Source organism: Hellea balneolensis DSM 19091, assembly GCF_000428525.1.
GTDB classification, from domain to species: Bacteria; Pseudomonadota; Alphaproteobacteria; order Caulobacterales; family Maricaulaceae; genus Hellea; species Hellea balneolensis.
This window is the reverse complement of record NZ_AUAC01000002.1, coordinates 57,672-288,357: the sequence shown is the minus strand read 5'-3', so window position 1 is coordinate 288,357 and position 230,686 is coordinate 57,672. Positions and strand designations below refer to the sequence as shown.

Below are 230,686 nucleotides of genomic sequence, written 5' to 3'. Positions count from 1 at the left end.
CGAAAGCAATCATGGACATATAGCTGTCTGCGAAACTGGAAATATGCGCGCCTGTAAGGACAGCGTTACAAAAGCGAGCAGGTTCGAGCGGATTATGCCCCATAAGCCCCTTAACCAAGGAGCCGCAAACAAATGTTACATCAGAAAGCGAGTAAGCAAGACCCATTTCGCCAATCGTATCAAATAAAAAGACTGAACTTTCGGGATTGAGTTCTGTTTTTTTAGAGCGGATAGACACATTTTTGAAGTCCATCAAAGCCTGAATTTCTTCACTGCGCTCAGGGTGGCGTAAAGCAAGAATAAGTAATGTATTTGGATGTTTAGCTAAGATATCTTTATGCGCGGCTAGAATGATTTCTTCTTCGCCTTTATGTGTGCTAGCCGCGCACCAAACGGGCCGTTCTCCGATTTCAGATTTAAGTATCGTAAGTTCAGAGGTTTCAACGGGCAAATTTGGCGCAGCTTCTTTTAAGCTACCTGCGCTCTCGACTTCTTGTCCCAAAAGCCAAGATAAACCATTGGCCGTTGCTTCATCCCCGGCGAGAATAACGTCAAAACACCCGAACAGACTCTGGGCCGATTTGCGCCGTTTGAACCAGCCTTGAACAGACCTTTCCGACATGCGGGCGTTGATCAGCGCCATGGGGGTGCCGCGCGCCTTAGTTTGCAGGAGTAAGTTAGGCCAAATCTCCGATTCTGCCCATAGTGCTAGATCGGGTTTCCAATGGTCTAAAAATGCAGTTACCGCCTTAGCTGTGTCGAGCGGTACATATTGATGGAAGGCACGCTTGGGTAGGCGTTTGGCCATTAATTCAGCGGACGTTGTCGTCCCGCTAGTCACCAAGACATGTGCCATAGGGTACTCAGCCAATACCTTATCAATAAGCGGGAGCAGCATGGTGACTTCTCCGACGCTGGCGCCATGCATCCAGAAAAGCTGTCCGTCGGGACGATTCCGCGAAGCTATACCGAAACGCTCTTCTTGACGCGCGGGATCTTCTTTACCTTTAAGTGCACGCCGCTTCAGCCAGATCGGCAATGCCGGGGCAATCGCTTTTGTTAAACCTGAATAAGCGCGTATCAATCCAGTCTCGCTCATGGGTCAGCAGCCCGCACAGGATCATGGCCCATAGCTTTATCGGCATCGGCGAGGAAGATATTCATCTCGCTCTCAATGCGCTCGCGAATATGCTCTATTTTGCGATCATCAGCATCTGCGGGCACCTTTATTGGCGAGCCCCAAATAATTTTGCCTTTGCCAAAGGGCAGGGGTAAAACGAATTTATCCCAACTCTCAAATTGCTTGCGATTTTGAACCGCAAAGGTGCAGGGCACAAGCGGCGCACCGGTAAGCCTCGCTAACCTTATAGGGCCGTCACCCATTCGTTGACGCGGCCCACGCGGTCCGTCCGGCGTCACAACGATACAACCATCTTTGTCCAATGCCATCACAATATCCATGCTCGCTTTTGCGCCGCCTTTAGCTTTAGCCGCCATATCACCCTTGGCGGCTTTTTTAGCTGAGCCGCGAATTGTTTTGAGGCCAAGAAAATGGCTTGTATGAGCAACAATTGCCCCGTCGCGGGAGCGCGAAATCAACACATGAGGGAGTTGGTAGTCTTTTTTCCACGCCGCTGTAAGCATCATGAAACGCGAATGCCATGTCAGCGCTATAAAACCTTTGCCCTCATCAATTATATGCTGAACCTGCTCTGCGCGCTCAATGTCCCACCGTGTGGTATATTTAACCAAGGTCATATAGGCCGCGACGAGCCATCCAATCGTAATTTGTACGGCATTTGACCGCATGAAGCGTTTGAACACTTGCGGCCTCCCTGTTATGCGTTGCCGTGAATTAAAGGACATAGGGTAGATGGCATTAGACCTCAATAACAAGGCTGATAGAAAACAGGCCTATCGCGACTTAACTTGGGGCGATCATGGGTTTTTGCGCAGACGTTTTGCCAATCATCACGATATTGGCGGCGGTATGTATCGCGAGAATCAGCCATCCCCCAAACGTGTCGCGGAATGGACCAAGATGGGTATTAAAACGAATATTAATCTGCGCGGCGAAAGCCCTAAAGGGTTTTATCTGCTCGAAAAAGAGGCTTGCGAGAAACACGGCATCACTATGATTGATTTTCGGGTTTACAGCCGCGACACGCATACACCCGAGAAAATTCGCGGCGCTAAAGAGCTGTTCGAATCGATTGAATATCCTGCCGTGATGCACTGTAAATCAGGGGCTGACCGTACGGGTATTATGGGGGTATTATATCGTCACTTCCATATGGGGGACACGATAGAAAAAGCGATGGAGCAGCTAAAATTTAAATACCTCCACGTGAAGCAAGGCAAAACGGGGATGCTCGACTTCTTTTTCAAGGATTATCTGAAATATTCGAAAACCCATGATATTGAATTTATTGAGTGGGTGGAAACGGTCTATGACCCCGCTGATGTCAAGGCGCGCTTTATGGAACAGTGGTCGGGTAATCCTGTGACGGAATTGCTTCTACGGCGGGAATGATATTTGCTGATACTTAATTATCGTTTTCTGCATCAGTTTCAGCACAAAGGACTCCGCCTTCAACTACCAGAGATGGGTATTCAACTTCTCGATCATCCATAAATGCCCATTCAGGCTGGCCGACGCTTGTCATAAAAGTTTTGAGCGTAACTTTGTTAGAAAATTCTATTTCTAGTTCTGGCAAACGACCAGTTGTTTGTAGTCGTATTATTTCACTCCCAAGCATATCTTTTAGAAACAATTCAATTTGAGCACCTTCTAGTGAGCTTCCGCAAATGATCGAAGCCTCTTTTTCTGCTCTCCAGTCCCACTCTATCATTATAGTGATTTCACCACGAGGGTTATTAGATTTTTCTCCATTCTTTTTTGTCACGTCGCTTAGGTTTCCAAACTCTAGAAAAATTGCAGAACCATATCCATTCCAAGCATTATTCAATTTCATGCTCATCAAATCAGTTTTATATCGTTCGAATAGCCTTTGGGACATCCTAGCTCTGCAGTTCCCTTAGTTTCGCATAAACCCCGCCGCGTTTTTTGCTCAGGCTCTTATGCGTGCCCGATTCCACAATCTTCCCCTTATCTAAAACATAAATTCTATCCGCTTTTTGCACAGTGCTGAGCCTATGGGCGATGACGATGGTGGTACGCCCATCAGAGAGGCGATCGAGTGCGGCTTGAACTTTCGACTCGCTCTCCGCGTCGAGGGCAGATGTGGCTTCGTCTAGCAATAGGATTGGGGCATCTCGCAATATGGCGCGGGCAATGGAGAGGCGTTGCTTTTGTCCGCCTGACAATCCTGCGCCGTCTTCGCCCAGTATTGTGTCATATCCTTTAGCAAGCGCAGTAATAAAATCATGGGCGTCGGCGGACTTCGCGGCATTTATAATATCATCGCGTGAAGCGGCTCTATTCCCAAAACCTATATTGGCGGTTATTGAATCATTGAAAAGCGTAACGTCTTGAGAGACGAGGGCCATTGAGGCTCTCAGACTCTCCAAGGTCATATCTCTTACGTCAATGCCATCAATCGTAACGTGGCCTGATGTAACATCATATAGTCTTGGTATCATATTGATAATAGTCGATTTTCCGCCGCCTGAAGGCCCAACCAGAGCTACTGTCTCACCAGGCTTAGCTTCAAGCGTAACGCCATTCAAAGCAATGGTGCCATCTGCATAAATGAAATGCGCATCTGTTAAAACAATATGACCCTCAGGGTCCGTAAGGCTCATAGCATCGGGTCGCTCTATGATACTTGGCTGCTCATCAATCACGTCAAAGATACGGGTCAGAGCGGCAAGGCCTTCTTGCACGACATTGTTTAAGGTCCCCAGTGCCCGTAATTTCGGGGAAAGAATTAGCAATCCTGTTAGCACCGCTCCGATTGACCCGGCGGTAGCTGTGTTATTTGTGACTTGATAGACACCAAATATCACGACGCCAGCAATAGCAAGTCCGCCCAAAATTTCGAGAATGGGATCAACGCGGGCCTGCTCTGTTACAAGCTTCATAAAGAGACGAATACGTTCATCAAAACTTTTTCCTAAGCGTTTGTTTTCATTGACTTCGAGTCCATAGGCTTTGACCATTCGCGCCCCTGTAAAACTCTCTTTAAGTTCCGAGGTTATCGTGCCGATATGAGATTGTACGTCTTTGGCGTTACCACGCATGCGCTGCGAAATTGCAATAATTGGCCAAAAGGCAAGAAGAAATACTGTCATGACCAATGAGAGCTGCCAGTTTTGATAGAGCATCGCGACAATGGTAAAAATGACAGTAAGTAGCGCTGCGATCAAATTTGACATTGTGCGGATCAAGGCATTGGAGATTACAGTGACATCATTGGTAAATTTAGAAATCATATTGCCTGTGGGCTCACGGGCAAAGCTGGCATAATCACGATTATGTGCCGATTTGAACATTTGTTTTTGCATCTTACCGACAGCATTAAGCGCAATAGAATTTGAGAGGATGCGCTGTATGTAATTTGAAAGGCCTGAAAGTGCTGTTATGCCCAATAAGACAGGTAAAATAGCATAGGCGTATTTTTTTGCATTGCTTGCTGCATCTACGCCTTGAGTCAGCTTATTGGCTTCATCGACAATATATCCAACTACAAATGTATAAGCTGCCGTTGCCGCAGCGAGTAATGCCATAAACAGAAAAGCCACAAAGAGCTTTCCCTTTTGCGGCCAAATATAGTCTCGCCAGAGACGTTTAATCATCTGGCGGTCTGTCTGTTTTGTAGAATCAGCCAATGATGCCGTCTTTATCGGGATCAATCAGCTCATGCGCATGCAGTACGAAATAGCGCATATGGGCGTTATCTACAGTGCGTTGAGCAGCGCCTTTCCAAGCGGCATGAGCCTCGGCAAAATTGGCATAAGCCCCGACGAAATCAACAGCGGTTAAGTCTTTAAATTCGGTTTTATTGGGGTCAACAAGTTCGCCGCCAATAACAAGGTGAAGGAGTTGCATGTTTTCTGACATATTGCGGTCCTTTAATACTCTATCGGTCTGGGTTGTTCCCATGAATCCAAAATCTCTAATTTTGTCATCGCTCTTTTGAAATTGCGCGATGACGGGTCTAATTCGAGTTAATAACAAAGCGTGGAGAGTCTTGCCAGCACAAATGATACCTAACCCGCTAGTGGTTTTTCCATCATAGCTGGGGGCTACGCCGTTTAAATTCGTTACGATTGCGCCTGCCTCTGACGCAATAAGCTGGGCTGCAGCAACATCCCAATCAGATTTTGGTGTAAAAGCCACCGTCGCATCCGCTTGACCGCAAGCGACTAAAGCCATGCGATAAGCCATAGAGTTTACCACATGACAATCCATATCCGGCCAACCTAAGCGGCGGAATTTACGCGCATAGCCAACCATGCGAATGCCGTCTATGATTTCGCAATCGACAGACTGTATGGGGGTGTTGTTTAGCTTAGCGCCGCCGCCCAATGTGGCTTCGAACATCTCATCTTTCAGTGGATTATAGAGCGCACCTGCGATTGATTTTCCGTCTTGAATGATGGCGACTGACACCGCGAAATTAGGTGTGCGGTCAATAAAAGCACGTGTGCCATCAATCGGATCTACAACAAAAGTCCGAGGGCAGGCATGGCGGGAATGGTCATCTTTGGTTTCTTCTGATAGCCAGCCATAGCCTGGCCTGGCTTCACAGAGTGTTTTTAGAAGGTAATTATTGACCGCAATATCCGCATCTGTGACAGGGGAATTATTGGACTTGTCCCAAACCTGGGAGTCATTCGCTTCATAAGCGTCTCTGGCGATCTTCCCTGCTGAGTAAACGGCCTTTTTTATAAGGGCTAAATCTTCAGCATAAGACACGCAGATATCATCAGCTTCCGGCAATCGTCAGACCTTCTGTAAGCAGTGAGGGGGCCACAGTTGCGGCGTCAAATTTCAAATTATTAGCAGGAATGACTGTTTTGTACATTTCGAGAAGATTACCTGCGATCGTAATTTCGTTCACAGGGTAGGACATCGCCCCTTTGTCAATTTTGAAACCCGCAACTCCGACAGAATAGTCACCTGTATTGGCGTTAAGAGACGGGCCGAACATTTCGGTAATTAGCAGGCCTTCACCTATATCTTTCATTAGTTGTTCTTGCGATTTTTCGCCATTAGCCATATAGCTATTCGTGGCTGATACACCTGGAGGCGAGCCGATCCCGCGTGTTGCGTGTCCCGTTGTTTTTAGGCCCAATTGCTTAGCGGATGCACAGTTTAGTAGCCATGTTTGCAAGGCACCGTCTTTAATAAGGTGGCGCGTGACAGGAACGATACCCTCGCCGTCATAAGGGCGTGAGCCATGCCCACGCGGCATAAGGGGGTCGTCGATGACTTGAATATCTGGGTTAAAAATCGTTTTACCCATTTTGTCTTTCAGAAAGGATACGCCTCTGGCAATGGACGGCCCTGTAATAGCGCTGACCATTGCAGCGACTAGAGCCCCTGAAACGCGTTGATCAAAGATAACGGGCATAGCGCCTGAGCTCATTTGTTTTGATCCGAGGCGCGCGATGGTTCGTTCCCCGGCTGTGCGGCCAATCTCTTCCGGTGATTTTAAGTCAGTAAGCCACCTTGTGCCATCATAGTCAAAGTCACGCTCCATCGCGCCGCCAGATTCGGCAATAGCCGAGACGGAAAGGCCATGGCGTGAAGAGAGCCATCCTTGCGAGAAACCATGGCTTGTCATGAAATGTATTGCCGAGGTCGCATGGCTAGCATTAGCGCCTTCAGCTTGCTGTACGCCTTTCACGGTGAGGGCGGCTCCCTCTACTTCCAAAGCGCGCGATTTAAGCTGAGCCGGCGTTATCGGCGTATCATCATATAAATCCAAATCGGCATAATGCGTATCTAGCTGGCTTTCATCTGCAAGGCCGCAATAGGGGTCTTCGGGCGCCAATTTAGCCATTGCGACCGCGCGCTCTGCAAGTTGATCTATGGAGGTATCGGATATATCTGAGCTTGAAACACAGGCTTGGCGCTGTCCGACAATTACGCGTAAGCCAATGTCTCGGCCTTCGCTATTATCAACATCTTCGAGTTCCCCGCCGCGCACCACAATAGCGGATGAGCGTCCATGGGTTGCCACAGCATCCGCTTGTGTCGCGCCGTAAAACTTAGCTTTTGCCAATAGTTTTTTAAGTGTCGGCGCGAGCGCTGCGGCACTTATCGGGTCATCTAGAGCCATGTGAACCTAGTTAATTGTGAAAGTGAAAATTAGGTAGAGAAGATAAACCGCAGTCCCGAAGAAGGTAAAAAGCGTCATCATCATGCCAATCACCCGGCCTTTACCATTGGCGTTTTTCTGCGCCATGCCATGTGCGTGAAGAAGGCGCCCGAATAAGAAAACACTTCCAAAGAGGTGCAGAGCGATTGGATGCGCATTCATCATAGCGAGTGCGAAGAGGCCAATAAGTGCGAATGGTGCGGTTTCCACATAGTTTCCGTGAGCTCTTATGCGGGCGAATAGGGCGGGGCTGTTTCCGTCTCCCAAGCTAATTTTTTCTTTAATACGGACTTGTCCGACACGAAACATCAGAATGGGAGCGAGTATCAGATGAAGTGCAATGTAAAATGCAACGATTTGGAAAGTTGTCATGAGTATCCCCTAAAGTTTATGTAGCAGGCGGTAACTTTGCCGCCTGATTAAGCGCTTTTAGATGCGCCTCCACAGGCTGTGCCCCTTGTACGGCAAATTGTCCATTGTAAATAAAGCATGGCACGCCGTTTACGCCGAGATTTCTAAAGAACAGGATTTCTTCGCGAACCGTATTCTTATCATCATCCTTAGTCAAAAGCTCCCCCACAAGCTCCGCATCCATGCCAATTTCGGCGGCGACATTCGTGAGGGTCTCAACATCTCCTACATCTTCTAGGTCTGTGAAAAAGGCTTGAAAAAGAGCTTCAGATGCAGCGTCGCCTAAATCTTGTCCTTGCGCCCATTTCAGTAATCTGTGAGCGTTGAGCGTATTTGGGCGCATAGGTATTTGCCCGAATTTGAAATCGATACCAACTTTGGGGGCGGCCTCTTCAAGAGCCTCCCGCATGGCTTTGAAGCGATTATTCGGTCCATCTGTACCAAATTTCTGTTTCATATAATCGTTATAGGGCACGCCGCCTTCGGGCACAGACGGGTCCAACATATATGGCCGCCACGTGAGATTTATATCAAGGCCCGATTGTTTCGCCGCTTTTTGAAAATACTTCACCCCAAGCCAACACCACGGACATACGATATCAGAAACGATATCAACCTGTATGGGTGTGCTCGCGGATTTGCCTGAATTTTTTTTTGCCATATGCGGCGTTTAGACGAGTCTGTCGTGGCTGTCTAACTCTCTGTCGCAGAAGCGAAGTAGATCTCCGCGCGATTGCAGCGCGTTCTGAACATTTTCTCAGTTGATAGATCCTTCATCCGCGCTTTTATTTCGTTGATATCTGTTTGCGAGTAGTTGTTATTTTCTAATATCGGAGAGGAATTGTTCTCTTGGCCATATAGTGATACGGCCCCTCTATATTCATGAACGGACATTTCGTTCTTGAATATTTTTGTTACGCAAAGACAGTATATTTTCTCTTTGCCGGATTCGATACAGCTATTGGTTAAGGTGATATCCTCGGCGGAGGTCTGAACCGTTCTGGCAGGGGTTGAACCTGTGATAGCTGGAACGATTTGCTCTTGCGCCCATGTTGGGTCGTGTGTTCCGTTTGCAAATAGAATAGCCGATAATGAAATGACTAAAAAAGCTCTCTTTATAAGTTTCATATGCGCCTCCGAACATGAGTGTGGGCTCTTTGCTCAGATTGAGGTTACCATATGTTAAGGTATGAGAATTGTGACTTTGGTCACACAGGCTTGTCATTTTTTGTCAATTTGAGCCAATAATCAGCGGATCAGGAGACATTTTCTGGCGCAAGAGCCAGAAACTTTAGAACTGTTTCGATTTCCGAATCAGTAAGACCTTTGACCAATTTGTCATTGAAATCGCGAAAATCATTCATAACCTGCTCTCTTAAGGCCCATCCTTTATCAGTTAGAGCCACAGCTTTGGCTCGACGATCTGAGGTAAGGATTATGCGCTCCAATAACTCATCGGCTTCCATTCTGCCAACGAGACCAGTAATGGCTGCATTGTTCCGTCCGGTTCCGTCCGCCAAATCTGTAAGGCGGCAGCGATCATGATAGCCCAGATAAATAAGAACCGCGGCTTGAGATGTACTGATACCTGCATTTTTGGCCAAATAATTGTCAGCCTCTTTTGATAAGCGTGTATGGGCGCGATCCATTATAAAAAAAAGGCGGCGGTCAACAGGGCGGGCAATAGCCATAAATAAGTCCAATATATTACACATGCAAAGTAATAAAGGAATGCAAGCAAATTACAAAAGAAAAAGCCGCTACACAGTATGTAGCGGCTTCTCTTTGAAGTTTGGGTCTCACCAAGCGCCATGCTTGGTTTCAAGATAGATATGTCTTTACCCAATCTAGCGTGAAAGCCCCATGTGGTTTTTACGCCAAGGCTTTACGAAAGGGCTGATCTAACAGCTTCGGGCAGACCCCTCAAAATAGATAAACAAAATCGACCTCCTTTCATAAACGCGGCCCCACTATGGGACGGCTAACAATGACTAAAACTTGCGACAGATTCTGTGTTTTAGCAAGCATGAAATTTTATGAAATTTCAGCGAGGATTAAGTCTTTGGTAAGGCGAGTCGGCAGATTATTATGCCTCTTGAAAATTAGCTTTCTACAAAATCTAGCGCCACACCATTATTACAATAGCGTAGTCCTGTGGGGCGGGGGCCGTCTTTGAAGACATGGCCTTGATGGCCGCCACATCTTTTGCAGTGATATTCGGTGCGGGCCATGAAAAGCTTACGGTCGGTTTTCGTACCGATATTTTCCTCAATCACATCGAAGAAGCTTGGCCAGCCTGTGCCTGATTCGTATTTATGCTCGGATTTGAAGAGCGGCAAAGCGCAGCCGGCGCAGACAAATGTGCCCTCGCGCTTCTCATCATTGAGCGGGGAAGAGCCGGGGCGTTCCGTGCCTTCTTTGCGCAGCACGTTAAATTCCATCGGGGTTAAGCGCTCTTTCCACTCGCGCTCGGACAGGTTTGCCCAATCTATTCCATTGGCATTATCACTCATTTTCATCTCCATAGCGTCTTGTGCCTGTGCATCTGTGCCCGTTTTCGCGCAAGCTGTCACGGCCAAAGCCGCTACGCCTAATCCGAGGTCACGTCTTGAAAGTCTTTTGGTCAGCATGGGGTGCTCCTATTCTGTCCACTCTAGATAGGAGCTATACGCGCAGAGTGCCAAACAAGTTGCGTTCACGAAGGGGTGATAAGTTAGTAACCTCTGCGCTCACAATATTCATTTTGACGATTTTCGCAGTAATAGTCTTTGTAATGCTTATCTATCAAATATGAAGGCACAAGAGTTATAGCGATTAATATAATTCCTGCCCAAAAACTTGACTTAAAACGAGTGAGGGCATTTTTACTGTTGACGGGTTTCAAAGTTATAACTTGCCATAATAGTATAAATGCAAAGGGGCTAAAGAACAAAATAGCTGCGGGAAAAAAACTGAGGGAGTCTACAATATATGCTGATAAAGGCATTCCATTCATCTCATAAACTACCGAATGGAATTCTAATACGCCTGCCAAGCAAACGAGGAGAAACGTTGCAAGATAACAAACCCCAACCCCCAACTTCACCCGTTTCCCAAACCGTCTTGCCGTACTCTTCACTCCAATTTTCATGTCATCTTCAATATCCTGACAGGCATAGATGGTGTCGTAACCGACCGTCCAGAATATCAGCCCGGCATAGAGGATAAAGAGCGGCAGGCTCACCGTCTCCGTCTTCGCGGCATAGGCCACGAGCACGGCCCAATTAAACGTCATACCTAGCCAAACTTGCGGCCACCATGTGATGCGCTTCATAAAGGGATAGGCAGCGACCAGCGGGATGGAGGCTAGAGATATAATCTGCCCGAGCCTTGGAAGGCAGAGCAGCACAATCAGCCCCACCGCGCATTGCGCAAAGAGCCATATCCACGCTTGCCGCGTCGTGACGGTGCCAGCGGGAAGGGGGCGCAGAGCCGTGCGTTCGACCTGTGCGTCTAAATCTTGGTCGACAATATCGTTATAGGTGCATCCCGCCCCGCGCATAGCGATAGCGCCAATCAAGATAAGAATGGCCCACTTTAAATCGGAACTCGCAAAACCATGGGATAGAGATGCAAAGGCCAGACCTATCCAACCCGGTAATGTTAGCAGCCAATAGCCGACAGGGCGGTCAAGTCGTGAAAGTTGCAGGTAAGGGCGGATGGAAAGCGGGGAGCGGTTGACCCAATGGGAACGGTCGGAGTCTTTGATGGGGGCGGTCATGTAAAGCAATCCGCAGAACCCTCTTCTCCCCGTTCACGGGGGGAAGTACCCGCGTTAGCGGGGGATGGGGGGAAATTTTCGACTAAGAACTGTCCTACCAATTTTAGACGAGGGTTCCCCCCCATCGACCTACGCTCCGCTCCGGCCACTTCCCCCCGTGAACGGGGAGAAGAGTCAAATTTGGTTTTTAAACTCATAATCCCCTGACTAACCTCGCTTCATCCCCTATAGCAATCCCATGCGTGAAAATTACACACTGACTAGACTTTATGTGAATGCCGTTTTGGCCGAGGGGGAAAGCGTCACTTTGTCCAAGGCGCAGTCCCATTATCTCGGCAATGTGCTGCGTAAGGGCAAGGGCGACTCTGTCCGCCTGTTTAATGGCGAGAGCGGCGAATGGCGGGCAGATATCTCGGTGGTTTCGAAACGCGCCGCGACACTGACTGTTAAAGAGCAACTGCGGGAGGCGGCATCTTGCCCCGACATCACGCTTTGCTTTGCACCAGTTCGCAAACACCGCACGACATTCATTATTGAAAAAGCTACCGAGCTTGGGGCGAGATATTTACAGCCTGTAATCACGGCCCGCACACAATTTCCAAAATTCAATGTTGAAAAGGCGCGTCTCCAAGCGATTGAGGCCGCCGAGCAAACGGAGCGTCTTGATATTCCTGCGATTCGGACACCGCTAAAGCTTGACGTGATGTTGAATGACTGGGGCGCAAGCCGCAGGCTTATTTTCGCGGATGAAACGGGAGGTGCGAAACCGGCTTTAGAAATGCTGCAAAGTGTCAATGGGCCCACTGCTATTATCATTGGACCCGAAGGCGGCTTTACACCCCAAGAGAGAGAGCTTCTGCAAGCTAAGGATTTTGTGGTGCCCGTGTCATTAGGCCCTCGTATTTTACGAGCAGATACAGCCGCACTCGCAATTCTAACATTGTGGCAAGCTGTGCAGGGGGATTGGGGATAAGCGCCATTCACTTCTGAACAGCGCGCATAAAAATTCTGCTATTGTTGAGATATGCACTTTGTTGCATAGATACAAAATGAGCACAGATAAAATTTACGACATGGTCATTATTGGGGCGGGACTTTCAGGTATTGGCGCGGCGTGCAGGTTTCGAACTAAATTTCCCGAAGACAGCTTGGCTTTAATTGAAACGCGCGACGCTATTGGTGGAACTTGGGATTTGTTCCGCTATCCTGGCATTCGGTCTGACTCTGACATGCTCACCCTAGGGTATGATTTTCGGCCATGGGTCGGTGATAAAACCCTGGCGGACGGTCCTAGCATTAAGCGATATGTTGAAACCGTGGCCGAGGAATATGGTATTACGCCATATATTCAGTTCGGGTCCAAGGTGACGTCATTGGACTTTTCCTCTGATGACGATGTTTGGACGGTAAATATATCCGATGTCAAAACAGGAGATATGAGACGCATTCAAACTCGCTTTATTACGTCTGCAGCCGGCTATTACAAATATGAGGAGGGTTATACGCCTGAATTCAAAGGCCGCGATGATTTTAAAGGCGAAATCGTGCATCCGCAGCATTGGACTGAAGGTTTGGATTATAGCGACAAGAAAATTGTTGTTATAGGGTCGGGCGCTACAGCGGTGACGTTGGTCCCAGAGCTGGCAAAAACAGCTGGTCATGTCACGATGTTGCAACGTTCTCCGAGTTATGTGGCTTCCATTCCGTCCAAAGATACAATTGGAAATTTCTTCCGCCGCATCCTTCCCGCAAAAACCGCCTTTAAAATTAACAGGGCTAAGAATATTTGGATATCCAAATATATGTATGAAAAGGCCCGTAAAAATCCTGAAAAAACGAAGGAGTGGTTTCGCAAGAAAATACTCAAATCATTAGGTAAAGATTATCCGGTCGATAAGCACTTCAGCCCTAAATATGACCCATGGGATCAACGCGTTTGTATGATTCCCGATGAAGATATGTTTATTGCCATAAGGGAAGGGCGCGCCAGTGTGGAAACGGATCATATTGAAAAATTTACCAGTGACGGTATTTTGCTTAAATCTGGCGAGACATTAAAGGCTGATATTATTGTTACAGCGACGGGTCTGAATGTCGTGTTTAACGGACAAAGCGATTTGTCAATTGACGGTGAGCCGATCAGCGTTTCAGACAGTTTTGGTTATAAAGGCATCATGTATTCAGGTGTGCCCAACCTTGTCTCTGTTTTTGGATATACCAATGCCTCTTGGACGCTGCGTGCGGATTTAATCTCACAATTTGCCGTTAGAGTGATTACTCATATGAAAGAGAAGGGTTTCACGCGGGCAGTTCCGCTGGCGCCCGAAGGCATGCCGCGCAGACCTTATCTCGATTTCCAAGCCGGGTATTTACAGCGCGTTTTTGATGAGCTTCCCAGTCAGGGTGACCGGCATCCTTGGCAAAACTTGCAAAATTATAAAATGGATCAAAAGTTGATGCTGGAAGATCCCATAGAAGATGGGGCTTTGACCTTCTCAAAACTGAACCCAGTTAAAATGGCGGCTGAATAATGGACATTTATAAGGATAAAATTTGTGTTGTGACAGGCGCCGCTTCGGGCATTGGCCGTGCTTTAGCGCTCGCACTGGCCAAAAGCGGTGCTCAATTAGCGCTTAGCGATATCAATGAAGACGGCCTGACTGAAACCGTGAATATGGTTGGGGGGTCTAATCGCGTCATGAGCGATATCTTCGATATGGCCGATGCGCAGGCTATTGCAGATTATGCTGATAAAGTTGAAGCTGGGCTCGGCGCAGCGGATTATGTCTTTAACGTCGCGGGGCTGACTCGCGTCGGAAACTTCGTTGATACGCCGCTTGCGTCGATGGAAAAAGTCATGGACGTTAATTATTGGGGCGTTGTGCGCATGACCAAAGCCTTTATGGATCAATTGCTGAGCCGAAAAGGCACTGTGGTAAACATTTCAAGTGTCTTTGGCTTTATTGGTTATGCCGGGCAAACACATTACTGCGCGTCTAAATTTGCGGTGAGGGGATTTACTGAGACACTTGCGCAGGAATTAAAAGGGACCGGCGTAGGTGTGTGCTGCGTTCATCCTGGCGGAGTTGCGACGAATGTTGCTCGTAATGCAGAAGTTGATAAAATGCCATTCGGAGACGCAACGCGAGAAGAACTCGACGCGAATTTTGATAAAATGGCGATTACCTCACCTGAAAAGGCGGCTCAAATCATATTGAAAGGGGCGGCTAAGAAGAAGCGCCGTATTCTAATAGGAGGTGACGCAAGGTTTATCTCGCTTGTATCGCGTTTATTCCCTGTCACTTATTCCAAAGTGCTCGAAAAATACCAAGGACAGAATGTAATCTTGGGGAACCGTTCATAGGGCCTATCACATTTTCATTTAACGGCTTGCCCGACTGTGCCAACCCCACTAAAGGCCGTATATGGCAAAGACATCACCCATAATCGAACATAAGTCCCAAATGATTGAACATTTGATGGCGGGCTGTAAGCCTAAGCCGGATTGGCGTATCGGGACAGAGCACGAAAAGATTGGATTTTGTCTAAAGTCGCTTAAACCGATTCCTTATGAAGGCGGTATAAAATCCATCCTTGAAGGTTTGCAGCGTTTCAAATGGGATCCTGTATTTGAAGGCGAGAATATCATCGCTTTAAAGCGTGACGGTGCGTCGGTCTCTTTAGAACCTGGAGGACAGCTCGAATTATCCGGGGCGCCGCTTGAGCATGTCCACCAAACCTGCCGTGAAGTGTCTCAGCACCTAAGAGAGGTCAAAGAAGTCGCAGATGAAATAAATGCTGGCTTTATCTCATTAGGTTTCAGAGCGGATACCAAGCTTGAAGATGTTCCTATAATGCCAAAGGGGCGTTATAAGATTATGCGGGATTATATGCAAAAGGTTGGGACGCTTGGCAGGGAGATGATGTTTCGCACCTGCACGGTTCAAACGAATTTGGATTTTTCATCTGAGGCGGATATGGTCAAAAAATTCCGCGTGAGCTTGGCTCTTCAACCGATCGCTACAGCCCTTTTTGCGAATTCACCTTTCTTAGAAGGTAAGCTCAATGGTTACAAATCCTATCGCTCTCGTGTGTGGTTAGATACGGATGCAGACCGCACAGGCATGTTGCCCTTTGTGTTTGATGAAGGATTTGGCTTTGAACAATATATTGATTACGCGCTAGATGTTCCGATGTACTTTGTCTATCGCGGCGGGGATTATTTGGACGCCTCAGGCAAATCATTTCGTGATTTCTTAGACGGAAAGTTAGACGTTGTTTCTGGTGAAAAGCCATCATTATCTGATTTCGATGACCATCTCTCGACAATTTTCCCCGAAGTCAGGCTTAAGACATTTTTGGAAATGCGCGGCTGTGATACAGGCCCTTGGGGTGAGCTTTGTGCTATGCCAGCTTTCTGGGTTGGTTTGCTTTATGATCAATCTGCGCTCGATACCGCGTGGGATTTGGTTAAAGACTGGACAGCCGAAGAACGAGACCAACTCCGCCGCGATGTACCAAAAATGGGTCTGCAAACACCCTTTAGGAATAAGACAATCCGAGACCTTGCTGTTGCTGCGTTAGCTATTTCACGTGAAGGTCTTAACGCACGTGCAAAGCTCAATGCGCATGGTGAAAATGAGACTGTGTTTCTGCAAGAGCTGGACGAATTTGTCCGCACGGGTAAGAGCAATGCGGATCGCTTAATTGATAAGTTTAACGGTGACTGGAACGGCGATATTTTGCGTGTCTATGAGGACTGCCGATACTAACTAAAATGTATCGGATATACGAAGACCCATACGCTTTCCGCGCTTGCGTGAGAAAAACTCGCCCCCAATCAGATCACCTGTACGATCTCCATCAAAAATAAGTCTTTCTCGTTCAATTTCATATCCGAGAAAGTTCTGGAAAAATACATCAACGCGCATTCCAAAAACATCTTTGTGGGTGATACGCGCAATGTTGAACGGCTTACGAAATCTGGCTTCAAAACTTTGGTCTAAACGGAAAAAGGTGGATTGTTTAAATTGCTCCACCTCAAAACCCCAAGCCCAATTACTATTGGGGATGTCATGGGTTAGGCCGATTTCATAATTCCAAACCGTCGTATCATTTATCTTGCGGGATTGGCCTGTCACCGGATCATCTATAGAGCTATCCTCAAGGCCACCCTCAAGTTCTAATCGCAAACCCTTTGCGCCGAGACTGTCAAAAACAACGGTCATATTGCCTTCGATACCATAGCGGAAAGCACTCTTTAGATTGCCGGGACCTTCACTGCCGTCTGCGAATAGAACACGATCAATGGGGTCTTCTATATAACGTGCATAAATTGAAGCGTTACCAGATAAGGCACCGCCGCCCTTACGCTCTACTTCCAGCTCTCCGTTCCAAAACTGGGTTGGCACGATTCGGCTGTTTCCTGTGTTTGCCGTAGATTCTGTAAGATCTACGGAGGAGACGAATGTACCAAAATTCAATTGAGAAACATCGCGTTCGATTTTTGCGCGCCATGTATAGTTTTCATTGGCATCAAAACTTGCCGAGATGAAACCCTTAGGCCGCAAAAAACTTCGTGCGGGATCATCATTTGTCGTAACATCAAGTTCCGAATATTCTGCGCCTAGCGAGGTTTGAAGGTTAATTTTGGGCGTGAGAGTTACGCTGTGCGTAAGGTTCGCTTCAGTGCGTTTTTCTTCTACGTGAACATTATCGAATGTCAGCGGCGTTAGAGAATCCGCAAACTCAGTTTCACTATCCAAATAATTGAAAGCGCCTTCCCAAGATAATTGCCAATCCTGTGAAGAGCCAGATTTCCAACTATATTCGCCTCTTGCAATATATTCGCCTTCTTTATCGAAACGGTTAAACTTAGAGCGATATTCATCTGCGCCTTCCGGCAAATAGACAAAGCTACTGTTGAAATCACTATCTTCAAAACTGTGAAGACCAATAAGCTTCAGAGTGCCTTTTCCAACAGGAAAAGAATAATCACCACCAATTTCATACTCAATTTCGTCCTCGCCATTATCCGCGAAACTTGCGCCTGAAGTGCCTTGGGGTAGGATCGCCTGAAACGTTTCTCTTGCACCCATGCGGCGATTGCGAAGCGCCGTAGAAAGATTCACATTAGCAACATGTCCATTATCCGGCGTGTATGTAAGGTTAATAGACGCACCTGGACGCTCTTGAGTGAAGAATACATCTTCCTGACGCTCTTCAAAAACCGTTCGATTTCCATCGAAAAATTGCTCTGTTCCGATTTCGTCAAATGTAAACTGCCCTGCATTTACACCGGCAACAAATTCAAGATTACCGCGAGTCCCCGTAATGGAAACTTCGCCCTCTAAAATTTGTGGGTCAGAACCATCAGCAAAGCGCGCATCATATCGCCAGCGTCCAGATATTTCGCTGGATGCCGTAATAATATTGGCGACCTGTCCGGTCAGGCCTGGAATATCAAGAGATGTACCATCCACGATATCAATACGTTTGACAGAACTGGCAGGAATGCGGCCCAGTATGTCTCCTGCGTCTGAGGATTTAGAGGACGGTCTACGGCCGTTTATGAGTAGGTTTAAGCTTGCTTGTCCAAAGCCGCGGTCACCGCCCCCTCCGCCTTGAAGACTAAACCCTGGAACAAAAGCCACCATGTCTTGTGCTGTGACGGGTTGAAACTGTTCAAAGTAGGCGGGTTCATACGTTGCTTCGATAATCATGTCAGCCGCATTTGCGATGCCCATGGGGACGAGCGAGGCTGCAATAGCCGTAAAACTTACAATATAATGGCGCACTTGATTGTCCCTACAACTGTGCGCTCTTATTAAGGAGCTTAATAAATATCTCAACCCATATTATAGGCCTATATAGGAAAACTATATTACGGTATTAATAAAAACAGAATAAAATTCCTTGAACCTTTGGTGAGTGCAGGGCAGTAGTCTAGAAACTAAATTTATGGGGATATTGATCTGATGACGCCATCTGAAAAACTTAACACAGGTTTCTTTGGGCAACCAAAGGGATTGCAGACTCTTTTCATCACCGAAATGTGGGAACGCATGAGCTATTATGGCATGCGAGGTCTGCTGGTACTGTTTATGACAGCCGCTATCGCAGAAGGTGGGCTTGCCATCGGTACAGCTACAGCTGTGGCAATTTACGGACTCTACACAGCCTCAGTTTACTTCATGGGTTTGCCGGGCGGTTGGATTGCTGACCGTCTTATAGGTAGTCAAAAAGCCATATGGTATGGCGGCATTGTTATAATGTGCGGTCATATAGTCCTCGCTATTCCAAGTGATAAGACTTTCTTTCTGGGTCTTATTCTCGTCGTCTTAGGCACCGGTCTCTTAAAGCCGAACATTTCCGCAGTTGTGGGGCAGCTATACAGTGCCAAAGACGAGCGCCGCGATAGTGGATATGCTATATATTATATGGGCATTAATATAGGGTCTTTTATCGGCTACACAGTTTGCGGCTATCTCTATGAAAACCAAGGCATTCACTGGGCATTCGGTGCCTCGGCTATCGGTATGGCGCTGGGGTTAGTGTATTTTTATTACACGCGTGATCGTCTCATGGGGGCAGGAGAAAAACCTGCTGCACCGATGTCAGGCGGAGCGCAGAAAAAAAGTTGGACGGTGATAGCTGCTTTTCTGTTAGGTTTGGCAGTTGTTACGACACTTATGTTGATGGGACTTTTAAGTTTCGATCCCATTGCCGCATCTAAAGCTGTCGCAGTAACTTTTGTATGCATTTTCTTTATCTATTTCTTCTGGGTCTATTTTATGGGCGGTCTAAAACCTGTTGAGAAAAAAGGTATGTGGGCATTTATGTTGATTTGTGTCGCGTCGACAATGTTCTGGTCAGGCTTTGAACAAGCCGGATCATCGCTTAACCTCTTCGGACAAGATTTCACAAACCGTATGATTGGCAATTTTGAAATCCCGACAACTTGGCTACAAAATGTAAACCCGTTTTTCATCATCACTCTAACACCGTTCTTTGCGGTTTTTTGGATTTGGTTGGGCAAGCGTATGATAACGCCCGGTTACGGTCTTAAGATGGGGGCTGGCTTGGTTATAATGGGTCTTGGCTTCGTCGTAATGATTTTTGCCGCTGATGCTGCCTCGCAAGGTAAAGTCGCTATCTTTTGGTTGGTTATGACCTATTTCTTGCATACAGTAGGTGAGTTGGTTCTTAGCCCAATTTCACTTTCAGCTGTGAGTAAATTGTCTCCGCCGCGTTTCTTAGGGCAAATGATGGGACTTTTTGTTCTGACATACTCTATGGGGAATATTGTTGCGGGACTTTTGGCAGGAGGTTTTGACCCTGAAAATGTGGAGCAAATGCCTGACTTATTTAAAATGATCGCAACCTTCGCTATTGGTGTCGGGGCTATCGTCTTCCTGATTGGTATGTTTACCAAAGGGTGGGAGAAAGATGTTGAAGAAGAAAATACGAAAGTAACAGCTGATGTAATTTAGTCTGTTTATTCATTTCAAACACTAAAAAAGCCCGCTCATTTGAGCGGGCTTTTTAGTTGTAATATGGTTTTGTTTAACGGCGGGCATTCATGGCCATTTGCAAGACATCATCCATCATCGAGCCGTCTCCATCAGCATCGAGTAGCTTGCCAAGGATGCCCATACCTTGCTGATGTGTTTGCTGTGTTTGGCGCTGTTGACGGCTGTTTGCACCCGTGACGGCGCCGAGAATAGCGCCGAGGCCGGATTTTTTTTGTCCGCCCATAAGATGCTGCATGGCTAGGCCAGTTAAAGCTGACTGCATTGTCGGCTGTTTTGTTTGTTTGGATAGGCTGCCCATAGCCATGGTTGCGACAAGAGGAAGAAGCTTTTTCAGAACATCAGAGCCGATACCGGTCTGTGCCGAGGCCCGCCCGGCAACTGCGCGTGAAACATCTTTAGACCCAAAGAGATGTCCCAATATAGCATTACCATCATTGACTGTTTGAGGCTCACCCAACATCTGAGGGTTTTCAAGATATTTCTCATGCTGACCATTTTGCAATGCACCTAGTAATCCAGCGAGGCCTTGCGGGTTGGCCGTATTTTGCTTCAACGCAGAAGAAATCGCCGGAAGCAGGGCCGCGATAGCGCTTTGGCTCTGCTGTTGGTTTAATCCAAGTTGAGCGCCTGCCTGCTCAGCTGTTGCGCCGTTTTGGGCGCTCATAATCATATCAAGTAAATTCATTGCCATAAGGCCAGTCTCCGTTTTAGATAATGTGTCTATAGCATTAACTCAGCTTAATGCGAGACAGGACTTCAGTTACTTAGCAGCTTAGCCAAATAGCTTTGAAACAGACTCGTCATTGGCAATACGGCGAATGGCCTCTCCGAGGAGTGTCGCAATAGAAACTTCGCGGATTTTATCACAAGTCTTGACTTTGTCAGGCTGCGCTATGGAGTCTGTGATCACCAATTCTGTCAGTTCAGACTTATTTATGCGTTCAACGGCAGGGTCTGACAGAACGCCATGAGTAATATAGGCTGAGACAGAATTAGCGCCGTGATCTTTAAGAGCCTTGGCGGCATTGCAGAGCGTTCCACCTGAGTCGATGATGTCATCGTAAAGAATGCAACTACGCCCTGCGACATCGCCGATAATATTCATGACCTCAGATTCGCCGGCTTTTGGGCGGCGTTTATCTACAATTGCAATATCTGCATCAAACTGCTTGGCAATTGAACGTGTACGCACAACGCCGCCTGTATCAGGTGAAACAAAGAGAAGGTTCTCACGATCTTGTTTTGAGAATCGGTCTTTAATGTCATCAACGAATACAGGTTGTCCGAATAAGTTATCAGTTGGGATGTCAAAAAAACCTTGTATCTGTCCAGCGTGAAGATCTGCGGTTAAAACTCTATGCGCTCCGGCTTTCTGAACGAGATTCGCTACAAGCTTAGCTGAAATAGGCGTGCGGCCACCTGTTTTACGGTCTTGGCGCGCATAGCCGTAATATGGCAGGACAGCTGTAATGCGTTTGGCTGAGGCTCTGACCAAAGCGTCAATTAGAATCAGCAATTCCATAAGATGGTCATTTGCGGGGGCTGAGGTCGGTTGGATCAGAAAGATGTCTTCACCGCGCACGTTTTCATTGATTTTAGCAAATATTTCCTGATCGCGGAAACGCTCAATATCAACTTGAGTTAGAGGGACGTCAAGCACATCGGCTATGCTGCGTGCCAAGGGTTCATTGGCCGTGCCGCTAATCAGTTTCATGGGCTCATTCACCTTCGAGCTATATGTTATATTTGTAACGTCCTTAAGGGGCAGGGCACATAATGTAAATCACGACTTGAGCATAATAGCAGAAATATTGCGCCCATAATCACCGAGTCCATGATGGGTATTATATCGGTAGCTGAAATATTCAGAAGGACTAGCATATGTGCAGTCGAGAAAGGCGTCTATTTGCGTAAGACCTTCATTGCGAAGCTTTGCTAAAATGAAACGTTTTAGGTCAAAATGCGGTTTCTTATTGGAGCCTAACATGAAAAAGCGGTCAAAAATTTCGTCTTCAGCCACGAAAGTATCTCTGAAGTCATGCCCCACCTCATAGCTCTCTTGGCTGATGCAGGGGCCTAATACCGCGCGAATATTTTCTCTTATTGCGCCTAAGCTTTCCATGGCGCGTATCGTTTCTGTGGTCACACCAGATAATGCCCCGCGCCAACCCGCATGACAGGCTCCGACGATTTGTTTGCTTGGCTCATAAAATAAAACAGGTCCGCAATCCGCTGACAGAGCAGAAATGGCGAGGCCGGGAGTTTGCGTAACAAGACCATCTGCTTTTGGAGGCCTTCCTAAAAAGGATGCATCTACAATCATAACATTCGAACTGTGAATTTGTGAAAGGCTCAAGAGTTTCGATGCAGATGTCCCCAAAGTCTTAGCAACAATTTTTCGGTTCTCAGTGATCGCCTCTGAAGTGTCATCGGATCCTTGCCCAACATTGAGACTTTCATACGGCCCATTTGAAACACCGCCTTTTCGTCCAAAAAATCCGTAAGATATGGCGTGGTGATTTAAGAGCGCATGAGTTTTAAATGGAGGGGTCATGCAAAGTCTCTAAAGCCCAGAGGTAAACCCAATCCTTCAGATTGGAAACAAATGGCCTTGAATAGTTCACCCATTTCATCGCTTGCGGTTAAGCGGTGAAGCTGTCTTGCAATTTTTTCTTTTGACTCAGGTTTAGCGCGGGACAGGGCAACGGCGCGCATTTCCAGACCAAGTTTAGATAAAAACTCGCGCTGCGCTACAGCGCGCGTTACCGCGAGGTCAATGGCTTTCGCATTCTCTATTAACGCACCAAAATCAACACGAGCCGTAAGATCTGTATTGCCGGGGTCAGAAAATACGCCCACTTTTTTATGACGTTTTAGCGCTTGCAATGTATCACCAAATTCTGTGGTCTCAGGGCCGTAATCAATGAACAAGGCACGCCCTGAATCTATTTTAAAACGCTGTTCGATTTGGTCTATGATTTGGGCAGTTGCAGGACAGACCTCAAGTAAATTATCATTCTTCGCATCCTCTTGAGCGTTAGGCAGGCAGGTCTTTAAGTTTTCAGATATTGGAGCCGGAGAAATACCAAAGCGTAAGGCCTCTTCGTCTAATGTGATCATACGCTCTTGCCATCCCGCCCGTCCGGCAAAACGGTCCTTTTGAACAAATTGCCGAATAGGAAGGCAGTCCAGAAACTCATTTCCGATAATAATTGAGGGTCCTTTAGGAGCTTTTTCTAAGCTTGCGACCCAACCAATCTGGCAAGGCGCGCTTTTCAGGGTTTTTCCCTGTACAGCTTCTAGAGCTGGAGAGGCTTCTATGAGCGTGACACTAAGGGCTGCGAGAAAATCTTTATCAAGCTTAGCCGCCCGTAAGATATCACTCATCATTATCCCGCGGCCAGGGCCAAGTTCGATAAGTTGAACAATGTGTGGCCGCCCCATGTCTTGCCAAGTTTGAAGGCACCAAAGCCCAATGACTTCGCCAAACATTTGACTAATTTCAGGGGCCGTAATGAAGTCCCCATCCGAGCCAAGTGGATCCCGAGTTGGATAATATCCGTGAACAGGATCAAGCAGACATATCGTCATATATTCCGCAACGGTCAGCGGGCCTTCAGCTTTAATTTTGGCGATAAGCCTGTCTTTAAGCGGAGACGTCATCAATTCGCTTAGGAGAGACAGGCGAGCGGCGCGCCGCCCAGATAATAATAGCAAGCCCTACGAAAAACATTGGAAGTGAATATACCATCCCGCGGGTTAATGGGCCAAATTGTGCAATATTGTCAGGCTCTCGGAAAAACTCAACAAAGAACCTAAAGCCGCCATACATCAAGATAAAAGCGCCGGCACATATGCCAGGCTTCGTAAGAGCTTTGAATCTGAGGCATAAAAACCTCAACACTAAAAATATCACTATGCCCTCTAAGAAGGCTTCATAGAGTTGGCTTGGGTGACGCGGCTGACTATCGGGGGCTGTACTAAATATAAAGCCCCAAGGCACATCTGTGACGCGGCCATAAAGCTCTTGATTGACAAAATTGCCCAAGAAACGAACGGCCAACAAACCCAGAGGTGCCCCTATAGCTGTGGCATCAGCTATACGCCATAAGTCAAGTTTCTTGCGCCAGCGTGTATAGAATACAGCTGCGCAAACACCTAGAAAGCCGCCATGAAAACTCATACCGCCATCCCAGACTTTGAGGATATCTATCGGGGCCTCCCAGATTGTTGAGGTGCTATAAAATAAAATATATCCAATACGGCCGCCGACTATAATCCCTATGAGGCAGTAGAACATGAGATCTTGCAGCATCGTCTTTGACGGCACTAATTCAGGCTTTCGTGTCGCGCCGCCGGCAATCCAAACATCACGCCTTTTTGCCATAGAGGCTGCGTAAAAATAAGCACCATAAATGCCGATAATATAGGAGATCCCATACCATTTTACTGATAGCGGCCCTATGCCAAAAGCTTCGTCTTTAATCCAAGATGGAAAGGTTATGGCTCCGAACATATCGATTAGCATTGCAATCATGGATTTGGAGGCCTTTTTATCGTGCGTCAGTTTGTTTGTGATTCACATCTGGAAAAACTGTTAGCCCGTGCCTATCTATATTAAAAGACAAAATAGACTCAGCCTGAGAGGATACAGCAATGCAAAGCAAATCCAGACCCCTAGATGACTTAACGAACTTAGCAACAAATGCTGTTGGGGCCTTGAAAGGTGTGGGGGATGAGATGAAAGCGATGGGGCGCTCACAGGCTGAAAAAATAGTCGCTGATCTTGACCTGGTCGGGCGGGATGAGTTTGAAGTTCTGAAAGCGCAACTATTTCAATCGCAAGACGAAATTGCCAAGCTTACAAAAGACATAAAGTCCCTAAAAGCTGCCTTGAAAAAGGCGACAGCTAAGTAGCTTTTAATTTCAAAAACTCTAGGTAATATTTTACGACATTGATAGGGTCTTCAACTTGGGGATAGTGCCCAATACTGGCTAATTCCTGTAAATAGTCCGGGGCGCCGACAATATTCTGATAATGGCGAACCATATGTGCCCCTGAAACAGGGTCAACGGACCCATTTATAAGGGCTAGCGGAACTTTAGTGTTACGTAGCGCGTCAACCCACCTCTCACGATGTTCTATTCTATCGCTCATATAGCTAATCAGATTGTGGAATATGTGGCGTCCGTTATTATGATTTATTAGCTTCCAAAATCCATCCAACTCATCAATGGAAGGCTGACTGTTCGCACCAAACACCTTTGAGACTGATACGTCAAAACGCTTTCGGGTTGTGAGTTTATTTATAAGTGGCCCAAGAGGGCTTAGCAGCAGTTTTTGAATAAACAAAGCTTGGTGCGTTTCAGGAAATAGTCCTCCATTGAGAAAGCATATAGATTGCCAAATACCTTTTCCAGAGCCGTCATTTTGCCTTGCCAATAGCTCTTGCGCAACTGTATCGCCATAGTCGTGTGCCAGGACATGAAATTTATCCAATGCTAGTGTCTCAATCAGATCTTCTATGATGTCGGCCTGCTCATTTATGGAATATTTATGAGGATCAGGTTTGTCTGAATAGCCAAAGCCGAGCATATCCATTGCAATCAAACGATATTCCGCCGCCAGAGCGTCCCAGATTTTCACCCAATCCCAACTCGAAGTCGGAAAGCCATGGATAAGAAGAATGATGTCCTTATGCATGTCTTTGGTATCGACATAGAAAATTTTATGCCCCTTGATCGAGAGAGTGTCACCTTTTTCTCGCCATGCTGAGGTCGATATCATTTATGCGGTCCATTCATTATTGATGGGTGGCAATAGCATAACATTATCTTGACGTCTTCTCTCATTGTGCAAAGTTGAAAGTAGGGAGAATTTTATGGCGTTTAAATACGATATGATCATAAAAGATGGGTTGGTATTTGACGGTAGTGGTGAGCTGCCCGTGAGAAAAGATATAGCCATAGTTGATGGAAAACTTCTGGAAGGAAATGAGAGCTTTGATGCAGCTAACGCGGCTGAGGTAATCGATGCTTCCGGGAAATGGGTTATGCCGGGCCTTGTCGATGTTCACACACATTATGATTTAGAAATCGAAATAACGCCAGGCCTTCCGGAGTCTGTTCGTCATGGAACAACAACGGTTGTAATGTCTAACTGCTCGTTGGGCTTAGCCTTTGGTGCGCAGCGTAAAGACAATGATGACCCCATCGTGTCGTGTTTTGCGCGTGTTGAAAATATGCCAAAGCATGTCCTTAAAAAAGTTGCAGACAAAGTCCACTGGAACTCTTCTGAGGGTTATTTAGAGCATTTAAATACACTTAAGCTCGGCCCGAACATTGTACCGATGATCCCGCATTCCATGTTACGCATTGAAGTCATGGGCCTTGAAGACAGCGTAAGTCGCCACCCGACGCCAGAAGAACTTTCACAAATGAAAGCCCTTTTGCAAAAGGGTATGGAGCAGGGCTATGCGGGGTTTTCCACGGATGCTTTACCGTTTCACTTTCTGGCAAATGACCCCAATCGGGATAAGCAGATACCCACACAATTTGCCCCTTTTTCGGAAATTAAAGCCCTGACATCCATCGTTCGGGACTATGATAGGGTCTGGCAGGCGACTCCTCCCAAAGACAGTCCGCCCAAAGTTGTTCGCACATTCCTTTTGACTAGCGGGCTTTTTCATAAAAAGCCCTTAAAGACGACAGTCGTTGCGGCATTGGATGTTGCCAGTAATGGCTCAATCGTGAAATTAGCCACCATCTTATCCCGAATATTAAACTCTAAACTCTTAAATGGCCGTTTTTACATGCAGGCTTTGGCTGCGCCTTTTAAAATTTGGTCTGATGGGCCCTTTAACCCGTTATCTGAAGAGATTGAGGAATTGAGAGAGCTTATAGAAACAGATTTGGAGGACAGAGCCGCCCGGCGCGCCATACTCGATGATCCTCAGTTTCAGAAGAGATTCAGAAAAATGTGGATGACAGGGAAGGTTGGTTTCAACCTAGCAAAACTGAAACGCATGATACGGCGGGAAGACTACGCATTTAATCGCGAATTTTCTGATATGTTTATAGATAGTTGTCCTGTGAAACATTGGGAAAGCAAGAGCTTTCAGGATATATTTGAAACCATTATTGCTGGAGACAGGCCCGAAGGTTTTGAAACTGTCAATGATGAAGCCGATTTGATGATTGCCATGTTTAGGGCTTTTGATACGGATCTCGTGTGGTCAACGACCAGCGCGAATAGAGATCCGGCTCTGACAAGAAAATTGCTCATGGATCCCGCTCTACTGCCGGGTTTTAATGACTCCGGAGCGCATCTGACAAATATGGCTTTCTATGACTGTAACCTACGCGCTTTGAAGTTAGCGCAAGAGGGCGGTGATAAAGATGTAAGTTACATGGTTAGGCGCCTGACGCGTGATGTGTCTGAAATATTTGGAATCAAATCTGGTACTTTGATGACAGGTGCAAGAGCGGATATCACCATTATCGACCCACAAACGCTAAAAACTTATGACGGGGAGGCCAATGTCGAGCGGATATATCGTGAAGAATTTGAACACGATCAGCTTGTAAATCGATCTGACGGCATCGTTTTCGCAACGATTATTGCTGGTAAAATAGCTTGGAAAAACAATGAGTTTTCAAGAAAACTCAATCTGGAGCCATTTGGCCGTGTCATGACAGCGCAAGAACCTACGTTCTTAGCCGCTGAATAATTTCAAGCCCCAAACATTACCAATTTCTAACCTAGATAAATGGTGGCTGTGTCTGCCTTTCAGCGAAGGTTCAGGGCGAAATGCTATATCCATTCATGCGTGCGTCCCATCTGTGACGTCTTCCTACCACCCCCTTTCGGGAAGAGCGGTCATAGCGGTATCAGTGTCTGCTTGCAGGCACACGTCCCGGCAAAGACCCACAGAACGCGCAGCAGGGCGGCGGCAGTCTTCTTTCTCTCTCTTGGGGACTGCCCCGCTTCTGTCTTTCGGCAATAGACCTTTGAACTTTCTTCTAAATCTGAACTTTAAGCTATGCATGGCGGCTCAAACGCCATAGGAGGCTGCCCAATCGCGCATTAGAGCGCATGGGTCTCTATTTTTTCGCAGAATGGCCCGGAAAGAATATCATGTCTAATATTATGCACGCCCACTCAGCTCTCGCTGACGCTTTGGCCAAAAAGGGCTATTCTACCCTTACCCCCGTTCAAGATGCTGTTCTTGAACCAGAATTACTTGGGCAGGACTTATTAGTTTCGGCCCAAACAGGTTCGGGCAAAACAGTAGCTTTTGGATTGGCGATGGCCCCAACACTTCTTGACGACTCAGATGCTTTTTTACGGGCAGATGCTCCATTAGCACTGGCAATTGCCCCAACACGTGAACTTGCACTGCAAGTCAAAAGGGAGCTTGATTGGCTATACCGTGAGGCGGGGGCCAAAACAGCAAGCTGTGTCGGCGGTATGGATATGCGAGATGAGCGACGGGCTTTGGCAAGAGGAGCACATATCGTTGTGGGAACGCCCGGGCGCCTGTGTGATCATATCAAACGTGGATCCCTTGATATGAGTGAACTTAAAGCCATCGTGCTGGACGAAGCTGATGAAATGCTAAAAATGGGTTTCCGCGAAGAGTTGGAGCAAATTCTTGGCGCAGCTCCGGAAGAGCGCCGTACGCTCATGTTCTCTGCGACTGTTCCAAAAACTATTTTAGGGATGACGCGGAAATATCAACATGACGCAGTTCGGGTCAATACGGCGGCAGAGGCTAAACAGCATTTAGATATTGAATATCGCGCAATGAGCGTCGCAAATTCCGATAAGGAAAATGCCATAATCAACGTTTTGCGTTATTATAATGCAAAGAATGCGATTGTGTTTGGCGATACGCGAATTGCTGTAAACCGCATGACGCAACGTTTTAATAATCGAGGATTTTCTGTTGTCGCTCTGTCCGGGGAATTGTCCCAGAAAGAACGAAGTAATGCTTTGCAGGCGATGCGTGATGGCCGTGCCCAAGTTTGTATCGCGACCGATGTTGCGGCGAGGGGGTTAGACCTGCCCGACCTTGAGCTCGTGATTCATGCGGATGTCCCTAAAAATCGCGAAGCTTTATTGCACCGCAGTGGCCGAACGGGTCGGGCAGGACGAAAAGGTGTTTCTGTGCTCATTGTCACGCCCAAACGCCGCCGTAATGCAGAGCGTTTATTGCGTGATGCCAATATAACAGCAGAATGGTCAGGCCCGCCCAGCGCCGAAGACATTATTCAGCGCGATAATGAGCGTTTATTAGGCGACATGACCTTAGAGGCAGAGGTATCTGAAGAAGAGAGGACAATGGTGGCGCGATTACTAAAAGCTTATTCTGCGGAACATATCGCGACCGCTTTTATCCGGCAATATCGTGCAGGGCAGTCTGCACCTGAAGAGCTTACCCATTCGGCCTATGATCCGAGCCAAGATGATCGGAGTTCGCGGAAACCTTCATCTTGTAATGACTTTAGCGGGGGCGTATGGTTTTCCTTGAACTTGGGACGCAAACAGAAGGCAGAACCTAAATGGATTATGCCGATGCTAATGAAATCTGGCGGTCTTAAGAAGCCTGAAATCGGCGCTATCAAAATCACTGAGACACAGACCTTTATCGAAGTCGCGCCTGCAGGTGTTGACCGTTTTATGGAAACTATCGGCCCCGATATGAAAATCGAAAAAGCGATTACAGCCACCCGACTCAATGGACAGCCGGACTTTAATAGTAAACTTCCAACTTATAAAACCCGCGACAACAATAAGAACCGAGGCAATTCAAAAGATAAAAATTACAGAGATAAAGGCGACAAAAAACGCTCATTTAAGGAGAGCGCGCCCAAAAAATCGACTTATGATGAAGGCTCGTTTAAACGCAAACAGCGCACAAAAACGAGCGATGATGCGCCCGCTTTCGATGATCCTTTTATGAATGATGCGCCGAAGAAAAAGACAAAAAAACCGCACAAGAAGAAGTTAGCCCGAGCGGCGGCCTTAAAAGCCAAAGGGCAGGGCGGTGTTAAAAAAGGAGCTCGAAAGAATACGCGCAAGAAAGACAGGCGTTAAAAAGCAGACCCAAAGGTCTGCTCCGATGTAAAACTTAAATGAGCTGACTTAACTCGTCGCTGTTGCAATCGCGGGGATACGAAGAACTTGCCCGGGATATATCTTATCCGGGTCGCTGAGCATTGGCTTATTGGCCTCGAAGATTTCGGGATAGAGACGCCAAGTGCCGTAATAAGTTTTTGATATTGCTGAAAGCGTATCGCCACTTTCCACAGTGTGAAAACGGGACTCGCGGCCACCCGCAACGGATGTTGCTTTATCTTCGACGCCGCCGACGCCTTCGACATTACCCACAGCCAGAATGATTTTCTCTTTCATCTCTTGGCTAACCGCTTCGCCTGTGACGCTGACGCCGCCGTCTTCATCAACGTTGATTTCAACACCGGATGTATCAAGTCCTAAATCATTTACCTCTTTTTCGAGTGTCTCTTTGCCTTTGCGGCCTTTAATTAGGGCGCCTAAGCCGCGCCCGGCAGCTTTTACGAATGGGATCATTCCAAACATAGTTTTTCCTTTTATAATTGTGGCTTGAAATTTAGTTTTCTTGCCAGAGTTCTATCTTGATACCTTCCGGGTCAATAAACCAGCCAAAAATACCGTATTCTGTGTCTTCGATATCGCCAATAATCTTTGCGCCGCCTTTTCGGGCTTTTTCAATAAGGGTTGCCACGTCATCAACTCTTAAATTGACCATGAAGCGCTCGTCGCTTCCTTTGAAATAATCCGAATCAACTTTGAAAGGCGCGAACATAGAGCGTCCTTTACCATCCGGTAAATATTCGAGGGTGCCCCAATCTGTGAGTTCGGCCCCCATGTGATCGCTCCACCATTTTCGGTACCCCTCAGGGTCTTTGCATTTAATAAATACACCGCTTACGGCTAATATTTTGGCCATTTCATGCTCCTTTACTTGCGTCACTTTTACATGAGCTTATTTTGATACATGCCGTCAAGATGGGTTGGCGTTTCTAAAGAAGCAGGTTATAGAGCGCAAAATTCATAATTCTTTCGAATAGGAAACATAATAATGGCCCTTATCCAAGCTGGTATTTCGATCTTTGGTATTTCCATTGATCCAGCGTTATTTACATTCGGTTTGATCGCACTTTTATTTGGCGGCCTGAATATTCTCGAATTTAAACGCTTCGACTAAGGCTTAGCGGACATGCTTGTCCCGGTTCTTTTACTCGTTCTCGGTATTGTCTTCCTGATTATCGCAGGGGACTGGATGGTGCGCGGCGCGGCAGCGCTTGCCCGGCATTGGGGCGTTCCTGCGCTTATTGTTGGCCTGACAATTGTCGCCTTTGGCACTTCCGCGCCAGAACTTGTTGTAGGTGTTCAAGCTGTGCTTCAAGGGGCAGGTGAACTTGCGGCAGGTAACGTTATCGGGTCTAACATTGCTAATGTGTTGCTCGCCTTGGGGCTCCCGGCGCTGATCATGGCAATTCCGACAAATATGACGGGGGTCGCGCGTAATACTTTTGTTTGTCTTTTTGCTACCTTCTTATTCATAGCCCTTGCCTTCATTAACAACCCACTGGCGATGTGGCAGGGCGCTATTCTTTTTGCAGGTATCGTAATTTATCTCCTGTGGATGTTTCGGTTGTCAAAAGCTGGCATTCATGATCCGATACTTGATGAAATGACAGAAATAGAGGAGGGCGAAGATGGTCTTCCGACAAATGTTTGGGTGTCTTTTGTTTATGTCATCGTTGGCATAGTTGGCCTCGTGATTGGCGGTAAGCTAATTGTTGATAATGCTGTCTTTATCGCCGCTGAAATGGGCATATCAGAAACCATAATTGGTTTGACCATAGTCGCGATCGGGACATCACTTCCTGAAATTGCTACAGTTGTAGTGGCCTCTTACAGGGGACATTCAGAGGTGGCGATTGGTAATGTTCTGGGGTCTAACGTGTTTAACCTCTTTGCCGTGATGGGCGCGACGGCATTAACTGGGCCCGTTCCGATTGAGCCGCAACTATTGGCCTTTGACGTTTGGGTTATGTTAGCCTCGTCAGCGGCTCTATTGGTTTTTGTTCTAAGGCGTCAACCGATTGGCAAATTCACAGGTATTATATTTGTGATCGGCTATATCCTTTACATGCTGGCACTTGTTAGCCGCGTCATGTAGGGATTGTCATTGATATGGCAAATCTAACCTTTGAAATCGAAAAAGACTTTCAGTTCGAAGCTGCGCATTATTTCGGCCATGCCGACGCTAATGATCTGTTCAAGAAAATTCATGGGCACAGCTTTGCAGGGACAGTTCGCATAGAAGGCGATGCTCAGGAAGAAAAAGGCTGGATCCGCGATCTCTGGAAAATTGAGCAAATCATAAAAGACGTTGTCGCGCCGCTCGATCATTCACTTTTAAATGAGGTGGAGGGATTGGAACAGCCCGCTTTGGAGCAAATTGCTAAATGGATTTTTGAACGCCTTGAGCCGCGCTTGCCTGGGCTGTCCTGCGTTGAAGTGCGTCGTCCCTCTTGCGGGGAGCGGGCGCGCGTCAGGCGCTCATGAGCGGCGCTATTCTCATTACGGGGGCGGGAGCCCGTGTTGGGCGGTATCTTGCAAAGGGTCTAGCCGCCGATGGATGGGCCGTGGCTATACATTACAACCGAAGCAAGTCAGGCGCCGAAAAGCTGGCGTCAGAGATTTCTGACCAAGGCGGCACAGCAGCTATTGTACAAGCTAACCTCTTTGTCCCGCAAGATTTAGAGACGCTTGTAAGCCGCGCGTCCGAGGCCATAGGGCTGCCTTTAACGGCCCTTATCAATAATGCCTCCACCTTCCAGGATGACCGTGCTGAAGATTTCTCCCGAACCAGTTATGATTACCACATGGACATTAACCTGCGGGCTCCACTTAGCTTGTCACAGCAATTATTTAAGCAATTGCCCAACGATAAAAAGGGTAGCATTATCAACATGATAGATCAGCGCGTTCTAAAGCCTGATCCGACATTTTTTACTTATGCGATGTCAAAATCAGCTCTGCACTGGGCAACTAAAACGCTTGCGCAGTCTATGGCGCCCAAAATTCGAGTAAATGCGATTGGACCGGGGCCAACTCTTAAAAACCATATGCAAAGCGATGAAGAATTTGCGCAGGAAGTCCAGTCAACGCTACTGGAAACAGGCTCCCCGCCCGGAAAGCTTTTAGAAGCGGTCCGGTATTTACTATCCGCCTCATCCGTGACTGGGCAAATGATTGCTGTGGACGGTGGGCAGCACCTTTCCTAAATGAGGCTTCTATATGAGTTTTAAGAACAGCCTTAATGTATTGGGCGAGGCTTTGGTTCCTTGCTCCTTTGACCCTTTAACGGGGTGGTTTCGGGATGGATGCTGCGAGACAGGCCCGCATGATCGTGGACGCCATATTGTTTGCGCAGTGATGACAGATGAGTTTTTAGCCTTTTCAAAGGCTTGCGGGAATGATCTCTCCACGCCTGTACCTCAATATAGCTTTCCGGGTTTAAAAGCCGGCGATAAGTGGTGCGTGTGTTTGGACCGCTGGAGGGAGGCATATGCTGCAGGGAAGGCTCCAAAAGTGGTGTTAAAGGCCACGCATCAAGTAGCCCTGGAACGTGTGCCCCTTGAAACCTTTAGAGAATACGCCGCTTAGCTTCCCTGACCGTAAAGTATCACGTCTTGAAAATGCGCATCGGATGCTTAAATAACCCTAGCACGATATAGAATTTTCCGCTAATCCGCGCCCTTACACCGAATAAGAGACCGACATGTCCACTGTATTGCTTATTATCCAACTGATTATCAGCCTGATTTTAACAGGGTTGATTTTGATTCAACGCTCCGAAGGCGGCGCATTAGGTATTGGCGGCGGTGGAGGCGGCGGCCTTATGTCCGGACGTTCTGCAACAAATTCGATTGCGCGTATGACGTGGATTTTGGGGGCTGTGTTTATCGTAAATTGTTTGGCCCTATCTGTTGTTTTCAATATGGAAAACCAGAATACCTCACTAATTGATGATACAAATGCGGTTGCGCCCTTGACGGCACCCGTAGAGTCGCCCGATACGACCAATCCGTTAGCTGCTGAAACTTCGAGCGCGGAAACTCCCACACTCGAGGCGACACCAGAGGTCGCAGAAGAGCCTAAAACAGACGAATAAGCGTCTATTTACAAGCTCGTGACAACTATTGGACGGGCCTGATGGCAAAAGATATGCCAAGATATATTTTTATTACAGGTGGGGTTGTGTCCTCCTTGGGTAAAGGATTGGCCTCTGCTGCGTTAGGGGCTCTTCTCCAGTCGCGAGGGTATAAGGTTCGCCTCCGTAAGCTCGACCCATATCTCAATGTCGATCCCGGTACGATGAGCCCGTATCAGCATGGCGAAGTCTATGTCACGGATGACGGTGCGGAAGCCGATTTGGATTTGGGCCATTATGAGCGTTTTACGGGCGTTTCCGCCGCTCAGGCTGATAACATTACCACAGGCCGAATCTACTCAGACATTATCAGCAAGGAGCGCCGCGGGGATTACTTGGGCGCAACTGTGCAAGTTATCCCTCATGTGACCAACGAAATTAAAGATTTCGTCCTTTCTGATGCTGGAGATGTCGATTTCGTGCTGTGCGAAGTGGGCGGAACTGTTGGCGATATTGAGGGCTTACCATTTTTCGAGGCGCTACGTCAGCTTCGCCAAGAGCTCCCGCTCCGTCAAAGCTGCTATATGCACGTCACGCTCATGCCATACATCGCGGCAGCGGGCGAAATGAAGACTAAACCGACCCAACATAGCGTTAAAGAGCTTCGTTCTATCGGTATTCAGCCTGACATCCTGCTCTGCCGTGCGGACCGCGAAATTGATATGGGCGACCGCCGTAAAATTGCGCGCTTCTGTAACGTGCGCGAAAGCTCTGTGATTCAGGGTCTGGATGCGCGCTCTATTTATGATGTCCCACTCGCCTATCATACCGAAGGCCTCGATAAAGAAGTGCTCATGCATTTCGGAATTGAAGATGCGCCCAAAGCTGATTTGTCACGTTGGGAGCAAATTTCTGAGACGCTGCATAATCCTGACGGCGAAGTCACTGTGGCGGTCGTCGGCAAATATACAGTCCTGCCAGATGCTTATAAGTCCATAACTGAAGCGCTCGTTCATGGCGGTATCGCCAATCAGGTGAAGGTCAAAATCAAATGGCTTGAAGCGGAAGAGTTCGAAAACTCTGATGACCCGAATGTGCTCAAAGGCGTTCACGGCATCCTCGTGCCGGGCGGTTTTGGTGAACGCGGCGCGGAGGGTAAGATTAAAGCGGCGACATTCGCGCGAACGAAACATGTGCCGTATTTTGGTATTTGCTTTGGGATGCAAATGGCCGTTGTCGAAGCGGCGCGAAATATGGCGGGTATTGAGAATGCCAGCTCTTCAGAATTTGGAGAGGGCGGCGAGAATATTGTCGGCCTGATGACCGAATGGACCAAGGGCAATGAGCGCGTAGAGCGCACGGCAGATACCGATTTGGGAGGTACTATGCGCCTGGGGGCCTACCCTGCACGTTTAGTCGAGGGCTCTAAAGTCGCCGAACAATATGGTATGCTAGATATCGAAGAGCGCCACCGTCACCGCTATGAAGTCAATATCGAGTACAAAGACAAACTAGAGGCGGCTGGTCTGTTATTCTCCGGCTTATCCCCCGATGGCGTCCTCCCAGAAATCGTAGAAATCCCCGGCCACCCTTGGTTTATAGGCGTGCAATATCATCCGGAACTGAAGAGTAGACCGTTCGAGCCGCATCCATTGTTTGCGGGATTTGTGAAAGCCGCGCTTGAGCAGAGCCGGATGGTTTAGTTGTATATACAATGTTGACACATTAAGTCGACATGCCTATCTTTCACATCAAGGAGACTTTTATGAAAGCTGTTGTGAAAAAGTGGGGAAATAGTGCGGCGGTTCGCTTACCGGCGGCTATTATGGAAGCCGCCAATCTGGAACTCGATCAAGAGCTTGAAATTCGCGAAGAGGACGGCGTTATTACAATCAAACCTTTGATGGACGAATGCGCCTCGCTGGAAGCTCTTGTCGCTGCTATGACCGAAGAAAACATGCCCGAAGATATGAGTTTTGAGCCTTCTATAGGTGAAGAGTTTGACCTCTGATGGGAGCCTCTTATGTTCCCGAATCCGGAGATATTGTCTGGCTACATTTTTCGCCGCAAGCCGGGCATGAACAAGCGGGACACAGGCCCGCCCTTGTTTTATCACCCGCTATTTATAACAAAAAACGCGGCATGATGATTTGCTGCCCGATGACGAGTAAAATCAAAGGCTATCCGTTTGAAGTCATTATAGGACACGAAAGCGCGGTTCTGTCTGACCAAGTCAAAAGCTTGGATTGGCGAGCCAGAAAGGCAAAACATAAAGGGTCTGTGAGCCCTGCGGAATTGCAGGCTGTTAGGGCGAAGATTAAAGTGCTTTTGGGGCTCTAAATACTAAAACTCGTCCCGCACCCGCACCCTGCCGTTGCATTCGGATTATGTATCTTAAACGCTGAGCCAATCAGCTCATTGGTATAGTCAATTTCTGAGCCCTCCAAGAACTCTAAGCTCATATCGTCAATCACGACTTTTGCACCGTCGCGTTCTAGTACAAGGTCATCGGCGTTGGGTGCATCTGCAAAATCGAATTTATATTGAAAGCCTGAACAGCCGCCGCCTTCGACCGCGACGCGTAGATATTTATCCACGCCTTGTTTGGCCATGATGGCGTTGATTTGCTTAGCCGCATTGGCCGAAAGGGAAACTTGGGTGGCAACTGTTGTCATAAAGTCTATATAAGCGGTGAGTCGGATAAATAAAGGTTTACATAATGGGTAAATTTCCCGCCATTCGCGAACGCGCCATATATGCCTCTGATCCGGTCAAGTGCCGTGGTCGCCGCATCGCGCAGCCTAGCGGGTCTGAGCGTAGTCCGTTTCAGCGCGATAAAGACCGTATTATCCATTCTTCTGCCTTTCGCCGCCTTAAAGGTAAGACGCAAGTCTTCGTCGCCCATGAAGGTGATTATTACCGCACGCGCTTGACGCACAGCCTTGAAGTCTCGCAAATTGCGCGCTCCATTTCGCGGGTTTTGGGACTGGATGAAGATTTGGCCGAATGTCTCGCGCTCGCCCATGATCTTGGTCATCCGCCCTTTGGTCATTCGGGTGAGGATGCGCTTCATGCGGGGATGGAACCCTATGGCGGCTTTGATCATAACGCCAATACGCTGCGCATTGTCGAGCATTTGGAAGGGCGCTACGCGGAATTTGACGGCCTTAACCTGACATGGGAGACGCTGGAAGGTATCGCCAAGCATAATGGCCCTGTGATTAAGAGCGAGGCGGATAAGGCGTCATTGCCTTGGGCTTTGCGTGAGCTAAAGGATTGGGAAGGATTGGAACTCGATACCTATGCCGGACCTGAAGCGCAGGTTGCGGCGCTCGCCGATGATATCGCTTATAATAATCACGATATTGATGATGGTTTAAGGGCAGGGCTCTTTTCCGTAGCGGATATTTGCGAAGTTCCAATGGTGGGTGAGGCCTTTGCTGATGTACGCCGCCGCTATCCTGTCATTTCCGAAGACCGGATGATACATGAGGCCGTGCGGGATATGATTGGCTATATGGTGGCGGATGTACTGGCTGAGACCCGCCGCCGTTTGGCTGACGCTAATCCCAAAAGTGCGGATGAAATTCGCGGGCTGGATCATTCTATCTGCGAGTTTTCTGAAGAGTTTCGCGAGAAAGAATCACCCCTGCGAAAATTCCTCTTTGACAACATGTATCGTCATTACAAAGTGAACCGCATGATGGGACAGGCGAGGCGTGTCGTGCGAGAGCTCTTTGATCTCTTTATTGATGATCCTACACTACTGCCAACTGCGCAGCGTGATAAATGTAATGGGCCCAAGACAGAACAAACCGCACGCGTTGTTTGTGATTATATCGCGGGCATGACGGACAGTTTTGCGATCACCGAACATAAGCAGCTATTTTCAGTGTCAGGCTATCTGTAGAGAAACATTGTAAATATCCGTTAACCCTTCATACCTAAATCTGCCTTATTGCTGTATAACCAAGGGTGCGAATCGGCACCCGAATATATGCTTGCGCAGATTTGCAGGACTGAAACATGACGAATAATGAAAATGACATATTCTCCGCCGCCGGCCGTGCGGATGATGAGCTAACACCTTTTGATGTGCGCGATAGTTCGGGCCGAGCAGGGATAGTTAAGCTCGCTATTGGCTTTGGTTTTTTACTCGCCTTGGCGCTTATCATTTTGAAAGTCTATCAGCCCGGTGTGCGAGACCGAGATGCTCCGCCAAAGATTATTGCGGATAATACGCCTTTTAAAGTTGAGCCGGAAAATGCAGGGGGTGTTGACACTCCTAATCAGGATAAAACTGTTTATGAGGTTATGGACGGGAATACACCCAATGAAGCTGTAACGACTAAACCTGGGGCCGAAACGCCGATTGAACTGCCTAAATCGGCTAATATTAGAGTTGAGCCCGCACCAAGCCGATCTACCGCGGCAAAGCCGAGGCCTGCAGCGCCTAAGCCCAAACCGCAAGCCGCCAACCCTTCTGGCAGCGTAAAGGCGGCAGGGCCCGGTTATGTTAAATCAGCGCCTAACGGCGCCTCAATTCGCACAGGGAATAGTGATTTCGTTGTTCAGGTGGCGTCGGTCAGAACCTCAGCAGCGGCGCAGGAGATTTGGACGAAAACGGAAACGAAGTTCAGTGACGTTATAAATTCGCAAATGTATGCTGATATCAAATTTGCGGATTTGGCCGAAAAGGGCATCTATTACCGCCTTCGTGTTGCGGGGCTTGCAGATAAGACGTCAGCAATCGCGCTCTGCGATAAATTTAAGGCGCGCGGCCAAGCGTGTTTTGTAACGCGGAAATAATGTGAGTGCTCTCGCTGTAATCCTAGGTCTTTCTGGACCAAAACTGACAGCCGCAGAGCGAGTCTTCTTTCGGGATGCTAATCCTTGGGGGTTTATTTTATTCTCCCGCAATGTTGAAACTCCAGAGCAGGTTTACCGCCTAACAGAAGAGTTGCGCGAAGCTGTCGGCAGAAACTGCCTTATTTTTATTGATCAAGAAGGAGGACGCGTTCAGCGCTTAAGGCCTCCGCATTGGCGAAGTTTTCCACCCGGCGCCGCTTTTCAGTATCTATATTCCATGGAAGAGCCTTTGGGAAAAAGGGCGGCATACTTGTCTTACAGACTTATAGCGGATGATTTGCGCAATGTCGGTATCACGGCTGACTGTGCGCCCGTTCTGGATTTGCCGCAAAAATCAGCGGATCCAATCATTTCTGACCGCGCTTTTGGCAATAAAACTGCGCCAATTATTGATATCGCTAATGCCGCAATGGCAGGACTTATGTGCGGCGGTGTCGCGCCTGTTATAAAGCATATTCCGGGGCACGGGCGAGCAACAGTGGACAGTCATAAAGAGCTTCCCAAGATTAAGACTTCAAGGCAGACGCTTGAAAGAACAGATTTTATTCCATTCAGGGCCTTATCTGATGCCCCTATGGCGATGACAGCTCATGCTGTTTATGAGTGTAGTTCACGCTCCGCTGTGACCGTGTCCAAAAAATCCATGACTGAGCTTGTGCGGGCCGCAATTGGCTTTAATGGTCTTGTGATGAGTGATGATCTGGATATGAAGGCGCTTAAAGGGGGGCTTAAGCGCAAAACTGAGCGCGCTTTGGCGGCTGGGTGCGATATTGCGTTGCAGTGTTCAGGGAAATTACCTGATATGGTCAATGTCGCGAAGGGGGCCAAGCTTTTAGACGGGCGTGCTGAAGGTAGGGCGCTTATCGCAGAGCACTGCGCAGATCATATAAAGCCATTTGACCGCGCGAGTGTGGAGCGCGAATTTGATGAGCTGATCTCACTCGTTCCCGAACTCAAACCCACAGCCGAGAGGCTTGCGGGATGAGTGACGACTTTCAAGAAGACCTGAAATTTGAAGCCGCAGATAATGCCGCCGATGAAGGTGAGGGGCTGCTCATTGATATAGATGGATATGAAGGCCCGTTGCATCTCTTGCTTGAACTGGCACGAAAGCAAAAAGTTGATCTGGCGCGGATTTCAATTTTGGAATTGGCAGAACAATATATCGCTTTCATAAAAAATGCGCAGGACCTAAGAATTGAGCTCGCCGCGGATTATTTAGTCATGGCGTCATGGCTAGCTTACCTAAAGTCGCGCCTAATTATTCCCAAAGAGGGAGCTGAAGAGCAATTGCCTGAGGCTGATGAGTTGGCCGCGCACCTTGCCTTTCGCTTACAACGCCTTGAAGCTATGCGCCGCGCGGCAAGCGGATTATTTCGCCTTCCTCAAGAAGGACAAGATGTGTTTAAACGCGGCATGCCTGAAGGGTTACGGTCAAGAACAACGCCGTTATGGAACGCCGAAATCTTTGATATACTTGAGGCTTACGGAACGTCACGCTCCCGTTCAATTATAAAAAACCACAAACTTCCCAAGCCTTTAGTGCTAAGTCTTGAGGGGGCTCGGGCCCGATTGAAAAGAGCTATCATGGCGCTATCTAATGGAAATGATGACTGGACATCTTTGGAAAGCCTGCTTCCAACCGAAGATGAATTTGAAAAAGATATTCCGCTCTCATCGATCAAAGCTAGCTCACTACTCGCGAGTTTGGAGCTAACGAAAGAGGGACATACGGAGCTTCGCCAAACAGGTGCATTTGCTCCCATTTTCGTTCGCACTGTCACCCGCGCCTCAGAAAAGGATCCGTCATGAGTGAAGATCGCGTTGAAAAAGCCGCTGATGGCATTGAGAGTTCCGTTGTGAGCTTAACCGCGCGGCTGCATAGCTCGCCTGATGGAGAGACAATTGAAGCGGATTTGCGTCTATTAGAGGCACTGTTATTCGCAGCTGTTGAGCCCATTGATACAGAAACGTTACGCGAGCGCTTGCCCGAAGAGGCTGATGTCGGCGCTTTATTGGCAAGACTTACACGGGATTATTCAGGCCGCGGTATAAATTTAGTACGGGTTTCCGATCGTTGGCGTTTCCAAACTGCTCTCGATTTAGAACCCCACCTGGTGGATATCAAAGAAGCCCCTCGAAAGCTGTCAAAGGCGGCACTCGAGACACTCGCGATTATTGCTTATCATCAACCTGTAACGAGGGCGGAAATAGAAGATGTGCGGGGAGTCGCGGTTTCGAAAGGTACGATTGATGTTTTGATGGAATTAGGCTGGGTAAGATTGCGTGGTCGCCGTAGAACGCCTGGGCGTCCTGTTACCTACGGAACAACTGAGGCATTTTTAGCGCATTTCAATCTGGAAGACATTTCTGACCTTCCGGGCCGCGAAGATCTTAAAGCTGCAGGACTTCTAGATCCTCGATTGCCTAAAGATTTTGAGATGCCCGAGCCTATGATGCCTGACACGTTGACGAATGAGGAAGATCCGCTAGAAGATGAGGACGATCCAAACTTCTTTGAAGACTTTCTTGAAGAAGACGATGGGGACAGAGCATAATTCTGGCATTAGTAGGGTAATGTCTTCTTGAACCCTTTGACGTGCAGCGCTACATATTCCCTAACTTTAAGGAAAAGATTATGGCTATTGGACCTTGGCAGATTGCTATTATCCTCGTGATTGCAGTGCTTGTATTTGGCGGACGCGGGAAGATATCCGGAATTATGGGTGATTTTGGTAAAGGTATCACATCCTTTAAAAAAGGCCTGAAAGAAGGCGCTGAGGATGTAAAAGATGCGGCTGAAGACGCACTAGACGTGACCCCGCCCAAAGAAAAACAAGAGAAATAACATAAGCCTTTAGGGGCTATTTATGATCCCGCAGTTCGGATTTGCTGAAATTGTTGTGCTAGCCTTGCTTGCGATTATCGTCGTCGGGCCTAAAGACTTGCCTAAGTTGATGCGAACATTGGGCGGATTTATGGCTAAAGTTCGCGCTATGGGGCAAGAGTTTAAAGACGCTTTTGCGGATATGGACGCGGAAGATGAAATCGCCCAAATGCGTAAAGAGATAGAAGAGCTCAAAAATCTGGGAAAACTCGAAAACCTTGTAGGCGACGACGTAACTCAGGAAATGCGTGAGCTCGATGCCGAAATGCGGGACGCCACTGACTTATCTTCTCCGAAAGGTGAGAGCTAATGGGGAAGGCAGAACGCATCGAAAATGATGAGATTGAGGATAGCAAAGCCCCTCTCATGTCGCATTTACTTGAATTGCGCTCGCGGCTTATAAAATGCGTTTTAGCTATTATCATCGGCTGTATTATCTGTATTCCTTTTTTGGATCAGATCGTCCAAGCCCTCATGATTCCTTTCGAAATGGGACTGGAAAGGCATAATAAAACCCTGATAAAAGAGGGAAAGGAAGTTGTAGAGCTAGGCCTCATCGCAACTAATCCGCTTGAAACCTTTTTTGTTCAGGTGAAAATTGCCGTCTTCGGAGGCTTAATATTAGCTTTCCCTGTAATGGCCTATCAGCTCTACCGTTTTGTCGCGCCAGGTCTTTACAAGAACGAAAGAGGCGCTTTTCTACCATATCTCATTCTATCGCCACTATTATTCATTTTAGGAGCTTCGCTTGTATTTTTCTACGTGTTTCCATTTGTCATGGAATTTGCGTTTAATCAGCAATCACTGACGGGCGATGAGACCGTCGAGCTCATGACAAAAATCAGTGATTATATAAAACTATCTATGACGCTGTTTCTGGCCTTCGGATTTTCATTTCAACTTCCTGTCGTGCTGAGCTTGTTGGGACGCGCCGGCATCATATCCTCAGCCGGTCTAAAAAAATCTCGAAAATATGCTTTGTTTGGAATTGCTGTCTTTGCAGCGTTTGTGACCCCTCCAGACCCTATCACGCAAATCGTTCTGGGCGGTGCAATATATCTTTTATATGAAGTGTCTATTTTTTCCGTTTCTCTTTTAGAAAAAAAGTCAGAAGTAGAGGCTTCGCCGTAAATTCTCTCTGTCTAAAATTAGCCAAACATTAACTATAAGCCGTCATGCTCTTCGCAAACAATATCAGCGAGGAGATTACCATGGCTGCAAAAAAGATATTACTACTGACGGCAGTGGCGACCCTAATAAGCGTACCCGCATTAGCTCAAGTCCAAACAACTGAAACCGACCCACGTTTCATGCCGCGCGTATACGGAAGTACGGCCATCACGGGTGCTGATTATGGGCAGGGCGCTACCACAACGTATCAAAACGCTCCTGTGGATACGGTGCGTATTGAAGCGCCAATGACGCAAAGTGTTCAGCCAATAATATCCGCGCCGATTACTTATTCGGATAGCGGCGTTATTAAAGCCCAGCACTTCAAGCAGGGAGACTTAACGGCTGCTGAATATGAAGCCCTGTTAGCTGAGGCAGACCGCGTCAGAGCTTATCAGATCACAAATGAGAGCTACTCTTCATCATCATATAATGCACCATCTTATGAAATTGAACTTTTTGAAACTGCAACAGCACCCGCACAAGGTGATATCGTTTACGCGGAAACAAAGCCAATAACGTCCTTTGACAACAGTTACGCCGCAGCTTCTCATACTGTTGTGAAGGGTGACACACTCTACAATATCTCTAGGCGTTATGCTGTTTCAGTGAGCGACCTGAAGTCTGTAAATGGTCTAAGCGATAATATTATCAGTTTAGGTCAATTGCTGACTGTGCCTGGCGCAGCAAACACGATGAATCAAAACAGCTATACGGCACCAGCCGCTACAACGTGGTCTGATTCCTCGGCTACACTGTTCACGGCTGTTGAGCCCGCAAAGACTGTAGCGTCGGATGTTTATGCTGTTCTTCCAAAGGATACGTTATACTCAATTTCCCGCCGAGCTTGTGTCAAAGTTGGTGACGTTATCGCTATAAATGGCATTTCAGACCCATCATCGCTGCAGCCGGGACAGCGCCTGACAATGCCGACCGGTCATTGTTTGAACTAATATGTGACAAACAGTTATGATTTACGGTCTTTGCCGTTGCATATGAATATTACGCCCCTATATAGGCTCAAAGCCTTATTAGGGGCGTCGTCTTTTAGGGGAACATAATGTTGTCATTGATTATGCAAGCTGCGCCGGCAAATGGCGGAATGGCTCAAGCTATGGGGTCATTTTTACCAATCCTTCTCATAGGTGTTATTTTTTACTTTCTTCTTATCCGCCCTCAAAACCAGCGCATGAAGGCGCATCGGCAGATGTTGTCTGAGGTAACGCGCGGTGATACGATTGTTACAAATGGCGGGCTTGTCGGTAAAGTCAAAAAAGTGACTGATGATGAACTCACAGTTGATTTTAACGGTAATGATATGAAAGTGGTGCGCACGATGTTGGCGGATGTTCGTAACAAAACAGCTCCCGCAAATGATACAGGTAAGAAGAAATAATTCGATTCCTTTAACCCGCTACTGAACGGATAACGCCCATGCTATTTTTCTCAAAATGGAAAATTACCCTGATTTTAGGGGCGTTAATGCTGGGTTTTTTCTTTGCTCTCCCTAATGCGCTTCCAGCAGATACCCGTGCTAAAATGCCGGGTATGTTTCAACGCACGATTAATCTTGGGCTCGATTTGCAGGGCGGGGCGCATATGCTTCTTGAAGTGGATCTAACGAGCGTTCTTGAGCAAGCCCTTGAAAACGAAAAAGAAACAATTCGGCAAGAGTTTCGCGAAGCTGATCGGTTGCGAACGGAAACAATTCGTGTCGATAGTGAGAATGACGCCGTTATTGTACGTTTGCGCGACGCCGCTGATAGTGACCGGGCCTTCGCCTTACTTCGTGACCTGTCAAAGCCCGTCGATCCCACGAGCATTTCTCAAGACAAAACCACTCGTGTTGAAAAATTAAGTGAAAAAGACTTCCGCGTTACAATCACCGAAGCCAATATTGCGGATATTCAAAAGCGGACTATTGCGCAGTCTATGAATGTTTTGCGCCGCCGTATTGATCCACAGGGCACGACTGAAATGACAATCGCGCCTGAAGGTGATGATCGTATATTGCTTCAAATTCCTGGGGCAAAAAACGTAGATGATATTAAAAGCGTCATTAATAAAACTGCGAACTTATCATTCAACATGGTTCGTAAAGAAAGCAATAATGAAGCCGCTATGGAGCTTGCGAGGAGACCTGGCTCGCTAAGTAAAGTGCCTCCCGGGGCCGCATTCTATCCAGAAGAGCAGGGCGGCGGACTTATCGTTGAGCGTCGGACAAAAATCACAGGTGAGTGTCTTAAGACCTCAAGTGAAGGTCTGCATCCGGAAGGCAACTATCCGATAGTCAACTTTACTTTTAATATTCGTTGTGCGCGTTTGTTTGGAGATTTGACACAAAAGAACATTGGGCAGCGTTTTGCCGTTGTCCTTGATGGTGTGATCATCACGGCGCCCCGGATCAATGGCGCTATCACAGGCGGGTCTGGCTTTATTGAAGGTAGCTTTACACTCGAGAGTGCGCGTGAGTTATCCCTTCTTCTCAATGCGGGTGCATTACCTGCAAAGCTCGTAATCGTAGAAGAACGCACAGTCGGTCCGGGGCTAGGACAAGATTCGATTAATGCAGGTAAAATTGCCTCTATGATTGGACTGGCTGGTGTGGGCTTGTTCATGTGGCTTTCATACGGACTGCGCTTTGGCACAATTGCTAATATTGCCCTCACGACAAATATCATCCTTATTGCGGGGGCTCTATCACTTATGGGCTCAACGCTTACGCTCCCCGGTATCGCGGGTATTATTCTGACTATTGGTATGGCGGTTGATGCTAATGTTCTCATCTTTGAGCGTATTCGAGAAGAAGCCCATCTGGGACGACCACCCGTAAACGCGATTGAAACGGGGTATCGCCGCTCTCTGGCTCCAATTTTGGATGCCAATATTACGACTTTGATTGCCGCTGTTACGCTTTACTTTGTCGGATCGGGTCCTGTGCGAGGATTTGCGGTGACGCTCGCCATTGGTATCGTGATGTCCGTCTTTACAGCGGTTGTTGTAGCCCGCTTAATTACGGCGACATGGCTTCGCCGTAAACGCCCCAAAACATTGCCGATTTAGGGAAAAGAGAAACGCTATGAAAGATATTTCCCTCGTAAAAATTCTGCCGATTGAACCCAAGGTTCCTTTTATCAGCATGCGAAAAATTGCAGCTGTTCTTTCAGTTCTCGCAATTATTGCTTCTATTTTCTTGTTCACACAACGCGGATTGAATTATGGAATCGATTTTACGGGAGGAACTGTGATTGAAATCGATACAGGCAGTGAGCCGGATCTTGCCAAAATTCGAACAGTTATTAGTGATGCTGGATTTCCCGGCGCCTCGGTTCAGGGTATCGCCCCTGATGCCTCAAGCACGTTGGATCACGATTATGTCCGTATTGGTATTCCGCTCCAACCTGAGACGGAAGAAACAGGCGCGCAAGCGCAACAAATTGCCATGAAAACAGCCCAAGATGCGCTTGTCGCAAATATTGACGGTTTTGATGGGCCGCAGGATATTCGTAGCCAAGAAGCTGTGGGGTCAGCTGTTTCGGGTGAGCTTCGCACGAAAGGAGCACTTGCTGTCGGCCTCGCGCTCCTCATGGTACTGGCTTATATTTGGTTTCGCTTTGAGTGGCAGTTTGGTCTCGGCGCTGTGATTGCGCTTTTCCATGATGTTATTCTGACTATTGGCGTTTTCTCGCTCACACAGATTGAATTTAACCTCTCCATTATTGCGGCTATCCTTACTATTGTCGGGTACTCCCTCAACGATACAGTTATTGTTTATGACCGTATTCGGGAAAATCTTCGTAAATATAAGAAGATGCCTTTGCCTGAAGTGTTGAATTTATCTATAAATGACACGCTTTCACGTACGATCTTGACGTCGATGACAACGCTCTTGGCACTTGTTTCTCTCTATATCTTAGGCGGTGAAGGGCTGCGCGGCTTCTCATTCGCGATGATTTGGGGCGTTTTCGTTGGTACCTACTCATCCATCTTCGTGGCCTCGCCATTACTATTGCTTCTTAAGCTTAAGCGTGGCGTGAATACAGGGAATACTGACGCGGCAGTCGCTTAGGGTTTGCGAAAACCCTTCGGCCCAATAATGCCTATGACTTGACCTATGACACGGTCATACTCTACCGCCCCGATAATGCTGCTAGGCGTAGAGTTTTTAGGACTGTCACCAATAAAGTACAGCTTATCGTGCTCGGTATTTTGTAACCGCTTTATGATCCGCCCCAAATCACTATGCTCTATCACATAAATAAGCCCCGCCTGATATCGGCGAGGCTTTTTTGTTATGACATAGTCGCCATCCTCAAGGGTAGGCGACATGGACTGGCCCGTAACTTTTACGAGCTTGAGCATAATTATAGGTCTGGAATAACCACATCAACATTAGGGGCATAAGGACAAGGCGCAGTTTTCGTCTTGATGCCTTTCATATCCCAGAACATTTCTGAAAACTCATTGCAGAGCGCAACAAGTTTCTCGCCGTATTCGCGGTGAAGGTCTTGCTTACAGGCTGAACCTGCAACCATGATGCTGTGCGCAAGAGCGTGTGCATTTGGATGCTTTTCAAGCTTATCGCCTTTCATAAAGTCACCCCAAATAACGCGGACTTCATGTTTTGTGTGTTCAGCTTGCTTTTCTTTTTCTGCCGTGTTTCTCGCCACTTGCATCGCAAAAGCCGTTTCTGACAGACCTTTGTCTTTCAGGCTTAAGAGAATATCGATTTGGCGAAGCGTTGATACAGCGTGATACATAACAGTGCGCGCGTCATAGATACCGCAAGGAATATCGCAATGTGCTGAGGCTTCGTCGATAGAGCTATCAAATTTAGAAAGTAGTGTGTGTAACATAGACTTAGGCCTTTTTCTTCATAGCTTTGTAGATAAGCGCAGACAAAACAACGCCGCCAATTACAGCAAAGAGGCTGTGTGTGGGGCTAGACAGCCAATGCATAGCCGTTGCAACGAAGCCGTGGGAGTGTTCGCCGTTATGGGCGAGGGCAGGGGCTGAGGCAGCTAAAGCCGCCATGACGCCCAAAACAGTTTTGGTTGAAGTCATTATAAAGTCCTCTCAAATGATTTTTGTAATCTTAACGGCATCACAGGCTTGCGCAAGCAGCCGACAACTTTAATACGGGGATAGTCATAAAAAGTTGTCAAAAACATGCTCTCAGCGCCCACATTAGACCAGTTGAAATCTGTTGACCCTGACAGGCTGCGTGCGGCTGTGTTTGCAGATGAAGAGGGTCGAGAGCGCTTAGAGTTGCTTTATGCGTTTCACTATGAGCTTGCCAAGGTCCCTGAATTGGTGAGTGAACCTATGATTGGTCAGATAAGATATCAGTGGTGGCGTGATGCGGTTGCAGAGATTTATGAGGGCGGAACCGTAAGGCAACATGAAATAACGACGCCGTTGGCGAGAGTTTTAAAAGGCTATGATGTGCCGCGCTTTTGGGTTGATCGCCTCATTGACGGAAGAGAGCGGGATTTAGACCCGCGCCCTTTTGCTAATCTGGACGAGGCGAAGGCGTATTGCCGTCAAACCTCTGGTATATTGATGCAAATCGCCGTAAAAATACTCGGGTCAGAGCCTGATGATGCGGTCCTCGCTGCGGGAGAGGCCTGGGGATTGACGGGCTTGGCCCGCGCTTATGGGTATTATCAAAATGGGATGCTAAGCCAAATCGATTTTAAGGAGTTATGTTTAGCGGCTAGAGACAGCCGAAATGAAGCTCATAAAGGACTAAAGTCGATCCCTAATGAAGCGTTTCCGGCTGTGGCCTATGCGGCCCTGGTTCCAAAGTTTCTATCACGTTTACTAAGCTCCAAGCACGACCCAAAAACAATGACGATAACTTATGGGCCTTTGATGAAACAACTTCGTTTACTTGGCGCGGCAATTCGCGGTAACATATAAAAAAAGACAGGGGAGTCGCATGACTGACGCAATAACACAGCCAATACAAAAAGGCTTTCTGGGGTGGGTGGAGCGCACAGGTAACAAGTTACCTGATCCGGTCTTTATTTTCTTTTATCTCATTTTATTTCTTGTGGTGATCTCGCTGATCGTTGCATTTTTTGGCGGCTCTGCCACATTAAGCGAAGATGTGTTACGCGGTATGCCCGATAGTCAAAAAGCCCGCTTTTCTATCGGGGCCGACGGCGTCATACCTGCAAAAAGCCTCTTAGCGGCAGAAAATATTTCTCGTCTTTGGGTCGATATGCCAAAGACTTTCACACATTTTCATCCGTTAGGCTATGTCTTGGTCGTGATGCTGGGTGCCGGTGTGGCTGAACGCTCAGGACTTTTTGCAAGTGCGATGCGCTCAGCTGTTCGAAATGCCCCGGCATTTTTGCTTACACCCGTTGTGGCTCTCGTCGCTATGGTAGGTAATCACGCTGCGGATGCGGCTTATGTCGTTCTTATTCCGCTTGCGGGTGTCTTATTCGCCAGTGCCGGGCGCCACCCCTTAGCAGGTATAGCGGCGGCTTTCGCAGGTGTCTCAGGCGGTTTCTCCGCAAATGTGGCACCAGGCCAACTCGACGCGCTTCTTTACGGTATCACCGAAGAAGCCGGCGAAATTTTGGTGGCGGGTTATGATGCGAATATCGCTGGCAACACCTTCTTCATTATGGCGTTATTGGTGATCTACCTTCCGCTTATCTGGTTCGTAACGGATAAAATCATAGAGCCGCGCCTCGGTAAATGGGTCGCGGAAGGCGAGAATGCGAGCTATGCCGAAGAAGATAAACCGCTTACGGACGCGCAGCGCAAAGGTCTGCGTTGGGCTGGGCTCGCGGTCTTGGGCACGGTCGCACTATGGGCCTTTATGACGCTTGGACCTGATACGCCGCTGATTGACGAAACAGCTTGTCCTGCAGATGTTGCAGCAGCGGGGGAGTGTAATACTATTGCGAATTACTCGCCCTTCTTCAAATCCTTAGTCGCGGGCTTCTTGGTGCTCTTTCTCGCCTCAGGTTGGGCTTATGGTAAAGCTGCGGGAACAATTAAAGACCACCGCGACCTTGTGGATATGATGGCCGAAGCTATGAAAGATATGGGTTACTATCTTGTTCTCGCCTTTGCAGCGGCTCACTTTGTGGCGATGTTTGGATGGTCTAACTTAGGCCTTATCTCCGCCGTTCATGGAGCTAACGCAATTGAGTCGTCTGGACTTCCATTACCAATTTTGCTTGGTCTTATTGTTCTTTTCTCGGCCCTCATAAATTTATTTGTTGGGTCAGCTTCTGCGAAATGGGCGTTGCTCGCCCCAGTCATGGTGCCTATGTTGATGCTTCTTGGGATTAGTCCCGATGGGGCAACAGCCGTTTATCGTGTCGGAGATGGTGCCACAAATATCATCACCCCGCTGATGGTTTATTTCCCGCTTATCCTTGTGTTCGCCAAACGATGGCAAAAGGATTTTGGTTTGGGTAGCTTGACCGCCATGATGATACCATATTCGATCTGGATGCTCATCACAGGCGTCATCCTTGTTGTGGCTTGGGCCTATCTCGGCTTGCCATTAGGGCCAGGCGCTCCAATGGCTTACACTCTGCCGGGATAGTGAAATCAGGCCTTAAAAGATGGGTGGGCCGCATAACTAATGTAAACGCGGTCTTGACCCGTTTTCCAGTTGCCGTCGCCCTAATGGCGATCTTTACGGTTATCATAATTATCTTTGATAATTTTGGTAATCGTGAACCACTTGGCCGCATGCTCGCAGGTCTTATTGTTGGGGCGTATCTCTCATTTTGCGTCACGATCGCGCGCGAAACACAGGGTAAATCACCCGCAATTGTTCTTCAGATTATTATCGCTTTAATTTGCGCTAGTCTTGCATGGTTCTCTGAAGAGCTCCGTATAAACCTGCCTATGGCGATAGGGGCGGTCTTGCTTATCCTTGGAAACATGGTGCTTTGGCGCAAATCTCGCGATAATCTTCATGTATGGGACTTTACACATAAAATTTGGACAGGCGCTGTCTTTGCCACAGTGGGGTCTGTGATATTTACTGTGGGCGTATTTGCTATTGGCGCCGCAATGAAATCTCTTTTTGGTGTCAATATGAACGACCTTATCGAGCACCTGATACTCCCTTTAGGTTTAGGCTTTTTGGCACCGCTTTATTGGCTCTCAACGGCGCCGCGCGTTGATGAGAGTTATCAAGAACTACATGATAATCCGGGTTTTGTGTCAAAGGCTGTGGCATTTATGGGGACTTGGTTGCTTTCGCCACTGACACTCATATATGCCCTTATATTGATCGCTTACGGGATAAATATTATTGTCGCCGGGAGTCTGCCCAAAGGCGAAATCGCTCAGCTTACGACGCCCTTTTTATTAGTGGGGACTTTGACTTGGCTTGTTTTAGAACCGCCTTTCATTCGCACAAAAGCTCTCGCCAAACTCTTTCGTAGCCTATGGTTCCCACTCTCAATTCCTGCAGCTCTTATGCTCGCAATATCTGTTGGTGTTCGTATCACAGAATATGGGTTCACACCTGAACGTATTGCTCTGCTGCTAGCTGTTATATGGGCTATAGGATTGGGAATCTGGTTCTCATTCGGCCCAAAAGCTAAGCGTGACATCAGGCTCATTCCCGGAACGGCTGCGATATTATTATTTTTAGGCACTTTCTTTTCCGGGCTTTTGTCAGTCCAAAATCAAAAATCACGTGCAGTTTCAGGCTTGATAGAAGCAGGTGTAATGACAAATGAAGGCGTAGTCAGAAACAAGGATGATATAACGATTGATAATCTTCAGGCTGCCAAAAAGGCCAAAGGAAGCTTAACTTACTTGATACGGCAAGATGAAGATAAAGTTTTGAGGTCATTATTCAGCGGGGCTAAAAATGTTCCTGCATTTCAAAAGTTCAACACGGCCGATATATTTGAGAGATTAAACCTTGATGATGTTGTTCTAGATAGCCGTTATAACAGCGGGAGATCTATTATATATGACACTAAGAATTCAATCGACATCTCAGGGTTTCAGCAACTTCACGGTCGATATAGTTTTTATGCCGCAAATAATGATAACGCCCGGCAAATTGCAATATTTAACGATGTACAAATAAGCAGTAATGGGAGCATCATCAGCTTTTCTCAAAACGGCAACTCTATCGCTGAGTTTGATGTTCAAGCGTATGTGTCTGACTTGCAAATTATAAAGGATAGATTCATTCTCGACGACCCAAGCATCGTGATTTTAAATTCCGAGGATAAGAAGATAAACTTAATTATTCATAGTCTGAATATGTGGAAAGTTACCAATGATGAAGATCCCAAGACGAATATTAATTTAGATTTTTCTATCCTTACAACCGGCTTTTAAGCGGCGACCCAACCTTCAATATCCCTTAAGGCGCGCTGTGCAAAATGACGTTTCCGAAAGCGTGTTTTTTCTTTTCCGCGAATATTTTTCCCATTTTCATCCTTGTAAATCAGGCCCTCGATTGGAGGGAAGAGGCCGAAATTCACATTCATGGGTTGGAATTTGGCTTTTGGTCCTGTCATGTAACCACCAGTGACGTGTTCCACAAGTGAGCCCATGGCCGTAGTGAGGGGCGGAACGGGATATTCATTCCCTACCGCCTGCGCAGCCGCCATGCGCCCGGTGATTAGACCAAGAGCCGCGGATTCGACATAGCCTTCCACGCCCATAATCTGACCCGCAAAACGAATATCAGGACAAGATTTTAGCTGGAGTTGTTTATTCAGAAGTTTTGGAGAATTGATAAAAGTGTTCCGGTGTATTCCGCCGAGCCTCGCGAAGACTGCATTTTCAAGTCCAGGAATGGCTTTGAAGATTTCGGCTTGAGCGCCATACTTCATTTTGGTTTGAAATCCGACCATATTGTAGAGGGTGCCGAGGGCATTATCCTGACGGAGTTGTACTATCGCATGAGCCTTAACAGTCGGGTTATGCTTATTCGTTAGGCCAACAGGTTTCATTGGCCCCCAGCGCAATGTCTCTGCTCCGCGCGCCGCCATGACTTCGATGGGTAGGCAACTTTCAAAGTAAGGCGTGTCTTTCTCAAAGTCTTTAAACTCAGTTTGGTCGGAGTTCACCAATGCCTCAATGAAAGTTTCATATTGGTCTTTATCTAGTGGACAATTGATGTAATCCGCACCGTCTCCGCCGGGGCCTTTTTTGTCATAGCGCGATTGCATCCAAGCCTTGGAAAAATCGATAGAGTCTTTGTAAACAATCGGGGCGATGGCATCGAAAAAAGCGAGGCTGTCTTCACCCGTTTCTTTTAAGATGGCGTCAGCCAGAGATGGCGCTGTGAGAGGGCCTGTGGCTATGATTGTATTTCTCCACTCTTTGGGCGGCAGCCCTTTGACCTCGCCATATTCAATTGTGACTAGAGGGTGTTGTTGTAATATCGTCGTGACCGCATCGGAAAAGGCCTCGCGGTCAACGGCTAGCGCACCTCCGGCGGGTAACTTCGTCATATCGCCCATGCCCATAATGAGGCTATCACTCTTGCGCATTTCCTCATGCAAGACGCCAACTGCATTTCCGGTTTTATCGTCTGAGCGGAAAGAGTTGGAACAGACGAGTTCTGCAAAACCGTCACTTTGATGCGCATCCGTCATACGTTCAGGCCGCATTTCGTGAAGGATAACAGGCACACCGTTGCGAACGCACTGCCAAGCCGCTTCAGAGCCAGCCATTCCCGCGCCGATGATGTGAACAGGTTTTGTTGTTGAGGCTTTGATCATGACACGCGATGTAGGGGAGAGACACCGATAAAACAAGCGATTCACACGTTCATACCCGCATGAAATCAAAATTTAACTACAGTTAGAGCGGAGTTTCGAATAGGCTTGAATTGAGGGAGAGCAGAATCATGATTGAACCCAGAAAACCCGTTGCGGCTTTTGATTTTAACGTGGCCGCAGGAGGTGCTTTCCAGACCTTGGGCGGAAAAGACTTTGTTATACGGCTGTGGTTTTGGATGTCTGCAGGTCTATCCATTGTGTTTATTGTGACGCTTCCTTTGTTTATCGGAAGCTACGGCGAGGTTTTAGAGCAAAGCTGGTTAAGTAATCGCGCTTTGTTTAGCGGAAATGAACAACCCAACCCGGACGCTATGTTATCTGCGTTTGGTAAGATTATTCCAGGGATGCTCTTATTTACACTTGGACTCTGGGTCGTCACGGCTGCTGGCGAAACAGCTCTTTACAGGCGTTATTTCCATGATCAAGAAGCACCGAGACAACCCCTACGTTTTGGGCGCCAAGAACTGCGTACTATGTTGTGCCAACTCAGCGTTTGGTTACTTGTGTTTCTGGTCTATATCCTTGGCGTTTTTGCTATAACTCTTGTCATTGTATTATTCTCAGCATTATCACCCATCTTGGCTGGCATATTTGGATTTGTTGCCATCTTTGCCTTAATCGCCATGTTTGTATTTATTCCCGTGCGGCTCGCTCCTGCAGCGGCCTTGTCTATGCAACGAGATAAAACACATGTTCTGGCGGCTAATAAAGTCACTAAGTATAGGTTTTGGAATTTGTTTGTGGCGTATTTGGTCACATATCTGGGTGGTTATATCGGATATTATATTATCTATATGATTTCTGTGGGTATTGCGACGGGGGATATGGGCTTTCTTATGGCTGTATCGGGCCTTGGCGAGGATAATCCCAGAGTCTTATTTGACGCCGCCGCTGAACGCATGAAAAGTCCTTTAGGTATGCTCCTGGGTGTATTGGCGATGATTGTAAATGCAGCTGCATTAGCGGGATGGATATTACTGGTAGCCGGTGTAAATTGTTATGCCGTCCGATGGTGGACCAAAGACGATCCTGTTCCGAATTTTTGAGTAACCAGATTTAGAGTTGCACAAACTCAATTGCCTAACTAGGCTCTGCGCAGGAGTGTACTTTATAAAAAAACTACTTTTATTTCTTGGATTTGTTGTGGCATTGAGTGGGTCCGCAAATGCAAAAACGCCTTCAGAAGTATTGAAACCTTATAAAGAGTATCGTGCTGCGCTTAAAAGCGGTGATAAAGAGAAGGCCTTAAAAGCAGCCCGTAAAGCATGGGATAGGGCAGAAAACCTTATCGGTGATAGCACGACAACCGCAAGCCTTGCGCAAAATTATGCAGATTTACAACGCTATGATGATTTTGAAGAAGCTATAAAAGGGTTTAAGCGCGCTGTGGAATTATCTCCACAGGATAGTGAAGAGGAAAAAGGCGTTAGGTTAGAGCGTCTCATTAAGCTCTCGGAAATGTATATTGCGACCCCAAAGTATAAGCGCGCAACTAAACATGTTTCTGAAGCGAATAATTTGATTTTGTCAACAGACCTTTTGGGGTCAACTATCGATGGCGAAATCAAGACACTCTCTGGCTGGCTTCAAGCCATGAAAGGAAATGAAATTGCTGCTATAAAACATTTTGATAATGCCATAGCGATTTTTGATAATCCCACGGAAAAGTATCAATCTGTATTCCCTTATTTAGTCCGCATTTATAAGGGCGACACACTTAGGAATAAAAAAGACCCAATTAAAGCGGCCCTTGAGTATCAAGTTGTTATGCAAAACCTTGAAGGAACCTTGGACAAAGACCACCCCTTCGTGAAAAGCGCTTTCGGTAAATGGCTTTGGATGCGCTCCTTGATCAATGATAGCGATAAGAATGAAGAAGCGCTTGAGGCAGGCGTTTGTAAGTGTTGGCCTTACGATGAAATGCGGGCTGACTCTGCTATTCCTGTGATGCGTATTCCGCCTATTATGCCAAGCCGAGCTAGGCGGTCAGGGCATGTAAATTTCAAATTTGATGTAAGCGATGAAGGCAAACCTATAAATGTTGAGGTGGTTAGCGCAACGGAAGACGTTTTTGTAAAGCCAGCAACTAAGTCTCTGAAAGAATGGGATTATGAACCAATACAAGAGGACGATACGCCAGAGTCTCGCAAGGGTCTTGTAACAAAAATTACATTTAGGCTAACAGATGAGCGTGGCAATATACTTCCTGAAAAACCTTTATAGGACTAGCTATTCTTCCGAGCTGCATCCCGTTCTAACATCGGCTTTAAATACCGTCCGGTCCAACTGGCTTTGACTTTTGCCACGTCTTCCGGCGTGCCTAAGGCGACAATTTCCCCGCCGCCATCGCCGCCTTCAGGGCCTATGTCGATGATGTAATCCGCCGTTTTTATAACGTCGAGATTGTGTTCGATAATCACCATCGTATTACCATGTTCGACGAGTTCATTCAGAACAGTCAGCAGCTTATTTACATCTTCGAAGTGTAGTCCTGTTGTCGGTTCATCCAAAATATAGAGCGTGCGGCCTGTCGCGCGTTTAGCAAGTTCTTTGGCAAGTTTGACTCGCTGTGCCTCACCGCCAGACAGAGTTGTGGCTTGTTGCCCGACTTTTAGATAAGTAAGGCCAACACGTTGTAAGGTGACCATCTTATCACGTACACTTGGTACGGCTTTGAAGAAATCCGCCGCCTCATCGATAGTCATATCGAGGACATCGGCAATGGATTTACCCTTAAATTTAATTTCCAAAGTCTCGCGATTGTAACGTGCCCCTTTGCAAACATCACAAGTAACATAGACATCGGGCAGGAAGTGCATTTCAATCTTAATCACCCCGCCGCCTTGGCAGGCTTCGCAGCGACCGCCTTTTACATTAAAAGAGAAACGCCCAGGCTTGTAACCGCGTAGTTTCGCTTCAGGCAGGCCGGCAAACCATTCCCGAATGGGTGTGAATGCGCCAGTATATGTCGCAGGGTTCGAGCGGGGCGTTCGGCCAATCGGACTTTGGTCAATGTCGATAACCTTATCCAAATGTTCCAAACCCTCAATGTCGTCATGCGGCATAGGCTGTATGGTGGATTTATTTAGGCGCCGTGCTGTGGCTTTATAAAGCGTTTCAATAGTGAGGGTAGATTTGCCGCCCCCGGAGACTCCAGATACACATGTCATCAAACCAATAGGAAACTCTGCGGTCACGTTTTTAAGGTTATTTCCGCGAGCCCCTTTAATCGTAATTTTCTTACCTGAAGGCGTCCTGCGTTCATCTGGAATCGCAATTTCTTTTTTTCCTGTTAGATATTTTCCCGTCAGAGATTTTCTAGATTTTTTGATTTTATCTGGTGTACCTTGGGCGACGACTTCGCCGCCATTAACGCCGGCAAGGGGGCCCATATCGACAACATAATCCGCTGTCAGAATAGCGTCTTCATCATGTTCAACAACCAGCACAGTGTTGCCAAGGTCACGTAAGTTTTGCAGTGTTTCTAGCAGTCGCTCATTATCGCGTTGATGCAACCCAATTGAAGGCTCATCGAGCACATAAAGAACCCCCGTAAGGCCGGAGCCGATTTGTGAAGCGAGGCGAATCCTTTGCGACTCTCCACCCGAAAGCGACCCCGAGCCACGGCCAAGTGTCAAATAATCAAGACCCACCGCATTTAGAAATTTCAGGCGGTCACGGATTTCTTTCAGAATACGTGAGGCAATTTCCATATCTTTTTCAGACAGTTCAGTCCCAAGCTCTTCAAAGCGGGTGAGCGCGTCTTTGATAGACATTTCCTGTGTTACGGAAATATCCATATCAGCAACGCGCACCGACAATGCTTCAGGCTTTAGCCGTTTGCCTTGACAGGTCGTGCATTGCGCATCTGACATATATTTGCCCAGCTCTTCACGCATCCAACTAGATTCAGTTTCGCGGTAGCGGCGCTCTAGGTTCGGGATAACACCTTCAAAGGGCTTTGTCGTTTCATAACGGCGGCCATCATCCTGATAAACAAATTTTATCTTCGCGCCTTTGGTTCCGTATAGCACAACGTCTTTTGCGCCGTCAGCCAAATTTTTAAACGGCTTATCGACCTTAAACCCGTAATGCTCGGACAGAGCTTTGATGGTTTGCATGTAAAGCCCGCTGGTTTTATTGGGCCAAGCTGCGATTGCGCCTCCTGCAAGCGATTTTGTTGTGTCGGGTATAACCAAGCCTGGATCAAATTTAAGTTCCTTCCCTAACCCGTCACAGACAGGGCAAGCGCCATGGGGACTGTTGAAGGAAAAAAGCCGTGGCTCAATTTCTGAAATCGTAAATCCTGAAACCGGGCATGCAAATTTTTCGGAGAATAGCATCCGCTCAGCACCATCATTCGCTTGCTCCGCGATAGCAAGACCATCCGCCAAGCGAAGCGCAGTTTCGATACTTTCAGCGAGGCGCGATTCTAATCCTTCTCGAACCACAACGCGGTCAACCACTACGTCTATGTCATGTTTGAATTTCTTATCGAGCTCTGGCGCGTCTTCGATGCGGTAAAACTCGCCATCTATTTTGGCGCGTTGAAACCCGTCTTTCATAAGCTGCGCCAATTCCTTGCGGTATTCCCCTTTTCTGCCGCGCACAATTGGTGCGAGGATATAGAGCTTTGTATCAGCGGGTAGCGTCATGACCCGGTCAACCATCTGGCTCACGGTCTGGCTAGTTATGGGCAGGCCTGTGGCGGGAGAGTAAGGCACACCAACCCGCGCCCAAAGAAGCCGCATGTAATCATAAATCTCAGTGACTGTGCCGACGGTTGAACGCGGGTTGCGTGAAGTGGTTTTTTGCTCGATTGAAATGGCAGGAGAGAGGCCTTCTATGCTGTCTACGTCTGGCTTGCCCTGCAACTCCAAGAATTGCCGCGCATAAGCAGATAGGCTTTCCACATAGCGGCGCTGTCCCTCAGCGTAAATCGTATCAAAGGCGAGGGATGATTTTCCGGAACCTGAAAGCCCCGTAATAACAATGAGCTTGTCACGAGGCAGGTCAATGTTCACCCCTTTCAGATTATGCTCACGCGCACCGCGCACTTGGATATGTTTATGCATCTGGCGTTCGGCTCCGAGTGAATGAAAAGCTTGTGGACAATATACGTGTTAGGATGGACTTAGAGGCGCTAAAACATCAAAACAAGTGGAGTGAATCACCCGCTTGCATTTAAGCTGTGAATTCTATAGAACATAATAAGAACAAATACAAGTAATCCTATCAGAGGTGAAACATGGCCGGGTCAGTCAATAAAGTTATTTTAGTCGGAAATTTGGGCAAAGACCCTGAAATTCGTACCTTCGGAAATGGCGGTAAAGTCGCTAACTTCTCAGTCGCGACGTCAGAATCATGGCGCGATAAGCAAACAGGCGAGCGCAAAGAGAAAACAGAATGGACAAATGTGGCTATATTTAATGATGGCCTTGTCGGTATCGTCGAGAAATATGTCAAAAAGGGCAGCAAAGTCTATATTGAAGGCAAGCTCCAGACTCGTAAATGGCAAGACCGCGACGGCAATGACCGCTACACAACAGAAGTCGTTCTTCAAGGTTATGGCGGACAGCTCACCTTGCTCGACAGCCGCAACTCCCAAGGCGGCGGTAATTACGGCGGCGGAGGCGGCGGCTATAATCAAGATAGCGTGGCTTACGGCAATCAAGGCCAAGGCGGCGGACGCCAATCCGCCTCAGCCATGGAAGGCCCAAAAGAGAATTTCGACCTCGATGATGAGATTCCTTTTTAGGGGACGACAAGTGCCGATTTCGGCGATTTGATTAAACCTATTTTCTTAGGTAATTGCGAGATGCTATTGCTCAAATTGTATAGCGAACCTCTACAATCCCGTTCATTCCCGCGGATGCGGGGACCCAGTTAAGTCGAGCGGTTCAATCACATAAGATTAAAATCGTTAGCCTCTCGGCACATAAATGGAGTGTTCGCGAAATTAACCTATGCACATGACTGGATTCCCGCATCCGCGGGAATGAAAGGGGAAAGGTGTGATGGTCAGGTTTAAAAAGCCGACCACAGACAAAATTTTTCTCTAAAATAAAAAAGTAAAAAAAACAAAATTTCCTCCCAAGGATTCCCCTTTGGCATGCGTCTTATAGTTATGAGTTCGATATGTGCGTGATGATTGCGCCTTATTGTTCGCGTGATATGATGACGTAGCTACAAAGGTGAAGGCATGGCGGGAATTTCCCAATATATGCAAAAGAGGGGCGCTCTTATAAGCGCGCTCTTGGCTGATCCGCGCCATTATCAAATCATAGTTTTATCATCGCTTATTTTGCTCGGCACGTTTCATTTCGCATTCCAATTGCCTTGGTGGCACGTCGTGGCTTGTGTAGGCTCCACAGTCGGGACACAGGCTATCGCGGATAAGATTATTGGCCGCCGCTTTGATGCACGTAGCCCGCTAATATCGGCCTTGTCCCTAACGCTCTTGCTCCGCACAGGCTCTGTAACGCTATCCGTTGCAGCGGGTATCCTCGCGATAAGTTCCAAATATATCGTTCGTTGGCGAGGTAAGCATATCTTCAACCCTGCCAATTTCGGCCTCGTCATATTATCGCTCTTATTCACGGGCGCGTGGATATCGCCGGGGCAGTGGGGCACCGCGCCTATTTTCGCGCTCTTCCTGCTCGGTATGGGCGGAATCGTGACAGGTAAAGCCAAACGCTGGGATGTGAGTATTGCGTTGCTAGTCAGCTATGCGGCGCTGCTCTTTGGCCGCGCTTTATGGCTTGGCGATCCGTTGACCATCCCCGTACATCAATTGCAAAGCGGCGCTTTGCTCATCTTTGCCTTCTTTATGATTTCAGACCCCAAAACGACGCCCGATGCAAGGCTAGGGCGTGTGCTCTATGCTATATTGGTGGCCACGCTAGGCTTTACGATACAATTCGCCTTTTACAATGCGGCGGGCATTATTCTCGCGCTTATTCTCACCGCGCCGATTGTCCCGCTCTTTGACCGATTATTCCCCGCGGGCCGTATTCACTGGCCTAATTTTCAAATATCTAAAACAGGAGTTTCCCATGAAACAGTTCAAATACCTGCTGAGTAGCGCGCTTGTCGCCATTACTCTAACCGCCGCACCTTCGGCCTCTGCCTTTTGCGGTTTTTATGTCGCCAAAGCCGATACGGATTTGTTCAATCAAAGCTCTAAGGTAGCCTTGGTGCGCGATGGTGACCGTACCGTTATCACTATGGCGAATGATTACATCGGTGACCCTACAGAGTTCGCTATGGTGATTCCGGTTCCGACCGTGATTACCAAAGATCAGGTGCATATTTCCGATGCTGGATTGCTTGATCATCTGGATGCCTATACGGCGCCGCGCCTAGTTGAGTATTTTGACGATAACCCCTGTGAAAGACGATATCGCAAAGAAATGGCGATGCGCTCAAGCGTGCAAATGGCTCCCATGATGGACTCAGCTTTTGAAGAAGCAGAAAATTTAGGCGTTACCATCGAGGAGAGCTTTTCCGTAGGAGAATATGATATCCTCATACTCTCCGCCAAGGAAAGTGATGGTCTTCAAACTTGGCTTGAGAGCAACGGCTATCGCGTTCCTAAAAAAGCCGTAAAGACTCTAGGCAGCTATATCAAACAAGATATGAAATTCTTCGTCGCCAAGGTGAATCTAGAAGAGAAAGCGAAACAAGGCGGCGAGATGCTACGGCCTATTGCTGTGGCCTATGAGAGCCCTAAATTCATGCTTCCTATTCGGCTTGGCACTGTGAATGCGAATGGCGACCAAGACTTGTTTGTTTATACGCTGACAAAGAACGGCAAAGTGGAAACAACGAATTATCGAACCCAGAAAATCCCGTCCGACAAAGAACTCCCGATTTTTATCAAGGACGATTTTGGTGATTTCTATAAAGATATGTACAAAACATCTGCGAACCGCCAGGGCGGTCATGGCGTCTTCATGGAATATGCGTGGGATATGAATTGGTGCGACCCCTGCGCGGCTGACCCTCTATCAGATGATCAGCTTAAAGAATTGGGTGTCTTCTGGCTCGATGAAGGCCGTAATGACCAACCTATGCCAATGCCGCGCAGTATGCGGCCAAAGCAAATGGCGAAGAATGTCTATGTTACGCGGTTGCATGTGCGCTATGATGCGGAGAGTTTTCCTGAGGACCTAAAATTTAAAGAAACAGGCGATCGTCAGAACTTCCAAGGGCGCTACATCCTACGCCACGCATATGACGGCGAAATGGATTGTCCTGAAGCCGAAAAGTACAAGCAAGAGGTCAATGCCCGTAAGGAGACCGAAATTAAAACATTGGCCAATCTTACCGGCTGGGAAACCAAATATATCCGCACAAAAATGAAAGCCTCAGGAAAGGGCGAACTCTTTGACCTTGATGAACCCAAGAAGAGAGTTGATTGGTGGAATAAGATTTGGCCCAGCGATGAGGACTAAGGCTATTTAATTTCAGCGCAAGCGATTCGGGCTCCGGCTCCGCCAATCGGCTGCGTGATTTGATCATCTGCATTGATGTGTATCATGAGGGACGAGCCGTCAGCGTCCAAAAGAGCGGGGCGGTTGTCACGTTTGACAAGTGTTACCCGCTCATTGGTGTAAGCATAAGATAAATTATCCTGCGCATCTGCGACGGCATTTGGCATATCCGCATTGTCGGGGCCCTCCGGGTGATCAAGACCATGTTTATGACCTTCAGGGTTTATGTGCCCTCCAGCGCTTTTAAAATCAGGTGTTTGGCAGTCGGCCTTAACGTGAAAATGAATGCCGTGGGGTCCTTCAGCTATTTTTCGCGCTGTGACGGCAAGCGTGACGCCGGCATCCCCGGCATCTGTAATCGTGACATCACCAATATCTTCTCCGGCGCTGCTTATCAGGTCAATAGTAAGGCTTTCAGACCCTGTTTCAGGTGAGGGTTGGCAGGCTGTAAGGGTTACAAAAGCAATATAAGACAAAGGTAATAATAGGCGCATTGAGAGTCTCCATTTTCAACATAGTAAATCATAAAAGCTCTATTGACGAGGGCCTTCTTAAAAGCGCGGAAAACTCTTCCAATCATTTGTAGTAAATGCCCACAAATGCTAGAAAACAACACGAAATCCGCACGATTCGAGCGGCTTTAAATTTATGGGATGGATGCGGATTTGAGCGACGATAACGATACGCCCGATGACGACGAAAATAACGGCCCTGAAGGGCTTCCTGAAGGCGTGTCGCCGATAACGATTGAGGAGGAGATGAAACGCTCCTATCTCGATTATGCCATGTCGGTTATTGTCTCTCGCGCCATTCCCGATGTGCGGGATGGGCTAAAACCTGTACATCGCCGCATCCTTTATTCCATGCATGAAAATGGCTTTACGCGCGAAAAGGCCTATAAAAAATCTGCCCGTGTTGTGGGCGATGTTATCGGTAAATATCATCCGCATGGTGACAGCGCTGTTTACGATGCTCTAGTGCGCCTTGCGCAAGACTTTTCAATGCGTCTGCCGCTTTTAGACGGGCAGGGTAACTTTGGTTCAGTTGATGGTGACCCACCGGCGGCGATGCGATATACCGAAGTTCGCATGGAGAGACCTGCGGCTTCACTTTTAGCTGATATCGAAAAGAACACAGTCAATTTTCAGGAAAATTACGACGCGTCAGAAAATGAACCCGTTGTATTGCCGTCACGTTTTCCCAATATCTTGGTCAATGGGGCTGGCGGTATCGCGGTAGGCATGGCGACCAATATCGCGCCGCATAACCTTGGGGAAGTTATCGATGCGACGCTCGCCTTGATGGATAATGGTAACTTATCGGATGAGGAGTTGCTTGAGATTATACCTGGACCTGATTTCCCCACCGGTGCCTTAATTATGGGCCGCAGCGGCGCCCGCGCAGGTGTTCTGACAGGAAAAGGCTCTGTGACAATGCGGGCCGTGACTGAAGTTGAGGAAATCCGAAAAGACAGATATGCAATTATTGTAACTGAGCTGCCATACCAGGTCAATAAAGCTAATATGATCAAAAAGATAGCGGCACTTGTTAATGAGAAACGTATCGAGGGCATTTCCGCTGTTAGGGATGAGTCAGACCGTGTGGGTATGCGTGTCGTCATAGAGCTGAAACGCGATGCCGTCGCTGATGTTGTCTTGAATCAGTTGTTCCGTTATTCGCAAATGCAGCAGAATTTCAGCTCAAATATGCTGGCTCTCAATGGCGGCAAACCAGAGCAGATGAATGTTCGGCAGATGCTTGAAGCCTTTTTGGCGTTTCGCGAAGAAGTCATTGCGCGTCGGTCTAAATTTGACCTCGCAAAGGCTCGCGCACGCGCTCACATACTTGTCGGACTTGCGACCGCCGTTGCAAATATTGACGAAATCATCAAAATTATTCGCGGCTCTGCCAACCCCAAGGAAGCTCGTGAGAACTTAAAGTCCCGTCGATGGGAAGCGAAGGGCATGCGTTCCATGCTTGACCTTATCGCTGATCCGCGTTCAATCCTGCATGATGATGGCACTATTCAGCTTACAGATGAGCAGGCCAAAGCTATTTTAGATATGCGCCTGCTTAAACTCACGCAGTTGGGCATGGACGAAATCACAGATGAAGTCGAAAAACTCGCCGCCAAGATCACTGACCTGCTTGATATCCTAAGGTCGCGTGCTCGCGTGCAGGCGATCACCCGCGAAGAACTCACCGAGGTCAAAGAGAAATTCGCAACACCGCGCCGCTCTATCTTTACGGCGGGCGGCCAAGACTTCGAAGATGAAGACCTAATCGCAGTTGAAGATATGGTCGTAACAGTGACCTCAGCCGGCTATGTGAAGCGGACACCGCTCGACACCTACCGGGCGCAGCGCCGCGGGGGCAAAGGCCGCTCGGGCATGTCCATGAAGGATGAGGATTATGTCACAACTGTCTTTGTCGCGACGACCCATACGCCTGTGCTCTTCTTTAGCTCCACCGGGATGTCTTATAAGCTAAAAGTCTGGAAGCTACCGTTGGGTGGCCCGGCGACGCGCGGCAAGGCACTTGTCAATCTTTTGCCGCTTGATCAAGACGAGACGATAAATTCTATCATGGCGCTCCCGGAGGATGAAGAGAGCTGGAAAGAGCTTGATATTATGTTTGCCGCACGGTCAGGCGGTGTGCGCCGTAATTCTCTGGCTGATTTCACGCGCGTTAACCGTAACGGTAAGATTGCGATGAAGCCTGATGAGGGCGACGGCATTGTTGATGTGCGTCTCTGCACCGAAGATGATGATATTGTCCTAACCACGGCCATGGGTAAAGCTTTGCGTTGCCGCGTTACGGATGTGAGGCGTTTTGTCGGCCGTACGTCCAGCGGTGTTCGGGGTATAAAGCTGGCTGATGGCGACGAAGTTATCTCTATGGCGGTCTTGCATCACGTTGATATCGAAACAGATGAAGCACGGGCCTATATGAAACACGCCAATGCCATGCGCCGTGCGCTTGGGGAAGGGGATGATGATACCCCTGAAGATATTGATATTGAGAGCAACCTGTCTGAGCAGCGCATTGGCGAGTTAGGCGGAAAAGAACAGTTCCTTCTCACATTGGCAGATGACGGGTTCGGTAAGCGCAGTTCAAGTTATGATTATCGCTGCATGAACAGAGGCGGGCAGGGCGTTACCGCACAGGAATTATCCCGTAAGGGATCTGATAATGCACGTTTAGTTCGGAGCTTTACGATCGAAGAGGATAATCAACTCATGATCGTCACGGATGGAGGACAATTGATACGCTGTCCTGTTAAAAACATTCGAATTGTCTCTCGCAGTTCTCGCGGTGTCACCGTTATTCGCGTCAAAGATGAAGAACGCGTCGTAAGTGTGGAGCGCATCGAAGAGAGTGATGATGACGATGAAGCGGGCACAGAGACTGAGGGCGCTTCTGAGAATTAGTATCTAAAATTTTTAGCCATTCTCCTAGGCATTAGCTAAATTTCCCAACGTGCTTTTAGCTTCCTTTCGGCTTTAGGGTCTAAATTGACCTTTGAGAGGTCGCCATCAGCCCATTCCACTACTTTCTTATCCATGACGGCGAACCAGAGCGGCGGAAAAAAGGCCATTGCGAAACAACCGCCATAACCTGTGGGTAATGTCGGGACATCATCATAATCTCTTAAAACCTGATAGGGACGAAGAGGGTAGGCATGATGATCTGAGTGGCGCTGCAGGTGGAAAGATAAAAGGTTCGAATAGGTATGATTTGTATTCCAACTATGTTTGGGTTGGCAGCGTTCATATTTTCCATTGGGGAGCTTTTCTCTTTTCAAGCCATAATGCTCAACATAATTTGCTTGGGTGAGGGCAAGCCAAGCCAAAAAATGATGTGGCACTAGGAAAAACAGAATGGCCCAGCCAAATTGCGAGACGAATAAGGCGACTAAACCCAATGTAACTGCGTAAACTTGCAGGACATCATTGTACACGGACCAAAAGCTGCGGCCTTGTTTCTCGAGCCTTTGCTTTTCATAGGACGTGCCGCGCTTAAACGTCCCCGTTAGTTCCCTTACCATAAAGGCATAGAAGTTTTCCCCCATGCGAGAGCTTGCAGGGTCCTCTGGCGTCGCAACCCATGTATGATGGCCTTTATTGTGTTCAATATTAAAGTGACCATACCCCATAATCATGTTGCCAATTTTGGCCGATAGTCGATCAATCTTGTTGGATTTATGGCCTAGTTCATGTGTCATAACCATTACGCCGCCGCTATTTGAACCGAGACCGATAATGAGGGCCAGAATAGACCACCAAGGCAGGTCTTGTGTGCCCACGAATACAACAAAAGAGAGGAATACAGCGATCGCAATATACACCATAGTGTGGACTGTTGCGCGGTAATACTTATCTGCCATCATAGCGCTCACAACTTCTTCCGGAGGATTGTGAGGGTCTTCGCCCATTATGGCGTCCATAAGAGGTGTAAAAGCATAAAAGAATAGCGTTGGGATAAGCGTCACAATAGGATTCTTATCCAGAGCAAAATACAGCCAGATTGAGAGGAGGGCGACAAGGGGCGAAATAATAATCAGCCAATACATGTGGCGCTTTGAATCTGTATAGACAATTGAGCTTCCGTCTTCAGCTGTTCCGGTAAAGCTTGTCATGCTACTTCTCCTTTATTTACAATGGCTTGGAAGGGTTTGCAAAGGTCCGCCATAGGTCTGAGTGCTTCCAATATCAGCGTGACCTTCTGAACGACATATGGTCCATCAAGATCATATATAACGCGCCGCCCATCTTTCCGTGAGGCTGTTATTCCGGCTTGCTCTAGTATGTTGAGGTGCCGTGATATAACCGATCTGTCCTGACTTAACCCACCTGATATTGTTGTAACGTCACAAGCGCCGAGGAGGATAAGTTTTTTAACAAGCTGTATCCGAGTAGGGTCTGTAAGCGCTTTGAGAAATCTCGTATCAAGAACCCCAATAGCCGCATCCGCCATAGCCTTGTATTCGGGTGTATCTTTAGTGTTATCATTTTGCATTTGTGCTTATGTGCACACAAATGCACAGATAGCAATCTGTTTTTCGGTTTTTGTTTAAAGGGAGGCGTTCTGTATGACCCTCTTGATTGCAAGGACGGCTTATATATAAATCGCATAATGTTTATTATGAGAAATTGTTAATTTCTTTTTTACAACAAAGCTTTGAGCATTTAAGTTGACGCTCAACGCATTACTTGGCAGATATACAAACTTGTAGCGAACGGCGTATGTGGAGAGTTCATTTATGAACATTTTGAAAAAGATTGCGCTTATTTTTCCTCCACTTAGAAGAGTTTATGTTGACCTGGAAAATCGCCGCCGCAGAGTCGAAGAGCTTGAAAGCCACATCCCCGTCTTGAAAAAGCAGATGGCACGTGCAATTAGAGGCGGCAAATCAGGTGATTTGGATAGCAGTGCAGTTTCTTCAGATGTCAGTTACTTGAAAGCTGAACGTGATAAGCTCTTAGAGCTAAACTTTGCTTTGAATGAAAAATATGATGCTCTTTATAAACAGTATTGTATATTGAGTATGTCCAACGAGTCATTAGTAAAGACAAATGAGTCACTTATCCAAAGTGAGTTTTTGGATATTGATGACCTTATGAGTAAAACAACGCATGTTAAGAAAAAACACCCGACTGCGCGAAAAAAATCAAAATCAAAAGTGTCTGGCGCATAAGTCAACATATTATGCTTCTAGTATTTCTGCTTGATTAAAAGGAAACACCCATCACTAAATATTCAAATGATCCTGCCCTACTTGAGTGGTGTGAAGGCTTATTCGCTGAAGGCGCATACCAAGAGGCCGAAGACTTTGCAAAAGTTTTGCAAGAAGCTGGAGATCATCCTTCGAGGCTAATACTAGCGCGTGCCTTTGAGCTTAATGGGAAAAGTAAAAAAGCATCTAAATTTTTAGGAGCATATATAAAGCAGAATACTGGTGTCTTGGGACCTGAAATGTTTGAGGTCGCACAATTGAGAGGCAAAATACTTGCAACCATGGGCAAGCATAAAGCTGCAGAAAAGTCCCTCAAATATGCGCTAAAAGCTTTGCCTGAGGATGAGTGCTTTGATTCTGCAAGAGCGAGCACAGAATATCAACTTGCAAGTCTTTTATCTGCGTTGGGTGACTTTGAGGATGCTCAACATATATTCAACCAGTCTATGCCCGTGAGCTGTGATAACACATGGAAAACAAATGCCAGAATAGTAGATCTTTTTGTTGAAGCTGCAGAAATTGAAAATGAGGCTCTTACCTTAGAGGATATTGAAATTCTCTCTGAGATTAATGTATCCGCCAAAACAAAAATTATATACTTGGTTTCAGGGGATTTATTTTATTGTCAGATGTTCGGCCCAAGCCTTGCTAAAAGTCTTTCTAAAACATCGGACGACGAAATTCATCTTCATGTTCACGGAATTTCATTAGGAAAAAATGATCCTGGTGTTAGAAATGCTCCCTGGAAAAAACTAGCTAAATCTCTTGCGAGAAGCCCAGTTTCAACATCTTTTTCAAAACGACATATTGAACGCGACAGATTTCAAGAGCATCAAAAAAAGGCGGTATATTCTTTTGAGAGATTCAATGTATTGCCCCTTTTCTTGAGAAGTTTCGATAAGCCTGTCCTAGTAGCTGATATTGATCAAATTCCTCTACGATCACCAGCAGGTTTGCTTGATGATGAATTTGATGTTGCTTTATTGAGGTTTCCAAAAGGTGTGCTGAATATACTTTCAGTTATATCTGCGACGTTGTCACTATTTAGGCCAAGTCAAGAAGGCCTAAAAGCAGCTTTACAGCTGCAGTCTTACTTTACAAGCGCCATGAATAATGAGGCAAAACTCAACTGGCACATAGATCAAGCTGGGCTTGCTGTATTAGACTATAAAAATACAACGGCGAATATTCTTCATCTAGACCCAAAATTAGTTGTTACCGACCCCAAAAAATTCGACCCGTATGAAGCAATAAATGAAGGCGCTTGGTTCTGGTCTGTTACAAATAGTATTGCAGGTAATTCTCAGGAGCTTGAGAGTTATGAAAACAACAATCGTATTTGAATATTATAGCTGTGAGATATCAACCAATAGCAGATCCTGAATCGCTTAACGTCCTAATTTTAGGAGCTTCCGGCATGCTTGGAAGCGCTCTGTTTGCCGAGCTCCCTAAAGTAAGTGCAAGCTACCGAACTATCGGTAGCGTCAGGCCGGGATCCCCTACCCCTAAAATTAATGAGAACATGTCACTTGTGACGTTAGAGGATGTTTTTGATAAAGACGCTTTGCGGAACATAATGAAAAGCAATGAGATTAATGTCGTTATAAATGCGATTGGACTTATAAAACAAATAAGCGGTCAGGTTAAGAAGTCGGATTTCATAAAGATAAATGCTTGGCTACCACATTATTTAATGGAGCTTTGTGAAGAGGTCGAGGCTCGTTTTATAGAAGTCTCAACCGATTGTGTTTTCACGGGTAAAAAGGGAATGTATTCTGAAGAGGATGAGCCGGACGCAAGGGATATCTATGGAGTCTCAAAACTTTTGGGTGAAGTTACTGATAATCCAAATGCCTTAACAATACGGACATCAATAATAGGTCATGAAAGTGGCCGAGCTGCTTCTCTGATAGATTGGTTTTTATCGACGTCCGGTCAGGTTAAAGGTTTCGATAAAGCCATTTTTTCAGGGTTTCCTACAGCTTATTTAGCCCAAATAATCGGACGATATATACTGCCCAATACATCTCTCAATGGTTTATACCATATTTCTGCGAACCCGATTGACAAGCATAACCTGCTTTGCTTAGTAGCGCGAAAGTACCAACACAATGTCAAGTTGGTTCCAAATTCCGACTTGGTGATTGATAGATCACTGGACTCTTCGAAATTTATGGCTGAGACGGGTTTTTCCTCACCTGAATGGCCGGAATTGATTGATATAATGAAAGAAACTCGACCAGTTTGGAGTCGAAATGAGCAATAATTTAGCAAATAAATCCATCTTGATTAACGGAGGAACTGGATCCTTCGGAAATATGGTTTTGAGAAGCTTCCTCACGGAAGACGTCAAAGAAATACGCGTACTCAGCCGCGATGAAAAAAAACAAGATGATATGCGGAAATTTTACAAAGATAACCGCCTTAAATTCTACATCGGCGATGTTCGCAATATTGATAGCGTAAGAGTCGCAAGTTACGGGGTGGATTACATTTTTCATGCCGCTGCGTTGAAGCAAGTCCCCTCTTGTGAGTTTTTTCCTATGGAAGCTGTAAAGACTAATGTTGAGGGTACGGACAATACAATTCGTGCTGCAATCGAAAACGATGTAAAGCAGATAGTTGTTCTCAGCACCGACAAGGCCGTTTATCCAATTAATGCTATGGGTATCAGTAAGGCCATGATGGAAAAGGTTGCGATTGCACGTTCTCGCCACATTGGTTCTAATGGCCCTATTGTAAACGTAACGCGTTACGGAAATGTGATGGCTTCGAGGGGGTCGGTCATTCCGCTATTCACAAATCAAATTTTGTCGGGAGGTCCCGTTACAGTTACCAATAAAGATATGACACGATTTTTGATGTCTTTGCCCGAGTCTGTGGCGCTCGTGAAATACGCTTATGAGAATGGCAATCAAGGTGATACATTTGTCCAGAAGTCTCCGGCAGCTACGATTGAAACACTTTATTTGGCGCTCATGAAGGTTTTTGAAAAAGAAGTTCCGGTTAAGTCTATTGGTATAAGGCACGGCGAAAAAATGTATGAGGCTCTTGCCGGCCGTGAAGAGATGCAGGTCGCGGTTGATGAAGGTAATTATCTTCGCATTCCATGTGATGCACGCGATCTTAACTATGACAAATATGTGGATGACGGGGATAATATTCCTGTAATTCCCAATGAATATAGCTCTCAAAATACCAACATTCTAAATGTTGATGAGACAGCAGAATTATTGCTTAAAATTGACTTTATTCAGCAGCAATTAGGCCGCATGGATAAGCATGCTTACTGGTCGCCCTCATGAAGATATTGACCATCGTTGGAACGCGCCCTGAACTCATAAAAATGTCTCGAGTTATCGCGACTTTTGATGACCATACTGAACATGTTCTTGTTCACACGGGACAGAACTACGATTATGAGCTAAACAAGGTCTTTTTTGATGATCTTGGAATTCGCAAGCCGGACTATTTTATGGAAGCCGCAGTTGTAGGGTCTGCCATGGAAACCATTGGTAATATTCTCGTCAAATCTGATAAGATACTGGATGAAGTCAAACCTGATGCCATGTTGATATATGGTGACACCAATTCCGGTTTAAGTGTCATCGCGGCTAAGCGGAAAAAAATTCCTATTTTTCATATGGAAGCCGGCAATCGCTGTTTTGATGAGCGCGTTCCCGAGGAGATAAATCGTAAGATTATTGACCACACTTCAGATATAAATTTTGCCCTGACAGAACGTGCAAAAGAATATCTCGTTGCAGAAGGCATTCCTGGTGACCGCGTTATAGTGAGTGGGTCTCACATGGAGGAGGTGCTAGCTTTCTATCATGATAAAATTTCTAGTTCTGATATTCTAGAAAAATTGAATTTAACGAAAAACAAGTATTTTATTTTAAGCCTTCATCGTGAGGAGAATGTTGACAGACCTGAACGCATAAAAGAACTTTCTATATTAGTTAAAGAGCTTCAAAAAACCTTCGGCTGTAAGGTTATTGTCAGCACCCATCCGAGGACTCGTGTACGATTAGAGGCGCAGGGCCTAAAAGATGATGATGTGTTTCTCCCTCCTTTCGGATTTTTCGACTACATAGCTCTGCAGAAAAATGCTCATTGTGTTATATCTGATAGCGGCACGATAAGCGAAGAATCAAACCTTTTAGGGTTTCCCGCAGTAACCGTTCGCGATGCACATGAGCGTCCTGAGATCATGGATGCTGGCGGCTTAGTAATGGTTCCACTTAACACTCAGAAAATTTTAAACGCGGTTAAAATTGTTACCCAACTATCCTCTAAGACCTTTGATAACGTTAATGATTATCGCGGTGGTCATGTTAGCCGTAAAATATTATATGCGGTTATGAGCTATGTGGATCTTGTAAATCGTGAGACATGGCGTAAAGGAATCCAAGCTTAGGTATCACCATGGCGTTTGAAGATTTCCTCAGAACAGTTCCCCTCGTTCATAAGCATATCATGCGGACGCGCCTGATGATGCATGAGAATAAACAATTACGAAAATTCCTTAAGCGCCATGGAATTGATCCCAAAGATGTTATCTCCTCTGAAAATGATGTTGATGCAGAAGATTTGGAGTTCGTACAAAAAATACTTCCCGACACCGATTTGGAAGTAGCTTTCAAAACAGTAGCAACGTCATTGAGAGAAGAGCAAAAACGGGCGGCTGCGTTAGAGGCTAGCCTATATGTTTTACAGATTGATTATAATCATTTATTGTTAAATTCTGCAAATAAAAGTGTTAAAAGTGGGTCTAAACCCAAAACTTCATCGGTTAAGAGAAAATCATGATAAAAAGCATTGATTCCGATAAATATGCCGATAGCCTTTTCTTGAGCGGAGAGCCGAAAGTCACCATTGTGATCCCTGTCTATAACGGATCAAATTATGTCGAAAATGCCATCAACAGTGCATTAAATCAGACTTATGAAAATATGGAAGTTTTGGTCGTTAATGACGGCTCTAAAGATGACGGTGCGACTGCTAAAATCTGTAAAAATTTTGGTGATGACATTGTCTATATAGAGCAGGAAAACCAAGGTGTTGCGGGTGCGATGAATACAGCTCTTGAGCATATGACGGGTGACTTATTTTGTTGGCTCAGTCATGATGATGAGCACTTACCAGACAAAACCCAAAAACAAGTAGATTTCTTAAGATCTCTTGGCCGTGGTGATGTAATGCTTTTTGGGGATTACTTTCTGATGGATGATAACGGTAAAGTTTGGCATGAGAGTCAAATGGACAAAGAGCTTCTCATGAAGACGCCCAGTATCGCCCTGCTCCGCGGTATGATCAATGGCTGTACATTGATGATACCTACACAAATTTTGCGAAAACATTTACCCTTCAAGACCGAGCTAAGGTTTACGCAGGATTATGAAATGTGGGACCGATTGCGTGAAGATGGTGAATTCTTATTTATGCCGGAAACTTTGGTGAAATATAGAATTCACCCTGGCCAAGATACGAACAATCCAAAAGCTAATGTGGAGGGTGATAAGCTCTGGATTTGGATGATGTCCCGCAGAAGCGATACAGAGAAGATTATTTTAAATGGTAGCCGTAAGAAATATTTCACTGAACTTGAGGGTTTTCTGAGCAAAACACCGTATCTTGCGGCCACTGAACATGCCAAAGAACAAGCTAAGTTGGCCGAGGAAGACACGCTCGTTTCAATTGTCATCCCGTTTTTTAATGAACCAAGATTGACATGTCGGGCTATAAAAAGTGCGTTAGATCAAACGCATCCTAATATTGAAGTTATAGCCGTAAATGATGGATCAACAAGCGATATAAAATCTGTGCGGTCTCTCATTGCCAAACATGAGAATGCTAAAATTGTTGATATCGAAAACGGTGGAGTGGGCAATGCACGCAACACAGGTTTGAAGGTTGCAACTGGAGAGTATATTGCATTCTTGGATAGTGACGATGTCTTTATGCCTTACAAAGTTTCGCATCAATTATCTGCCATGACTGAAGGCGGTTATTTATTCTCGCATACGAGTTATCATGTTGAATATCCTAATGGCAGATCCGGACTTGGCATCATTCATAGTGGTAAGCAACATGGCAACCTATACCCAGACATTATTCGTTCTTGCTCTATATCCACCCCGACAGTTATGTTTCACAGGATATTTATTGCAATGGGACTCAAGTTTCCTGTGGCTTCAAATTTAGGCGAAGATATTGAAACCTGGTTATGGGTAGCAGCCCGTTATCCTATTTTGGGTGTCGATGAACCTCTTTCAATTATTACTTGGCGTGATGATAGTGCAGCTCTTAATCTTTCAAAGGGCATAGAAGGACTTACGGAAATTATGAAAGCGATGTATCGGCATCCGCTTCATCGCAAAGAGAAGAAGTCTATTAAAAGCTTGGGCGAAGGCCTTGCAGAGCTTTCAAAAATGAGAGCCGCAGCAGCCTCACACCCAATGTCCGAAAAGGCAGATAAAATTGTCAGTCTTGACACGATACGTGTGGCTTATGGAAATGCTGAGATGGTAAAGTCAAAAAAGAAGTTCGGAAAACCTATTGTTCTTGAGGTCGGGATGAATGGCGAGCCTAATGCTGAAGACCCTTACATTATTCAGGTGAGCACGAGATAATCATGGCTTCATCTAAACCAAATGTCTTTGGCCGTTTGTTTCCAAAATGGGACTTAGCATTTGATTTGGCTTGGCAAGATATCAAAGACCGGTTCTCGAGGACTGTCTTGGGACCATTTTGGATTGTTATTTCAAACGCAATGCTGGTCATAGGTATTACAATTGTGTTTGGTGCGCTGTTCAAAACACCGATTGCAGATTTTTTGGTCTATGTGTCCTTAGGCATTGCCTTATGGACATTTCTATCAACTGTAATGACAGGGGCTTCTTCTTATCTGGAGAGCGGAAAGAACATTCTTTTTACCTATAATGTCCCTTGGAGCATGCAGATCACGCGAAAGGTGTTTGTTGAGGGAATCGTGCTAGCTATCCACCTTTTGGTTGCTATTCCCGTCATTTTGATTGCTCAGAAAGATTTAGGGGTTGTATCATTTATGGCAATTCCAGGCATATTTACTAACCTCATGTTTGCGTATGGTTTGGCACTTATCATTGCTTCGTATGGCGTAAGATATTCCGACCTCAGCCATGCATTAGAATCGATCATGTTGTTTCTATTTTTATTCACGCCTGTATTCTGGTTGGAGTCTGCTCTGGGCCCAACTCGTAGCGCCTTTGTGCATTACAATCCCCTGTTCCATTTTCTAGAGGTTGTTAGGGGGCCGATTCTTGACCAAGGAATTCCTTTAGATAGTTTTATAATCGCTACCACCGTATCTGTAGGGGTCTTAACTTTGGGTATATTTATCTATTCCAAACGGCGTAGCAAAATCGGGATGTGGATGCAGTAATGACCCATATTCATTTCGATAATATAGACGTGAGCTACCCCATTCGCGTTGGTGGGCGAGAGCGCTCTACTATGGCGGCCTTGGCCGCAACAGCCTCATTTGGCCGCATTGCTGGCGATATGAAAAAAATTCCCTATGTAAACGCGATAAGGGGCTTGTCGTTGGATGTTAAATCTGGTGACAGGCTTGCTGTGATAGGGCGTAATGGTGCTGGGAAATCCACTCTATTGAAAACTGTCTCCGGTATTATCCACCCATTATCAGGCAAAGCTGATATTGAAGGATCTATACTTTCACTTCTAAGCTTAGGTAGTGGTGTTAATATGGAGGTCTCGGCGCGAACAAACCTAAAGCTAATCTCGCGTCTTTTGGGGATTTCGAAAGGTGAGCTTGAAGCTTTCACTGAAAATGTTTTGGAATTTACAGAGCTAGGTGAGTTTTTTGACCTCCCCTTAAACACTTACTCCTCGGGTATGCTAGTGCGTTTCATGTTTGGTGCCGTCACTTATAAGCCGGCAGATATTATCGTCGTAGACGAAGTTATCGGGGCAGGAGATGCCAAATTTTTTAAGAAAGCTGAAGCTCGCGCACGGGAACTTTTCAAGAAGTCTAATATTCTTGTGCTTTCTACGCATTCCCCCGATATCACATATGAGCTTTGTAACCGTGCCATTTTGATGGCGCGAGGCGAGATTATTATGGACGGAACACCGAAAGATGTTTGGGAAGAATATCACGCTATTTTGGAGCGCGAAGGTTAGCGTGCGATGCTTAAATGACGCCCTCTTCCAGGAAGTCATGAATATGGATGAGCCCTAAAGGTTTCGAATTTTCATCAAGCACAAAGAGTGAGGTTATTTTTTTGCTGCTAAGTATATTCAGGCCTTTAGCCGCCAGGTCATCCGGCTTTAGAGATATAGGGTTTTGAGTCATTATACCTTTGACGTCCCCATCCTTTGCCAACTTCGCATAATGTCGTCTCAAATCACCATCCGTTATGATGCCAATTAAGCGGCCTTTAGATGACGTGATGCCCACACATCCGACACCGCTCATATTTATAATTTCGATTGCCTTAGAAATAGGGGTGTCGTCTTTGCACAAATAGGAGGGCGCAATAGGCCGCATGACTTGTGCAACTTTTTTAAGTCCTGCGCCTAGCTTTCCGCCGGGGTGGAAACGGTGAAAATCATCAGACGTAAATCCGCGTTGTTTCATAAGCGTTACGGCGAGTGCGTCCCCGACAGCAAGTGCCATTAGGGTAGATGTCGTTGGGGCTTGAGTAACGTGACAAGCCTCCTCTGCTTTTGGAAGCAGAAGCGTAACATTCGCGCCTTTGTCTAATGTGGATCCCTGCCCTGATGTAATTGCAATAAGAGGAATATCATATCGATTGGCATATCCAATTATACCGGCGAGTTCAGCTGTGCTGCCTGAATTAGACAGAGCGATGATGAGATCATCAGCCGCGATCATCCCTAAGTCACCATGTATGGCCTCAGCGGGATGCACAAAACTAGCGAGCGTTCCTGTTGAGGCAAATGTGGCCGCAATTTTACGGGCTATGTGGCCGGATTTGCCCATACCCGTTACGATCACGCGTCCTGCCGTATTCCCGACAAGCTCTAATGCGTCATTGAATGATGCGCCAAAGCCCCGCGCGGCATCGTCCTTCATTGCAGAAATAAGTGATTGAAGGCCTGCCAATTCTTTTTGGAAAACATCTATGGCAACTTCATTCACAAGAGATACTTTCATGTCATTATTCTTAGCTTGCAAGTAAACTAGCACTCGAGCCGTGTAAACATGTCTCTCACATGGCTTTGAAAGGTAAAGCTGTATTGCATGTCATCTTGGCAATCTGTATCAGCGCCATATGCAAACGCTTATTGTTGTTCCGGCGCGTTACGCCTCGACTCGCTTTCCGGGAAAGCCACTCGCTAAGATTGGCGGCATTTCCATGTTGAGGCGCACAGCGCGAACCGCTGAGTTGGCCTCACAAAAAATACGCAATTCGGACTATGTGGTTGCGACAGATGATGCGCGCATAAAGGCGCATTGCCATGAATATGACATTCCAGTCGTCATGACGCAGGCTAAGGTTAAAACAGGTAGTGATCGCGCTTTAGCGGCGGCACAAGCTTTAAATGTAAAATTGGATAATGGCTATGATTGCATTGTAAACCTGCAAGGGGATGCTCCCTTTACCCCCTTAGAGCACATTGTGGCTATGGCTAAGGCCATGGAAAACGGGGCTCAGGTGGCCACGCCTTATATTCAGCTATCATGGGAGGCCTTAGAGGCTTTAAGAGCGCATAAGCAAGAAACGCCATTTAGCGGTACTTGCGTTATAAAAGCGCAAGATAACACAGCTATATGGTTTTCGAAAAATATTGTGCCTGCCATGCGAAAAGAAGAGGTTTTGAAAGACAAATCTGAGCTCTCTCCTGTTCTTCGTCACGTCGGTTTATACGCCTATACCCATAAAGCCTTGAAAGCCTTCACAGAAAGCCCTGAAGGTTATTATGAATCCTTGGAAGGGTTGGAGCAGCTACGCTTAATAGAAAATGGCGTGCCGATAACCTGCGTGAAGGTTGATCCGCCGCTTATCGCAACATCTGGAATCGATACGGAGGCTGACCTTAAGCTTGCAGAAGCCCTGATCGCTGAACATGGCGATCCATATCTATGATGCGTATCGTCATTTGCCGCCATGGAAACACCTTCGATAAAGGAGATGTTGTCACTCGTGTGGGGGCGCGAACCGATTTGCCTTTGTCAAAATCTGGCGCCGCTCAAGCCCGGCAGCTTGCGGCGCATTTTTCGGCATCTGATATTGTCTTCTCGGAAGCATTCTGCTCTTCGCTTAAGCGAACGCAGCAAACAGCGGAAGCTATATTGACCTCAAAACATGTCGCTAAAAAATTGAAATCGTTGCAATTTTTAACTGAGATTGATTACGGCGTTGATGAAAATGCCGCTGAAGAGGATGTGGTTGCGAGATTGGGTCAAGAGGCCATAGATAAATGGGATCGTGACGCGATACCACCTCGCGGTTGGCAAGTTGAACCGAAAGAAATCATAAGGGCTTGGGAAAAATTTTTTGAAAATTATAGAACCTCAAACTCTTCCGGTGATATTTTAGTCGCCACCAGTAATGGAATAGCGCGTTTTGCTCTTGATGCTGTCGATGAAATTGCTACAGACGCCCCAAGAAAACTACGGACTGCGGCTTACGGCGTTATAGAGATTGAAGGCGGCATATCAAAAGTTAAGGTTTGGGATAAGCGAGCCACAGATTAGGATAATTATATGACAAAGATAGCTCTGATTGGTGCAGGCCCTATGGCTGTGGCTTATGCGGTAGCCCTTAAAGATATGGATTGCGAAATTTCCGTAATAGGACGCGGCGAAAAATCCGCTCAGGCTTTTAAAGAGAAAACAGGATTGGATGTCCGCACGGGCGGGCTTGAGGATTATCTGTCTTCGGGAACTGATTTACCTAATCACGCAATAGTTTCTACGCCAGTTGACGCCCTCGCTCCAAATACGAAAGCGCTGATCGGAGCGGGTATCAAGAATATTTTGGTTGAAAAGCCTGCGGGTCTTACCCCGCAAGAGACGCAAGATCTGTCTGACTTTGCCGCCGATAATGGCGCGAATGTCTATGTTGCCTATAATCGACGCTTTTATGCCAGTGTTAAAGCGGCAAAAAAACTTATCGACCAGGACGGCGGCGCAACATCGTTACGTATGGAGTTTTCTGAATTTGCCTTTCGCATCAAAGATGTTCCGACGGCAGCTCACATCAAATCCCAATGGCTTTATGCTAATTCGACTCATGTTCTTGATATGGGGTTCTTTTTGGCAGGTTACCCTAAGCAAATATCAGGATTACAGGCTGGGGGCTCTGACTGGCACCCCGCTGGGTCTCAATTCGTCGGACATGGCGCCTTGGAAAATGGCGCTCTGTTCTCATATCACGCAGATTGGGATGCCGCCCCACGATGGATGGTGGAAGTTATGACGCCAAAACGAACTCTCATGTTTAATCCGCTTGAAAAGCTGAATGAAAGATCGCCTGAAGGCTTTGCCATAAATCCTGTGGAGTTGGATGACGATTTGGACGCGCGTTATAAGCCAGGTTTGTTCGCACAAACAGATGCCTTTCTTAAAGGCGATGCGACGGATTTGGCAACGATTGCATCACATGCGGATCATATGGAAAATATTTATAAGGTTATACGCGGCGCTTAGAGACGGATTTCCATGCCATCATAAGAGGGCCTTACATTTCCAAACAGCTCATTTTTAAGCGTGTGGTAATCCATATCAATATGCAGGTTCGTCAAAATACCTTGCTTTGCCTGTGTTTTAACGAGCCATGATAGGGCCTTATCAGCGTGGGCGTGGGTAGGATGATCATTATAGCGCAGGGCATCCAATATCCACGTGTCTACGCCTGTCAGTGCCTCAAACCCTGCATCCGCCATATCCCAGACGTCAGGGGTATAAGCGAGCTTGCTGTCCAAAATAAAACCGAATGAAGGTGTAGGGCCATGACTAAGCTCCAGCACATCCACAGACAAAACGCCGCCTGGTCCTGAAACGTCAAATCGATCTTCGCCTTTTATAAGCTCTTGCAGTTCCAAAATCGGCGGATGAACACGCCCTTCAGGCATTTCAAAGCAATACTTAAAACGCTCATAAACGTGTTCTTTAGTATGCGCGTCCATATAGGTCGGTATGCGCTTACGCATGCGGTACGCAATGGCGCGCAGATCATCAATGCCGTGGCTTTGATCCGCATGATCATGGGTGTAAAGCAGGGCGTCAAGCCGTTTCACATCCGCTTTAAGGCACTGCTCACGCAAGTCAGGGGAAGTATCGATTAAAGCGGCCGTGCGTTCTACTGCAGGAGGTTCTTTTGGGCCCTCCCAGTACTCGACATATAGCGAGCAGCGAGAGCGGCGGTTTTTAGGCTGATTGGGGTCGCAAACACCCCAATCTCCGCCCACACGGGGTACGCCGCCGGACGAGCCGCAGCCTAATATAACAGCTCTGATAGTCATGCGGTTGCCCCCGGTCGCTTAGCTTTCTCAAATAGATTGAAAAATGCATCAGTCGTACGTTTAGCGGTGTCCTCGAAACTCCACCCTTTTACCTCGGCTAAAGCCTCACAAACCTCTCTAACATAGGCAGGTTCATTACGCCGTCCGCGATACGGAACGGGCGCAAGATAAGGACAGTCTGTTTCCAGCATAATACGCTCATCCGGCATATCTTTAGCTAGAGCGCGGACATCATGTGCATTTTTAAATGTCAAAATACCTGAAACAGAAAAGTAAAAACCTTGATCAGCCCCCCATTTAGCTAAGTCCGCTCCAGACGTGTAGCAGTGGAGTTCGGCGGAGAAAGGCCCCTCCTCTTTGATAGTGGTCTTTAGCGTGTTCATCATCAACTCATCAGCTTCGCGAGTATGGATGATAAGTGGCAATCCCGTCTCACGGGCGGCAATAATATGGGCTTTAAAATTATGTATCTGCTCGGCTTCTGAGCTGTAACCATAATGAAAATCATAGCCGGTTTCGCCAATGCCAATAACTTTAGGGTGTTGCGCGCATTTGATGAGCTCATCCGCTGTAATATTTGGGTTCTCTTTGGCATCATGCGGATGTGTCCCTACAGAAGCCCATATATCAGGATAGTCTTCGGCAATGGCGACGACATCCTTAAAATCGGAAAGTTTGCAGCAAATATTGAGCATTGTACTCACGTCTGACGCAAAAGCTCTGTTTATGACGTCTTCTCGGTCTTCATCAAATTTCTCGCCGTGAAGATTTACATGACTATCAACCAACATTAGGCGGCTCTTATAGCGGAGAGTGTATCAGACATGACTGTCTTCTTATCCATATTGATGGCCGCTTCAAGGCGCTGCATCTCTCCGACTTTATCCCATAATTTCTGCCAGACCTCTGGGGGCTTTGAGACGGGTAATGGTTTGAATGCTCCATGCCATTCACCCGTTACTGAAAATACCGACTGGGCTTGCAAGATATCTTGCAGGGCTTCCCAGAATAGCTTCCGCGAGGCTCCTGCACTTTGCGCTGCAAGGCTATTGGCCAAAATATGATCCATTTTTGACTGTGACCGATCCAGACTACCCAAAAATCCTGTGAGCGGCTTTAAAACGGTATCGGCATTCTGGGCTAATGCAATAGCTTTACCTGGCCCGCCTCGAGATAGTTTGACGGCCGCCTCAATAATTTGGTCAGGTGCCTCTATCCGGTCTCGTAGCCAAGGCGAAATCTCTGCCTCCGGGACGGCGCGAAGAGGTAAATGCATACAGCGCGATCGAATAGTTGGCAGCAATCTGCCCGGTGAAGAAGATAACAATATTATCAGTGCTTTAGCAGGGGGTTCTTCAAGTAACTTTAAGATCGCATTTTCTGAATTACGGTTAAGTTCATCTGCGGTGTCTATAAGACATACACGCCAACTTTGGTCTTCTGCAGCGGTGCCTTGGAAAAACTTTCCCATTGCGCGTACATCATCGATGGGTATTTCTGTACGAATCTTCTTAAGTTTAAAATCATAGGGACGTCGAAGCAGCATGAAATTCCCGTGACCAAGGCTTTCAATACGCTGCGCCACAGGATCACTTTGAGGGACATTCATGCTGGTCGTTAGCAAAGACTTGCCGCCGAGGATATGCCGAACCATGCGATAGGCCAAAGTAGCTTTGCCAACACCCGGTGGGCCTGTAATCAGCCATGCGTGATGCAGGCGCCCACTGGATTGAGCTTCAAGAAACCGTTTTTCAGATTCGCTATGTCCGATTAAGTCATAAGTTTCACGCGGGTGCGGACATCCTGGCGCACGGTCGGCTTCAGGATATTCTTCTATCTCTGTTTTACGCACTACTGCCTAACTTACCCGCGAGTTCGGGATATTTCTGGCTCACGGCAAAAAGAATTCTTGCTTGAACGCCATCGCGTGATGCAGCCGCATCCACAGTAAAAACCCTGTCCGCTTCATCATTTGCAATATCTAAGAAAGCCTGCCTCAATGCGTTATGAAATACGATTGACTCCGCATCGAAGCGTGACAAGTCCTCACCGCGTGTTTCGACGCGCTTCTGAGCCAGTATAGGGTCGATATCAAATAATATTGTAAGGTCTGGTTCAAAGCCGTCCATGACGGCAGCATGCACAGATTTCACCTTGTCAGCCCCAAGACCTCTCGCATAACCTTGATAAGCCATGCTCGAGTCTGCGAAGCGATCACTGATAACCCACACGCCGCGCTCTAAGGCAGGTTTTATGAGTTTCTCAACGTGATCAAGGCGCGCGGCATACATCAGAAGCAACTCTGTCATGCCCGACCATCTATCTGCTGTGCCTTCAAGAACAAGGTCGCGAATAGCTTCCGCGCCAAATGTGCCGCCCGGTTCACGTGTCATGACTGTCTCGATACCTGCACCTTGAAGAGCCTCTACAAGCATCTTTGCTTGAGTCGTTTTGCCTGCGCCTTCACCGCCCTCAAAGGTTATGAACTTTCCAGTAGCCATTACTCTCCCCGAATTTTTCTAATCAAAACGCTCCAGGCTTTACCAATTGCGGATTTGCCCTTGACGTCATCAATGGCTTTGAGCGGAATAACGCGGTCTTCCTTGCCTGGTATGGAAATAACCATATCGGCTATGTGATCGCCAGCCATTACAGGCGCACTAACTGTTTTAAATATCATCTTCGATCTAATTTTTGATCTATCGCCTCTGTAAAGACCTGCAATGACAGTTTCATCGACTTTAACACCGACGTTATCAGCCTTACCCATAAAGATATCAATTTTGCCGATTATATCTCCCTTGGCATAGAGATCATAAACCTTAAACTGATCAAAGGCTGCACCCATAAGTCTGTTTGCAACATCGCTGCGTTCTTGTTTATTTTCCAGACCATTTATGACAATGATGCGCCGATCGTCTCCACGCTTTGCTGACCCCACAAGGCCATAGCCTGAAACGGAAGTGCTGCCTGTCTTCAGTCCATCAGCGCCAGTAAACTTGCCCAAAAGCGGATTGCGATTACCTTGTCGAATATTGTTCCATGTGAAACTGCGCTCGTTATAGATGGGATAATATTCAGGATGATTTGTAATCATATATTGAGCGAGCTGCGCAAGGTCATAAGCGCTGATTTCGTGTTCGGGATGCGGCCATCCAGTAGAATTACGGAATGTAGCGCTTGTTAAGCCCATTTCACGGGCGCGGGCTGTCATTTTATCCGCAAAAGCCGTTTCAGACCCAGCTAAACCCTCTGCCATGACGATGCAGGCGTCATTGCCTGATTGGATAATTATCCCTTTAATCAGGTCTTCAACACGGGCTGACGATTTCACATCCAGATACATGGTGGAGGATCCTGAGGCAGCTCCGCCGCGCCGCCAAGCTTCTTCGCTCACTCTGAATTCTGTATCCATTGTGATTGTTTCATTTTTCAGGGCTTCGAAGATCATATTGGCGGTCATAATCTTGGTCATAGAGGCTGGTGCCATGGGCTCCCGTGCGTCTTTTTCATAAAGAACCTCGCCTGTTTCAAAATCCATGATGACAACATGTGGTGCTTTGGTCGTAAAACCGCTCTCTTGCGCATTGGCAGACCCCGCGAGCGTAAAAACCAAGGTAGCAAGAAGAGAACGAAACACAAAAGGCCTGTAGTATAGAATCAAAAAAGAGCACCCGAAGATGCTCAATATAGATGCCTTAGCTTTGTGGCGGGAACAAGCCCACTCACGGGCTTTATTTTGTTTTAAGGCGCTCTTTTATAAGTCTTGGTTGCTGATGAGTATCGCTGTGACCTGCAACATGAATAGGCCCTTTTATAGTCAGCGTCACTTGTCCGCCATCCTCAGGCTCAGGCTGAGCCGCATAAGGCTGAGGCGCTTGTGGTGTGATTGGGTCCGGAACAGGTTCAAAACTTCGAGGCGCCGTGTATACGGGGCGTTCCGCGACTTGCGGTGCTGTGTAAGGCGTAGGTGCTTGTTCCATTGGCTGTTGGCGTAAGGGGCGGTATTCCTGTGTTGGAGCGGGAGCCGGTGTCGGTAACGAGCGCGGCGCCTCGGCTATTTGAGGGGCTTGTTCTTGACGTGGCCGCGGGGCAGGTACAGAGCGTTTAGCTGCCATTGGGTCGGCGGGGCCTGCATATTGTACGCGAACCTTTCCTAAGCCCTTACCTTTTGTGCCTAGCATAGTTGCTGCAGCCTCTGACAGGTCAATGATACGCTTGCCTATAAACGGCCCCCTGTCATTGACACGCACCATGAGAGTTTTACCGTTTTCAAGGTTTGTTACATGAACCATTGAGTTCAGCGGTAATGTTTTATGAGCGGCAGTTATATCATTTTTATTATAGATTTCACCTGTCGCGGTTGGTTTCCCGTGGAATTTATCACCATACCATGAAGCAATGCCGACAACATTATAGTCTGGCTGATGTTTAGGGGTATAGGATTTGCCCATAATTGTGTAACGTTTACCGACTTTCTGATGCTTATAGAGTGTCCGATCCACACGGCTCTGGTCGAAAATTGGAGCCGTTGCTCGAGGCGCAGGGCGTGAAACGTCTGGTACGATAACTTGCGGAGCTGTAGGGCGAGAAGACATGTAAGGAGATGTTGAGGCAACACGGCTCGGCATAGCAGTGGAGGCGTATTTTGCGGCGCCCTGCCCGACTTTATATGTGATGGGCGCTGATTGTGCGACCTTAACCGTTTGGGTCGTGCTGCAAGCTGTGGTTCCCATTGCCAAGCCTACACCTGCAATCAACATAATCGCCCGTTTCAATCCATATTCTAAATTCAACATATCTACTCACCTATACTCGTGGACATCTTTTCAGTAATGTCCGCTCTACACCTGCTGAACAGTTGCCTTGTCTAACGCAGGGCTGACCTCTTCAGTATGTGTTAAGCTAAACGAACATCTTTAAATCGATGTTAGGTAACACGCTTAACGGGAGGTTTTTTTACAGGGTTAGTGAGGCGTTAATACGTTATGGGAGCTTATGACTTTTATCGCATTGAGAGGCAAAAATGCTTGAACATGCCTTCAAAACATTTTAGAGCGCTGCAACGCACAACTAGTCCTTACTTTTGCGGGTGGGTGGCAGAGTGGTTGAATGCACCGGTCTTGAAAACCGGCATGGGGGCAACTCCATCGGGGGTTCGAATCCCTCCCCGCCCGCCACTTCTCTATCAATAATATATATAGGAAACACTTAGCAGTTTCCGTGTCACGTCAGTTCCATTATGTTGAAAACGACAATAAAGTCGCATAGTTACAGCTCACAAATATGCTATCACGTATGTTTAGTCTTTATGTGATTTTTATTTAAACTATGCGGAGCTTGTACATTGAGGTCACTTCCTGATTCCAACATTAAAAATATTGTTATAATTGGTGGTGGTACTGCGGGTTGGATGGCAGCAGCAGCTATGGCCAAGCTAATTAACCACCCCAACATCAACATCACGCTTATTGAGTCCGAGGTTATTGGAACAGTTGGCGTAGGCGAAGCAACTATTCCGCATATAAGATCTTTTAATCACCTATTGGGACTGCATGAGGATGATTTTGTTCGAAAGACAAATGCCACTTTTAAATTAGGTATTGAGTTTGTGGATTGGGATAAACTGGGAAAGTCATATATTCATCCTTTTGGCCCCTATGGTGTTCCCATGAATGGTGTAAGATTTCACCATTATTGGTTAAGGCAAAAGCATGGTGGCAGTAGAGTATCTGTTGATGATTATAATCTACAGGTAATGGCTGCCAAAGCAGGAAAGTTTAGCCGACCTCAAAATATTCCAAACTCACCCCTCAGTACGATTGAATACGCCTTTCATTTTGACGCGAGTCTTTATGCTAAATTCATGCGAGAATTTTCAGAAAATTTAGGTGTTAAGCGGATCGAGGGAAAGGTCTGCGATGTCAAACAAGTACCGGAAACAGGCTTCATTGAGAGTGTTGTTTTGGAAAACAATGAAATAATTGAAGGTGAACTTTTCATTGATTGTTCTGGCTTCCGAGGTTTATTAATAGAGCAAACATTAAAGACGGGCTATGATGATTGGTCCTCAGTTTTGCCTTGTAATAAAGCTGTAGCTCAAGCCAGCAAGAGAAAGAACGCTCCCCTTCCCTATACTCGAGCAACAGCAAAGTCAGCGGGTTGGCAATGGCGTATCCCCCTACAATCTCGTACGGGCAACGGTCATATATATTGCAGTGATTATATGTCAGATAGTAAGGCACTTGAAACTCTCATTGATGGGATGGACACAGATGCGATTGGGTCACCTAAATTTCTGAATTTCACAACGGGCAAGCGTAAGAAAATCTGGAATAAGAATGTTATCGCATTGGGTTTGGCTGCAGGGTTTATGGAACCATTAGAGTCAACCTCTATTCATTTGATCCAGACAGCCATTGCGCGCTTAATGACAAATTTTCCGGATAAGAACTTTAATGAAGCTGATATCAATTATTTTAATGATCGAAGCTTGTTGGAATATGAACAAGTCAGAGACTTCCTAATTTTACATTATAAAGCGACTAAGCGTGATGATAGTGAGTTTTGGAATTATTGCAGAACCATGACAATCCCAGAGAGTTTAAAAGAGCGTATGGCTATATTTAAAGAGAATGCCCGCCTCTATCGCCATGATAATGAACTGTTTGGGGATGCTAGTTGGTTCTCTGTGTTTAATGGGCAAGGTATAGAGCCTGCACGCTATCATCCCAATGCTAATATTATGTCGGAAGATGAATTCAATTCGCGTATGTCTTCTATCCAGACTACTTGGAGCGCATGCTTGAAATCTATGACGTCTCATGAGAGATTTATAGAGCAGCTCTGCAGTTCTGAAATGTAGATAACTAGTAAGAGACAATAAAAAATGGAGAGCCAAGGCTCTCCATTGTAAGTTTTAGCTGAGTTCAAACTTTAGAACTTGTAACGTGCACCGAATTTAATCCGGCGGTCACCTGTGAAGCTTGTACGTCCGAAGCGTTGACCGTCAGCATCAATTTGCTGCTCTGCATTTGCTTTTTCGTCCAAAATATTAGCAACTTGCAAGCGGATTTGGAAATTGTCATTGAAATCATATTTCGCAGAGCCATCCAAATACCCTGTTGCCTGTTGGAAAATAGGGTTGCCCGTAACAAAGTCACGATAAGAGCCCAAATATTCTGAACGCCAATTATAGGCGAGACGCATTTCAAGTTTTTCGTCTTGATAAATACCAATGATATTAGCAGCGTGCTCTGATAATCCTGGGAAATCATTTACACCAAAACGATAAATTCGTTGAAAATCAAACCCTGGGTCGCCTTCGACAACTTCAGGTACAGGAGCATTCGTTTTCGCGTCTATATATGTATAGTTAGCTTGGATACCGAGGTTACCTAAAATACCAGGTAACTCATCATAAAATTGAGTATAGGCTAGCTCTAAACCTTTTATCTTAGCTTCATCTTGATTGAGGTCACCGTTAAAGATGATTGGAACTTCACGGCTGTCAAGGGTCGCAGTACCAATGGTTTCTGAACCATAGATGATGTTATTTTTGATATCTTTAGAGAACAGAGACAAGGTAAGTGAATTATCATCTCCGAAATAGTGTTCTATTGATACATCCAGGTTGGTCGATTCAATAGGTTTTAGATCTGGATTTCCGCTAAATACATTAATTTGATTTGGCCTGATATCCAATATCCGCTCATCTTGAGGAACAGTGGGGTCATCAGTCGTAACAAAGAGTAGTCCAGCAACAGTCGTTTGATTGGCTCTCAACTGATCAATACGTGGACGTGTGATCGCCTTACTTGCAGCGAAGCGAATGAGGGTTTCATCACTTACGTTCCATTTAAGGTTTAGCGATGGTAACCAATAATCATTACTTGACAAATCAGCATCACGCTCTTCAAATCCCTCTTGATCGAAAAATGCAACAGTTTCAGGGCTAAAATCAATTGGTGTCTGACCCGCGTTATTTGGGTCATTGAAGATTTGCACAAAGGTATTACTCCGCACACCTGTCACGTCAGTTTTTGTGTATCTTACCCCCACATTACCTTCAATTGACATGCCATTTTCGAATTCATTACCAAAATCCAGACGGCCATAGTAATTTTGCACCTTCTCTCTAACGTCTCCTACAGAACCACGGCAGGCATAGTCAACGCCATCAAACCCGTTATCCTTTAGAGGGGCCCAATCGCTGTAAACTGTGAAAGGGTTATCGGGACATCTCTGATCATCAATTCGAGAAGGAATTGTTTCTTCGCCTGCCAAGGCACCAACGAAAGAATCATAATTCTGGAGTAGATCTCGGTTAGCAAAAACAACTTGTGTTTGTCCGCCGCGCACAACGCCTCCGCGAAAAAATCCGCCAAAATCTACGACTTCGCCAGTTCCCGCACCAGAGAATTCCGAATAAGGTAAATATCCACCAGCCCATGGCGGTGCAACGGCAGCCCAGTTCAGTCCCGCTTGACGGTTTACCTGCTCCCGATCAGCGAAACGCGCTCCAAATTTAATTGCGTCAAACCAACCGTCATTGTCGAATTCATATTCAATGTCTCCGCGTAGGGCATACATGTCCCCATCATTTTCTTGGAACTCATCCGCAGCAAACAATAGGTTTGCATTAGAAGGATCTGAGAGAACTCCATTAGTTGGAGAGCCACCACCAGCGCGTCTGTTAGGATTGTTGTTTAGTGTTGGCTGAAGAGAAATCCAAGGGTCATCTAAATCAGCATTCAACTCGAAATCAGAAAAGAAACGTGTTCCACCCCAAAGGCGTTCCCGTGAAAATTCAGCAGATGTTTTATGTCCGTCAAGGTGTACAAATAGCTGATCTGTTGGACGCCATTTGATATTTAAGCTAATATCATCAGTCTTTGACTTATCAACTTGGTTGATGCCTAAATTTGTGAAGGGAGCGCCCGCAGCGCCCGTCCAATCACGAAGATTATTTGAAATCACTCCGGATTCGTATAATCCTGTGACAGCTTGTGTCATTTCGCAAGTCGGATTGGCTGGCGTTGGATCGTTACCGCCTTGGCACTGTGGCAAACCACTTGACGTAAATGGAGTTGTTGTCAAACTAGCGACTTCAAATTGATTCCAACTTTCACCATCCGGGAAAAATTCAAGTGTGCGCTCATCGCTATTTGTATCATTCTCAATGAGTGAGTACTTAGCAGTAATTTGCAAGTCCCCTGTATTATCACGCCACTGTCCTGCTATGTAATAACTATCCCGTTGGCGATCTACTTCATTTGTTCGTAGTTGGAAACCACCTGGGAGACCTATGGTCTCATTGCCTGTATTAAAAGGAACAACCTGCCCAATTTGGAAGCCGTGAAGTTCGGATTGTAACTGTGAATTGGAATACGATCCCAATAGTCCAAACTCACCGTTACCCGTGTCCCATCGATCACCCAATATGACACTGAATTCTGGTGAAAACTTTTTAGCCAAATCTGTGTACGTTACGTCAGCGGAAACTTGGGCTAATGTTCCGTTCTGATCAAATGGTTCTAAAGTCCGCAGATTAATAGTACCCCCGATCCCGCCTTCGATTAGGTCGGCTGATGTGTTCTTATATACATCAACGGCGCCAATTAACTCAGGAGGAACAGTTCCGAAGTCAAGCGAACGTCCACCATTAGCTGAAAAAGCATCACGCCCATTATACTCTGATCTTACCAAAGTTAAGCCGCGTATAAGATTACCGCCTCCTTCAGGTGATGGAAAGTCACCACCATTGTTATTCTCGATGTCAAATCTCTGCGCTACGACGCCGGGTACTCGTGCTAAAGCTTCTGCGACAGAAAGGTCAGGTAACGCAGAAACATCTGACGCTGTTATTGAGTCAATTGCTGTATCAGCCTCACGTTTTAGATCACGAGCCTGTTTCAAAGCCTGGCGAATACCTGTTGTAACAATCTCATCATCTTCCTCTACAGAAGTGGTGTTGTCTTGCGCGTGTGCCATTGTTGGCAAAGTCATTAAACTCGCAATTAATGCAGTAGTGCCCATGAGCGCTAGCTTATTTAGGTGGTCCATTGGCGTGTTTATTTTGGATTTCACTGAATCTCTCCCTTGTGCCTTGATGGCTTTTGACGTTCTGTAGAACTATTTAATGATCCTTTACGGATTCTCTTAAAGCCTATAAAGACCAATTTGACAGCGCTGTCAAATATGTTTGAGGGACCAATAACGAGATAAAGTGACTATTTATTCATGATGTGACAAAAATGACACAAGCCTTTTCAGAATAAATAGGCAATATGCGATTTAAAGGTTGTAAATTATGGCTGAAATACAAAAAAACGCGCTGCGAAGCATCATAATCGTCGGCGGTGGATCCGCCGGTTGGATGACTGCAGCCGCTCTTTCAAGTCTCTTGTCACCCGAATCAGTCAATATTACTCTCATTGAATCTGAGCAGATCGGAACTGTGGGTGTTGGCGAGGCCACTATTCCCGATATGATCAATTTCAATGCGATGTTGGGGATCAATGAGGCTGAGTTCTTAAAAGCGACGAACGGCACGTTTAAATTAGGCATCGAATTTATTGACTGGGGCCAAAAAGGCGAATCTTACATTCATCCTTTCGGCAATATTGGCGTCGATATGCAAGGAATCGATTTTCACCAATATTGGCTGCACGCTAAATCCGCAGGAAATTCATCCCCGCTTCAGGATTATAGTATGTGTGCTGTAGCCGCTGAGCACGACAAATTTGTTTTACCGGACACCAATCCACGTTCTGTTTTGTCTCATTTGCGTTATGCCTATCATATTGATGCGACGCTTTATGCAAAATTCCTTCGTGATTATGCTGAAAAGCGAGGCGTTAAACGGATAGAAGGAAAAGTAGAAGGTGTATCACTTGAGCCTGAACATGGTAACGTTTCCAGCCTAACCATGGACAACGGAAGTCAGATTGAGGGTGACTTCTTTTTTGATTGTACGGGTTTTAGAGCATTACTTACCGAAAAGGCTTTAAAAGTGCCTTTCACGGATTGGAGTCATTGGCTCCCCTGTGATAGCGCCCAAACGGTCGCGAGTGAGCGGGTCGGTGCATTGCTGCCATATACAAAAGCCACCGCTAAGAACGCAGGTTGGCAGTGGCGTATTCCAACGCAACATAGGACCGGAAACGGTCACATATATTCAAGTAAATTTATGGGTGATAATGAAGCCATTGATATTCTCATGGATGGGCTAGATAGCAAGCCACTCGGTGGGCCTCGTAAAATCAATTTTAAAACAGGATGCCGCGAAACACTTTGGAATAAGAATTGTATCTCCATCGGATTATCGGCGGGCTTCTTGGAGCCTCTTGAGTCCACATCATTGTTCTTAATTCAGATGGGCATTAGCCGTTTTATTACATTATTCCCCACGGCGAATGTGTCTAACGTTGTGCGTGATGAATATAACAAACAAATGCTAAAGGAATTTCATCAAGTCAGGGATTTTATCATCTTGCATTATGCAGCTACTCAGCGTGCTGATAGCCCGTTTTGGAATTATTGTAGAAATATGAGTGTTCCGGAAAGCCTTTCCAGAAAAATCGATCTATTTCGTGAGGCCGGCCGTGTCTTTAGGTATGATGACGAACTTTTCTCGAAAGCTAGCTGGATCGCGGTATGTCTTGGCCAAAACGTTATTCCAAAGGCCATTGACCCTATTGTTTCATCTTTGCCCCATGAGCAGGTTAAGCATAGCCTTGGATCAATGCAAAATGCTATGAAGCGGGCTGTCTATAACATGCCAACCCATGAGGCATTTCTAGAAACATATGGAGCCAAGCCAGTTTAACGATATCCATTGTGGCAGTTCAGAGAATTTCCAAATTAAGTCAAACGCATTAGGTACAGAGCAAAGAGAGTTAGCACGATGAAAACCTTAGCATTATCAGTATTATCCATAAGCCTTGCTTTCTCGGCCCCGGCCTTATCGCAAGGTTCTGAGCCTATCGATGAAATTATTTCACGAGGCACCAATCAAAAAGATCCAGCTATGTCTGCTTGGCACGCGGGAGATTTTGCAAAGGCTGAAATAGAGTTTGACCGAAATGCATTTTGTGCTTTGAGAGCAGAGCGTAATTTTATTTCAGGTGTTGAGACGGCACGTGACAGCTCAATTACTTCTGACCTTGCTGCCGATGCAGTTTCAACACCACAGCCTGTGGGTGGATTAGGAGGAGCCTCAGTGGTTGAGTCTGCGCCACCTCCTATCCCGCAATATAACTCCTCCTCCTTTAAGAACAAAGAATCGGCCACAAAACGAACCTGTGAAGATCGGGGGTTTCAACTTTATATGAAGGGACTTTCCCAGTTAAAACTCGGTAAAATAGTAGAAGCTAAGAAAACTCTATCTCGCGCTGCTAATATGCGTAAAAATCTTTATGATGCGCATTTCAGATTGAGCTTACTTGAGTATCAGGATGGCAACCTTAAAGGGGCTGCAAAGCATCTCAAAAAGCTTAAGAAATTAAAGTCTAGTTATAAATTTGGCGAAGCCAATAAAGAGATTGAAGCTCAAATAGCTTATCTTTCAAGACTTTTAGACTAATATAGGTCTTATATAGAATACTGTAAGTGAAAATTGACAGCGCTGTCTTTTTGCAGTTAAAAATCTTAAAAAAGAACTATGGGAAAAATTAATGTTTGATCGTATTTTTATATCTTTTTCTGCAGTAGCCATTTTATTACTGACTGCAGTTTGTCCTTCACACGCCGATGATGCTGCAATTGAACAAGCCCTAGCGGCATTAGACGCGCAATTGCCTGGTAAGCTTATAAACAATCCTTATGACATTAAGTGGCGTACTGATGGTTCTGATAAAAAAGACGCCGTCGTAAAATCCGAAGGCGCACCTGGCGGGACTGCTTATCAAGTCCGTGTGAAGAAAACTAAAAAGAATCCTTGGGATACTGCAACCCGTATACCAATGACAGAGTCTATTGCGAAAGGTGATGTAATTTTACTTTCTTATTGGGCGCGGGCCGCCAAGCCTCAAAAAGGAAGAGAAACAGGTGACATCAGCGTAAACATCCAGCGCAATATCGAGCCATATGACTCAATATTCGAAGAACGCGTTGCTCTGGGCAAAGAGTGGAAGCTTTATAACGCTACGGGGAAGGCCAAGCGTGATTATGCTGCTGATAAGACCCAACTTAATTTCAATCTCGCGCGGGCAAAGCAAACTGTTCAATTTGGACAATTTTACATAATGAATCTGGGCCCGAACGGTGATGCCAGTAAATATATGGGCGAATAATCTATTCAGCTATTTTGTCGAAATATATCGACAAGCTTAAATGTTCTATATATGTTCGGTTTTATAGAGGACATATATGCAACCACCCTGCTCCATAAATTCGCTTTATATCGACTTTGATGCGTTTTTTGCCAATGTCGAAAAACAGCTGGAACCGAACATTCGCTCAAAGCCAGTGGGCATAACAGCCTTGGGGTCTGAACACTCTGCCCTGATAACGCGGTGCTATATGGCAAAGCGGGCCGGCATTACGCGGGGTATGCGGGTCTCAGAGGCGCGTGAAGCCTGTCCCGATATTGCTATCCGTGTGGCCCGGCCTGATGTTTATGTCGATATTCATAATAAAATTATTCAAGAGATAAACCGGCACATTCCTATCAAAAAGGTCTGGTCTATCGATGAAATGGAATGTGAGCTGATCGGACGGGAACGAGAGCAGGCCTATGAAATCGGCCTCGATGTGCAGCTAGGGTTGCGACGCAATATAGGCGCTTACATCACGCCCTCAATTGGCTTGGCCCCCAACCAATTTTTGGCCAAAGTGGCAGCTGAGCTTGAGAAACCTAATGGGTTTGTTATGCTGCGTAGCGAGGATTTGCCCGGCCCGTTGCTTAGCCTTAACCTCTCAGATCTGCCGGGTATTTCAACCGGGATGGAAAAGCGCCTGAGCGCGGCGGGGATTTTATCTGTCGAGGATTTTTGGAAGATCTCAGCCAAACATGCCCGGGCGATTTGGGGGAATGTTGAGGGCGAGCGTATGTGGGCGCAACTCCACGGCCATAAAATTGAACGCCCCAAGACAACACGCCGTATGTTCGGCCATAGCCGCGTGCTTTCGGGTGAGTTTAAAAACCCAAAACGGGCGATTGATTGCCTACGCCTCCTCACGGTGAAAGCGGCTAATCGCTTGCGCCGGGAAAATTACACAGCTGCAGCTATGTCTGTGTCTTTGCGGGATCAAAACAAACGGCGCTGGACGGGAGAGACTCAATTTCCCTCCTGCCGTGATGATCATAGCCTGTTAAAGCATATGCACAGACTTTATGAGCGCGGGATCTCTGAAATGAGGCCCCGCCAACTGGCAGCAGTCTATGTCATGCTTCACAAAATCGCCTTGCCGAGTGAACGAGGCCGAGATCTTTTCGAGCCGCAAGACACCCGAAATTGGGATAAGCTCACAGATGTCATGGACAGCTATAACCGCAAAGAAAAAAAAGCACTCATCCACCTTGGGCCGCGCTACAAAATTCCAGGAGGATATGCGGGGGCAAAAATCGCGTTCGGCCGTGTTCCTGATGCGGAGGATTTCTTTTGAGACCGCAGAGACAAAAACGCGCCCTGCCTGATTTGCCTCAATATTATTATCACACAAATTTTTGCGAGATGCTGAAGTTTGTTGCAGAGCGCTATGAAGCTGTTGTGCAGGATGAGCAAAAATCATTTTTAAAAGACTTCGCGGCCCTGCCTGTCCCCGCGCAATGTCTTTATGCGAGGTTAGCTGGGCGAAAAGGGGCTGTATTCTCCTTGGAAAAGCTATCCTATGCGGAAATCCCTCACCTTAAAAAACAAGCCACTATTTTACGCGAACTGAATTTTGTCTCAGCAGTTGCACCGGAAAATTACGCTAGCTTTTTAATGTCCCTCTCCAAAACTGAGCTTATTGCCTTTTTGATGAAACATGTTTGCGCAAGTGCTTATAGGGTTTCTTGGAAGAAAGCTGTTTTGGTTGATGCAGCTCTAACGCATATTCCCTACTCCAAAGATATCATAGACCCGCATTACATTGTTCAGTCGCGTCAGGACGCTCTTAATTTTTGTTTATTTCTCTATTTTGGGAAGATCGAGACTAACCTTCAAAATTTCACCATGCGGGATTTGGGACTTATTAAAACGCCTGATTTTAAAGAAGATTATGGCGCGCGTTTTGAGACGTCTCAAGAGGCTCAAGCGGCCTATTTTTATGCAAGTGCATTACATGATTTCAAGCATGGAACAGAGGCTGATATTACGGCTTTGATTGACAGTGTTGATAACTGGCCTGCTCCTATATGTCCTGTGAGCACACACAGCAGAGATAAGCTATTACAAAAGCTTGGCGGCCTTGCCGAACGCCTGGAAGACATCTCAACGGCTTTATCACTATATGAGCGTAGCGATACGCCTTTATGTAATGAGCGCGTTATTCGTATTCGATATAGGCAGGGTGAAAAAGAGTGGAGCGAAAAACGCTTATTAGACCTTATCGACAACCCCGGAAGCGATGAGGAACATAATTTTGCACAGGATTTTTATAGCCGAAAGTTCCAAAAAAAGCGCACAAGTTTGGTTACAGATATTTTGCGCGGCGGTGACAATATAAAGCTTGATGAAGCTTATCGTAATCAACCCGAAGCCGCTGCTAAACGTTACTATGAGGCTAAGGGCCAGACCGTATATCGAACTGAAAATGCAATGTGGCGAATGCTTTTTGGGCTATTATTCTGGGAGGAGCTTTACGGAGACAGCGCGGCAGGTCTCTATAATAGTTTTGAGCGCATTCCAGCACTATTGAAATCAGGTGATTTTTATACCCATTATAAAGATGCAATAGAGCTAAAATTAAAACACCTTTCCAAAGCGAATTTAGTCTTGATAGACTTGCTGAAAGTCATCAGTCGCCATCATAACACACCTAATGGGATTTTCCGGTGGAACGGACGAACAGTTGAGAAAGTAAAAACATTACTTTTTCAAGCTCCACCTGACTCCTTGTCCATTATTATGCGGTTAATGGTTCAGAATTATAACCAGATGAAAGATGGTTTTCCGGATTTAATGTGTGTTGAAAACGGGCATATTCGCTTTGTTGAAATTAAGGCGGAAGGTGACGTTATTCGGCGCAATCAATTGACCCGTATTCAGCAGCTCAGGCAAGCAGGGTTTGAGACACAGATTACGCGTATTGATTGGGTCCTGGATCCGGATCAAATATATGTTGTTGTTGACGTTGAAACAACAGGCGGCAGAGCCGGATTACACCGACTGACAGAGATTGGCGCTGTTAAAGTTCAAAGCGGAAAAGTTATTGGTGAATGGCAAAGCCTGTTAAATCCCCAGCGCTCAATTCCAGCTAATATCACGCGGCTAACCGGGATCACTCAGGACATGGTCAGGGAGGCCCCTCTTTTCCACGAGGTAGCAGATAGTTTTAGGGATTTTATGGGAGACGCTATTTTTGCGGCCCATAATGTGAATTTTGATTACGGGTTTATCGCCTCCGAATATAAACGCTTGGGTCAGAAATTTCGTCATCCCAAAATATGTACCTGCGCGTCCATGCGAAAACTATATTCAGGTTATCGTTCTTATAGTTTGAAAAATCTGTGCCAAGAATTTGAGATAGACCTTACGGGTCATCACCGTGCATTATGTGACGCGAAAGCGGCGGCAGAATTACTCAAGCTCATCAACACAAAGCGTTTAGAGTTGCAGGCGTAAACATTCTGCGCTTTGTCGTGCTATTTTCTTTCCTCAGAGTTATGGCTATGCCAAAACGTAAACATGTCTGTTGAGAATCTAAAGACCATGTCATTAAGGCAATCGCTAGAAAAAGACCTTAGCGGTGCCCGTGCAGCAATAGAAACGCGCTTGTTCAGCATAGTGCCTTCTGCACAAACATGGCCAGCACGTCTTCACGAAGCACAGCGTCATGCGCTTTTGTCCCCAGGAAAGCGTTTCAGGCCCTTACTTTGCGTATTTGTCGCCAAAGGTATCGGGTTCGAAGGAGAAGCAGCTATTGATGTAGGTTGTGTGGCGGAGATGGTGCATGCTGCATCTTTAATTCTGGATGATTTACCCTGTATGGATGATGCCGCGTTGCGGCGAAACCAACCTACAACGCATATCGCCTTTGATGAAAGCACCGCCATCTTAACAGCGACAGCTTTGTTGAACCGCGCATTTGGGGTGTTGTCACGCTTAAAAAATGTTGATGCGGAGAAGCGTATCGAGCTTGTTGACCTGCTATCTTATGCGGTTGGATCCAAAGGCTTGATTGCAGGGCAAATAGCGGATCTGGCTAATAGTGATGCAAATGCTAGCGTTGCTGAAATAGAACGCCTTAATACATTGAAAACAGGTGCTTTATTTGATTTTAGTGTGGAAGGCGCGTCAGTGTTAGCGGGTGCTGAATCGGCTCAACGAGCGGCTTTAAAAGACTTTTCTTATCACTTAGGGCTCGCTTTTCAATTGATGGATGATGTTAAAGATACAGTCATGACCGATAAAGAGGCCGAAAAATCCGTTGGCCGGGATGTGGGTAAGGCCACTATACTGGCGCTGACAGGTTCAGAGGCGGCAATGGAGCGGCTCGGCGCTTATATTGACAGTGCTAAGGCCGCTATAGCCCGGGCTAAGTTGAGTAATGACTTAACGCTCAACGCCGTTTTGGATGCTCAATTCTCATTCCTGACGTCATGACATCAGCATTGCGTGTTTCTGATCTTTCAGTTCGTTACGGCAAACATCATGCCCTTAAGAATATCGATGTAGAAATTGCGTCTGGTGAGCTTATAGGCATTATAGGACCAAATGGAGCTGGAAAAACAAGCTTTATCAAGGCATTATGTGGGCGTGTTAATTACGATGGTTATGTTGAAATTGCGGATGCACGGCTAAAACGCGGGCATGACCGTCAGAAGTTATTGGGCCTCGTTCCGCAAGATATAGGCCTTTATGGCCATATGAGCGCGAGAGAGAATTTAACGGTTTTTGCGAAGATTATGGGTCTACCGAAAACAAGCCGTAAAACGGCTGTAGAGGATGCACTCATAGCCGTTGGCATGAGCGGTAAAGCCAATGATTTGGTGAGTGCGTTATCGGGCGGAATGAAACGCCGTATCAATGTAGCCGCGGCGATAATGCACAACCCAACAGTCATTATTTTCGACGAGCCTACGGCGGGCGTTGATGTCCCTGCCCGCGACACACTCCACAGGCTGGCCAGAAAACTTGCTGAGAGAGGCATTGCCGTTTTATTAGTCACACATGAGCTAGAGCAAGCGGAAGCGCTTTGCGATAAGGTTCTGATTTTATGTGATGGCGCTAAATTGGACTTTGATACGCCGCCGCGTATCTTAAGCCGAAATTTTGCGGGCATGCGCGAGGTCATGGTGCGCTATGCCTCTCCGCCTGAGGCTGAAGTGGTAAAGTCCATGAAACCTTTTGAATTTAGTCAAGGCGAGCTTCCGACCATATGGACTGCTATGACACAAGCGAGCGAAGTGTCATTCGTTTCTGCTTTTATGACTGCTTTAAAAAACCGAAATGATCTAGTCAGAGAAGTCAGCGTGAGGCGGCCTGGCTTGACGTCCTTGATGCACCGTATTGAGCAAACAGGAACATGCCAATGATTTCGGCCATGTTCAAAATTATGTGGCTGAGATTATGGCGTGATAAAGGTGCCCTCGTTCTAGCCTTTATCTTACCCGGTTTTATTTTCGCAATATTTGCTGCGATATTTTCCAATGCGTCGGGCGGTTCATTGGATTTGCGCGTATCAATGGCGCTCACCAGTGACGCGCCTGCGAGTATTATGCTGGCGAAAAATATTGAGGACAAAGCCACATTCACGCTTAGCACGAATGATGACTGGAACGCAGAGTCCGTTCGCGAGCGGGTCAGATTAGGGCAAGATGATGTCGGTTTTATTATTGCGGGTGATATCTCACAACCTGGGCTTAAATCGATTGCCATTATAAAAGATCCAAGCCGAGAGGTGGCCGCCACAGTCTTAATGGGACAGCTTCGTCAAATCATGGCGGAAGGCGCTCAAGTTAATTCGCCTGAAGTTTTTACGGAAGTTTCCGCCATGCCTGAGACGCAAAACGATAATGTTACAGATCAATCTGTGACCTATTATATCGGAGCAACAGCGATACTTTTTTTACTTTTTTCAGCAATGCAAGGCGCCGCCATTTCGCTTGATGAGCGCAAGAACGGTATTTCTGACAGACTTCTAGTGGGACCATCCGGTGCATTCGCTATGCTGACGGGGAAGTTCTTATTTCTTACACTCATCGGCACGATACAGGCCGCGATCATCGTTGCGGTTGGTCATGTGGCTTTTGGCGTGTCTGTTATGGAACATTTGCCGTCATTAGCCCTCGCCTGCATGGGTTCAGCGGCTTTGGCCTCTGCCATTGCGGTGCTAGTCGCAAGCCTGTCGGGGAGCTCAGCGCAAATGAATACGGTCTCGACATTTATCGTGCTTTTATTTTCAGCCATTGGCGGATCTATGGTCCCGCGCTTTATGATGCCGGACTGGTTACAAAGCTTAGGACGGTTCACGCCTAATCATTGGAGCATAGAAGCTTTCTACGGCATTTTGGCACGGGGACAAACGGCGTTTGATCTCTTACATGTATGGGGAATTTTATTTGGCCTGGCTGCTGTGATATTGTTACTCGCAGCCTTGATTTCGCACCGTATGATGAGAGTTTGATGGAAGAGACGATACCAAAACCGAACTTAGCGATTGGATTGCTTTACGCAATTTTAGTCGTTGGCAGTTGGGCTATTGTGCATATCTATAGCGTCTTTTTCCATTCTCTTAGCGCCCCGTTTTGGCAAACAATAGTCCTTATAGCCGTGCAATGCTGGTTATATGCCGGAATGTTTATAGTCGCCCATGACACGATGCATGGCACGTTGGTTCCGGATAATGAAAAAGCCAATGCTGTGATAGGCAAGGCTATCATGTTCGTCTATGCGGGCTTTGATTGGAGCTATATGCGCACCGCCCATCATGCCCATCATGATTATCCCGGCACAGTGGATGACCCTGACTTTAATGCAAATAACCCTAACTCTTTCTGGCCATGGTATCTGAAGTTTTTCAGAGAGTATTTCGGATTGCGGCAATTCCTAATATTGGTTGGCTTCACGATGGCTTATATATTCGTGTTTGGTGCCTCATATCTCAACACAATTATTATGTGGGCGGTTCCGGCTATTCTGTCCTCGGTCCAGCTTTTCTATTTTGGAACCTATCTTACGCATCGCCATTCAGAGGCTTTCCCGGATCATCACAACGCGCGCACGAATGATTTTCCGAAATGGCTGTCACTTTTGACTTGTTTTCATTTTGGGTATCATCATGAACATCACCTCTACCCACATGAGCCTTGGTGGCGATTACCCGCCCGAAAGTTTGGCTCATGATTGCGAATATTCTGATAGTTGTCGCCAGTATTGTCGGCATGGAAGTTTTCGCGCTCTATTTTCATAAATACTTTATGCATGGCAGAGGCTGGAATTGGCATGAAAGTCACCATATTCATACAAAAGGTTATTTTGAGAAAAATGATCTCTATGCTGTTTGTTTTAGCATTATCGCCGCCGCATTGTTTATTTCGGGTTCGCTATGGTGGGAACCTCTTTGGTATGTTGCCTTAGGCTTCACACTTTATGGAATTCTCTACGCCTTTGTGCATGACGGCCTAGTCCATCAACGCTGGCCCTTTAATTACACACCTAAGAAGGGATATTTATTCCGTCTCGTCCTTGCCCATAGACTGCACCACCACACGACAGAAAGAGATGGTGCTGTGTCCTTTGGGTTTCTTTACGCAGAACCGCCGGAAAGACTTAAAGCCGAGCTAAAGTCTAAATGAAGCAATTCGGGCCTGAGGAATTGTTGGATTGCTATCGCCGCGGCGTGTTCCCGATGGCTGACAACCGGGACGACCCCAACGTATATTTACTGGACCCTGACCACCGCGGTATAATTCCACTCGATAAGTTGCACGTTTCAAAGTCTCTAAAGAAATTTATCCGAAACATGTCCTTTAGCGTCACTTTTGATAAGGCGTTTCCGCAAGTGATTGAAAAATGCGCCGAAGCGGCTCCCGGAAGAGAAAATACATGGATTAATGACGGTATCGAATTTCTTTATGGCCGCCTTCACGATATGGGGAATGCCCATTCAGTCGAAGTCTGGCAAGATAACATATTAGTCGGCGGCCTATACGGCGTCTCTATCGGAGGTGCATTCTTTGGTGAAAGTATGTTTTCACGTGCCACCAATGCCAGCAAAATTGCCCTCGTCTATCTAGTCGAGCGGCTCTTGCAAGGCGGTTATATACTGCTCGATACGCAATTTATTACAGACCATTTGAGAACCATGGGGGCTATAGAGATTTCTCGTATGGAATATCACGCACTGTTAACAGATGCACTTTTGGTTAAAGCAAGCTTTCATCTTGCGCCTAATTAAGAACCGTGATTATTTGCGGCCATGACAAAAACACTACGCATGGCCCTCTTAGGCGCAACCTCTTTCGCATTGCTCGCTGCATGCGGAGATAAAACTGAAACCACGACACAAACCAAGGAGGAAAAGGGCCCTGCTTTTGCCAGCACATATACACCGCAACCATCGGAAACGACTTTAATTACGAATGCTCATATTATTGACGGTACAGGCCGAGACATAGAGAGTGGCTCGATCCTGCTGACCGATGGTAAAATTACAGCCATTGGAGTGGATGTGAATCTAGAAGCCGCCGTGACCATTGATGCCGGCGGAAAATATGTCACGCCGGGGATTATAGATATCCATTCCCACCTTGGAAATTATCCTACACCTTCTGTAAGTGCACATGGTGATGGGAATGAAGTGACGTCTCCGGTCACATCGGAAGTCTATGCAGAGCATGGCGTTTGGCCTCAAGATCCAGGTTTTGATGAAGCCTTGCAAGGCGGCGTAACAACCCTGCATATCCTTCCGGGCTCGGCAAATTTATTTGGCGGACGTGGCGTGACACTTCGCAACATCCCGGCGCGCACCGTCCAAGAAATGAAATTTCCCGAAGCGCCTTATACGCTTAAAATGGCTTGCGGCGAGAACCCTAAACGCGTCTATGGCAATAAGGGTGGCCCAGGATCCAGAATGGGGAATGTCGCCGGCTATCGGAAAAACTGGATTAAAGCTCAAGCCTATAAGAAAAAGCGAGACAATGCCGGTGATGACTTTCAGCGTGACTTACAACTTGAAACCTTAGCAGATGTGCTGGACGGAAAGATACTTGTTCAAATGCATTGCTACCGTGCCGACGAAATGGTGCAAATTCTCGATCTTGCAAAAGAGTTTGATTACAAGGTTACAACGTTTCACCATGCTGTAGAGGCTTACAAAATTGGGGACTACCTTAAAGAAAATGATACATGCGCCGCAATGTGGGCGGATTGGTATGGCTTCAAAATGGAAAGCTATGACGGCATTTTAGAAAATGTGCCCTTCGTTCACGCCGCAGGAGCTTGCGCCATGATTCATTCAGATGATGAGCAAGGTATCCAGCGACTCAATCAAGAAGTGGCTAAAACATGGGCTCACGGAAACCGGGCGGGCCTTAATATTTCAAAAGCAGAAGCTTGGAAATGGCTGAGCACTAATCCTGCCAAAGCGTTGGGTATCTTAGACGAGACCGGAACCTTAGAAGTTGGAAAACGTGCTGATATCGTGATGTGGTCTGCGGATCCTTTCACGACATATGCAAGACCCGAGAAAGTCTTTTTGGACGGTGCTCTGCTGTTTGACAAAGAAAGCGGATTAAAGCCGAAAAGTGACTTCCGCTTAGGGTTTGGAGGATAAAATCATGACAGTCTTTAAAGCACTTACAGCCGCCCTGCTATTTTCATCAGCCGTAAACATTGCGAACGCTCAAGATTTTTTCATCTCTAACGCCAAGCTTGTGACGAATACATCTCAGAATCCTATGGAGAATGCAGACATCATCATTCGAGGCGGGAAAATTGCGCAAATGGGTGTCGGTCTCTCTGCGCCGCAAACCGCTGAAATTATTGAAGCGAATGGGAACTGGGTGACCCCGGGATTGTTCGCCCCATTTTCACGGCTTGGACTTATGGATATTGGCGGAGAAGACGTCACGAATGATACGGGCTCCGAAGGCTCCCATACATCCGTGAGTGAGCTTGCAAGTGACAGCTTTAACCCAAAGGCGGTATTTGTGGCCAATACGCGCCGTTTGGGGGTTACTCATGCTGTTATTTCTCCGAGTGCGGTGGGTGATAGCATTTTTGGCGGAACGGGCGCAGTCATAAACCTGAGCGGCGATTATGACTCTGTCGAGACTCCCCGTGCCTTTGTATTTGTACAGTTGGGTGAGAGCGGAACGCGGCGTGCAGGCGGGTCGCGGGCGGCAGCGCTTCAACAACTTCGTTCGGCACTCAAGGATGCTTTGGCCTTTCCAGGGCGCTATTCAGGTCCGGAAGATGGTGATGCTCTTTCTCGCCAAGATGCAAGTGCATTTGTTGGTGCGGCGCGTGGTCAAATGCCTCTTATGATATCGGCTAACCGAGCGATGGACATGCTGAATATTATTGCGCTTAAAGATGATTTTAAAAATCTCGATATTATCATTTTAGGCGCAGTAGAGGCTTGGCAAATTGCAGATGAGCTTGCGGCGGCTGATATTAAAGTGATGATTGACCCTCATCAAAATTTGCCTAGCAGTTTTGAATCTGTAGGCGCCAGACTCGATAATGTTATCATTCTTGACGAAGCAGGTGTAGATTATGCGATTACCAATGCCTCTGCTTTGGGCATTCAACGTCCGGCGACATTGGCGCAACACGCTGGTAATGCTGTCGGAAACGGCCTGGAGTGGAACAAAGCGTTTGCTGCAATCACATCAACACCAGCCAAATGGTTCGGACAAAATGGAACTATTTCTAATGGTGATGATGCCAGTCTTGTCGTCTGGGACGGAGACCCGCTTAACGTGACGTCTGCGCCAATACATATGTTGATTAACGGAGAGCGACAAAGCCTGGAATCTCGACAAACAGCTTTGAGAGATAGGTATAATCCGACTTCGGAGGATAAGCGGCTTCATAAATACCGCTAATTAGCGGCTATAGCCTTCTGTACTGAGCCGTTCAATCATTCGCGCACGTGAATCGGGAAGTGTTTTATTCACGCCCCACTGCACCCGGGTTTCTAGAAAATATCCTGTTAAGACCATTCCAGCCTTAACGTCTTCTGGTGTTACATAAGGCTGTCCCTGCAAGAAAAGCGGAAGGACCAATAATTTGTCTTTATATGGCTCGGCCGCACTGGCGCTAACGGCTCGCCCTGACCTTGGAGAGACATGGGTAAGGTTATCATTAGACCCCGTAGCGGCGCAGCTTTTCAGATCAAGCCCATATCCCATGGCTGTTAAAAGACCAGCTTCCCAACGGACATAAAGGGCCGGCCAGATATCTGGGTCATGAAGGTTCATGAGCAGGATCTGGAAGGCATCATAGACTTCGGGATGAGGCTCGCGTTCCGGTAGGCATTCTCTCGCAATGGCGCACATCGCGTTTAAACCGGCCAAAGACAAGCGGTCTTCCATGAGTTCTGCTGCGCGCGCAGAAAGCGGCTCAACCGTAAAGCTGCCCAAATGTTCCGACAAGCGACCCCGCCACTGAAGTTTTACTTTATTACCAGGTTGGAGAACTGGACGGCTCTTTCGGCTAACTCCGCCCCGAACCAAACCCAGGTGACGCCCCTTATCAGGCGTAAAAACATCAATAATTGCAGAGGTTTCGCCGTGTTTCCTAACAGATAATATATAACCTTCGGACACCCATTCCATCAGACATCAAATTCCAACCCGCTTTCTGCATAGCGTGCTTTATCATTTTGCCAGTTATCGCGAACTTTCACGAAAAGAAATAGGTGAACCTTACGGCCAAGCCAATCCTGCATGTCTCGCCTTGCAGCCGCGCCAATATCTTTTATCGTTTTTCCACCTTTTCCTAATACAATAGGTTTTTGGCTATCACGGCGAACATAGATGACTTGGTCAATGCGGATGTCGCCGTTCTTTTGCTGCTTCCATTTTTCAGTCTCAACAGTCGAAGCATAAGGTAGCTCGTCATGTAGTCTTAAGAAGATTTTTTCTCGCGTAATTTCAGCGGCCATAAGGCGGGAGGGAATATCAGCCGCTTGATCTTCAGGGTACAGATAAGGCCCCTCAGGCATCGCATTTGCAAGCGTTGCTGCAAGCTTATCCACGCCATCCATATTCAGCGCAGAAATCATAAAGATTTCCTCATAGATATCTAATGCACTAAATTCTGCAATTTGTGCCAATAGAACATCATGGGGTATTTCGTCGATTTTATTCAGCGCGAGAAAGACTTTTCCACGCTCTCGTTTTTTCAGGCCTTCAGAGACTCTCTGTGTGTCCGAAACAGATAAGCGGTCTTGAGACGTGCCTTCCCCATTTTTATGGCGATGATAGGCAGGGGCGTCTACGACGTGAACAATCGCTTCCGACTCATTAACGCCTGTCCAGGCGGCATGAACCATGGATTTCGCCAATCGGTCTGACTCTTTGGCCGAGAATATGCCCGGCGTATCAACCAATACGACTTGGGCGTCTGCCCCATTTTTAAGTGGCAACATGGCAATACCGCGTATCTGAAAGCGCGTTGTTTGAACCTTGTGTGTGACAATGGAGACTTTTTCGCCGACCAAGGCATTGGTCAGCGTTGACTTGCCTGCATTAGGTGCGCCGATAATGGCGGCAAAACCTGCGCGTGTTTGGGGGGCAGAACTCATGACGGCCACTCTTCTAATAGGTGTATTGCGGCAAATCTTTCGGCGTCTTTTTTAGACTTGCCTGTACCCGTCGCGCGGCCCACGCCTTCGACCTCTACTTGAATGACAAATAGCGGTTTGTGGTCCGGTCCCGTACGGTTAAGCGTGGTATATATAGGTAAGCATTTATTTGCCACTGAGGCTTTTTCTTGCAGAGCAGTTTTAGGGTCCTTCATGGATTTATGGGTAACGGCCTCTATATCCTCTTTCCAATGGACATCGTAAAAAGACTGAGCAGCTGAAAAGCCGCCATCGATATATATAGCCCCTATGATAGCTTCACAGGCATCGCCCAATATTGAGTTCTTATCGCGTCCACCTTGCCGCTCTTCTGAAGGCGATAAAAGTAACGCCTCGCCTATTCCAATACGTTGCGAGATTCGTGCGCATGTTTCTTTCCTCACAAGGGCATTAAGCCTGCGGGCCAAGGTGCCCTCTTTTTCCGTGCTTAGAAAAAAGAGCTTTTCAGCTGTCATAAGGCCAAGAACTCTGTCGCCCAAAAATTCAAGCCTCTCATAATCTGGTGTTTTCCGGCGGCCATCCCCAAAGGAACTATGTGTTAAAGCTCGAAGGGCAAGTTCTTTATCTTTAAACACGTAGCCCATACGGTTTTCAAGCACACTTAATCTGCGATATTCGGGCTTCATTTGATACCCTTGAAAAAGCGGTCGCCTCGCATGTTCGCCCACGTCCAAGGTTTAAACAGCGCGAAATCATCATCGACTGATAGCAGAACAAATTCTGCTTTGCCCATGAGGTTTTCAGTCGGAATAAATCCAGCCCCACCTTTTATCACAGGTACCCGGCTATCGAATGAATTGTCACGATTATCACCCATCATAAAGTAATGGTTTGATGGCACTGTAAAAACGGATGTATTATCGAGCGGGTTATTCTTTTGAGTATCAAAAACGATATGTCCATTTTCAGTGCCAAATGTTTCACGCCAAGCTTCTGCGATACTGTCCTTACCAAATTGATTACTGTAAGTTTCTTCTCCGATAAGTTCAGTTTTGATAGCTTCTCCATTTACAAACAATCGCCCTTTTTGAACCTGTAATTGATCACCTGGTAGCCCAACGAGGCGTTTGATAAAGTTTTTATCGTCTCCTTCTGGCCTAAAAACAATGACATCACCGCGGTTTGGCTCGCGTTCAAAAAGCCGTCCTTTCTTCACCGGAAAAGGAAGCGGCGCGGCAGCGTATTTACCGTAACCCAGAGAATATTTTGTCGTAATAATATAATCGCCCTTCATGAGTCCTGGCAGCATTGACCCTGAGGGAATATGGAAAGGTTGAAAAAGAAATGTGCGCAATACAATGGCAATGCCTAAAGCCCAAATTACAGTGCTAAGCGTTTCCAGCACCGGGTTAGCCGGTTTTTTAGCTTTTTTGTTTTTAGCCATGACTAATCTGACCGTGCTTCAATCATTGCATAGGCAACAGCATAGGGATGATCATCGGATAAGCTAAGATGCACGTAAGCCTTATAACCATTTGGAGTTTTTGCTTCGAGGCGATCTTGTGCTCCGCGATATAATAGGGCCTGCGGCCGCCCTGAAGGATCATTTTTAACTTCCACATCAAGCCAAGACAGAGCCCCTGAAGATGATGTCGCCAAGGCTTTTGCTACAGCTTCTTTGGCTGCAAATCGCTTGGCGTAATATGATGCTTTGCCGGATTTGCTTTCGCAATAATCCTGTTCATTTTGCGTGAAAGTCTTGTCAATGAAACGCTGTCCAAATTTATCAATGGATTTTTCTATGCGGCTTATGTCGCAAATATCTGTTCCGATGCCTAATATCATTAGCCGTATCTAGCCTGTGTTGCGAGTCGATGCATCTCTTTTATTGCAGGCTCGAGCCCCATAAAAATTGCTTCACCGATTATGAAATGTCCAATGTTAAGCTCCATCCCTTCAGGGATAGCCGCAATTGGGCCGACATTATCAAAAGTAAGCCCATGTCCGAAATGAACCTCAAGCCCGAGTTTATCGGCCTGATGGGCCCCCTCTTGAAGAGCTTTTAAAATTTTATCCGCCTTGTCTTGATCGCCATCCTCTAAGGCATGAGCGTAAGCACCCGTATGAAATTCAACAACTTTGGCATCAGTTTTTGCCGCAACCTCAATTTGATGCGCCGCAGCTTCTATAAAAAGTGAAACTCGTGAACCATTTTCATTTAACGCCGCTATGATCGGAACAAGACGGTTATGTTGGCCGGCGACGTCAAGGCCGCCTTCAGTTGTGCGCTCCTCACGGCGTTCGGGAACTATACATACGGCCTTTGGTTTCAGTTTAAGCGCAATATCAAGCATTTCTTCAGTGGCGGCCATTTCCATATTGAGCGGTATGTTTTCGCTCTCGCAAAGCTTCTGAAGCCTTTCCATATCATCATCGCGCATGTGCCGTCGATCTTCCCGTAGATGAGCTGTAATACCGTCGGCTCCGGCCTGTATTGCGGCCCAAGCCCCTGCCACGGGGTCGGGATGCTCACCTCCCCTTGCATTGCGCACGGTGGCGATATGATCGATATTTACCCCTAGCCGGGGTAGCGGCTTTTGCATCACTTAAGCCCTCGGCTACCCGGTTTGATAGCGGGAATATTCTGTAGCTCGGCTGGTAAATCGTGAGGATCATAATCCGGAAATTTACGCGATGCGAGGCTGACCAAAGGAACACCAATATCTGCCGACCCGTTAGATCTGTCAAAAATACAGGCTCCCGCAATGACTGTAGCGCCTGTTTTATTCATCGCCGCGATGCATTCTCTGGATGACAGACCTGTAGTCACGATATCTTCGACCATCAGCACTTTCTGTCCGGGTTCTAAGGAAAATCCGCGGCGAAGGCAGAACTCCCCGTCCTCGCGTTCCACAAAAAGCGATTCTAAACCCATATGGCGCGCTGTTTCATATCCGGGAATAACGCCGCCCATTGCAGGGGCGACAATGATATCCGGCTGAATATCTAATGTTGTTTTAACTTTCTCTGCCAAGGCTTTGCAAAGTTTTGATGTCAAAACGGGGTTCTTAAAAATAAGGGCCTTCTGTAGAAATACAGAACTCCGCCGTCCAGAGGAGAGTATAAAGTGTCCTTCTAATAAAGCTCCCGCTTCGCGGAAGACATCCAACACGTGATCAGTATTCATTCCAAAGTCCTATATTATTTGGCTGACTCAGCCCGTGTGCGTTTAGCGGCCACGACATAGGCGCTAGCGCGCAAAGCTGCAACAATTTGTATAAGGTGTCGATTGTCAGAGACTTCGATATCCATAATCATATCAAAAAAGGACGGGCTGCGTTTGAGCGTTTTAATATTGGTTAGATTGCCGCCCGCCTCGCCAACAATTTTTGTAACATCTGCGAGTGCACCCGGAACATGTTCTACGGTCGTCGTGATACGTCCTGTTGAAGCTGTTTGCGCGGCAGCACGGCGCCAACCTAAATCAAGCCATCTGTCTTGTTGACCCTCTAGACCTTCTAAAACCTCACAATCAATGGCATGTATATCCACGCCGCGGCCTTGGGATTGATAACCCACAATACGGTCGCCTGGTATTGGAGAGCAACAGCTTGAGAGATGCATGGAAACACCGGCTCTAAGGCCATCACCTTTCACATAAAGTTTTGCCGTAGAGTCATCAATAAGATCGCGATTAACAAAATCGTCTAATGTTTTTGTACTCTCCCGGCCCGGAAATACAGCATTCATAAAGCTTTGGATGGAAAGATTACCTCGGCCAAGAGCTTCGTAAAGTGGTTCTACAGTATCAAAATTTAGGCGCTTTAGGGCATCAATAAGAGCACTTTCGCTAAAATCCTTATCTTCACGGGCAAATGCATGGTCGGCCAGCATTTGGCCAATACGTTTAAATTCTTCCGCCTCGCCTGTGCGGGTTAATCGGCGTAATGCAGATCGCGCTTTACCCGTTGCCACCATATTTTCCCAATCGGGCTGTGCCTCGGCCTGACCGCCGCGAATAATCTTGACGACATCGCCGTTCTTTAGCTGTGTCCTGAGAGGAATTTCACGGCCGTTAATCACAGCTCCAATGCACGTGTCACCTACTTTTGTGTGAACAGCATAGGCAAAATCCAGTGGTGTAGCCCCGCGCGGTAAGGCGATTAAATCCCCTTTTGGTGTAAAAGTGAAGACTTGGTCCGTGAACATCTCAAGTTTAGCATGTTCTAGAAACTCGTCAGCATCGCCACTTTGTTCCATCATTTCGACAAGCGGACGAATACGGCGAAGCGGATCACCGCCGCTCGCTTTGGCGCTATCAGGATCATAGGCATAGCTATTATCTTTATAGGCCCAATGTGCTGCGACACCGCGTTCCGCAACATCTTCCATGCGTTCCGTTCGGATTTGCAACTCTACGCGGCGATTATCCGGAGAAAGAATCGTTGTTTGAAGCGACTGATAACCATTAGGCTTTGGTACTGAGATAAAGTCTCGAAACCTAGCGGGTACGCAGCGATATTTTTGATGCAACAACCCTAAGACATTATAGCACTCTTGCGGCGTATCTAAAATAATTCGGAATGCAAATATGTCAGCGACATCGTCGAAACTGATTCCTTGGCGCTGTAATTTTCGCCATATGGCATAGGCGCGTTTTTCCCGGCCATATATGCGCGCAGTCACCCCTTTTTCTTGCATCAGATCTCTGAGCGCTATCGACATCTCTGAAATAGCAACTTTTTGATCGGATCGCCAAGTATCGAGTCTCTTTGTAATGCTCTCATATGCAGACGGGTTTAAGTGCTTGAACGACAAATCTTCTAACTCTGAGCAAATGCGGTCAACACCAACGCGCCGCGCGAGAGGCGCGTAAATTTCTAGAGTTTCTCTTGCAATACGCTCTCTTGAAGCGGCCTTTGGATGAAACTGCAGCGTTCTCATATTATGTAGCCTGTCGCACATTTTTACGAGCAGCACTCTGACATCTCGGCTCATAGCTAGAACAAATTTTTGGAAATTCTCAGCCTGAGCCCGTTCTTTAGAGGCATTTGCCGAAAGTTCCACAGCGCCTAACTTGGTAACGCCGCGGACAAGTTCCGCGATCTCTGGCGTAAATTCATCTGCGAGTTCATCATAGGTCACGTCAGTATCTTCTAAAACATCATGTAAGAGCGCCGTGCAGATACTTGCGACATCAAGATGTAATCCTGCCAAAATCCCGGCAACTTCAATGGGGTGAGCATAATAAGGATCGCCGGAATGGCGCATTTGTTCACCATGGGCTTTAATAGAAAAAATATAAGCTTTATTGAGCAGAGCTTCATCTACGGACGGATCATAAGCCCGGACCATATCCACCAATTCATATTGGCGAAGGTATGTTTGCCCCTGCTTCGGTAAAGGTACTTTTATGTCAGCGTGTTTATTCACGTCTTAGATATAAGCAGAATAGGCCGCTGCAACCACCCCTAAAATCTGGTCATAGTTGCGAAAGCCGGCACAAAAAAGGCCGCGATAAAGGCGGCCTTTAGAACTATTATGCGGTGAATCGTTTAGAAACGACTTGAATTGTCATTGTCACGGTCACTTTGCAGAGCCCGGAGCAATTCATTTTCATCCATCTCAGCCTGAGGCTTGGCTTCACCGTGCTCAAGAGCCAATACTGGTGTCTCTTCTTCGGGTTCAGGCATGTCGTCGTCTGTAATAACGCGCTGTAAATTCGACACCAGGCTTTCCCGAAGGTCACCCAAGTCAAGGGTCTCTTCAGCTAGTTCTCGCAATGAGACGACTGGTGTTTTATCATTGTCACGGTCAACAGTTAGCTCTGAACCAGCAGAGATGTTACGGGAACGGTGAGATGCGAGCAGAACTAAATCAAAACGATTTGGGACTTTTTCAACGCAATCTTCAACAGTAACGCGGGCCATAGGGCACTCCAAATATAAAATTGCCGCGCTATTCACGTAAATAAGGCGGCTTGAATCGAGCCGCTATATAGGCAGGTTATGAACAGGATGCAAGCAGGGTTTACGAATCAAAATGACCTAACCACGACATCACTTCTACGTCCTCAAGCGGTAATCTTGAAATCCAGTGTGTTATGCTGACGCCATTAACAGGATCACACCAATCTTTCGCAATCTCTTCCAAAGGAAAAAGAACAAAACCACGTATAAGCATCCTGGGGTGAGGAATTACTATACCACCCTTCTCTCCAAGGATTTCGCCTCTAAAGTCCAGCAAGTCTAGATCTAGAGGGCGAGCCTCATTTTTGACCGCCCTGACGCGTCCTAAATCGGCCTCGACCTGATGAAGGATGTTGAGCAGTACTCCCGCCTCTCCCTCGAAACTGACCTCAGCGCAGGCATTAATATAGTCGGGTTGCTTGCTGCCCGGAGGCCAAGCTGGGCTTTGCCACAGTCCAGATATTTTTACGATACTGACCTTATGTGTCTCAAGTGCTTTTATAGCTGCCTTAAAGGTTAATTTGGGATTGGACAGATTGGCTCCGAACGCAATATAGATAGGCTTCATTTTCAGTCTTTTATATTGGTGCTTAATGGCTTTTTACCCTGACGAACGCATAGCTTTATTTATAGATGGAGCAAACCTCTATTCTACAGCCAAAACACTCGATTTTGACATTGATTATGGCAAATTATTGGAATTGTTTAGGGGTAAAGGCCGCCTTATTTGCGCTAATTATTATACGGCTCTGATCGAAAATGATGATTACTCCCCCATTCGGCCACTAATTGATTGGCTTGAATATAATGGTTGGCATGCCGCGACCAAACCCGCGAAATCTATGATTGATCGTGATGGTCGCCGCCGTGTCAAAGGGGACATGGATGCTGAAATCATTGTCGATATGCTCGGCCTTGCACCGCATATTGACCATCTGATCCTGTTTTCGGGTGATGGAGATTTTCGTGTCGCGGTAGAAGCGCTGCAAAGACAGGGTGTCAGGGTGACAGTGGTTTCAACGATGAAATCAAAACCTGCCATGCTGGCTGATGAGCTACGCCGTCAAGCAGATGCTTTTATAGAAATTGCGGATATGGATAAGTTATTTGGACGCCCCAAAAGAGATTATGAGGATGAAGATTAATGTCGTTTCAGGAACCTCACCGCGATTGTGATCGTTGTCCTCGTTTGCGTAACTTCTTGCTTGAAAAGCGCAAAGAGCTGCCAAGCTATCATAACGCACCTGTACCAAGTTTTGGTGACCCAAAGGCGAAGCTTTTGATCGTGGGGCTGGCGCCCGGAATGCACGGGGCCAATCAAACAGGGCGTCCATTTACAGGTGATTGGGCCGGCGATCTGCTTTATGCAGCATTAGAAGAGTATGGGTTCACAAATGGGACTTATGGCGGGACGGCTGATGACGGGCTCACCTTGGATGGAGCGTTGATTACAAATGCCGTTCGCTGTGTACCGCCACAAAACAAGCCCGTTGGCGCGGAATGTGCGGCTTGTAGACCTTTTTTGACTGATCAAATTGAGAGCTTAAACACAGTGAAAGCAATACTTTGTCTTGGTAAAATAAGCCATGATAATACAGTGCGCGCAATGGGCTTGAAGCTCAGCGCTTATCCATTTGGACATCATAAAATACATGAATTACAAGATTCTAAGAGGCTTTATTCAAGTTATCACTGCTCGCGTTACAATACAAATACCAAACGCCTGACGGAAGAAATGTTTTATAAGGTCTTTGCGGATGTGAGAAAATATATTGATTCATAATTCCGCTTATCCTTATGAAAGTAGGTATTAGAGCTAAAGTTATGAATTTTCTTAAATTGTGTCCTTACCCCTGCCTTCGCAGTGGTGAACGGGCATGATTCTAGCCCCGCTCTCGCATTAGTCTTGCCTTGTCACGTTTCCAATCTCTGTCTTTTTTGGTGTCGCGCTTATCTTTTTGGTCTTTTCCTGTCGCTACGCCGATCAGCAGTTTTGCCATGCCCTTATCGTTGAAATACATTTTCAAAGGCACAATCGTACGGCCCTTGCGCTGCGTTTCATTCCATAATTTGGTGATTTGCTTGCGCTTGAGCAGGAGTTTGCGAGGTCGCGTCGGCAAGTGGTTGAACTGGCTGGCGGGTGCGTAAATCGGAATATTGGCATTGATCAACATTAGTTCCTGATTCTCAATGGCGGCATAGCTTTCAGCGATATTGGCTTGTCCTTGGCGAAGAGCTTTCACTTCTGTACCGACCAAGACTATTCCGGCCTCAAACGTGTCTTCGATCTTGTAGTCAAATCGAGCGCGCCGGTTTTCTGCAATTGTCTTATTGTTAGGATCTGCTTTTTTTGCGGCCATAATTACAGTTTTACACCTGCCTGTATCATAGCGCCTTTAACGGCACCCTTTGTCTCGTCGCGGCAAAGCGTGATGGGGAGCCTGACTTGCGTATCCATTTTACCTAATAGGCTTAGAGCATATTTAGCAGGAGCCGGACTTGGATCGATAAACAAATCTTGGTGAAGGCGGTGCAGTTTTTGATTAATTGCCTGTGCGCCAACGAAATCTTTTGCCATCATCAAATTATGAAACTCTGCATAGATTGCCGGTGCAACGTTAGAACCTACGGATATACATCCCCTGCCTCCATGCGCGGCATGACCCAAAGACGAGGGATCATCACCTGAGAGCTGAATAAAGCCTTCCCCGCAACGCTCAATAAGACCTGCAACTCGCGTAATGTCTCCTGTCGCATCTTTACAGCCGACCACAGTCGGTAGTTTTGCGAGGCGTCCCATTGTGTCATTATTAATATCAACGACAGAACGCCCTGGAATGTTATAAACAATAATCGGAATATCAACGGCTTGGGCTATGGCTTTAAAGTGCTGATAAATACCTTCTTGGCTCGGCTTATTATAATAGGGCGTTACGACGAGCGCGGCATCCGCGCCGACATCTTTGGCCTTTTGGGCATAAGCTATGGACATGCGCGTTTCATTTGAGCCTGCACCTGCAATGACAGGAACGCGCCCGCTTGCAGCCTCGACACAAAGTTCAATCACGCGGCGGTGCTCAGCATCTGTAAGCGTGGCTGTCTCACCCGTCGTACCACAGGGCACTAAGCCATGTGTTCCACTTTCAATTTGCCACTCAATAAAATCTTGAAAAGCGGTTTCATCCACTATGCCATTTTTAAATGGAGTCAGCAGAGCTGTAATAGAACCTTTAATCATAATGCGCTTCCATAGTCTAAATCGCAAGGCATGCGAGTCTTGTATTACTTATGTGTTATTTTAGCGCTCTATTTGCGTGTTTTCCTTGCTCTGCGCAAGACACGGATTAGTGTAAAGTTATGCAATTAAACCGATTCAACTCAGCTGAAAATATATCAGCCAGATTAAGAGCGTTCGCCGCTGTGATCCTTATGCTCTGTCTCGGAGCTTATCAAACGGCGGCGGAGGCCTTGGTGCCTACGCCCCGCGTTAAACCTGAGCCGCCAAATGCGTCACAATTTCTAACGGATAAAGACGCTGAGCGGTTCCGCAGAGGATTGAGGGCCGCAAAAAAAAGACACTGGAGCGATTTGGATCAGCAAATAAAGAAACTTGATGACAATGTTGCCAAGGATACGTTGCGTTGGGTCAGAGCGGCCAGAAACCCGAATGTTTCATTCAAAGATATTAGCTATGTTGTTCAAGATTTAAATGATTGGCCGCGCATGACGGCAATTCAAGCCAAAGCGGAGGCTATACTTTTTGACGACCCCATTTCGGCTCGAAAGACAATTGAGTGGTTTCAGAAAACTGAACCCGTTGCAGGTGAAGGCCGTGTCGCACTAGCGCGTGCTTATTATCGAACAGGAAATAGAGAAACTGCTGATCTCTGGCTCAAGTCAGCATGGCGGGAGTCAAAACTCACGCGTAAACGACAACAGACTGTTTTTAAACAATTTCGCGGCAAACTCAGTAAAGAAGATCATGCCGTTAGAGCTGATCATCTTATCTGGCAGGGACGCCGTCACCACGCCAAGGCCGAGGCTCTGCTCCCACACATGGGCAAAAAACAACGCGCACTCATGAATGCCCGCATTCGGACTGCCTCTAATCGTTCGGGTATGGATGCAGCAATAAGGTCTGTTCCTCAAGAATATAGAGATGAAGCCGGGCTTCTTTATGAACGCGCGAAATGGCGCCGCAGGAAAAAAACGAAAGATTATGCCCTTCCTGTTTACTTGCAGATTGTGAATCCCCCGCTAAATCCAAAGGGCCGCGAGGTTATATGGAAGGAAAAGCGGATCATGCTCCGCTGGGCTATTGAAAAGAAGAAATATCAGGAAGCCTATCAACTTTCGACAAATCATGGGATGACTAGAGGTGCAGGTTTTGCAGAAGCGGAATTCACGGCCGGGTGGTTGGCCCTAACGAAGTTGGGGGAGCCGCGGAAAGCCGCACAACATTTTGAAACGCTAAAAAATGGTGTCTCTTTATCCGTGTCATTGTCCCGCGCCGCATATTGGCAAGCCCGCGCTGCTGAGGCTTTGAGTGATCCAAATGCACGAGTTTATTATGCTGAAGCCTCGGCTTATACGAACACCTATTACGGACAACTCGCCGCGGAAAAGATTGGCGGCCGTCTTGCAACTGTGAATTTGCCTATGGAAGCCGACACGTCAGATATTAAATTAGCGTTCGAAGCCGACCCTCGCATTCGCGCGATGCATCTATTAGGCGAAGTAGGCGAAGAGCGGTTTTTTACGCAATTCGCGTTTCATTTAGACGATGTTCTCAATGCAAAGCGTGAGCTGTCTTTGCTCTCACAACTCTCCAAAAATTACGGATATATGCGCCCCTCCCTTCGTGCGGCAAAGCAAGCCTCGCGCTTCCAATCTATGCTAACGGATTCGGGCTATCCAATCATTGAGGAGATTGAGTCCTTACCCAGTAAATTTGATATACCTTTCGTTTATGCAATTGCCCGGCAGGAGAGCGAATTCGAGTTCAACGTGGTCAGTAGTGCCAAAGCTTACGGCATGATGCAGATGATAAACAGTACGGCAAAATACACGGCTAGAAAGCACCGTATACCCTATTCAGTATCAAAACTCACGGCTGACCGTGATTACAGTGCAAAATTAGGAGCCCTCCATATCCACGATTTACTCGATATGTTTGACGGGTCCTACATATTAGCAGCAGCAGCCTATAATGCCGGACCCCACCGTTCTAAAACCTGGATAAAAACTTATGGCGACCCCCGTACCGGAGATATTGATCCGATAGATTGGGTCGAGTCGATACCGTTCTCAGAAACACGTAATTACGTGCAGCGCGTCATGGAAAACATGCAAGTGTACCGTGCGAGAAGAAACGGTAATCAGAGCCAAAATTTGATCTATCAAGATTTAACGCAAGGGGCGTTTTAGTCTAACAGTTTATCCGCGCGCTGTGCTATGTTTGGGTCCACGTTACCGCCTGAAAGAATTATACAAATAGTACTTAAATCTTTCATCTCAGATAGCGCTCCGGTCAATAGTGCCGCCATGGCGACAGCTCCGCCAGGTTCCAACTGAACATTCAGTTCCTTTTTCGCGATGGCCATGGACATCAAGCAATCCATGTCGGATATAGCAAAGACGCCGGAGAGCGATTGGCGGTTTATGGGCCACGTAAGAGCGCCGGGTTGCGGGGTCATCAGCGCGTCACAAAGCGTTGGCGGCATGTCGCTTAAGGTCTCGCGGCTTCCTGTGTTAAAGGACATTTGGTGATCATTATAATATTGTGGCTCCGCACCATAAATTTTAGTGCGCGGCGAAAGCTCACCCAGAGAAAGACTAATACCAGCACAGAGGCCGCCGCCGCCCATACAGGTTATGAGCGCATCAAATGAAATACCGCTTCTTGCAATCTCTAGCCCTACTGTGCCTTGCCCCGAAATGATATACGGATCGTCATAGCTCGGTACGATAATTCGCCCTTCCTGCTTTGAAATCTCACGGGCAATTTCTTCACGGCTCTCAGTTAAGCGGTCATATGAAATAATGGTCGCTCCATCATTTAAGACGCCCGCAGTTTTAACATCGGGTGCATCCGTCGGCATAATAATAACGGCATCTATGCCAAGCTCCTTTGCAGCTCTCGAGACCCCTTGCGCATGATTTCCGGAACTCGTAGCCACGACGCCCTTTTCTCTCTCTTTCTTGCTCATGGCTGAGAGACGGTTAAAGGCACCGCGATATTTAAACGCGCCAACTTTTTGGAGGCATTCCGGCTTGAACCAGACTGACTTGCCCGTCATGACGTCGATGACATCAGATCTGAGGAGCTCCGTTTTATAGGCATGACCTTCAATTCGCTCGGCCGCCATTTGTACGTCTTGAAAGTTTGGAAGTGCGGTCATATGAAACTTTTTGCATAAGGTCGTTGACCACTACTCTAATCAATGGAAAAAAGGCGGCAAGAAAAATAACTATTTTGGGAGATGTCCATGCAGGGCTTAATGATGCAGCAAGAGCTAATGATCAGTGACTTGATCGAGCACGCTGCGACGGTTCACGGAAATCGTGAAATTTACACACTAAACGCCGATATGACGGAGCATCGCTATAGCTGGGCAGATTGCGCCGCCAGAACACGTAAACTTGCGAATGCTCTGTTAGCGGCAGGCGTTAAAACGGGCGACCGTGTTGCGACAATAGCCTGGAATAATTATCGTCATATTGAAATCTATTATGCGGTATCATCAATCGGCGCGGTTGTGCATACGATCAATCCGCGTCTGAAGCCTGAGCAAATAGCCTGGATGGTTAATCACGCTGAAGATAGTTTCTTGATGTTCGACACAACATTCGGCCCAATCATAGACGGTGTATCGGCCATGTGTCCGACTGTCGAAAAGTGGATTTGCCTGACTGATGAAGCTGGGCTTCCTGAGTATAAAACAGATGTTTTGGATTATGAGAGCTTCATCGCAGAAGCGTCTGACCAGATCACATGGCCACGCTTTGATGAAAATACAGCCTGTACATTGTGTTATACATCCGGAACAACGGGCGACCCCAAAGGCGTTCTATACTCGCATCGTTCTACCATTTTGCATGCCATGGCCGGCAGTTTCCATGACGTTATTGGGGCAGGCTCACGTGATGTTATTCTTGCCGTTGTGCCTATGTTCCATGTATCGGCTTGGGGGCTAGTTTACTCAGCCGCCATGGTGGGCGCAAAGCTTGTCATGCCGGGTCCTGGTTTGGATGGACCTAATATGTGCAAGATGATCAATCAGGAAAAAGTGACTCTTATGGCTGGCGTTCCGACGGTATGGCTCGGTATTTATAATCATGCCAAGGCAAATGGCATTGACTTGCCGACCGTGAAGAAAGCTCTCGTAGGCGGCTCTGCCCTTCCTGAATCTCTCTTGAGGGCTTATGAGCAAGACCTCGGCATTCCGATGCAACAAGGTTGGGGCATGACAGAGACCTCTCCGCTCGGCTCAACCTATGCCGCGCACCCTGATACGGATCTCAGTGATTATGACGGAACCGTCAGTGATAAGCTTATGGCGGGCCGCCGTATCTTTGGTGTGGATATGCGTATTGTCGATGATGAAGGTAAAGTCCTCGCCGCAGACGGCGAAGCTGAAGGGCACCTGCAAGTTAAAGGACCTTGGGTCGCTAGCGGCTATTTCAAAGGTGCAGGGGCAGATGCTTTTACAAATGATGGTTGGTTCGCGACAGGTGATGTGAGTAAGCTTCACCCCACAGGCTTTATGGAAATTACAGACCGCTCTAAAGACGTGATTAAATCTGGCGGCGAATGGGTCAGCTCAATTGATGTTGAAAATGCGGCGTCTGATCACCCTGACGTAGCTATGGCGGCGTGTATCGGTATTCGACACGAAAAATGGCAAGAGCGCCCCTTCCTCATCGTGCAGCCCGTCCCTGGTAAGACGCCTGACCTTGATGAAATCAAAGACTGCATCACCGCCAAATGTGCCAAATGGTGGTTACCAGACGCGATTGTATTCCAAGACGAGCTGCCCTTGGGAGCGACAGGTAAAATCCTAAAGCGTGAATTAAAGGTTATCTATAAAGATCACTATGAAAAGACGATTTAGTCGAATTTATCTCAGAGCAAATCTAGCATTAAAAACAATGGTCGCTATTGCGACCATTCCTACCATCCCATTATGCGCAAATGCCTCGACGATATTGCCTAATCCCGCCCCTATGGATTTTGTTATCACAAAGTCCACTCCGACCCATACAGTGTTTTTGCGCTGCGAAATAAGCGAAACAAAAGTCTCAATCTCGAAGGGCTCAATATTGGCTTTACCTCCATCTTTAAAGGACCCAAAAGATGATTTTGCTATAGTTACTGGTCATGGCCTTAAAGGCGGAAAAGACTGTTTTATTCAAGACTTTCATGGAAACAATCGGCAGGTAAAGGGACGTGTTTATGCAAATAATTACAAAGCCGGGACGGACACAGATTGGGCTTTAATCTCGTTTAAGGCAATAAAAGGTTCTCACATCAAACGCTACAAATTAGAAAGCTATGTCTCTGATACAGAACTACTTAATAATACGGTTATCTCTTTTGCCCAAGCGCGAGGTCTTCCCCAAAATAATCAAAACTGCCGCCTAGCGCTTGTCGAAATTCCTATGCCTAAAGAATCGCGTTCTCTCTTCACGCATGATTGCAATGCAATCCCGGGACAATCAGGCTCTCCCCTGACCCAAAATATAAATGGCGAGGATAAGCTCATTGGTATTCATCTAGGACAAATATGGACTTTACTCTCGCCTATAACGGGCTCCCCCGGAATTTTACGATATATGCGGCCATTTGATGAAGACATGTCGCGGGATGTAAAAACGGCAATAAGACAACTCCAAGCGGAATGAGCTAAACCTTACCTTCTCCTAATTCGAATAATCGGCCTCGTTCTGTGATCAGGACGAGGCTTATTGATAAGACGCCTAAGCCTACAAAGCCTAACAATATTGGCGCGACAGTTCCGTCAAATCGGCTTGAGACTAAATAGCCAAATCCGCTGGCGACCGTTGTCGTCGCAAATCCGTAGAGCGCACTGGCGGTTCCTGCAATTTTGCCTTGGGGCTCCATAGCAATGGCTGAAAAATTTGCGCCTAGCATCCCAAAACACCCGAACGTCATTGCAAATAACGGTATGAAGTAAATTAGCTTTTCACCTGCAAATGACATAACGAAATAGTTTAATATCGCCAATATTGTGAAAGCTATAAGGACGCCATGGCTTATGCGGCGCATCCCATAATGTTCAACGACACGGCTATTTATGAAATTTGCGACAGCTAATGTTCCCGCTATGATGGCGAACCATAGCGCGAAGCGATCACCGACATGAAATGTGTCTTCGAAAATCTGCTCTGCTGATGCGATAAATGCAAAAAGAGCTCCGAATATGACTCCGCTTGCCGCCATATAACCGACAGTAACACGCGTCATTAGAACATTAGCGAATCCATTCAGGGCTTTCTTTGCGCTTAAATCTTGACGATTTTCGGCTTCAAGTGTTTCAGGCAGACGGACCTGCACCCAAAGTAAAATTATAAGACCAGCCACACCCAGAACGCCAAACATCCACTTCCAACCCGCGATTAGCATAACGCCTTGCCCGATCGCAGGGGCTATGATGGGAATAATCATAAAGACTGTCATAACGAGAGACATAATACGGGCCATTGCCCGCCCCGCCGTAAGATCTCGCACAATAGAGACGGCTATCACGCGTATGCCAGAGGCAAAAATTCCTTGTAAAAATCTCACCGTTAGCAACAGCATAAATGAAGTTGTCGCCATGCACAGAAATGCAAAAACAACATAGGCCCCTATACAAAACTGCAATAAAGTTTTGCGTCCAAATCGATCCGTTATAGGCCCAAAAAAGAGCTGCGGCACGCCAAACCCAATCATATAGCTATAAAGCAGCCATTGCTGCTGATTGCCTTCGACTTGATAATAATCCGCAATCACGCCCATTGCCGGTAACATAATGTCTATAGCAAAGGCATTGAGCGCCATGAGGGCCGCCACCATGCACACAAATTCCCATAATGGCATTGGTAGCTTTGATGTTGCGACCGTGTTTATATTTGGGGTTGCTGACATTTGAGTCCGTGTTCTCAGTTTAAACTGGGCTATGCGCCTGTAATGAAAAATGCGCAAGTATATTGGGATGCCATAACCCAAACTGTTCAAATAGGAACTTCTTTAAGTCTTGAATGTAGAAATTTCGTCCAAACTCTTCTTTATCAGCGCATGTTTAGGCACTTGCGCGGTATCAGCCGGATAGCCCACGACCATGAGTACAAATGGTTTTTCATCTTTAGGCCGCTCACAAATATCCCGCAAAAAGCCCATGGGGGCTGGCGTGTGAGTGAGTGTCCCGAGGCCAGCACTGTGTAGGGCCGTAATAAACATGCCTGTCGCCAGGCCCACTGATTCGGTAATATAGTAATTTTTCTTACTCTGCCCGGTCTTTTCTCCGCCTTTTCTTTGCGCAAAAACGGCTACCAACCAAGGCGCTGTTTCCAGAAAAGGTTTGCTAGCATCCGTCCCCAAAGGCGCAAGAGCGTCAAGCCATTCGTCGGGAGCTTTCCCGCCGTAGAATTCAGCTTCTTCCGCTTCAGCCGCGATACGAATTTTCCGTTTAGTATCGGGGTCTGAAATCGCTACGAAATGCCATGGCTGATGGTTTGCTCCACTTGGTGCCGTCCCCGCGGCTTTGATGCAGGTCTCAATAATATCTCGAGGCACAGCCTTGTCCGAAAAATCCCTGATAGTTCGGCGTTTAAGCAAAGTCGCATAAACTTTCTCAGCACGAGCCTTCATATCCTCTACGCTCAGGGTTTCATACCCTTGCAGAGGGACATAATCAGCACTCATATCTGTGTCCAATCGAGTATCACCTTACCACTTTTCCCGGTTTCCATGAGATCAAAAGCCTCTTGAAAATCACGCGCGGCAAAATGGTGGGTAATCATGGGAGACATATCCAGGCCGCTATCAAGAAGGGCTAACATTTTGTACCAGGTTTCATACATTTGGCGGCCATAAATGCCTTTCAGGGTGAGCGCTTTGCCGACAAGCTTCCCAAAATCTACGGGAAATGGTTTAGACGGAATACCAAGCATTGCAATATTTCCGCCCATTAACATGACGTCCAGCATTTGATTGAATGCGGGCTCTGCGCCGCTCATTTCAAGACCGACATCAAAGCCCTCTCTCATACCAATTTCTGTCATCACGCCGCGAAGATCTTCTTCCATCGTATTGATCATTCTTGTGCGGCTCGTCAGTTTCTTGGCGAAGTCCAAACGCCACTTATTGATATCCGTGAGGACAACACGCCGTGCGCCAGATTTTTCCGCAACCGCTGCAGCCATAATACCTATCGGCCCTGCGCCTGTTATTAACACATCTTCCCCCACCAAATCGAAAGCTAGAGCTGTGTGAACAGCATTGCCCAGAGGATCCATGATAGACGCGATTTCTAGTGGGAAGTCTTCTTTCAGGGGAATGACATTAAACTCGGGCAGCGCAAGATACTGTGCGAAAGCGCCGGGTAGGTTTACCCCAATGCCCTTCGTATCAGGATCTAAATGAAATTTCCCGGCGCGAGCGTTTCGAGAGCGCGTTCCGACAACATGCCCCTCTCCTGTTACACGGTCTCCGACTTTCACGCGGCGAACAGTTGAGCCTATGGCCGCGACGGTTCCGCCATATTCATGACCTACGACAAGGCCAAGAGGGACGGTTTTCTGCGCCCATTCATCCCAGCGATAAATATGCATATCCGTGCCGCAAATCGCCGTGCGTTCAATTTTGATCAGCACTTCATCAGGCGCAATTTCAGGAACAGCCACATCTTGTAACCAGAGACCTTTTTCAGCTTTGGCTTTTACGAGGGCTTTCATTGTCTTGGTCATATCACGCCCAATTCTTTACCTACCTTAACGAAGGCCGCAATCGCTTTGTCTATATGTTCTGATGTATGGGCCGCGCTCATTTGTGTACGAATACGCGCTTTACCTTTAGGCACGACTGGAAAGAAGAACCCAATAACGTAAATTCCTTCATCCAAGAGCTTTGCAGCCATCTTTTGTGCAATTACAGCGTCTCCTAGCATAACAGGAATAATAGGATGTTCACCGTCAGGAATCGTAAACCCAGCAGCTGTCATACCGTCTCTGAACTGTTTGGCATTGGCAAATATTTGCTTACGCAGGGCGTCTCCCTCCATGGCGAGGTCAATAGCTTTCAAACTCGCGCCAACCAAAGAAGGCGCAAGACTATTAGAAAAAAGATATGGCCGTGAGCGTTGACGAAGCATATCGACAACAGATTGACGCGCACAGGTGAAACCGCCCATAGCTCCGCCCAAGGCTTTGCCCAACGTTCCTGTGAGGATATCCACATCACCTTCTACGCCGCAAAAGGCTGCTGTTCCGCGTCCGCCCTCTCCTAAAAAGCCAGTTGAATGACAATCATCAACCATCAACAAAGCATCATATGTCTTTTTAAGCGCAACTATATCATCAAGCTTAGCGATTGTGCCGTCCATAGAGAACACGCCATCAGTTGCGATCATGATGTGACGCGCACCATCTTCGCGAGCCTGCTTAAGCTGCGCTTCCAAATCTTCCATGTCACTCGTCTTGTAGCGGTAGCGCTTGGCTTTGCAGAGGCGGATACCGTCAATGATAGAGGCGTGGTTAAGCGCATCAGATATAATCGCATCCTCAGGCCCCAATAAAGGTTCAAACACCCCACCATTGGCATCAAAGCAAGCCGCATAAAGAATACTGTCTTCAAAGCCGAGCCAATCCGCTATTTTTTGTTCGAGCTCGCGATGCTGTTCCTGCGTTCCGCAAATGAAACGCACAGAGGCCATACCAAAGCCGTGCTGCTCCACGGCTTGCTCTGACGCCTTGATCAGAGCGGGGTGGTCAGCCAATCCTAAATAGTTGTTGGCACAAAAATTTATGACCTCACGTGTTTCGCCATTCTCAGTGACAATGATGTCTGCCGCTTGTTTACTGCTGATCAATCGCTCGCGTTTATACAAACCCTGTTCCTCAATAGCGGTAAGTTCATTGTTGATGTCTGAATAAAAAGAGAGGCTCATAGTTTTTCCTTTGCGTTTAATACCCATACGCGCCTAAATATCAAAAATCATGCGTTTATTAAGCGCTTGGGAGAATATCATTTCAACACAAGCCATCATAGAGAACTTAAAAGCTAAAATCCGCCAATGTGACGTGTGCAGTAAGGCGGCAAGCCCAATACCTGTCACGCCCAATCCTATATTGCAGGGCAACCACCTTTCTAAAATTCGTATCATCGGTCAGGCGCCCGGTACGTTAGCTCATGCGAGCGGTCGCCCCTTTACTGATCCATCAGGGGCGCGATTGCGCGATTGGTTAGGCGTGACTGAAACCGAGTTTTATAATGAAGACCTCTTCGCAGTCACGCCCATGGGCTTTTGCTTCCCAGGACAAGACGATAAAGGCGGAGACTTACCGCCGCGCAAAGAATGCGCCCCTCTTTGGCAGGCATCTTTAAACAAAGCCTTTACAGAGGTGGAACTCACACTGCTTGTCGGCATGTACGCGGTGAAAGAATATCTTGGTGATCGCGCTCAGAAAAATCTGACGGAAACGGTCCGGCATTGGCGGGATTATGGGCCTGATCTCATGCCTATGCCGCACCCAAGTTGGCGTAATAATGGATGGATTAAACGCCATGGCTGGTTTGCAGAAGAGCTTACAGAGCTAAAGAGCCGTGTTCGATCTATTATAGATGCCTAAATCAAACCCGCCAGCGGAGAACTGGGGTCCGCATATTTCTTGCGCGGCATACGTCCGGCCAGATAAGCCCCCCGTCCCGCAATAACAGCGAGCTTCATCGCGCGCGCCATTAGGATGGGATCTTTAGCCTCAGCTATAGCTGTATTCATTAGTACACCGTCACACCCAAGTTCCATAGCCACAGTCGCATCTGAAGCTGTGCCCACACCTGCATCAACAATAACCGGCACCTTGGTCTGCTCCACAATAAGGCGGATATTGACAGGATTCTGTATGCCAAGACCTGAACCAATCGGTGCGCCAAGCGGCATAATGGCAGAGCAGCCCATATCTTCCAGCTTACGCGCGAAAACAGGGTCATCAGAGCAATAAACCATTACGTCGAAACCATCTTTAATCAAAAGCTCTGCCGCGCGAAGCGTTTCTTCCATATCAGGATAGAGGTGTTTCGGGTCGGATAGTACTTCGAGCTTCACAAGATTCCACCCGCCCGCTTCTTTGGCGAGGCGTAAGGTGCGCACCGCATCTTCGCCCGTAAAACACCCTGCGGTATTTGGCAGATAAGTAAACTTTTTAGGATCAATAAAGTCCATCAACATCGGTTCATCAGGTTTGCTGATATTTACGCGGCGTACAGCAACGGTGACCATATCGGCACCTGAAGCTTCAAGTGCCGCAGCATTCTGAGCATAGTCTTTATACTTCCCTGTGCCGATGATCAGCCTTGAGGAAAATTCTTGACCCGCTACGATAAGTGTATCAGCTGACATTAGCCGCCTCCGATAAAATGTATGATTTCCAATCTGTCACCATCTGACAGCTCAGTGGTTTCGAAAGTTGATTTTGAGACAATTTCGCGGTTACGTTCGATCGCAATTTTTTTCTCAGGCAAACCAAGATGCAAGATAAGGCCATGCACTGTTAGGGGTTCAGGCAATTCATGATGTTCTTCGCCGTTAATAAACAAATTCATGAAAAATTCCGTATCAAATAGAGGCTTGTCGCCTGAGTCTTGCCCCGTTACCATGGGTCAAACGAGGGATTCAATGACAAAACCCATTTACATAATCAATGGTACAAATCTGAATCTTCTAGGAACCAGAGAGCCTGAAATTTATGGGGCCGATACTTTGGCCGACATTGAAAAAGCGTGTGGAAACTCTGCCAAAGCCCTGGGTTTTGATATTGTCTTTAAGCAGTCCAATGTAGAAGGCGAACTGGTTGATATCATCCAAGAGGCCCGAACAATGGCCAGCGCTGTGATTATCAACCCCGCTGCCTATACGCATACATCTGTCGCAATACACGATGCGCTCAAGACACTGGATATACCCGCGATTGAAATTCACCTGTCACAACCTGCTAAGCGCGAGAGTTTTCGTCGCCGCTCCTATGTGGCTGAGGCCGTTACGGGCACAATCAGCGGATTTGGCGCAAATTCCTACGAATTGGGGCTGCAAGCCGCGATAAAGCTGTTAAATACATAATTTACTGACTCGGACAAAAGAGAGAACACTTCATGGCGAGCACACCTAAAAAAACCGCAAGTACAGATACCAAGCTTGTGCGCGAATTAGCCAAAATCCTGAATGACACTGGATTGACGGAAATCGAAATGGAAAAAGGCAGCCTTAAAATACGCGTTGCCAAAGGTGGAGGGCAAATTGTTCAAGCCATGGCGCCCTCTCCGGCGCAACTCGCGCCTGCAGTGAGCGCCCCAGCGCGTGTAAGCCAACCCGTTGCCGCGCCCACGACTAAAGCCGATGCCAGTGCGCATCCAGGGGCTGCGAAGTCTCCTATGGTTGGCACGGTCTATACACGGCCTTCACCCGATGCGGACGCCTTCGTGAAAGTCGGCGACAAAGTCAAAGAAGGCGATACGATTGTTTTGATTGAGGCCATGAAAACCTTCAACCCGATTACGGCGACAAAATCCGGCAAGATTGAAGAAATATTGGTCGAAGATGCTCAACCCGTCGAATTCGGCGAAGTTCTCTTTATTATCGCCTAAAACATGCCTGGCTCAACAAAATTTAAAAAAATCCTCATTGCCAATCGCGGCGAGATTGCACTTCGCATCCACCGTGCCTGTAAAGAGATGGGGATAAATACGGTTGCTGTTTATTCCGAGGCTGACCGTCATGCCATGCATGTAAGGCTCGCGGATGAAAGCGTCTGTATTGGCCCAAATAGTGCCACGGAAAGTTACCTCAACATTCCAGCTATCATTTCTGCTTGCGAAATTACAGGTGCGGATGCGGTTCACCCTGGCTATGGGTTTCTATCGGAAAATGCGCGATTTGCTGAAATCGTTGAAGCGCATGGCATGGCCTTTATAGGTCCGACTGCCGAGCATATCCGTATCATGGGGGATAAGATCTCAGCAAAAGACACCGTCATGGCCGCAGGTATTCCTGTCGTTCCGGGCTCAGATGGCTCTGTAAATACGTATGCCGAAGCAAAACAAGTCGCCAAAAAGGTCGGCTTTCCACTTCTCGTAAAAGCGGCGGCAGGCGGCGGCGGACGCGGTATGCGCCTCGCGGAAACACCGGATAAGCTCGAAGAAGCTCTCTCGGCAGCGCAGCAAGAAGCAATTGCGGCCTTTGGTAATGGCGAAGTCTATCTGGAGCGATACCTGACGGGTGGTCGTCATATCGAAATACAAGTTCTTGCCGACACCCATTGCAATGTCGTGCATTTAGGTGAGCGGGATTGCTCGCTACAACGCCGCAATCAGAAAGTCCTAGAAGAAGCCCCCTCACCGAGTCTGACTGCCAAGGAGCGCACAAAGATTGGTAATATCGTTGCCAAAGCCGTCAAGAAAATTGGCTATCGCGGCGCTGGTACTATTGAGTTTCTTTATGAAAATGGTGAGTTTTTCTTTATTGAAATGAACACCCGCCTACAGGTCGAACATCCTGTGACAGAAGAAATTACAGGAATTGATTTAGTACGCGAGCAAATTCGTGTCGCTTCGGGCCTCCCGTTAAATTACACCCAAAAAGACGTGACATTTAAAGGCCATGCCATTGAATGCCGTATCAATGCCGAGAACCCGAAGACTTTCGCTCCTTCGCCCGGTAAAGTTATCGATTTCCACGCTCCAGGCGGTATGAATACGCGCCTCGATAGTGCGCTTTATAGCGGTTATTCCATCCCACCTTATTATGACAGCTTGATTGGCAAGCTCATTGTTTGGGGTAATACCCGCGAGGGCGCCCTATTGCGCTTACGCCGCGCTTTGGGTGAAATGGTAGTTTCGGGCATTGAAACGACAATACCGCTACACGAAGCCCTGCTCGATAATGAAGACTTCCAAAAAGGTGATTACAATATTCATTGGCTTGAGAAATGGCTGGAGGAGCAGGGGTAAAAATGATCTTTAATCAAGAATCATATTTTGAAATGATTTTTGGAAACAATGGCTCTTTAGGGCCAAATCAATATTTTGATATCGAACAAAATTCAGAGAACTCTGTCGCGGAGATAGAGCTAAATTCTGACCCTAATCTAACGCTTGAGATACTTCATATTGCCTTCACTGATTTCAACTCATGTTTATCACAGTATAATTGTTATCAATTGGCAAATGGATTGTATTATATTTTTAACCCCAGTTTTAGTGATTTAGGTTTCATTTTTCAAAACACACAGCTTGATTTAAAAAAACGAGTTAAAACAATCGAAGCCCTTTCTGGTTTCATTCTACATGTGTTTGAAAAGAATGCAGAGCCAATTCTTGGGCATATTTCGCAAAAGACGAAGGACAAAGCTAATTCCGAATTAAATGAAATTTGTTACATGTTTTGGGACGTAGCTTGTATTCCTTATAACTGCCAAGTTGAAATTCAGCAAGCATGCTTGGGTGTGATGGGGCAATGTGCATTATCTAATAACATTGCTGTTGTCGAAGGCGCTTTACATGGCTTGGGGCATGCTCAATTATATTTAGATGGCCCAAAATTGCAGAGTTATATACAAAATGCCCATATTCAGGATGGCCCGCTTTCAGATACTTTGAAAACATATGCCCTTAATGCCCAACGAGGGTATATCCTCTAACTTATAGGTCTCTCATAGAACCCATCTCTGCCAGTAATACTCGTGCGTTTCCGTCCTACAGTAGGCTTAACTGCCCCTAACGCCAAAGCTATCTTTCGTCCCTTACTCGCACTCACGCGGCCTTCCCAAGCTTTGGGGCCGCCTGTTCTCAATCTCTCTCCAATTTCGCGATACACCGCTAGGGCCGCGCTAATTGCCCAAGCGCATCGAAACGGGAGTTCTTTGATGCCGACTTTGGCGCTAGCGTAATATTGCTCAGCTATATCCAATTGGTCACAAGCGGCTTTGTGGGCGGCAGGCCAGTTTTCTGGTCTAGCGAGTTCTGTCGCTTCGGTCGGCGCTCTGTGTTTTATCAACAGGTCCTTCGGCACAAAAACTCTGTCTGCTTGCGCGTCATCAATCACGTCTCTCGCGATATTGGTGAGTTGAAAGGCGAGGCCCAAATCACAGGCCCTATCGAGGGTTTTGTCATCCCTAACGCCCATAATATTCGCCATCATCACGCCAACGACACCCGCCACGTGGTAAGAATAGTCCAGAATATCATCCACAGAGTTATACACACGTTCAGACGCGTCCATTTCAAATCCTTTGAGTAGGTCAAAAGGATGTTTGTGATCAATCTGATGTGTTTTCACAACACGGGCTAACCCTTCGAAAACAGGATTATCTGTAGGCACTCCCGCCAAAGCATTAGTCGTATCTTTTCGGAGCTGCTCTAACCGTTCGCCCTGCCCGATTTTATAATCTACAATTTGGCCGTGGCCCATTTCTTGGCCGTCAATAACATCATCGCAATAGCGGCACCATGCGTAAAGCATTGAGGCGTCATCACGTAATTCCGGCGGAAGCACGCGCGAGGCCAGCGCGAAGGATTTTGAGCCTTTTTTTATTGAGGCGTGGGCGAATTGTGTAATTTTATCCATGAGTTGGTGCTATCCGAAATCGCTAGCGATTTCGGCGTCGCCTTGTAATCGTTCCACGGGAACGATTACGGTCAGGCTCCGCCAAAAAAATCAAACTTACCCAGCGGCACGCCATTATGGCGAAGAATATTATAGACTGTCGTCATATGGAAATAAGTGTTTGGAATAATAAAACCAGAGAAATAGCTGATGCCTGTGAAATCCATTTCACGCGGCCCCATCTGTAGAGAAAATTCGCGGGCCTCTTTTCCGTCTAAATCTGCCGCAGGAACTTTAGCTATGTCTGATTTAGCTTTGGCCAAAACGGCGTAACATTCTTCAAACGTCTCTGGATGCCCCTCATAATTAGGGGCCTCCTTACCTGAAACGCGGTAAGGCGCATTTTTCGCGAGCTCTGCAACAGTTTGAACCTGTTTTTTAAGAGGCCACATATCAGGCGCCAGGCGAGCGTTCAAAATAACCTCTGCGTCGATACACCGCTCCTGCGCATTGGCTTCTGCTTTACGTAACACATGTTCGAGATTGCCGAGCATATTCGGAAGGGCAGACATTGCATTGGACATAGTAGGTTGAGACATAGTAATTTCCTGTTGTCGGCCTAGGCGTTACTGGGCCAGCCTTTGGATGTCAGTTTAGACAATGCATCTGAAAAGTCACCTTCAATAACACCCGCCGTCGCTTTTGCGGCGCCAACAACACCGGGAACACCAGCGCCAGGGTGGGTACCTGCACCTGTGATATACATATTGCCGATAACATCATCGCGGTTGTGCGGACGGAACCAAGCCGATTGCGTTAGGATGGGCTCTACCGAGAATGCACTCCCCAAATGAGAGTTCATAATATCGCGAAAGCCAAACGGTGTAAGCGTATGTAAAACTTCAAGATTATCATTTAATCCCGGAATGGCGTGCTCCTCAAGATAATCGAGAATTTTCTGTGTGTAAGCCGGGCCGATTTCATCCCAATCCAGATCCGCATGACCCAAATGCGGTACGGGTGCGAGCACGTAATAGGACGACTTCCCTTTGGGTGCCATGCTCTTATCGGTAACACATGGCGCATGCATATATAGGGAGAAGTCATCTGAAAGCTTACCGCCTTTGCCAAATATCTCAGCTATCAATTCTTTGTAACGCTTACCGAATAAGATGATGTGGTGCTTTAGGCCTTTTGGCGTCGGTGTTTTGAGACCAAAATATATAACAAAGAGCGACATGGAATGACGCTTTTTCTTCAGTGCTTTTCCATAGGCCTTGCCCCGCTTATGATTGCGTAAGAGCTGAGAGTAAGTATGCACGACATCCGCATTTGAGGCGACCAAGTCAGCACTCATCTTCCAACCGTCAGCTGTTTCCACACCCTTAACGCGGTCGCCTTCCGTATGGATGTCGGTAACATCCGCATTAAGACGAAGGTCTCCGCCTATATCTTTGAAAAGACTTATAAGTCCTTGAACTAAGGCGCCTGTCCCGCCTTTGGCAAACCAGACGCCGCCTTTACGTTCTAGGGCGTGAATGAGGGCATAAATCGCGCTTGTCGCAAAGGGGTTACCTCCCACAAGCAAAGACTGGAATGATAAGAGCTGCCGCGTTTTCTCATCTTTGACATATTTTGACACTTGCTGATAGACGCTGCGATCTGCACGTAAGCGTATAAGCTGCGGTGCGGCGGCGAACATCTGGCTCATTTTTAGAAATGCCGTTGTCCCAAGCTTTTCATAGCCTTCTTTGTAAAGGTCTTGGGAATAAGCGAGGAATTTACGATACCCTTCAACATCATCAGGATTACGTTTACGAATTTGCTCTTCGAGGAAGTCTTGGTCGTTATTATAGTCCAGAACTTCGCCGTCCTCCCATTGCAGGCGATAAAACGGATCCACAGGTAATAGTTCGACATAGTCTTTCATCTCGCGTCCAGAGAGCGTGAAAAGTTCTTCAAGGCAGTCAGGGTCGGTGATGACCGTCGGGCCGCCATCGAATTTAAAACCGTCAATCTCATAAACATAGGCACGTCCGCCCGGCTTATCCCGATTATCCAGAAGTGTTGTTTGAAAGCCCATAGATTGGAGTCGAATGGCGAGTGCAATACCGCCAAAGCCTGCGCCAACAACAATAGCTGTAGGCCGTGTATCAGTACGGTCAAATTTTGAAGGTTCAGGACGAACTGTCATGAGGATACTTTCTATTTGCGTTCACGCTCTAAAAAAGCGCTCTCACTTAAATTTTTTAATGCGTTTGATACGGGAACAGGCGGCTTTCCGATTAAAATTCTAAGCTTATCTAATTTAGTTAAGCGGTTACGATAGAACCTCTCAATAAGTCCTTCTGATAAACCATAAAACCGCTGTAAGACTTTGTAACGCTCAGTCGGTTTTGCCGCGCGAAATAACATGCGATTTAGTAAACGCAGAAACTTTTCCTCATGATAATGATCGACGCGGTGATAAGCCATTTCGTGAAGGACAGCGGCGCCAAAATCCGGTTTGTTTTTTTCTATCATATCGCAGACGACATTCGCGCTTTTGACAGCTTCGGGCAGACTGTAACCCGTAACGGCATGGTAGTAGCCCCCCGTCATCCCTAGCTTGGCAGGCTCCGTCTTCTCGCCGCTAACGTCAGTTCCAAACGCCTCGTCTACTGCGAGTGTGATAGGAAGAACGCCTATCTCACGCCGTGTTATGCTATAATTTTTTACGCCAAGGCTATCGCGAATATAGTCTTTGAGGCGCGCATCAACCTCTTGGCTCTTAAGCTCAGATCCGTCTGTATAGTAGGTGTCCTCGACGAGTATTTCAGTTTCGCTGTAAGGCAAACAATAGACAAAGCGGTAACCACCTAGCTGTTCAACCGTCGCGTCCATAATTATTGGCCGCTTCACACCATGGGGATGTTGGGTCCTAATCACATGCCCGACAAATTTCTGATATCCGAGAACAACATCGTCATTTGGCTTGAAGCCGCGGGCATCCAAAACACATTTCGCGCTAAGGCGCTGTTCGTTTTCTAAAACCACATGATACGGCTGAACATCAAGGGCCTGTGTTCCCGACATAACCTTTAAGCGCCCGCTCTCAATATGGGGCTGAACGCAAGCCCGCAATGTATCGCTATTTCCGGTGCAATACGTTATCTCAAGTCTGCGCTTTCGCTTTGGGAATTTGACATCATAATCGTCCCATTGATGGGCGATAAACGGTTTGATCCAATCTTGTAGATGCTCAAGGATATCGCTCATATTAAAAGACCATGTATGGTCACCGCCCACTACGTCAGAAGCCTCAATAACAATCACGTTCAATTCTGGATGGACATCAAGACACCGCCAAGCCGTTATTAAGCCTGAGAGCCCTGCCCCGACAATGATCATATCAGCCTTAATATCGGGCATATCATTCACAATTTACCTTTTCGCGCGAATCTATTTGTGCCCCGATAGTTACGTACCTACAGCCTGTAAACAACTAAACAGGAGTTGACCATGCGCAAGATTGCCTTAGCCGGATTTATCAGTCTTTCATCTGTGACAGCGGGTTATGCCCAAGACGCAAGTGACAAGACAACTATTATTCACGCTGGGCAAATGTTGGATGTGGAAAGCGGGAAACTTCTGCAGGACCGATTTATCATTATCGATGGAGACACTATTCGTAACGTGTTGACGCTCAATGATATGGAAGACATGGAGGAGGAAGATATAGACTTCATAGACCTTTCTAACATGTATGTTCTTCCTGGACTAACGGATGCGCATGTTCACTTAACCAGTGATGCAAATGTTCACGGATATAAACGCCTAACGCGCTCCACGCCGCGCGCGGCTATTACGGGTGTTCGTAATGCCAAGCGGACTTTGATGGCGGGTTTTACAACTGTGCGAAATGTTGGTGCGCCTGGATTCACGGATGTGGACTTGATGGAAGCAATTGAGGACGGAGATGTTCCGGGGCCGACAATTATTCCGGCGGGGCGTTCCATAGGGATCACAGGCGGTCATTGCGACAATAATTTACTACCTTTCGAAAACCGCAGAAAAGCCGGCGGCGTAGCAGATGGCCCATGGGCGGTTCGCGCCAAAGTTCGCGAGAATAAAAAATTCGGCGCTAAAGTTATAAAGTTTTGTGGCACGGGCGGTGTTTTGTCCAAAGGCACCAAAGTTGGCGCTCAACAATTCGCCTTTGAGGAAATGAAAGCTATTGTAGATGAAGCACATCTGCTCGGCATGAAAGTTGCGGTTCATGCACATGGCCAAGAGGGCATCAATACGGCGATAGAAGCGGGTGTGGATTCAGTTGAACATAGCAGCTTTATCTCAGATGCAGGCATACGCGCTGTCAAAGCTAATGGCACGTATCTTTCTATGGATGTTTATGTGTCTGATTATATTTTGTCTGAGGGCGAAGCCGCCGGAATTTTGGAAGAAAGCCTCGCAAAAGAACGCACCGTAGGAAAAATTCAGCGCGAACGTTTTCAGGCCGCCGTTAAAGCTGGGGCCAAGATGGCTTACGGCACAGATGCAGGTGTTTACCCCCATGGTGATAATGGCCGGCAGCTTGCTTATATGGTAAAATGGGGCATGAGCCCGCTACAAGCGATACAGACAGCCACGATAAATAATGCGAAATTGTTTGGCTTGGAGTCACAAATTGGATCTTTGAAAAGCGGAAAGATGGCTGATATTATTGCAGTTGAAAATAACCCGCTAAGCGATGTGTCTGAGTTAGAGCACGTGGATTTTGTTATGAAAGGCGGCGCTGTTTTCAAAAGCAAAGTCGAATAAATCTGTCAATTGTGACTGCGCTCAAGCTAATTTCGATATAAAATTCAAAATTAACTGTGAATCACATATCTTTATTAAGAGAAGGCTATATATCTGAAACTCTGTCCTTGGACAGTTAGATGGGCAGTGAGGTTGCCCCACATCAGCTGAACTTCCCATCTAAACGTCTAAATTCTAAGGTAACGATTTAATTCAAAAGCGCCGATTAGCTTTTTTCTGATTCATAATTGATGTCGGGTTTATAATTTTCATCATGCTTAGCTAAAACCTCTTCAGCCTCAAAAGATGTGGGAGATGATAAAAACCCTGTAATGACAACACCCTGCCCCTCTCGAAACAAATCAGGCAATACTCCCGTATAACTGACCGTCATAGGTTTACGCATATCGCGTTCAAAATCTTTTATCTGAAATTGAGTTTTCAATGCTCCGTCTTTGGTTACAGTGCCCTCCTGAACTAGCCCTCCGATTCTGAATGTAGTCGAGTCCGGCACAAATCCTTCAGCGACCACGTCACTAGGATTATAAAAAAATTGAGTATTCTCTTTCAGCGCAGATAAGAGTAACGCCGTTCCTATCGCGAGCAGGCTTCCAAATATAATGATAAGGCCGATACGGCGTCTTTGATGTGGAGGCGTCATAAAAATTCCGTTTGATCTGTCGCAATGTAATATGGGTGACAGGCGTCAATGTGCAAGGCATAACGCTGTCGCAGTTACAGGATAAATAAGTGAAATGAAGTCCCTCTTCCCGCATATGACACATCAGGTTCAGCTTGAAACAGAGTCTCTTGCACTATCGAGAGGCGATAGATCTCTTATTGAAGAATTGTCTTTTAAACTCACATCGGGCGACGTTCTCTGGACTCAGGGTGATAATGGAATTGGGAAGACGACATTACTCGAAGCTCTGTCGGGTTTGAGACGCCCGGATCACGGAACTGTAAGTTGGAACGAAAATGGAAAAGCTGTTCAAGCCTCAAGGATAATTGCTTATCAACCTCATAAGAGCTACGCGAAAGCGGCATTATTGACTGAGGAAGATCTAGGATTTTGGGCGAATATTTATAATTCAAAACATTTAGTGTCTGAAGCCTTGAACTTTGTCGGCTTAGCCGATTTTACCAAAATAACAACGCGGGATCTGTCAGCGGGTCAAAACCGCCGCCTCGCTCTTGCAAAGCTCATTATTAGCCAAAAACCAATATGGATAATGGATGAACCTGCAGCGGCAATGGATAAAACGGGCGCACAGCTCATTGATGAGCTTATCAGCCGACATGCAGAGCGCGGAGGAATCGCCGTTATTGCCTCGCACGATACAACCCGAAAGCTTAGCGCCCATACACGCAAACTTGTCTTGAGAGCAGCAGCATGATTTCGGCAATTGTCAGGCGTGATGTCCGATTAGCGCTGAGGTCAGGAGGCGCTTGGCTCTACGGCGTGTTTTTTTTCGCTGTTTTTATAGCCCTCAGCGCAATTGCCTTAGGAGGCTCGCTTGATATTATGCGCCCCCTCGCCCCGGCTCTCATTTGGCTTGCCGTTATATTTTCGGCTATGCTGTCATTTCTGGCCATTTTCCAAGAAGACTTTTCAGACGGAAACTTAGCGCAATACAAAATTTCAGATGCTAGTTTTGTTAGCCTATGCGCAGCGAAGGCCATAAGCTTTAGTCTTGTGTCTATTTTGCCATTGCTGCTTGCTGCACCGCTCGCGGCTCTTGTCTTTGATATGGCTCCCAATGTGGTCACAGCCACCTTCGCCTCATTAGCTTTATCCACACCTGCCTTAGCTGCTTATGGGGTCTTATCCAGCGCTATTTTAGCGGGCCGCCGCGGAGGCGGTTTCTTGATTGTGCTGATTACGACACCTTTCTTGATACCCGTACTTATATTTGGTCTTGAAGCTATAGCAGGATATAAAAGTTCCGGCTTTGCTGCGGTAGAATTTCGCATAGTTGTTGGTTTAAGTTTAATCGCGATTGCTGTAGGACTTCCAGCAGCCGCTGCAGCGCTTAATGCTCATTTGGAATAGGACATGATAAATTATCTCGCAAATCCTATTCGGTTTTTGAAGTTTTCAAAAATAGCAACACCTGTTTTTGGCGCTCTTACAATCCTTACGATGATATGGGGACTTTATTTGGCCCTTATTAAAAGCCCTCCAGCCATAGAGCATGGCCAAGCGGTTCGCATGATGTATGTCCACGTCCCTGCTGCATGGTGTGCTATGATGGCGTATACGGCTCTGACAATCGCCAGTGTTGTAAGCTTCATTTGGCGTCACCCTTTGGCGGATAGCGCCGCAAAAAGCTTTGCTGTGCCCGGCGCGGCTTTTACATTTTTAGCGCTAATCACAGGCAGTCTTTGGGGGAAACCCGCTTGGGGAACTTGGTGGCAATGGGATGGCCGCATGACATCTGTTCTGATTTTATTTTTTATTTATGTTAGCTATCTGGCGATCTGGTCAGTTATTCCCGAGCGGAAAAAGGCAGCCCGACTTGCCGCAATTCTGGCCATGGTTGGCTTCATAAATATTCCTATTATTAAGTTCTCTGTGGATTGGTGGAACACCTTACATCAGCCTGCAAGTCTCTCGACCCCAGGAGCGCCTGGAATGCCGCCTGAAATTCTCTGGCCTCTCATGATGATGGTCGCGGCTTATAGCTTTTTATTTGGGTGGCTTTCATTACGGGGTATTGAAGCCGATATTATTAGAAGCCGAAAAGCAAGGGATCAAAAAGCGCCCGCAGCTCAAGCCACGATAGAGACTTTCTAATGCTCGATTTTGGGAAAAATGCTATCTATATATGGGCATGTTATGGCGTTAGTGCGCTAGTATTAGGTGGGTTGGTTATCCACGCTCTTCGGAGTCCTAAGCAGTGACGACGGACATTACATTCTTGGGCACAACCCCAATTGAACGCTTAAAAACGCTTATGGATAAGCTGCGTGTGGGCTGTCCTTGGGATGCTGAACAGACATTTGAAACAATAGCGCCTTACACGATTGAGGAAGCCTACGAAGTCTCCGAGGCTATTGACCGCAAGGATATGGTGTCATTACGTGAAGAACTTGGTGATTTGTTATTCCAAGTCATATTCCAAACAAAGATTTCGAGTGAGGTCGCAGATTTTGACTTTGATGATGTTTGCGATGACCTGACGCGCAAGATGGTTGACCGCCACCCCCATGTCTTTGAATTTACCGATGATCGTACAGCGCAAGAACAAACTGTTTCCTGGGAAGACACCAAAGCGGCTGAGCGAGATGCCAAAGGGCATTCCAGCATACTTGATGATGTTCCGCTTGCCCTACCTGAATTGATGCGCGCCGCCAAACTACAAAAAAGAGCTGCCCGTGTTGGCTTTGACTGGCCTAATCTTGACGGCGTCATAGATAAAATAATTGAAGAATCCCAAGAAGTTGCCGACGCTGCCATGTCAAAAGATCACGATGCTATTGAGGATGAAATTGGCGATTTATTATTTGCCGTCACAAACCTCGCCCGCAAACTTGATGTGGACCCTGAGCTTGCTTTGCGCCGGACAAATTCGAAATTTACAATGCGCTTTAAATTTATTGAAACGGAAGCAAAGGCGCATCAGAAAAACGTCAATGATATGTCATTAGACGAGATGGAAACGCTCTGGCAAGCCGCGAAAAAGGTCTAAGTCACGAGCTCGCTATGTCTGGCTCTAAGTTTCCCTGCATCGGATTCTGATAAGCGCACATCCATTTCACAATTTCCGTTACGGCGGGTTTTTTCGCTAATCACATAACCGTTTTTGTGAAGCCAAGCCCGCACGTCATATTTTTGGGGCGGGATTTCTACGCTTATAATCTCATCACTTTTAGTCAGCATGGCTTCGATCCCGCTTTGCAATACATCTAAGCCGGTTTTCTTATGGCAGCTCACAGGATAAGCGGGAATCATATCTTCTAACTCTTGTGATGCTTCAGAACGTTCTGAAATAGAGTCTAATTGGACATCGCCGAGCAGATCAACCTTGTTCCAAACTTCAATAATGTCTTGATTATGTTCGGGACCGGCATTTATCTGATCCAGAACCTGCATTACCTCCTCGCGGCGGCGTTCCGTGAGAGGATCGGATATATCTCTAACATGGATAAGTAAATCCGCCTCTTTGACTTCTTCAAGTGTCGCTCTGAAAGCCGTAATGAGATCTGTGGGAAGATCGGAAATAAATCCTACCGTATCTGACAATACGGCGGATTGCCCGCTCGGAAGCGTCAAAATACGGTGCGTTGTATCGAGTGTCGCAAAGAGCATGTCTTTTGCAAACACGCCCCCTTCCGTGAGAAGATTAAATAGCGTTGACTTTCCGGCATTGGTGTAACCGACAAGTGCGACAACACGTTCCGGCGCACGTTTGCGCTTTTGACGCTGCAATCCTCGTGTGCGCCGAACTTGTTCAAGCTCTCTTTTAAGCTTGGTCATTTTATCATTTAAAACACGTCGGTCACTCTCAATCTGAGTTTCGCCGGGCCCTGCGAGGCCGCCAGTTCCGCCTCGTTGACGTTCCAAGTGAGTCCATGTGCGTACAAGCCGTGAGCGCTCATAACCTTGTCGTGCAAGCTCGACTTGAAGCTTACCTTCTTTGGTTGCTGCTCTAAGCCCGAAAATTTCGAGTATCAAGCCGGTCCTATCGATGACTTTGGCTTTCCATATCCGTTCGAGGTTACGTTGCTGGACCGGAGACAGCACCCCGTTAACAATTACAACGCTGGCCTCATGCGCTTTAAGTTCAGCCCCAATGTCTTCAATTTGTCCTGAGCCGAAAAAATTAGACACTTTAAGGTCACGTATTGGTATAATACGCGAGGCCATGGTTTCCACGCCAAGCGCCTCTGCTAGGCCAACGGCCTCTTCCAGATCATAATCAGCATCACTGGCCCGTACATTGGGAAAACGGGGGTGGAGGACAAGCGCTTTTTCTACGGGCGTGTCTCGTTTAATCATAGACGTTTAATCTTCATCTTTTTCCGCATCAAACATTGAAACAGGTCCTGAAGGCATAATTGTTGAAATTGCGTGCTTGTAAACAAGTTGAATCTGGCCGTCGCGGCGCAGAAGAACGCAAAAATTATCAAACCATGTCACGACACCTTGAAGCTTTACGCCGTTGACGAGAAAAATAGTGAGCGGTGTTTTCGTTTTCCGTACAGAATTGAGGAATGTATCTTGGAGGTTTTGTTTTTTATCAGCAGGCATTGTATTCGTCCTTTTATAGTACTTTTACGCGACTCGTTGGTCACAACCACACGCTTACATAGATAGGGCTTGGGCCTTCGTGCAAGTGCATAAATCATAGAAAAGACTAGATTTAGCAGTATTAACCTAGGCTGACACTTTATTGTCTCCAAAAGGACGGCGTGAACAAAATAAGGACGGCCAGAACCTCAACACGGCCAATCAACATGAATATGGCTGAGACAAGTTTCTGCACGTCTGTAAATTGCGCGTAAGTCACGCTGCTTTCCGGCAATACATAGGATAATAAAGGTCCCATATTACTCAAAGACGCAGCCCCCGTCACCACAGCATCCTCAAAAACAAGCCCTGTTGCGCCGAGAGCTAGTACCCCTAGCCCGAAGACTAAGGTATATCCGAAAAAATACATCCAGATCGACAGGAAAGCCCTGTCAGGAATATGTTGACCTTTAAATGAAACAGGAACAACCCGCGACGGATGGGTCAAGCGGCTCATATCCGTGGCCAGATGCCTGAAAAGCAGGAGCATACGAATAATTTTTACCCCGCCAGCTGTGGACAAAGCTGAGCCGCCAATCAGGGCCACGGCGATCAAGACGACTGGCGGCAACATTTCCAACCCAATCACATTATAATCAAACCCCGCCGTACTGACGAAATATATGCTCTCAACAATAACAGTGAAAGCATGAGAGGCCCCTACATAAATAATACCAAATAAACACAGCAGACCGATGATAACAAAAAGACCCCGATGCTCATAATTTCCTAGTAAAATAGTGATGTTGCGCAAACGCCTCAATCTCAGAACATCCCAGATTATGGCAATATTCATAGCGCCGAGCATACAGAAAATTCCCAACACAACAGCGCTGATGGGTCCCACATAATTTGCAAGCGCTCCGCTACGCGGCGTCAACCCACCTGTGCTGATGGCACTGAGTGAAAGCGTTAGGGCTTCGAAAGTAGGAGTTCCAGTTATGACCATAGCTATAAAGCAGATGCAGGCCAAAAAGATGTAAATACCGGCTATAACCCTACCAATACCAATGAGCCTCTCAAAGAGCTCGCCTTTCTTAAGCGTAAAAAGTAAAGATCGGTGAATGCCCGTGCCCGCAAGATTTAAGGCCGCCAAAATTACCACGGCGAATGTGGCAACGCAAACACCACCAAAACCCTGTAAGAGAGCTCGCCAAAATAATAAAGCTCTTGGCAAATCATCGACGTCTAAAGCGCTGGCACCCGTCGTTGTAAAGGCCGAAGCTGCTTCAAAATAAGCGGAGCTTAAACTTTCTGACACTCCCAATGAAAGATATGGCAGTGCAGCGATACCTGGAACAGTAATCCAAAACGATAAAAGGAAAATAAGGGCATCCGCATTTGTCTCTCTTGCGGGCGTGTTAAAAGTGGTTGCTATCAGTAAAACCCCTAATATTCCAACAGCTGCAGCGATCGCAGCGAAGTGAACTGCGGGTAAGGCTTCGAGCATTATCGCAGCGAAAAGGGCTGTTACTGCCAATAGCATTGCACAGAGAACAAATGTGTTCCCCAACCATAAAATTATCCGCGTAATAGCCATTAAGCGGCCTAGAAATAATCCGAGCTGACGCGGAACATTTGTTCAATACCCTTCATCGCAGATTTTTCAGCAAATAGAACAACATGGTCGCCTGCTTTGACAATTGTATCGGGGGTTGGGAATAAAACGCTGGCCTCACGCAAAATTGCGCCGATTGAAACGCCATCAATAATTCCTGCCTCTTGCAGGGTTTTTCCGGCTAACGGTGATGTTTCCAAAACGGCGCCTTCCATAACCTCTGCACGTCCTTGCTCTAGGGAATATACATCCAAAATTCGCCCGCGCCTAACATGTCGTAATATCGAGGAAATTGTACTGGCACGAGGGTCAATAATCATATCAATCCCTAATTCAGACTGCATGTCCTGCATGGAAACTTCATTGATAAGGCTAATCGTATGACTAGCCCCGAGTTTTTTGGCTAATACAGCCGAAAGAATATTAGTTTTATCATCATTGGTCAGACAAATAACCATCTCAGCATTAGCAACGCCCGCTTCTTCTTGAATGCTTGCATCCATGGCATCGCCATTTAAGATCACAGTCCGCTTTAAAGTTTCTGCTGCGATTTCTGCCTGTTCTTTATTTCTTTCAATAATGCGCACCCGCATTCCAGAAATAGATTCTAGCTCTTTCGCCACGAATGAGCCGATATTTCCGCCGCCAATGATCACAACATGCCGAGCTTTATCGTCTCTGGCGCCAAGAATTTCTAAAAGCCGCGTAGAATGAGCAGATTGCGTAATAAAGTAAGTCTCGTCGCCGACATTTAAAGGATCATCAGACAATGGCGCGAATATTTCATCTCCCCGTTTAATCCCAACTATGGCAGAATGTAGACTGGGGAACAGATCTGAAATTTGTTTTATCGGTGTGTCAACGATTGGACAATCTTCATTGATTTTTACGCCTAATAATTGAAGGCGACCCTCACCAAAGCTAACGACGTTGAAAGCCCCTGGAGTGTTTAAACGGCGCAGAATGGCGCGCCCGATTTCAATTTCAGGCGAAATGATTATATCGATTGGCATGTTCTCGCGGCTATAGAGATCATTATACTCATTTTCTAAATAGCTTTGCGCCCTCACCCTTGCGACTTTGGTCGGAACATCAAACAAGGAATGAGCCACCTGGCAAGCTATCATATTTACTTCGTCAGAATAAGTTACAGCGATAACCATATCGGCACTTTCGACGCCTGCTCGTTTTAAGACTTCAGGATGAGAACCGTGACCGACAACGCCGCGGACATCGAGATCAGTGGTGATTTGGCGAATAAGTTCGGGCGATAAATCAACAACGGTGACTGTGTTGTTCTCTGCCGCCAACCGAGCTGCGAGGCCATAGCCCACGCGCCCCGCGCCGCATATGATAACTCTCATCTATCTAAACCCTCGCTCTAGCGGTGATTAAACATCACGGCCATTTGCGCCTAATCCTAGAGATTTGAGTTTTCGATGCAAGGCCGAACGCTCCATTCCGACAAAGCTAGCCGTACGGGAGATATTGCCTCCAAATCTGTCTATTTGAGCCTGTAGATATTCACGTTCAAAATGTTCACGCGCGTCTCTGAGCGGCATGGCAATAATTTTCTCATTTTCATTTGCGCCTTGCGATGTTCTCACGACGGAAACTTCCGGCGGTAATGTCGCCAGCGTAATGGGCTGTGATGGCTCTCCAGTTGCTAAAATTAAAAGCCGTTCAACATTATTTCTAAGTTGCCTTACGTTACCGGGCCAATCATGAGCTTGTAAGGCTGCCATTGCATCTTCTCCAATTTGCCGTGACGGTAATCCTGTAGATGATGCGAGCTGCGCAATAAAATGTTCAACAAGAGCCGGAATATCCTCGCGCCTTTCGCTTAAGGGTGTCGCGTCTAACGGCATGACATTTAAGCGGTGATACAAATCTTCCCTGAAGCGGCCATGCTCCACATCTTGAGCAAGGTCGCGTGAGCTCGAGGTTATAACGCGAACATCAACCTGAACATCATCCTTGCCGCCCAAGCGCCTGAAGCGCTGTTCAACCAAGAGCCGTAATAGCTTCCCTTGTGTTTCCATGGGCATGTCAGCGACTTCATCCAGATAAAGCGTCCCGTTATGGGCCCGTTCCAATAAGCCGACTGTCGTGGCATGACCCTCATCATCTTCAGCGCCAAAAAGCTCCTCTTCAACGCGCTCTGGTACCATAGATGCCGCATTTACAGCTTTGAAAGGACCTTTTGAACGTGAAGAATGTCCATGCAACATTCTCGCTATCAGTTCTTTACCCGAACCTGAAGGGCCTGAAATCAATACGCGGCTATTGGTGGCTGCAATTTTGGTAATTTTTTGCCTTAGCTGTATAATTTGAGGAGACGTGCCGACAAGTTCTGTATCAGAAGGCGCTTTGCCTTTTAGCTCAGCGTTTTCGCGGCGCAACCTGGCATTTTCAAGGGCGCGGCTTGCGGTCACTAAAAGCTTATCTGCCTTAAAAGGTTTAACGATATAATCATATGCCCCCTTGCGAATAGCTGAGACAGCAGTTTCAACGGTGCCATGTCCACTTATAATTATAACCGGAAGCTCTGTGTGCGTTGACTTGAATTTATCTAAGAGCTCAATGCCATCCATTGAACTTCCTTTCAGCCAAACGTCGAGAATGATCAGGGAGGGTTTGCGAAATTTTACTTCCGCCAAAGCTTCTTCACTTGTTGCTGCAAGTCGTGTTTCATATCCTTCATCTTGCAAGATACCGCCAATCATCTCGCGGATATCATCTTCATCTTCGACAATTAAAACGTCATATTTCATGATATTATCCTGTCTTCTTCGCTGTAGTTTCAGTGATTGTGTTCAAGGCATTTACACTGCCTTTGGGCAACATAAATTCGATCACAGCCCCGGAGCTTTTATCTTCGTGATCAAACAATCTAAGTGTTCCACCATGATCCTCTGCAATCCGCATGACGATCGCAAGACCAAGTCCTGTACCGCTCTCGCGTGTTGTAACATAAGGTTCAAGCAAACGTTCTTTGTCGGGGAAAGGCCAACCCATGCCATTATCGCTTATTCGTAATTTTATAAACTCATCTGCAGTGGTTATCGTTGTTTTCACGTATCCTACTAGTTCATCATCCCCTGAAGCATCAATCCTGCGCACAATCGACTCACCTGAATTTTTATAAAGATTGGTAAGCGCTTGAGTTATGAGCCGCTCATCGCAACTGGCTATAAGTGGCCCGGTCGTTTCATCATCGAAATCAAATTCAATTTCGGGAAAAGATACACCTTGGGCAAATAATACGTCTTGTACCAAGACTTTAATATCGGACGGTTCAAAATTAGGAGTTGGCATTCGCGCGAACGCGGAAAATTCATTCACCATCTGCTCAAGAGATCCGACCTGGCGTATTATTGTTTGAGTGCAGTTCTGAAAAACGTCCGGATCTGTTTTAATTTCCTTAGAGTATTTTCGAAGTAAACGTTCCGCTGAAAGCTGAATAGGTGTTAGCGGATTTTTAATTTCATGCGCAATTCTTCTAGCAACCTCGCGCCAAGCTGAATGCCTTTGCGCAGTCACCAAACGGGTCATGTCATCAAATGTCATCACCCATCCCGTATCTTTGCGGGCGCCTTTATAAGCAGAGACACGCAGGTCAAAATTCCGGATACCTGTCTCAGTATCAAAATTGACTTGGTCTTCTGCCGTGCCCTTTATAGCTTCACGTGCAATGTTAAATGCGGGCATGAACTCGGGAAGTACATCTTCAAGAGGATAACCCAACATCGCCCCATCACCTGAGCCAAGTAGGATCTCCGCAGACTCATTCATAAGGGTAATCCGCCCGCTTTGAGTTAAGCCGATTACTCCTGCCCTCACCCCCGAGAGTACAGCCTCTGAAAATTGGCGGCGTTGTTCGGAAATGTCATGTTCTTTTACCAACTCGTCACGCTGAGAATTAAGTTGTCGTGTCATGCGGTTAAAGGCGCTACCTAAGTCCGACATTTCGCCCCAGTCACCTTTCACATCGACACGCGCTGACATATCGCCGCTTCTGACGCGCTCGGACGCAGTGATCAAGCGCCCCAAAGGTTCAATTATTCTGTTGGCTAAAAGCAGTCCTAACCAAACAGCCGCAAAAAGAATGAGTAATGCTGTTTCTATAAAGGTCAGGAAAAATATACGGCTCATCAAAGCCTGATCCGCATTGAAGTTATCTATGGCTTGCGTAGCATTCGCAATACCGGAAAGGCTGGATAAGACCCTATTGTTAGATCGTAGCACTCTACCAACATATAGATAAATGTCTTCTTCATAAGCTTGCAATCGGGTTAGCGCGATAAGGTAGTCGATGTCGTCACGTTGAATGAATGCGATTTCGCCTGGATTCATGCCTTCAAAAACAGCCGTAAATGGGATTTCAAATATTGGTGCAATTGGGTTCTCAACACGGCTAAAAATATATCCGTCTTTGCGCATAACATAAACGGCATCGAGTTCTCTCACTCGCGACATAATTTGAAGCTCAGCTGTGTAAGATATCCTTGTATTTATCTTATTCGGCCGCCTGTTGAGTTCATTCTGAACCGCTCTAGCGTCAGTTGCGAGTTCTGTAAATTCTTGCTGAACATAACCATCAAGGATTTCGCGCGCAGAAGCCATATTTGATCGGACATTATCACCGAATAAGTCGTTTATATTTTGACTGATAAGTGAGGTCGAAAAAGCTCCCACGACAATCGCAGGGGTGAGAGCCGCCAGGCTAAAAATTGTCACAAATCTTCTGTGTAACAAAGGTGCAGATTGCCGCCGGCGTTTAGCAAATAGACCTCTCCAGACCCTAACACCTAAGTAAATTCCCAAGAGAATAATAAAGGCCAGGTTGAATAAAAGGATAGGATAAGCTCGGCTTGTTTGCTCAGCGTCTCCTGAGAGCGCGTATAATGTGCCCACAACTAATAATAAAATGGCGGTAACAAAAAGGATTCCAAATAAGGCAGAACGCGCTATTTTTGGTGCATCCCGCAGTTTTGTGAGACTTACTGCTGAGTCTTTGGAAATGACCGGCTGTTGGTTCATAAAATAAAGCTGTAACGCGCAGTTGCGCAAACTGTTACTTCTTTATCTCACTGTTGCAAAAAATCAACACATATGGCGATAATAGACATTAAGATATGTTCAGCAGTTTCAGTCGAGTTCGAAGGGTGTTTCTATGAATGCCAAGATGATCTGCGGCTTTAGCACGATTACCTCCGGTGAGACGCAAAGCTTGGATAATAAGAGGTTTTTCGACCCAACCCAGAGCAGTATTATAAGGTGTATCCAATCCGCTTTCACCGCGAGATGTATTCAGCAACCTTCCGCAAGCCTCCTCGAGCTGTGTTTCAAGTTTCTTATCGTCTTCACCACTATTCTCCGACAAGATATCCTTGGAGAACTCCTGCAAAACCATTTCGGCTGTTATCACATCATCAGAATAGAGCACCGCTAAACGCCGCACCAAATTCTCTAGCTCGCGAACATTCCCGCTCCATTTATGACGATGCAGAATATCCAGTGCCTCAGTTTCAAAACGTCTATTATTATTTTGTGAAGTCTGAGACAAAAATGTTTCCGCAAGCTCATATGTGTCTTTGTCACGTGCGGATAATGGCGGAATGCGAATTTCCGCAACATTTATACGGTATAGAAGATCATCCCGAAACTTTCCCTCTGCTGCCATGCGGCGTAGATCTTTACGCGTTGCGGATAGCAAGCGTGGCCTCACACTTTGAGGAATACTCTCCGCCTCTGTCATGACAGCAAGCAGTCTCTCTTGCTGTTTTGGCGTGAGCTCGGAAATTTCGTCAATATAGATATCTCCCCCATTGACTTTTTGGAGGGTCAGAGACGTATTTTCAAAATCCGTTTCTCTGAAGAAAGGACGGTCTTTGCGAGGGCCGCCATCATGGAGTAATCTGGCAACAAGATCCTTACCCGTCCCAACAGCACCTTGAATAAGCACGGGTAAATCCCCCGAAGCAAATCGAGAGACTGCGCGGTACACCGGCTGCATTGCCGCGCTGCGTCCAATCATAGGGAGTTTACCCAATTCAGAGCTTACCTTATTTCGCTTGGGATTCACAGAGAGTCCTGCCCTCGAGACGGCTTGGGTCACATCCTCTAAGTCAAAAGGTTTTGGTACATACTCAAAAACTTTATGAGTTCCGGCTTTAAGAGCTGTATTTACAGTATTATTGGCACTGATAATGATGACCGGCATGTTTGGACGGGCTTCACTTAGTTCAGGCAAACTTTGAAAGACTTCGCGTCCGCCCATCATAACATCTGTGAGGACAATATCACCCTGCCCGGCTTTGGCCCATTTAACCAAAGTATCGGCATTATCCGTGGCTTTCACCGAATGGCCCGCACGAGTCAGGGCTTTGGATAAAACTAAGCGAACACTGTCATCATCATCAGCGAGTAGTACTTCGTATTTCATGAGATATCCTCATTAGGGGTCGGTAAAAGAAGAGAGAATTTAGTTTTGCCGGGCCTTGATTTAACTTCGACCAGCCCGCCATGTGCCGCTGCGACTTTTGATACGAGCGCAAGTCCCAGCCCTTGCCCTTCTGGCTTTGTAGACACAAAGGGTTGAAAGATCTGATCCGTGACATGATCAGCGATACCCGGACCGTTATCGATAATACGAATTTCAATCGGTAAATGTTGCGCCTCATGAGCTGATGAGCCCCGCGCAGTGACGCCGCTTCTAAAGCGTGTCTCTAAAATTATTTCGCTAGGCTCTTCAGAAGTTGACACGGCTTCAGCTGCATTCTTGATAAGATTCAGCATAGCTTGCATCAACGTATCAGCATCCCCTTTGGCATGGGGTAATGACGGATCATAGCGTTCGGTAAAAACCAAAGACGGGTTTGCGGATTGTATGACCCTGCGCGCGCGCCTCAGAATTTCATGGATATTGACCCTGTCGGAATTTTCGGGGTCCTGATCTCCCAGCGTTTCCATGCGATCTGCCAAGCGCCGAATGCGGTCGATCTCAGATCCGATTAGATCGATGAGGCTTTGTCCCTCTTCACTGGCTACATCATCTCGTAAGAGCTGAGCCGCCCCCTTAATGCCGGCTAGAGGGTTCTTAAGCTCATGCGCTATTAATCGTCCCATGCCGGAGACAAGCTGACCCCCGACTTTCGCGCTTTGGGGCTGCGGTCCGGCCAACCATATGCTCAAGCCTATGCCTGATGCTGTTGGATAAGCTGTGAAATGAGCATACTCTTCTTCCTGCTCTCCGCGCGTAATCGGGCAATCTCGCATGGTAAAAGGCGCAGCATCATTCGCGCATTTGGAAATAATCCTGGACACATCATCATCCACTGAGAAAATATCCCAAGGTCTCTTATCTTTCAAATGGCGCAATGATTTCCCAAGCCATTCCTGAAAAGCCTGATTAGCCCATATAATTTCCTCAGTTTGCGGCTCAATTAAGAGTAATGGAAACGGCCACTCTTCTATTAACGGCGGAATCATATCGGCATGTTCGGTCATGCGGCTCTCTCACTTTTGGTCACGCCGTAAAGCCGGTCAAGTATCCCGATAACTTCATTCGGATCAAAGGACCTACAAATTTGAGACCGCAATTCCGCTTCTTCGGGAAGGTTTAAGTGTTCGACATAACCCGCCAAATGTTTGCGAGCGATCCTAATGCCTTTTCCTTCGCCGTAAAAGTCAATCAGATCGCGGTAATGCGATATTGCAATGCGCCCCTTTTCAGCATTGGGCAATTGATTTTGTAACGGCAGTCCGTCAACAGCTGTAATGATATCCCGAAGATTCCACGGCGCCCCAATGAGGCTCCGTCCTAACATTACGCCATCCGCCCCTGACTGCTCTAAGGCCTCCAAAGCATCCTGGGGTGTATGGATATCCCCATTGACGAAAACGGGAACACTGACCGCATCTTTCGTAGCCTTAACAGCCTTCCAATCCGCCTCTCCTGTATAAAATTGATTACGCGTGCGGCCATGCACAACAACCATCTGAACACCCGCCGCTTCGGCGCGGCTGGCAAGTTCGGGCGCATTTAAGCAATCAAAGTCCCATCCAAGCCGCATTTTTAATGTGACGGGAACTTCGACCGCGTTGACAGTGGCCTCTATAAGCTCAAGTGCGTGGTCAAGGTTACGCATGAGTGCAGACCCCGAAAGGCCTGCCGTTACCTTTCGCGCCGGGCAGCCCATATTGATGTCTATGATCTTGGCTCCAGCCTCTTCTGAAAGTTTCGCGCCCTCAGCCATCCATTTCGCTTCACGTCCGACAAGCTGTATCACAAGCGGTTCGATCTCGCCTTTGCCGGAGGCTTTGGCAACAATATCCGCTTTGCCTTTAGCCAGAAACTCACTGGCCACCATTTCTGAGACGACTAAGCCCGGTTTGAACTGTTGCAAGACGCGCCTAAACGGTAGGTCTGTTAAGCCGGACATGGGCGCGACCAAGACCCGGGATCTCAATTCATGCTTGCCGATTTTGGGCATACGGTTCATGCTGTATCCTTTAGAGGTCTTGGCCTTAATGCACAATATTTCATCGTTTTTAAAAGGCTTAAATTGACACATATTGCACAAATAATAGTCGCTGCAGGAAAAGGTGCACGAATTGGCGGCGATATCCCCAAGCAATACCGCCCAATTGGCGGAATTCCTGTTCTGAAACGCACTGTGAATGCGACCTTGGCTCACCCCGATATTTCAGAAACTGTCATCGTCGTGGCAGAGGGCGAACCTCATATTGCGGACATTATAACGGGCCATGATAATATCAGAACCGTGACGGGCGGAGCGACACGCACGGCTTCCGTAAAAGCAGGCCTTGTGGCCCTTGCTGACAACCCTCCCGACCTTGTCCTTATTCATGATGGCGCTCGGCCCTTTGTATCTAAAAAGGTCATTTCAGATGTAATTAACATGTTGGCTGATCTTCCTGCTGTAGCCCCTACATTACCGATAGTTGATTCATGCAAATCTTGGGAAGGTGATGATATTGACCGCGACCAAATATTGCGCGTGCAAACACCCCAAGGTTTTCATTACAAAGAAATTCTTAGAGCTTTCGAAATTATTAGCCCTAATGATAATTTTACTGACGACATTGCGGTAGCCTATAATGCCAATATCACAATTGGTTTTACTGACGGTGAAGAACGTAATTTCAAAGTGACTTATCCAGAAGATTTTGCCAAAGCTGAGGCCATGCTTATGAAAGACACACCCGCCTCTTATATTGCGACAGGAACAGGTTTTGATGTTCACCGTTTCACCGATGGCGATACGTTGTGGCTGTGCGGCGTTCCGATTAAATGCGGCTTCACTCTTTTGGGCCATTCTGATGCTGATGTTGGTCTCCATGCTTTAACTGATGCTATTTTAGGGGCTTTGGCCTTTGGTGATATTGGCGATCATTTCCCGCCTTCTGATCCCAAATGGAAAGGTGCGAGTTCCGATAAATTTCTCCTCTTTGCGATTGATAAAATTCAAGAACGCGGCGGACAGCTTCAACATGTGGACATCACGCTCATTTGTGAAAAACCTAAAATCAAACCCCACCGAGATGCTATGCGCGAAAAAGTGGCTGAGCTTTGCGGTATTCCTCCCACGCGTGTTTCCGTCAAAGCCACAACAACCGAAAAGCTCGGTTTTACGGGCCGTAGTGAGGGTATGGCAGCCCAAGCCAGCGCAACAATAAAGCTCCCAGAATGACCCAAAGCACCTATCCCAAAATATCGCTCAAAGATATATTTACTCAAGCCCAAGCGCTTATTGATGCAACGTCCGCAAAGAACATCACAATTGCGACCGCCGAGAGCTGCACGGGCGGTCTTATCGGTGCAGCCATAACCTCTATTGCGGGATCTTCTAAGCCGTTTAAGGGCGGTATCATTGCCTATGATAATAAGATCAAAAACAAGCTCCTTAATGTTCCCGCCGGCATGATTAGTAAATATGGCGCAGTAAGCCGCGAAGTGGCCCGCGCGATGGCTTTGGGCGCGATTGAGGCGCTTAATGTCGATATGGCAGTCTCCGTGACGGGCATTGCTGGCCCCGGCGGGGGAAGCGGAGACAAACCCGTTGGGACAGTCTGGATGGGTCTGGCGGTTAAAGTTGACGGCAAAATTGATGTCACAACGAAGCTGCACCGCTTTGGGGATATTGGACGAAATAAAGTCAGAGATGTAACCTGTTATGAGGCGCTTAGAGCATTGGTTAAGGCTGCATCTTAAGGTCATATAGATACAGCTATCCTGCGGTTTGACTCGGCCTTTTTTAAATGAAAGCCAACATTTACCTCGCGCCCAATTAAATGGACGTCCGCAGGGTCGATGCCTTGAGGCACCTTCTTAAGATAATAAACACAAGGCACTAACCCTGCGGCGGTGATTTTATCGGCGGCGTCTCAAGTGACTTACGCCGAGGCCAGCTTTCCGCGCGCGTATTTCGCGGCGCTGAGCCTCACCGTCCCCCTACCAACAAACTTACGCGATTGCCTGTCCAAAAAGGAGGAACGAACGCAGTTTAGCATAGCTTGACGGACACGAGGATTGAGTATTTTTAAAGTCAGTCAAGCTTATGATTTTAGTAAATTTAGACAAGGATTGAAGTTTATTACTCCTCAAAATCATCAGTTAATTTAGCGGGTTATTTGGGATGATTTTATGGCGCTTAAATCATGTACTATTTTGAATTAGTTTGTCCCTTATCGGCTTCAGCGTAAATAACGAGGTGAATCGGAAAGTGGTCTGAACCAACATCCTGCAGAACACCTGTTTCAACAAGACCTATTTCATCACCAATAAGAGCATGATCGATAGATAAGCGCTCAATAAAATTACGTGCGTTCCATGTTCGTCTCCAACGTGGATCACCAGCGCGTTTTCCGGGCAATGTCTCAAACCCCGGTTCCCAAGGGGTTAAGTTGAAGTCACCAATCATAACGAAATTTTCCTTTGTATCGAAAGTTTGCCCTGCTGCTTTGAGATAAGCATCGCGAGCCGTTGTTTCTTCACTGCCTTTTGGCGGAGGCGGGTGTACAGCCGCAAATTTTACTGCGTTACCCTTCGTTGTTGTGTAATCAAATTTCAGAATGCCGCGGGGCCGTACACCGGAGGTTGGGAAACTCTCTATTTGTAGCTGGATATCATCTAATGGTTTTCTTGATATTACTGCGATACGGCTACCGAGCTGTAAATTTACATCTGTAACGAGGCCAATTTGTGCATCACCATCCATAGGAAACAATGACAACAATTGTTCCGATGTAGCTGCGTAGGGAAATTCGGTGATAATCAAAATGTCAGCATCTTTGGCTTCCGTTCTAGCCAATCGTATTAGTGCATTTTTATTGTGACGGAGATTGGCAGCCACAATGGTTACGCAGTCAACAGTCGTACAGTCTTGGACAGAAGGCTTCACCATCTTGTCGAATGTAAAAAATGGATAGAGGGCGCCAATAGCAAAAATAGCCACGAGAGGTACAACTCTTCGCCACACCATGAAGAGAGATCCAATAACAAAGGGCAGCATGACGATTAAAAAAGAGGAAAAACTGGCAAACAGCCCAAAAGGCCAGTTTGGGCTAAAGACAGAAAAATTGGATATGAGTACTAAGCCAAGGATGCAGACATATCCAAGTCCACCGACTTTGATTACTACAGAGCAAATTTTAAAAGCTTTGTTGTCTGGCCGCATTAACCCACCCGATAGAAATTCGTTTGAAAATCTCTACCGCCAACTGAATTGAAGGGAAAGGCGAACGGCCGTTTTTAGGTGTTCGCAGTGTACCCCACTCGATGGAATATTTGTCTTTTTGCTTAAACTAAGCCTAGTCTCTTATATTCTGCGGTTAAATCAAGTCCGTCACTCTTTACGGGCTTGCAGATTTGCTTAGCTCTGGCTGTGAAGGCATCCATGATGACATCGCTGGCTTTGTCCATTTTGTCGCGAATGAGCATATTTAGAGGAAAGGCTTTAAGGCTGACATCGACAAAAAACTCTACGGCTGTAGTGCCATCTGAAAGCGGATGAAATTTCCATGTATTTTCTAGTGTTTTAACCGCTCCGCCTTTCTCGGCTTTGGTAACGCGGATAAACTTTTTGTCGCGCTCAATATGGATGAGCGATTTAAAGCTCTCGCGTATCATTTTATAGGCGACAATGGCTTCGGCTTCGAAGTCCGTCTCACTGATTTTCTTGGTGATGCGCAGTGCAGAAATTAGGTTGATGAATGTCGGGTAGTCTTCGACATTTGCTACCATTTCCAGAAGCTCATCCGCGTCATGGCAAATATGGCGTGTAAAGCTGGCGGTGGGCATTAGGCGTGGGCTGCCTTGCGGGCCGCTTGCAGTTTCGCAAAGTCGCTATCGGCGTGATAGGATGAGCGCGTCAAAGGACTGGCTGAAACGAGCAGGAACCCTTTGGCTTTGGCAATGGTTTCGTAAGCCTTGAATTCCTCTGGCGTCACAAAGCGATCGACTGGCGCATGTTTTCTTGTGGGCTGTAAGTATTGGCCGATTGTCAGAAAATCGATACCTGCTGAGCGCATATCATCCATGACCTGCATCACTTCCTCTTTGGTTTCGCCGAGGCCCACCATGAGTCCAGATTTTGTAAACTGGCTCGGGTCGCGCTGTTTAACTTTTTCAAGAAGCCGCAAAGAATGGAAATAGCGCGCACCAGGGCGTATCTTCAAATAGAGACGCGGCACAGTTTCGAGGTTATGATTAAAGACATCAGGACGTGCATCAATAACGGTTTCCGTCGCGCCGTCTTTACGAAGGAAATCAGGCGTCAGTATCTCAATAGTCGTCTTTGGGGAGGCGCTACGGATAGCGTTTATCACATCAACAAAATGTTGCGCGCCCCCATCAGACAGATCATCGCGGTCAACAGATGTGATAACCACGTGTTGCAGTTTCATTTCTTTAACGGCTTCGCCGATTTTTCTCGGCTCATCTGTATCAACAGCTTGCGGTAACCCGGTGGAAACATTGCAAAAAGCGCAAGCTCTGGTGCAGACTTCGCCTAAGATCATAAAGGTCGCGTGAGATTTTTCCCAACACTCACCAATGTTTGGACAGGCCGCTTCTTCGCAGACAGTGACGAGGCCTTTATCCTTGACGATTTTGCGGGTCTCAGCATAGCCCTTTGAGGTCGGCGCTTTGACGCGAATCCAAGACGGCTTGCGCAGAACTTCCGTGTCCGGGCGATTGGCTTTTTCCGGATGGCGCGGTCTTTTATCGGGCCTCGGTTTTTTATTGATATCAATAAGAACAGTCATGGGATTAAAATGGGCGTTTCGCTACACTATAGCAACCCCCAATTACGGGGGTATAGCTATTCAATAGTGCTGATTTTAAGCGTATTTGTTGTGCCCGGACGGCCAAAGGGAATTCCCGCACTGATCATGATTTTATCACCCGGTTTTAAGCCAACGCGTGTTGTCGCGACGTCTTGAACACTGCCGAGCATGTCATCAAAATTTACAGGGTCTTTCATGACAATCGGCATGACGCCCCAACTTAGCGCAAGACGGCTAGCCGTGCTCTGGCGCGGTGTCAGGCAAACAATTCTGCAAGGCGGACGTTCGCGTGAAATGCGCTGCACTGTTGAACCTGTGAGTGTATATCCCAAAACCGCTTTACAGTTTAACGTCTCTGCTATGCCGCGAACAGATTGCGAAATGGCATCTTCGGGAGTGGCCTCATAAGGTAAATCGATCTGCTTGAAATATTTCCAAAACTCCGGATCTGACTCGGCAGCTCCGATAATACGGTCCATAATGGCAACGGCGGTTGCTGGATGACGTCCGACCGCCGTTTCAGCCGAGAGCATAACGGCATCCGCGCCTTGATAGATAGCGGTTGCAACATCTGATGCTTCTGCGCGTGTGGGGGTCGGTGCATCAATCATAGATTCGAGCATGTGTGTTGCCACAATGACGGGCTTTCCTAAAGCGCGGGCCTTGCGAATAATTTGGCGCTGTACCACGGGTACAGTTTCAAGCGGAAGCTCAACGCCCAAATCCCCGCGCGCGACCATAGCTGCATCTGCATGTTCCAAAATATCATCCAAAAACTCTATTGCAGATGGTTTTTCGATTTTCACAATGATTTGTGCTTTGTCGCCGATAATTTCGCGCGCATCTATGACGTCTTGCGCTGTCTGAACGAATGAAAGCGCGATGTAATCCACGTCCTGCGTAAGGGCAAAAGCCATATCCACACGGTCTTTTTCCGTCATCGCTGACATAGGCAGTACCGCCCCGATGACATTGATGCCTTTCTTATTTTTTAAAATACCCGGAACGTCCACGCGGGCCTTCATACGTTTGCCGTCATTGGCCGTGATGGTCACCATCAGCTTACCATCGTCAAATTTAAGCGTGTGCCCGGGCTCCATAGCCGCCATAAGTTCAGGATGCGGCATGCAGATTAGGCCATCTTTGCCTTTCTTATCACTCCGGATGATGTCTACCGTTTCGCCGTAGCGCAACCCAATCTCACCCTTTTCAAACTCTCCGCAACGTAGTTTAGGTCCCTGCATGTCAGCGACTATCGTAATGGCATTGCCGGTCTCTTTCTCAACTTGGCGAATAGATGTCACGGAACGTGCATGATCTTCGTGCGATCCATGAGAAAAGTTCAGGCGAAAGGCATCAACGCCAACATCATGTAAAAGGCGAAGCGTATCGGGCGCGGAACTCGCTGGCCCGACAGTGGCCAGAATTTTTGCTGAACGATTTCTCATGTAAACCCTATTGCTATGCATATAAATTATTTAATTCGGATACGAATGAAATAACAGAATAGCCGAGATTCTCATCGAGCGCACGTTCTTTATTCTAATGCGCGGACAATAAATTTAGCAACGCGAGGGCGGCAATTGAAGCGTTTCTCCAATGCGAATTCCGTATCCCGTATCAAGGCGATTTAGCGATTGGATTTCATCTACACCCACACAGAGGCGACGTGATAATGAATAAACAGTATCACCTTGTTTGACGAAGTGCGTGCCTGAGGTTGCACCTGCAAGCAAACGTGTCTCAGTCTGTCCCAGAGTGGTCTCAGTAAAAGCGGATATCGTGTTATTTGAATAATCATAGCTGACTGGCAGGGCTAAGCCTGCCTGTTGATGATAAGATTCAGGCTGCACAGCTGGAGCTGCACCGGTTGAAGCTTGTAAGCCGGCATAGGCCGGGTGAGATGAGGACATAGCTTCGGAAATTGACATGGACTGCGATGAATTTTGCGCCTGTATGACCTGATAGCCCGGGGTGCCCTCGCTCGTTATGGTCTTAAATTCTGTGTCAGTCGGAGATACATAGGCCTGCGCAACAGTCGGCGTGGGCTGCAGCATAACATAAGGCTCAGGGTCACAATTCACAGTCTTATCCCCTATGCCATAGCCTGCAGCGCCGCCCAAAGCGGCCCCTATAGCCGTCCCCTTTGTGCCGCCGATGACCTTTTTACCGGCGATAGCCCCGATTGTGCCGCCAACACCGGCCCCTATTAGTTCGTGGTTTTGCTCTTTCTTCAAGCATTCAGGATTTACGCGCGTATAGGCGGCTTGTTGCGATGCGTTATAAGTTGTTTGTTGATAGATGACATCTGATGTCTGGTATTGCTGAGGCACCGCTTGAACACTTTGTATGTCTTGTGAGGGCTGCGCAACCTGTACAGTTTGCGGAGTTGAGCCATATTGAGAACCTTGCGCCATTGTAATCGGGGCCGCTCCCTCATATTTGGATGAATATTTGTAAAACGGGTTTTCCTGCTGTGTCGCGCAAGCGCCTAAAGCAATAACGGATATGGATGTAATTAGAGTAATACGAGACAACATTTTAGGACCTCATGGCAGCTGAGCACATATTACACTCAAATATGGCTAATATTCCCTTAACAAGCTGAGTCGCATCATCACTGCAAAAGACGCTCAGCTTTACTTGACCTGTAAAGAGCGCTCGCTAAAACAAAATCAAAATTCTTGGAGGAGGCAACTATGTCTATCATTACAAAACCTGTCGAATATATGGACGGAAAACAGAAATGTATTGGCTTTATGGCGTGGGATGAGTCTTTTGCTGACGCAAAGCCCTGCGTTATCGTGAACCATGCATGGAGCGGCATGGACAGCTTTGCCGAAGATAAAGCCATTCAAATGGCAGCACAGGGTTATGTTGGCTTTTGCCTTGATAATTACGGAGATGGTGCCCTGCCCGAAACGGTTGAAGACAAGCAAGCTATGATGATGCCACTCAAAGATGATCGCGCAAAATTGCTTAAACGCATCAAAGCTGGTGTAAAAGCCGCGAAAGCCCTTCCCGAAGTTGACGAGACACATATGGCAATGATGGGTTTTTGTTTTGGCGGATTATGTACGTTGGATGCCGCACGTTCTGGCATGGACCTGAAAGCCGCTATTAGCTTTCACGGTTTGCTCGATGCGCCTGATTTACCTAAGAAAAAAATCAAAGCCAAAGTGCTTGTCGCGCATGGGTGGGACGACCCCATGGCGCCGCCAGCGCATGTCACCGCTCTAGGAGAAGAACTCGCAGCTGCAAAATGTGATTGGCAGCTCCATGCTTACGGCCAAACGACTCATGCCTTTATGGTGCCTGGCGCAGATAGCGGCGACGGAACGTTAAAGCATAATGCCGATAGCGAGCGCCGCGCTTGGGCTTCGACGCTTGAGTTATTGGATGACGTCTTTGGTATGCATGGGGTGGGCTAAATCAATCGAAACAATTGCGCCGCGCCTTACGTCCTGCTAGGGCGCGGCCATGAATGTTATCACGACTCAGGATGCCCTTAACGCTTTTTGCGAACGCGCCGCTGAAAAACCCTTTATGTGTGTTGATACAGAGTTCATGCGAGAGAGCACATTCTACTCGATATTATGCTTGATACAGGCCGCGACAGAAGACGATGAAGTCATTATTGATCCGCTGGCAGAGGGTTTAGATTTATCTCCTTTCAATGCTCTATTGATGGATGAAGCCATTATAAAAGTCTTGCATGCAGCGCGTCAGGATATGGAAATATTCTATCAAATGTGCGGCGCGGTTCCGGCCAATATTTTCGATACCCAGATAGCGGCTATGGCATTGGGCTTTGGCGACTCCACGGGCTACGGTGCGCTCGTCAAAGGCAGGCTGGATATTAATCTGGATAAAGGCGCCCGTTTCACCGATTGGTCTCGGCGACCTCTGTCTGAGAAACAGCTTAAATATGCCATCGCTGACGTAACGCATTTGCGGGATTTATATCCTGACCTTGTCGCTGAGCTTGAGGAAAAAGGCCGTATGTCATGGGTGCTCGAAGAGATGGCGCCTCAAATGGAAGAAAAGCTCTACACATTTGAACCTGAGAACGCATGGGAGCGCCTTAAAGTTCGCAATCCCAAAAAGCATTACCTCGCCGCTTTGAAGGCTGCCGCGGCTTGGCGGGAGCGTCAAGCGATAGAGAAAGATATTCCGCGTCGCCGCGTGCTAAAGGATGATGCCATGTATGATCTGGCTCAGCAAAAGCCCAAAGATATAGCTGCTTTGGGCCGTCTTCGGGGCATTCCGCGCGGGTTTGAAAAATCACGTTCTGCTAAAGACTTAGTCGAGTCGCTTAATGCCGCCATAGCTAATGCAGATGATTATGCACCCAAACTTCCCAAGGTTCAGCACATGCCGCCTAACCTTGGGCCAACTATTGAAATGCTTAAGACGCTACTGCGTTTGCGAACTGAATATGTCGATATTGCGCCGCGCATGGTTGCTAATAATGCGGACATTGAAAAACTGGCCGCTTTTGGCGATAAAGCCGATGTGGCGGCTCTGAAAGGTTGGCGCAAAGAGATTTTTGGCGATGATGCTCTTAAGCTCTTATCCGGTAAAATTGCCCTACGCCTTGAAGGACGCAAAGTCGTTGCGACAGATTTAGACGAATGAAACGGGAATTCGTTTACGCGCCGCCGACACACCCCCTCTCCTATATCTATACAGATAATGAACTCATAATCGTCGAAAAGCCAAGCGGCCTTTTAAGTGTCCCTGGGAAAACAGAACCCGATTGTTTGGAAGCGCGCCTACGCATCGATTTTCCTGAAGCCCTCACGATTCATCGCCTGGACATGGCGACATCGGGCGTGATGGTTTTCGCCCGAAATGCTAATGCACAGCGTCATGTAGGCCTTCAATTTGAAAAACGTATGACGGAAAAGACATATCTATCTCGTGTTTGGGGGCAGATTGATAAAGATACGGGCCAGATAGACTTACCCTTAATAACAGACTGGCCTAACCGTCCAAAGCAAATGGTATGTCACGAACGCGGGAAAGCCTCTTTAACTCAATGGAAAATTCTTGAGCGAGAAAAGACGTCAACATATGTCGCTCTTTTCCCGAAAACTGGCCGGTCACATCAACTTCGAGTTCATATGCTCGCATTGGGTCACCCCATCTTAGGTGACAGATTATATGCTCATGAAGAGGCGTTTGCATCCGCACCTCGGTTACAGCTTCATGCGCATAAGCTAAAGTTGAGAAAGCCTACAGGTGGTGACTGGGTGGAATTTGAATCGCCCTGCCCGTTTTAGGCCGCAAATATTTGATACATTAAAAGTAAGTTCCTTCTGTAGGCATGAGATTATCTAAAAATGTATCGGCTTGAGTTATGAGGGCCTCCCGTTTTTCTTGGTCCATTTTTGCGAGATTTCGATAAGGCATCGCCATCCTGTTATTCTTGGCCAAAGCCTCTTCATTGCGGGCAATAAAGTGCCAATAAAGGCTGTTAAACGGACAGGCCTTCTCTCCGACGCGTTCTTTGACACTGTATTTACAGGAACTGCAGTAATTACTCATGCGGTTAATATAAGCGCCGCTGCTCGCGTAAGGTTTTGAGCCTAGTAATCCGCCATCGCCAAACTGGCTCATGCCCAATGTGTTAGGGAGCTCAACCCATTCAAAGGCATCGATATAAACCGCCAAGTACCATTCATGGAGTTGCTTAGGATCCACACCTATCAATAACGCAAAATTACCCGTTATCATTAACCGTTGAATATGATGCGCATAGGCATGCTCCTTGGTTTGACCTATGGCTTGTGACAGGCACTGCATATCCGTCTCGCCAGTCCAGTAAAACTCTGGTAAATCACGTGTAGCTCCAAGCGCATTTTCCTCAACATAATCTGGCATCTTGAGCCAGTAAATTCCGCGCACATATTCTCGCCAACCGATAATTTGGCGAATATAGCCTTCCGCAGCATTGAGCGGAGCTTTGCCGTCTTTATAGGCTGTCTCTACGACTTCACATATTTCAAGGGGGCCCAACAATCCTGCATTCAGATACATTGAGAGGAGTGAATGATAGAGAAATGGTTCGCCGGTTAGCATCGCATCTTGGTAATCACCGAAGCGAGGAAGGACATTTTTGATAAAATAAGCCAAGGCCTCTTTTGCACCATCTCGAGTGACAGCAAAAAAGAAGTCGTCTGTAGCGCCAAAGCGGTTGGGAAATTCTGTCTCCACCATATTGATAACGTCTTGTGTTATCGAATCAGGCTTAAACTTTAGCGGTTTGGGCATGAAGAGGTCGCCCTTCGCTGGCTTACGATTCTCCGAATCATAATTCCATTTACCCCCTTCAGGCTTATCCCCCTCCATAAGTAAATTCGTTTTACGGCGCATTTCGCGATAGAAAAACTCCATCCGATATTGTTTGCGGCCCTCTGCCCAAGTCTCAAATTCATCATGATCCGCAATGAAACGGTGATCCGGCATTATCGTTGTGGGAATCGAGAGTTCTTCTTGCCAACTTTTTACTGTTTCGAGGACACGATATTCCGAAGGTTCGCAAAGACGGATTTGCTCGATATCGTGACGTGACATCGCGCGCTTGATTTCAGAGGTGAAGTTCCCAGTGTTTTCAACATCATTCAAAGCAATATAATCAACTGACCACCCCCGCTCTTTCAGCTCGTCAGCAAAATGGCGCATGGCCGAAAACAGAAAGATAAGTTTTTTACGGTGATGCGGCACAGTATCCGCCTCACCTCTCACTTCCATCATCAAAATGATACAGTCTTCAGGCGAGCTAATCTCTAAGGGAGCAAGGCCGTGAGAGAGCTGGTCGGCGAATATTGGTATAAGTATTTTTGACATAATTATTATACGCACGAGTCCCGCATTTGATGCGTATATTAAATATGGCTCATAAAAAACTTCATCTTCCTCAAAAAGACTGTGCTACATGCGGGCGTCCATTCTCCTGGCGTAAGAAATGGGAAAAAGTTTGGGACGAAGTTCGTTATTGTTCTCAAAAGTGTAAGAGGTCGAAATCATGACAAAACTTTTGCCCTCCATGGGAACTAATTTAAGAGTCGTTATTGTCGGCTCGACCGGCGGCATTGGCGCAGCCTTTGTAGAAAAGCTTGCAGCTTCAGAGCAGGTTAGCCAAATTTATGCGCTTTCCCGCCAAGGGCAAAGTCATCCCTCACCTAAAGTGGCCAACCTCACATTTGATTTTACAGATGAAACGAGCATCGAGGCGGCAGCGGAAGCTTTGCGTGAAACGGGTGTATTTGATCTATGCATCATAGCAACAGGTCTTTTGCAAGGACAGGGCATTGCGCCAGAGAAAAACATGCGCGCCATGTCATTAGAGGCGTTTAATCAGAGTTTTATTGTCAACACCTTTGGCCCTGCAGTTACAGCGAAACACTTTCTTCCCCTGATGCGTCGTGACGGTAAGGCTGTTTTGGCGGCATTATCTGCCAGAGTTGGGTCTATTTCTGATAATCGCATTGGAGGTTGGTATGCTTACCGCGCTTCAAAAGCCGCATTGAATATGATTTTGAAAACGCTTTCAATAGAATTTGGCCGCCGCTTTAAAGAGACCGTTATTATTGGACTGCATCCCGGTACAGTTGATACGGGCCTCTCAAAACCCTTCCAAAGCAATGTCCCCGAGGGTAAATTATTCACGCCTGAATATAGCGCTGAGAAACTCCTAGAGGTGATTGAACAGATTGAACCAAAAGATAGTGGGTCACTCTTCGCCTGGGACGGTAAACAAGTCCCGTTCTGATCGCCTCTTTAGGTATTTGGCCGCGAAAGCTTTGGTGATGTCAGCTTTTTGACGTTGCGCTGCGGCCTCTAATGCCTTGACGAGATCACGCTGAGCAGAAACGCTACGCTCATGATATTTCAGCAGATATGTGATTAAGTCTTGGGATACGACTCGACCCTTATCTTCAAAAAGCTTGCGAATAATGGGTTCTAATATTTCATCATCATGTTCTTGGAGCGTAATAACAGGGGTGTTCGTCAAGCGAGAACGCAAATCAGGAAGACTTATGCCCCAATCAGTCGGGGAATGTTTGTCGGCTAATAATAAACCCGAGATTTCGCCATTCAGGGCTTTATTCATAACCTCAAAAAGGTCAGCTTCAGTCAAGACGCTCGCCTCATCAACGAAGACACCTTTGCTTTTAGAGGCCCATGCTTGACCCAAATGCGTCTTACCACTGCCTTGCGGCCCTAGCAGCAATATTATTGGTGAAGGCCAATCTGGCCACGCCATGAGTGTTTTCACAGCCGATCTATTACTGTCACTTAACAGAAAGTTGGAAAATGACGGTGCCGGCTCAGGCGAAAGATCAAGCGGTATTTGCGGTGGTGTATTCACCGCGCCTTAAAAGCGTCCCGAAGGACTTAGGACAACGCCGAGCTCGGGATCTTCCTTGAGACTTACGCCCTTGAAAGCTAGCTCATTGCGTAGGCGCCCCATATCTCCGCCATAAGTAAGGGTCATAACCGCGCCATCCTTTGATAGAGCATCGAGACGTGCGTCTTGAATCTGCGCTGACCCGTTTATCGCTTCTTTCAGACGAAGCCACTGACGGTGAGATGAATAGAGAACCGAGACGGGCATATCAACCGCATTGGCCGCTACACTTACAGCGGCACTTTTCCAGTCAGATTCAAGTTTAGATATAACGGCGGATGGGCCGCCGCTTACGTTAAAATTTTGCTGATTGCCACTATCAAGTGCGATATCCGTAACTTTGACTACTCCGCCTAAATCATCGGCAATAAGGAGCTGTTGTACATTAAACATCGCTCCAACTTGCTTAAGCGCATTCATATTGCGTGCGGCAAGAGCCTCTGATGATACGGGTAATGATGCCGCCTGATCTACGGATATTGGTTTTACGGGTGTGAGCGCATGTTGTGACCCGCTCTTCTCCCAGGCTTGGAACCAAATTGACGATGTATTTAATTGACCATTTGATAACGGCAGAACCAAACGGTCTCTGGATTGTGATGAGACCATCGTCAAGCCTGACTGGTTTATGTAGGCTTGCATGGCGCTCGGATTAAAGGCGACTGAGATATCACCCAAGTAGCGCGTGGATGAGCGTTTCTCATTATCGATTTCCATGGCGCGTATCATTTTCGCAGCATTGTCCTCTGATACGGGGGTCGTGCCTTTGGACAGGCGTTCTCCTTCGATTGTGAGGCGTTCGAGTAAAATATTTGCGGCGCGTGCTTGTCCGTCACGAATAGCCAGAGTTTGGGCTTCAATAGGCGTTGAACCGGTTGCATCGACAGGAATGCCGGTCACCGTGAAAGGATCATCGGCTTGGGCAAAACCTGACAACCACAATGCAAAGCAAACAGACAATAACGTAATAAAGTATTTCATAATCCCGCGATAACCCGCTTTATCCCCTTTGCAAAGTCCTATAAGCGCTCAATAACAGTTTAGATAAAGCTTATTGCTTGAAAATGTGACCGATTTACGGTTCTAAGCAGTAAAAATATGGATGATTGAATATGCCAAATAAAGGCCTGACTTACGCGGATGCAGGTGTTGATATTGACGCCGGAGACCGCCTCGTTGACCGCATAAAACCACTCGTAAAAGCGACACGCCGTGCGGGAGCAGATGGATCAATTGGAGGGTTTGGGGGCGCTTTTGATCTAAAAGCCGCGGGATTTAGAGACCCTGTTCTGATTTCAGGAACTGACGGTGTTGGCACAAAGCTGCGTATCGCGATTGATACAGGTATTTTGGACACAGTCGGCATTGATTTGGTGGCCATGTGCGTCAATGATATTTTAGCAAATGGTGCTGAGCCTCTGTTTTTTCTTGATTATTTTGCCACTGGACGTCTGGATACAGAAAAAGCTACGGCTGTTATCTCCGGTATTGCGCAAGGATGCAAAGACTCTGGCGCAGCGCTGATTGGCGGCGAAACGGCCGAAATGCCGGGCATGTATGAAGGGGATGATTTCGATCTTGCAGGATTTGTCGTTGGTGCGGCTGAACGCGATGACATGTTACCGCGTCACAACGACATGGAAGCCGGGGATGTGTTGATAGGTATATCTTCAAGTGGACCGCATTCAAACGGCTACTCATTGATTCGGAAAATTGTAGATCTTTCCGGCTTAAGCTGGAATGATCCCTCACCATTTTCAGAAAATCAAACATTAGGCCAAGCGCTCATCACACCGACCAAACTTTATGTTAAATCTGTTCTACCCCTGATTAAAGATGGCCTGATTACTGGACTGGCGCATATTACAGGAGGCGGTATTACAGAGAACACGCCGCGCATGCTACCAAAGTCACTCAGGTATGATATTGATATGTCATCATTCCCACGCCCGTCAGTTTTTAGCTGGTTACAAGAGACTGGAAATGTTGCCGAACCAGAAATGCAACGAGCCTTTAATTGCGGAATAGGCATGGTTCTGGCAATAAAACCAGAAAACATGACAGCCGTTCTTGAGCGTCTCGAAGCGGCAGGAGAGCCGTCATGGGTCATTGGCCAACTCAAAAATGCGTAAAATAAGAACAGCTGTTTTAATATCAGGTCGCGGCTCAAATATGGTCGCTTTAACAAAGGCCGCCCAAGATAAAGATTTCCCTGCTGAAATTACGTTGGTGATCTCTAATATACCAGACGCTGCAGGGCTTGAGAAAGCTAAAAGTCTGGGCGTAGAGGCGCTAGCAATTGACCATCAAGCATTCCCCTCTCGCAAAAAGTTCGAAGCCGCTTTGCATGCAACTTTGAAAGACGCTCAAATCGAGCTTGTTTGCTGTGCTGGTTTTATGCGTGTTTTAACACCTTGGTTTGTTAATCGATGGGAAAACCGCTTATTGAACATTCACCCCTCTTTATTGCCTAAATATAAAGGGCTTAATACGCATCAACGCGCTCTCAATGCTGGCGATGATATGCATGGCTGCACTGTACATTATGTAACAGCTGAACTTGATGGCGGAGAGACCATTCTTCAACATGAGATCAATATTTATGATGATGATACAGCTGAGAGCTTGGCCTACAGGCTATTGCCCTTGGAGCAGTCAGTATACCCCAAAGCTTTGAAAAAAGTAGCTAAACGCATTCAAAGCTAGCCAAAGCAAAAATACAGAGCTTATTAACTATAGTATCAGATATACGCCGTTAGACATTTGTTAACGACAAATCCTAAGCCCATTTAAGGGCCTACCCATTAAATCACAGGCAGTTACACCCCAAAATCGTTTTGGGTACATTGTGGGAAATGGGAACAGGATCATGGCTTTTATAAACAAAGCAAACAACATATTGAAAAGGTTCAGGCGCGATGAAAGCGGCGTAGCCGCCCTTTCATGGGCGCTGAGCCTTACAGCAATTATTGGGGCAATGGGCGCTGCACTCGACTTTGCTATGCTAACGAGTGCCGATGCACGCTCGCAAACAATTGCCGATACAACGGCATTGGCAGCAGCGATTTATGTAAAGAATTTCGAAGAACTACCCAAGAGCCGAGAAGACGGTCTCATAGGGGAATATACGGCAGACGAGCTTGGTTATGATTATCGTAATTGGGTTATCGATGGTGCTGAGGGCGTCAGCGTCAATATCGTATATGACAATGTAAAGCGTGAGGCTAAAGCTGTCGTTGAAGGGTATACAAACCCAACTCTTATGCAGATTTTAGGCTTTAATGAGTTGAAGTTTAGAGCTGAAAGCGTTGTAAAATATTTTGAAAAAGATATTCAGGATCCTGCCAGTGTTGTCTTGGTCCTTGATAACTCTGGGTCAATGGCATTTGACGACCTACCTATCGATTCTGATGGCAATGCCCCGCCAGAAGCGGAACGCCGCATGGACGGTTTAAAGAGAGGGGCAAAGAATTTCATGGCCCTACTTGATGAGAGTGTTGGGCCGCAAACTGTCGAGAATGGACCAAGAGTTCTTCGTACAGGTATGATGGCATTTGATGGTGAAATCATTTCCTCACGAACAAAACAAATGGATTGGGGCGTCATCTCAGATAGCCAGCTTGACGCTATGACACCAGTGGGGTCAACAAATTCGACACCACCTCTTATCGTTGCCAATACTTGGCTTAACGTTAATGAGCCCGCAGTTCATGCTTTAGAAAACCCGGGCAAAACGCCACTTAAGTTTGTTATCTTAATGACGGATGGTAAAAATGCGGGAAATTTGGAATGGGTGGATCGTGAAAATACTGAAACGTGGAGACGTTATGTCACCGGCCGCGAAACGACTGAAGGCTTGAGTGACTATACAACGAATCAAGTCGAAACAGTGCCTGAGCAATGCGAATATGAAAATCGTTATCAACGCATGTATGATTATGACTGGTATGGTGTTTATTGGTTCGGAGAATGGGATGACGAACAGATTACACCCTATAATAGGCGTCACAGACGTTATGGACCTTATAGAGTCTATTCAAATCCGACTCCATCGCAACGCGAGGTCTGTACACCCGCTGAATATGAAACGCGCTACAGCGGATATGAATATAGTTATGGTGAAGAATCGCCGGGTTCGGAGTGGACAGAAGGTGAATTTGATGTTCCTGCCAATATTGCGAGTAGAGCCCAATGTGATACTTTACATGCAGCCGGCGTAGAAGTCTTCACAATTGGTTTCGCCCTTGTCCCAGGGCAGTTTGAGACGAATGAGTGGGCCAACCGCCCTGGAGCTTACTCGCCTTACCCAAGCAATGGCCAGTATAACTACTCTGACTCTGTAGAAAGCACGAACCTTGCTAAGAGTATGCTCCAATATTGCGCAAGTAGTGACAGAAACTTCATTACAGCCGATAACACCACAGCGCTTGACGAAGCTTTTGACCGTATTGGTAATACGATCATCAAAGAGATCATCCGTATCTCTTCATAAAAATACGGGTTATTCACGCATTGAAAAAGGCTGGGTCAAAAACCCAGCCTTTTCTTTTGCTTTAGAGTCAAAAGCTTACCCTACAATTTCGTCATCCGAGAAGAAAAACTTAATTTCTTCGGCGGCTGTTTCAGGGGCGTCTGACCCGTGAACCGTATTGGCGTCAATACTCTGCGCAAATTCAGCGCGAATTGTCCCTGCATCAGCTTCTGCCGGGTTTGTTGCGCCCATAACTTTACGGTATTCAGCAATCGCGTTCTCGCCCTCTAAGACTTGAACTACCACAGGTCCTGACATCATAAATTTGACGAGGTCGCCGTAAAAAGGACGTTCTTTGTGAACCGCATAAAAACCGCCAGCTTGCTCTTCTGAAAGCTGAACCCGCTTTTGCGCAACAATACGCAGACCCGCTTCTTCGATCTTGGCATTGACTTTGCCCGTGATGTTACGTGCCGTTGCGTCAGGTTTGATAATAGAGAATGTACGTTGAACAGCCATGGAAAGCTCCTATTTGTTGGCTTAAATCTAATTTTGCGCACCCGATAACGGCGGATTGACTATATGTAAAGGACTGTTAGTCAGCATCCGTGCTTCATATCAATGATTTAACATATCGCATTGAGGGTCGTCCGCTTTTTACCAAGGCGACGCTCGCCATATCACAAGGCCACAAAGTTGGTCTTGTCGGGCGCAATGGTACAGGTAAATCAACACTCTTTCGCTTGATAAAAGGTGAAATATCTCCCGATGACGGCGAAATAAACTTACGCAAAAACATGCGCTTAGGCGCGGTAGATCAAGAAGTGCCCAGCGGTCCCCAAAGCCTTATGGCCACTGTTTTGGCTGCAGATAAAGAACGCGCCTCTCTGTTGAGAGAAGCCGAAACCGCAAAAGAGCCTTTGCGCATAGCGGCGATACATACACGCCTCGCAGATATTGAAGCCTACAGCGCCGAAGCGAGAGCCGGAGCTATATTATCAGGCCTTGGGTTTTCCGGGGAAGACCAACAGCGCCCCTGCTCTGATTTCTCCGGTGGTTGGCGGATGCGAGTTGCGCTTGCCGCCATGTTGTTTGCAAAGCCGGATATGCTGTTATTGGACGAACCTACAAACTATCTGGATATTGAGGGCGCGGTGTGGCTTGAGGCTCATATTCGCACCTATTCCGGGACCGCATTGATTGTGTCTCATGACAGGGATTTTTTAAACAAAGCCGTTACACATATTGCCCATCTCAGAGACGGAAAGCTGTTTAGTTACACAGGTGGATATGATCGTTTTGAAGCGGCCTTGGCCGAACAAAATCGATTGAATATGGCGCTTTTAGGCAAACAAGAGGATGAAAGACGGCGGCTAGAAGCATTCGTCATTCGTAACCGTGCCAAAGCCAGTAAAGCTAAACAGGCACAGTCCCGTGTCAAAAGACTCGAAAAAATGCAGCCTGTCGCCACGATTATTAGCGACCCTATAGCGCCTATAGACCTTCCGGGTCCTGAGAGGCAACTGAGCCCGCCAATTATTCGGTTTGATGAGGTTAAGCTAGGCTATGCAGAGGATATAGTCATTTTGCGCGGCCTCAATCAGAGAATAGACCCCGATGACAGAATTGGGATATTAGGCAAGAATGGAGAAGGCAAATCTACCTTTGCAAAGGGTGTTATGGGAGACCTTCTTCCTCAAGAGGGTTTTATAAAACGTCATAAGAAATTGCGTATTGGATATTTTGCTCAACACCAGATCGATAGTCTAAATCCCCTCGCCTCTGCTTATGATCACATTTTAGAACTCATGCCTGAGGCCACAGAAGCGCAGAGACGGTCAAGGTTGGCACAATTTGGCCTGGGCGTAAAAAACGCCGAGACCGCTGCAGGTGATTTATCAGGAGGTGAAAAAGCACGTCTATTATTTTCATTGATTGGCTTTCATAAACCTCACCTTCTTGTTTTGGATGAACCCGCTAATCACCTCGACATTGATAGCCGGGCCGAACTGATAAAGTCTCTCAATGCTTATGAGGGCGCTGTCTTGATTATATCACATGACAGAAATTTATTGGAGGCCGTTGTAGACAGGCTCTGGCTCGTTGATAGAGGGACTGTAAGTACATATGATGGGTCTTTAGAAGATTATAGAACACTTCAACTAGAAAAAGACCGTTCAAATAAGAAAGCGAATTCTGGCGAAGGTGACGCCCGGAAACAATCGCGTAAATATGCCGCCGAGGCCCGCAAACGAATTTCTCCACTCAAGAAAGCCTATGAGAATTTAGAAGAAAGAATAGAAAAAGCTAAAATTCGCATTCCTGTCATAGATAAAGAGCTGTCTGTTAGCGACATCTTTACTTTAAATCCCGATAAAGCGGTAAAACTTGGAAAAGAACGTGTAGAGTTAGTAAAATTGATTGAAAACCTAGAGCTTGAGTGGCTTGAAGCATTGGAGCGTTTCGAGGCCGCTAAAATTGCCGAGGGCATCGATTAAAACTGACTGTAATCACGACAAGTAAGGCGTAATTCACGGAATGACTTTATGTTAGGAAGTAGTTTTATATCTGATGACGACGCAATGCTCCAATTAGGCGTTTTGGCTTGGCTTATCAGAAAATATGGACCGCCTCGTAAGCCCAAAGTTCCCTCTCCGCTAAATAAACCCGAACAGCTCGATAAACTCTCTTGGCTTGATGATAGCGAATTAGGTGTAGATGAGTGGGCACAATCGCAATTTAAAAACATAAAAAATCTATGCGGGATGAGAAATTGGCCTGTTCAACTTGCAGCTTCCGCCGATAAGCTTAACAAAACAGGGCAAGTTCTTTCAGCTAAAAACTGGAACATGAACAATGAAGCTCCTTATTATGTGGACGGTTATGGGAGGCCTGTCATTTATTTTGACCCACCTGAGTGCAGCAAACCTGGATATTTTGCACTATCCACAATATCAAAACTTGCAGAAATTAAACTCATGAATTTCCCGCTTGAAGTGCCCGTATCACCTCTTCGTGCCAAAGTTATGATTTTTGCTGCGGCGTGTTATATGCGCCAAGGGTTTGAAATGGCTACATTGTTAAAAGCTCAACCCTTAGAGCTATTAGAAACAAACATTACTCCGTTTGTCGCCAAACGTATTCTGCATCGGAACCTTGCCTTTTCAATATGTACTTTGTTGCTCTCGTTAAAGCTAACGCCGGAACAAATTGTCGCCACCTATGGACCAATTATGTCAAAGAGATTCAGAAATAAACTTCGTCCTGCTTGTAAATATGCCGAAACTTATGAAACGGAACTCATGATTTTAAGAATACTCGCCAACCCAAAACATGAAATTTTTGAGTCTCACAGTTACGCGTCCACGGCTTAGCCACAGACAACTTCTTGAATATAGCCTTCTCTGTCTAATTCTATTGTCAATCTGTTTTCAATAACTGGACCTAATTGAATGCGGTCGGAGACTGTGCGAATTGATGGTGCATATAATACCTGTCCAGGCAAAAAATCTTTTACCTCCAGAAAGGGTGGCTCGGGATCTATCCCATCCATACGTTCACGGTCAAAATCTTCTAAAAATGCAGGTTTTAATATCCGTTTTCGGCCAGGTAGACCTGCAATATATATTGCGCCTTCATGACGTCCGACAAGTCCGCGGTATAGCTGAGACTGACAGGCATCAACGGCTGGTATCATAGGTGTAGGTGTTGGGTTTAAATATTCAGGCCTTACATATTGTCCCTGACCCGGCGTAGGCACATAGGCGGGATAGTTTGGGTAACCCACTCCTTGGGTGGGTACACAAGCCGTTAGGCCCAAGAGCCCCATTATTAAAAACACTCCACGAATCATAAGAAGAACATAGCAGATAATCTTTCGAAATAGTTACGATAGAGCACCTGCATCTGAATCCTTGACCTTTGTTTGCCTATGACTATGTTGCGCCGCTTAAACAGGCGGTATGTCCCGCGACCTTAACCAAAAAGTTGTCCTCATTTGAGTTCCGATATTCAGACCGAAGAGATTGCCGCAGATGCCCCCGTTGATGTAAAATTCAACGAACTCGGCCTTGACCCCAAAATTCTCAAAGCGCTTGATGATATGGGGTATGAAAAGCCGACTCCCATTCAGGCCAAAGCTATACCCGCAGCCTTGCAGCAGCGTGATGTTCTGGGGATCGCTCAAACAGGTACAGGTAAGACAGGGGCCTTCACACTTCCGACAATGCACAAGCTGGCATCAGGCCGAGCTCGTGCGCGCATGCCGCGCTGTCTTATCGTCTGTCCGACACGCGAACTCGCCGCACAAGTGGCCGAAAATGTCGAGCAATACGGGAAATATCTAAAGCTTGAAATGGCGCTTTTGATTGGCGGCGTTAGCTTTGCTGAGCAAGATAAAAAATTGATGCGCGGCGTTGATATTCTTATCGCAACTCCCGGCCGCCTTTTGGATCAATTTGAGCGCGGTAAAATCTTGATGACAGGCGTACAGACCCTTGTTGTTGATGAGGCCGACCGTATGCTGGATATGGGTTTCATTCCGGATATCGAACGAATTTTTGAGCTCACGCCCTTTACACGTCAGGTTCTTTTCTTTTCTGCAACTATGCCCAATGAAATTAAGCGCCTTGTTGATCAGTTTTTACACCAGCCTGTGTCCATACAAATTGCGCGAACAAATATGACCGCCAAAACGGTGACACAAAAAATCGTACGCATGCCATCCTCTGATTCAAAGCAAAAACGAACGGCTTTGCGTTGGCTGATAGACAATAATGATGTCGATAACGGTATCGTCTTTTGTAACCGCAAGAAAGACGTCGATATTGTTGCGAAATCGCTGACAGTTCACGGCATATCATCTGCGCCAATCCATGGCGATTTGGCACAATCCCTACGCACAGAAACTTTGGATAAATTCAAGAGCGGTGAAATTAAGATACTTGTCGCTAGTGATGTCGCAGCGCGCGGGCTTGATGTTCCCTCTGTCAGCCATGTTTTCAACTATGATGTACCTAATCATTCCGAAGACTATGTGCATAGGATTGGCCGCACAGGCCGTGCAGGACGTAAAGGCGACACAATCATGTTGGTCGCCCGGTTGGATGAAAAGAATTATGAAGAAATCCTCGACCTCATAAATGTGGACGCGATTGAGGAAGTTGAGATACCCGGTATCGAGGATTTCCCGAAGGGCGGGAATAAACGCCGCGGCGGACGGGATGACAAGAACAAGCGCGGCCGTGACAGGAATCGTGGAGGCCGCCGCGATAATTCCGAGGCGCGTTCAAACCGCCCTCGCCGCGAAAGGAGCGCAGAAGATAAGTCCGCTGCCGAAGAGGCTCCCAAAAAGGCTTCCTCGCGCCGCGCGGCTCCAAAACGCAAAGCAAATGACAGTGACAAACAGGATAACAAGCCTGAGTCAAAACAGTCCAAACCTCGCCGCGAAAAGGCAGCTGAGTCGAAGCCCAAGAGATCTGACACTAAGCCTTCGGATAATAAAAAGTCCGGCAAAGGCAGAGGGCGCGACCGTAACGGTTTGAAAGAGAATAATGTTGAAGGTTTTGGCGATTCAATGCCCGCCTTTTTCGAATCTAGTTTGAAATAGACGTTACACGTTCTAACAGCTTATCCAATCCGTCAAACATTTGGCCTAAATGGTCATCAGTCTCCTGCAAGAGACAATGTCCAGCCCCTTTTAGATCCAAGCGTTGGCAATTCGGAAAGCGCGCATCGCAAGCCTGTTGATTAACCTCTGTCACGACGAAATGATCCACTTCGGCGGAGATCATTGTGACAGGTATGTCAATTTTTTCGAGATATCCTTCCTCACGAATATATTCACTGCTTTCAAAAAATTCCGCACCCCATTGCGCCGTGACGCCGCCGACCCGTTCAGCAGGGTTTCGTGTGAAAACAACGTCGCGATTAGGCAGCCGTTTGGGGTTTGAAGAACATAAGTCAATATTGGCCTCTGATAAGTCTTCGCGAAAGGGTTTCCAGTTTTCATTGCCCTGCAAGTAATGTTTTGATTTTCCCAGTCGGCGGGCCCAATTCATAAGGCTCTTCGCTTGATCAAAGGGCATATCACCGGCTTTCGGTTCAATTGCGGGGGCCAATAATAACAAACCATCTGCAACTTCAGGGTAATCGCCAGCCATGCGTACACCGACATGTCCCCCAAAAGATATCGCTATGAGGATAATGGGCTGGTCTGCTTTACGAGGTAAGGTTTTAACAAAAGCCGCTAAATCATCAGAGTAAACCTTAAAATCATCTACCCATAATTTTTCAGGTTGTGACGGGCGATGACGTTCTGAGCCGCCCTGCCCGCGCATATCAATTCCAACAACATGATACCCTCTGCGCGCCAGTATATCGATATGCTCTGGATACATGCTCATAGTAGCTGTGTAGCCGGGAATGAGAACAATTGTGGCTTTAGCAGCAGCGCTATTTCCCGTTTCGCCCCAGCGAAGTTTTGTCCCATCACCGGCTTCAAATGTTTTCCAACTCCAATCTGGCGGCATGTCGGGTAAATAGAAAGCATCTACTTGCGCTTGGTAGGCTTCGGAGACTTGATACGGTTCGTATTTTTTCTCAGGCCAGAGATAGAACGCAATAGCACCCAAGAGCAATAATAGGGCAAAGCCCTTCAATACACGGTTTATAAGCTTCATGAGCCCTCACCCGGATATCCGTAAGTTGCTTTGTAATGTGTATCGTCTTTAAAACTGGAATGCCATTTCGCTAGTTTTGGAGCCCACTCTTGCCAATTCAAATGACCCGCGCGGTAACTCGCGTAGTCAAGCGCTGTGACAATAGCCAGATTTCCATAGGTCCAAGGTCCGCCCAGCCACTCGCAGATATTTTCAAGCGTTTCAACGCTGCGTGTAATAGCGGTTTCATGACGCTTAATCATTTCATCCCAATGCAAATCTGGCGGGCGAACCGTTTCATAACGGAAATTATAAACCGCATCTGCGAGACCATCTCCGAGCGCGTGTTGCCACATATTCAAAAAACGCGTGTGACCCTCGGTAGGCAATATTGGCGCGCGACTGAGGCTATCCAGATATTGACAAATAACGGGACTATCAAAAAAATATTGCTCTGGCTGCCACTCTAAAGCTGGGATTTTCCCTAAAGGGTTATCACCCGCCACATAACCATTCGCGCCATCTTTTTCAGGCTGTATCTCTTCAACTTCAATGCCATGCAGCCGTGCTAATATCATAGCTTTGCGGGCATAGGGCGAGATAGGGTGGCATATAAGTTTCATTGAGACTTTATTCCCATTCAATAGTTCCAGGCGGTTTGGACGTTACGTCATAGACCACACGGTTTACGCCGCGAACCTCGTTAATGATACGCGTAGCCGTTTCGCCTAAAAACTCGTGGCTATAAGGATAATAATCAGCCGTCATACCATCAGTTGATGTCACAGCACGAAGCGCCAGAACATTCTCATAGGTGCGTTCATCCCCCATGACCCCGACGGTTTGAACGGGCAAAATAACAGCAAAAGCTTGCCATATATCATTGTAAAGGTTGTGTTTTTTGATTTGGTCAAGATATATCGCATCAGCTTCGCGTAGAATATCCAGGCGGTCTTTTGTGATGACTCCAGGGCATCTAATAGCGAGTCCCGGCCCCGGGAATGGATGCCTTTCAACGAAGTCTTTGTGCAGACCCAGTTCTTGCCCTAAAGCTCTGACTTCGTCTTTAAAAAGCTCACGCAAAGGCTCAACCAATTCCATATCCATACGGTCAGGAAGTCCGCCAACATTATGGTGCGATTTAATTGTGACTGACGGCCCGCCATCAAAGCTGACAGATTCAATCACATCGGGATATAAGGTGCCTTGAGCGAGAAATTTAGCGCCGCCAACCTTTCTGGCTTCGCGCTCAAAAATATCAATAAAGGTGCCGCCAATGATTTTACGCTTGCGTTCAGGGTCGGACACGCCTTCAAGCAATCCTAAAAATTCATCACCCGCGTCAACATGAATAAGGTTCATGTCATAATGTTCCTTGAACAGAGAGACGACTTGATCACTCTCGCCCTTACGCATCATGCCTGTATCGACATAGACGCAAGTTAGTTGGTCACCAATGGCCTCATGGATAAGAACCGCAGCAACAGAACTGTCCACGCCGCCGGATAGTCCGCAAATGACTTTGCCTTCACCCACTTGGTCTTTAATGGCGGCGATCATTTCGCCCTTAAAGGCGGCCATGGTCCAGTCGCCTTTAAAGTCTGCGATCTCATGTGTGAAGTTTCGCAGAATTTTTGCGCCGTTAATGGTGTGAACAACTTCGGGATGGAACTGAACACCGTAAAATTTACACTCGGAATTAGCTATTGCTGCGAATGGTGCATGATTAGATTTACCAATAATTTCAAAACCTTGCGGCATTGCGTTAACGCGGTCGCCGTGCGACATCCAAACGCGTTCTGTTTTATCAAGACCTTCAAACAACTCATTATCCGCTACAATTTCAAGGTCTGCTCGTCCAAATTCTTTATCATCAGAACTCTCGACTGACCCGCCTAGCTGTTCACACATTGTCTGCTGTCCGTAGCAGATACCCAGAACGGGTACGCCCATCTCCCAAACATGATTATCGGCGCGGGGTGTTCCCACCCCTGTGACACTATTCGGACCACCTGACAGTATGATGGCTTTCGGATTAAAAGCCTCAAGCATAGCCTTATCAACGCGGTTAAACGGATGCACTTCTGAATAGACACCGCTTTCTCGCACGCGCCTTGCGATAAGCTTGGTGACTTGAGACCCAAAATCTATGATCAACAGCTGTTCGTGCTGAGTATCCGTCATGCGTTTCTCTCCATAACGGCAAAGAAAAAGCCGTCTGTATTTGTTGAAGCTGGGGTTAATGTTAAAGTGCAACCATCTGCCGACCATGGCTTAGGCACAGCTGCGCCAAACTTTTCTTCCCAAACTTCCCCTGCCGATAACAGCGTGAAATTTTCATTATCTTCAAGAAAAGCATAAACTTGCGCTTCATTTTCTTCGGCTAGCATTGAGCACGTCACGTAGAACATCAGCCCGCCAGGCTTCACAAAACCCTTTGCGCTGTTTAACACAGAACGCTGCTCATTGTTACGGCGCTCAAGTGCATCCTCATTCAACCGCCATTTTGCATCAGGTTTACGGCGCCATGTGCCGACGCCTGTACAAGGTGCATCTATCAAAACACGGTCCATCTTACCTACTAGATCTTTCAATCCTTCGGAAGGCGGCTGCCGCACTTCGATAACATCCGCCCCTGCCCGTTGCGCCCGTTGATAGAGCGGCGCAAGGCGGCGTTTATCAATATCAAAGCCGTAAACATTGCCTTGATTTTGCATCTCAGCGGCCAAAGCCAGAGACTTACCGCCTCCGCCTGCACAATAGTCGAGAACCTTTTCACCGGGCCGCGCGTCACAAAGCAAGCTGACAATTTGCGAGCCTTCATCCTGAATTTCAACAGCACCTGTTTGGTAACCTTCTTCAATTTGAATATTTGGCAATCGCCCATCACCCTCTAGAGCATTGATACGCAAACCCACAGGTGAAATTTCACAAGGTCTAGCGCTGTGGTCTTCTAGCTTACCCAACTCTCTCGCAGGATGTGATTTAATAGAGTTGACCCTCAGGTCTAATGGTGGCCGCATGGTTAAAGCTTGGCCCTCTGCAATGGCCTCCTCGCCAAAGTTGTTTTCGAAAGCAGGCCATATCCATTCCGGGACATCCGCCTTTACCCAATCGGACGCGCCGTCAAGATTTATAGCGCCGCCTAATTTGGCAAGCTCATCATCACTGAGTTTTGACGGGGCATGTGTGTCTCCGTCAAAAGCCTCGATAAGCTCCTCTGGAGTCTTTCCGCCCATAAACACAGCAGAGGCTAGCGCCAATGCGCGCGGCGTTTCACTATCCATACGAAAGGCTAGCGAGCTTTTACATCGTAGCGCGTCGTGGACATAATTACCTATGGCTGAACGATCTTTGGACCCCGCGAAACGATGCGCTTTACCCCAATCCCGCAAGGCCATCGTCGCAGGTGTTTTACGCTCTAATATATCCTCGAGAACTTCCGCCGCAGCCTGTATGCGTCCGCCAAGACGCATCTTAAATGACCTTCATAAAAGTTATCACAAACATGATGAGCAATACGTTACAGCTAAGTACAAAACTTCCAAAGCGCCATGGGAAAATAATATTCGGTCCACAATGAATGATGGCATGGAATATACGTAGAACCACATAGGTCCAAGCCAAAACAGTTATAACAATCGAGCTAATTCCACTTATAAAACAAAATATGCAAAGAACGTAAAACAGGACAGGTATTTCGAACTGGTTTTTGAGGTTATCAGACGCATTTACGGCGCGTTTTGGAAACCCGTTCTTGCGAATTTCTGCCATCCCGTCTTTAGCAGTGAAAGCCGACACACGACAATAAGCGAGACGAAGTAAAACTGCAAAGGTCAGCCCGATCTGAATAAAGAACGGAAACATCATTGGATGTGAAATATCAATCATAGGTATCCTAGCTCGGCATCGAATAGTTGGGGGCTTCACGGGCGATATGCACGTCATGTACATGGCTCTCACGTAAACCGGCATTTGTGATTTTAACAAACTCTGCATTTTTGTGTAAATCTTTGATTGTTAGCGACCCTGTATAGCCCATCGTTGCGCGTATCCCGCCCAATAACTGGTGAAGAATTGGGCCAACCGGTCCTTTATAGGCAATTCGGCCTTCAATACCTTCGGGGACAAGCTTCATCGTGTCGTTCACTTCCTTTTGGAAATAACGATCTGCTGAACCTCGTGCCATAGCAGAGACGGATCCCATACCGCGATAAGACTTATATGACCGTCCTTGATAGAGAAAGACTTCACCCGGCGTTTCCTCTGCGCCCGCGAGGAGCGACCCGACCATGGCACATTCAGCGCCCGCCGCGAGGGCTTTGGCCATATCACCTGAGTATTTAATACCGCCATCTGCAATAATTGGAACGCCCGCTTTGGTGGCCACAGAACAGGCATCTATAATCGCAGTGAGCTGTGGTACGCCGACGCCAGCCACTATACGTGTGGTGCAGATTGAGCCGGGGCCTATGCCGACTTTAATAGCGTCTGCACCCGCATCAATCAGCGCCTTTGCCGCAGACGCTGTCGCAATATTACCCGCAATGATTTGCGCCTCAGGATAGTCTGTTTTTAAACGCTTAACGGTCTCAATAACTTTAGAACTATGACCATGCGCCGTATCAATTACGACCGCATCAGCCCCTGCAGCGATCAAAGCGACAGCGCGATTATACCCAGCCTCACCGACAGTTGAAGCCGCCGCTACGCGTAAGCGTCCTTTGCTATCTTTACATGCATTGGGGTGAGACAAAGCTTTGTCCATATCCTTGACTGTAATGAGGCCAACGCAACGTCCATTATCATCAACCACAACAAGGCGCTCTATACGGTGCTTATGGAGCAGTCCTCGTGCCTCGTCTTCATTAGCGCCTAATTTTACGGTCACGACATCGCGCGTCATTAGGTTTGCGACTGTTTCATTAGGGTCATCTGCAAAACGCACGTCACGATTAGTCACAATCCCGACGAGCTTTCGGTCACCTTCAACAACAGGAATGCCGGAAATATTATGACGATCGCCGAGTGCTGCTAATTCAGCACGCGTCGCATCAGGGCCAATGGTAATTGGATTAACCACCATGCCGCTCTCAAAGCGCTTAACTTTGCGAACTTCTTCGGCTTGTTCTTCAATCGATAAATTACGGTGAATAACGCCAATACCGCCCGTTTGGGCCATGGCGATGGCAAGCGTGGCTTCGGTGACAGTATCCATAGCCGCGGAGACTAAAGGCACGTTGATATTTATCTTTTTTGTGAGCCGTGTTTTCAGAACCGCATCCGCCGGAAGAATATCCGAAGCCTGCGGCTGCAAAAGAACGTCATCGAAGGTTAAGCCTTCTCGAATCTCCATCGGAGTCTCCTACTTTTGCAAGCGGCGATTATCAGTGATTAGGGAGCAATGCAAAGGGAAAAGTTAAGGGCTAGTGTATTTAGGTTTCAGGTTTTATCTACCCTTACGCGCTTTAAATCCTTGCGCGACTAGATACATTTCAGGACTCCCTGCCCGGGAGCTTTTTGGTTTGGCATGTTTCACGGTTTTAAAATTATGTTTGAGCGTATTCAGCAGCCGCCCTTCGGCACCGCCTTGGAATACTTTCGTTACAAAACTGCCGCCAGGCTTAAGAACATCCATAGCAAAATCAGCGGCGGCTTCTACAAGTGAAACAGTCTTTAAATGGTCTGTTTGACGGTGACCTGTCGTATTTGCTGCCAAATCAGATAGAACCACATCAGGCTGACCGCCCAACATACTCTTCAACCGTGCGGGCGCTTTCTCGTCCATAAAGTCCATCTCTATCATATCCGCACTGCCAATAGGTTCCACAGGCAGTATATCGATACCCACCACACGCTCTGCGCCAAGCTTAAGCGCAATTTGAACCCAACCGCCCGGTGCGCATCCAAGGTCAACGATAAGAGCATCTTTTGAAACCAGCTTAAATTTCTCGTCGAGTTCAAGCAGCTTAAAAGCGGCGCGGGAGCGATAGCCTTTTATTTTGGCTTCTCTTACATAAGGGTCGTTGATTTGGCGTTCAATCCAGAGCTTTGAGGATATCTTACGTCCACGCGCCGTTTTGACTTTATGCGTCATCATCCGCGTCGCATTTGCCTTATCCATCTTAGCGGTCTTACGACCCCGTTTGGGTGCCGTCGGCTTTGCGCCTGACATGCGGTTAGGTGTCTTATCATCAGTCATCAGATGGCACCTCCTTGACGAAGTTGACCTTTTGACTCTGCTGCATAAGCCCCATTAACATGCCTTCACGTAAACCACGATCTGCCACGCGCACCATCTTACTCGGCCACATCTCGCACAAAACATCTGTAATGGCACAGCCTGCGACGAGTAATTTGGAACGATCCTCACCAATACACGGCTCTTTTGCGCGTTCCGCCGGTGATCTAGAGGCCATATCCCGTGCCACGCGAACCGCATCAGAGCTTCTAAGCCACAGGCCATCAACTTTATCACGCTGATAATAAGGCAATTTGAGGTGAATACCAGCGAGTGATGTGATGGTGCCTGATGTTCCAATCAAATGACCCTTTCCGTCCTTGAAGCTATTTGTAAAACGTGTGTCGCAGCCCGCTTTGGATATTTCATCGCGAACTGTTTGCTTCATGCTTTCATACCACCTCGCACGATCCTCTATTTCTGGTACGCGCTCAGAAAGCGTAGCAACGCCAATGGGAAGAGAGGCCCAAGCACTAATTGGAGGACGATGAATTTTCATAGTCCTTTCAGGGTTGCGCAAACGGCGCACATCCACCCAGCTTAGCTCTGTGGAACCGCCGCCAATATCAATAACGAGTACAACATCCTTAGTCGTATCGACGAGGTTAAGACAACCCATGACAGCCAACCGCGATTCAACACGCGGAGATATAATCTCTAAGCTTATTCCTGATTCAGATTTCACGCGGTCCAGGAACTCTTTTCCGTTTTCCGCTTTTCGGCATGCCTCTGTCGCGATACAGCGCCATCGCTTTACGCGGCGGGCCTTCATCTTTTTTGCGCAAACAGTTAGGGCTTCTACAGCGGCGTCCATACTCGCCTCAGATAAGCGACCTGTCGCAGTCAAGCCATTGCCTAAGCGAACAGCGCGAGAATAGCTATCGATAACCTTAAAGCTGTCGCCACTGGGGCGCGCGACAAGTAATCGGCAGTTATTCGTCCCTAAATCGAGGGCTGCATATGTTGGCGCTTTCTTGCTCTGAGGAGCTTGCCCCCCGGAACCACGCCGCTTGGTCCGTCGCCGAGTCGGTTTGCGCGTCTCTAATTGAGCGTCCCCCGAAACTCCGCTCCCGGACATATCACCGTCCGGCATCGTCGTTCTCACATTTTTGGCCGGAACGCGGTAATCGCGCTCGCAAGGCTCATTCTCAACGAACATAGACAAAACAAGCGCTTGCTGTAAATCAAAATCTATATTTTGGCGTCACCCGCCCTTACGGTCTAATGGATATCAATGTGGTCAGAAAATTGCGCCCAATCCGGATCAGGCTCAAGTTCTTCCATCGCCTCATGTTGGGACAGAAATATTTGTCCAGATAACCTATCTAAGAAGTTTGATCTGAACAGCCTTTCCTTTACGCGGCTTTGCATATCAGAAAAATGCAGACTTATGCCTGCGCTCCTTAGGCGTTTATTGATTTCTTCAAGGCTGGAAAGGGCACTCGCATCAATGCGGTTAACAGCCGTGCACATCAGCACCAAATCCGTCATGTCTGGGCTATAAGCGACAACACGTGCAACCTTATCTTCCAAATAGCGGGCATTGGCATAGTAGAGGCTCTCATCGATCCGCAAAGTTTTGACGACATCATTGGTTTCGACGTTAAACCTTTCAGCATCTCTATAATGCTCAGTTCCGGGGAAACGGCCCACTAAAGGCATATGGGGCTGAAGTGTCGAGCTGATATGCAAAGCCATGGCGAGCACAACCCCAGCCAGCACACCCCATTGAACGCCCAGAAGAAGAACCGCTAAGAATGTTGCCAAGGCCGTTATGCCGTCTGCACGGCTATATATCCAAGTGCGCCACAAGCTTTTGAAATCAAGCAAGCCAAAACAGGCCACAATTATCAAAGCTGCTAAGACGGCTAAGGGGAGCGCTTTTAGAACAGGCGTTAAGAACACAGCTGTCAGAGCCATGAAAGCGGCCACTAGCAAACCAACGATTTGGGTCTGCCCACCTGCACTGAAATTAACAGCCGAGCGAGACATGCTTCCATTGATCGGATAACCGCCGGACAAACCCGCGACGATATTAGAGGCGCCCAAACCTAAGAGTTCTTTATTTGAATCGATGCGATTCCTTGCTCTCGCGGCCAACTCCTGTGCCGTAGAGGTGCTATCAACAAAGGCAACAATTGCAATAACGATTGCTGGAACTAACAGAGCTTGAAATTTGGGTATCGTTAACATGGGGAAGCTAAAAGGCGGCAGTCCTGAAGGGATAGTCCCCACAACACGCACATCATATCTGTCAGTAAAATTAAAAATAGCGCTAATGGCGATGAAGATAGCGACAATTACAATAGGCGCCATGCGGCCAATTAGTTTCGCCGTACGGCTTTTGACGTGTAGCCTGATAAGCGCGTAAGCAAAGTATTTTTTAATACCCCACAATATAATGATGGCCGCCAAACCTATTTCTAGAGCCGCAATATTAGTATTTGGCAAGTTCGCCCATATATCACCCAGCAGAGCAAAGACGGTATTACCGCTCGCGGTAATTCCAAAAATATGTTTGAGCTGACTAAATATAATTAAAAGAGCTGCGCCGGTAATATAAGCGGAGACAACGGGTCTTGAGACGAAATTCATGACAAATCCAGCCTTAAGCAAACCTGCGATGAGCAATATCCCACCGGTCATAACGGCCAGAGCTGCGGCGCTAATAAGCCGGGTGCCTTCTGGAAGGGTCGCAATCGCAGCCGCGGTCATTAATGAAATAACCGCAGTCGGGCCAACGTTTAAATATCGAGATGATCCGAAAGCGGCATAAACTAACAGAGGAAAAATAGAAACATAAATACCCACCTGGGGCGGTAGACCTGCCAATAATGCGTAAGCCAGTGATTGCGGAACCAAGAGGATCGTCACGATTATCGCAGCAACCAAATCGTCAGTGAACAACCCGCCATTATATCCTTTGAGCCACCCCCATTGGCGTGCAACTGGGGATTGACGAGCTTTCTCAGATTTGGAGCCAAGACTGTCCATAGTTCGTCCTGTCAGGATTCAGAATAAGTTTCAAGATTAAGGATTAGACAAGCTCATGTTTAAGAAGCTTCATTTAGCCATATATTTTTCTGATAATTCTGTCAGAAAGCCTTCATGAATAATCAAAACGATTTTGAAATTTTTCTGGGCACTCAGCCAGGGTTAGAAGCGCTCTTATTGCAAGAGGTTATTGAGCGTGGGTTTAAAGGCGCCAAAGCTGTTGGCGGCGGAGTTACCGTGCGAGGTCATTGGGAAGATGTATGGCGTGCAAACTTAACGCTCAGAGGTGCGTCTAAAGTTCTCGCTCGCATCGGTGAATTTCGTGCTTTTCACTTAGCGCAATTGGACAAGCGCGCCCGAAAATTTCCCTGGGATGAGACTCTTATGCCTGGTCATACCGTTAAGGTGGAAGTGGTTACAAACCGCAAGAGTAAAATCTATCATGCTGGTGCAGCCATAGAGAGGATTGAGCGAGCTATACATGAAGAATTTGGATCTAAGATTGCGACCTCTATGGAAGACGCGGATATTATCATCAAAGCGCGCATTGACGACAACAATGTAAGGTTTTCCGTCGATACATCTGGCGTCGGACTACATAAGCGCGGTTACAAACAAGCTATGGGCAAGGCCCCTCTTAGAGAAACAATGGCGGCACTCGCTTTGCGGGGTTGCGGCTATAGCGGGAATGAGCCCGTTCTTGATCCCATGTGCGGGTCGGGCACCTTCCTTATCGAAGCGGCTGAAATGTCCCGAAACCTCATGGCCGGTCGTTACCGTAGTTTTGCTTTCGAAAAATTAGCAAGCTACGACCCGGGTGCCGTAAAAAGGTTTCATGAGACTTGGAAGCCCCGCCAAAGCCAACAGCGCTTCTATGGGTCTGACCGTAATGTCAATGTTATCGGTTTTTCAAAAGCCAATGCCGAACGGGCTGGAGTACTTGATATGTGCACTTTTAAACCCCTGCCTCTTTCGACTATTGAAAGGCCTGACGGGCCCAACGGTTTAATCATCGTGAACCCACCCTATGGCGCCCGTATAGGTAAAAAGAAGGATCTATTTGCTCTCTATACTGCCTTTGGTGATGTTATGCGAGAACGGTTCAGCGGGTGGCGTGTCGGCTTGATAACGTCAGATTCAAAACTTGCTGAAGCCACAAAACTACCTTGGCTCCCGACAGGCCCGCCTATTGCTCACGGCGGATTAAGGGTGAGATTGTTCAGGACCAAAGCTCTTTGAAGCGCAATCGTCTTTACTGAATTGTGTCAATATTCCTGAAATAAGAGGTTGCGCTTCATAGCGATCAGTGTATTAGCACGATAACACACTATAACGGATGATATGACAAACACACCACAAATAACAACCCGCGAAAACCTCGCTATTGCCCTCACCTCAGTCAAGACGGCAGAAGAGATGGAGCGCTTCTTAGTGGACCTTTGCACGCCCGCTGAATTGCGGGCTTTAGCAGAGCGTTGGCATGTTGCCCAAATCTTGGATAGCGGTGATCAAAGCTACCGTGAAATCAATGCCTTGACGGGTGTTTCCACGACAACTATTGGCCGCGTCGCGCGTTTCCTTAAAGACGAACCACATCAAGGTTATCGCGCGGTCTTGGATCGTTTGCAGCGATCCGAAAATACATAGAGTTTTACCATGACCGAACGCCTTAGAATTGCGCTTCAGAAAAAGGGGCGTTTAGCTGATGATAGCTTTGCCCTTCTTAAAAAATGCGGACTTCGCTTTGCTATTCGTGGGGACGGATTACTGGCGCGCGTTAAAAATATGCCGATTGATCTGCTCTTAGTACGTGATGACGACATTCCAAGCTTTGTCGCAAATGATGCGTCTGATATCGGAATTGTAGGAGAAAATGTCTTGGTTGAGGAACAGCTTGTGGCCAAAGACAAACTGGACGCTGAAATTACAATGCGCCTAGGCTTTTCTCGCTGTAAACTGTGTCTCGCGGCATCGGAGAGTAGCGGCATCATGAAATTCGGTGACCTTGAAGGCACACGTATTGCCACGACATATCCTGGTGTCTTAGGGCGTTTTTTAAAAGATCAGAATATTGACGCCAAATTAGTAGAAATGAAAGGCGCCGTCGAACTCGCTCCATCTATTGGTATCGCGGAGAGTATTTGCGACTTAGTGTCATCCGGCGCAACACTCGAAGCTAACGGCCTAACAGCGTTTGAAACGATTCTTGAAAGCGAAGCTGTGCTTGTCCAATCTGGCCGCAAGCTATCGCCTGAGAAGCAAGCCCTACTCGACAAGCTCATGCGCCGCATAGACGGGGTGATAAAATCCGCCGAGACCAAATATATTATGCTCAACGCGCCTAAAGATAAAGTCGAGGCCATCACAGCTCTGCTACCAGGGTCTGACGCGCCGACCATAATCCCGCTGGCCGGTAGTGACAACCTCGTCGCGCTTCAAGCTGTGTGTACTGAAAATATATTTTGGGAAACTCTTGAGGATCTGAAAGCTTTGGGGGCAAGGGCGATTCTCGTACTCCCCATTGAAAAAATGATGAGCTAATGAAAACCTTTATCTGGACAGATTTAGACGAGGCGGCGAGGAAAGTCGCTCTATCTCGCCCTGCGGGTCTGTCCGATCCTGCGCTCATTGCATCTGTGCAAGACATAATGCACAGGGTCAAATCGGAAGGTGATAAGGCAGTCATTGACTTCACCCGGAAATTTGATGGGGTAAGCCTAGAAGACTTAAAGGTTCCACAAGAGGCACTGAAAACAGCTTGGCAAAACCTAGCTGAAGATCAGAAAAATGCGATTAAGCTTGCCCGCAAAAACATCAAAAAGTTCCACCAAGCTCAAATACCAAAAGATATCGAGGTTGAAACCACGAAGGGCGTAATCTGCCGCCGCGAAGCCCGTGCTATTGAAACAGCAGGACTCTATGTTCCCGGCGGAACTGCCCCGCTTATTTCAACTCTGCTTATGCTGGCTATCCCCGCAAAAGTAGCCGGCGTGAGATACCGCATCGTTGTAACACCCCCAGGTAAAGACGGACAGGTCAATCCTGCTATTTTGGCCGCGGCTTATTATTGTAAAGTGACCAACGTTTATGTTTGCGGTGGCGCGCAAGCTATTGCCGCTTTAGCTTACGGTACTGAAACGATCCCGCGTTGTGATAAAATATTCGGACCAGGCAATGCTTATGTCGCAACGGCAAAATCCCTAGCAGCTCAGGAGCCTGGCGGCCCTGCGATCGATATGCCAGCAGGCCCTAGCGAAGCTATGGTTGTCGCAAATGACAAAGCTAATCCAGCATTCGTCGCTTCTGACTTATTGAGTCAAGCTGAACATGACACCTTGGCGCAAGCCATATGTGTCGCCACGTCACAGGCTGCTGCAGATAAAATCCGGAAAAAAATAGACATTCAGATCGCTACGCTTCCGCGTAGAGACATTGCAGAAAAAGCGATGGCGCAATCTCGCATGATAATAGCCGATAATCGCGGCGATGTGGTTGATATTATTAATCGATACGCGCCTGAGCACCTCATTTTACAAATCAACAAACCAAATACACTTGTACCCGCAATCAGAAACGCCGGATCGATATTTTTGGGGCCCTGGACGCCAGAATCTGTTGGCGATTATGCCAGCGGCACCAATCATACTTTGCCGACTTACGGGGCAGCGCGGGCCTATAGCGGCGTGACCTTAGAGAGTTTCATTAAATATATAAGTGTTCAAAAATTGACCCGAAAAGGCTTGGAACGCATTGGTCCGGCTGTTGAAAAGCTGGCTGAAATGGAAGGGCTCGAAGCGCATAGACGCGCTGTGTCCCTTAGACTCGAAAGCAAAACATAATGTCTAATTGGCCCGATAATATTGCCCGCAAAGCTATTGTAGATTTTGCCGCTTATTCGGCCCGCGGAGGCTCCACGGGTGCGCTTCATTTGGATGCAAATGAGAGCCCTTATGCCCCGCCGCCTGTCAAAGGCGCGGAAGAGTATAACCGTTATCCTGAGCAACAGCCCCCTGCTCTGCGTCAACGTCTTGCTGATCTCTATGGCACGACAGCTGAACGCATCATGGTGGGACGCGGCGCGGATGAAGCCATTGAAGTTTTACTCCGGACGTTTTGCGAAGATGGCCAAGACAATATTCTGATTTGTTCGCCAACTTTCGGATACTACAAAACTTGCGCGCAAATTCAGGGGGCAGGTATTATTGATGTGCCGCTAACTAAAGATTACCAATGGGATACGGCGGCAGTTTTAAAAAGAGCTAAGACGGCAAGAAACTTGAAAATTGTCTTCCTCTGCACGCCCAATAATCCGACAGGCACAGTTATCAACGATAATTTGGTCGAACAGCTCTGCGAGGCTTGCCCGGAGACTCTAATCGTCGTTGACGAAGCCTATGAAGAATTTTCATCATTGCCAAGCTACACGACGAAAATCTCAAGTTTTCAGAACCTGGTTGCTATGCGTACATTGTCCAAAGCTTATGCCTTGGCAGGTGTACGGGGCGGGGTTGCAATCGCCGATCCTCGCGTGATTACTTTGATGTTGAAGGTACTACCACCTTATCCAATTGCGCGGCCTGTTGAAAAAGCTATCTTAGCCGCCTTATCCCCAGCAGCCATGAGCACGCATGCCGCACGCTTGGATGAATGGCTGCTCGAACGTGAGCGCATGTTCACCGAGCTTCAGACATCCCCTTTCATAAGTAAGGTCTGGCCATCCGAAGCAAATTTCCTTTTAATTGATGTGAAAGACGATGAGACCTTGATGCGGGAACTTGCCCGGCGGCAAGTGAAGATTCGGGATTACCGCTCCACTACTGGTCACATGCGCATTTCTATCGGCTCTCCAGAAGAGAACACAGTTGCGCTAAAAGCATTTGGAATAGCCTTGCCGGAAACCCGTCCTGACCGAATTGGCGAAGTTCACCGTACCACTAAAGAAACCGATATATCTGTGCGCGTGAACTTGGATGACGCCAGTGCGATCAAGTCGGATACGGGTATTGGTTTCTATGATCATATGCTCGAAAGTTTAGCGAAACACGGTAATTTTGGGCTTATCTTGACCTGCAAAGGTGATTTAGAAATTGATGCTCACCATACAGTTGAGGATTGCGCCCTCGCCCTTGGCACGGCCCTCAAACAGGCGCTTGGCGATAAAGCAGGTATTGGTCGCTTTGGCTTTGTGATGCCAATGGACGAAACACAAGCCCGCGTTGCGATTGATCTATCAGGCCGTGCCGCAATGACTTTCAAAGGTGAGTTCCCAACAGATCATGTAGGTGAGTTCCCAGCTGAAATGTGTCCACATGTTTTTGAGAGCCTCGCGCAAACACTTGGCGCGGCTATTCAAATTGATGTTGAAGGCGAGAACACACACCACATGATTGAAGCTAGTTTCAAAGGTGTCGCCCGTGCCCTGCGCCCCGCCTTTGCCCGTAGCGGCACAGATATCGCCTCGACAAAAGGCGTTATTTGATGTCGCTCGTTATCGTTGATACAGGCGTAGCTAACCTCTCATCGGTCAAATTCGCCTTTGACCGTTTGGGGGTTGAAGCTGTGATCTCAGACAAAGTTGAAACAATCACAAAAGCTCAGCGCGTTATCTTACCCGGCGTCGGCGCAGCGCCTTATGCAATGAAGAGCATAAATGCCAAGGGCCTAACACCTGCTTTACGAAACCTGACGCAACCTGTCATGGGAATATGCCTTGGCATGCAGTTGATTTTTGAGACACTTGAAGAAGGCGGCTCACCTGTAAAAGGACTGGGCCTCGTTCCTGGAACCGTGAAAGCCTTGAACACTAAAAAACTACCTTCACCCCATATGGGATGGAACACACTTACCAAGAAAAGCGATGACCCATTACTCGAAGGCATCAATGATAATGATTATGCCTATTTCGTGCATAGTTTCGCTGCTCCTGTAACAAACATCACTTTGGCGACATCAGAATATGGAGAAGATTTTTCAGCCATTGTAAGGCATAAAAATGTTTATGGTTGTCAATTCCACCCTGAACGCAGTAGCCGCGTCGGCGCAAAAATACTCGAAAATTTCCTGAAAGTCCCCGCATGATATACCCCGCAATAGATCTGATGGATGGTGGATGTGTCCGCCTCCTAAAAGGTGATTTTAATAAGCGAACAGACTATACCGTCCCTCCTTTGGACGTTGCTAAAAGCTATGCAGCAGCTGGGGCTGAATGGATGCATGTTGTAGATCTTGACGGTGCCAAGGACGGTAAAACAGCTCAAACAGATCTTATCTTGGATGTCGCTGCGGAAAGTGGCTTAAAAGTACAAACGGGCGGCGGATTACGCGAGTTGGCTCAAATTCAACGCTTACTTCAAGGCGGTGTCGAACGCGCTGTCATCGGGTCTTTAGCGGTGACTAATCCCCAAATGGTCAAGTTCTGGATTTCCGAAGTCGGGCAAGAACGTGTATGCGTGGCGCTTGATGTGAATATTGGTGAGGACGGAGACCCTTATCCTGCCACACGCGGCTGGACAGAGGCCGGAGAGCGCACGCTTTGGCATGTCCTTGACGATTATATGGGCACTGGCCTTAAAACAATATTGGTCACAGATATTGGCCGGGACGGCGTCGAAGGCGGCTCTAACATTGATCTCTACAAGCAAATTATGACTAATTACCCGACGCTTGATCTCATTACATCGGGCGGAGTTGGAACATTAGACCATGTCGCCGAGCTTAAAGCGCTCAACCCTCATGGCGTTATCATTGGTAAAGCTCTCTATGAAGAACGCTTTACGCTTGAAGATGCGATCGCGTGTTAGCGCGGCGTATTATTCCCTGTCTGGATGTGCGTGATGGCCGCGTGGTTAAAGGCGTGCAATTTCGTAATCACGAAGATGTGGGCGGCATTGTTGATCTTGCGCTGCGCTATGCCGCTGAAGGCGCGGATGAACTGGTCTTTTATGATATTACAGCCTCCGTTGATGACCGCACAGTCAGTCCTGACTGGGTCAGCAAGGTCTCTCGCTCCATCGACATACCCTTCTGCGTAGCGGGCGGCATTAAAACGGTAGAAGCTGCAGGCACACGTCTGGCATCAGGCGCAGATAAAATTAGTATCAATTCGCCAGCTCTCGCGCGGCCAGAGCTCATCAATGAGCTTTGTGATGCCTATGGTCGTCAATGTGTTGTCGTTGGTATCGACACATTTGAAGAGAACGGCACATATCGCGTCAAATCCCATACGGGCGATCCTGACAAAACGCGCGAGACAGGACGTCAGACTCTGGATTGGGCCGCCGAAGCCGCCGAGCGCGGCGCAGGCGAAATTGTGCTGAATTGCATGAACCAAGACGGTATTAGAAAAGGATATGATATCAAGCAGTTATCAACTGTTCGTAAAGTTTGCCCTGTTCCGCTAATCGCGTCTGGCGGGGCGGGCGCAACCGAGCATTTTGAAGATGTATTCAAACACGCGAATGTGGATGGTGCTTTGGCGGCAAGTGTTTTCCACAAATCCGTCATCGCCATCCCTGACCTAAAAGCCGATCTAAAATCGCGCGGCATAGAGATAAGATTATGAAAATCGATAATGCATCTATTAATTGGGAAAAAGGCGGCGGCCTCGTTCCCGCAATTGTCCAAGACGCTAAGACCGAACAAGTTCTTATGCTAGGCTATATGAATGAGGCTTCACTTGCAAAGACGCAGGATACTGAGCTGGTGACATTTTATAGTCGTTCGCGTCAAGAGCTTTGGACAAAAGGCGAAACTAGCGGAAATACGCTGAAATTACAATCCATTACAGTCGATTGTGACAATGACACGTTGCTGGTTCGTGCAACGCCTACAGGCCCAACCTGTCACGAAGGCACGGTGAGTTGTTTTAGCGAAACCGGCCCCGAAGGTTTGGGATTTCTGGCCTATCTTGAAGACCTTATTGAAGGCCGCAAATCCGCTGATGCAGATAGCAGCTACACAGCCTCCCTCCTGCAAGGCCCCTTACGCCGCGCCGCACAAAAGGTCGGCGAAGAAGGCGTAGAAACCGCCCTCGCCGCTGTGGCCGAGACAGAGGATAAACTCACAAGTGAGGCAGCTGATTTGGTGTATCATTTACTGGTGCTGTTGACGGCGAAGGATGTTAAGTTTGAGAGCGTGATTAAAGAGCTTACAGGTCGTCATAAATGAGAGTGAGCCTCGTCCTATTAACACTATTGTTTTTAGCGGGTCCGTCTAACGCACAAAGTTATGCGCATAATTACGAAAGTTTCTTTGGAAAAGAGGACCGCATAGGCCTGTATTCCCAAGAGGCTATTGAGCGCTTTACCTCCACCGTTTTGAAAACCATTCAAGATAACACCTTGTTGATAGATTGCGGCACGAACGGAAAACCCTCAACCGCTTTTGTGGCAAAAACCAAAGAGGGTTCACGCATCATTTCTGCCGCCCATAATTTGACCATGGCGCAAAGAAAGAACCAACACTGCAAAGTTGGAAAGATATTGCTTGAGGATGGAGAAACGGCAAAAAACTTTAAGGATAGCGGCACAATAGAAGACGTCGCCTATGATGTTGCGCAATGGCCTAATTTAACACCCCACACAGGTTTTGACATTTGTGAGAACCTCAAAACATCCACAAAATATGTTCTCGTTCAGTCCATTGATGGTAATGGCACTTTGGGCCTGTCACCTTTTTGCAAAGTCAGATCCATCAAAAACAACCTCATTACTACAAACTGCCGAGGCCATTACAAATCTTCAGGTGCACCATTACTGGCTATCCGCAATGACGAAGTCTGCGTAGCGGGCATCTTCAATGCTCATAGCGGGCGGCGGTTTGAATTTGAGAGTTATGCGGCACGGCTATCACCGTAGATTATTATAAAAGTAATTAGACTATGGCACCTTTACGGCGTAGCGACGCACGTTTTCATTCCTTTTATCGATAAACAATCTCAACTTAATTTCGTCATCTTTCTTGTAATTACTTTGCGATGGAGCTTTGACTTTAATAAATTTTCCGTTCTTAAGTTGCACTACATAATAAGGAGTGGAACCATATGTGCTTTGCGAAATCGTCAATCTCTCGACAGTTCCCGTTATGCTCTTTTGTTCTTCCCACTTAAACCACGGAAAAAACATCAAGCTGAGAAAAATGAAAAGCAAAGCAGCCGCTATCAAGCTGCTGATATTTTTTACTTTTTCACTTACTCGCGACATACCTCGATTGTAAGGTTTAGGCTAAAAAACTTCAAACGTCTTCTTCTCCGGCACCTGCACCCATTTTCCATCGATATAGTGAATACCGCATTCAGTCTTCTCGCTATTCCTCCAACGTCCTGCACGGGGGTCTTCTCCCTCTGCAACACGTGTTGTGCAAGGCTGGCATCCAATAGAGAGATAGCCTAGCGCTAACATAGGATGGGGCGGCAGGTCGTGTTTACGCATATATGCGGTCACGTCTTTTGCGGTCCAATAAGCCAGTGGGTTGACCTTGGCCATACGTCCACCGAGTTCTAAAATCGGCATATTGGCGCGGTCCCGCGTTTGGTAGCGCTTACGGCCTGTAATACGCGCATCATATCCCTCTAGAACACGGTCAAGCGGGCGAACCTTTCGCAGATTACAGCACATATCCGGTTCGCTTTGGTTAAGCATACCATCTGCATCCTCGGCTTTGACTTCTTTCGCATCAGGTCGAATATTTTGAAAATTCGTCAACCCTAAATCTTCAATCAACATGTCGCGATAAGCCAGCGTCTCACGAAAATGTTTACCTGTATCAAGAAACACAATCGGTAAATCTGGGTCTATTTTTGATACCATGTGCAGCATGACAGCAGAGTCAGCTCCTAATGAAGAGGCCAAAACGATCTTGCCGTCGTAGTGTATGATGGCTTGTCGCAAAGCCGTTTCGGCTGAAACGCCGTGATAAGGGTCGTCAGAATTTGCGGCAACGCGAGAGGTTTTGCGTGCATCAAAAACGGAAAGCGCCGGACCTTGTTTAAAAGCATAGCCGCGTTGATAGGTCAGGCCAAAAGAGTCCATGGCGTTAAACCAATCACTTTCTGTTTGCCGCGCGAATGTCTCCTCATCAACTTCTATGGCATCAAAGCCGCATTGCAACGCAAAGGCATATTGGTCAGGGATGAGCGGACCTTCGGCAATTAACAATTTCTCATAGCCATATTTTTTACGGAGCTCTCGCGCTATGGAAAAGCCGCGACCATCTGTAAAGGCGGGAAAATCAACAAGGATTGTTTTCAGATTAGACAAGCGTAACTTCACTGTCTCTAAATCAACGTCATTTGGGAGCCGCACAGCGTCGCCGCTATTTGAGCTCAGGAAATCTTCAAGAGCCGGAACATCATCATAATCGTCGCCAGATTGCGAGTGGCCGTCTTTTATCAAAACTGAATTAAGCGGCATAAAGCGCCTCCTTAAACGGAGCCATGCCAAGCCGGTTGAAGCTATCGATGAAGCGTTCTTCGTCTTCGCGGACTTCGAGGTAATAATCGACAAGACGCTCTATGCCATCGACAAGTTCTTCCTGACTGAAGCCTGGCCCGGTCACTTTGCCCACTGCTGCGTTCTCAGAAGCATCACCCCCTAGCTTGACTTGATAAAATTCAACGCCCGCTTTTTCGAGCCCGAGTATGCCAATATGTCCAACATGGTGATGCCCACAAGCATTGATGCAGCCTGAAATTTTAATCTGCATTTCACCGATGGCGCGTTGCCGCGCAGGGTCAGAAAAACGCTGCGCAATGGCTTGCGAAACTGGAATAGACCGAGCTGTCGCCAGAGCACAAAAATCCATTCCTGGGCAGCAAATGATGTCGGAAATCAGGCCGATATTATCGGCGGCCAGCTTAACTTTCTTAAGTTCCTCATAAAGCGCATATAGGTCAGATTTTTTAACATGAGGTAGAACTATATTCTGCTGATGAGTCGTGCGAATTTCACTGAATGAATATTCATCCGCAAGATCAGCGACAGCCCGCATTTGCTCCGCAGTAATATCACCCGGCGCAAGGTCGAGCGGTTTAAGGGAGATATTGACGATGGCGTAACCGTCCTGCTTGTGCTCCGCTAGGTTATTTTCTGCCCAAAGCGCAAAGTCTTTATCATCAAGCAATTTAGCTTTGTAACTATCGTTATGAGCCGGCAGTTTTTCAAATTCAGGGTCTGCAAAGTAAGCGGTAATACGCGCGACTTCTTCAGGTGAAACCGCTATATCGAGAGGTTCTAACGTCGCATATTCGTCTTCGACTTGCTTCGTGAACTCTTCGATACCTGTTTCAGTAACCAAGATTTTAATACGCGCCTTATATTTATTATCCCGGCGTCCATATCGGTTATAAACACGCAATGTCGCTTCGAGATATGGGAGCAATTCTTCACGCGGTAGGAACGCGCGTAGCGTTTGGCCGATGATCGGCGTGCGACCTAAACCTCCGCCAACTATAATATGATAACCCACTTCACCCGCCTCATTTTTAACGATCTCGATTCCGATATCATGCGCACGAATAACAGCTCGGTCTGTCTTGGATGCGACCACGGCAATTTTGAACTTACGGGGTAAGAACGCAAATTCAGGGTGGAGTGTTGACCATTGGCGCAGTAATTCTGCGGTCGGACGTGGGTCTTCGATTTCTTCAGCTGTTGCCCCTGCATAGGGATCAGATGTCACATTGCGAATACAATTGCCTGATGTCTGGAAGCCATGCATTTCGACATCTGCTAGATCCTGGAGGATGTCGGGCACATCGGTGAGCTCTGGCCAGTTAAACTGCACATTCTGGCGCGTTGTGATGTGACCGTAACCTCGGTCATATTTATCCGCTATCATGGCAAGCTGCCGCATCTGTTTCGAAGACAGAGTTCCATATGGCACTGCCACGCGCAGCATGTAAGCATGGAGCTGTAGGTAAAGACCATTCATGAGGCGAAGTGGTCTGAATTGTGCCTCTGTTAAACGTCCATCCAATCGGCGCTCTACTTGCGCCGTAAATTGCTTTACCCGAGATTGAACAACCTCATGATCAAATTCATCGTAACGATACATTATTTAACTTTCTGCAGGCCGAGCTCGTCAGCGGTATCATAGCTCGGGCCCTTGACCCGAAATTTTTCACGGTAACGCACAGGCAGTCCTGTGTCGGGTTCCACATCGATGAAATAAACACCTACGACCAAGTTCTCATTTTCATCGGCCTCACCCTTAACCTGCATCTTTTCAATGACGCTTTCGTCTTCAGTTTGCAGCGCATCACTATATTTGCGTGACCAATTAAAATCTTCTGTCAGCCAGACATTCATGCCCTCGCGCAATTCATTAGCTGTCAAGCTCTGAGGACCTTTGCCCTTATGCTTCAAGGTACTCATTGAGCGGCCTCCGTTTTAAATGAATCTTCCGCGATTGATCTAGGCTTATATCCTAGAAGCAAAATCGCAGGGCCTTTAATTCCATTAGATTTAATATCTTCAGCAAGTCGTTCTAATGTCGTTGCGACAATAATCTGCGACTCCCGCGACGCATTTTCTACAACGGTAACTGGTAGGTCCTTTTCCGCACCATGCATCAGCAATCGCCCTTGAATAAAGCCTGACGCCCCAACACCCATATAGACAGCGGCACGAGCTCCGCCAGTGGCCAAACCTTTCCAATCATGTTCCGCAAAGCCCTTGGCATCATGTCCTGTCAGGAAAGAAACTGCTTTATTGTGTCCGCGCGTAGTGAGTGATGCGCCTATTTCGGCCGCAGCAGAGGCCGCAGAGGTTATACCTGGAACAATATCATAGGAAATGCCCGCGGTTTCCAACGCGTCGATCTCTTCATCTGCACGTCCAAAAATAAGCGGGTCACCACTTTTGAGGCGGATAACAGTGTCGCCGTCCAAAGCCTTCTTAATTATGATAGCATTTATTTCATCTTGCGGCGTCGATTTTCCGCCCGGCTCTTTACCCACATATATATATTCAGCTTCACGCCGTCCAAAATCGAGAACACCTTGACTGACGAGACGGTCATAGACGATGACATCAGCGCTATGCAGTTTTTGCCGCGCCGCCAAGGTTAGCAAATCAGGGTTACCGGGCCCGGCGCCAACGAGGGATACACCGCCAACTTTACGCTTATTATGGCCCTCGAGCTTATCTTCGACGCGTTGCGTCAAGCCTTCCCCTGAGACGCGCAACTGACTGACCAAGTCTTTACCGTCAAAAATATCGGCCCAAAAAAGCTGGCGTCTGGCCAAACTTGGAATTGCGGCTTTAACTCTTGCACGAAGGTCGTTGATGATAAGAGCTAAGGTTCCAAGACCTGATGGAAGTCGCGCTTCTAGATCAGTTTTGACGGCTCGAGCAAGGCTAGGGCTTGTCCCCTCGGTCCCGATAGAAACGATAACGGGGCTGCGATCCACCAAAGCTGGCGTGATAAAATCGCAAGCCTCTTTCTGGTCGGCAGCATTGACTAGGAGCCCTTTTGAGCGGGCTAAGTCGCCAATTTCTAAATTAAGTTCATCATCTTCAGTAGCCGCATAGACAAGGCGAATGCCCTCTAAGTCTGAAGCTTGAAAGTCACGCGATGAGTGCTTTAACAAGCCTTTATCCAACCAACGGGTAATTTCAGGGCTAATTTCTGGAGCGACCACATGGAGGTGAGCGTCTGATTTAATCAGCGTTCTGAGCTTCGCTTCAGCAGCCCCCTCACCGCCCACAATCAATATTTGTGCATCTTTGGTATCAACATGTATCGGTAAATATCGCATTTTCGGGCCGCGCTTACTGTTCGCTTGATTTGTCTTTGCGTTCTATATATAGAACAGTTAGGAATAATCCAGACCCATCGTGTAAATAATTTGTGAGATATGGCCAGACAAAAACGACAACCCTGCGCCCAAACTGATGCCTTAGGTGAAAAACTAGGACAAACCATATTGCGGCTCCGCACAGCTGACAAAATGTCCCTCGGCGATTTATCGGAAAGCTCCGGTGTCGCTAAATCAATGATTTCTCAGATCGAAAAGAATGAAGCTAATCCTTCGCTTGCAACTCTGTCGCGCTTAAGCCAAGCCCTCGGAACAAGTGTGCAAGCTATTGTGTCCAGCGGAAACAGTGGATCAGCACTGGTCCAAAAATCTGCTATTCAAGATACCCCGCTTTTACAAAGTGAAGACGGCCTGTGTGAACTACGTATCATCGGCTCCATTGATACTGTTCAATGGGTACAATGGTATGACTTTCGTGCAAAACCTCATGGAATACTCGAAAGCTCTGCTCATCCTGAGGGCTCCGTAGAAAACCTGACTATACTGTCGGGTGAAGCCGAAGTTAGGGTCGAAGGCGAGCGTTGGACAGTAAAGTCCGGCGAGACTTTACGTTACAAAGCTGATCGAACTCACAGCATAAAAAACGCGGGTGAAGTTCCTCTGCATGCTACCATGGTCAATATATTAGCTCATGCCGTGCGAACGGTAAGTTAGAGGCGTCAGCTTACCCTTGCAAAATAGGCTATTTTCGCTAATGAGCGCCTCATGAATTACCATTCTCATTCTGACCCGAAAATTACGGCAAGTTTTGGCGATGCTTTATTAGCGAGCCTTGCGCCCGATGGCGGGTTGTGGATGCCGGATGAAATAAACAGTTTTTCTCCTCAAGAGACAGCTAAGCTCGGCGCTATGAGTTTTGGAGATTGCGCAGCTGAGCTTGCAAGGCATTTTGTGGATGATCGTTTTTCTAATGAAGATTTGAAGGCCATCTGCCGCGACGCTTATAGTTTTCCAGTTCCGCTCGTCACATTAGACGGCGAGAAACTGGACTCAGCCACACCTGAAATCGCACGGGATTATATCCTTGAGCTTTTTCATGGCCCTACTTTGGCCTTTAAGGATTTTGCGGCGAGATTTATGGGACGGGCTGCAAGCCATATTATGAGTAAGACGGCTGATAAACGCACCATACTCGTCGCTACGTCCGGTGATACAGGCGGAGCTATAGGAGATGCCTTTTTAGGCCAAGACGGGATAAATGTTTTCATACTATTTCCAAAAGGCGGTGTCAGTAAAATACAGGAACAGCAGCTTTGCACGATGGGTAAAGCGGGCTCCAATGTGAAAGCGATTTCTATCGACGGCACATTCGACGACTGTCAGCAATTAGTAAAAGACGCATTCGCCAATCAAGACATGACAGAGCGTTATTCTCTCATGTCCGCCAATTCTATAAATGTCGGTCGAGTTATTCCGCAGAGCTTTTACTATTTTTGGACAAGCCTGCAGCTAAAGGCCGCCCATCCCGGAGTTCCCATTGTCTATTCCATTCCATCCGGAAATTTAGGCAACTTAACCGGAGGGCTAATCGCCAAAAAAATGGGCGCTCCCATTGAACGTTTTGTTATTGGTAATAACACAAATGACCCTTTTGTAGACTATCTTGGAACTGGCGAGTATACGCCTCGCCCTTCAGTTCCGACATTATCGAATGCTATGGATATTGGCCGTCCGAATAATTTCCCTCGTATCCTAGACTTATATGACAATGACTATAACTCTGTATCTGAGGTCTGTTGGGGGGCGTCTTTTTCAGATGAAGAAACAGAACGCCATATGCGCCGTATATTCAGCGCAAGTGGCTACGTTATGTGCCCACATACAGCTGTGGGCCACCTCGCGATGGAAGCCTTTTCTGAGGACGTAGATTTGGACTTTGTGAAAGTCGTTGTCGGCACGGCCCATCCCGCTAAATTTGCTGATAGCGTCGAGCGCATCATACGCGAAGATGTACCACTTCCTAAACCGCTTGAAAAAGCAATGCGCAAGAAAAAACGGTTCCATATCATGTCGCCATCTTTACAGGCCTTAGACGCGTACTTGGCCATCCACGCAGAATGAAACTCACCCGCCAGGAATTTGACGACAAATATGCGGAAGGTCGGCTAAAACTTGCTTTCATCGGAATGTCAAACATTGGTAAAAGCTACACCGCCATGCGGCTCGCAGTGCGATATGACTTCAATCTCATAGAAGTAGATAAAATCATTTGGGAAAACCTTGGCCATGACAGCATGGAAGCCTTTGCACAGTGGCAAGGGCATCCATACACAAAAGGATATGCGGAGAGAGAAGCTGAGTCGATTGCGCTTGAAACGCGTGCAACGCGAGAAGCTCTGCAAACAACGGTTCAAAACCCGATGATTGATACAACGGGAAGCGTGATTTACACCGATGAAACCGTTTTAAACACGCTTCGTAAAGAATTTTACATCGTCTATATCGAGGCGAAACTGGAACATCTTGAGCGCTTGAAAACACAATATTTTAAACAGCCCAAACCTTTAATTTGGGCAGGGCATTACAAAAAAATAGACGGCAAATCGAAAACAGACAGCATCTTAGACGCTTATCCTAACTTATTGATATCACGCGGTAAGTCATATGCTAAGCTAGCCGACATAACTCTGACATCTACAATGATTTTAGATCCAGATGTAACTATTGAAACGATATTCAGCGCTCTAAAGCCAGCCCTTTAACAAGTTTTCTCTCGCTATGGCGGCTAGAAAATCAAGATGCTCAGGGTCGTCGTTCAGGCAAGGCACAGCGGTAAACTTTTCTCCACCATGCTCTTCGAATGTTTCGTGGGCCTCGAGAGCGATTTCTTCAAGTGTCTCAAGACAATCTGCTGAAAACCCCGGCATCATAACAGCAACTTTTTTCATGCCTTCGCTTGGCAACTTCTCAAGCGTGTTATCGGTATAAGGCTGAAGCCAAGCTTTAGGTCCAAAGCGTGATTGAAATGTCGTGCGCATATCGGCATGGCTCATATTTAAATGAGCGCGTAACAAATCCGTCGTATGAATGCATTCTGCCTGATATGGATCGCCCTTATCAACATAGCTTTGAGGCAATCCATGATATGATGTCATAATTACATCAGGTGTCCAGTCCAATGTCTTAAGATGAGATTTAAGCCCTTCCCCTAATGCTTTTATGTAACGAGGGTCATCGTGATAATCCCTCAAATACCGCAATTCAGGAACATCCATTCGCCTCGTCAGAGCCTTAGCGACACCATCATATACAGAGGCCGTGGTAGCCCCTGCAAATTGCGGATACATCGGAAGTATAGCGATGCGTCTACAGCCTTTGGCCTTTAGCGCGTCAAGCGCACTCCCGATGGATGGGTTCCCATATCTCATGGCGATATCAACATGAACATCTTCGCCCAAACGCTCCGCTATACCCTTTGCCTGAGCGCGAGTAATGGCCACGAGGGGTGCTTCAGCGCCCTCTTCCCCCCAGACCTTAGCGTAGGCTTTAGCTGAGCGTGCGGGACGTGTGCGCAAAATAATAAAATGCAGAATCGGGCACCATATCCATCGGCTCGTATCAATAACGCGCTTATCGTGGAGGAACTGAAATAGATATTTACGTACCGCTTTTGTAGTAGGAGCATCAGGAGATCCTAAATTTACGAGTAAAAGCCCGGGTTTATCCGTCATTCTGTGTCCTTTTAGCCATAGGGCTTCTAAATTCGGCGCGTTAAATGCTGTCCTATCTTGACCGCACGTCAGCAGTGCTTACGAATAGTATAGTATCTAGGGATTGAATATAAAATAAGAGGATATCATGCGCAAAGTTTTACTCACCGCAGCAAGTCTGGCTGCATTAGGACTCGCCTCATGCCAACCGGCATCAACCGAGCCTAATACGGCCGAAGCAGAAAAGCCGACGAAAGCTGTCGAAGCACTGACAGCCGCTGCAAATGCTGGGCAGGAAAATGGCGCGCCGACTCTTCAGGAAGCAAAAGAATTTCTTGAGCAGGCCGAAAAAGATATCATAGAGCTGAGCGGGTTCGCAGCAAAAGTCTATTGGATCCAAGCTAACTTTATCACACAAGATACAAATGCTCTTGCTGCGATGGCCGGCGCGCAAGGCGCGAAACTTTCAACGCGATTGGCAAATGAAGCAAAGCGGTTCAACGAGCTTTCACTTCCCGCCGATATGCGGCGAAAAATGGATGGCCTGAAGCGCGGCAGTAACTTCCCTGCCCCAGAAAAGGATGGCGCAGCAGAAAAGCTTGCAAAAATCATGACGGGTCTAGAAGCCACGTATGGAACGGGCAAATTTGAACACAATGGCGAAATTATAAACCTTGGGCAAGCATCCGACATCATAGCCACATCACGCAATCCCGAAGAACTTCAATCCGTTTGGGAAGGCTGGAGAACGATATCACCGCCTATGAGGAATGATTATGCCAAAATGGTCGATATTGTGAATGAGGGCTCGCGGGAGCTTGGCTATGCCGATGCTGGCGCTCTATGGCGAGGTGGTTACGATATGGACGGAGAAGCCTTTGTGAAAGAAGCAGACCGTCTTTGGGGACAAGTTAAACCGCTTTATGATCAGCTTCATTGCAATACGCGGGCGGCCCTGAATGAAAAATACGGGGATGACATTCAACCTGCTGATGCACCTATTCGTGCTGACCTGCTTGGAAATATGTGGGGGCAAAGTTGGGGGAACATTTACGACATGGTGGCACCTAAAGGCGGCGGCGAAGGTGTGGATATTACCGCACTTCTGAAGGAGAACGACTATGATCAGAAGAAAATGGTTGAAGTCGCCGAAACATTTTTCACATCCCTTGGATTTGAAGCTCTTCCCGAAACATTCTGGGAGCGATCACTCATCACAAAACCCGAAGACCGAGAAGTCGTCTGTCATGCCTCGGCTTGGAACCTAGACGATCTTGAGGACATCCGCATAAAAATGTGCACCAAAATAAATGGTGAGGATTTTGTTACAGTCCATCATGAGCTTGGCCATAATTTCTATCAACGCGCCTATAAAGACCAACCCGTCTTTTATAAGACTGGTGCGAATGATGGTTTCCATGAGGCTATTGGCGATATGATTGCGCTCTCGATCACGCCAGAATATCTCGTAAAAATTGGATTGCTTGATGAGAAAGACATCCCGGGAGCAGATGCTGATCTTGCACTTCTTATGCGTCAAGCTATGGATAAAGTGGCATTTCTTCCGTTCGGCCTAATGGTGGATCAATGGCGGTGGAAGGTCTTTTCCGGAGAGTATAGCGAAAGCGAATATAACTCAGGCTGGTGGGAGCTACGCGAAAAGTATCAGGGTCTTCGTCATCCCGGCGAAACACGCCCTGGCGATGCATTTGATCCAGGCGCTAAATTCCATATTCCGGGCAATACGCCATACATGCGATATTTTCTTGCTCACATTCTGCAATTCCAATTTCATAAAGCCGCTTGTGATATGGCCGGATTTGAAGGTCCACTCCATCAATGTTCAATTTATGACAATAAAGAAGTAGGTCGTCGCTTTAACGCCATGATGGAGATGGGTGCGTCTAAGCCATGGCCTGATGCTCTGGAAGCTTTTACAGGCACGCGCGATATGGATGGATCTGCTATTTTAGAATATTTTGCGCCTCTCATGACCTATTTGGAAGAGCAAAACAAAGACAGAAGTTGTGGTTGGTCAAAATAACCCACTTATGCAGTAGCACATTATAAAAACAAGGCCCGCTTAATGTAAATTAAGTGGGTTTTTTATTATAGTTAACGGCTCGGAAAGAACTTGTCGTTTAATTTATCACATGGTTATGCACAGCGATTCTCCTGCATTAAATGTGGCACCCACAAAAATGACCGTTCTCATTGCTACGGATAATATGCATGAGTCCAGTTTTATTGGGGATTCACTTGCGAGTTTAGGCTATGAAATAAAATTCTGTGAATTTGACGGCAACACTCTCAAGGGAACGCCCGTTGCCGCTCCAAGTGCTGTGTTATTCGTCTTTACTGACTATATCGAGAAGACCCCTTTAATTATAAATGCCTTGAAAAGCCATTTTGCATCTAAAAACGTCCCCTTTATCGGTGCGTTAACACGTCCGGGAAATATAGACTCATCTATATTTGACAGCGTTATTTTCCCGCCAGCACACATTACACAAATTGCTAATCGCGTAAGCTCAATAATACGCTTGGGACAAATGGAGCGAGAGATTATTCGCCGCGTCGATACTCTCCGCGAGAGTTTTGATATTGATTACACATTGTCTGATGACGTCCTAAGTAATCCGTTTCGCATACTGTTTATTGGTAAGGCGACACCTGACTTCATGGTCATTATCAATTCATTGCAAAAAAAGAATGTGGAAGTCGTCGCCGCTTTCACATCATTTAGTGCTTTCGATTATTTACATGAACGCACATTTGATGCGGTTGTCATGAATGCGCTTCAGCAATCAGAACCCGCCCTGACTATTTCAGATACAATGCGCCGGAATGCTAGGCTTTTCCATGTTCCAACCCTATTTTTGGTGAATAAGGATACATTCCAAGACCATGATCTTGCTTACAAAAAAGGGGCGCGAGATATACTCTATTCAAATGCCGATACGCAAGAGATTAGCGGCCGCATACTGGAACTCGCAAATTATCACCGTATTCACGATCAACTCAAAACCGAATTCAGCGCCGTTGGCGGCGAGAAATGTATTGATACCCCCTCAGGGGTTTTTAATAAGGCGTTCTTTAAGGCTCATATGCATCGCGTCTGTGAAAACATGAAATCTGATCAAGAGCCTCTCGCCCTATTAGCTGTAAGCGTTAAACCTAATGCGCATTTTGAGGTGTCTGAGGAGAGAATATCAAACGCGATTTCTCAAGTCGGAACTATGCTTAAAAATCTTGTCAGGATGCAAGACATTACAGCACGGCTCGACGCAAACACATTTGCAATTGCCTTCCCGGGCCAAAACCATGCCTCTGTTTCGTCGGTTCTTAAGCGGATATCAGCCATCGTGGATTGCGCAGCTTTTGATTCGGGTGATAATGAAAATGGTGCCTTCACAGTATCGCTGGAGACGGCTCTGATTGATATGATGCCTCACGAAAATAGTGAAACGCTGATTGAAACGGCTCTTTCGGAGCTTAACGGCGAACCTGTTTCATTTACTAAAATAAGCGCTTAATCAACGTATCAAAGCCTTTACAGCACGTTCCACCCCTCTGAGACGTGTCATTGGGTTTTCGAAATTACCTTTGACCAAAATTGTTTGATCAGGCCTTAACCGCCATCCCGGATTTTTGGTAATCGCATTTAGTATAATTGACGGATCAGACACATCTTTATGACGCACCGTCAGTACGACGCCCATAGGGCCTGCATCTATCTTTTCAATATGCGCTTGTCGACATAAGCGTTTGATTTTCATGACTTTTAGTAACGAGTCCACTTCTTCGGGTAATTTTCCAAAACGGTCGATGAGCTCAGCGGCTAAGGCATCGCCTGCCGCGTCATCCTCAATTTCTGATATCCTGCGATAGGTCGCGAGCCTGAGGTTTAGGTCTTGAATATAGTTCTCGGGAATAAGAATTGCGACGCCCACATTGACTTGGGGTGACCAGCTTTGATCTTTATGTGTCTCGTCATTTCGAAGCTCCGCAACCGCTTCTTCAAGCATATGCTGGTACAGCTCCACGCCCAGATCTTTGATGTGGCCGGATTGCTCTTCGCCGAGCGGATTACCTCCGCCGCGCATATCTAGGTCATGACTAGCGAGCGTAAAGCCTGCGCCCAATGTATCAAGCGATTGCAATATCTTGAGGCGCTGTTGAGCGCCTTGCGTGGCAAGGTGCGCTTCAGGCATTGTAAGATAGGCATAAGCCCTTACCTTGGATCGCCCCACCCTACCGCGCATCTGATAGAGCTGCGCGAGGCCAAAGCGATCAGCCCTGTAAACAATCATGGTATTGGCAGACGGGATATCAATTCCGCTTTCAATGATAGAGGTCGAAATTAGCACATCATATTGTCCGTCATAAAAGGCGGTCATAATATCTTCGAGCGCGCCCGGTACCATCTGTCCATGTGCAATCACATATTTCACTTCGGGCACGGATTCGCGCATAAACTCTTCAATGCGGGGGATGTCAGCAATTCGGGGTGCCACAAAGAAGGATTGTCCGCCGCGATAACGCTCCCGCAAGATTGCTTTGCGAATAGACACCTCATCAAATGGCGAGACATAGGTTCGAACCGCAAGGCGATCGACAGGCGGGGTTGCAATAAGCGAAAGGTCACGAATGCCTGACAGCGCCATTTGTAAGGTCCGCGGGATTGGCGTCGCCGTAAGAGTTAGTACATGCATATCTGCGCGCAATGATTTCAGACGCTCTTTGTGCTGTACACCAAAACGCTGTTCTTCATCCACGATTATCATGCCCAAATCAGAAAACTGGATCGACTTAGCCAATAATGCATGTGTTCCGACGACAATTTCACATTGCCCTTTGGAGAGCTCTTCTTTTGTGGCTTTGGCATCCTTAGCTGTAACTAAACGAGAGAGTTGCCTGACTTTAACAGGCCACCCTCTAAACCGCTCTGAAAAAGTTTTAAAATGCTGGCGTGATAAAATTGTCGTCGGAGCAACTATGGCAACTTGCTTACCGCTCATCGCCACAGCAAAGGCTGCCCGCAAAGCGACCTCTGTTTTACCAAAACCAACATCTCCGCAAATTAAGCGGTCCATCGGCTTTCCGCTGCGAAGATCGCCAAAGACGTCCTCTATAGCGCTGAGTTGGTCATTGGTTTCCGCATAAGGGAACCGCGCGCAAAACTCATTATAAGGCCCATCTTCAATGATGGTTGGCTCACATGTTCGCATAGCCCGCTTGGCCGCAATAACAATGAGTTCTCCCGCCATGTCTTTCAGTCGTTGTTTGGCTTTTGCCTTACGAGACTGCCAAGCCACGCCACCTAACTTATCAAGAACAGCCCCATCACCCGCTGAGCCATATCGGGAGAGCAGCTCAATATTCTCGACGGGCAAATAAAGCTTTGCGCCGCCATGATATTCTAGCTGTAGGCAATCATGAGGTGCATCTTGCACCTGTAACGTTTGAAGACCGAGATATCGGCCTAAACCATGGTCAATATGAATGATTAAGTCACCCGGCGTTAAGGCTGCCGCTTCTGATATAAAATTTTTGGCTTTTCGCTTGCGCCCGCGATTGACCAAACGGTCACCCAAAATATCTTGTTCTGAAATGACAGATAGATCACCGAAGGTAAAACCTTGCTCAATTGGCAGGATAACACGTCTTACCGTGCCGGGAGGAATCTTGAGCGCATCAGGGCCTCGTTTTTCTTGAGAGGCAATAAGATTGTGATCTTCGAGCACATTTCCAAGTCGCTCAGAAGACCCTTCAGTCCAGGCTGCAATCAGAATTTTCTTTTTCTCATTCTTTAATGTTCGGACATAGTCGACGACAGCTTCAAAGACATTTGCCCCTTCTGTGCGGCGTTCAATCGAAAAGTTGCGGCCTAACTTACCGCCGAAACCTACTTTGTTCTCAGCGTCCGGCGGGATAAAAGCTGTATGGTTTCGGATTTGAAGCGGCGCTGTAATCTCAACCCAGCTTTCATCTTCAAGATATAATCGATGGGTTGGCAATGGACGGTAAACACCCGCCGTTTTAGACGGATCACCTGAACCTGTGTCACGCGCCTCTACATATTCTTGGCGAGAACTATAAAAGTCCTCAATCAGGTCTCGGCGCTCAATACGCGCTTCTTCGAGCAATCCATCAAAGGCGATAAGAGTGTCTGGCCCCGCATAATCAAAAATGGTTTCAACCTGTGAATAGAATAGCGGCAAATAATGCTCTATCCCTTGCGGGCGGATACCCTCCACAACCGACGCATAGATGGGGTCTTTACTGACGCCGCCGCCAAAAGCGGCAATATAATTTTTCCGAAATGTCGCTACAGCGAGATCAGACATCAGAACTTCACTTACGGGCGCGAGTTGAACCTGCTTTAACTTTTCAGTTGTCCGCTGCGTTTCAACATCAAAAGCACGAATAGATTCGAGCTCATCCCCAAAGAAATCTAGCCTTATCGGGCTTTCCAATGCAGGCGGAAATATATCTATCAATCCGCCGCGAATAGCAAAATCCCCTGCCTCCATCACGGTTGAGGCACGTGAATAACCATTGTCAGACAGATAAGATTCAAGCACTTCCCGCCTAAGCTGCTGTCCAACCGCAGCGTGAAATCCAGCACCGGCAATAACAGAGCGCGGGGCAACTTTTTGCGTAGCCGCACTAATGGTCGTAACAATAATAATAGGTTGATCAATTGGGGCGATTAATAAGCTATGCAAGGCCGCTGCGCGCCTAGCTGCCAAAGTACGGCTAGGAGACACACGGTCATATGGAAGGCAATCCCAAGACGGGAGAGATAAAACAGGTATGTCAGGCGCGAAAAATCGGCAAGCGGCTATAAATCCTGATGCCCGCGTATCATCACGCGCGATAAACATGGCGCGTCCGCTACGCTGCCGTACAGCCCTCGTGAAGACGAGCGCATCAGCACCTTCGGGCAGTCCAGCCGCAATAAGGTCAAGCTCACGGCTTGCATATCGGTTAAGCTGAATTTGCACTTAGGGAACGGGTTTGAACTTACGCAGACGGTCCAGAAGTGGCGTATCATAATTAGCGGGAACAGGACTTTTTCCTGCAACCCAATCATAAATATCATGATCCTTTGCGCTTAACAGGTCTTCAAACTGGAGAACTTCTTCCTCAGTGAGGCTTTCAATATGAGCCTTGGCAAAACCGCCCAATATCATATCAGCTTCTTTGAAGCCTCTATAATTCGCGCGATAAACCAGTCTTTTTCGTCTTGCATCTAACATAGCCGCACTCCTTAACTATATTCGTTTGGACTGTCACTTGCGATTGCGCAAAACTTAGGAAATATTACATTTATGCGCCCTCAAGCCCTCTTTCCTGTTTTTGCAGATGTTACGACGTTAAAAGGTGTCGGGCCCCGCGTCTCTGAGGCCTTGGGACGCGCTATGGGAACACGCATTAAAGACTTACTCCTGACCCCGCCCAACGGCCTAATTGATCGCAGTCACAGTCCCAAAATATCTGAGGCAACAACAGACGAAATGTGCACTTTCAGAGTGACTGTCGGCACTCATATAGCCCCAAGCAACCGCAATCGCCCTTACCGTATTCGTGTTTTTGATGAGACAGGGGATATGACACTTACTTTTTTCAAGGCCCGTGGTGACTATCTCAGGCGAGTACTCCCCGAAGGCGCAGAACGTATTATCTCTGGGAAAACGGAGGTGTTTAATGCGGAGCTGCAAATGACGCATCCGGATTATATTCTTTCACCTGAGAACGCAGATGACCTCCCGCTTTACGAAACGCTTTATCCGCTATCAGCAGGATTATCTCAAAAGGTGGCGCGCAAAGCTGTCATGGGCGCACTACAAAAATTACCGACCCTGCCGGAATGGCTTGATGATGCCATGCTGTCCCAACAGGATTGGCCGAGTTTTCATGAAGCCATAATACGCCTTCACGCACCAGAACACCCGGTTGATATTAAAGTTGATGCTCCGCCGCGTCTGAGGTTAGCATATGATGAACTTCTGGCCAAGCAACTCGCCATGGCACTGGTTAGGGAAAACACTCGCCGTGCCAAAGGGCGCCCCCTTATTGCGGCAGGCCAATATGTCGATGATTTACTCAAAGCCGCCCCCTTTGAGCCAACAGGTGCGCAGCGGCACGCCTTTGCTGAAATAAGCGCTGATATGACATCGCCTTTTCGTATGGCACGTCTGCTTCAGGGCGATGTCGGAGCCGGCAAGACATTTGTTGCCGCTATGGCTTGCGCACAAGCGGCAGAAGCTGGCGCGCAAGTTGCGATGATGGCCCCCACTGAAATCTTAGCCCGTCAACATGCACAAACTCTCAAAACTATGTTGGAACCTGTCGGCCTAACCGTGGAAGCGATAACGGGCCGCGATAAAGGCAAGCCCCGTCAAGCTTTGGCGACGGGACTCAAAGAAGGATATATTGATGTTGCTATAGGGACCCATGCCCTGTTCCAAGAGTCCGTCGAATTTAAAGACCTCGGCCTTGTTATTATTGATGAACAGCACCGTTTTGGTGTGCATGACCGCTTAAAGCTTACGGAGAAAGGATACAATCCAGACCTCTTGGTTATGACTGCGACTCCTATTCCCAGAACGCTTGCCCTTACGGCTTATGGGGATTTAGATGTCTCAAAACTGGACGAAAAGCCCGCGGGACGAAAGCCGATTGAAACGCGTATATTGCCTCTGCAGCGCCTTGATGATGTTATTGACGGCGTGGGTCGCGCTATAAAAAAAGGGGATCAAGTTTATTGGGTCTGTCCTTTGGTGGAGGATAGCGAACTTATTGATCTCTCATCCGTCGAAGATCGCCACCGTCAATTAACAGCTATTTTTGGTGATCGCGTTGGCTTGCTGCATGGGCGCTTATCCGCACAAGATAAAGAGGCGATGTCGCAGGCCTTTAAACGCGGTGACTATGATATCCTTGTGGCCACAACCGTCATTGAGGTCGGCGTTGATGCTCCAAATGCCACGATAATGGTGATAGAGCATGCGGAGCGCTTTGGACTGGCGCAACTTCATCAATTAAGAGGTCGCGTGGGGCGCGGGGACAAGCAATCAACGTGCCTTCTTATGTATAAAGGACCGCTTTCTGTTAATGGAAAAGCTCGGCTAGAAATCATGCGGCAAAGTGAAGATGGCTTCCTTATTGCTGAAAAAGATTGGGAGCTGCGCGGTTCGGGCGATTTGTTAGGGGCGCGGCAAAGCGGTCTTCCCAATTACAAACTCGCTGATTTGGATAAACATAAATCACTGTTAGAAACTGCTGTTCAGGACGCAAGATTACTCTCACAGATAGATCCTGGTCTCACAACACCGCGCGGTAAAGCCGCTAGGAACCTGCTCTATCTGTTTGAACAAGATTTTGGGATAGCTCTTATGAAGGCGGGGTGACTTTCAGCTTGCCTTGTTTTGCTAAAAGCTTTTGCATTTCAGGATCATCTGCATAGAGAGCCTCGTTTGATGACACCATACCCCCTGAAATAATCATCTTAGCTCCCTCCTCCGGCGTCATATCCAGAATTTGAATATCTGTTTCTTTGACAAAAAGTAAAAAGCCTGAGGTTGGGTTTGGCGTAGTGGGTACAAATACACAGACATAGCCTTTGGGGAGTTTTTCCGCAGGAGCACCTGACAAATCTGCAGTGACGAAGCCAACCGCATAAAGCCCTTTACGCGGATATTCGAGCAAGCATACATCTCGAAACGCACGGTCTTTTTGTTGAGCCACAGTCGTAACGATTTGCTTGAGAGCATTATAAACGGGTGATACCACAGGCACACGTGCCAAAAGCCGCTCTCCAGCTTTAATAACAGAATTTCCAATAAAGTTGGAGGCGATAACCCCCAATAAGAAAAGAAGTACAATCGAAATAATGAGGCCCAACCCCGGAATGTCAAATCCCAAATAGGTCTTCGGGTTTATAATACCTGGCAGAAATTTCAGGACGTTATTGTCTATTTTTTGCACAATCCACGAAACGCCTATGACTGTTGCAATTACAGGCAGGGCAATAATCACCCCTGTAAAAAAGCGGTTCCTGATCCAACGCACTAATTTAAAGCGAGATGTACTCTCACGCTTGGCGGCTTCAAACTCTTCATCGGTCATGGGCTGATCCATTAAAAACACGTCATGGGCGGCTTTCCACCCTATACGAAACGCACGAATATCCTTAGCTATAAAATATAATTATTGGCGATGATATGACCAAAAACGGCAAAATAAAGATTGAGAAGCCTTTTCTCTTATTGGGGTTAATTGTATTCCTCATGAGTCTCGCTGTCATATATCTTTACCGCGATGACATATTTCAAACTATCCAAGACCCACGACAGCCTTTTCAAACTTATACCAAACCCATAGCGCCCGATTACAGCACCGCCGAGGCCTGGCTCGCGCAACCTGATCTAACCCAAGATCCATTCAATCATCCAAGTGCTGGTGATGTTTTTGTGGTCGTTCCAAGTGTTTATCGCGGCGGAAAACATTGGGTTTTGAGATCAGATGATCTGAAACGTAAAAGTAAATTACAGCGTATTGTACGGCCTAATTATGTCGCACCTTATGGTAGTGCGGGCCGTCTTTTCGCGCCTTATTATCGCCAGGCATCACTCTACAGCTTTATGACGGCCAGAGAAGATGCCCGCAAAGCACAGAATTTTGCCTATCAAGATGTCAAGCGCGCCTTTGAGGTGTTCCTCAAAAGCTCTCCACCCGAACGCCCCATTGTTCTCGTCGGTCATAATCAAGGCGCGAGTCACGTGCAGCGTCTCTTAGCGGATTTCTTTCAGGGTGAGCTGAAAGCGCGTCTGGCAGCTGCTTATGTTATCGACTATCCGCTTCCACTTGATCTTTTTGAAACCACTTTGAATGGTTTGTTGCCTTGCGAAAGACCTGATGACACAAATTGCATAAATGCCTTTGGGGCGTTCATGCCGGGTGATGACGTTATAGCGAAGCGTTTTGTCTCACGCCTTTTGGTGCATGATGGCAATGATTACGTCTCAGTAGAAGGCCGACGTCTGCTCTGTAATAATCCTCTTCTATGGAACAGGTCCGAAGATTACGCGCCGCAGCGTCTTCATTTGGGCGGCGTCGCTGCTGAGGGGCTTGATCCTGATATGAAGCCGGCCGCGATGAAAAAACAAGTCGGGGCACAATGTGAAGACGGAATACTTTTCGTTGACAAGCCCAAGACGCGCTCGCTTCGTAGACCCTTAAAGGTCGGAGGAAAGTTTAGAACTTTGCCATCTAATTTATTTTATGAGGACCTGCGCGTTAATGCTGAAAAGCGCGTTCAAAGCCTGTTAGAGAATGGCACCCTACCGCGCCGCGCCGCTAAGCTTGATGAATTTGAAGTCATTGAGATTAAAGAAAGTCCGGTTACGCCGATAAAGGACTAAGCGGATATTGCTTCGATAACTGATCAAAACGCTTTATATCTTGTAGCAATTCTTCGAACTGATCCATGGGTATCATATTAGGCCCATCGGATGGAGCTTTTGAGGGTTCTGGATGTGTTTCCATGAAAATTGCCGCGACACCAATTGACGCCGCCGCACGTGCCAATGTCGGGACAAATTCGCGGCGTCCCCCACTGGTCGCGCCTTGTCCCCCCGGCTGCTGAACAGAATGAGTCGCGTCAAAGACAACGGGCGATCCAAAGGTTTTCATAGTACTGATCCCGCGAAAATCCGTCACAAGGGTGTTATAACCAAAGCTTGCACCGCGCTCACACGCCATAACATTAGGGTTTCCGCCCTCAACCACTTTATTGAGAACATTACCCATATCTTCCGGCGCAAGAAACTGTCCCTTTTTGACATTGATGACTTTGCCCGTTTTGGCCGCCGCTACTAGTAAATCGGTCTGACGACACAGAAAGGCGGGTATTTGAAGCATATCAACGACGCTGCCAACGGCTTCAGCTTGCTCAGCCGTGTGCGTATCTGTCAAACAGGGCAAACCTATCTGTTCGCGTATTTCTTCAAATATCGGGAGAGCTTTTTCAAGACCTATGCCGCGAGGCGAATGGATGCTTGTCCGGTTTGCTTTGTCATATGAAGATTTATAAACAATATTCAGGCCGACATTTTCGCCAATTTTCTTAAGGCGTTCAGCCGTCATCAAAGCATGATCACGATTTTCCATAGCGCAGGGCCCTGCAAGGATCGTTAAAGGCTTATCATTGCCAATTTCATAAGTACCGCCACCCGGAAGAGGCATAGAAATTGTGGCATTGGCTTTAGTCATATCATGCAGTCCTTGAGTTTTCTGCGCACTAACATAGTTGTAACAGAAAAAACACGCTATTTCACACTGCAACGCTCAAATTATGTTGCGATATAATTTCTAACCATTAGCCTCACTACAAAGACTAATGGAGACTAAAGTGGCTGCAACATCCGTACTCGACCTCATCGGCAATACACCGCTCTTACGCTTAAACGAAGCGTCTAAGCTAACAGGATGTGAAATATTGGGTAAAGCCGAGTTCCTGAACCCTGGGCAATCCGTCAAAGACCGCGCTGCGCTAGGTATTATTCGCGCTGCTGAGGCGGATGGGTCCCTACAACCCGGCGGCGTTGTCGTCGAAGGCACGGCTGGCAACACGGGTATTGGCCTTGCTATGGTTTGCTCTACCTTAGGCTACCGCTGTAAAATTGTTATGCCGCGCACCCAAAGCCAGGAAAAGAAAGATGCCGTTAAATTACTCGGAGCTGAGCTGATTGAGGTTGATGCCGTGCCTTATGCAAATCCCAACAACTATGTGCATTATTCCGAACGCCTTGCCCAAGAGACACCCAGTGCAATTTGGGCGAATCAATTTGACAATACAGCCAATCGTGATGCTCATGTTCAAACAACTGGTCCGGAGATATTTGAGCAAACCGACGGCAAAGTCGATGGGTTTATTTGCGCTGTCGGGTCCGGCGGAACCCTGGGCGGCGTCTCATTGGCACTCAAAGCGCGCAATCCTAAAATACAAATCGGCGTTGCGGATCCATTTGGCTCTAAAATGTTCAGTTACTTCAGTGACGGTACACTCAAAGCCGAAGGCGGATCAATTACTGAAGGTATTGGGCAAGGTCGCATAACAGAGAATCTGAAGGATATCATTGTCGATAAGGCTTACCAAGTGTCCGACAAAGAAGCTCTCGAGGTAATATTTGAACTCAACCAGCTTGAAGGAATTTGTTTGGGTGGATCTTCAGGAATCAACATTGCGGGCGCTATTCGAATGGCGCGCGAAATGGGTCCGGGACATACCATTGTCACTATTCTTTGTGACTACGGACAGCGTTATCAATCCAAAGTTTACAACCCTGAATTCTTGCGAGAAAAAGGGCTGCCGGTTCCGCCATGGATTTGCTAGTTACTGCAGACTGGCTTGCTGATAATCTGTCTCGTAAAGATATAAAAATACTTGATGGGACATGGGTACTTCCTAACGAGGCTCAAAGCTTGGCCATGGGTTTCATTCCGGGCGCCCAGATATTTGACATTGACGCTATAGCTGATCTTAAAAGTGATATGAAACATATGTTGCCTTCCGCTAAAAACTTTGCCGCAGGTGTCTCGAATATAGGCATTAATAACTCAGACCATGTCATTTGTTATGACCGCCATGGCCTGTTTTCCAGTCCGCGTGTCTGGTGGACATTCATGACTTTCGGACACAGCAGGGTTTCTATATTGGATGGCGGATTGCCGGCTTGGATTAAAGCAGATCATATCATCCACAAGTCTCCATTAGAACCACAGAATAAAAGTGAATTTAAAACAGGTGTTCCACATATAGAAGTTACAGATAAAAACTGTCTGCTATCTGCCATAGGTACAGAGATTCAAATCGTAGACGCTCGCCCATCAGGCCGTTTCCTAGGCACAAGCCCGGAACCGCGAGAAGGTTTACGTTCAGGCCGCATACCCGGAAGTTTTTCTCTTCCATTTGGCACTTTAAAAACAAGTGACGGTTTTTTTAAACCCATACACGAGCTTGCGACTATTGTAGGCCAAGCTGGGATTAACTTAGAAAAGCCTATTATCACGAGCTGTGGGTCCGGCATTACAGCCGCCGGAGTTGCTTTTGTTCTTCACTCCTTGGGGGCGAAAGAGATAAGTTTATATGACGGTTCATGGGCAGAATGGGGTGCAAGCGATGCCCCGATAGAGATTTAAGATGGAAAAAGAAACACACTTTACGCATATTTCACGCCCGAAAGCAGGAATGGGCACAGCCGTTAATCCAGACATAACACGTGCTTCGACATTACTATTTGACAGAGCCGAGGATTTATACCGCTCTGATATACGCGGTTATGGGCGGCATGGCAGCGCCGTTCATGATACCTTAAAAGAGGCTTTCAACCTTCTGGAAGGCGGCGCAGGCACCTCTTTATTTCCCTCAGGCCTCGCGGCCTGTACCTACCCCATACTTTCCCAAATCAAGACAGGCGATCATATTCTGCTGACAGATTCATCTTATGGCCCAACACGATATTTTTGCGACGGTCACTTGAAAAAAATGGGTATTGAGACGGAGATGTATAATCCTCGCATAGGCGCAGATATTGAAAACCTACTTCGCCCCAACACGTCAGTCATCATAATGGAAAGCCCTGGCTCCCTCACCTTTGAAATTCAGGATATTCCCGCCATTACCAAAGCCGCACAAGCGCATGGCGTCACGACAATTATAGATAATACATGGTCCGCTGGATTATCGCTAAACCCTCTCAAGCTTGGCGTTGATATAAGCTGCCATGCCGCGACTAAGTATTTTGGAGGTCATAGCGACATAATGAGCGGCGCGGCGGTGAGCCGTACAGAGAAGCTCGCCAAGCAAGTGGCATTAACAGCCAAACATCTTGGTAATGCTTGTTCTCCGGATGATGTTTATCAAATATTGCGCGGCTTTCGAACAGTTGTGCCAAGATTTCGCCAGCAAGAAGCCACCAGTTTAGCCTTAGCGAATTGGCTAGGTACGCACTCCAAAGTACAGCAAGTTCTACACCCTGCACATGAGACCCATCCCGATCATGCCTTCTGGAAACGCGATTTCACAGGCGGGGGCTGTATCTTTAGCGTTGTTATGAAACCTTGTCACGAGACAGATATTTTAGCCTTTATAAATGCGCTCAAGCTTTTTGGAATTGGGTACTCTTACGGCGGGTTTGAAAGCTTGGCAATTCATTGTGATCCTCAATTAAAACGAAGTGTAAGCGCGTCCTTAGGCGGGCCGTTGGTTCGTTTTGCCTGCGGCTTGGAAGCCATGGAAGACTTAAAAAACGATATAGAACAGGCCCTTAATGAGATTTCTTAAAATGAAACGTGTGTGGTTGGCTATAGCCGCTATTTTGACATTTGCCGCATTATCATCATGCGCGGGAACGCGAACTCTGATGATGACGGCTCCATCAAAACCCGTGGGGCAGGAAGCCACTCCTAAGATTGCCTCATCAACAGTAAAAGACTGGGAAAAGAACAAGCCGCTAATCCGTTCAGTCTTTGAGAAAGAGGTTTACGGAATTTTACCCAATGCATTTAACACAACTCTGATTGAGTCGCGTGAAATTTCTGGCCATAGCTATAAAGCTAACATCCAAGAAATCACGCTCAATGCCCCTCGTGGTTTGACCTATAATGCAGTCCTTTTGATGCCAAAAAATGCCGCAAAACCAGTTCCAATTATTATGATGGAGAATTTTTGCCCAAATCATAATGTTGTCCCCATTGATGGAATCTCCAAACCTAAAAATGACCATTTTGAATGTAGCGGTGACAGTATGATGTCGGGAGTATTCACATATTTTTTCGGACGTTACATAACGACCCCTCCCATAAATATGATAATGGATCGCGGCTATGCTTTGGCCGTTATTTACCCTCCGGCCAATTATCCGGATGATGCCGCCGGGTTTGAACCGTTTCGGCAAGAGGCTCCCTCTTCCGCTCAGCCTTGGGGCGCAGTGGGAGCTTGGGCCTTTCAATTCTCAACGCTTTCAAATTTTCTCAAATCCGATGAGCGATTTTCAGAGACAATTAGTTTCGGACATTCCAGATACGGAAAAGCCGCCTTAGTCGCAGCCGCATTTGATGAAACAATAGACGGCGTGATCGCTCATCAATCCGGAACCGGCGGGGCTTCGCTCTCCCGTAATAAAAAAGGCGAGACCGTAAAAGACATCACGGAAAATTATCCGCACTGGTTCACGCCCGGTTATGCCGAACAAAATCTAACAGTTGATCAGCATCAATTGTTGGGCCTTATTGCGCCAAGACCTATTCTGCTTGGTAACGCAAAGCGAGATGTATGGTCTGACCCAGAAGGTGCGTTCAGAGCCGCGCAAGGTGCAAGCCCAGTTTACGAACTCTATGGGGCGCAAGGCTTAGAACAAACGAAACTTACAGAATTTATGCCTCAAAACGATTTGGCATTTTGGATACGCCCAGGTACTCACGGCGTTGTCAAAGAAGACTGGCCTGCTTTTCTCGAATTCATGGACGCGCATTTTAAATAGCGTACCTTGGGTTGTCAGGCGGTAAGGCACAAATATTATAAGGGGGTGGCAGGCCCGGCAGGACTCGAACCTGCAACCTGCCGCTTAGAAGGCGGCTGCTCTATCCAGTTGAGCTACGGACCCCCAAAAAGGCTTAATGCGTCCAAGGCAACTTTCTGTCAAAAGCAAAATTATCTGCATATGATCTTGGAATGCGTTTCATAGTTTGGCTTTGAACGACTTGGTGAGGAATATTATTAGCTTTCGCATAAGCCACAGCTGCTTCAAGCGTTTCAAATTTAAGATCAAGTTGTGACCTAACATCTGTAGAGCGCTTGGTGCCTGTAAGAGGATCTATCACGCCTGACGACTTACTTACAAATTCAAGAACCCAATGCCGCTTAGCACGGCCTGATGTCATGGCTGACGGTGAAGGTTGATAGATTTTAGCCAACATGTGACTCTCCAGATCGAATTTAGCAACGCATTAGCCCGAGACAGCGCCGCTGTAAATTACATATCTCGATTAAAGGCCGTATTTAGCATGGATTTCACATCTGACAGGCTCGAGGATTTAGAGGCTGCATTCTGTAAACGCTGGCGCATCTGAGCAGTTGACGCGGTGACAGGGTTTTGAGGCGCTCTAGGTGGTGATTGCCTTGATGTAGCAGGTGCAACAGCTGACTGTTGCCGGAAACTGTGCCTTGCTGTCTGAACCGTTCTTTGAGGCGCCGCAATAGCTTCAGTCGGAACGTCTTTTTTATTCATACTGCGCGAGCGCCAACGACCATACACAGTTTCCATAAATTGCGGCGTCGCATCGGGACGATTCCAAAGGTCTGTAAACTCAGCTGATGAACTATGCGGCCGATATTCTTCTTCAAGTGTGTTCAGGATAACGCGCATGGGCAGATTTACAGATTCGCCAAATACCATTGTTTCGGCTGTGCCAAGGGATGGCAAAAATGACAGTAACTCGGCGGCCCCATCTGGCACCGCGGCTCTGACAAAATTCTGATCTAACTCATTAGACAAGCGCATTGAGAAGATAGTTGAGCACTGAGAAAGCGTGGAAGCCTCTAGCTCTGAAGGGCGCTGAGATATAATGCCCAGTGACACACCATACTTACGGCCCTCTTTAGCAATACGGCCAATAATACGCCGCGTGGAATGGAAACCAAGGCTCTTATCCGCCGGAATATATCTGTGAGCTTCCTCACAAACCAAGAGTACGGGAATACGCCGCTCGGACCAAGTCGCGAGTTCAAAAGCCAGCCGCGCCACAACAGAAACGACAACGTTCAAGGCCTCTGACGGAATACCTGAGAAATCCAAAATAGAGATGGGTTTGCCCGCAACCGGAATTCGGAAAATTCGTCCCACCAGATTTTCGATGGGTAAAGGAGCTGCTTGGTTACGAAAGATAAATTGGTAGCGCGGATCCGCCATAAGCATCTGAATACGCCGCTTTAGCCGCTTATATGGCCCTAGGTTGGAGTTATTCTCAAGTTTACCCATTGAATGGTCCAGCAGCTTAATAACATCTCTAATCCGATAAGGCACGGGAGAATCCAGCGTTATGTGAGTGGCACGCTGCAATTCTGCTTCGACATCATCCATTTTTGTGTGAGACGACGTATCATTTTTCTGCATAGATCGGTCATAAAGCCGCTTAGCTTTTAATAAGATGTCATGAAGGACTTCCGTTTCCTCGCGGGCATGATCCTCAATATCGCTGGTCAACAGCTCAGTTGTTTCGACAAAATCAAACATCCAAAGCGGAATATCGAGCGAATCATTACTAATAACCTCGGCCATATTGCCAAAGCTTTTTGAATATTCGTTATGAGGGTCAAAGAGCACAACATGTGCCATGCTGTTTTCTCTTAATATGGCCTGTAGGACCAACGCAACGGTACAAGATTTACCAGAACCTGTAGATCCAATAATTGCAAAATGCTTTGATAACAAATCATTCGTTCTGACTTTTGCAACGATAGAATTATCCTGTTGCAAACGCCCAACTTCGATACACGGAGCGTTTTCTTTATTGAAGATAAGCCGCAAATCATCAGGCGACATGTTGTAAATAGCTTCATTCAAGACAGGGAATGATCTTACGCCCCGGAAAAACTTCGTCTCTTTAGTTGTTGGATTCGTTGTGATCTCACCAAGGATATTAAGATTGGCGATACAGCCATCTCCCATACCTTCATCATCTGCAGCCCCGATACGAAGCGACCCTACCATAGCAACCACGATTGATTTGGTAGTTATAATTTTCAATATAGTTCCGATTTGGGCCATATTAAGCTGCCCATTCCGGATTATGGATTTGTTTATGGACATAACAGCGACTGCCGAACCCACCGTCAAGACGCGACCAATTTCAATGCGCTTATACGCCTTTGATACAGGCTGAACTTGCGCCCTCTTTAATAGGTTAGTTGCTGTCATTCGATTCCCCAATCCACAAATTGCACTTTTGGTTTAAGGACTCATAGTTATCAAAGCCTTACCATAGCTAAGAATGACAGTAATGTGATGATTAAGCCAATGGTCGGGGCGGCAAGATTCGAACTTGCGACCCCCTGTTCCCAAAACAGGTGCGCTACCAGGCTGCGCTACGCCCCGACTAAGGCTTGGGCTTCATAACCAACTGGAATCAAAAGGCAAGCCCGTTATTTAGCTTCTGTGCCAAAAAATTCATGTTGAACCAAATCACCAGGCATAATGCCTAGCTCTTTACTTCTGCCGCCCTGCAATTCCAATACGGCTGCCACGATGGCCTCGGATGAGGCACTGCGAAGTTTATAAGGCTGTGCCATATGCTCAATTTTAAGAATCTTACCATTTGAACGGACAAAGAGAATATCAAGCGGCAGAGGCGTATTTTTCATCCAAATAGTCGCAATTTTCGGCTGATCAAACTCAAACAGCATACCTGAGTCGGGCTCCATACTCTCCCGAAACATCATGCCTCTTGCTTGTTGATCCAATGATACGGCGCGTTCAATAGAAAAGGTATGCGTCGAATCTTCAGACACAATCTTTAAAGGAACGGGCTCACCAAAATCCACAACATCGTCTTTTGACGTTTGGGCGAATGCTGGCGCAGTGAAAAGAGCAACAAAAAGTGTTATGATTAGTAAGCGTTTCATGAGGTTCACTTACCTAAAACGCGGCGTTTGTCCAAGGGCTATTTTATAGGTAAATCAGTTGGCAGTCCCTAGGGGAATCGAACCCCTCTTTCCAGGTTGAAAACCTGGCGTCCTAACCGATAGACGAAGGGACCGCATCAACTGTGAGCCGCGATATATATAGCACTTCACAGCCTTGCAAGAGGCTTTTTCATTATTTTGGGAAGTTTTGAAGCATTATTTTATGCAATCGCTATGTCCACGACCTGCAAATCAACTCTATTGCGCCCTTTCCAGCTGTCAGCCTTAAGACGACCCGCCACATGGACACGGGGTGCATTAGGGGACAGAAGAACTTCGTCCAGTCCTGTTTCATCCGCGCGAAAACATATACCGCTAATGCGCCCCCCAACTCCGTCTTCAAAAGCACAGCGAACATGCCCCCCTTTTACACGTTCCGCATAAGATATACGCAGGTCTGAAAACGCAAAGACGGGCTGAGGGTTACCAGCACCATAAGGGGCAACTTGTGCAATACGGTCTATTGTAGACTGACTAGCGGCACCCAGAGCTAGAAGTGAGTCGATTTTGAGAGATAAATTCTTACGAGCTTCAGCTACATCATCAGCTAAAACTCTATTAAGAAACTCTGTGAGCGCTTCTATTTTTTCTGCTTCAACCGTCAATCCACCCGCCATGGCATGACCTCCCCCGCTAATGAGAAGTCCGGCTTCTTTGGCTTTAGTAATAGCATCGCCCAAATTCACGCCCGGCATGGACCGACCGGATCCTTTCCCAAGGCCTTCTTCATTCAAGCCTATCACGATGGCTGGCTTGTCAAATCGATCTTTGAGACGCCCTGCTACGATACCTATGACGCCAGGGTGCCACCCATCCATACTCACAATCATAACCGAGTTTTCATTCGCAAGCTTATCAGCCTCCTCCAAAGCCTCGTTGACTATTTGCTTTTGAAGCGCCTTACGTTCCGTATTAACTCTGTCAAGCTCAGCAGCATGAGCATAGGCAAGTTGTGCATTTTCTGTTGATAGCATCTCAGCACCCATTTCAGCCTTACCAATACGGCCACCAGCATTGATTCGGGGGCCTAAAATAAAGCCGCAATGATATGTTGTGTAAGGTGGGGCAGTTCCTGCTACGTCTGACAACGCCCGAATACCAATATTTTCATCTTGAGATAAGACTTTCAGGCCCTGACTCACGATGGTGCGATTAAGCCCTTTCAGAGATACAACATCACAAACGGTTCCAATGGCTGATAATCCCAATAATTTCATGATATTAGGCGTATTTTCTAAACCACGCCGGCGCGCTTCGCGGTTCAGAGCGACCAAAGTCATAAAGGTAACGCCAGCCGCAGCCAAATGCCCCAAGCCAGACGTATCATCTTCACGGTTGGGATTCACCAGTGCAGCACAAGGCGGCAAAGCACCCTGCATGAGGTGATGATCAATAACAATTATAGGCAGTTCCAAATTTTTAGCCGCCTCTAAAGCGCTCTGGGCCGCGGCTCCACAATCAACGGTTATGACGAGGTCATTTCCGTCTGCTTTTAGCCGCTCGAAAGCCTCTACAGACGGGCCGTAACCCTCTTTAACTCGGTCCGGAACGTAGAGCCCTATCTCGACACCAAATGCTCGCCCCCACTTTATAAGCTGGGCAGCAGAGCTGCCCCCATCCACATCATAATCTGCAAAGACTGTAATTTTTTGTTTCGCCTCAATAGCGTCCAAAATCAGCTTGGCTGCTTTATCCATATCCTGAAGCGAGGACGGATCCGGCATAGAGCCGCGCAAAGTTGGACTCAAAAACTCATCCGCAATATCCGGGGTTATGCCCCTTCCCGCTAAGAGCCTAGCCGATAAGTTATCAAGTGATTTGAGTTGTTCTAATTGAGTGATAGCCGCTTCATCTTCGCAACGAGCTTGCCAACGCAATCCACGGCAAGACGTCTCGACATCGAGAAACGCCACCATTTATGTTAAACGGGCCTGTCTGAGCGCAAGCGCTGAATGGAACCGTCAACAGAGTTCATAATAAGCGTATGCGTATGAACACGATCTCCCCTGACTTTGACGCCATCAAGCAAGCTTCCTTGCGTTACGCCCGTGGCTGAAAAAATCGTCGGCCCAGCGGCGAGACCGTCCAAATCATACTTTGTATCTAATTTATCGATTCCAACGCGCCGGGCACGGGCAACTTCATCATCATTTCGGAAATGCAATCGTCCCTGCATTTGACCACCTACACATCGCAGAGCTGCGGCGGCAAGGACACCTTCAGGTGCGCCGCCCTGCCCTATATAAATATCAATCTGTGTCTCAGGCTCAGTTGTTGCAATTACGCCTTGGACATCACCATCGGTAATAAGAGATATGCTTGCGTCAATCGAGCGAAGTTCTGCAATGATTTCAGCATGACGTGCACGATCCATAACGCAGACTGTTATGTCTGACGGTTTCACACCTTTTGCCTTGGCGAGCGCTTTAACATTATCTGCAGGTGATTTATCTAAATCCACAAGACCTGGCGCGTAACCGGGTCCAATGGCGATCTTGTCCATATATGTATCAGGCGCGTAGAGTAACCCACCGCGCGGAGCAAAGGCCATTACGGCTAAAGCATTCGCCATATTTTTAGCGGTGAGCGTTGTGCCTTCAAGTGGATCGAGAGCAATATCAATCTCAGGCCCCTTACCCTTGCCAACCTCTTCACCAATATAAAGCATAGGCGCTTCATCACGCTCGCCTTCACCAATAACTATGCGACCGCGAATATCCATAGCATTGAGCATGGTACGCATTGCATCGACAGCTGCTTGATCTGCAGCTTTTTCGTCGCCGCGTCCTGCCAAGTGTGAGGCTGCAATAGCCGCCTTCTCTGTCACTAACGCAGCCTGAAGAGCTAATCCTGCATTGAATCCGATATTCGACATGTGCTTACCTTAAACCTGATTGATTCCCGCGCTTGTTATCATAGCCACCGATCAACAGCTAACTAATCTGATAATTCGCGAGTTTGTGATGATATAAATTGTTTAACGTTTCGTGCAGCCTGACGAATACGTTGGTCATTTTCGACAAGACCAATTCGAACGTAACCTTCACCATTTTCACCAAATCCGTTGCCGGGAGAGACAGCGACACCCGCCTCCTCCATCAGGCGCTTTGAAAACTCCAAGGAGCCCATATGCTCAAAGCCTTTAGGCAGCGGTGCCCAAATGAACATTCCTGCTTCGGGCGGTGGAATGTCCCACCCCGCACGACCAAAACTCTCGACGAGAATATCACGCCGACTTTTATAAAGTTCCCGGAAGTCTTCCACACAATCTTGCGGTCCATCCAGAGCAGCACAAGCCGCAACTTGGATAGGCGTAAAAGCTCCATAATCAAGATAGGACTTCACCCTTGCCAGAGCGAAAATTAAATGTTTTGCGCCAACCACAAAGCCCATTCGCCATCCTGCCATAGCGTAGGTTTTAGATAATGATATGGTCTCAATCGCCACATCTTTAGCGCCTTCAACTTGGAAGATAGAGGGAGGAGGATCACCGAAATAAATCTCAGAATAGGCCAAATCAGACAGCAAAATAATATCGTGTTTCTTCGCTATCGCAACGATTTCACGATAAAAGTCAAGCGTTGCCATGTGCCCTGTCGGATTAGAGGGAAAACAAACGACTATGGCGAGTGGCGGCTTATCTGCTTCGGCTAAGGCCTGTTTGACACCCTCTAAATATTCGTCGGCGGTAATCGCAGCAATAGGCTTAATTACGCCGCCGCATATAATAAAACCATAAGCGTGTAATGGGTATGAAGGATCGGGCGCAAAAATAACATCGCCGGGCGCTGTGATAGCTTGCGCAAGATTTGCAAAACCTTCTTTGGACCCAATTGTTGCAATAATCTCGTCTTCAGGGTTTAAATCAACATCGAAGCGTCGTTTATAGTAGCGTGCCGCAGCTTGCCGGAGCCCCGTGATGCCGCGCGAGACAGAGTATCCCGTGGTGCGGGGTTTTTGGACAGTTTCGATAAGCTTCTCAATAATATGCGGCGGCGTAGGACTATCAGGATTTCCAAAGCCGAAATCAATAATATCCATACCGTCCTTACGCAGCTTTGCTTTGAGTTTATTGACCTCGGCAAAAACATAGGGCGGGAGGCGTTTTATACGGTAAAACTCTTCACGCTCGGGCTCTAATTCAGACATGTTAGCCCTCTTTATTTAGGGTCGTCAGCTTGATAAGCGCGCGCTTTAGCTCTTAAGGCCGCTAATTCACGCTCTAATTCAGCTTCTGTTTTTGCAGGCCCCGTCATATTTACAGCCGCAGAATTGAAGCTATCCCGTTCTTTGATCATTTTCTTGGCTTCAATGTCCCAAAGGGCTGCGGAGCGAACATCATCAGGCGCCGTTGGCGCATCAGCGGGTTCTGGATAATCACCAATATTTTTTGCATCCTCTTCAAACTCTGAAGACTTTAAAAAATCAAGGTTGGGCATCTTAACTGTGCTACACGCAGATAGTGAGGCCGCCGCCAATACAAGCGATAAAGTTGCGAGTTTTGAGTGTGTCATAACGGCCTCCGTGTAATGACTTATGTTAAAGCTAGGATATGGGCGAATTTGCGGCAAAGGTCACCTAAAAAATCAGCTTGAGAACAGCTAAGGAAAGACGGGCTGTACTTTTAAGCCTAATGTCTCATCCCAACCTTGTGTCGCATTATAATTTTGTAGTGCTTGGCCTGATGAGCCCTTTGTTAAATTATCAATGACACTAATAATGATCGCGCGGCCTTTTCGTCGGTCCGCAAATATACCAATACGGCAATGATTACTGGCACGTATATGCCGAGTCTGCGGAATAACACCTTCGGCCTCAACATGCACAAAAGGTTCATTTTCATAACGATCCACATAGACTGCTCGAATATCATCGACCGCAACGCCATCACCAAGCTCTACATAGCAAGTCGCAATCATTCCGCGATTCATCGGAATAAGGTGCGGCGTAAAACTAACCTCAGCTTCAATACCTGAAACATGGGTTATCATTTGATCAATTTCAGGCGCATGGCGGTGGGTACCAACACTATAAGCATGCGCGCCATCTGATACTTCGGAATAACTCAATGATGCCAATGCCTTACGACCAGCCCCTGTCACGCCTGATTTGGCATCAATAATGATATTGGTCACGTCAATCATGTCTGCATCAATCGCGGGCAAAAGCGCCAAAAGTGTGCAGGTCGGGTAGCAACCAGGGCACGCGACAAGCCCTGCCCCGCTTAAATCCTGCCGCGCATATTCAGTAAGACCATAAACCGCCTGACCCAATAAATCGTGAAACCCGTGAGGCCTACCATAAGTCGCCTGATAAAGCGCAGGATCTTTAAGCCTAAAATCCGCCGAAAGATCGACAATTGTGTCCACATTATCAATCACCCCTGCAATGGTTTCTTGGCTCGCACCATGTGGTAGGCACGCAAAAGCTACATCAACGTTTGTCCAGTCAATCTCACCAGCAGTTACAACATCCGGCAAATCTAGATGACGATAATTAGGATATATCTCCCCATAAGCCTGCCCCGCCTTACTATGCCCCGTCAGTCCAACAAGGTTTAGCTTGGGATGACCCATAATAAGGCGCACAGCTTCCGCGCCCGTATAACCTGAGGCCCCTAATATAACGGCATTTTTCATAATTTACTCTACAACATCAGATGTATCAAAACGCTTAATTTCACGCTTCTCGGGATAACCAAGAATTAGACCATCGAAACCATTATCGGACGTGTCGTTCGCCGCTGAGCGCGTGCCATAGGCTATGGAGGCCCCTAACCCAACCTCTAGATAAGAGACTTCCAATGGACCATTTGCTACATTGCGGTTTTCAGGTTCGCGAAAGGCGACAGATTGAGGTGTATCTGGCGTGGTGATGAACATATAAACATCACCCGTTGATGAAGTGGTGCTGCCATCTGGATTTACTGTTATCTCATCATCAAATTCAACAAAGGTTAAATCCGTAGGTTTTCCTAAAGTCCAATTCCCTGTAAACACTCCAATATCATCAGAGTTCGGCCTTTCTATGATATATTGTATGCTATGATTACCTTCGCGATATTCATCCGCAACAATAACACCGAGAGTATTAAAAAATCCTGGCCGCCTGAATCCGCGAACAAAACTACGGTTATCAACAGGAAGGTCTGGGTTTGCAAAACGTCGCTCCATCTCAAGTGTTATGCCGCCCGCACCATCATCAGTTATCTCAAACCTCTGAATATCGAAACTGTCGCTATCAAAACCCAGAAAGAACCCGGGTGTTGAGCCACCTCCGTCACTAAAATTGGTGGATCCTCCTGTCGATAGCGCGCAGTAATCATTACCGTCGTCAACACTATCGAGAAGTGCTAATGTATCAAAATCAAATAGGCTCTCACTGCCTCTATTATAAGCATACAAACTAACACCACCTTTGCGGCCTATAATAAGAAAACTTCCTGCACTTGATCGTTGGATCGTTAGCTCCGCAGTGCATGGTTCTTCTACGTCTAGCTTTCCAGCAACATTTAGAACCGCATCGGCGTTTGAAGCATCTTGTTGCAAAACTGTGACGCCATCTGATTCTATAATTAAAAAAGTATCGCTCAATACAGTTTCCCTCGGGCGTGAACCCCGCTGAAATTGAGGGGTTACAAGCTGATTAACCCCCTCATCAAATTCTGTATCACTACCAACTTCAATAGAACGCAATCCAACGAGACCGCCATCAATGTCTGTGACAGCTAACAGTCCCATATCATTTGGATTTACAAAACCCGCAATGCCAAACAACTCTCCTTCTATTGATAGGCTACGCTCTATATCTATAGTAACTTGCAATTTTGGCATCTGTTCAACATTCGTCACATTTACATCAACACGTTCTGTGGATGTATCACGCCCGTCACTAACTTGAACTTCGAGTGTCACGACACTATCCGCAGTAACTTCGGGCGCAGCTACAGTAAAACTTTCTGCTGCGCTCTCTAAGTTTAACTCCGGCCCCGCGATTTGAACATAACTATAGGTTAGCGTGTCGCCCTCAGAATCGTTAGAAGCAGAAGCGTCAAATGTGATAGGCTGGCCTTCATCAACTGTTAGGGGAGTCGCAGAGAGCATCGCGACAGGTGGCGCATTGTTGATAATAACAACATCTGCAGTTGCCGTGCCGCTTAAACGCCCATCACTCACCCTCACTTGAATCGTAGCCGTCATGTCAGCATCCACCGATGGCGCCATACCAGAACCCGCTGTGCCTGAAACCGACAAGCCAAGATCAGGCCCCGCAATTGTCGAGAGCGTATAAGTCAGCGCATCTCCCTCAGCATCAGTTCCCGCAAAACTAAAAGACAAACTATCTCCCTCACGAACTTCAGCAGGCACATCTGATAAAGTCACGCTAGGCGCAGTATTAGGAATTGGTGCAGGTGGAGCTACGGAACTGCTGCTCCCTCCACCACTGCCGCCGCATGCAGTCAAAAGCGTCGCGAGTCCTAGCACAAGGTAAGACCCTTTATATAGTTTACTTTGAATCATGTAACTTCCCCCAAATTATTCCCTTATAACGAGTAAACTCCTTCCCGACAATAATATGAAAGGCTACTTATATAGGCGCAAAAAAGGCGCCTTCGATTCTCTCGAAAGCGCCTTGTAATACAACGATATATGTATCGTAATGCTTAACGCTTAGAGAACTGGAAGCTCTTACGGGCTTTCGCTTTACCGTATTTCTTACGCTCAACAACACGTGAGTCGCGCGTAATAAAGCCCGCGGCTTTCAGCGGACGACGTAGCGCAGGCTCATAATATGTAAGAGCTTTTGTAATGCCGTGACGCACAGCACCGGCTTGACCGGACAGGCCGCCGCCTTTGACAGTTGCGACAACGTCGTATGAATCAACGCGCTCAGCTACCTGGAAAGCCTGTGCAATAATCAAGCGCAGAACCGGACGCGCGAAGTAAACTTCTTGATCGCGGCCATTAACGGTTATTTTGCCGTTGCCAGGTTTAATCCAAACGCGGGCAATAGAGTTTTTACGTTTCCCAGTCGCATATGAACGGCCATGCTCATCAATCTTTGGCTCAGGCAGCGCTGCAGATGTTGCAACAACGGTTCCGTCCGCAGAAGTCGCCGTGCCTTCCATTACGTCTTTGAGGTCTTCGAGTGTTTTTGTATCAGCCATGATCTATTTCGCCTTTACATTTTTGGGGCTCATTGATTTGAAATCAATGATCTGTGGCTCTTGCGCCGCATGTGGATGATCGGCACCTGCATAAACGCGCAGGTTAGAGAGTTGCTTACGCGCCAATGGAGATTCCTTTGGGAGCATGCGCTGAACCGCTTTGCGCATTACGCGCTCAGGGAAACGGCCATCCAATATCTTATCAGCTGTACGCTCTTTGAGGC

226 protein-coding genes and 4 tRNA genes (2 of these 230 only partly in view) are annotated in these 230,686 nt (G+C 47.1%); 117 read left to right on the top strand and 113 right to left on the bottom strand.

Features of this window, described 5'->3' with window-relative positions:
• Together F569_RS0101535 and F569_RS15985 are read right to left on the bottom strand one after the other, a co-directional pair.
• Nucleotides 1-1,099, bottom strand: the 5' portion of a protein-coding gene (locus F569_RS0101535; protein WP_026940737.1) for a 3-deoxy-D-manno-octulosonic acid transferase. Its footprint begins 191 nt before the window's first position; the window shows 1,099 of its 1,290 coding nt (coding positions 1-1,099); the start codon lies at nt 1,097-1,099; its stop codon lies off the left edge, out of view.
• Complete coding sequence (locus F569_RS15985; RefSeq protein WP_162143716.1) at nt 1,096-1,824, bottom strand: lysophospholipid acyltransferase family protein; 729 nt, start codon at nt 1,822-1,824, stop codon at nt 1,096-1,098. The genes F569_RS0101535 and F569_RS15985 overlap by 4 nt, the downstream gene beginning before the upstream one ends.
• Before the next feature lie 49 nt (nt 1,825-1,873).
• Between F569_RS15985 and F569_RS0101525 the strand changes: the two genes are divergently transcribed.
• Nucleotides 1,874-2,533: a fused DSP-PTPase phosphatase/NAD kinase-like protein gene (locus F569_RS0101525; RefSeq protein ID WP_026940736.1), complete on the top strand. Its 660-nt coding sequence runs from the start codon at nt 1,874-1,876 to the stop codon at nt 2,531-2,533.
• 13 nt (nt 2,534-2,546) lie between these two features.
• On the opposite strand, the gene F569_RS0101520 is transcribed toward F569_RS0101525, so the two are convergent.
• The 10 genes from F569_RS0101520 to ubiA form a co-directional block, all read right to left on the bottom strand.
• Nucleotides 2,547-2,975, bottom strand: a complete 429-nt coding sequence (locus F569_RS0101520) for a hypothetical protein (protein WP_162143715.1) — start codon at nt 2,973-2,975, stop codon at nt 2,547-2,549.
• Nucleotides 2,976-3,021: 46 nt separating this feature from the next.
• Nucleotides 3,022-4,791, bottom strand: a complete 1,770-nt coding sequence (locus tag F569_RS0101515; RefSeq protein WP_026940734.1) for an ABC transporter ATP-binding protein — start codon at nt 4,789-4,791, stop codon at nt 3,022-3,024.
• A complete protein-coding gene (locus tag F569_RS15975) occupies nt 4,784-5,905 on the bottom strand; it encodes an inositol monophosphatase family protein (protein ID WP_026940733.1) in 1,122 nt (373 codons plus the stop codon). The genes F569_RS0101515 and F569_RS15975 overlap by 8 nt, the downstream gene beginning before the upstream one ends.
• Nucleotides 5,892-7,250: a TldD/PmbA family protein gene (locus tag F569_RS0101505; RefSeq protein WP_051279089.1), complete on the bottom strand. Its 1,359-nt coding sequence runs from the start codon at nt 7,248-7,250 to the stop codon at nt 5,892-5,894. Before F569_RS0101505 ends, F569_RS15975 begins: the two co-directional genes overlap by 14 nt.
• 6 nt (nt 7,251-7,256) lie before the next feature.
• Nucleotides 7,257-7,661, bottom strand: a complete 405-nt coding sequence (locus tag F569_RS15970) for an MAPEG family protein (protein WP_051279087.1) — start codon at nt 7,659-7,661, stop codon at nt 7,257-7,259.
• Between the two features lie 16 nt (nt 7,662-7,677).
• Nucleotides 7,678-8,361 carry a DsbA family oxidoreductase gene (locus F569_RS0101495; protein WP_026940731.1) on the bottom strand — a complete coding sequence of 228 codons (684 nt, stop codon included), beginning with the start codon at nt 8,359-8,361 and terminating at the stop codon, nt 7,678-7,680.
• A 32-nt stretch (nt 8,362-8,393) separates the two neighbouring features.
• Nucleotides 8,394-8,828, bottom strand: coding sequence for a hypothetical protein (locus F569_RS0101490; protein ID WP_026940730.1), 435 nt, complete (start codon nt 8,826-8,828; stop codon nt 8,394-8,396).
• A 128-nt stretch (nt 8,829-8,956) separates the two neighbouring features.
• Entirely contained in the window at nt 8,957-9,391 is a 435-nt protein-coding gene (locus tag F569_RS0101485) for a MarR family winged helix-turn-helix transcriptional regulator (protein WP_026940729.1), read from the bottom strand.
• Nucleotides 9,392-9,802: 411 nt separating this feature from the next.
• Entirely contained in the window at nt 9,803-10,330 is a 528-nt protein-coding gene (msrB, locus tag F569_RS0101480) for a peptide-methionine (R)-S-oxide reductase MsrB (protein ID WP_026940728.1), read from the bottom strand.
• 83 nt (nt 10,331-10,413) lie between these two features.
• Nucleotides 10,414-11,460: a 4-hydroxybenzoate octaprenyltransferase gene (ubiA, locus tag F569_RS15965; protein WP_051279085.1), complete on the bottom strand. Its 1,047-nt coding sequence runs from the start codon at nt 11,458-11,460 to the stop codon at nt 10,414-10,416.
• A gap of 238 nt (nt 11,461-11,698) precedes the next feature.
• Here ubiA and F569_RS0101470 point away from each other — a divergent pair, with 238 nt between their 5' ends.
• From F569_RS0101470 to F569_RS0101455, 4 genes are all read left to right on the top strand, one after another.
• A complete protein-coding gene (locus F569_RS0101470) occupies nt 11,699-12,433 on the top strand; it encodes a 16S rRNA (uracil(1498)-N(3))-methyltransferase (protein ID WP_026940727.1) in 735 nt (244 codons plus the stop codon).
• Between the two features lie 76 nt (nt 12,434-12,509).
• Nucleotides 12,510-13,991 (top strand): flavin-containing monooxygenase, encoded by a 1,482-nt coding sequence (locus F569_RS0101465; protein WP_026940726.1) that lies wholly within the window; start codon nt 12,510-12,512, stop codon nt 13,989-13,991.
• Nucleotides 13,991-14,824: an SDR family NAD(P)-dependent oxidoreductase gene (locus F569_RS0101460; RefSeq protein WP_026940725.1), complete on the top strand. Its 834-nt coding sequence runs from the start codon at nt 13,991-13,993 to the stop codon at nt 14,822-14,824. The genes F569_RS0101465 and F569_RS0101460 overlap by 1 nt, the downstream gene beginning before the upstream one ends.
• Before the next feature lie 61 nt (nt 14,825-14,885).
• The gene (locus F569_RS0101455; protein WP_026940724.1) at nt 14,886-16,232 is read left to right on the top strand and encodes a glutamate--cysteine ligase; all 1,347 of its coding nucleotides are present in this window, start codon (nt 14,886-14,888) and stop codon (nt 16,230-16,232) included.
• Here the strand turns inward: F569_RS0101455 and F569_RS0101450 are convergent, their stop codons facing one another.
• A complete protein-coding gene (locus F569_RS0101450) occupies nt 16,233-18,257 on the bottom strand; it encodes a TonB-dependent receptor plug domain-containing protein (RefSeq protein WP_026940723.1) in 2,025 nt (674 codons plus the stop codon).
• Nucleotides 18,258-18,437: 180 nt separating this feature from the next.
• Here F569_RS0101450 and F569_RS0101445 point away from each other — a divergent pair, with 180 nt between their 5' ends.
• On the top strand, nt 18,438-19,952 hold the full coding sequence (locus F569_RS0101445; RefSeq protein ID WP_026940722.1) for a peptide MFS transporter: 1,515 nt from the start codon (nt 18,438-18,440) through the stop codon (nt 19,950-19,952).
• Nucleotides 19,953-20,025: 73 nt separating this feature from the next.
• Here the strand turns inward: F569_RS0101445 and F569_RS0101440 are convergent, their stop codons facing one another.
• The 5 genes from F569_RS0101440 to lgt form a co-directional block, all read right to left on the bottom strand.
• Nucleotides 20,026-20,685 carry a DUF937 domain-containing protein gene (locus F569_RS0101440; RefSeq protein ID WP_026940721.1) on the bottom strand — a complete coding sequence of 220 codons (660 nt, stop codon included), beginning with the start codon at nt 20,683-20,685 and terminating at the stop codon, nt 20,026-20,028.
• An 81-nt stretch (nt 20,686-20,766) separates the two neighbouring features.
• Nucleotides 20,767-21,708, bottom strand: coding sequence for a ribose-phosphate pyrophosphokinase (locus tag F569_RS0101435; protein WP_026940720.1), 942 nt, complete (start codon nt 21,706-21,708; stop codon nt 20,767-20,769).
• Nucleotides 21,709-21,777: 69 nt separating this feature from the next.
• A complete protein-coding gene (gene pgeF / locus F569_RS0101430; RefSeq protein WP_026940719.1) occupies nt 21,778-22,548 on the bottom strand; it encodes a peptidoglycan editing factor PgeF in 771 nt (256 codons plus the stop codon).
• Entirely contained in the window at nt 22,545-23,657 is a 1,113-nt protein-coding gene (locus tag F569_RS15960; RefSeq protein ID WP_034387038.1) for a class I SAM-dependent methyltransferase, read from the bottom strand. The genes pgeF and F569_RS15960 overlap by 4 nt, the downstream gene beginning before the upstream one ends.
• Entirely contained in the window at nt 23,641-24,531 is an 891-nt protein-coding gene (gene lgt / locus F569_RS0101420; protein WP_026940718.1) for a prolipoprotein diacylglyceryl transferase, read from the bottom strand. The genes F569_RS15960 and lgt overlap by 17 nt, the downstream gene beginning before the upstream one ends.
• Before the next feature lie 119 nt (nt 24,532-24,650).
• Between lgt and F569_RS15955 the strand changes: the two genes are divergently transcribed.
• Nucleotides 24,651-24,911, top strand: a complete 261-nt coding sequence (locus F569_RS15955) for an accessory factor UbiK family protein (protein ID WP_034387035.1) — start codon at nt 24,651-24,653, stop codon at nt 24,909-24,911.
• On the opposite strand, the gene F569_RS0101410 is transcribed toward F569_RS15955, so the two are convergent.
• Nucleotides 24,904-25,782: an alpha/beta fold hydrolase gene (locus tag F569_RS0101410; protein ID WP_026940717.1), complete on the bottom strand. Its 879-nt coding sequence runs from the start codon at nt 25,780-25,782 to the stop codon at nt 24,904-24,906. The genes F569_RS15955 and F569_RS0101410 overlap by 8 nt on opposite strands.
• A gap of 94 nt (nt 25,783-25,876) precedes the next feature.
• Here F569_RS0101410 and F569_RS0101405 point away from each other — a divergent pair, with 94 nt between their 5' ends.
• Together F569_RS0101405 and F569_RS0101400 are read left to right on the top strand one after the other, a co-directional pair.
• The gene (locus F569_RS0101405) at nt 25,877-27,724 is read left to right on the top strand and encodes an N-acyl-D-amino-acid deacylase family protein (RefSeq protein WP_026940716.1); all 1,848 of its coding nucleotides are present in this window, start codon (nt 25,877-25,879) and stop codon (nt 27,722-27,724) included.
• Between the two features lie 407 nt (nt 27,725-28,131).
• Nucleotides 28,132-30,093, top strand: coding sequence for a DEAD/DEAH box helicase (locus F569_RS0101400; RefSeq protein ID WP_026940715.1), 1,962 nt, complete (start codon nt 28,132-28,134; stop codon nt 30,091-30,093).
• A gap of 48 nt (nt 30,094-30,141) precedes the next feature.
• On the opposite strand, the gene lysM is transcribed toward F569_RS0101400, so the two are convergent.
• Both lysM and F569_RS0101390 read right to left on the bottom strand, forming a co-directional pair.
• The gene (gene lysM, locus F569_RS0101395; protein WP_026940714.1) at nt 30,142-30,597 is read right to left on the bottom strand and encodes a peptidoglycan-binding protein LysM; all 456 of its coding nucleotides are present in this window, start codon (nt 30,595-30,597) and stop codon (nt 30,142-30,144) included.
• Between the two features lie 31 nt (nt 30,598-30,628).
• Complete coding sequence (locus F569_RS0101390; protein WP_026940713.1) at nt 30,629-30,988, bottom strand: VOC family protein; 360 nt, start codon at nt 30,986-30,988, stop codon at nt 30,629-30,631.
• A gap of 132 nt (nt 30,989-31,120) precedes the next feature.
• On the opposite strand from F569_RS0101390, the gene F569_RS19950 reads away from it, so the two are divergent.
• The 9 genes from F569_RS19950 to mazF all read left to right on the top strand — a co-directional run bounded on the left by F569_RS19950 (nt 31,121) and on the right by mazF (nt 36,547).
• On the top strand, nt 31,121-31,246 hold the full coding sequence (locus tag F569_RS19950; RefSeq protein WP_267879424.1) for a hypothetical protein: 126 nt from the start codon (nt 31,121-31,123) through the stop codon (nt 31,244-31,246).
• A 12-nt stretch (nt 31,247-31,258) separates the two neighbouring features.
• On the top strand, nt 31,259-32,227 hold the full coding sequence (locus F569_RS0101380; RefSeq protein ID WP_026940712.1) for a calcium/sodium antiporter: 969 nt from the start codon (nt 31,259-31,261) through the stop codon (nt 32,225-32,227).
• Nucleotides 32,228-32,241: 14 nt separating this feature from the next.
• Nucleotides 32,242-32,616 (top strand): 6-pyruvoyl trahydropterin synthase family protein, encoded by a 375-nt coding sequence (locus F569_RS0101375; RefSeq protein ID WP_026940711.1) that lies wholly within the window; start codon nt 32,242-32,244, stop codon nt 32,614-32,616.
• Nucleotides 32,613-33,338: an SDR family oxidoreductase gene (locus F569_RS0101370; protein ID WP_026940710.1), complete on the top strand. Its 726-nt coding sequence runs from the start codon at nt 32,613-32,615 to the stop codon at nt 33,336-33,338. Before F569_RS0101375 ends, F569_RS0101370 begins: the two co-directional genes overlap by 4 nt.
• Nucleotides 33,339-33,351: 13 nt before the next feature.
• Complete coding sequence (locus F569_RS0101365) at nt 33,352-33,720, top strand: DUF2237 family protein (RefSeq protein WP_026940709.1); 369 nt, start codon at nt 33,352-33,354, stop codon at nt 33,718-33,720.
• Nucleotides 33,721-33,835: 115 nt separating this feature from the next.
• On the top strand, nt 33,836-34,228 hold the full coding sequence (gene secG, locus F569_RS0101360) for a preprotein translocase subunit SecG (protein WP_026940708.1): 393 nt from the start codon (nt 33,836-33,838) through the stop codon (nt 34,226-34,228).
• Between the two features lie 53 nt (nt 34,229-34,281).
• Complete coding sequence (locus tag F569_RS0101355; protein WP_026940707.1) at nt 34,282-35,910, top strand: CTP synthase; 1,629 nt, start codon at nt 34,282-34,284, stop codon at nt 35,908-35,910.
• Nucleotides 35,911-35,972: 62 nt separating this feature from the next.
• Nucleotides 35,973-36,218 (top strand): AbrB/MazE/SpoVT family DNA-binding domain-containing protein, encoded by a 246-nt coding sequence (locus tag F569_RS0101350; protein WP_026940706.1) that lies wholly within the window; start codon nt 35,973-35,975, stop codon nt 36,216-36,218.
• A complete protein-coding gene (gene mazF / locus F569_RS0101345; protein ID WP_026940705.1) occupies nt 36,218-36,547 on the top strand; it encodes an endoribonuclease MazF in 330 nt (109 codons plus the stop codon). Before F569_RS0101350 ends, mazF begins: the two co-directional genes overlap by 1 nt.
• On the opposite strand, the gene erpA is transcribed toward mazF, so the two are convergent.
• Entirely contained in the window at nt 36,544-36,882 is a 339-nt protein-coding gene (gene erpA / locus F569_RS0101340) for an iron-sulfur cluster insertion protein ErpA (RefSeq protein WP_026940704.1), read from the bottom strand. The two genes, mazF and erpA, sit on opposite strands and share 4 nt — an antisense overlap.
• 44 nt (nt 36,883-36,926) lie before the next feature.
• Here erpA and F569_RS0101335 point away from each other — a divergent pair, with 44 nt between their 5' ends.
• The 12 genes from F569_RS0101335 to secF all read left to right on the top strand — a co-directional run bounded on the left by F569_RS0101335 (nt 36,927) and on the right by secF (nt 47,202).
• Nucleotides 36,927-38,117, top strand: a complete 1,191-nt coding sequence (locus tag F569_RS0101335; RefSeq protein ID WP_026940703.1) for a deoxyguanosinetriphosphate triphosphohydrolase — start codon at nt 36,927-36,929, stop codon at nt 38,115-38,117.
• 116 nt (nt 38,118-38,233) lie between these two features.
• Nucleotides 38,234-39,016: an SPOR domain-containing protein gene (locus tag F569_RS0101330; protein WP_026940702.1), complete on the top strand. Its 783-nt coding sequence runs from the start codon at nt 38,234-38,236 to the stop codon at nt 39,014-39,016.
• Nucleotide 39,017: 1 nt separating this feature from the next.
• On the top strand, nt 39,018-40,061 hold the full coding sequence (gene nagZ, locus F569_RS15950; protein WP_051279083.1) for a beta-N-acetylhexosaminidase: 1,044 nt from the start codon (nt 39,018-39,020) through the stop codon (nt 40,059-40,061).
• Nucleotides 40,058-40,888, top strand: a complete 831-nt coding sequence (locus tag F569_RS0101320) for a segregation and condensation protein A (protein WP_026940701.1) — start codon at nt 40,058-40,060, stop codon at nt 40,886-40,888. Before nagZ ends, F569_RS0101320 begins: the two co-directional genes overlap by 4 nt.
• Nucleotides 40,885-41,634 (top strand): SMC-Scp complex subunit ScpB, encoded by a 750-nt coding sequence (gene scpB / locus F569_RS15945; RefSeq protein WP_034387032.1) that lies wholly within the window; start codon nt 40,885-40,887, stop codon nt 41,632-41,634. Before F569_RS0101320 ends, scpB begins: the two co-directional genes overlap by 4 nt.
• A gap of 80 nt (nt 41,635-41,714) precedes the next feature.
• Nucleotides 41,715-41,924 (top strand): twin-arginine translocase TatA/TatE family subunit, encoded by a 210-nt coding sequence (gene tatA / locus F569_RS0101310; RefSeq protein ID WP_026940700.1) that lies wholly within the window; start codon nt 41,715-41,717, stop codon nt 41,922-41,924.
• Nucleotides 41,925-41,946: 22 nt separating this feature from the next.
• Nucleotides 41,947-42,273 carry a Sec-independent protein translocase protein TatB gene (tatB, locus tag F569_RS15940; protein WP_051279081.1) on the top strand — a complete coding sequence of 109 codons (327 nt, stop codon included), beginning with the start codon at nt 41,947-41,949 and terminating at the stop codon, nt 42,271-42,273.
• A complete protein-coding gene (gene tatC / locus F569_RS0101300) occupies nt 42,273-43,094 on the top strand; it encodes a twin-arginine translocase subunit TatC (RefSeq protein WP_026940699.1) in 822 nt (273 codons plus the stop codon). The genes tatB and tatC overlap by 1 nt, the downstream gene beginning before the upstream one ends.
• Before the next feature lie 80 nt (nt 43,095-43,174).
• Nucleotides 43,175-44,086, top strand: coding sequence for a lytic transglycosylase (locus F569_RS0101295; protein ID WP_162143714.1), 912 nt, complete (start codon nt 43,175-43,177; stop codon nt 44,084-44,086).
• A gap of 107 nt (nt 44,087-44,193) precedes the next feature.
• Entirely contained in the window at nt 44,194-44,529 is a 336-nt protein-coding gene (gene yajC, locus F569_RS0101290; RefSeq protein ID WP_026940697.1) for a preprotein translocase subunit YajC, read from the top strand.
• 86 nt (nt 44,530-44,615) lie between these two features.
• Nucleotides 44,616-46,196, top strand: a complete 1,581-nt coding sequence (gene secD / locus F569_RS0101285; protein WP_051279079.1) for a protein translocase subunit SecD — start codon at nt 44,616-44,618, stop codon at nt 46,194-46,196.
• Between the two features lie 16 nt (nt 46,197-46,212).
• Nucleotides 46,213-47,202, top strand: coding sequence for a protein translocase subunit SecF (gene secF / locus F569_RS0101280; RefSeq protein WP_026940695.1), 990 nt, complete (start codon nt 46,213-46,215; stop codon nt 47,200-47,202).
• Here secF and F569_RS0101275 read toward each other — a convergent pair.
• From F569_RS0101275 to F569_RS0101265, 3 genes are read right to left on the bottom strand one after another with little or no spacing between them, the layout of a single operon-like run.
• Nucleotides 47,199-47,495, bottom strand: coding sequence for a S24 family peptidase (locus tag F569_RS0101275; protein ID WP_084168694.1), 297 nt, complete (start codon nt 47,493-47,495; stop codon nt 47,199-47,201). The two genes, secF and F569_RS0101275, sit on opposite strands and share 4 nt — an antisense overlap.
• Before the next feature lie 2 nt (nt 47,496-47,497).
• Nucleotides 47,498-47,989, bottom strand: coding sequence for a superoxide dismutase, Ni (gene sodN / locus F569_RS0101270; RefSeq protein WP_026940693.1), 492 nt, complete (start codon nt 47,987-47,989; stop codon nt 47,498-47,500).
• Between the two features lie 4 nt (nt 47,990-47,993).
• A complete protein-coding gene (locus F569_RS0101265; protein ID WP_026940692.1) occupies nt 47,994-48,197 on the bottom strand; it encodes a hypothetical protein in 204 nt (67 codons plus the stop codon).
• A 105-nt stretch (nt 48,198-48,302) separates the two neighbouring features.
• Between F569_RS0101265 and F569_RS15935 the strand changes: the two genes are divergently transcribed.
• From F569_RS15935 to F569_RS0101245, 3 genes are read left to right on the top strand one after another with little or no spacing between them, the layout of a single operon-like run.
• Nucleotides 48,303-49,055: a phytoene/squalene synthase family protein gene (locus F569_RS15935; protein ID WP_051279077.1), complete on the top strand. Its 753-nt coding sequence runs from the start codon at nt 48,303-48,305 to the stop codon at nt 49,053-49,055.
• A gap of 19 nt (nt 49,056-49,074) precedes the next feature.
• Nucleotides 49,075-50,706, top strand: a complete 1,632-nt coding sequence (locus F569_RS0101250; protein ID WP_026940691.1) for an AbgT family transporter — start codon at nt 49,075-49,077, stop codon at nt 50,704-50,706.
• A 53-nt stretch (nt 50,707-50,759) separates the two neighbouring features.
• Entirely contained in the window at nt 50,760-52,475 is a 1,716-nt protein-coding gene (locus F569_RS0101245) for a DUF4153 domain-containing protein (protein WP_162143713.1), read from the top strand.
• Here F569_RS0101245 and trmFO read toward each other — a convergent pair.
• Nucleotides 52,472-53,869 carry a methylenetetrahydrofolate--tRNA-(uracil(54)-C(5))-methyltransferase (FADH(2)-oxidizing) TrmFO gene (gene trmFO, locus F569_RS0101240; protein ID WP_026940689.1) on the bottom strand — a complete coding sequence of 466 codons (1,398 nt, stop codon included), beginning with the start codon at nt 53,867-53,869 and terminating at the stop codon, nt 52,472-52,474. The two genes, F569_RS0101245 and trmFO, sit on opposite strands and share 4 nt — an antisense overlap.
• 128 nt (nt 53,870-53,997) lie before the next feature.
• On the opposite strand from trmFO, the gene F569_RS0101235 reads away from it, so the two are divergent.
• Nucleotides 53,998-54,975, top strand: coding sequence for a hypothetical protein (locus F569_RS0101235; RefSeq protein ID WP_026940688.1), 978 nt, complete (start codon nt 53,998-54,000; stop codon nt 54,973-54,975).
• Nucleotides 54,976-55,072: 97 nt separating this feature from the next.
• Nucleotides 55,073-56,152 (top strand): energy transducer TonB, encoded by a 1,080-nt coding sequence (locus F569_RS18630; RefSeq protein WP_154813602.1) that lies wholly within the window; start codon nt 55,073-55,075, stop codon nt 56,150-56,152.
• 2 nt (nt 56,153-56,154) lie between these two features.
• On the opposite strand, the gene uvrA is transcribed toward F569_RS18630, so the two are convergent.
• Entirely contained in the window at nt 56,155-59,004 is a 2,850-nt protein-coding gene (uvrA, locus tag F569_RS0101225; protein ID WP_026940687.1) for an excinuclease ABC subunit UvrA, read from the bottom strand.
• Nucleotides 59,005-59,177: 173 nt separating this feature from the next.
• Between uvrA and ssb the strand changes: the two genes are divergently transcribed.
• The 3 genes from ssb to F569_RS0101210 all read left to right on the top strand — a co-directional run bounded on the left by ssb (nt 59,178) and on the right by F569_RS0101210 (nt 62,385).
• On the top strand, nt 59,178-59,687 hold the full coding sequence (ssb, locus tag F569_RS0101220) for a single-stranded DNA-binding protein (RefSeq protein WP_026940686.1): 510 nt from the start codon (nt 59,178-59,180) through the stop codon (nt 59,685-59,687).
• Between the two features lie 444 nt (nt 59,688-60,131).
• Nucleotides 60,132-61,013, top strand: a complete 882-nt coding sequence (locus F569_RS0101215; RefSeq protein WP_233353557.1) for an RnfABCDGE type electron transport complex subunit D — start codon at nt 60,132-60,134, stop codon at nt 61,011-61,013.
• Nucleotides 60,985-62,385 (top strand): DUF2330 domain-containing protein, encoded by a 1,401-nt coding sequence (locus F569_RS0101210; protein WP_154813601.1) that lies wholly within the window; start codon nt 60,985-60,987, stop codon nt 62,383-62,385. Before F569_RS0101215 ends, F569_RS0101210 begins: the two co-directional genes overlap by 29 nt.
• A gap of 2 nt (nt 62,386-62,387) precedes the next feature.
• Here F569_RS0101210 and F569_RS0101205 read toward each other — a convergent pair whose 3' ends face one another.
• Nucleotides 62,388-62,918 carry a superoxide dismutase family protein gene (locus tag F569_RS0101205; protein ID WP_026940683.1) on the bottom strand — a complete coding sequence of 177 codons (531 nt, stop codon included), beginning with the start codon at nt 62,916-62,918 and terminating at the stop codon, nt 62,388-62,390.
• Between the two features lie 171 nt (nt 62,919-63,089).
• Here F569_RS0101205 and gyrA point away from each other — a divergent pair, with 171 nt between their 5' ends.
• Complete coding sequence (gyrA, locus tag F569_RS0101200; RefSeq protein WP_026940682.1) at nt 63,090-65,855, top strand: DNA gyrase subunit A; 2,766 nt, start codon at nt 63,090-63,092, stop codon at nt 65,853-65,855.
• Between the two features lie 35 nt (nt 65,856-65,890).
• Here gyrA and F569_RS0101195 read toward each other — a convergent pair whose 3' ends face one another.
• Both F569_RS0101195 and F569_RS15925 read right to left on the bottom strand, forming a co-directional pair.
• Entirely contained in the window at nt 65,891-67,063 is a 1,173-nt protein-coding gene (locus F569_RS0101195) for an alkane 1-monooxygenase (protein WP_026940681.1), read from the bottom strand.
• Complete coding sequence (locus tag F569_RS15925) at nt 67,060-67,443, bottom strand: ArsR/SmtB family transcription factor (protein WP_051279073.1); 384 nt, start codon at nt 67,441-67,443, stop codon at nt 67,060-67,062. The genes F569_RS0101195 and F569_RS15925 overlap by 4 nt, the downstream gene beginning before the upstream one ends.
• A 253-nt stretch (nt 67,444-67,696) precedes the next feature.
• On the opposite strand from F569_RS15925, the gene F569_RS0101185 reads away from it, so the two are divergent.
• The 9 genes from F569_RS0101185 (at nt 67,697) to F569_RS0101145 (ending at nt 76,348) form a co-directional block, all read left to right on the top strand.
• Nucleotides 67,697-68,122: a hypothetical protein gene (locus tag F569_RS0101185; protein ID WP_154813600.1), complete on the top strand. Its 426-nt coding sequence runs from the start codon at nt 67,697-67,699 to the stop codon at nt 68,120-68,122.
• 146 nt (nt 68,123-68,268) lie between these two features.
• Complete coding sequence (locus F569_RS0101180) at nt 68,269-69,504, top strand: tetratricopeptide repeat protein (RefSeq protein ID WP_026940679.1); 1,236 nt, start codon at nt 68,269-68,271, stop codon at nt 69,502-69,504.
• Nucleotides 69,505-69,515: 11 nt separating this feature from the next.
• On the top strand, nt 69,516-70,427 hold the full coding sequence (locus F569_RS0101175; RefSeq protein ID WP_267879422.1) for a dTDP-4-dehydrorhamnose reductase family protein: 912 nt from the start codon (nt 69,516-69,518) through the stop codon (nt 70,425-70,427).
• Complete coding sequence (locus F569_RS0101170; protein WP_026940677.1) at nt 70,417-71,466, top strand: polysaccharide biosynthesis protein; 1,050 nt, start codon at nt 70,417-70,419, stop codon at nt 71,464-71,466. The genes F569_RS0101175 and F569_RS0101170 overlap by 11 nt, the downstream gene beginning before the upstream one ends.
• Nucleotides 71,463-72,581 carry a non-hydrolyzing UDP-N-acetylglucosamine 2-epimerase gene (gene wecB / locus F569_RS0101165; protein WP_034387024.1) on the top strand — a complete coding sequence of 373 codons (1,119 nt, stop codon included), beginning with the start codon at nt 71,463-71,465 and terminating at the stop codon, nt 72,579-72,581. Before F569_RS0101170 ends, wecB begins: the two co-directional genes overlap by 4 nt.
• Nucleotides 72,582-72,589: 8 nt before the next feature.
• On the top strand, nt 72,590-72,973 hold the full coding sequence (locus F569_RS0101160; RefSeq protein WP_026940675.1) for a hypothetical protein: 384 nt from the start codon (nt 72,590-72,592) through the stop codon (nt 72,971-72,973).
• A complete protein-coding gene (locus F569_RS0101155) occupies nt 72,970-74,796 on the top strand; it encodes a glycosyltransferase family 2 protein (protein ID WP_026940674.1) in 1,827 nt (608 codons plus the stop codon). The genes F569_RS0101160 and F569_RS0101155 overlap by 4 nt, the downstream gene beginning before the upstream one ends.
• 2 nt (nt 74,797-74,798) lie before the next feature.
• Entirely contained in the window at nt 74,799-75,587 is a 789-nt protein-coding gene (locus tag F569_RS0101150) for an ABC transporter permease (protein ID WP_026940673.1), read from the top strand.
• The gene (locus F569_RS0101145) at nt 75,587-76,348 is read left to right on the top strand and encodes an ABC transporter ATP-binding protein (protein WP_026940672.1); all 762 of its coding nucleotides are present in this window, start codon (nt 75,587-75,589) and stop codon (nt 76,346-76,348) included. The genes F569_RS0101150 and F569_RS0101145 overlap by 1 nt, the downstream gene beginning before the upstream one ends.
• A 10-nt stretch (nt 76,349-76,358) precedes the next feature.
• On the opposite strand, the gene F569_RS0101140 is transcribed toward F569_RS0101145, so the two are convergent.
• The gene (locus F569_RS0101140; protein ID WP_034387020.1) at nt 76,359-77,345 is read right to left on the bottom strand and encodes a KpsF/GutQ family sugar-phosphate isomerase; all 987 of its coding nucleotides are present in this window, start codon (nt 77,343-77,345) and stop codon (nt 76,359-76,361) included.
• Nucleotides 77,346-77,463: 118 nt separating this feature from the next.
• Here F569_RS0101140 and F569_RS0101135 point away from each other — a divergent pair, with 118 nt between their 5' ends.
• From F569_RS0101135 to F569_RS0101125, 3 genes are read left to right on the top strand one after another with little or no spacing between them, the layout of a single operon-like run.
• Nucleotides 77,464-78,279, top strand: coding sequence for a 3-deoxy-manno-octulosonate cytidylyltransferase (locus F569_RS0101135; RefSeq protein ID WP_026940670.1), 816 nt, complete (start codon nt 77,464-77,466; stop codon nt 78,277-78,279).
• Nucleotides 78,276-78,890, top strand: coding sequence for a histidine phosphatase family protein (locus F569_RS0101130; RefSeq protein ID WP_026940669.1), 615 nt, complete (start codon nt 78,276-78,278; stop codon nt 78,888-78,890). Before F569_RS0101135 ends, F569_RS0101130 begins: the two co-directional genes overlap by 4 nt.
• Nucleotides 78,891-78,899: 9 nt before the next feature.
• Nucleotides 78,900-79,844: a Gfo/Idh/MocA family protein gene (locus F569_RS0101125; protein ID WP_026940668.1), complete on the top strand. Its 945-nt coding sequence runs from the start codon at nt 78,900-78,902 to the stop codon at nt 79,842-79,844.
• On the opposite strand, the gene F569_RS0101120 is transcribed toward F569_RS0101125, so the two are convergent.
• The 6 genes from F569_RS0101120 to F569_RS19945 form a co-directional block, all read right to left on the bottom strand.
• A complete protein-coding gene (locus tag F569_RS0101120) occupies nt 79,841-80,659 on the bottom strand; it encodes an MBL fold metallo-hydrolase (RefSeq protein WP_026940667.1) in 819 nt (272 codons plus the stop codon). The two genes, F569_RS0101125 and F569_RS0101120, sit on opposite strands and share 4 nt — an antisense overlap.
• Complete coding sequence (locus F569_RS0101115) at nt 80,656-81,450, bottom strand: TatD family hydrolase (RefSeq protein ID WP_026940666.1); 795 nt, start codon at nt 81,448-81,450, stop codon at nt 80,656-80,658. Before F569_RS0101115 ends, F569_RS0101120 begins: the two co-directional genes overlap by 4 nt.
• Nucleotides 81,450-82,511 carry a DNA polymerase III subunit delta' gene (locus F569_RS15920; RefSeq protein ID WP_051279071.1) on the bottom strand — a complete coding sequence of 354 codons (1,062 nt, stop codon included), beginning with the start codon at nt 82,509-82,511 and terminating at the stop codon, nt 81,450-81,452. Before F569_RS15920 ends, F569_RS0101115 begins: the two co-directional genes overlap by 1 nt.
• A complete protein-coding gene (tmk, locus tag F569_RS0101105; RefSeq protein WP_026940665.1) occupies nt 82,504-83,160 on the bottom strand; it encodes a dTMP kinase in 657 nt (218 codons plus the stop codon). The genes F569_RS15920 and tmk overlap by 8 nt, the downstream gene beginning before the upstream one ends.
• Entirely contained in the window at nt 83,160-84,299 is a 1,140-nt protein-coding gene (locus tag F569_RS0101100) for a D-alanyl-D-alanine carboxypeptidase family protein (RefSeq protein ID WP_026940664.1), read from the bottom strand. Before F569_RS0101100 ends, tmk begins: the two co-directional genes overlap by 1 nt.
• Nucleotides 84,300-84,393: 94 nt before the next feature.
• Nucleotides 84,394-85,458 carry a septal ring lytic transglycosylase RlpA family protein gene (locus F569_RS19945; protein ID WP_051279069.1) on the bottom strand — a complete coding sequence of 355 codons (1,065 nt, stop codon included), beginning with the start codon at nt 85,456-85,458 and terminating at the stop codon, nt 84,394-84,396.
• Nucleotides 85,459-85,749: 291 nt separating this feature from the next.
• On the opposite strand from F569_RS19945, the gene F569_RS0101090 reads away from it, so the two are divergent.
• Together F569_RS0101090 and F569_RS0101085 are read left to right on the top strand one after the other, a co-directional pair.
• Nucleotides 85,750-85,839: transfer RNA gene (locus F569_RS0101090), tRNA-Ser, on the top strand.
• A gap of 167 nt (nt 85,840-86,006) precedes the next feature.
• A complete protein-coding gene (locus F569_RS0101085) occupies nt 86,007-87,524 on the top strand; it encodes a tryptophan halogenase family protein (RefSeq protein WP_026940663.1) in 1,518 nt (505 codons plus the stop codon).
• A gap of 71 nt (nt 87,525-87,595) precedes the next feature.
• On the opposite strand, the gene F569_RS0101080 is transcribed toward F569_RS0101085, so the two are convergent.
• The gene (locus F569_RS0101080) at nt 87,596-90,667 is read right to left on the bottom strand and encodes a TonB-dependent receptor (protein WP_051279065.1); all 3,072 of its coding nucleotides are present in this window, start codon (nt 90,665-90,667) and stop codon (nt 87,596-87,598) included.
• Nucleotides 90,668-90,971: 304 nt separating this feature from the next.
• Between F569_RS0101080 and F569_RS0101075 the strand changes: the two genes are divergently transcribed.
• The 13 genes from F569_RS0101075 to F569_RS0101015 all read left to right on the top strand — a co-directional run bounded on the left by F569_RS0101075 (nt 90,972) and on the right by F569_RS0101015 (nt 104,861).
• Nucleotides 90,972-92,489: a tryptophan halogenase family protein gene (locus F569_RS0101075; RefSeq protein ID WP_034387016.1), complete on the top strand. Its 1,518-nt coding sequence runs from the start codon at nt 90,972-90,974 to the stop codon at nt 92,487-92,489.
• A gap of 78 nt (nt 92,490-92,567) precedes the next feature.
• Nucleotides 92,568-93,245 (top strand): hypothetical protein, encoded by a 678-nt coding sequence (locus F569_RS0101070; RefSeq protein WP_026940660.1) that lies wholly within the window; start codon nt 92,568-92,570, stop codon nt 93,243-93,245.
• A gap of 91 nt (nt 93,246-93,336) precedes the next feature.
• On the top strand, nt 93,337-93,954 hold the full coding sequence (locus tag F569_RS0101065) for a carbohydrate binding domain-containing protein (RefSeq protein ID WP_026940659.1): 618 nt from the start codon (nt 93,337-93,339) through the stop codon (nt 93,952-93,954).
• Between the two features lie 76 nt (nt 93,955-94,030).
• Nucleotides 94,031-95,269, top strand: coding sequence for a Y-family DNA polymerase (locus tag F569_RS0101060; RefSeq protein ID WP_026940658.1), 1,239 nt, complete (start codon nt 94,031-94,033; stop codon nt 95,267-95,269).
• Nucleotides 95,266-97,431 carry an exonuclease domain-containing protein gene (locus tag F569_RS0101055; RefSeq protein WP_051279063.1) on the top strand — a complete coding sequence of 722 codons (2,166 nt, stop codon included), beginning with the start codon at nt 95,266-95,268 and terminating at the stop codon, nt 97,429-97,431. The genes F569_RS0101060 and F569_RS0101055 overlap by 4 nt, the downstream gene beginning before the upstream one ends.
• 63 nt (nt 97,432-97,494) lie before the next feature.
• Complete coding sequence (locus tag F569_RS15910) at nt 97,495-98,412, top strand: polyprenyl synthetase family protein (protein WP_051279062.1); 918 nt, start codon at nt 97,495-97,497, stop codon at nt 98,410-98,412.
• Nucleotides 98,409-99,344, top strand: coding sequence for an ABC transporter ATP-binding protein (locus F569_RS15905; RefSeq protein WP_051279060.1), 936 nt, complete (start codon nt 98,409-98,411; stop codon nt 99,342-99,344). Before F569_RS15910 ends, F569_RS15905 begins: the two co-directional genes overlap by 4 nt.
• An 8-nt stretch (nt 99,345-99,352) precedes the next feature.
• Entirely contained in the window at nt 99,353-100,435 is a 1,083-nt protein-coding gene (locus tag F569_RS18620; protein WP_162143711.1) for an ABC transporter permease, read from the top strand.
• Nucleotides 100,435-101,154, top strand: coding sequence for a fatty acid desaturase (locus F569_RS0101035; RefSeq protein WP_026940656.1), 720 nt, complete (start codon nt 100,435-100,437; stop codon nt 101,152-101,154). The genes F569_RS18620 and F569_RS0101035 overlap by 1 nt, the downstream gene beginning before the upstream one ends.
• Nucleotides 101,151-101,606 (top strand): sterol desaturase family protein, encoded by a 456-nt coding sequence (locus tag F569_RS0101030; protein ID WP_026940655.1) that lies wholly within the window; start codon nt 101,151-101,153, stop codon nt 101,604-101,606. The genes F569_RS0101035 and F569_RS0101030 overlap by 4 nt, the downstream gene beginning before the upstream one ends.
• Nucleotides 101,603-102,208, top strand: coding sequence for a leucyl/phenylalanyl-tRNA--protein transferase (gene aat, locus F569_RS15895; protein ID WP_034387013.1), 606 nt, complete (start codon nt 101,603-101,605; stop codon nt 102,206-102,208). Before F569_RS0101030 ends, aat begins: the two co-directional genes overlap by 4 nt.
• A 21-nt stretch (nt 102,209-102,229) precedes the next feature.
• Nucleotides 102,230-103,585 carry an amidohydrolase gene (locus F569_RS0101020; RefSeq protein WP_026940654.1) on the top strand — a complete coding sequence of 452 codons (1,356 nt, stop codon included), beginning with the start codon at nt 102,230-102,232 and terminating at the stop codon, nt 103,583-103,585.
• Between the two features lie 4 nt (nt 103,586-103,589).
• Nucleotides 103,590-104,861 carry an amidohydrolase family protein gene (locus F569_RS0101015; protein ID WP_034387010.1) on the top strand — a complete coding sequence of 424 codons (1,272 nt, stop codon included), beginning with the start codon at nt 103,590-103,592 and terminating at the stop codon, nt 104,859-104,861.
• Here the strand turns inward: F569_RS0101015 and recO are convergent, their stop codons facing one another.
• The 10 genes from recO to folK all read right to left on the bottom strand — a co-directional run bounded on the left by recO (nt 104,862) and on the right by folK (nt 113,101).
• The gene (recO, locus tag F569_RS0101010; protein ID WP_026940652.1) at nt 104,862-105,593 is read right to left on the bottom strand and encodes a DNA repair protein RecO; all 732 of its coding nucleotides are present in this window, start codon (nt 105,591-105,593) and stop codon (nt 104,862-104,864) included.
• On the bottom strand, nt 105,593-106,564 hold the full coding sequence (era, locus tag F569_RS0101005) for a GTPase Era (RefSeq protein ID WP_026940651.1): 972 nt from the start codon (nt 106,562-106,564) through the stop codon (nt 105,593-105,595). The genes recO and era overlap by 1 nt, the downstream gene beginning before the upstream one ends.
• Entirely contained in the window at nt 106,561-107,250 is a 690-nt protein-coding gene (gene rnc, locus F569_RS0101000; protein ID WP_026940650.1) for a ribonuclease III, read from the bottom strand. The genes era and rnc overlap by 4 nt, the downstream gene beginning before the upstream one ends.
• Nucleotides 107,247-108,008: a signal peptidase I gene (gene lepB, locus F569_RS0100995; RefSeq protein ID WP_026940649.1), complete on the bottom strand. Its 762-nt coding sequence runs from the start codon at nt 108,006-108,008 to the stop codon at nt 107,247-107,249. Before lepB ends, rnc begins: the two co-directional genes overlap by 4 nt.
• 2 nt (nt 108,009-108,010) lie before the next feature.
• The gene (gene acpS / locus F569_RS0100990; protein ID WP_026940648.1) at nt 108,011-108,409 is read right to left on the bottom strand and encodes a holo-ACP synthase; all 399 of its coding nucleotides are present in this window, start codon (nt 108,407-108,409) and stop codon (nt 108,011-108,013) included.
• Nucleotides 108,409-109,167, bottom strand: a complete 759-nt coding sequence (locus tag F569_RS0100985) for a pyridoxine 5'-phosphate synthase (RefSeq protein WP_026940647.1) — start codon at nt 109,165-109,167, stop codon at nt 108,409-108,411. The genes acpS and F569_RS0100985 overlap by 1 nt, the downstream gene beginning before the upstream one ends.
• Nucleotides 109,167-109,751, bottom strand: coding sequence for an orotate phosphoribosyltransferase (gene pyrE, locus F569_RS0100980; RefSeq protein ID WP_026940646.1), 585 nt, complete (start codon nt 109,749-109,751; stop codon nt 109,167-109,169). The genes F569_RS0100985 and pyrE overlap by 1 nt, the downstream gene beginning before the upstream one ends.
• 14 nt (nt 109,752-109,765) lie before the next feature.
• Nucleotides 109,766-111,997, bottom strand: a complete 2,232-nt coding sequence (locus tag F569_RS15890; RefSeq protein ID WP_051279056.1) for a RelA/SpoT family protein — start codon at nt 111,995-111,997, stop codon at nt 109,766-109,768.
• Between the two features lie 122 nt (nt 111,998-112,119).
• A complete protein-coding gene (gene rpoZ, locus F569_RS20030) occupies nt 112,120-112,494 on the bottom strand; it encodes a DNA-directed RNA polymerase subunit omega (protein WP_026940645.1) in 375 nt (124 codons plus the stop codon).
• 100 nt (nt 112,495-112,594) lie between these two features.
• A complete protein-coding gene (gene folK / locus F569_RS0100965) occupies nt 112,595-113,101 on the bottom strand; it encodes a 2-amino-4-hydroxy-6-hydroxymethyldihydropteridine diphosphokinase (RefSeq protein WP_034387008.1) in 507 nt (168 codons plus the stop codon).
• A 25-nt stretch (nt 113,102-113,126) separates the two neighbouring features.
• Between folK and F569_RS0100960 the strand changes: the two genes are divergently transcribed.
• On the top strand, nt 113,127-113,678 hold the full coding sequence (locus F569_RS0100960; protein WP_026940643.1) for a LabA-like NYN domain-containing protein: 552 nt from the start codon (nt 113,127-113,129) through the stop codon (nt 113,676-113,678).
• Nucleotides 113,678-114,316 (top strand): uracil-DNA glycosylase, encoded by a 639-nt coding sequence (locus tag F569_RS0100955; protein ID WP_026940642.1) that lies wholly within the window; start codon nt 113,678-113,680, stop codon nt 114,314-114,316. The genes F569_RS0100960 and F569_RS0100955 overlap by 1 nt, the downstream gene beginning before the upstream one ends.
• Before the next feature lie 100 nt (nt 114,317-114,416).
• Here the strand turns inward: F569_RS0100955 and smpB are convergent, their stop codons facing one another.
• Nucleotides 114,417-114,896 carry an SsrA-binding protein SmpB gene (gene smpB / locus F569_RS0100950; RefSeq protein ID WP_407637001.1) on the bottom strand — a complete coding sequence of 160 codons (480 nt, stop codon included), beginning with the start codon at nt 114,894-114,896 and terminating at the stop codon, nt 114,417-114,419.
• Nucleotides 114,896-115,771, bottom strand: a complete 876-nt coding sequence (gene dapA / locus F569_RS0100945; protein WP_026940640.1) for a 4-hydroxy-tetrahydrodipicolinate synthase — start codon at nt 115,769-115,771, stop codon at nt 114,896-114,898. Before dapA ends, smpB begins: the two co-directional genes overlap by 1 nt.
• A 119-nt stretch (nt 115,772-115,890) precedes the next feature.
• On the opposite strand from dapA, the gene F569_RS0100940 reads away from it, so the two are divergent.
• The gene (locus F569_RS0100940) at nt 115,891-117,960 is read left to right on the top strand and encodes a lytic transglycosylase domain-containing protein (protein WP_084168687.1); all 2,070 of its coding nucleotides are present in this window, start codon (nt 115,891-115,893) and stop codon (nt 117,958-117,960) included.
• On the opposite strand, the gene F569_RS0100935 is transcribed toward F569_RS0100940, so the two are convergent.
• Entirely contained in the window at nt 117,957-118,934 is a 978-nt protein-coding gene (locus F569_RS0100935) for a threonine ammonia-lyase (RefSeq protein WP_026940638.1), read from the bottom strand. The genes F569_RS0100940 and F569_RS0100935 overlap by 4 nt on opposite strands.
• Before the next feature lie 81 nt (nt 118,935-119,015).
• Here F569_RS0100935 and F569_RS0100930 point away from each other — a divergent pair, with 81 nt between their 5' ends.
• On the top strand, nt 119,016-120,647 hold the full coding sequence (locus F569_RS0100930; RefSeq protein ID WP_026940637.1) for a long-chain fatty acid--CoA ligase: 1,632 nt from the start codon (nt 119,016-119,018) through the stop codon (nt 120,645-120,647).
• Nucleotides 120,631-121,437 (top strand): trypsin-like serine peptidase, encoded by an 807-nt coding sequence (locus tag F569_RS0100925; RefSeq protein WP_026940636.1) that lies wholly within the window; start codon nt 120,631-120,633, stop codon nt 121,435-121,437. The genes F569_RS0100930 and F569_RS0100925 overlap by 17 nt, the downstream gene beginning before the upstream one ends.
• A gap of 1 nt (nt 121,438) precedes the next feature.
• Here the strand turns inward: F569_RS0100925 and F569_RS0100920 are convergent, their stop codons facing one another.
• The 4 genes from F569_RS0100920 to kbl all read right to left on the bottom strand — a co-directional run bounded on the left by F569_RS0100920 (nt 121,439) and on the right by kbl (nt 125,702).
• Nucleotides 121,439-122,683, bottom strand: a complete 1,245-nt coding sequence (locus tag F569_RS0100920) for a multidrug effflux MFS transporter (protein ID WP_233353555.1) — start codon at nt 122,681-122,683, stop codon at nt 121,439-121,441.
• 102 nt (nt 122,684-122,785) lie between these two features.
• On the bottom strand, nt 122,786-123,460 hold the full coding sequence (locus F569_RS0100915; RefSeq protein WP_034387001.1) for a nitroreductase family protein: 675 nt from the start codon (nt 123,458-123,460) through the stop codon (nt 122,786-122,788).
• The gene (tdh, locus tag F569_RS0100910; RefSeq protein ID WP_026940633.1) at nt 123,457-124,491 is read right to left on the bottom strand and encodes an L-threonine 3-dehydrogenase; all 1,035 of its coding nucleotides are present in this window, start codon (nt 124,489-124,491) and stop codon (nt 123,457-123,459) included. Before tdh ends, F569_RS0100915 begins: the two co-directional genes overlap by 4 nt.
• A gap of 8 nt (nt 124,492-124,499) precedes the next feature.
• Nucleotides 124,500-125,702, bottom strand: a complete 1,203-nt coding sequence (gene kbl, locus F569_RS0100905; RefSeq protein WP_026940632.1) for a glycine C-acetyltransferase — start codon at nt 125,700-125,702, stop codon at nt 124,500-124,502.
• 49 nt (nt 125,703-125,751) lie between these two features.
• On the opposite strand from kbl, the gene F569_RS0100900 reads away from it, so the two are divergent.
• Entirely contained in the window at nt 125,752-126,384 is a 633-nt protein-coding gene (locus F569_RS0100900; RefSeq protein ID WP_051279054.1) for a uracil-DNA glycosylase family protein, read from the top strand.
• On the opposite strand, the gene F569_RS0100895 is transcribed toward F569_RS0100900, so the two are convergent.
• Both F569_RS0100895 and thiS read right to left on the bottom strand, forming a co-directional pair.
• A complete protein-coding gene (locus F569_RS0100895; protein WP_026940630.1) occupies nt 126,381-127,154 on the bottom strand; it encodes a thiazole synthase in 774 nt (257 codons plus the stop codon). The two genes, F569_RS0100900 and F569_RS0100895, sit on opposite strands and share 4 nt — an antisense overlap.
• Nucleotides 127,154-127,357 (bottom strand): sulfur carrier protein ThiS, encoded by a 204-nt coding sequence (gene thiS / locus F569_RS0100890; protein WP_026940629.1) that lies wholly within the window; start codon nt 127,355-127,357, stop codon nt 127,154-127,156. Before thiS ends, F569_RS0100895 begins: the two co-directional genes overlap by 1 nt.
• Before the next feature lie 73 nt (nt 127,358-127,430).
• Here thiS and aroQ point away from each other — a divergent pair, with 73 nt between their 5' ends.
• Genes aroQ through F569_RS0100870 form a run of 4 tightly spaced genes read left to right on the top strand, consistent with a single transcriptional unit; the run spans nt 127,431 to nt 130,446 of the window.
• Nucleotides 127,431-127,871 carry a type II 3-dehydroquinate dehydratase gene (gene aroQ, locus F569_RS0100885; protein ID WP_026940628.1) on the top strand — a complete coding sequence of 147 codons (441 nt, stop codon included), beginning with the start codon at nt 127,431-127,433 and terminating at the stop codon, nt 127,869-127,871.
• A gap of 32 nt (nt 127,872-127,903) precedes the next feature.
• On the top strand, nt 127,904-128,395 hold the full coding sequence (accB, locus tag F569_RS0100880) for an acetyl-CoA carboxylase biotin carboxyl carrier protein (protein ID WP_026940627.1): 492 nt from the start codon (nt 127,904-127,906) through the stop codon (nt 128,393-128,395).
• Between the two features lie 3 nt (nt 128,396-128,398).
• Nucleotides 128,399-129,757 carry an acetyl-CoA carboxylase biotin carboxylase subunit gene (gene accC / locus F569_RS0100875; protein WP_026940626.1) on the top strand — a complete coding sequence of 453 codons (1,359 nt, stop codon included), beginning with the start codon at nt 128,399-128,401 and terminating at the stop codon, nt 129,755-129,757.
• A complete protein-coding gene (locus F569_RS0100870) occupies nt 129,736-130,446 on the top strand; it encodes a hypothetical protein (protein WP_026940625.1) in 711 nt (236 codons plus the stop codon). The genes accC and F569_RS0100870 overlap by 22 nt, the downstream gene beginning before the upstream one ends.
• On the opposite strand, the gene F569_RS15885 is transcribed toward F569_RS0100870, so the two are convergent.
• The 4 genes from F569_RS15885 to crtY form a co-directional block, all read right to left on the bottom strand.
• Entirely contained in the window at nt 130,443-131,372 is a 930-nt protein-coding gene (locus tag F569_RS15885) for a phytoene/squalene synthase family protein (protein WP_034386999.1), read from the bottom strand. The genes F569_RS0100870 and F569_RS15885 overlap by 4 nt on opposite strands.
• Nucleotides 131,373-131,443: 71 nt before the next feature.
• The gene (locus F569_RS0100860; RefSeq protein ID WP_233353553.1) at nt 131,444-131,950 is read right to left on the bottom strand and encodes a DUF1993 domain-containing protein; all 507 of its coding nucleotides are present in this window, start codon (nt 131,948-131,950) and stop codon (nt 131,444-131,446) included.
• A 20-nt stretch (nt 131,951-131,970) separates the two neighbouring features.
• Nucleotides 131,971-133,545: a phytoene desaturase gene (locus F569_RS15880; RefSeq protein WP_051279052.1), complete on the bottom strand. Its 1,575-nt coding sequence runs from the start codon at nt 133,543-133,545 to the stop codon at nt 131,971-131,973.
• Between the two features lie 11 nt (nt 133,546-133,556).
• Complete coding sequence (gene crtY, locus F569_RS0100850; protein ID WP_026940623.1) at nt 133,557-134,762, bottom strand: lycopene beta-cyclase CrtY; 1,206 nt, start codon at nt 134,760-134,762, stop codon at nt 133,557-133,559.
• A 90-nt stretch (nt 134,763-134,852) separates the two neighbouring features.
• On the opposite strand from crtY, the gene F569_RS0100845 reads away from it, so the two are divergent.
• A complete protein-coding gene (locus F569_RS0100845; protein WP_026940622.1) occupies nt 134,853-136,151 on the top strand; it encodes a Xaa-Pro dipeptidase in 1,299 nt (432 codons plus the stop codon).
• 205 nt (nt 136,152-136,356) lie between these two features.
• Here F569_RS0100845 and F569_RS0100840 read toward each other — a convergent pair whose 3' ends face one another.
• Nucleotides 136,357-136,791 carry a cytochrome c maturation protein CcmE gene (locus F569_RS0100840; RefSeq protein WP_026940621.1) on the bottom strand — a complete coding sequence of 145 codons (435 nt, stop codon included), beginning with the start codon at nt 136,789-136,791 and terminating at the stop codon, nt 136,357-136,359.
• 94 nt (nt 136,792-136,885) lie between these two features.
• Here F569_RS0100840 and ccmA point away from each other — a divergent pair, with 94 nt between their 5' ends.
• The 5 genes from ccmA to mazG are packed head-to-tail and all read left to right on the top strand — an operon-like array spanning nt 136,886 to nt 139,822.
• Nucleotides 136,886-137,527, top strand: a complete 642-nt coding sequence (gene ccmA, locus F569_RS15875) for a heme ABC exporter ATP-binding protein CcmA (protein WP_051279048.1) — start codon at nt 136,886-136,888, stop codon at nt 137,525-137,527.
• Nucleotides 137,524-138,183 carry a heme exporter protein CcmB gene (locus F569_RS15870; RefSeq protein WP_051279046.1) on the top strand — a complete coding sequence of 220 codons (660 nt, stop codon included), beginning with the start codon at nt 137,524-137,526 and terminating at the stop codon, nt 138,181-138,183. Before ccmA ends, F569_RS15870 begins: the two co-directional genes overlap by 4 nt.
• A 3-nt stretch (nt 138,184-138,186) precedes the next feature.
• Nucleotides 138,187-138,927: a heme ABC transporter permease CcmC gene (gene ccmC, locus F569_RS0100825; RefSeq protein ID WP_026940620.1), complete on the top strand. Its 741-nt coding sequence runs from the start codon at nt 138,187-138,189 to the stop codon at nt 138,925-138,927.
• Nucleotides 138,927-139,034 (top strand): heme exporter protein CcmD, encoded by a 108-nt coding sequence (gene ccmD, locus F569_RS20025; protein WP_084168683.1) that lies wholly within the window; start codon nt 138,927-138,929, stop codon nt 139,032-139,034. Before ccmC ends, ccmD begins: the two co-directional genes overlap by 1 nt.
• Complete coding sequence (gene mazG, locus F569_RS0100815; RefSeq protein ID WP_233353552.1) at nt 139,031-139,822, top strand: nucleoside triphosphate pyrophosphohydrolase; 792 nt, start codon at nt 139,031-139,033, stop codon at nt 139,820-139,822. Before ccmD ends, mazG begins: the two co-directional genes overlap by 4 nt.
• Here the strand turns inward: mazG and hflX are convergent.
• From hflX to dusB, 9 genes are all read right to left on the bottom strand, one after another.
• Nucleotides 139,819-141,132: a GTPase HflX gene (hflX, locus tag F569_RS0100810; protein ID WP_026940618.1), complete on the bottom strand. Its 1,314-nt coding sequence runs from the start codon at nt 141,130-141,132 to the stop codon at nt 139,819-139,821. The genes mazG and hflX overlap by 4 nt on opposite strands.
• A gap of 6 nt (nt 141,133-141,138) precedes the next feature.
• Nucleotides 141,139-141,384 carry an RNA chaperone Hfq gene (gene hfq / locus F569_RS0100805; RefSeq protein WP_026940617.1) on the bottom strand — a complete coding sequence of 82 codons (246 nt, stop codon included), beginning with the start codon at nt 141,382-141,384 and terminating at the stop codon, nt 141,139-141,141.
• Nucleotides 141,385-141,523: 139 nt separating this feature from the next.
• The gene (locus F569_RS18615) at nt 141,524-142,963 is read right to left on the bottom strand and encodes a TrkH family potassium uptake protein (protein ID WP_051279044.1); all 1,440 of its coding nucleotides are present in this window, start codon (nt 142,961-142,963) and stop codon (nt 141,524-141,526) included.
• 8 nt (nt 142,964-142,971) lie between these two features.
• Nucleotides 142,972-144,345 (bottom strand): Trk system potassium transporter TrkA, encoded by a 1,374-nt coding sequence (gene trkA, locus F569_RS0100795; protein WP_026940615.1) that lies wholly within the window; start codon nt 144,343-144,345, stop codon nt 142,972-142,974.
• Nucleotides 144,346-144,372: 27 nt separating this feature from the next.
• Complete coding sequence (ntrX, locus tag F569_RS0100790; protein ID WP_026940614.1) at nt 144,373-145,755, bottom strand: nitrogen assimilation response regulator NtrX; 1,383 nt, start codon at nt 145,753-145,755, stop codon at nt 144,373-144,375.
• Nucleotides 145,756-145,759: 4 nt separating this feature from the next.
• Nucleotides 145,760-148,024 (bottom strand): sensor histidine kinase, encoded by a 2,265-nt coding sequence (locus tag F569_RS15860; RefSeq protein WP_051279042.1) that lies wholly within the window; start codon nt 148,022-148,024, stop codon nt 145,760-145,762.
• Between the two features lie 88 nt (nt 148,025-148,112).
• The gene (locus F569_RS0100780) at nt 148,113-149,429 is read right to left on the bottom strand and encodes a sigma 54-interacting transcriptional regulator (protein WP_026940613.1); all 1,317 of its coding nucleotides are present in this window, start codon (nt 149,427-149,429) and stop codon (nt 148,113-148,115) included.
• Entirely contained in the window at nt 149,426-150,493 is a 1,068-nt protein-coding gene (locus F569_RS15855) for a two-component system sensor histidine kinase NtrB (protein ID WP_051279041.1), read from the bottom strand. Before F569_RS15855 ends, F569_RS0100780 begins: the two co-directional genes overlap by 4 nt.
• Nucleotides 150,490-151,488, bottom strand: a complete 999-nt coding sequence (dusB, locus tag F569_RS0100770; RefSeq protein WP_026940612.1) for a tRNA dihydrouridine synthase DusB — start codon at nt 151,486-151,488, stop codon at nt 150,490-150,492. The genes F569_RS15855 and dusB overlap by 4 nt, the downstream gene beginning before the upstream one ends.
• Between dusB and F569_RS0100765 the strand changes: the two genes are divergently transcribed.
• Entirely contained in the window at nt 151,459-152,700 is a 1,242-nt protein-coding gene (locus F569_RS0100765) for a bifunctional 2-C-methyl-D-erythritol 4-phosphate cytidylyltransferase/2-C-methyl-D-erythritol 2,4-cyclodiphosphate synthase (protein WP_084168682.1), read from the top strand. The genes dusB and F569_RS0100765 overlap by 30 nt on opposite strands.
• Nucleotides 152,697-153,221, top strand: coding sequence for a CinA family protein (locus F569_RS0100760; RefSeq protein WP_034386996.1), 525 nt, complete (start codon nt 152,697-152,699; stop codon nt 153,219-153,221). Before F569_RS0100765 ends, F569_RS0100760 begins: the two co-directional genes overlap by 4 nt.
• 451 nt (nt 153,222-153,672) lie before the next feature.
• Here F569_RS0100760 and F569_RS0100755 read toward each other — a convergent pair whose 3' ends face one another.
• Entirely contained in the window at nt 153,673-154,491 is an 819-nt protein-coding gene (locus F569_RS0100755) for an endonuclease/exonuclease/phosphatase family protein (RefSeq protein WP_162143709.1), read from the bottom strand.
• Nucleotides 154,492-154,519: 28 nt separating this feature from the next.
• Between F569_RS0100755 and F569_RS19660 the strand changes: the two genes are divergently transcribed.
• A complete protein-coding gene (locus F569_RS19660) occupies nt 154,520-154,738 on the top strand; it encodes a hypothetical protein (protein ID WP_026940608.1) in 219 nt (72 codons plus the stop codon).
• A 70-nt stretch (nt 154,739-154,808) separates the two neighbouring features.
• On the opposite strand, the gene F569_RS0100745 is transcribed toward F569_RS19660, so the two are convergent.
• The 4 genes from F569_RS0100745 to F569_RS15850 all read right to left on the bottom strand — a co-directional run bounded on the left by F569_RS0100745 (nt 154,809) and on the right by F569_RS15850 (nt 158,835).
• Nucleotides 154,809-155,309, bottom strand: a complete 501-nt coding sequence (locus tag F569_RS0100745; protein ID WP_026940607.1) for a type II toxin-antitoxin system RatA family toxin — start codon at nt 155,307-155,309, stop codon at nt 154,809-154,811.
• A complete protein-coding gene (gene lipA / locus F569_RS0100740) occupies nt 155,309-156,274 on the bottom strand; it encodes a lipoyl synthase (protein ID WP_026940606.1) in 966 nt (321 codons plus the stop codon). Before lipA ends, F569_RS0100745 begins: the two co-directional genes overlap by 1 nt.
• 56 nt (nt 156,275-156,330) lie before the next feature.
• Nucleotides 156,331-157,743, bottom strand: a complete 1,413-nt coding sequence (pyk, locus tag F569_RS0100735; RefSeq protein ID WP_026940605.1) for a pyruvate kinase — start codon at nt 157,741-157,743, stop codon at nt 156,331-156,333.
• A gap of 114 nt (nt 157,744-157,857) precedes the next feature.
• Complete coding sequence (locus F569_RS15850; protein ID WP_034386994.1) at nt 157,858-158,835, bottom strand: LysM peptidoglycan-binding domain-containing protein; 978 nt, start codon at nt 158,833-158,835, stop codon at nt 157,858-157,860.
• A 159-nt stretch (nt 158,836-158,994) separates the two neighbouring features.
• Between F569_RS15850 and F569_RS0100725 the strand changes: the two genes are divergently transcribed.
• Genes F569_RS0100725 through F569_RS0100715 form a run of 3 tightly spaced genes read left to right on the top strand, consistent with a single transcriptional unit; the run spans nt 158,995 to nt 161,580 of the window.
• A complete protein-coding gene (locus tag F569_RS0100725) occupies nt 158,995-159,726 on the top strand; it encodes a dienelactone hydrolase family protein (protein ID WP_026940604.1) in 732 nt (243 codons plus the stop codon).
• 49 nt (nt 159,727-159,775) lie between these two features.
• Nucleotides 159,776-160,933, top strand: a complete 1,158-nt coding sequence (gene rnd, locus F569_RS0100720) for a ribonuclease D (RefSeq protein ID WP_026940603.1) — start codon at nt 159,776-159,778, stop codon at nt 160,931-160,933.
• Nucleotides 160,930-161,580 (top strand): pseudouridine synthase, encoded by a 651-nt coding sequence (locus F569_RS0100715; RefSeq protein WP_026940602.1) that lies wholly within the window; start codon nt 160,930-160,932, stop codon nt 161,578-161,580. Before rnd ends, F569_RS0100715 begins: the two co-directional genes overlap by 4 nt.
• Nucleotides 161,581-161,599: 19 nt before the next feature.
• Here F569_RS0100715 and F569_RS0100710 read toward each other — a convergent pair whose 3' ends face one another.
• Nucleotides 161,600-163,147 (bottom strand): cryptochrome/photolyase family protein, encoded by a 1,548-nt coding sequence (locus tag F569_RS0100710; protein ID WP_026940601.1) that lies wholly within the window; start codon nt 163,145-163,147, stop codon nt 161,600-161,602.
• Nucleotides 163,148-163,191: 44 nt separating this feature from the next.
• Here F569_RS0100710 and F569_RS19940 point away from each other — a divergent pair, with 44 nt between their 5' ends.
• Nucleotides 163,192-163,329, top strand: coding sequence for a DUF2256 domain-containing protein (locus F569_RS19940; RefSeq protein ID WP_084168826.1), 138 nt, complete (start codon nt 163,192-163,194; stop codon nt 163,327-163,329).
• Nucleotides 163,326-164,072, top strand: a complete 747-nt coding sequence (locus F569_RS0100705; RefSeq protein ID WP_051279039.1) for an SDR family NAD(P)-dependent oxidoreductase — start codon at nt 163,326-163,328, stop codon at nt 164,070-164,072. Before F569_RS19940 ends, F569_RS0100705 begins: the two co-directional genes overlap by 4 nt.
• Here F569_RS0100705 and F569_RS0100700 read toward each other — a convergent pair.
• Both F569_RS0100700 and F569_RS0100690 read right to left on the bottom strand, forming a co-directional pair.
• Nucleotides 164,034-164,672: a P-loop NTPase family protein gene (locus tag F569_RS0100700; RefSeq protein WP_162143708.1), complete on the bottom strand. Its 639-nt coding sequence runs from the start codon at nt 164,670-164,672 to the stop codon at nt 164,034-164,036. The two genes, F569_RS0100705 and F569_RS0100700, sit on opposite strands and share 39 nt — an antisense overlap.
• A gap of 6 nt (nt 164,673-164,678) precedes the next feature.
• Nucleotides 164,679-165,692: a hypothetical protein gene (locus tag F569_RS0100690; RefSeq protein WP_026940598.1), complete on the bottom strand. Its 1,014-nt coding sequence runs from the start codon at nt 165,690-165,692 to the stop codon at nt 164,679-164,681.
• A gap of 131 nt (nt 165,693-165,823) precedes the next feature.
• On the opposite strand from F569_RS0100690, the gene purM reads away from it, so the two are divergent.
• From purM to F569_RS0100675, 3 genes are all read left to right on the top strand, one after another.
• The gene (gene purM, locus F569_RS0100685; RefSeq protein WP_034386991.1) at nt 165,824-166,843 is read left to right on the top strand and encodes a phosphoribosylformylglycinamidine cyclo-ligase; all 1,020 of its coding nucleotides are present in this window, start codon (nt 165,824-165,826) and stop codon (nt 166,841-166,843) included.
• Nucleotides 166,836-167,417 carry a phosphoribosylglycinamide formyltransferase gene (gene purN / locus F569_RS15845; RefSeq protein WP_034386988.1) on the top strand — a complete coding sequence of 194 codons (582 nt, stop codon included), beginning with the start codon at nt 166,836-166,838 and terminating at the stop codon, nt 167,415-167,417. The genes purM and purN overlap by 8 nt, the downstream gene beginning before the upstream one ends.
• A 163-nt stretch (nt 167,418-167,580) precedes the next feature.
• Nucleotides 167,581-169,203, top strand: coding sequence for a TadE/TadG family type IV pilus assembly protein (locus tag F569_RS0100675; RefSeq protein ID WP_026940596.1), 1,623 nt, complete (start codon nt 167,581-167,583; stop codon nt 169,201-169,203).
• 75 nt (nt 169,204-169,278) lie between these two features.
• On the opposite strand, the gene ndk is transcribed toward F569_RS0100675, so the two are convergent.
• Entirely contained in the window at nt 169,279-169,701 is a 423-nt protein-coding gene (gene ndk, locus F569_RS0100670; RefSeq protein ID WP_026940595.1) for a nucleoside-diphosphate kinase, read from the bottom strand.
• A gap of 89 nt (nt 169,702-169,790) precedes the next feature.
• Here ndk and F569_RS0100665 point away from each other — a divergent pair, with 89 nt between their 5' ends.
• Nucleotides 169,791-171,680: an ABC-F family ATP-binding cassette domain-containing protein gene (locus tag F569_RS0100665; protein ID WP_026940594.1), complete on the top strand. Its 1,890-nt coding sequence runs from the start codon at nt 169,791-169,793 to the stop codon at nt 171,678-171,680.
• 48 nt (nt 171,681-171,728) lie between these two features.
• Entirely contained in the window at nt 171,729-172,556 is an 828-nt protein-coding gene (locus F569_RS0100660) for a hypothetical protein (RefSeq protein ID WP_026940593.1), read from the top strand.
• On the opposite strand, the gene F569_RS0100655 is transcribed toward F569_RS0100660, so the two are convergent.
• Nucleotides 172,553-173,023: a hypothetical protein gene (locus F569_RS0100655; RefSeq protein WP_162143707.1), complete on the bottom strand. Its 471-nt coding sequence runs from the start codon at nt 173,021-173,023 to the stop codon at nt 172,553-172,555. The genes F569_RS0100660 and F569_RS0100655 overlap by 4 nt on opposite strands.
• Before the next feature lie 156 nt (nt 173,024-173,179).
• Between F569_RS0100655 and F569_RS0100650 the strand changes: the two genes are divergently transcribed.
• Complete coding sequence (locus F569_RS0100650; RefSeq protein WP_233353551.1) at nt 173,180-174,790, top strand: DEAD/DEAH box helicase; 1,611 nt, start codon at nt 173,180-173,182, stop codon at nt 174,788-174,790.
• Here F569_RS0100650 and F569_RS0100645 read toward each other — a convergent pair.
• The 9 genes from F569_RS0100645 to F569_RS0100605 form a co-directional block, all read right to left on the bottom strand.
• Nucleotides 174,777-175,862, bottom strand: a complete 1,086-nt coding sequence (locus tag F569_RS0100645) for an alpha/beta fold hydrolase (protein WP_026940590.1) — start codon at nt 175,860-175,862, stop codon at nt 174,777-174,779. The genes F569_RS0100650 and F569_RS0100645 overlap by 14 nt on opposite strands.
• Nucleotides 175,859-176,464 carry a glutathione S-transferase N-terminal domain-containing protein gene (locus tag F569_RS18610; RefSeq protein WP_051279037.1) on the bottom strand — a complete coding sequence of 202 codons (606 nt, stop codon included), beginning with the start codon at nt 176,462-176,464 and terminating at the stop codon, nt 175,859-175,861. The genes F569_RS0100645 and F569_RS18610 overlap by 4 nt, the downstream gene beginning before the upstream one ends.
• A gap of 7 nt (nt 176,465-176,471) precedes the next feature.
• On the bottom strand, nt 176,472-178,025 hold the full coding sequence (gene guaA, locus F569_RS0100635) for a glutamine-hydrolyzing GMP synthase (protein WP_026940589.1): 1,554 nt from the start codon (nt 178,023-178,025) through the stop codon (nt 176,472-176,474).
• A complete protein-coding gene (locus tag F569_RS0100630) occupies nt 178,022-179,317 on the bottom strand; it encodes an RsmB/NOP family class I SAM-dependent RNA methyltransferase (RefSeq protein ID WP_026940588.1) in 1,296 nt (431 codons plus the stop codon). Before F569_RS0100630 ends, guaA begins: the two co-directional genes overlap by 4 nt.
• A gap of 1 nt (nt 179,318) precedes the next feature.
• Entirely contained in the window at nt 179,319-179,732 is a 414-nt protein-coding gene (locus F569_RS15835) for an MAPEG family protein (RefSeq protein WP_051279035.1), read from the bottom strand.
• A 7-nt stretch (nt 179,733-179,739) separates the two neighbouring features.
• A complete protein-coding gene (guaB, locus tag F569_RS0100620) occupies nt 179,740-181,197 on the bottom strand; it encodes an IMP dehydrogenase (protein ID WP_026940587.1) in 1,458 nt (485 codons plus the stop codon).
• A 93-nt stretch (nt 181,198-181,290) separates the two neighbouring features.
• Entirely contained in the window at nt 181,291-182,043 is a 753-nt protein-coding gene (locus tag F569_RS15830) for an RlmE family RNA methyltransferase (protein WP_233353550.1), read from the bottom strand.
• A complete protein-coding gene (locus F569_RS15825; protein WP_154813595.1) occupies nt 182,036-183,241 on the bottom strand; it encodes a Ppx/GppA phosphatase family protein in 1,206 nt (401 codons plus the stop codon). Before F569_RS15825 ends, F569_RS15830 begins: the two co-directional genes overlap by 8 nt.
• A 62-nt stretch (nt 183,242-183,303) precedes the next feature.
• Nucleotides 183,304-185,076, bottom strand: coding sequence for a SulP family inorganic anion transporter (locus tag F569_RS0100605; RefSeq protein WP_026940586.1), 1,773 nt, complete (start codon nt 185,074-185,076; stop codon nt 183,304-183,306).
• A 114-nt stretch (nt 185,077-185,190) separates the two neighbouring features.
• On the opposite strand from F569_RS0100605, the gene F569_RS0100600 reads away from it, so the two are divergent.
• From F569_RS0100600 to F569_RS0100555, 10 genes are all read left to right on the top strand, one after another.
• Nucleotides 185,191-186,315, top strand: a complete 1,125-nt coding sequence (locus F569_RS0100600) for a THUMP domain-containing class I SAM-dependent RNA methyltransferase (protein ID WP_026940585.1) — start codon at nt 185,191-185,193, stop codon at nt 186,313-186,315.
• A 102-nt stretch (nt 186,316-186,417) separates the two neighbouring features.
• Nucleotides 186,418-186,723 (top strand): YerC/YecD family TrpR-related protein, encoded by a 306-nt coding sequence (locus tag F569_RS0100595; protein ID WP_026940584.1) that lies wholly within the window; start codon nt 186,418-186,420, stop codon nt 186,721-186,723.
• A gap of 9 nt (nt 186,724-186,732) precedes the next feature.
• Complete coding sequence (hisG, locus tag F569_RS0100590; protein WP_026940583.1) at nt 186,733-187,617, top strand: ATP phosphoribosyltransferase; 885 nt, start codon at nt 186,733-186,735, stop codon at nt 187,615-187,617.
• Complete coding sequence (hisD, locus tag F569_RS0100585) at nt 187,617-188,915, top strand: histidinol dehydrogenase (protein ID WP_026940582.1); 1,299 nt, start codon at nt 187,617-187,619, stop codon at nt 188,913-188,915. The genes hisG and hisD overlap by 1 nt, the downstream gene beginning before the upstream one ends.
• Nucleotides 188,915-190,555 carry a histidinol-phosphate transaminase gene (hisC, locus tag F569_RS18605; RefSeq protein WP_051279033.1) on the top strand — a complete coding sequence of 547 codons (1,641 nt, stop codon included), beginning with the start codon at nt 188,915-188,917 and terminating at the stop codon, nt 190,553-190,555. The genes hisD and hisC overlap by 1 nt, the downstream gene beginning before the upstream one ends.
• A complete protein-coding gene (hisH, locus tag F569_RS0100575; protein ID WP_026940581.1) occupies nt 190,555-191,154 on the top strand; it encodes an imidazole glycerol phosphate synthase subunit HisH in 600 nt (199 codons plus the stop codon). Before hisC ends, hisH begins: the two co-directional genes overlap by 1 nt.
• A complete protein-coding gene (hisA, locus tag F569_RS0100570) occupies nt 191,151-191,876 on the top strand; it encodes a 1-(5-phosphoribosyl)-5-[(5-phosphoribosylamino)methylideneamino]imidazole-4-carboxamide isomerase (protein WP_026940580.1) in 726 nt (241 codons plus the stop codon). Before hisH ends, hisA begins: the two co-directional genes overlap by 4 nt.
• Entirely contained in the window at nt 191,870-192,637 is a 768-nt protein-coding gene (gene hisF / locus F569_RS0100565) for an imidazole glycerol phosphate synthase subunit HisF (protein WP_026940579.1), read from the top strand. Before hisA ends, hisF begins: the two co-directional genes overlap by 7 nt.
• A complete protein-coding gene (hisIE, locus tag F569_RS0100560) occupies nt 192,634-193,242 on the top strand; it encodes a bifunctional phosphoribosyl-AMP cyclohydrolase/phosphoribosyl-ATP diphosphatase HisIE (protein ID WP_034386983.1) in 609 nt (202 codons plus the stop codon). Before hisF ends, hisIE begins: the two co-directional genes overlap by 4 nt.
• The gene (locus F569_RS0100555; RefSeq protein ID WP_026940577.1) at nt 193,239-193,931 is read left to right on the top strand and encodes a hypothetical protein; all 693 of its coding nucleotides are present in this window, start codon (nt 193,239-193,241) and stop codon (nt 193,929-193,931) included. The genes hisIE and F569_RS0100555 overlap by 4 nt, the downstream gene beginning before the upstream one ends.
• A 366-nt stretch (nt 193,932-194,297) precedes the next feature.
• Here the strand turns inward: F569_RS0100555 and F569_RS15815 are convergent, their stop codons facing one another.
• From F569_RS15815 to cysG, 4 genes are read right to left on the bottom strand one after another with little or no spacing between them, the layout of a single operon-like run.
• Complete coding sequence (locus F569_RS15815; RefSeq protein ID WP_084168678.1) at nt 194,298-195,485, bottom strand: phosphoadenylyl-sulfate reductase; 1,188 nt, start codon at nt 195,483-195,485, stop codon at nt 194,298-194,300.
• Nucleotides 195,475-197,127, bottom strand: a complete 1,653-nt coding sequence (locus F569_RS0100540) for a nitrite/sulfite reductase (protein ID WP_026940575.1) — start codon at nt 197,125-197,127, stop codon at nt 195,475-195,477. The genes F569_RS15815 and F569_RS0100540 overlap by 11 nt, the downstream gene beginning before the upstream one ends.
• A complete protein-coding gene (locus F569_RS15810) occupies nt 197,127-197,447 on the bottom strand; it encodes a DUF2849 domain-containing protein (RefSeq protein ID WP_051279031.1) in 321 nt (106 codons plus the stop codon). Before F569_RS15810 ends, F569_RS0100540 begins: the two co-directional genes overlap by 1 nt.
• Nucleotides 197,444-198,832, bottom strand: coding sequence for a siroheme synthase CysG (cysG, locus tag F569_RS15805; protein ID WP_034386981.1), 1,389 nt, complete (start codon nt 198,830-198,832; stop codon nt 197,444-197,446). Before cysG ends, F569_RS15810 begins: the two co-directional genes overlap by 4 nt.
• A 99-nt stretch (nt 198,833-198,931) precedes the next feature.
• On the opposite strand from cysG, the gene F569_RS0100525 reads away from it, so the two are divergent.
• From F569_RS0100525 to F569_RS0100515, 3 genes are read left to right on the top strand one after another with little or no spacing between them, the layout of a single operon-like run.
• Nucleotides 198,932-199,546, top strand: a complete 615-nt coding sequence (locus F569_RS0100525; RefSeq protein WP_026940574.1) for an XRE family transcriptional regulator — start codon at nt 198,932-198,934, stop codon at nt 199,544-199,546.
• A 51-nt stretch (nt 199,547-199,597) separates the two neighbouring features.
• Nucleotides 199,598-200,953: a threonine synthase gene (gene thrC / locus F569_RS0100520; protein WP_026940573.1), complete on the top strand. Its 1,356-nt coding sequence runs from the start codon at nt 199,598-199,600 to the stop codon at nt 200,951-200,953.
• A complete protein-coding gene (locus tag F569_RS0100515) occupies nt 200,950-201,594 on the top strand; it encodes a shikimate kinase (RefSeq protein ID WP_026940572.1) in 645 nt (214 codons plus the stop codon). The genes thrC and F569_RS0100515 overlap by 4 nt, the downstream gene beginning before the upstream one ends.
• On the opposite strand, the gene hemH is transcribed toward F569_RS0100515, so the two are convergent.
• Nucleotides 201,577-202,563: a ferrochelatase gene (gene hemH / locus F569_RS0100510; RefSeq protein WP_026940571.1), complete on the bottom strand. Its 987-nt coding sequence runs from the start codon at nt 202,561-202,563 to the stop codon at nt 201,577-201,579. The genes F569_RS0100515 and hemH overlap by 18 nt on opposite strands.
• A 127-nt stretch (nt 202,564-202,690) precedes the next feature.
• On the opposite strand from hemH, the gene F569_RS0100505 reads away from it, so the two are divergent.
• Both F569_RS0100505 and F569_RS0100500 read left to right on the top strand, forming a co-directional pair.
• Nucleotides 202,691-204,586 (top strand): M2 family metallopeptidase, encoded by a 1,896-nt coding sequence (locus F569_RS0100505; RefSeq protein WP_026940570.1) that lies wholly within the window; start codon nt 202,691-202,693, stop codon nt 204,584-204,586.
• 157 nt (nt 204,587-204,743) lie between these two features.
• Nucleotides 204,744-206,078, top strand: coding sequence for a GGDEF domain-containing protein (locus tag F569_RS0100500; protein WP_162143705.1), 1,335 nt, complete (start codon nt 204,744-204,746; stop codon nt 206,076-206,078).
• Here the strand turns inward: F569_RS0100500 and mfd are convergent, their stop codons facing one another.
• Nucleotides 206,079-209,552, bottom strand: coding sequence for a transcription-repair coupling factor (gene mfd / locus F569_RS0100495; RefSeq protein WP_051279029.1), 3,474 nt, complete (start codon nt 209,550-209,552; stop codon nt 206,079-206,081).
• Entirely contained in the window at nt 209,553-209,807 is a 255-nt protein-coding gene (locus F569_RS0100490; protein ID WP_026940567.1) for an FAD assembly factor SdhE, read from the bottom strand.
• A gap of 72 nt (nt 209,808-209,879) precedes the next feature.
• On the opposite strand from F569_RS0100490, the gene recG reads away from it, so the two are divergent.
• On the top strand, nt 209,880-211,961 hold the full coding sequence (gene recG / locus F569_RS0100485; protein WP_026940566.1) for an ATP-dependent DNA helicase RecG: 2,082 nt from the start codon (nt 209,880-209,882) through the stop codon (nt 211,959-211,961).
• Here recG and F569_RS15800 read toward each other — a convergent pair.
• On the bottom strand, nt 211,945-212,679 hold the full coding sequence (locus F569_RS15800) for a DUF502 domain-containing protein (RefSeq protein ID WP_162143704.1): 735 nt from the start codon (nt 212,677-212,679) through the stop codon (nt 211,945-211,947). The genes recG and F569_RS15800 overlap by 17 nt on opposite strands.
• Nucleotides 212,680-212,774: 95 nt before the next feature.
• Between F569_RS15800 and F569_RS15795 the strand changes: the two genes are divergently transcribed.
• Nucleotides 212,775-213,974: a DUF3089 domain-containing protein gene (locus F569_RS15795; protein WP_051279025.1), complete on the top strand. Its 1,200-nt coding sequence runs from the start codon at nt 212,775-212,777 to the stop codon at nt 213,972-213,974.
• On the opposite strand, the gene kdsA is transcribed toward F569_RS15795, so the two are convergent.
• Nucleotides 213,955-214,824: a 3-deoxy-8-phosphooctulonate synthase gene (gene kdsA / locus F569_RS0100470; protein WP_026940565.1), complete on the bottom strand. Its 870-nt coding sequence runs from the start codon at nt 214,822-214,824 to the stop codon at nt 213,955-213,957. The genes F569_RS15795 and kdsA overlap by 20 nt on opposite strands.
• 139 nt (nt 214,825-214,963) lie before the next feature.
• On the opposite strand from kdsA, the gene F569_RS0100465 reads away from it, so the two are divergent.
• From F569_RS0100465 to F569_RS15785, 4 genes are read left to right on the top strand one after another with little or no spacing between them, the layout of a single operon-like run.
• Nucleotides 214,964-215,947, top strand: coding sequence for a cysteine synthase A (locus F569_RS0100465; protein WP_026940564.1), 984 nt, complete (start codon nt 214,964-214,966; stop codon nt 215,945-215,947).
• Nucleotides 215,935-216,753, top strand: a complete 819-nt coding sequence (gene sseA, locus F569_RS0100460; protein ID WP_026940563.1) for a 3-mercaptopyruvate sulfurtransferase — start codon at nt 215,935-215,937, stop codon at nt 216,751-216,753. Before F569_RS0100465 ends, sseA begins: the two co-directional genes overlap by 13 nt.
• A 1-nt stretch (nt 216,754) precedes the next feature.
• A complete protein-coding gene (metC, locus tag F569_RS15790; RefSeq protein WP_034386977.1) occupies nt 216,755-217,897 on the top strand; it encodes a cystathionine beta-lyase in 1,143 nt (380 codons plus the stop codon).
• Nucleotides 217,884-219,095 carry a glucuronyl esterase domain-containing protein gene (locus tag F569_RS15785; RefSeq protein ID WP_051279023.1) on the top strand — a complete coding sequence of 404 codons (1,212 nt, stop codon included), beginning with the start codon at nt 217,884-217,886 and terminating at the stop codon, nt 219,093-219,095. The genes metC and F569_RS15785 overlap by 14 nt, the downstream gene beginning before the upstream one ends.
• 46 nt (nt 219,096-219,141) lie before the next feature.
• Here the strand turns inward: F569_RS15785 and F569_RS0100445 are convergent.
• The 14 genes from F569_RS0100445 to rplM form a co-directional block, all read right to left on the bottom strand.
• Nucleotides 219,142-219,218: transfer RNA gene (locus tag F569_RS0100445), tRNA-Arg, on the bottom strand.
• Nucleotides 219,219-219,228: 10 nt separating this feature from the next.
• Complete coding sequence (locus tag F569_RS0100440; protein WP_026940562.1) at nt 219,229-219,531, bottom strand: NADH dehydrogenase ubiquinone Fe-S protein 4; 303 nt, start codon at nt 219,529-219,531, stop codon at nt 219,229-219,231.
• Nucleotides 219,532-219,587: 56 nt separating this feature from the next.
• Nucleotides 219,588-221,531, bottom strand: a complete 1,944-nt coding sequence (locus tag F569_RS15780; protein ID WP_051279021.1) for an ATP-binding protein — start codon at nt 221,529-221,531, stop codon at nt 219,588-219,590.
• A gap of 100 nt (nt 221,532-221,631) precedes the next feature.
• Nucleotides 221,632-221,708, bottom strand: a tRNA-Pro gene (locus tag F569_RS0100430).
• Between the two features lie 47 nt (nt 221,709-221,755).
• Nucleotides 221,756-222,235, bottom strand: coding sequence for a DUF192 domain-containing protein (locus F569_RS0100425; protein ID WP_034386974.1), 480 nt, complete (start codon nt 222,233-222,235; stop codon nt 221,756-221,758).
• A 59-nt stretch (nt 222,236-222,294) separates the two neighbouring features.
• Nucleotides 222,295-222,369, bottom strand: a tRNA-Glu gene (locus F569_RS0100420).
• An 87-nt stretch (nt 222,370-222,456) separates the two neighbouring features.
• Nucleotides 222,457-224,211 carry a single-stranded-DNA-specific exonuclease RecJ gene (recJ, locus tag F569_RS0100415; RefSeq protein WP_026940560.1) on the bottom strand — a complete coding sequence of 585 codons (1,755 nt, stop codon included), beginning with the start codon at nt 224,209-224,211 and terminating at the stop codon, nt 222,457-222,459.
• Nucleotides 224,212-224,216: 5 nt separating this feature from the next.
• Nucleotides 224,217-225,170, bottom strand: coding sequence for a class II fructose-bisphosphatase (glpX, locus tag F569_RS0100410; protein WP_026940559.1), 954 nt, complete (start codon nt 225,168-225,170; stop codon nt 224,217-224,219).
• Nucleotides 225,171-225,232: 62 nt separating this feature from the next.
• Complete coding sequence (locus F569_RS0100405; protein WP_026940558.1) at nt 225,233-226,444, bottom strand: LL-diaminopimelate aminotransferase; 1,212 nt, start codon at nt 226,442-226,444, stop codon at nt 225,233-225,235.
• A gap of 11 nt (nt 226,445-226,455) precedes the next feature.
• The gene (locus F569_RS0100400; protein WP_154813593.1) at nt 226,456-226,809 is read right to left on the bottom strand and encodes a hypothetical protein; all 354 of its coding nucleotides are present in this window, start codon (nt 226,807-226,809) and stop codon (nt 226,456-226,458) included.
• 87 nt (nt 226,810-226,896) lie between these two features.
• Nucleotides 226,897-227,934, bottom strand: a complete 1,038-nt coding sequence (argC, locus tag F569_RS0100395) for an N-acetyl-gamma-glutamyl-phosphate reductase (protein ID WP_026940556.1) — start codon at nt 227,932-227,934, stop codon at nt 226,897-226,899.
• 3 nt (nt 227,935-227,937) lie between these two features.
• Entirely contained in the window at nt 227,938-229,815 is a 1,878-nt protein-coding gene (locus F569_RS0100390; protein WP_026940555.1) for an Ig-like domain-containing protein, read from the bottom strand.
• A gap of 143 nt (nt 229,816-229,958) precedes the next feature.
• Nucleotides 229,959-230,462 carry a 30S ribosomal protein S9 gene (rpsI, locus tag F569_RS15775; protein ID WP_034386971.1) on the bottom strand — a complete coding sequence of 168 codons (504 nt, stop codon included), beginning with the start codon at nt 230,460-230,462 and terminating at the stop codon, nt 229,959-229,961.
• Nucleotides 230,463-230,465: 3 nt separating this feature from the next.
• Nucleotides 230,466-230,686, bottom strand: the end of a protein-coding gene (gene rplM, locus F569_RS0100380; protein WP_026940553.1) for a 50S ribosomal protein L13. The gene runs 250 nt beyond the window's last position; 221 of the gene's 471 nt are visible here — the last part of the coding sequence; its start codon lies off the right edge, out of view; the stop codon is at nt 230,466-230,468.

Bases quoted from the DNA above. Each gene is read 5' to 3' on its own strand.
- F569_RS0101525 (WP_026940736.1), top strand. From the start codon at position 1,874: ATGGCATTAGACCTCAATAACAAGGCTGATAGAAAACAGGCCTATCGC.
- F569_RS0101520 (WP_162143715.1), bottom strand. From the start codon at position 2,975: ATGAAATTGAATAATGCTTGGAATGGATATGGTTCTGCAATTTTTCTA.
- F569_RS0101505 (WP_051279089.1), bottom strand. From the start codon at position 7,250: ATGGCTCTAGATGACCCGATAAGTGCCGCAGCGCTCGCGCCGACACTT.
- F569_RS15970 (WP_051279087.1), bottom strand. From the start codon at position 7,661: ATGACAACTTTCCAAATCGTTGCATTTTACATTGCACTTCATCTGATA.
- F569_RS0101495 (WP_026940731.1), bottom strand. From the start codon at position 8,361: ATGGCAAAAAAAAATTCAGGCAAATCCGCGAGCACACCCATACAGGTT.
- F569_RS0101490 (WP_026940730.1), bottom strand. From the start codon at position 8,828: ATGAAACTTATAAAGAGAGCTTTTTTAGTCATTTCATTATCGGCTATT.
- F569_RS0101485 (WP_026940729.1), bottom strand. From the start codon at position 9,391: ATGGCTATTGCCCGCCCTGTTGACCGCCGCCTTTTTTTTATAATGGAT.
- msrB (WP_026940728.1), bottom strand. From the start codon at position 10,330: ATGCTGACCAAAAGACTTTCAAGACGTGACCTCGGATTAGGCGTAGCG.
- ubiA (WP_051279085.1), bottom strand. From the start codon at position 11,460: ATGACCGCCCCCATCAAAGACTCCGACCGTTCCCATTGGGTCAACCGC.
- F569_RS0101470 (WP_026940727.1), top strand. From the start codon at position 11,699: ATGCGTGAAAATTACACACTGACTAGACTTTATGTGAATGCCGTTTTG.
- F569_RS0101465 (WP_026940726.1), top strand. From the start codon at position 12,510: ATGAGCACAGATAAAATTTACGACATGGTCATTATTGGGGCGGGACTT.
- F569_RS0101460 (WP_026940725.1), top strand. From the start codon at position 13,991: ATGGACATTTATAAGGATAAAATTTGTGTTGTGACAGGCGCCGCTTCG.
- F569_RS0101455 (WP_026940724.1), top strand. From the start codon at position 14,886: ATGGCAAAGACATCACCCATAATCGAACATAAGTCCCAAATGATTGAA.
- F569_RS0101445 (WP_026940722.1), top strand. From the start codon at position 18,438: ATGACGCCATCTGAAAAACTTAACACAGGTTTCTTTGGGCAACCAAAG.
- F569_RS0101440 (WP_026940721.1), bottom strand. From the start codon at position 20,685: ATGGCAATGAATTTACTTGATATGATTATGAGCGCCCAAAACGGCGCA.
- F569_RS0101435 (WP_026940720.1), bottom strand. From the start codon at position 21,708: ATGAAACTGATTAGCGGCACGGCCAATGAACCCTTGGCACGCAGCATA.
- pgeF (WP_026940719.1), bottom strand. From the start codon at position 22,548: ATGACCCCTCCATTTAAAACTCATGCGCTCTTAAATCACCACGCCATA.
- F569_RS15960 (WP_034387038.1), bottom strand. From the start codon at position 23,657: ATGACGTCTCCGCTTAAAGACAGGCTTATCGCCAAAATTAAAGCTGAA.
- lgt (WP_026940718.1), bottom strand. From the start codon at position 24,531: ATGATTGCAATGCTAATCGATATGTTCGGAGCCATAACCTTTCCATCT.
- F569_RS15955 (WP_034387035.1), top strand. From the start codon at position 24,651: ATGCAAAGCAAATCCAGACCCCTAGATGACTTAACGAACTTAGCAACA.
- F569_RS0101410 (WP_026940717.1), bottom strand. From the start codon at position 25,782: ATGATATCGACCTCAGCATGGCGAGAAAAAGGTGACACTCTCTCGATC.
- F569_RS0101405 (WP_026940716.1), top strand. From the start codon at position 25,877: ATGGCGTTTAAATACGATATGATCATAAAAGATGGGTTGGTATTTGAC.
- F569_RS0101400 (WP_026940715.1), top strand. From the start codon at position 28,132: ATGTCTAATATTATGCACGCCCACTCAGCTCTCGCTGACGCTTTGGCC.
- lysM (WP_026940714.1), bottom strand. From the start codon at position 30,597: ATGTTTGGAATGATCCCATTCGTAAAAGCTGCCGGGCGCGGCTTAGGC.
- F569_RS0101390 (WP_026940713.1), bottom strand. From the start codon at position 30,988: ATGGCCAAAATATTAGCCGTAAGCGGTGTATTTATTAAATGCAAAGAC.
- F569_RS19950 (WP_267879424.1), top strand. From the start codon at position 31,121: ATGGCCCTTATCCAAGCTGGTATTTCGATCTTTGGTATTTCCATTGAT.
- F569_RS0101380 (WP_026940712.1), top strand. From the start codon at position 31,259: ATGCTTGTCCCGGTTCTTTTACTCGTTCTCGGTATTGTCTTCCTGATT.
- F569_RS0101375 (WP_026940711.1), top strand. From the start codon at position 32,242: ATGGCAAATCTAACCTTTGAAATCGAAAAAGACTTTCAGTTCGAAGCT.
- F569_RS0101370 (WP_026940710.1), top strand. From the start codon at position 32,613: ATGAGCGGCGCTATTCTCATTACGGGGGCGGGAGCCCGTGTTGGGCGG.
- F569_RS0101365 (WP_026940709.1), top strand. From the start codon at position 33,352: ATGAGTTTTAAGAACAGCCTTAATGTATTGGGCGAGGCTTTGGTTCCT.
- secG (WP_026940708.1), top strand. From the start codon at position 33,836: ATGTCCACTGTATTGCTTATTATCCAACTGATTATCAGCCTGATTTTA.
- F569_RS0101355 (WP_026940707.1), top strand. From the start codon at position 34,282: ATGCCAAGATATATTTTTATTACAGGTGGGGTTGTGTCCTCCTTGGGT.
- F569_RS0101350 (WP_026940706.1), top strand. From the start codon at position 35,973: ATGAAAGCTGTTGTGAAAAAGTGGGGAAATAGTGCGGCGGTTCGCTTA.
- mazF (WP_026940705.1), top strand. From the start codon at position 36,218: ATGGGAGCCTCTTATGTTCCCGAATCCGGAGATATTGTCTGGCTACAT.
- erpA (WP_026940704.1), bottom strand. From the start codon at position 36,882: ATGACAACAGTTGCCACCCAAGTTTCCCTTTCGGCCAATGCGGCTAAG.
- F569_RS0101335 (WP_026940703.1), top strand. From the start codon at position 36,927: ATGGGTAAATTTCCCGCCATTCGCGAACGCGCCATATATGCCTCTGAT.
- F569_RS0101330 (WP_026940702.1), top strand. From the start codon at position 38,234: ATGACGAATAATGAAAATGACATATTCTCCGCCGCCGGCCGTGCGGAT.
- F569_RS0101320 (WP_026940701.1), top strand. From the start codon at position 40,058: ATGAGTGACGACTTTCAAGAAGACCTGAAATTTGAAGCCGCAGATAAT.
- scpB (WP_034387032.1), top strand. From the start codon at position 40,885: ATGAGTGAAGATCGCGTTGAAAAAGCCGCTGATGGCATTGAGAGTTCC.
- tatA (WP_026940700.1), top strand. From the start codon at position 41,715: ATGGCTATTGGACCTTGGCAGATTGCTATTATCCTCGTGATTGCAGTG.
- tatB (WP_051279081.1), top strand. From the start codon at position 41,947: ATGATCCCGCAGTTCGGATTTGCTGAAATTGTTGTGCTAGCCTTGCTT.
- tatC (WP_026940699.1), top strand. From the start codon at position 42,273: ATGGGGAAGGCAGAACGCATCGAAAATGATGAGATTGAGGATAGCAAA.
- F569_RS0101295 (WP_162143714.1), top strand. From the start codon at position 43,175: ATGGCTGCAAAAAAGATATTACTACTGACGGCAGTGGCGACCCTAATA.
- yajC (WP_026940697.1), top strand. From the start codon at position 44,194: ATGTTGTCATTGATTATGCAAGCTGCGCCGGCAAATGGCGGAATGGCT.
- secD (WP_051279079.1), top strand. From the start codon at position 44,616: ATGCTGGGTTTTTTCTTTGCTCTCCCTAATGCGCTTCCAGCAGATACC.
- secF (WP_026940695.1), top strand. From the start codon at position 46,213: ATGAAAGATATTTCCCTCGTAAAAATTCTGCCGATTGAACCCAAGGTT.
- F569_RS0101275 (WP_084168694.1), bottom strand. From the start codon at position 47,495: ATGCTCAAGCTCGTAAAAGTTACGGGCCAGTCCATGTCGCCTACCCTT.
- sodN (WP_026940693.1), bottom strand. From the start codon at position 47,989: ATGTTACACACACTACTTTCTAAATTTGATAGCTCTATCGACGAAGCC.
- F569_RS0101265 (WP_026940692.1), bottom strand. From the start codon at position 48,197: ATGACTTCAACCAAAACTGTTTTGGGCGTCATGGCGGCTTTAGCTGCC.
- F569_RS15935 (WP_051279077.1), top strand. From the start codon at position 48,303: ATGCTCTCAGCGCCCACATTAGACCAGTTGAAATCTGTTGACCCTGAC.
- F569_RS0101250 (WP_026940691.1), top strand. From the start codon at position 49,075: ATGACTGACGCAATAACACAGCCAATACAAAAAGGCTTTCTGGGGTGG.
- trmFO (WP_026940689.1), bottom strand. From the start codon at position 53,869: ATGATCAAAGCCTCAACAACAAAACCTGTTCACATCATCGGCGCGGGA.
- F569_RS0101235 (WP_026940688.1), top strand. From the start codon at position 53,998: ATGATTGAACCCAGAAAACCCGTTGCGGCTTTTGATTTTAACGTGGCC.
- uvrA (WP_026940687.1), bottom strand. From the start codon at position 59,004: ATGCATAAACATATCCAAGTGCGCGGTGCGCGTGAGCATAATCTGAAA.
- ssb (WP_026940686.1), top strand. From the start codon at position 59,178: ATGGCCGGGTCAGTCAATAAAGTTATTTTAGTCGGAAATTTGGGCAAA.
- F569_RS0101215 (WP_233353557.1), top strand. From the start codon at position 60,132: ATGGCGGGAATTTCCCAATATATGCAAAAGAGGGGCGCTCTTATAAGC.
- F569_RS0101210 (WP_154813601.1), top strand. From the start codon at position 60,985: ATGAAACAGTTCAAATACCTGCTGAGTAGCGCGCTTGTCGCCATTACT.
- F569_RS0101205 (WP_026940683.1), bottom strand. From the start codon at position 62,918: ATGCGCCTATTATTACCTTTGTCTTATATTGCTTTTGTAACCCTTACA.
- F569_RS0101195 (WP_026940681.1), bottom strand. From the start codon at position 67,063: ATGACAAGCTTTACCGGAACAGCTGAAGACGGAAGCTCAATTGTCTAT.
- F569_RS15925 (WP_051279073.1), bottom strand. From the start codon at position 67,443: ATGCAAAATGATAACACTAAAGATACACCCGAATACAAGGCTATGGCG.
- F569_RS0101170 (WP_026940677.1), top strand. From the start codon at position 70,417: ATGAGCAATAATTTAGCAAATAAATCCATCTTGATTAACGGAGGAACT.
- wecB (WP_034387024.1), top strand. From the start codon at position 71,463: ATGAAGATATTGACCATCGTTGGAACGCGCCCTGAACTCATAAAAATG.
- F569_RS0101160 (WP_026940675.1), top strand. From the start codon at position 72,590: ATGGCGTTTGAAGATTTCCTCAGAACAGTTCCCCTCGTTCATAAGCAT.
- F569_RS0101155 (WP_026940674.1), top strand. From the start codon at position 72,970: ATGATAAAAAGCATTGATTCCGATAAATATGCCGATAGCCTTTTCTTG.
- F569_RS0101150 (WP_026940673.1), top strand. From the start codon at position 74,799: ATGGCTTCATCTAAACCAAATGTCTTTGGCCGTTTGTTTCCAAAATGG.
- F569_RS0101145 (WP_026940672.1), top strand. From the start codon at position 75,587: ATGACCCATATTCATTTCGATAATATAGACGTGAGCTACCCCATTCGC.
- F569_RS0101140 (WP_034387020.1), bottom strand. From the start codon at position 77,345: ATGAAAGTATCTCTTGTGAATGAAGTTGCCATAGATGTTTTCCAAAAA.
- F569_RS0101135 (WP_026940670.1), top strand. From the start codon at position 77,464: ATGCAAACGCTTATTGTTGTTCCGGCGCGTTACGCCTCGACTCGCTTT.
- F569_RS0101130 (WP_026940669.1), top strand. From the start codon at position 78,276: ATGATGCGTATCGTCATTTGCCGCCATGGAAACACCTTCGATAAAGGA.
- F569_RS0101125 (WP_026940668.1), top strand. From the start codon at position 78,900: ATGACAAAGATAGCTCTGATTGGTGCAGGCCCTATGGCTGTGGCTTAT.
- F569_RS0101120 (WP_026940667.1), bottom strand. From the start codon at position 80,659: ATGACTATCAGAGCTGTTATATTAGGCTGCGGCTCGTCCGGCGGCGTA.
- F569_RS0101115 (WP_026940666.1), bottom strand. From the start codon at position 81,450: ATGTTGGTTGATAGTCATGTAAATCTTCACGGCGAGAAATTTGATGAA.
- tmk (WP_026940665.1), bottom strand. From the start codon at position 83,160: ATGGCTACTGGAAAGTTCATAACCTTTGAGGGCGGTGAAGGCGCAGGC.
- F569_RS19945 (WP_051279069.1), bottom strand. From the start codon at position 85,458: ATGTTGAATTTAGAATATGGATTGAAACGGGCGATTATGTTGATTGCA.
- F569_RS0101080 (WP_051279065.1), bottom strand. From the start codon at position 90,667: ATGACTTTGCCAACAATGGCACACGCGCAAGACAACACCACTTCTGTA.
- F569_RS0101075 (WP_034387016.1), top strand. From the start codon at position 90,972: ATGGCTGAAATACAAAAAAACGCGCTGCGAAGCATCATAATCGTCGGC.
- F569_RS0101070 (WP_026940660.1), top strand. From the start codon at position 92,568: ATGAAAACCTTAGCATTATCAGTATTATCCATAAGCCTTGCTTTCTCG.
- F569_RS0101065 (WP_026940659.1), top strand. From the start codon at position 93,337: ATGTTTGATCGTATTTTTATATCTTTTTCTGCAGTAGCCATTTTATTA.
- F569_RS0101060 (WP_026940658.1), top strand. From the start codon at position 94,031: ATGCAACCACCCTGCTCCATAAATTCGCTTTATATCGACTTTGATGCG.
- F569_RS15910 (WP_051279062.1), top strand. From the start codon at position 97,495: ATGTCTGTTGAGAATCTAAAGACCATGTCATTAAGGCAATCGCTAGAA.
- F569_RS15905 (WP_051279060.1), top strand. From the start codon at position 98,409: ATGACATCAGCATTGCGTGTTTCTGATCTTTCAGTTCGTTACGGCAAA.
- F569_RS18620 (WP_162143711.1), top strand. From the start codon at position 99,353: ATGTTCAAAATTATGTGGCTGAGATTATGGCGTGATAAAGGTGCCCTC.
- F569_RS0101035 (WP_026940656.1), top strand. From the start codon at position 100,435: ATGGAAGAGACGATACCAAAACCGAACTTAGCGATTGGATTGCTTTAC.
- F569_RS0101030 (WP_026940655.1), top strand. From the start codon at position 101,151: ATGATTGCGAATATTCTGATAGTTGTCGCCAGTATTGTCGGCATGGAA.
- aat (WP_034387013.1), top strand. From the start codon at position 101,603: ATGAAGCAATTCGGGCCTGAGGAATTGTTGGATTGCTATCGCCGCGGC.
- F569_RS0101020 (WP_026940654.1), top strand. From the start codon at position 102,230: ATGACAAAAACACTACGCATGGCCCTCTTAGGCGCAACCTCTTTCGCA.
- F569_RS0101015 (WP_034387010.1), top strand. From the start codon at position 103,590: ATGACAGTCTTTAAAGCACTTACAGCCGCCCTGCTATTTTCATCAGCC.
- recO (WP_026940652.1), bottom strand. From the start codon at position 105,593: ATGGAATGGGTGTCCGAAGGTTATATATTATCTGTTAGGAAACACGGC.
- era (WP_026940651.1), bottom strand. From the start codon at position 106,564: ATGAGTTCTGCCCCCCAAACACGCGCAGGTTTTGCCGCCATTATCGGC.
- rnc (WP_026940650.1), bottom strand. From the start codon at position 107,250: ATGAAGCCCGAATATCGCAGATTAAGTGTGCTTGAAAACCGTATGGGC.
- lepB (WP_026940649.1), bottom strand. From the start codon at position 108,008: ATGGCTAAAAACAAAAAAGCTAAAAAACCGGCTAACCCGGTGCTGGAA.
- acpS (WP_026940648.1), bottom strand. From the start codon at position 108,409: ATGATATTAGGCATCGGAACAGATATTTGCGACATAAGCCGCATAGAA.
- F569_RS0100985 (WP_026940647.1), bottom strand. From the start codon at position 109,167: ATGCAAAAGCCGCTACCCCGGCTAGGGGTAAATATCGATCATATCGCC.
- pyrE (WP_026940646.1), bottom strand. From the start codon at position 109,751: ATGAATACTGATCACGTGTTGGATGTCTTCCGCGAAGCGGGAGCTTTA.
- rpoZ (WP_026940645.1), bottom strand. From the start codon at position 112,494: ATGGCCCGCGTTACTGTTGAAGATTGCGTTGAAAAAGTCCCAAATCGT.
- folK (WP_034387008.1), bottom strand. From the start codon at position 113,101: ATGAAGCCTATCTATATTGCGTTCGGAGCCAATCTGTCCAATCCCAAA.
- F569_RS0100960 (WP_026940643.1), top strand. From the start codon at position 113,127: ATGGCTTTTTACCCTGACGAACGCATAGCTTTATTTATAGATGGAGCA.
- F569_RS0100955 (WP_026940642.1), top strand. From the start codon at position 113,678: ATGTCGTTTCAGGAACCTCACCGCGATTGTGATCGTTGTCCTCGTTTG.
- dapA (WP_026940640.1), bottom strand. From the start codon at position 115,771: ATGATTAAAGGTTCTATTACAGCTCTGCTGACTCCATTTAAAAATGGC.
- F569_RS0100940 (WP_084168687.1), top strand. From the start codon at position 115,891: ATGCAATTAAACCGATTCAACTCAGCTGAAAATATATCAGCCAGATTA.
- F569_RS0100935 (WP_026940638.1), bottom strand. From the start codon at position 118,934: ATGACCGCACTTCCAAACTTTCAAGACGTACAAATGGCGGCCGAGCGA.
- F569_RS0100930 (WP_026940637.1), top strand. From the start codon at position 119,016: ATGTCCATGCAGGGCTTAATGATGCAGCAAGAGCTAATGATCAGTGAC.
- F569_RS0100925 (WP_026940636.1), top strand. From the start codon at position 120,631: ATGAAAAGACGATTTAGTCGAATTTATCTCAGAGCAAATCTAGCATTA.
- F569_RS0100920 (WP_233353555.1), bottom strand. From the start codon at position 122,683: ATGTCAGCAACCCCAAATATAAACACGGTCGCAACATCAAAGCTACCA.
- F569_RS0100915 (WP_034387001.1), bottom strand. From the start codon at position 123,460: ATGAGTGCTGATTATGTCCCTCTGCAAGGGTATGAAACCCTGAGCGTA.
- tdh (WP_026940633.1), bottom strand. From the start codon at position 124,491: ATGAAAGCCCTCGTAAAAGCCAAAGCTGAAAAAGGTCTCTGGTTACAA.
- kbl (WP_026940632.1), bottom strand. From the start codon at position 125,702: ATGAGCCTCTCTTTTTATTCAGACATCAACAATGAACTTACCGCTATT.
- F569_RS0100900 (WP_051279054.1), top strand. From the start codon at position 125,752: ATGCGTTTATTAAGCGCTTGGGAGAATATCATTTCAACACAAGCCATC.
- F569_RS0100895 (WP_026940630.1), bottom strand. From the start codon at position 127,154: ATGTCAGCTGATACACTTATCGTAGCGGGTCAAGAATTTTCCTCAAGG.
- thiS (WP_026940629.1), bottom strand. From the start codon at position 127,357: ATGAATTTGTTTATTAACGGCGAAGAACATCATGAATTGCCTGAACCC.
- aroQ (WP_026940628.1), top strand. From the start codon at position 127,431: ATGACAAAACCCATTTACATAATCAATGGTACAAATCTGAATCTTCTA.
- accB (WP_026940627.1), top strand. From the start codon at position 127,904: ATGGCGAGCACACCTAAAAAAACCGCAAGTACAGATACCAAGCTTGTG.
- accC (WP_026940626.1), top strand. From the start codon at position 128,399: ATGCCTGGCTCAACAAAATTTAAAAAAATCCTCATTGCCAATCGCGGC.
- F569_RS0100870 (WP_026940625.1), top strand. From the start codon at position 129,736: ATGGCTGGAGGAGCAGGGGTAAAAATGATCTTTAATCAAGAATCATAT.
- F569_RS15885 (WP_034386999.1), bottom strand. From the start codon at position 131,372: ATGGATAAAATTACACAATTCGCCCACGCCTCAATAAAAAAAGGCTCA.
- F569_RS0100860 (WP_233353553.1), bottom strand. From the start codon at position 131,950: ATGTCTCAACCTACTATGTCCAATGCAATGTCTGCCCTTCCGAATATG.
- F569_RS15880 (WP_051279052.1), bottom strand. From the start codon at position 133,545: ATGACAGTTCGTCCTGAACCTTCAAAATTTGACCGTACTGATACACGG.
- crtY (WP_026940623.1), bottom strand. From the start codon at position 134,762: ATGCCCGATATTAAGGCTGATATGATCATTGTCGGGGCAGGGCTCTCA.
- F569_RS0100845 (WP_026940622.1), top strand. From the start codon at position 134,853: ATGCGCAAGATTGCCTTAGCCGGATTTATCAGTCTTTCATCTGTGACA.
- F569_RS0100840 (WP_026940621.1), bottom strand. From the start codon at position 136,791: ATGACGCCTCCACATCAAAGACGCCGTATCGGCCTTATCATTATATTT.
- ccmA (WP_051279048.1), top strand. From the start codon at position 136,886: ATGAAGTCCCTCTTCCCGCATATGACACATCAGGTTCAGCTTGAAACA.
- F569_RS15870 (WP_051279046.1), top strand. From the start codon at position 137,524: ATGATTTCGGCAATTGTCAGGCGTGATGTCCGATTAGCGCTGAGGTCA.
- ccmC (WP_026940620.1), top strand. From the start codon at position 138,187: ATGATAAATTATCTCGCAAATCCTATTCGGTTTTTGAAGTTTTCAAAA.
- ccmD (WP_084168683.1), top strand. From the start codon at position 138,927: ATGCTCGATTTTGGGAAAAATGCTATCTATATATGGGCATGTTATGGC.
- hflX (WP_026940618.1), bottom strand. From the start codon at position 141,132: ATGATTAAACGAGACACGCCCGTAGAAAAAGCGCTTGTCCTCCACCCC.
- hfq (WP_026940617.1), bottom strand. From the start codon at position 141,384: ATGCCTGCTGATAAAAAACAAAACCTCCAAGATACATTCCTCAATTCT.
- F569_RS18615 (WP_051279044.1), bottom strand. From the start codon at position 142,963: ATGGCTATTACGCGGATAATTTTATGGTTGGGGAACACATTTGTTCTC.
- trkA (WP_026940615.1), bottom strand. From the start codon at position 144,345: ATGAGAGTTATCATATGCGGCGCGGGGCGCGTGGGCTATGGCCTCGCA.
- ntrX (WP_026940614.1), bottom strand. From the start codon at position 145,755: ATGAAATATGACGTTTTAATTGTCGAAGATGAAGATGATATCCGCGAG.
- F569_RS15860 (WP_051279042.1), bottom strand. From the start codon at position 148,024: ATGAACCAACAGCCGGTCATTTCCAAAGACTCAGCAGTAAGTCTCACA.
- F569_RS0100780 (WP_026940613.1), bottom strand. From the start codon at position 149,429: ATGAAATACGAAGTACTACTCGCTGATGATGATGACAGTGTTCGCTTA.
- F569_RS15855 (WP_051279041.1), bottom strand. From the start codon at position 150,493: ATGACCGAACATGCCGATATGATTCCGCCGTTAATAGAAGAGTGGCCG.
- F569_RS0100765 (WP_084168682.1), top strand. From the start codon at position 151,459: ATGCTTGCCGATTTTGGGCATACGGTTCATGCTGTATCCTTTAGAGGT.
- dusB (WP_026940612.1), bottom strand. From the start codon at position 151,488: ATGAACCGTATGCCCAAAATCGGCAAGCATGAATTGAGATCCCGGGTC.
- F569_RS0100760 (WP_034386996.1), top strand. From the start codon at position 152,697: ATGACCCAAAGCACCTATCCCAAAATATCGCTCAAAGATATATTTACT.
- F569_RS0100755 (WP_162143709.1), bottom strand. From the start codon at position 154,491: ATGGTGTGGCGAAGAGTTGTACCTCTCGTGGCTATTTTTGCTATTGGC.
- F569_RS19660 (WP_026940608.1), top strand. From the start codon at position 154,520: ATGACGATTAAAAAAGAGGAAAAACTGGCAAACAGCCCAAAAGGCCAG.
- F569_RS0100745 (WP_026940607.1), bottom strand. From the start codon at position 155,309: ATGCCCACCGCCAGCTTTACACGCCATATTTGCCATGACGCGGATGAG.
- lipA (WP_026940606.1), bottom strand. From the start codon at position 156,274: ATGACTGTTCTTATTGATATCAATAAAAAACCGAGGCCCGATAAAAGA.
- pyk (WP_026940605.1), bottom strand. From the start codon at position 157,743: ATGAGAAATCGTTCAGCAAAAATTCTGGCCACTGTCGGGCCAGCGAGT.
- F569_RS15850 (WP_034386994.1), bottom strand. From the start codon at position 158,835: ATGTTGTCTCGTATTACTCTAATTACATCCATATCCGTTATTGCTTTA.
- F569_RS0100725 (WP_026940604.1), top strand. From the start codon at position 158,995: ATGTCTATCATTACAAAACCTGTCGAATATATGGACGGAAAACAGAAA.
- rnd (WP_026940603.1), top strand. From the start codon at position 159,776: ATGAATGTTATCACGACTCAGGATGCCCTTAACGCTTTTTGCGAACGC.
- F569_RS0100715 (WP_026940602.1), top strand. From the start codon at position 160,930: ATGAAACGGGAATTCGTTTACGCGCCGCCGACACACCCCCTCTCCTAT.
- F569_RS0100710 (WP_026940601.1), bottom strand. From the start codon at position 163,147: ATGTCAAAAATACTTATACCAATATTCGCCGACCAGCTCTCTCACGGC.
- F569_RS19940 (WP_084168826.1), top strand. From the start codon at position 163,192: ATGGCTCATAAAAAACTTCATCTTCCTCAAAAAGACTGTGCTACATGC.
- F569_RS0100705 (WP_051279039.1), top strand. From the start codon at position 163,326: ATGACAAAACTTTTGCCCTCCATGGGAACTAATTTAAGAGTCGTTATT.
- F569_RS0100690 (WP_026940598.1), bottom strand. From the start codon at position 165,692: ATGAAATACTTTATTACGTTATTGTCTGTTTGCTTTGCATTGTGGTTG.
- purM (WP_034386991.1), top strand. From the start codon at position 165,824: ATGCCAAATAAAGGCCTGACTTACGCGGATGCAGGTGTTGATATTGAC.
- purN (WP_034386988.1), top strand. From the start codon at position 166,836: ATGCGTAAAATAAGAACAGCTGTTTTAATATCAGGTCGCGGCTCAAAT.
- F569_RS0100675 (WP_026940596.1), top strand. From the start codon at position 167,581: ATGGCTTTTATAAACAAAGCAAACAACATATTGAAAAGGTTCAGGCGC.
- ndk (WP_026940595.1), bottom strand. From the start codon at position 169,701: ATGGCTGTTCAACGTACATTCTCTATTATCAAACCTGACGCAACGGCA.
- F569_RS0100660 (WP_026940593.1), top strand. From the start codon at position 171,729: ATGTTAGGAAGTAGTTTTATATCTGATGACGACGCAATGCTCCAATTA.
- F569_RS0100645 (WP_026940590.1), bottom strand. From the start codon at position 175,862: ATGAAGCTTATAAACCGTGTATTGAAGGGCTTTGCCCTATTATTGCTC.
- F569_RS18610 (WP_051279037.1), bottom strand. From the start codon at position 176,464: ATGAAACTTATATGCCACCCTATCTCGCCCTATGCCCGCAAAGCTATG.
- guaA (WP_026940589.1), bottom strand. From the start codon at position 178,025: ATGACGGATACTCAGCACGAACAGCTGTTGATCATAGATTTTGGGTCT.
- F569_RS0100630 (WP_026940588.1), bottom strand. From the start codon at position 179,317: ATGCGTCTTGGCGGACGCATACAGGCTGCGGCGGAAGTTCTCGAGGAT.
- F569_RS15835 (WP_051279035.1), bottom strand. From the start codon at position 179,732: ATGATTGATATTTCACATCCAATGATGTTTCCGTTCTTTATTCAGATC.
- guaB (WP_026940587.1), bottom strand. From the start codon at position 181,197: ATGGAGATTCGAGAAGGCTTAACCTTCGATGACGTTCTTTTGCAGCCG.
- F569_RS15830 (WP_233353550.1), bottom strand. From the start codon at position 182,043: ATGACTGATGATAAGACACCTAACCGCATGTCAGGCGCAAAGCCGACG.
- F569_RS15825 (WP_154813595.1), bottom strand. From the start codon at position 183,241: ATGTTCGTTGAGAATGAGCCTTGCGAGCGCGATTACCGCGTTCCGGCC.
- F569_RS0100605 (WP_026940586.1), bottom strand. From the start codon at position 185,076: ATGGACAGTCTTGGCTCCAAATCTGAGAAAGCTCGTCAATCCCCAGTT.
- F569_RS0100600 (WP_026940585.1), top strand. From the start codon at position 185,191: ATGAATAATCAAAACGATTTTGAAATTTTTCTGGGCACTCAGCCAGGG.
- F569_RS0100595 (WP_026940584.1), top strand. From the start codon at position 186,418: ATGACAAACACACCACAAATAACAACCCGCGAAAACCTCGCTATTGCC.
- hisG (WP_026940583.1), top strand. From the start codon at position 186,733: ATGACCGAACGCCTTAGAATTGCGCTTCAGAAAAAGGGGCGTTTAGCT.
- hisD (WP_026940582.1), top strand. From the start codon at position 187,617: ATGAAAACCTTTATCTGGACAGATTTAGACGAGGCGGCGAGGAAAGTC.
- hisC (WP_051279033.1), top strand. From the start codon at position 188,915: ATGTCTAATTGGCCCGATAATATTGCCCGCAAAGCTATTGTAGATTTT.
- hisH (WP_026940581.1), top strand. From the start codon at position 190,555: ATGTCGCTCGTTATCGTTGATACAGGCGTAGCTAACCTCTCATCGGTC.
- hisA (WP_026940580.1), top strand. From the start codon at position 191,151: ATGATATACCCCGCAATAGATCTGATGGATGGTGGATGTGTCCGCCTC.
- hisIE (WP_034386983.1), top strand. From the start codon at position 192,634: ATGAAAATCGATAATGCATCTATTAATTGGGAAAAAGGCGGCGGCCTC.
- F569_RS0100555 (WP_026940577.1), top strand. From the start codon at position 193,239: ATGAGAGTGAGCCTCGTCCTATTAACACTATTGTTTTTAGCGGGTCCG.
- F569_RS15815 (WP_084168678.1), bottom strand. From the start codon at position 195,485: ATGCCGCTTAATTCAGTTTTGATAAAAGACGGCCACTCGCAATCTGGC.
- F569_RS0100540 (WP_026940575.1), bottom strand. From the start codon at position 197,127: ATGTATCGTTACGATGAATTTGATCATGAGGTTGTTCAATCTCGGGTA.
- F569_RS15810 (WP_051279031.1), bottom strand. From the start codon at position 197,447: ATGAGTACCTTGAAGCATAAGGGCAAAGGTCCTCAGAGCTTGACAGCT.
- cysG (WP_034386981.1), bottom strand. From the start codon at position 198,832: ATGCGATATTTACCGATACATGTTGATACCAAAGATGCACAAATATTG.
- F569_RS0100525 (WP_026940574.1), top strand. From the start codon at position 198,932: ATGGCCAGACAAAAACGACAACCCTGCGCCCAAACTGATGCCTTAGGT.
- thrC (WP_026940573.1), top strand. From the start codon at position 199,598: ATGAATTACCATTCTCATTCTGACCCGAAAATTACGGCAAGTTTTGGC.
- F569_RS0100515 (WP_026940572.1), top strand. From the start codon at position 200,950: ATGAAACTCACCCGCCAGGAATTTGACGACAAATATGCGGAAGGTCGG.
- hemH (WP_026940571.1), bottom strand. From the start codon at position 202,563: ATGACGGATAAACCCGGGCTTTTACTCGTAAATTTAGGATCTCCTGAT.
- F569_RS0100505 (WP_026940570.1), top strand. From the start codon at position 202,691: ATGCGCAAAGTTTTACTCACCGCAGCAAGTCTGGCTGCATTAGGACTC.
- F569_RS0100500 (WP_162143705.1), top strand. From the start codon at position 204,744: ATGACCGTTCTCATTGCTACGGATAATATGCATGAGTCCAGTTTTATT.
- F569_RS0100490 (WP_026940567.1), bottom strand. From the start codon at position 209,807: ATGTTAGATGCAAGACGAAAAAGACTGGTTTATCGCGCGAATTATAGA.
- recG (WP_026940566.1), top strand. From the start codon at position 209,880: ATGCGCCCTCAAGCCCTCTTTCCTGTTTTTGCAGATGTTACGACGTTA.
- F569_RS15800 (WP_162143704.1), bottom strand. From the start codon at position 212,679: ATGACCGATGAAGAGTTTGAAGCCGCCAAGCGTGAGAGTACATCTCGC.
- F569_RS15795 (WP_051279025.1), top strand. From the start codon at position 212,775: ATGACCAAAAACGGCAAAATAAAGATTGAGAAGCCTTTTCTCTTATTG.
- kdsA (WP_026940565.1), bottom strand. From the start codon at position 214,824: ATGACTAAAGCCAATGCCACAATTTCTATGCCTCTTCCGGGTGGCGGT.
- sseA (WP_026940563.1), top strand. From the start codon at position 215,935: ATGGATTTGCTAGTTACTGCAGACTGGCTTGCTGATAATCTGTCTCGT.
- metC (WP_034386977.1), top strand. From the start codon at position 216,755: ATGGAAAAAGAAACACACTTTACGCATATTTCACGCCCGAAAGCAGGA.
- F569_RS15785 (WP_051279023.1), top strand. From the start codon at position 217,884: ATGAGATTTCTTAAAATGAAACGTGTGTGGTTGGCTATAGCCGCTATT.
- F569_RS0100440 (WP_026940562.1), bottom strand. From the start codon at position 219,531: ATGTTGGCTAAAATCTATCAACCTTCACCGTCAGCCATGACATCAGGC.
- F569_RS15780 (WP_051279021.1), bottom strand. From the start codon at position 221,531: ATGACAGCAACTAACCTATTAAAGAGGGCGCAAGTTCAGCCTGTATCA.
- F569_RS0100425 (WP_034386974.1), bottom strand. From the start codon at position 222,235: ATGAAACGCTTACTAATCATAACACTTTTTGTTGCTCTTTTCACTGCG.
- recJ (WP_026940560.1), bottom strand. From the start codon at position 224,211: ATGGTGGCGTTTCTCGATGTCGAGACGTCTTGCCGTGGATTGCGTTGG.
- glpX (WP_026940559.1), bottom strand. From the start codon at position 225,170: ATGTCGAATATCGGATTCAATGCAGGATTAGCTCTTCAGGCTGCGTTA.
- F569_RS0100405 (WP_026940558.1), bottom strand. From the start codon at position 226,444: ATGTCTGAATTAGAGCCCGAGCGTGAAGAGTTTTACCGTATAAAACGC.
- F569_RS0100400 (WP_154813593.1), bottom strand. From the start codon at position 226,809: ATGACACACTCAAAACTCGCAACTTTATCGCTTGTATTGGCGGCGGCC.
- argC (WP_026940556.1), bottom strand. From the start codon at position 227,934: ATGAAAAATGCCGTTATATTAGGGGCCTCAGGTTATACGGGCGCGGAA.
- F569_RS0100390 (WP_026940555.1), bottom strand. From the start codon at position 229,815: ATGATTCAAAGTAAACTATATAAAGGGTCTTACCTTGTGCTAGGACTC.
- rpsI (WP_034386971.1), bottom strand. From the start codon at position 230,462: ATGGCTGATACAAAAACACTCGAAGACCTCAAAGACGTAATGGAAGGC.